This window comes from Faunimonas pinastri (genome assembly GCF_900110915.1).
Classification (GTDB): domain Bacteria; phylum Pseudomonadota; class Alphaproteobacteria; order Rhizobiales; family Afifellaceae; genus Faunimonas; species Faunimonas pinastri.
Genome location: NZ_FOFG01000001.1, coordinates 395,534 through 622,658, shown reverse-complemented (window position 1 = coordinate 622,658; position 227,125 = coordinate 395,534). Strand labels below are relative to the sequence as shown.

Sequence of the window (227,125 nt, the reverse complement as noted above, 5' to 3'; positions counted from 1 at the left end):
GGAGGTAGATGCCGGGCTCCGCCACGAGGTCGCGGAAGACGTCGACCGGCTGCGGCAGCACGATCTGGTTGACGCCCGAGATCGACACCCAGGCTTGCCAGATCACCAGCACGGCGATGACGCCCCAATAGCGCGAGAGCGCGGTCTTCAGCATCCGCAGCGGACGGTTCGGGGTTGCAGGTTCCGGCCTCATCGATAGCGCCTGTAGACGAGATGTTCGACCACGCTCATCGCGGCGAACACCAAGAGCGACGCGGTCGAGGCGATCAGCACCGCGCTCCAGAGCAGCGGGATCTGGAAGTTCTGCATGGCGCTCACCATCAGCAAGCCCAGACCGCGCGAGGAACCGAACCATTCGCCGAGGATCGCCCCGATAAACGCGGCGGGCACGGCATATTTGAGCCCGCTGACGATGGCCGGGAGGGCTGCCGGCAAGTCCAGCCGCATCAGCCGCTTGACGGGCGAGGCGCCGAAAACCTGGAAGAGGTCGCGATGGGCCGCGGTGCTGGCGACGAGGCCGGACGTGGTCGCGACATAGATCACGAAGAACACGTTCAGCGCCGCGATGGCCATGCCCGTCATCTCGCGGCTGAGCATGACGATGAACAGCGGCGCCAGCGCAATGGCGGGGATGGCGTGGACCACGCTCGCCAGCCGGTCGAGACCGGGCCTGAGCGGGTGAACCAGATGGGCGATGCCGGCCAGCACGATCCCGATCGCCGCGCCCGTGACGTAGCCGAGCGCGATCATGGAAAAGCTCGCGGACATAGCCCGCCCGAAGAGCGCGCGGCGCGACGGGTTGAACAAAAAGGTGAGCACGTCGGTCAGCGGCGGCCATGTCAGGCCGGCCCAGCGGTTGACGCCGATCAGCTGCCAGAGCCCGAGGAACAGGAGCACGCCGAACGCGCCCAGCACGATCCCCCGCCAGCGTTCCTGCGAAAGCGCGATCACGCCGCTTCCTCCGGTTCCAGCGCAAGCGTCAGTTCGTCCACGAGGTCGTGGAACTCGGCGCTGCGCATGATCGCCGGCTGGCGCGGCCGCTCGAACGGCACCTCGATCGTCTTGATCACGCGACCGGGCCGGCCGCTCATGACGACCACGCGGTCGGCGAGGAAAAGCGCCTCCTCCACCGAATGCGTGACGAGCAGCGTGGTGATGCGCTCGTCCGTCCAGATCCGCTGCAACTCCACGTTCATCTGCCGCCGCGTCACGGCATCCAGCGCGCCGAAGGGTTCGTCGAGCAGCAGCACGTCGGGATGCAGCACCAGCGAGCGGGCGATGGAGGCGCGCTGGCGCATGCCGCCGGAAAGCTGCCGGGGCCGCGCCTGCTCGAATCCGGCAAGGCCGACGAGGCGGATCAGCTCCTCCACCCGCTTGCGATCGACGCTCCGCCCGGCCAACTGGAACGGCAACGCCACATTGGCGGAGATGGTGAGCCAAGGCAGCAGCGCATGATCCTGGAAGGCGACGCCGAGCCGATGCGCCCTCGACAGGTCTTCCGGCTCGCGTCCCTCGACCACCACCCGGCCCCGGCTCGGCGCTTCCAGGGCCGCGACCAGCCTGAGGATCGTGCTCTTGCCGCAACCGGAGGGGCCGAGCAGCGCCACGAACTCGCCCTTTCCGATCTTCAGCGACACCTCGTCGATTGCGACCAGCTCCCGGCCGTTCTCCATCCGGAAGGACTTGCCGATATGGTCGAGATCGATCGCGGTCTCCGTGGCCGGTCGGACCGGCGAGAGATGGGCGACGGGCGAGCTTGCGTCCGTCATCGTCAGCCCACGAGCCTTTCGAAACGTTCGGAGATGACCGGCAGGCGCTCCTTGAGCTTCGCCCGGATCGCCTCCACGTCCACCGTCAGCATCTCGCGGTTCTTCATCACGACCTCGCCGTCCACCACGACGGTGCTCACGTCACGACCCACCACGCAGGCGGCCGCCACGAAGAGCGGATCGTAGACCGGCACATGGTCCATGCTGTCGGCGTCGCAAAGCAGGATATCGGCCTTCTTGCCGACTTCCAGGCTGCCGATCTCATTCTGGATGCCGAGCGCGCGGGCGCCCCCGTTGGTGGCGACGCGGAGCAGTTCCTCCGCCGAGATCGGATCGCGCTGATGGAAGAGCGCGCTGTTCATCGCCTGCTGCCCGACGCGCGCCGTGTGGGCGACCTGGAAGATGTCCAGCGTGCCGCCCGCTCCCGGCCCATCGGTGCCGAGGCCGATATCGATGCCGCGCCGCCACATCTCCACGAGCCGCGGATTGCCGATGGAATAATTGCCGAAGGCGCAATGACAGGCGGAGGGACGATGCTTGACGTAAAGGTCGACCTCGTTGGGCGAGAGCATCACGGAATGCGCGCAGTGCAGGTGATGGGAGAGCACGCCCATCTCGTCCAGCCACTCCGCCGGCCGCTTGCCGAACTTCTCCAGCGCATAGTCGATCTCGTAGGACCCTTCGCAGAGATGCGTGTGGATCTTCACATCGAGTTCGCGCGCGGCGGCTCCGATATCCCGGATCAGGCCGGGCGAGCAGACGATGATCTGGCGCAGCGCCAGCCACGCCTTGACGCGGTCGCCATCCTTCCAGCGGTTGACCAGCGCCACGTTGCGCTCCAGCGCCTCGTCGCGCGTCATCAGCATGTTGGCGGGAACGTCGGCGCCGATCTGCTCGCTCTGGTCGACGGTGGACAGCGCGACGAAGCCGCGAATGCCGACATCGACGGCCGCGCGGCCCATCTCGTCGGGATGCGGGCCGCCGGATTCCGCAAAGCAGGTCGTGCCGACCTGGATCATGTTGGTGTAGGCGACGAGGCCGGACAGGTAGACGTCTTCCGGCTCCAGGCAGCTTTCGAACGGGATGAGGTAGTTCTTCCACACCGGCAGCTTCAGCGGCCGCCGGCGGGCGATCTCGTGCAGCTTGCCGCGCAGAAGCTGCTGGCCCGTGTGGAAATGCGCGTCGATCATGCCGGGCAGCGCGATCTTGCCGGAACCGTCGACCACGCTCCTGGCGACGAAACGGCCGGCGTCCGACGCCTTGCCGATCCAGACGATCCGCTTGCCCCGGATTGCGATGGCGCCGTCGCTCTGGACCGTGTTGGAGCCGTCCAGGGCGACCACGTCGCACCCCTTGATCAGGAGGTCGACGCTCTCAGCTGCGTTTTCTGCTTCAGACATCAATCCGGCAACCCTTCAAGTCGGCGTTCAAAGAGAGGCGTGCGCTTCTTCGGCGATGGAGAAGTCGAAGATCTTGTCCACGTCGGGCAGGTTCGTGCGCCCGCTCGCCTTCGCCGCCGCGTACATGGGGCCCGTCACCTCGTCCTTGTTCATGGTGAGGATCTTGAAGCTCGGGTCGTTGTTGGGGCGGATGATCGGGATCTGCAGCTCGTTCAGCCGCGTCTGCTGCTCCAGGTCGAGGCCGTAATCGGCTCCGTATTTGTCCACCGCGAGCTTGGCCGCGTAGGCTGGATCCTTCTCGTTGTCGCGGTAGGCCTTGATGTTGGCCTTGACGTAATCGACCAGCGTCTGCCGGTTCTTGGCAAGGTAGTCGCGCGTGCAGAAAGCAAGTTCCGCATAGCTCTTGAAGCCGAGCTCGTCGAAGGAGCGGAAGAAGAAGTCCTTGTCGCGGACGAGGCCCATCTTCTCCAGCGTGATCGTCTGGTTCGTGGCGAAGGCCGTGTAGCCGTCGCCATCGCCAGCCACCAGCGGCTCCGGCGAAAAGCCGGTCGGCACCATGGTCCAGTCCTTCGGCAGGCCGGCCAGGGCCAGCGTCGCGTCGATGGATGTCTTCTCGTTCGGCCCCTGCGCCAGGATGCGGGCGCCAACGAGGTCCTTGGCCGTCAGGATCGGCTTCCTGGCAAGCGAGATGATGCCGAGGGGCGAGGACTGGAAGCCCGCGGCGAAGAGCACGTAGTCGTTGCCCTTGGCGACCGCATCCAGGAAGGGCAGCCACGACGTGTAGCCGATATCGGCCTCGCCACCGGCGACCACGACGAGCGGGTCCGGCGCGTTGGGACCGCCGGGCGTGACGCTGACATCCAGCCCGGCGTCCTTGAAGTAGTTCTTCTCCAGCCCCACCCAGAGGCCCGCATATTCGGCATTGGCGATCCAGCCGATCTGCACGCGCACCTTCTTCAGCGCCGCCGCGAGGACGGACTTGCCGAGAAACGGCGCGGCGGCAGCGCCGGCGGCGATGGATTGCAAAAGGCTGCGGCGGGTCAATGTCATAACAGGTTCCCCTCGAAGACCTTGTGGCCTGTCTTCGCTGTGTTGCAGAGCGGTCCCGGTCAAAGCGTCTTCAACGCCTCTTCGAGCGGGCCGAGATCGACGATTTTCGAAAGTTCTGGCACGGAACGGCCGGCCGCATGGGCGGCCCGGGTCATCGCGCCGGTGACGATCGCGGGATCGAACCAGAGGAGGCCCCTGCTCTTCTCGTCGCCCTCCAGAAGCGGAACCTCGAGTTCCGCCTGTCGGATCTGCTGGTCGATATCCAGGCCGAGATCGGCGCCGTATTTGTCGACGACGAGCCTGGCGGCCGCGCCCGGATCCTTGATGTGATCGGTCCAGCCGCGCACGAGGGCGCGGAGATAGCCGGTCACCGCATCCCGCTTCCCGGCGATCAGCGAGCGCGGCACCACCAGGAGCCCCTGCAGCACGCGATAGCCGAGATCGTCCAGCAGCGTGACGAAGAAGTCGCGCCCCTCCACCAGTCCCATGCGCTCCAGCGTGATCGGCTGGTTGGTCGCGAAGCAGAGATAGGCGTCGCCGTCGCCGGCAATCAGCGGCTCGGGCGAAAAGCCGGTGGGCTTGATCTCGTAATCCAGCGGCAGTCCGGCGCCGCCAAGGATCGCGTCGATGATCTGCTTGTCCGTCGGGTTCTGCGCCAGGATGGTTGCGCCGGCGAGGTCCTTCGGCTCCTGCACGGGATGGCGCGCCATCGAGCACACCGCCGCCGGACTCTTTGCCCAGGTCGCGCCGATGATGACGAAGTCGTTGCCCTTGGCGACGGAATCGAGGATCGGCAGCCAGTTCGCGCCGGCGACGTCAGCCGCGCCGGTGGCGAGCGAAACCAGCGTGTCCGGCGCGTTCGGGCCGCCCGGAATGAACTTCGCCTCGATATTCTCGCGCGCGAAGTAGCCCTTCTCGATCGCGAGCCACAGGCCGGCATATTCCACGTTCGGCACCCAGCCGAGCGCGGTGGTCACCACGGTCTTCGCCTGAGCGAAACCTCTCGTCGCGCCGGCGCCCACTGCAAGCGCGGCGGCTCCCCCCAACATGACAGAACGGCGCGTAGCCGTGAAATTCCCGGAACAGGTCATCACCACCCCTCAATGGCTGCAGACCCTTCCTCCCCCGTGTTTCTTTTGTTACACAAGTGCTAGCATATGTAAGCGGATTTACAAGAGAGCCTGACAGCGTATGCCAGATCCAAGGCCGGTCGGTATCACGCGCCTGCCCGCCGGAGCGGTGGTCGCCGAACGGATCGCGGCCGCCTATCCCTCGCTCTCCGACGCGCTCAAGGCATTCGCAGATTTCGTCCTCGCCGAGCCGATGCAGGTCGCCCGGCTCAGCATCAACGAGACGGTCGCCAATTCCGGCGTCTCCGTGGCGACGGCGAACCGCTTCGCCCGGACGATCGGCTTTGCCGGCTACGCCCAGTTCCGCGCCGAACTGATCCGTGGCTTCGAGCCGGTCTTCGCCCCGGTGGAGCGGCTGAAGCAGAAGCTGTCGGAGGCCTCGTCCGTCCGCGACATCCTGGTGGCTTCGCTGCAGGAGGACATCCGCAATCTCCAGGCCACCATCCACAATCTGGATGCGGAGCGCTGCGAGCAGGCGGTGGAGATGATCGTCGCCGCCCGCCGCATCTTCGTCATCGGCTTCGATACGGCCGGAAATCTCGCCGGGTTGCTGGCGAACGGGCTGGAACTTGCCGGCTGCGACGTTCGCGTCGTCGAGAATGCCGGCGGCTCGGCCGGAGCGTCGCGGCGGCTTTTCCGCTTCGACGCATCCGATCTCGCCATCGCGATCGCGTTTCCGCGCTACCTTCGGGACACGGTCGAGCTGACGCAATATATCCGCTCGCGCGGGATCCGGGTGTTGTCGATCACCGACAACCAGAACTCGCCCATCGCGGGGCTGAGCGACCTCACCCTCTACGTGCATACGAGCCGGCAGTTCAGCTCCACCTCAGATACGGCGACGCTGGCCCTGCTGGAAGCGCTGACGGCGGGGGTCGCGAGCCGTTCGCCCGGCTCGGCCGAACTGGCCGAGGAGTTTTCCGCCTTCGCCTATCCATGGCTGACCCCGCCACGCCACGGCTCGAACCGCTAGGCGGGCGCCTTCTTCAGGCCGGCACGGGCTTCGCGACAACGTGCGACGCGGCCTGCCCCGCGCTTGCCCTTGGCGCGAGATGGATGCCCGCCAGCATGCAGCGCACCGATCCGCCCGCGAGTTCGATCGTCGGCACATCCAAAGGCAGCAACGGTGTCACGGCCTCGATTTCCCCTCGCTCGGCCGCGCTCAGCGAGCGGCAAGCGCGGGACGAGATCGCGAGAAAGCGACCTCTGGCGCCGCGCAGTTCCAGCGCGTTGCCAGCGAACTCCGCGATCTGGCGATGGGAAAGCGCGACGACGCGGCGCCCGGTTTCCTCCAGCCGTTCCCTCACCTCGTTCCGCCGGGCCGGGTTCACGATCGCATCGAGCCCGACCAGCGCCAGATCGGTGCCGACGCACATGATGACGTTGGTGTGGTAGATCTGGCGACCATCCGCATCAGCCGCGTCGAACAGCATCGGCTCGAAGTTGAAGTGCGTGCAGAAGCGCTCCAGCGCGACCTCGTTGGTGCGATTGGAGCGCGCGGCATAGGCGACGCGACCGATATGGTCGAGCACCATGGCGCCGGTGCCTTCCAGGAACACGTTGTCGGGTTCCAGCCCGGAATAGTCGATCACGTCCTGCACGCGGTAGCGCGCCTTCAGCATCTCGATGATGTCGGCCCGTCGCTCCCCTCGCCGGTTTCTGTTGAACATCGGATAGACCGCGACGTGCCCCCCGGCATGGGTTGAGAACCAGTTGTTGGGGAACACGGAATCCGGCGTGGAGGTGCCCTCGTCCTCGAAGAGATGGACGGCCACCCCGGCGTCCCGCAGCCGCTCCGCCATCACCGTCACCTCCCGGTACGCCGCCTCGGAGATCTCGCGCGAGGTCCTGAGGCCGTCGGACGTCTGGAAGACGTTGTCGGCGGCGGTCTCCGGATTGGGGGTGAAATGGTGGGGGCGGATCATCACGACGCCCGCAGGCGCCTGGGGGGCGAAGCCACGCATTCGGGAACTCTCTGTAAGGAGACTGGGTGAGCCGGTCAGGCCTTCTGGCGGGCGATGATGCCCATCGCGGTGGTGATCAGGCGGGCGAAGTTCAGCGCGCCGATGCCGTCCACGTCGCGCTCGGGCATGAACTCGACGAAGTCCATCGCCGCGATCCGGCCACGCGCGGCGGCGCCCCGGATGAGGTCCACCGCCTGGTAATAAGTGAGCCCGCCCGGCCCGCGCGCGATGACGCCCGGCACCATCGTGGAGTCCAGCGCATCGGCGTCGATGCAGATGACGATCTCGCTGCCGTCCGGGATCAGTTCCAGCACCGGATCCACGCCCTTCTTGTGAAGGTCGTAGGCGGTGACGAAGGAAACGCCCCATTCCACCGCGTCGAGATAGTCCTGCGTCGCGGCCGAGCCGATGCCGCGCGCGCCGACCTGGATGATGCGCTCCACATGCGGCATCTCCGACGCGCGCCGCATGGTGGAGGAAAGACCCATCCGCTCGTTCATATGCGTCTCGCGCCAGTCGATATGGGCATCGATCTGCAGGATCGTGTAGGTGCGCCCGGTCTCGCCCAGCGCCTCGATCATCGGGATCGGGATGGAATCGTCGCCACCCATGACGATCGGCACGGCGTTCCGGCGGACGATCCGCGAAACGGCATTGCGGATGATGGCGCGGTTGCCCGCCCCATCTGCCTCGTCGAACGGCAGATTGCCGCAATCCACGGCGCGCAGGCGCGGCTCGGGAAAGACCGGGCCGCCGCTGTCGAAATCATGGCGCTCCACGTTGGCGGTCAACGACTGCGTGGCTTGCCGCAAGGCGTCAGGCGCGTTGCGGCAATAGGCGCCGACGGCCTTGTAGGGCGTGGCGCAGGGCGCGCCGATCAGCGCGATCGGAGCCTCCAGCGCGTCGAGATCGATGCAGGCATCGAGACCGAGAAAGGTGGAGTTCTGGTTGGCCGCACCGAAAAGGGCGCCGAGATCGGGCTTCGTGTTCATGGCTTCCGAATTTTTCCTGGAGGGGTTCGCGTCTCTTGGGATCGCAAACGGTCAGAGACGCGCCTGCAGGTAGCCGGCCCAGCGGGCCTGGGCGAACTGGAACAGCATCACGAGAACAAAAGTCATGACGAGGTAGATGGCGGCCGCCGTCACATAGGGCTCGAACATGATGTAGAAATTCAGGGTGATGTTGCGGGCGACGCCGGTCACTTCCAGCAGCGTCACCGTGCTGGCGAGCGAAGTCGCGTGCAGCATCATGACGGTTTCGTTGCCGTAAAGCGTCAGCGAGCGCGTGAGCATCGCGGGCAGCAGGATCTTCCGCGCTCGCGTGAAGGGCGAAAGCCCGTAGGCGCGCGCGGCTTCGATCTCGCCCGGCGGCAAGTGACGCAAGGAGCCGGCGAAGATCTCCGTCGTATAGGCCGAGGTATTCAGCACGAAGGTGATCAGCGTGCAGACCAGCGGGCTGGAAAGCCAGGGCCAGAGAACGCTGTGCCGGACCAGGCCGAACTGCGCGAGGCCGTAATAGATCAGGAAGAGCTGGACGAGGAGCGGCGTGCCGCGAAATACGAGAGTGTAGGCGGCGATGGCATTTCTGAGCACCGGATGGTGCGAGTTCCGCCCGAGCGCCAGCGCCATGGAGAGGAAGAAGGCGATCACCAGCGAAACCACGGTGAGGAGCAGCGTCAGCCGTGCTCCCTGCGCAAAGAAGCCGAGATTGTCGGCGATGACGTCCCAGCTCATCGCGCCAGCTCCTTGACGCCCGCCTCATAGCGCCGCGCCACGCGCGACAGGACGAAGAGGGAAACCGCCGTGATGGCGAGATAGAAGCCGCCGGCGAGGATGTAGAAGGAGAAGGGCTTTCCCGTCGCTTCCGCCGCGCCCCGCGCCCGGAACATGACGTCCTGCACGCCGAGCAGCGACACGAGCGCGGTCGCCTTGGTCATGACGAGCCAGTTGTTGGTAAAGCCCGGCAGGGCCAGCCGCATCATCTGCGGCAGGAGAATGCGCCAGAAGATCCGCGGCCGGGCGAGCCCATAGGCCTGCGCGGCCTCCAGCTGCCCCTTCGGGATGTTCATCAGCGCGCCGCGAAAAGTTTCCGTCATGTAGGCGCCGAAGATCAGCGCCAGCGTCGCCGCGCCCGCGCCGAAGGGGCTGAACTCGATTGTCATGTCCCAACCCATGCCCTGCACCCACTGGTTCAGGAGCGCGGGCACGGAATAGAAGACGAGAAGCATCATCACAAGGTCCGGGATGCCGCGGATGAACGAGGTATAAACGGTGGCGGTCATCCGCAGCGGCCGAGACGACGAGAGCTTGGCGAAAGCACCCGCCATGCCGATCAGGACGGCTAGCAGGAGCGAGACGAAGGCCAGCGACAGGGTGACACCCCCTGCCGCCAGGATCGATCCGACATAGCCGCCCGGCATGGATTACTGCTCGCCGAGATATTTGGCGTTCAGCGCGTCGAGCTGGCCGTCCGCCTTGATCTTGGCGAGGCCGGCATTGATCTTGGCGAGGAGATCGGTGGAGCGCTTGTTGACCGCGATGGCGACGCCTTCGCCGAATTCCGGCGCGTCCTTGCCGGTAAGGCGCGGGCCGACCAGCTCGAAGTCCTTGCCGTCTTCCTTGTTCAGGAAGCTGTGCGTGATCTGCGCCTCGTAGCTCATGTGCAGGTCCGCACGGCCGGCGGAAAGCTCCAGATAGGGCGCGCTGCCGCCGTCATAGCGCTTGATCGTCGCCTTGGGGTACGTCTTGGTGACGTAGGCGTCCATGGGCGTGCCGGTCTGCACGGCGATCACCTTGCCGGCGAGACCGTCCGGGGAGATGTCGAGCTTGGCGTCCTTCTTCGCGACGAAACGGAACACGGGTGTCTCGTAGATGTCGCTGAACGCCATGACCTTGCGGCGGGCAGGCGTCACGGTGAGCTGCGAGATCAGCGCGTCATACTTGCCGGAGGTGAGGCCCGGGATCATGCCCTCCCAGGCGGCGGCGATGACGTTGCAGTTCAGCTCGGCCGCCTTGCAGACCGCATTCATCAGCTCGACGTCGTAGCCGACGAGCTTGCCGCTGGAATCCACGGATTCGAAGGGCGGGAAAGTCGCATCGGTCGCGATCTTGACCTGGCCGGCCGCCTGCGCCGCGGAGAAGGAGCCCACGGCCAGCAGGCTGCCGAGAAGAATCGTATGAAGTCGTGCCATTGAGATCTCGCTGAAAGGTTGAAGACAGGCATTCATTCGGCTTGCCCGGAAAGGGCCGAATTCGGGGATCCGCCGGGGCCGTCGACCCAGGGCGACTTTATCGGGGCGACAGGGATCAGGACTGGAGACGCCCCGACAGGAACTGCTGGAGCCGCGCGCTTCGCGGATTGTCGAAGAGCTCGGCGGGCGCGCCCTCCTCCTCGACCCGGCCGGCATGGAGAAGCATCACCTTGGAGGAGAGATGACGGGCGAAAGCCATTTCGTGCGTCACCACCACCATGGTGCGCCCCTCCTCCGCCAGCGCCTGCATCACGCGGAGCACCTCGCCGACGAGTTCGGGATCGAGCGCCGAGGTCGGCTCGTCGAAGAGCATCACGTCCGGCTCCATGGAAAGCGCGCGGGCGATCGCCACCCGCTGCTGCTGGCCGCCGGAAAGCTGGGACGGATAGCGATCGCAGACATCGAGGTTCAGCCCGACCTTCCCCAGGTTCGCCTTCGCCCGCTCCACCGCCTCCTTGCGCGGGACGCGCAGCACGCTGACCGGCGCCTCCACGACATTGTCGAGCACGCTCATGTGCGACCAGAGGCAGAAATTCTGGAACACCATGGAAAGCCGCGCCCGCATCCGCTGCAGCTGGGCGGCGTTCTTCGCCCGCAGCGTGCCGTCGCGCCGGTCCGCCGTCAGCTCCAGCGCCTCGCCGTTCACCGCGATGGAACCGGAATTCGGCCGTTCCAGCATGTTGATGCAGCGCAGGAACGTGCTCTTGCCCGACCCTGACGACCCGATGATGCTGATGACGTCGCCGGCAGCGGCGTCGAGGGAGATGCCCTTCAGAACCTCGACGGAGCCGAAGCGCTTATGGATGTCGCTGACATGGAGTTTCTGCATGGGAAGCTCGGATCGTCGGGGGATTGCGGGCTGAGGATCAGGCGGGAGGCGGCACGATCATCCACAGCGTGTCGCAGGTTTTCGTTCTGGACGGGTTGCGCCACGTATGCGGGATGGAAGGGTCGAAGCTCAGCGTGTCACCGGCGGAAAGGCGGAATTCCTCGCCGCCAATGGTGATCTCCAGCTCGCCACGGACCACATGGACGAGATCCAGCGCCGCCTTCAGCGCATAGGGCTCAACGCCGGACCCGCCGCCCGGCGCGATGGTGGAGCGCAGCGCCATCATGTGCTCGTTGCCGACGCCGCCGATGATGCGCTCTTCCATGCCGACGCCGCCGAGATTGATCGGGGCACCCTCGCCGGCGCGGACCAGCTTGCTGGGCGGCGGATCGAAGATCGCGCCGGGCTTCACGTCGAGCACCTCGCAATAGCGCAGCAGCGTGGCGATGGAGGCCTGCACCAGATCGCGCTCGAAGCGGCTGAGGAACGACTTGCTGACGCCGGTTCGGTTGGCGGCGACATCGATCGACATGCCCTTCTGCGTCCGGAACGCACGGAGCCGGGCGCCGACATTGAAACCGTTCGGCGAAGAGGTTTCCTCCTGGATAACCTCCTCTTCCGCATCGATCATGTCTGGTTCAGGCTTTGCCATGACGTCACTCAGTTGACTGTCAGGCAACCTGCATGAGCCGTAAATTCAGTGCAAACATCTTTTAGCGAAGGATTGCAGAAACTTCCGGGTTGCTCATTCAGCAACCAAAATGCCTACTCGACGGGCAGAAGCTTGCGCAGGAAATTCTCATCCGCGCTTTCTGGCGCGCGGAAAGAAGGACCGATTACGATTCCGGGTAACTGGGAAGCAACCTGGCCCGGAGCGGCAGGCGCCGCAGAAGGTTATCCGGCGCGGTCGCTCCGAACCGTCGTCGTGGTCGTCGTGGTGGTGGTGAAGGTCGCGGCCGGTGCGGCGGGAACCCGGTTCCACCAGCCGCCGCCGAGCGCCTGGAAGAGCGCGGCCGTGTCGGCGAAGCGCGTCGCCTGCGCGCCGACCAGCGTGATGTGCGACTGCTGGTAGGTGCGCTGCGCATCGAGCAGCGAGGAATAGTCGATGGCACCGGCACGAAACTGTTCTCGCGCCAGTGCGAAGCTCCGCGTCGCCGCCTGCTCGGCCGCCAGATCCGCCTTCAGCGTCTGCGCGTCGAACTGCAGCGCGTGGAGCGCATCGGCCACGTCCTGGAAGGCGGAAAGAACCACCGAGCGATATTGCGCGAGCGACTGGTCGTAGGCCGCCTCCGCCGCCCGCTTGTTGTGGACGCGCGTGCCGGCATCGAAGATCGTCTGGCTGACGCCGGCCGCCGCGCTTGCCGCGATGCTGGCCGGGTTGAAGAGCTTGCCGATGTCCAGCACGGACGATCCGACATTTCCCGTCAGCGTGAACTGCGGGAAGAGGTTGGCGGTCTGCACGCCGATATTGGCGGAGGCCTGGTGCAGCTGCGCCTCGGAGGCCAGCACGTCCGGCCGCTGCCGGATCAGGTTGGACGGCAGGCTGACCGGCAGGTCCTTCGGCAGTCGCAGCGCGGAAAGCTGGAAGCTCTCGCTGCCGATGTCCGCGGGCATGCGACCGAGATAGACGGCAAGCTGGTTGCGTTGCTGCGCCAGCTGCTTCTGCAGATTGGGCAGGCTCGCCTGCGTCTGGGTCAGCGTCGCCTGCTGGGTCAGCACGTCGGATTCCGCGACGCTGCCGAGGGTCAGCTGCTGGCGCAGGAGATCGAGCTGCTGCTGCTCCAGCTTGATGATGTCCTGCGTCGCCGCGATCTGCGCGCGCAGCGACGCCTCGTTGATCGCCGCCGTCACCACATTGGCGCTCAGCGTCAGGTTCGTCGCCTCGATCTGGAAGCGCTGGTAGTCGGCCTCGGCCGAAGCCGCCTCGACCTGCCGGCGCGTACCGCCGAACACGTCGGGATTGTAGGAGACGTCGAGCGACGTGCCGTAGAGGCTGTAGACGGAGTTCTTTCCCTCGCCCGAGCTGTTGCCGGATCGCGACCGCTGGGCCGAGGCGCTGCCACTGAGCGTGGGGAAGAGCGCGCCCCTGTCCGCCAGCACTGTCTCCTGCGCCTGTCGAAGGGCTGCCTGCGCGGCGGCGACGTCGGGGTTGGCCCTAAGCGCTTCGGCCACGAGGCCGTTCAGTTCCTTGTTGTGGAAGAGCCGCCACCACTCGCCGGGAATGTCGGCGCCGGTGCGAAACGTCTGCGCCTCGCCGCCGGGGATCGCGGCGGAAGCCGTTTGCTTCGGCAAGGCGCCGGGCGTGTAGCGGCTGGTGGCGGGGCCGACCGGCCGCTGGAAATTCGGGCCGACCTGACAGGCAGACAGCGCCAGGATCGAGCAGCCAAGCAGCGCCAGCGAACGCGCCGTCCTGCCGCGCCGCGCCGTCCGCCCCCGGGAATGTTCAAACGTCCGCATCATCAGCAACAGGGTCCCGAAATCATTCGGCGGAAAGCGCCACGGCCGGATCGAGTCTCGCGGCCTTCCTCGCAGGCATGTAGCCGAAGATCAGCCCCGTTGCGAAGGCGCAACCGAACGCGAGCAGGATCGGCCCCGGCGAAAACTGGATCGCCGTGCCGAAGCGTTGCAGCGTGGCGGCGATACCCATGCCGAGCAGCACGCCGATGGCGCCCCCCATCGCGGAGACCACCAGCGCCTCGGTTATGAACTGCCGCAGGATGTCACGCGTTCGCGCGCCCGTCGCCTTGCGCACGCCGATCTCGCGCGTTCGCTCGGTGACGCTGACAAGCATGATGTTCATGACGCCGATGCCGCCGACGAGCAGCGAGATGGCGGCGACGGAGCCGAGAAGGATCGTCAGGGTGTTCTGCGTCGCAGACACGGTTTCCAGGAGCGACGACATGTTGCGGATCATCACGTCGTCGGTGTGATGCCGCTCGTTCAGCAGCGTCTGGATCTCGTCCTGCGTCTGATCGATCTGGCCGACGTCGTTCACCTCGACGGTGATGGAGCGGAGATAGCGCTTGCCGAAGATCCGCAGCGAGCCGGTCGAGAGCGGCAGGAAGACCACGTCGTCCTGGTCCTGGCCGAAGGGCGTCGCGCCCTTGGCGCTCATGACGCCGACCACCTGGAAGGGGATCTTGTTGACGAGGATGTACTTGCCCATCGGATCCGTGCCGTCGGGGAACAGCGTCGTCACGATGGTCTGGCCGAGCACGATGACGGGCGTGTAGTTCCGACCGTCGTCCGCGTTGATGAACGTTCCGCGCTCCACCGGCCATTTTCGCGCGGAGGGGAAGCCCTCAAGCGTGCCGTCGGCGGTCGTCGTGTAGTCGAGATTGCCATAGCGAAGCGTCACGCTGCCCTGCAGCTCCGGGACGGCGGAGGCGACGTTCGGCAACTTGTCGATCGCCTCGGCATCCTCGGGCACCAGTGTCGCGATATCGACGCCACGCGCGTTCGGCCGGCTGGGGCGAACGAGGATCAGGTTGCTGCCCATCGCGCCGATCCGGTCCACGACGGACTGCTTCGCGCCATTGCCGATGGCCAGCATGGCCACCACCGAGCTCACGCCGATGACGATACCGAGGAGCGTCAGGATCGTGCGGAAGAGATTGGCCCGGAGCGCCCGCAGCGCCATCTTGACGGCTTCGGCGACATCCGCCACGGGCGCGCCACGCCCTGCCGCTCCCACTTCCGGCCCGGCCATCACCGGTCGGCCCTCATGAGTGGAGCCGCTATCGGCCACGATCCTGCCGTCGCGGATCTCGATCTGCCGATGCGTCTGCTCGGCCACTTCGCGGGCATGGGTGATGACGACGACCGTGTGCCCCGCCTCGCTCATGCGCTTCAGGAGCGCCATGACCTCCGCGCCGCTCTGGCTGTCCAGCGCGCCTGTCGGTTCGTCGGCGAGGATCACGCGGCCACCATTCATCAGCGCGCGGGCGATGGAGACGCGCTGCTGCTGGCCGCCGGATAGCTGGTTCGGCCGGTGGTCCATCCGGTCTTCCAGCCGCAGCGAGGTGAGGAGTTCCTCCGCCCGCTCGCGCCGCTCCTCGGCCCGCATGCCGGCATAGATCGCGGGCACCTCGACGTTCTCGGCGGCCGAGGCGGTCGGGATGAGATTGTAGCTCTGGAAGATGAAGCCGAAGGCGCGGCGGCGAAGCTCCGCCAGCGAATCGTCGTCCAGCGTGGAAACGTCCACGCCGTCGAAGAGGTAGTGCCCTTCCGTCGGCCGGTCGAGGCAGCCGAGGATGTTCATCAGCGTCGACTTGCCGGAGCCGGACGCGCCCATGATGGAGACAAACTCACCGGGATAGATCTTCAGCCCGATGCCGTGCAGCACCTCCACCGCAAGCTCGCCGTTGCGATAGGTCTTGCGGATATCCGCGAGGTCGATGACCGGCTGCGCCAGTTCCGCATCCATGCCGGGGCTCACAGCATCGGCGGCGGACCGCCCGGCCCGCGCCGCTGGTTGCCCGTTGCCGCGGTGGCCGGCTTGGGCTGGCGGCTGCCGGTGATGACCTGATCGCCGACGGAAAGGCCGCTCAAGGCCTGCGCGTCGACCCGATCCATCGCGCCGATCTCAACATTGCGATCCTCGACGCTGCCGGAGGACGTCAGCACGCGAACGCGGTAGCGCTTCGGCTTGCCGGAATTGTCCTCGGGCTGCGCAGCCGCGCCCTGCGCCGGCGCCGCACCTGCCGGAGCGCTGTCGCCGATAGAACCGGGACCGCCGCTTTGCGCCGGAGCCGCCGGCTGACCTTGCCCGGCCTGGCCCTGGCCCGCTGGGTTCTGGCCTACCTGGTTCTGGCCTGCCTGGTTCTGGCCTGCCGGCGCATTGCCCCCCGCGTCGCGCCGGCGATGCTGGCCGTCGCCATTGCCCCCGCCGTCGTGGCGATGCTCGCCCGTTCCGCGATCCCGACCACCCTCGCCACGGCCGGCAGGCTGCAAGGCGGCGACCGGCACCAGCGGCACGTTCCTGGCGGCTTCCACCACGAAGAACACCTCCGCGCTCATCTGCGTCATCAGTTGGCCGGCCGGGTTCGGCACATCGAAGAGCGCGTAATAGAGGATGACGTTGTTGGTCTCTTCCGGCGTCGGCTGGATCTGGCGGAGCTTGCCGTAATAGCGCTTTTCCGGCCGGCCCAGCGTTGTGAAATAGGCGTCCATGCCGACATGGAGCTTGCTGACGTCGGCCTCCGACACCTGCGCCTGCACCGTCATGGTCGAGAGATCGGACACCCGGACGATAGTGGGCGCGGACTGGTTGGCGTTCAGCGTCTGGCCCTGATTGGCCGACTGGGACACCACCGTGCCGGTGATCGGCGCGTAGATCTTGGTGTAGCCGAGATTGACCTGTACGCCCTTGAGGGTCGCCTGCGCCTTCTCGATCTGCGCCTTGAGTGAATCGACGTTTGCCTGCGCCGATTGCAACGCGGCCTCCGCGGTCTGGAGGTTCTCCTCGCTCGTCGCCTTGATCTTTGCGAGGCCGCGTTGCCGCTCCGCCTGCTGCTGCGTCAGGACAAGCTGCGCTTGTTTGTCGGCAAGCTGCGCCTGGAGATTGGCGATATCCGCCCTGTCGCCCTCGATCTGGTTCAGATAGAGAGCCGGATCGATCTCCGCGATCAGGTCGCCCTGCTTGACGTGGTCGCCGATGGCGACATGCAGCACCTTGAGCTGACCGGAAACCTGCGCGCCCACATCGACGTAGTTCACCGGCTGCAGGCTGCCGAGCGCGCTGACGGAATTCTCCACATCGCCGGTGCGGACCGGCGCGGTGATGAAGCTCTGCTCTTCCGATTGCCTTGGCGCGTAGCGATACCAGGCGGCCACTCCTCCCAGCGCGATCAGCACCAGCAGGAACAGGAACCACTTCCGCCCGGACCTGCGGCGGCGCTTGGGAGCTCCCGCCTGCGGCCGCGCCTTTACCGGGGCCGTTAGCTGGGCCTTTCCCGGGGCCGGCGCGGCGGATGAAGCGGCGCGGTTCGGCTCGGTCGTTGCGCGTGTGTCGGCGGCGGCATCGGCCATCGGGCTGTCGTCTGTCCTGCTTGTCGGCGGATAAAGGGGAATCCGCAATCCGGGCCAGCACTTAGCATGCCGCCCAACCCCCGCCACTTAACAATTCCGTAAGCTGCCGGACGGCGGCGGCATTGTTTCCCACCCCATCCTTTCGGTCTGCTTTCAGTCCCGTTGCGTCGCAACATAGGGACAAGTAGATTGCGGCTGAAATGGGGGAGTGGGCCGTCTTGCCGAAGATCCGGAAAATACTTGTAGCGAACAGGTCCGAAATCGCGATCCGGGTTTTCCGGGCGGCCAACGAGCTCGGAATGAAGACGGTCGCGGTCTACACCGAGGAAGACAAGCTGGCGCTGCACCGCTTCAAGGCGGACGAGGCCTACCTCATCGGCAAGGGCCCACATCTGGAACACCAGATGGGACCGATCGAGGCCTATCTCTCCATCGACGAGATCCTGCGCGTGGCGAAGCGCTCCGGCGCGGACGCGATCCATCCCGGCTACGGTTTCCTCTCCGAGAGCCCGGAATTCGCCGAGGCTTGCGCGGCGGCTGGCGTCACCTTCATCGGCCCGAGCCCTGACACGATGCGCCGGCTCGGCAACAAGGTGGCGGCGCGCGATCTCGCGGTGGCGAACGGCGTGCCCGTCATGCCCGCGACCGATCCTCTTCCCGACGATCCGCAGACGTGGGCGAAGCTTGCGGCCGAGATCGGCTACCCCGTGATGCTGAAGGCCTCCTGGGGCGGCGGCGGTCGCGGCATGCGCGTCATCCGCGACGAGAAGGCCCTGATCTCGGAAGTGACGGAAGCCAAGCGCGAGGCCAAGGCGGCCTTCGGCAAGGACGAGGTCTATATCGAGAAGCTGGTCGAGCGCGCCCGCCACATCGAGGTGCAGGTGCTGGGCGACCAGCACGGCAATCGCGTCCACCTGTTCGAGCGCGACTGCACGGTTCAGCGCCGCCACCAGAAGGTGGTGGAGCGGGCGCCCGCGCCGTATCTCGACGATGCGCGCCGGCAGGAAATCTGCGGCTACGCGCTGAAGCTCGCCGATGCCGCCGACTATTACGGCGCCGGCACGGTCGAGTTCCTGATGGATTCCGACACGGGCCGCTTCTTCTTCATCGAGGTCAATCCGCGCGTCCAGGTCGAGCATACCGTGACCGAGGAGGTCACCGGCATCGACATCGTCAAGGCGCAGATCCACATCGCCGAGGGCGAGGCGATCGGCACGCCGCCTTCCGGCGTTCCCCCGCAGGAGGGCATCCGCCTCAACGGCCACGCGCTGCAATGCCGGATCACCACGGAAGATCCGGAGCAGAACTTCATCCCGGATTACGGTCGCATCACAGCCTATCGCGGCGCCACCGGCTTCGGCATCCGCCTCGATGGCGGCACGGCTTACTCCGGCGCGGTGATCACCCGCTTCTACGATCCGCTGCTGGAAAAGCTGACCGCCTGGGCGCCTTCATCCGAGGAGGCTATCTTCCGCATGGAGCGGGCGCTGCGTGAATTCCGCATCCGCGGCGTGGCGACCAACCTTACCTTCCTGGAAAACGTGATCAACCACCCGTCATTCCAGGACAACAGCTACACGACGCGCTTCATCGACACGACGCCGGAGCTCTTCGACACGGTGAAGCGGCGCGACCGCGCGACCAAGCTCCTGACCTATGTGGCGGACGTGTCCGTCAACGGCCACCCGGAGACGCGCAACCGCCCACCCCCTCCGCGCGACGTTCCGGCCCCGGTCCCGCCCCTTTTCGGCGACGCCAAGCCGGACGGCACCAAGCAGATCCTGGACCGGCAGGGCCCCGAGGCCTTCGCCCGCTGGATGCGCGGCGAAAATCGCGTTCTCATCACCGACACGACGATGCGCGACGCGCACCAGTCGCTGCTCGCCACCCGCATGCGCACGCATGACATCGTCGCCATCGCCGATGCCTATGCGACCGCCCTGCCCGGCCTCCTGTCGCTGGAATGCTGGGGCGGCGCGACCTTCGACGTCGCCATGCGCTTCCTCACCGAAGATCCGTGGGAGCGGCTGGCCGGCATTCGCGAGCGTGTGCCGAACCTGCTTCTGCAGATGCTGCTGCGCGGCTCCAACGGGGTCGGCTACACCAATTATCCCGACAATGTCGTCCGCTTCTTCGTCAAGCAGGCGGCCAGTGCCGGCATCGACCTCTTCCGCGTCTTCGACTGCCTGAACTGGGTGGAGAACATGCGGGTGTCGATGGACGCCGTGCTGGAAGAGGGCAAGCTCTGCGAAGCCGCCATCTGCTACACCGGCGACATCCTCGATCCCGACCGCGCCAAGTACAACCTCAACTATTACGTCAGTCTCGCCCGCGAACTGGAAGCGGCCGGCACGCACATCATCGCCATCAAGGACATGGCGGGCCTCCTGAAGCCGGCGGCCGCTCGCGTCCTCTTCAGGGCGCTGCGCGAATCCACGGACCTGCCGATCCATTTCCACACGCACGACACTTCCGGCATCTCCGCCGCGACGGTGCTCGCCGCCGTGGACGCGGGCGTCGATGCCGTGGACGCCGCGATGGACGCGCTGTCCGGCCTGACCTCGCAGCCCTGCCTCGGTTCGATCGTGGAAGCGCTGGAGGATACCGACCGTGCGACGGGCCTGAACTCCGAGGCCATCCGCAAGATCGCGCTTTACTGGGAGGCCGTGCGCTTCCAGTACGCGGCCTTCGAGAGCGACCTCCGCGCCGGCGCATCCGAGGTCTATCTCCACGAAATGCCGGGCGGCCAGTTCACCAACCTCAAGGAGCAGGCGCGCTCGCTGGGGCTGGAAAGCCGCTGGCACGCGGTCGCCCGCACCTATGCCGAGGCGAACCGGATGTTCGGCGACATCGTCAAGGTGACGCCCTCCTCAAAGGTGGTCGGGGACATGGCGCTGATGATGGTGAGCCAGGACCTCACCGTGGCCGACGTCACCGATCCCGCCCGCGAGATCGCCTTCCCCGATTCCGTCGTGCAGATGATGAAGGGCGAACTCGGCCAGCCCCCGGGCGGCTGGCCGGAAGCGCTGCAGCGCAAGGTGCTGAAAGGCGCCGAGCCGATCGAGGTGCGGCCGGGCGCGCTGATCCCCCCGGCGGATCTCGACGCCAAGCGCGACGATGTCTCCAAGCTCCTCGGCAAGGTCGCCGACGACCGCGCGCTCGCCTCGTACCTGATGTATCCCAAGGTCTACGGCGACTTCGTCGCAGCTTCCGAAACCTACGGGCCGACCGAGGTGCTGCCGACCCCGGCCTATTTCTACGGGCTGAAGGAAGGCGACGAGATCACGGTGGAGCTGGAGCGCGGCAAGAGCCTCGTCGTGCAGTTCATCGCCATGTCGGACGTGGACAACGAAGGCCAGGTGCGCGTCTTCTTCGAGCTGAACGGCCAGCCCCGCACCATCCGCGTGCCGGACCGCAACCGCGCCGGCAACTCGACCGCCCGGCGCAAGGCCGAGCCCGGCAATTCCTCGCAGATCGCGGCTCCCCTGCCCGGCGTGGTCTCAACGGTAGCGGTCAAGGCCGGCCAGTCCGTCACGTCAGGCGACGTGCTGATCTCGATCGAGGCCATGAAGATGGAAACCGCGATCCACGCCGACCGCGACGGTGTCATCTCGGAGGTGGCGGTGAAGCCCGGCGACCAGATCGACGCGAAGGATTTGCTGGTGGTCTACGCGGAGTAGGTTCCCAGACGCGGGGGCGCAGACCTGCGCCCCCGCGCAATACGTATCCTTGGAGAGCTGAAGACGACCCGTGCCTCAAAAGCTAACCCTGACTGCCCTCCTCGTCCGGGAATATGACGAGGCGATTACATTCTACGTCGATAAGCTCGGGTTCGAACTTCGCGAGGATACGAAGCTGACGGCTGAGAAGCGCTGGGTTGTGGTTGGCCCGTCAGATGGCGCTGCCGGTCTGCTACTCGCGCGGGCGATCGGGGATGTCCAGCGCTCGGCGATCGGTCAACAGAGCGCTGGGAGAGTCTTTCTCTTTCTAGAGACGGACGATTTTGCTCGAGACCATGCGACGTTCGTCGAGCGAGGCGTTCGATTTGTCGAGCAGCCGCGCTCGGAGCCATATGGCACAGTCGCTGTCTTTGAGGACCTCTACGGCAATCGATGGGATTTGATAGAGCCTGCCGAACTCTGACCTGCGGGTCGTCTACGCCGAATAGGGCGTGACGGCGGTGGCGCTCGGAGTGCCGCGTCCGTGCCGTTGGACCGGGAGCGACAGGCGCCCCCGGTCACGTTTCTCAAACGAGTTCGGCCAGGGCGGCGGCATCGAAGCCCTTCAGGCTCGCATGCTCGCCATTCTTGATCTTGGCGGCCCAGTCTGCATCGCTGATCAGCGCGCGGCCAACGGCAATGAGGTCGAACTCGTCCCGCTCCATCCGCTCGATGAGCCGCTCGATGCCGACATTGGTCGATCCCTCGCCACCGAACGCGGCCGTGAAGTCGCCCGAGAGGCCCACCGAACCGACGCTGATCGTCGCGGCGCCCGTCAGCTTCTTCGCCCAGCCGGCGAAGTTCAGCCCGTTCTCGCCGTCGATTTCTGGAAATTCCGGTATCCAGAAGCGCCGCTGCGAACAATGCAGAACGTCGACCCCTGCATCCACGAGCGGCTGCAGCCAGTCGGCCATCCGGTCGGGCGTCTCGGCAAGGCGGGCAGTAAAGTCCTGCTGCTTCCACTGGCTGAGGCGGAGGATGATCGGGAAATCCGCTCCCACCGCGGCCCGGACCGCCGCCACGATCTCCCCGGCGAGGCGCGAGCGCTCCCTGATCGTCGCGCCGCCGTAACGGTCCGCGCGCTCATTGGTGCCGGACCAGAAGAACTGGTCGATCAGGTAGCCATGGGCGCCATGAAGCTCGATCGTGTCGAAGCCGAGCCTCTTCGCGTCGGCGGCAGCGCGGGCGAAGGCGGCCACGGTATCGGCGATCGCTTCGTCGGTCATCGTCTCGCCGCGCGGGGTGCCGGGCGCCACCAGGCCGGAGGGGCTTTCCACGGGCACGGCAGGCTCCCAGCCGGACAGGCCGCGGGTGGAACCCGTGTGCCAGATCTGGGGTCCCATCCGACCGCCGGCATCGTGGACAGCGTCGATCACCTGCTTCCAGCCGGCAAGCGCGGCATCGCCGTGAAAGAACGGAATGCCCGGCTCGTTGCGCGAGGCCGGGCGGTCGATCACCGTGCCTTCCGAGAGGATCAGGCCGACCTCACCTTCCGCGCGACGGCGATAATAGGCGGCATTGGCTTGGCCGGGCACGCCTTCAGGCGCGAAGGTGCGCGTCATGGGGGCCATGACGATGCGGTTCTTCAGTTCGAGCGACTTGATGCGAAAAGGGCGAAACAGCACGCTGGCGTCGTGGGAGGACATTCGAAACTCCGTTGCGATTTGCCTCGTCTAGGTATACTGGAGAAACCTACAGTCAATCAGGCACCTTAAGTCGCCCAGGTATATTCAGGGATACCAACATGGCGGATTGCAATCCCCAGCACTTCTCTGCCGATTGTCCCAGCCGTCTTCTCTTCGACCAGATCGCGGACAAGTGGTCGATGATGGTGCTGACCGTGCTCAATCAGGGCCCGCTTCGCTTCAATGCCGTGAAGCGCCAGCTCGGCGGAGTGACACAGAAGGCCCTGACGCAGTGCCTGAGGCGACTGGAGCGCAACGGCTTGATCCTGCGTCGCGTCCTGGCGACCTCGCCCGTTGCGGTGGAATATGAGATCACGCCGCTCGGTCGCACCCTGCACGAGCCCTTCAAGGCGCTCTACGGATGGACGCTCGATAAGCTGCCGGAGGTTGAACGGGCGCGGCAGGCCTTCGATCACCGCAACGGCGAAGGGTCGCTGAAGACCGGTGCCGTGTCGCTTTCTCCAGTCGCAAGCGGATCGGGTCCTGCTTCTGCCGAGATTTAGGTTTTCCCTGCCACCGCTCATGAATGGGTTCAGGTGCAGCCTGATTCTCGCAACGAAGACACCGGAGTCGCCATGCGCTTTTCCCTGAAGTCTCTGGTCATCGCCCTTGTCCTGCCGCTTCTTGCCGGAGCCGCCGACGCGCAGGAGAAGGTTCAATTCCGCTCGTCCGCCCCGTCGGCACCGACCGACGCCCAGCTCGACGGCTACCTTTTCCAGCCCGACGGCAATGGCCCACACCCGGCGCTCGTTTTCATGCATGGCTGCGGCGGGCTTTTCACCAAGTCCGGGCGAATCGAACGGCGTTCCGCCAGCTGGGCGAAGCGGCTGACCGCGCAGGGCTACGTCGTGCTGATGGTCGACAGCTTCACGCCGCGCGGGCTCCGGGCCATGTGTTCGAGCAAGACCTTCGACAAGGCGGTCTACCATGCCCGGCCGGGCGACGCTTATGGCGCGCTCGCCTGGTTGCAGGCGCAGTCCTTCGTCCAGGCGGATCGCGTCGGCCTGATCGGCTGGTCGCAGGGCGGCGGCTCGGTGTTGAACGCGCTGGACGCGGGCGGCCCGGATCGACCCGCTCGATTGCCCGGGCCGGATTTCGGTGCCGCGGTCGCCTTCTACCCCGGGTCCTGCCGTGACAGCGCCTTCACTCCGCCGTGGAAGACATCCGTGCCGACCCTCATCCTGCAGGGCGAGAAGGATGTCTGGACGCCGGCCCCCGTCTGCCGGAGCTTCGCGGAGGGCGCGGCGTCACGCGGCTCGCCGGTGCGGTTCCATATGTATCCCGGCGCCTACCACGATTTCGACTGGCCCGGCCGCCCGGTGCGGAAGCTCACCCGCATCCGCACCCGCAACGGCGATACGCCGATCGTCGGCGAGGACCCGCAGGCTCGCGCCGACGCGCTCGACCGCGTGCCGGACTTCCTGGCGAAGTCTCTCAAATAGCGGTCAGTCCGCCGCCTCTTCCGCGTCCTCGCCGTGCTCGACGATGTCGCCGTCCTTGAAGAGGATGCCCTTCAGGATCTCGCCCCATTGCGGCATCTTGCGGATCAGGAACTCCAGATCCATGCCGAAATGCTTGAACTCCTCGGTGCGGGCGTTCTGCATGATGGCCCGCGCTTCCTTGTCGGTCTCCACCGAGATGCGCTGCGTGTACCAGTTGATCGCCTCGGCCTCCTCGCCCAGCGAGGCGAGCATGCGGGCAAGCGTCCGGGTTTCCTTGGAAAGATCGCCGGCCGGTTCGTGATACTGGTCGAAGCCCATGATGATGCCTTCTGTTGCTGCGGAGAAGAGCCTAGCGCGATGCGGCGGCGATCACGACGGGCGTTTCGTCTCAACGGCCTCCAGCGCCCGACCGTGCTCCTCGGCCGAGGCTTCGGAGAAGCAGCAAAAGACGATCTCGTCGTAGGCGTCGGGGTCTGCTTCCACGAAATCGACCACGGTTCCGACGGCGATCTTCGCCGCGCGACCGGCCGGAAAGCTGTAGACGCCGGTGGAAATCGCGGGAAATGCGATGGTCCTGACGCCGTTGTCGCGCCCCACCTCAAGCGAGCGCCGGTAGGCGGAGGCCAGCAGCGCCGGCTCGCCGCGGTCGCCGCCATGCCAGACCGGGCCAACCGTGTGGATCACGTGTTTTGCCGGCAACCGGTAGCCGCCGGTGATCTTCGCCTCGCCGGTTGGGCAGCCGCCGAGCGTGCGGCATTCCGCCAGGAGTTCCCGCCCCGCCGCCCGGTGAATGGCGCCATCCACGCCGCCGCCGCCCAGCAGGCTTTCATTCGCGGCGTTCACGATGGCATCGACGGCCAGCGTCGTGATGTCGGCCGTGACGACCCGCAGGTCCGTTTTTCCGATCCTCGCCTTCATGCATGCACCTCCCGCAAAACCGGGATTTAGGGCACACGCTGTGGGCCATCCACGTTCCTGCTTCTTACCCGGCTTTCGTCTTGCGGATTTTTCATCTATAAGCCCGCAAATTCTCCGTCTGAACTCCGACCCTGCGCCTGCGAGAATTCTCTGCAGGGTCTAACCATGCGCGGGTCAATGCCGAAACGCACCGATATCTCCTCCATCCTCATCATCGGCGCGGGTCCGATCATCATCGGACAGGCTTGCGAGTTCGATTATTCAGGAACCCAGGCTTGCAAGGCCCTCAGGGCCGAGGGCTACCGGATCATCCTGGTGAACTCCAATCCGGCGACGATCATGACCGATCCGGACATGGCCGACGCCACCTATATCGAGCCGATCACGCCGGAAGTCGTGGCCCGCATCATCGAGAAGGAGCGCCCCGATGCGCTGCTGCCGACGATGGGCGGCCAGACCGCGTTGAACTGCGCCCTGTCGCTCAACAAGATGGGCGTCCTTGAAAAGTACGGCGTCGAGATGATCGGCGCCAAGGCGGCGGCGATCGATAAGGCGGAGGATCGCAGCCTCTTCCGCGACGCCATGACGGAAATCGGGCTTTCCACGCCGCGTTCGGCAGTGGCCCACACGCTGTCGGAGGCGATGGCGGCGCTGGACGAGATCGGCCTGCCCAACATCATCCGCCCCTCCTTCACCATGGGCGGCACCGGCGGCGGCATCGCCTATAACCGCGAGGAATTCCTGGAGATCTGCGAGCGCGGCATCGATGCCTCGCCGACCAACGAGATCCTGATCGAGGAAAGCGTCCTCGGCTGGAAGGAATACGAGATGGAGGTGGTCCGCGATCGCGACGACAACTGCATCATCATCTGTTCCATCGAAAACCTCGATCCGATGGGCGTGCATACCGGCGATTCCATCACCGTCGCGCCGGCGCTGACGCTGACGGACAAGGAATACCAGATCATGCGCGACGCCTCGATCGCGGTGCTGCGTGAGATCGGCGTGGAGACCGGCGGATCGAACGTGCAGTTCGCGATCAACCCGGTGGACGGCCGCATGATCGTCATCGAGATGAACCCGCGCGTGTCCCGCTCCTCCGCGCTGGCCTCCAAGGCGACGGGCTTCCCCATCGCCAAGGTCGCGGCCTTGCTGGCCGTCGGCTACACGCTGGACGAGCTGGAAAACGACATCACGGGCGGCGCGACGCCGGCGGCCTTCGAGCCGACCATCGACTATGTCGTCACCAAGATCCCGCGCTTCGCCTTCGAGAAATTCCCGGGCGCCGATTCGGTGCTGACCACGTCGATGAAGTCCGTCGGGGAGGTCATGGCCATGGGCCGGACCTTTGCCGAATCGCTGCAGAAGGCTCTCCGTGGCCTGGAAACCGGCCTGACCGGCCTCGACGACGTGGAGATCGAGGGCCTCGGTGTCGGCGACGACCTCAACGCCATCCGCGCGGCGATCGCCGTGCCGCGTCCCGACCGGCTCCTCAAGGTGGCGCAGGCGCTTCGCGTCGGCATGAGCCCCGAACAGATCTACGAGATCTGCCACATCGACCTGTGGTTCCTTCGCGAATTGCAGAAGATCGTCTCCTACGAGCAGCGGGTGAAGGACCACGGCCTGCCGCAGTCGCCCAAGGTGCTGCGCCAGCTGAAGAGCCTCGGCTTCTCCGATGCGCGGCTGGCGAAGCTCAGCGGCACGACGGAGGGCGAGGTTCGCGCCCTTCGCGACCGGCTGGACGTCCATCCCGTCTTCAAGCGGGTCGACACCTGCGCCGCCGAGTTCGCGGCGCCCACGCCCTACATGTACTCCACCTACGAGGCGCCCTTCTCCGGCGAGCCGGCGGACGAGGCCCGTCCCTCCGACCGCAGGAAGGTGATGATCCTGGGCGGCGGGCCGAACCGCATCGGCCAGGGCATCGAGTTCGACTATTGCTGCTGCCACGCGGCCTTCGCGCTGGACGACGCCGACTATGAATCCATCATGGTCAACTGCAATCCGGAAACCGTCTCCACGGACTACGATACCTCAGACCGGCTTTATTTCGAGCCGCTGACCATCGAGGACGTGCTGGAGATCATCCGCGTCGAGCAGTCCAGGGGCACGCTGCACGGCGTTATCGTGCAGTTCGGCGGGCAGACCCCGCTGAAGCTCGCCAAGGGGCTGCAGGACGCCAACGTGCCGATCCTCGGCACCTCGCCCGATGCCATCGACCTTGCCGAGGACCGCGACCGCTTCAAGACCGTTCTCGACGAACTCGGCCTGCGCCAGCCGCGCAACGGCATCGCCCGCTCCACAGAGGAAGCGCGGAAGATCACGGCGGAGATCGGCTATCCCGTGGTGATCCGCCCCTCCTACGTGCTGGGCGGCCGAGCCATGGAGATCGTGCGCGATCCGACGCAGCTGGAACGCTACATGACGGAGGCCGTCGTGGTGTCCGGCACGTCGCCGGTGCTGATCGATTCGTACCTTTCCGATGCCATCGAGGTGGACGTCGACGCGCTTTGCGACGGCACGGACGTCTTCGTCTGCGGCATCATGGAGCATATCGAGGAAGCCGGCATCCATTCCGGCGACAGCGCCTGCTCTCTGCCCCCGCATTCGCTGGACCCGGAGATCATCGCGGAGCTGGAGCGGCAGACCCGGTCGCTGGCCATGGGCCTGCACGTCGTCGGCCTGATGAACGTGCAGTTCGCGGTGAAGGACGGCGACATCTACGTGCTGGAAGTCAATCCGCGCGCCTCGCGTACCGTGCCTTTCGTCGCCAAGACGATCGGCACCCCGGTCGCGAAGATCGCGGCTCGCATCATGGCCGGCGAGAGCCTGGCGAGCTTCGGGCTCACCAAGCGCGAGATCAGCCATGTCGCGGTCAAGGAAGCCGTCTTCCCCTTTGCCCGCTTCCCCGGCGTCGACACGGTGCTTGGCCCGGAGATGCGCTCCACCGGCGAGGTGATGGGCCTCGACCGCGCCTTCCCCGTGGCGTTCGCCAAGAGCCAGCTCGGCGCCGGCGTGGTTCTACCGACCTCCGGCACGATCTACGTCTCCATGCGCGACGCCGACAAGCCGCGGATCGTGGAATCCATGCGCCGCCTGTCGGAGCTCGGCTTCCGCATCGTCGCCAGCCGTGGCACGCAGCTTTATCTCTCCGAACGCGGCATCCCCTGCGAGCAGATCAACAAGGTCCTTGAAGGTCGGCCGCATATCGTCGATGCTATCAAGAACGGCGAGGTTCAGGTCGTCTTCAATACCACCGAAGGCGCACAGGCCCTTGCCGACAGCCGCTCGCTTCGTCGCGCTGCTCTCCTGCACAAGACGCCGTATTATACGACCTTGGCGGGTGCCAGCGCTGCTGCCCTCGGGATCGAGGCACTTCTGGGTGGCCAGCTTGAAGTCCGGCCGCTGCAATCCTACTTCGCAGTCGCCTGACATTGCTGCGTTCCAGCGCTTCGGCCTGGAACGCGTTTCGCGTTGATGCGCCTGCCGGAACCCGGCAGGCTGGGAGGTGAAGTAGAATGGAAAAGGTGCCGATGACGGCCAGCGGACAGGCCGCACTCGAAGCCGAATTGAAGCGCCGTTCGTCCGAAGAACGTCCGCGTATCATCCAGGCGATCGCGGAAGCCCGCGCCCATGGCGATCTGTCCGAAAATGCCGAGTATCACGCCGCCAAGGAGCAGCAGAGCCACAATGAGGGCCGCATCCTTGAGCTCGAGGACACGCTGTCCCGCGCCGAAGTGATCGACGTTTCCAAGCTTTCCGGGGATACCGTGAAGTTCGGCGCCAAGGTCACACTGGTGGACGAGGATACCGACGAAGAAAAGATCTACCGCATCGTCGGCGACGTGGAAGCGGACGTGAAGGAAGGCCGAATCTCCATCTCCTCGCCGATCGCCCGCGCGCTGATCGGCAAGAGCGTCGGCGATTCCGTCGAGGTCACCGCCCCCGGCGGCTCGCGCTCCTACGAGATCCTGAACATCTCCTTCGGCGGCCTCTGAGGCCGCCCGGCCTTCGGCTCAGGTCGAGGGACGCCATTCGATCGGGATGTGGCCCGGCTGCCGGGCCACCCGTTCCAGCCACGCCGTGACGCCGGGAAACCGGCTGAGGTCGTAGCCGCCGCGTTCCGCCATGTGCGTGTAGGCGTAAAGCGCGATATCGGCGACCGAGAATGCGAAGCCGGCGAGCCAGTCCGCTTTCGCCAGACGCGTTTCCATCACCGCTAGAGCCTTGTTGCCGGCCTCCAGTAGCGAGGCCATGCGATCCGGCGTGGCCAGCGCCCGACGCTCCGGGTAGACCGTCAGCGCGCGCCTCACCGCGATCGCGGGTTCGTGGTCGTATTGCTCGAAGAACAGCCATTCGTAGACCTTCGCGCGGTCATAGGCATCCTCAGGCAAGAACCGTGTCCCTTCGGCGAGATGCAGCAGCATGGCGTTCGATTCCGCCAGCGTCCGCCCGTCCTCCAGCACGAGAAGCGGCACCTGTCCGTTCGGATTGAGCCTGAGGTATTCCGGCTTGCGCGTCGATCCGTCGAGCGAGGAGACATCCTCAAGGCGGAACGGGCGGCCGAGATATGCAAGGAGCAGCCTCGGCTTGTAGCAGTTGCCGGAGTCCTGGTGCGAATAGACGGTCAACATTGGGCAGCTCTCCTGTCCTTTCCCGAGTAGGATACATCACCGCTGCTGTCCACTGCTCGCGCGTGCGGGGATGCGGCGCAGGTCAAGCACTGGCATCGCAATCCCGGCCAAGACGAGTGCCGGGTACGGCATTTTCGCCCCCGGCTCGACGAACAGCGGCAGCACCCGGATGTGCGCCGGCATGATTTCTCCGTAGGATGGGAAGGCGGCGCTTCGGCCATCCGCCGCCGGAAGCACGGTCCCGGGTCGGCACCATCACGCCCCGATCCACCCAAACAGCGCGTGGCGAGGACGGAGGCGTGACCACGGCCTGTCCGAGATATCCGGCCGGCCGGGACGCCTGGCCGATTCACTGCGGAGGACGGGGACACGGCCGAGAGCAGCGGCACGCCTCCTGCTGATCGGGACAGGCGGATTCCGGTTCAGCGTCTTTTTTCCTCGCGAACGCTATTCAGGCACCCTGTCGCTTGCGCCGGAGAGCCGTCGCGCATAGGGTCCGCCGCGTTCGTCCGAACCGGAAATCCCGGAGTAAATCATGAGCTTTCTTGCCGCCAGCCTGTCCCGCGTAAAGCCCTCCGCAACTCTCGCCATGACGCAGAAAGCGCGCGAGCTGAAAGCGACGGGGATGGACGTGATCAGCCTGTCCGCCGGCGAGCCGGATTTCGATACGCCCGAGAATATCAAGGAAGCCGCGATCGCAGCGATCAAGCGCGGCGAGACGAAGTACACGCCCGTCCCCGGCATTCCGGAGCTCCGCAAGGCGATCGTCGACAAGTTCAGCCGCGAAAACGGCCTGACCTACACGCCCGACCAGATCATCGTCGGCACCGGCGGCAAGCACATCCTCTACAACGCCTTCACGGCGACGCTGAACCCCGGCGACGAGGTGCTCATTCCCGCGCCTTACTGGGTCAGCTATCCGGAAATGGTCGCGCTGAACGGTGGCGTCGCCAAGTTCGTCGAGGGCCGCATCGAGACCGGCTTCAAGCTGACGCCCGACGCGCTGGAAGCCGCGCTGACGGACAAGACGAAGTGGCTCATCTTCAACTCGCCGTCCAACCCCTCGGGCGCCGCCTATACGCATGCCGAGCTCCGCGCCATCGCGGACGTGCTGCTGCGCCACCCGAATGTCTGGATCCTCACCGACGACATCTACGAGCACCTGCTCTACACCGACGAGAGCTTCGCGACGATCGCGCAGGTCGAGCCGGAGCTGCAGAGCCGGACGCTGACCATGAACGGCGTGTCCAAGGCCTATGCCATGACCGGCTGGCGCATCGGCTATGCCGGCGGCCCGACCGAGCTGATCAAGGCCATGGTGATGATCCAGGGCCAGCAGACGTCGGGTGCCTGCAGCATCGCGCAGTGGGCTTCGGTCGAGGCGCTCACCGGTCCGCAGGACTATATCCCGATGAGCCGCAAGGTCTTTCAGGAGCGCCGCGACCTCGTTGTCGGCATGCTGAACCAGGCGAATGGACTCAGCTGCCCGACGCCCGAGGGTGCGTTCTACGTCTACCCGTCCTGCGCCGCGCTGATGGGCAAGACCGCGCCCTCCGGCAAGGTCATCGAGACCGACGAGGACTTCGTGATGGAGCTCCTGCAGACCGAAGGCGTGGGCGTGGTGCACGGCTCGTCCTTCGGCCTCGGCCCCAATTTCCGGGTGTCCTACGCGACCTCCAACGAGCTCCTGGAAGACGCCTGCAGCCGCATCCAGCGCTTCTGCAACGCGCTTCGCTGATAGACAGGCCGTCGCCCACCACGGGCGGCGGCCTCTCCCCTGATCTTCATGACGGGTGATCCGCGCCGGCCCAGGCTCGTGCCGGAACTCCTCTGCTCCAGCCTGGACGAAAGTCTCCGGTTCTACACGGAGCTCCTGGGCTTCCGCGTTCGCTATTGCCGACCGGAAGAACGGTTCGCCTATCTCGAACGCGAGGGGGCCGAACTGATGCTGGAAGAGCCCGGTCTCACGCGGGTGTGGTTGACCGGCCCGCTTCAACGCCCCTTTGGCCGGGGCATCAATCTGCAGATCCAGATCGGCGACGTGGACGCGCTCTATCAGCATGTGCTGGAGGCCGGCATTACACCCTTCCTCTCGATCGAGGAGCGCTGGTACCGCGCCGAAGCCGAGGTGCTCGGGAATCGCCAGTTCATCGTCCAGGATCCCGACGGTTATCTGCTCCGCTTCTATGAGGATCTGGGCCGCCGGGCGACCGGCTGATCCGGTCGACACTATCGGGGCCCCGAACGGCAACCGAATACGCTCGCATGAGCGCTGATCCCGCCGCCCATGCGGCTTGACTTGCAGGCAAATCGCCACCTTCCGGCTGCGCACCCCCTCTGAGAGCGCCCTGCAGCGGCCGGCATCCGGCTCCGGCACCCTGTCAGCGTTTTCAGGATCCCGATCAAGTCCATCCCAGAGCATCCGAGGGCTTACCGTCAGTCTGCCGGGCCGCTCCCGATTCTGGCACTCCCCCACTCGCTTCCAGAGTCCGCACAACGAAAAACGGCGGGGCACTGCCCCGCCGTTTCATTCCCGCAAGGAGAATTCTTATTCTTCGACCAGCTGGAGGTTCACCGCCTGCGGGCCACGGCCGCGACGATCATCCTCGGTCTCGAAGGACAGCTTGGTGCCCTCTGCGACCGACTGGAGGCCAGAACGCTCGATGGCCGAGATGTGGACGAAAACGTCCTTGCTGCCATCCTCAGGCGTAATGAAGCCGAAGCCACGGTCGTTGTTGAAGAACTTCAACGTACCGTTCTGGCGCGGGCCGCGCTCGCGGGGTTCGCGATCCTGGAAGGGACGACCGCCGCCGCCACCGCCACCGCCACCGCCGCTGCGGAAGCCGCCACCGCCGCCGCCGAAGCCGCCGCGATCACCACCGCCACCGCCGTAGCCGCCACCGCCGCGGTAACCACCGCCGCCGCCGCCACCGTAGCCGCCGCCACCGCCGCGATCACCGCCGCCGTAGCCGCCACCGCCGCCGCCGCGGTATCCACCGCCGCCGCCGCGATCACCACCGCCGCCGCCGCCGTAGCCGCCGCCACCGCCGCGATCACCGCCGCCGTAGCCACCACCGCCGCCGCCGCGGTATCCACCGCCGCCGCCACCGTAGCCACCACCGCCGCTGCGATCACCGCCGCCGAAGCCGCCGCCACCGCCCGGGGCACCGAAGCCACCGCCGCTCGGAGCACCGAAGCCGCCGCCGCTGTTCGATCCACCGAAATCGCCTTCACCACCGAATTCGCGCGTTCCGCCACGACGGGGGCCACGATCGCGGTCACGTCCGCGACGCTCGCCGAAATCGTCGTCGTCGCTGCCGTTTTCGCTCATCACTTCTGTAGTCCTCTCGAAGAGTCAAATCTCAGCCAGCAATCCGTCATGCATCTATCCAGAGCGCCAGCGCGGGCAAACGTGGGGTTTTTCGGAGAGGATTCATAAAACAGGCCAGGCACTCATCTTCTGGACCAATCAACCTCGCCGGCTTCCTCCACCGAAGCCGTCGCTTTGACAGTAATGCATGCGTTCTGTCGCAAAGCAAGTGCTATCGGGCGGCTTGGCGGGCTTTAACAGGATCGGAATGCTTCGGTTCCCTGCCCCGTGCGGCCGCGTCTCCGCAGGCTTCCGCGGCCGGCAGGCGGCATGGAAGGGCCGGACGCGAATGGGAGCTCGCCGACCTCCCTCTTTTGCGCCCACCCCTGTCCGAAAGGCGGATCCTGTTCCGGCTCTCAGGCCCGGCCGTGCGAACCGGAGCCGAAGAACAGCTTTTCCCACTTCTTCTGGGCCTGATAGCCCTCGCGGATGAAGGGCGTGAACACGGCCATGTTCAGCACCACCCAATTGACGATGTTGGCGGGAAAACGGAGCGGCTTCACGAAATCGACGAAGAGCACCACGCGGGTCTGGTTCGTGTGGTTCCAGGCTTCGTGCTCGAAGGCGTCGTCGAAGATCAGCGCCTTGCCTTCCTGCCAGTGGCAGACCTGATCGCCGACGCGGATGGCGAGCTGGTCAGGCGCGGCTTCCGGCACGATGAGGCCGACATGCAGGCGCAGCACACCGTTATAGGGGCCGCGATGGGGCGGCAGGTGCTTTCCCGGCTCGAAGATGGAGAACATCGCCGTCTTCAGCCCCGGCACCTTCTGCATGATCCGCCAGGTTTCCGGACAGGAGCGAATCGCCTCGTCCGACTTGATGCCGTAGGCGCAGAGCAGGAAGGTCTTCCAGTTCGCGTCATCGGAGATGGAGCGGACCTCGCTGGAGATCTCGTGGAAACCCGGCAGTTCGCTCTTGCGGACCATCACCCGGTCGAGCTCGGCGCGGATCAGGTGCCATTCCTTTTCAACCTCGGCCGCCCAGGGGAAGACCCGGTTGTCGTAGACACAGGGATTGCCGACCTTTGAATGTGTCAGGTTCAGCTTTTCCGCATAGTTCAGGATGGCCGTGATCGCGCGGTTGGCCAGGCCCGGCTTCGACATCGTGTCTTCCAGACCCGCGGTCTTCGCCTGCTGGGCGCCCTTGCCGGCCGGTCGCTCCGTCGCCGTGTCGTTTGTCATGCGTTCGTCACCATTCTCGCGTCCTGCGGCGATGACGCCGTTGCCGGCATTTGTAAACTCAAAATTTCATGTTGAGCGCACCGGTCGCAGAACGGAGCGTCCGACCTCATGCTCCGAGCGGACCGGGCGCGAGGCGCCCATAACGAAAACGGGCCGGCAAAGCCGACCCGTTCGGGACATTCAATCTGGGCTATTCGCAGAGATAACGATTGCCGTCCACGCCCAGGTAGGTTCCCGAGCGGGCATCGAACGACCGGTACTTGGCCGAGCAGTAGCGGTACCACGGGCCCGACCACTGCGGAGGGGCGTCATAGACCACCTCGGGCGCCGGCGCGACATAGACCGGAGCGGGCGGCGGGGCGACATAGACGGGGGCCGGCTGGTTCGCCACGGCGCCGCCAATCAGCGCGCCAGCGGCGAGACCGGCAATGCCGGCACCGACCACCGCACCGCCATTGTCATGATGCCAGTGGTCAGCCATCGCTACCCCCGGCAAAGCGACCGCGGCCACCGAGAGCGCGGCAGCTGCAGCGAAGGTCTTCACGAAACGCATGGTTCACTCCATGATGATGACGCAACGCGCGCCATGCAGGAACATCTTACCCAAACCCGTTCATCAAGCATGAACGCGGCAGAATTGCGGTGGTTTCACCGGTCCGTTCCGGTAATTTCTTGAGCGGAACTGTCAGTTCCAAGTTTTGGCAGCGGGCGCATGCGGAGCCGGATCTGAAGCCGTATCTCTGGCGTGGCGTGAAGCTCCCGGAAGAAGCTTTCCGGATTGCGGAGCCCGCAGGCTTCCCGCTGGATCACCAGATGCCAGAGCGCCTCGCCGGCCTCGTCCAGCAAGCGCTCCCGATCGATCGCGGTTTCCTTCCCCTCCTGCTGATCCGTATCGCGAAGAGCGGCGAGCTTCGCTTCCAGCTTCTCCGCCGTGCGGGACAGCGAGCTTGCCCGCTCCTGCATCAACTCGTGGTGCAGCACATCGAAGGCGGCGTCCCGAATGCCGCCTTCACGCGCCTGAGGAGAAAGCGCCTGTGGCGGCCGGACGATCATGACGCAGCCTCCGCTTCCGGAAGCGCGATGCCGAGCGCCGAAAGCAGCCCGCGCGCGGCATGGGGCGCACGGACCTTCGCACCGTTGATCATGAAGATGAAGACATCGCGGCCGCCGCTTTGCTTCTCGGCCGCGCCTTCCGATACCTGGGTCAGGTCCGCCGGCACCTTGCCGCTCTCCCAAACCCGCGCCCGCTCTGCCCACGCGTCGAGCTCGACCGGCGGATAGCCTGTCGGCTCCTCCTCGTGCGCTTCCAGCAGGCGGGCATAGGTGAAGTCGGCGATCGGATCGGCGATCGCCGGATATTTGTGCGAATCGGCGTAGACGATCGCCGCCCGGTGCTTTCGCGCGAGTTCGATGAAGGCCGGATCGCCGAAGCTCGGATGCCGCACCTCCAGCGCATGACGAAGCGCATGGCCGTCCTGGCTGTCCGGCAATGCCTGGAGGAAGGCTGCGAAATCATCAGGATCGAACTTCTTCGTCGGCGCGAATTGCCAGAGCAGCGGGCCGAGCTTCGGGCCAAGCTCGGTGATGCCGCTCTCCAGAAACCGCGCGATCGATTCACCCGCCTCGCCGAGGACGCGACGGTTCACGACGTAACGCGGACCCTTCAGCGAAAAGACGAAATCGTCTGGCGTCTCGTCGCGCCAGCGGCGGAAGCTTTCCGGCGTCTGCGTGCGGTAGAAAGTGCCGTTTACCTCGATCGCCGTGACATGCCGGCTCGCATAAGCGAGCTCTTTCGCCTGAGGCAGGCCCGGCGGGAAAAACGTCTTGCGCCAGGGTTCGAAATTCCAGCCGCCGATACCGACCCGGATCATCCGTCAGCCTTTCCTGCCCACCGGCTTCAGCGCCTCCGGCTTGTGCGCCGCCTGCTTGTGGGACTTGTCGCTTTCCACGAGATATTCCGGGTTCTCCTGCGAGGCCGCAACCTTGTGGGATTTGATATGGGTTTCCGAGGTCAGCTTCTTCACGACCTTTCCCACGCTCTCGCCGCCGGAACTCTCCCACTTCACCTTGTCGCCAGGCTTTAGTTCCTTTGCCATCGCACGGCCTCCGCCCTAAAAAGACGTAACGATGCGCCCGTGATTCCGTTGCGGAAAGCCGAGCGGGCGCCTCGGTCGGAACTGCGGCCGCCCGGCCCCGTTCCGCTCGTACACAATGCCACGGAGGAATTTCATGAGCAGCAAGATGCCGGCAGTCCCGCCCGCCTCCCGCAACAGCAAGGCTCCCGGCGGTCGCGCCACGCCCAAGCCCAGCGCCGACACGTCGGTCGACAAGAAGGCGAACGACAATCTCGACGAACAGGGCCGTCAGGGCAACATACACCAGAACACGACCCACCAGGGTCACCAGCAGGATCGCTGACCATGCCGGACAAGCATTCCGATCCCGAAAACTTCGGCGGCCCCGGCTCCAGCCATCAGGACCGGAAGCACCCGGAAAAGTCGAACGGTCCCGGCAAGGGTCCGCTGCACGACCAGAGCACGCGGCAGAGCGGCGTTTCGGGCGGCGGCGGCGAGCCGGACAAGCACCATTCGCACGACGCGGGCGACAAGTCCGGCCACTGAGCCGAGCCGCCCTCGCTTACGAAACCTCCTTCCGGCGACGGGGGGAGGTTTTTTCGTGGCCGCTTTCGGCCTAGATGCCCGCCATGGACCAGCCGCTCGCTCCCCATTGCGCCCTCGACCTTTCCGAACTGAGGCCGCTTTCCCGCGCGGAACTTCCCGCCGACACAGTCGAGCTTTCCCGCTTCCTGATCGGGCGGACTCTGGTTCACCGGACGGCGCAGGGCACGCTGGCCGGGCGTATTGTGGAGACCGAGGCCTATCTACCCGACGATGCCGCGAGCCACGCCTTTCGCGGGCCGACCAAGCGGAACGGCTCCATGTTTCTCCGGCGCGGGCACGCCTACGTCTATATCTCCTACGGTGTCTGGCCCTGCATGAACGTGTCGAGCGACGAGGCCGGCACCGGCGCGGCCGTGCTGCTTCGCGCGCTGGAAATCGTGTCGGGCGCGGAAACCATGCTTGCCGAGAAGCCGGCGCCGCTCCGCGATCTCGCGCGCGGACCGGGGCGGCTGGCCCGCGCGATGCGCATCACGCTGGGCGATGACGGGCTCGACCTCTGCGCGACCGGCGATGCCGTGCCACCGCTCTTCCTGGCCGGGGCGATACGCCAGATCGGGGAGATCGGCGCCAGCGTGAGGATCGGCATCACCAAGGAGGCGGACCGCCTCCTCCGCTTCTTCGAGCGGGGCAATTCCGCGGTCAGCGGGCCGGGACGGCTCAATCGCTGAAAGCGACGTTGCGCGAGAGGGCGTCAGCGCGAAATGCGCTTCTACACACCTGCGACATTCTGGCATTCCTTACCCTGGCAACCATCCCCCACCGCGAAGGTTGTAAGAGCCTCAAGACTCCTCGGGAGGAATTCGTATGACTTTTGCCAAGACCGTTCTCGCCGCCGCGCTCGTTGTCGGCTCCGCCGCTGCCTTTGCCGCTCCGGCTTCCGCGCAGGACCGCACGGTCGTGATCGAGCATGACGGTGGCCCGATGCATCACCGCGGCCCCTGGATGGATCACCGCCCCATGCATCCCCCGATGCACCGTAACTGCATGGTCCGCACGACCCGCACCATGCATCACGGCCAGACCGTGATCCGCAAGGAACGCATGTGCCGCTAAGGCGGACCTTCTAGGTTCACGAAAAAGGCAGCTCCGGCTGCCTTTTTTGTTGTCCTTATTCCGGCGGCGGCACTCACGCCTCCGTTTCCCTGCCGGGGTCAGTTCAGAAGTAATGAAGGGCTTCATGCGGCTTAGTCTTCTCGCGGGATTGTCCGCCGGCGCCGGGCAGCAAAACCTCAGCGGTTCTGCCCGGGCACCCACAAGACTTCGGCATCGCCGTGGTCGTTCACCCAGCGGCTTGCCACGAAGAAGAAGTCGGACAGCCGGTTCATGTAGCGGAGCGCCGGGCCGCCGACCTGCTCGCCTTCCGCCCTCAGCGCCACCATGAGCCGCTCGGCGCGGCGCGAGACGGTGCGGGCGAGGTGCAGGGCGGCGGGAGGCCCTGCTGCCGCCGGGCAGCACGAAGGAGCGCAGCGGCTGCAGGTCGGCATTCAGTCGGTCGATGTCGCGCTCGATGCGCTCCACCTGCGAATCCACGATGCGTAGAGGCTCGAAGGCGACCGGCTTGCCGTCATCGGGGTTGGCAAGGTCGGCGCCAAGATCGAAGAGGTCGTTCTGGATGCGCGACAGCATGGCGACCAGTTCGGAGAAACCGTCGGTGAGTTCGGCGGGCGCGAGTCCAACCGCGGCGTTCGTTTCGTCGACGGTGCCGTAGGCCTCGATGCGGAGATCGTGCTTGCGGCGGCGCTCGCCATTGGCCAGCGCCGTGGTGCCGTCATCGCCGGTGCGGGTGTAGATCTTGTTCAGGACAACCATGCGGCCTTTTTAGGCCCAGGCAGGAGACGGCAGATGCGTCGGCGACCGCGGATGCCCCCTCCGGCGCGGCGAAGAGGATCCGGAGGAGGTCGGCGATCTTGTTAGCCGCCGATTTGAGAGACTGGCACCCGTGAAACGATCCGCTTCAACCTTCCGGCAGCACGGGAAAGTCGGGAGCATCCTTTGGTTCACCCCTCCTTCTCTTCCTCGGGGCTGTGATGTTTCTGGGGCTTGTGGCCTGTTTGGCCGGGATTGTTGTGCTTGTTCTGGCCGCGGGTTTCCTGGTGCATTCCGTGCTCACTGACGGCGAACTCGCTTTCGCGCGCGTCGGGATGATGCGGCGGGTGCCCGGCGGTGGCTTCCTCGTTCAGCGCGGTGTCCGGCTCGTTCGGTTTCGGAACGTCGTCCTTGCGCTCGACCGACTGGATGAACTGTTCGTGGGTCTTCTTGCCCTGCATGACGTCCTCCTGCTGCATGGCTTTCGAATGCCGGGAGAACGCGCAAGCGGGGCGAGAGTTCTTTGTAGAGCGCCAGAACAGCTGTCGCGGCGAAGGGACGCCGAGAGTGAACGGTACGGGGAGTAAGCCTCAGGCCCGGGCGCGGGAGATGGCTATGCGCACGGCATGGGCCAGCGCACGGGCCGGGGCCATGGAAAGCAGCCCGCCCGCCTCGCGAATCCAGCTCTGCCGCGCTTCGCTGAAGCCGGCCGGTGCGGCCGCGCCCGTTTCCTCCAGTTCCAGGAGGTCCGCCGCCAGTGCGGAAGCCTCGAACGGCATGTGCGGAATCTCGATCAGCCCACCCTGCGCATCCGCCGGATTGGGGACCCCGGTGAAGGCGACGCTTACCGCATCGCGACTGTGGAAATCCTGAATCGCGCCGATCACCAGCCGCGTCACCGGACCGGGCGCACCTCGAAACGTCCAGACCTGCCCGACGGCGATGGAGGAAACGGGAACGGAGGGCGCTGAAGTCTCGGACATGGGATCTCCAAGGATCGGTATCGACGCAAGACATGGAAACTGGCTCGCACCATTACAACCGGAGTGCGAGAGTTCAGGAGGCTGAGGCGCTCCGCCTTTGGGTCAGGGTGCCGGATTCTTCCAGGGCTTCATGGTGCCGACGGAGAAGGTCACGAAGAGGAAGGTGTAAGGCGTGTTTCGCCTGAGCAACATGCGCTTCGGCCCGCTTGCATCATAGATGATCTGGCATTCGGTGCCGTCCTTCAGCGGGTTCGGGGTCAGGAAACGCTCGATCCCGAGGGTGCCTTCCAGATGCGTCACCTTGTACGAGCCGACACGCCAGATCGCCGAGCCGCCATGCTCGAACGACCAGGCATCGTCCCCGGTCTTCAAATCCACATTGCCGACGCCGGCGGCATAGCCCGATGTCTTGCCGCCGAGCTCCCCTTCCCGCTTATAGACAGCTGCAAGGGCGAGGATCGCTTCTTCTAGAGCGGGATCAGCTCGACCAGCCGCGCCGCGTCGCGTCGCTCCGGCTGAAGGTTTCCCCGTCCGCCGTCAGGCGATCGAGAATGGCATTGGCCTCAAGGCGCTCGTCCAGCGTCATCTCACCTCCCCCTGCCCCGCCGCTTTCCGGCCGACGATTTCTGCGGCAGCGGGCCGCCCATCGGCTTTTCCGTGCGACCCACCGTCATTTCGTCCAGGTCGTTCTTGCGGACGCGGCTTTTCGCGGGCGGCGCGGCGAAGGAGCCGGCCTTGCCTTCCACCGCGCTCTGGCGGGCGAGCGGATCGTCGGAGATCGCCAGTTCCGTCTCGCGCAGGCGCTTGAGTTCGTCGCGCAGCCGGGCCGCCGTCTCGAATTCGAGATTGGCCGCCGCGTCGCGCATCCGCTTTTCCAGATCCGCCAGATGGGCCTGAAAGTTGTGGCCGATCGTGGCACCCTCGTCGGTGTGGCCGACATCGACGCGGACATGGTCGCGCTCGAAGACGCTGTCGAGGATATCGCCGATATTGCGCTTCACAGATTCCGGCGTGATGCCGTGCTCGGTGTTGTAGGCCACCTGCTTCTCGCGGCGACGCTCGGTCTCCGCCATCGCCCGCTCCATGGAGCCGGTGATGTGGTCGGCATAGAGCACGACGCGACCGTCGACGTTCCGCGCGGCGCGGCCGATGGTCTGGATCAGCGAGGTCTCCGAGCGCAGGAAGCCTTCCTTGTCGGCGTCCAGAATGGCGACCAAAGCGCATTCCGGAATGTCGAGCCCTTCGCGCAGCAGATTGATGCCGACCAGCACGTCGAAAGCGCCGAGGCGGAGATCGCGCAGGATCTCGATCCGCTCCAGCGTGTCGATGTCGGAATGCATGTAGCGCACGCGCACGCCATGCTCGTGCAGGTACTCCGTCAGGTCCTCGGCCATGCGCTTGGTGAGCACCGTCACCAGCGAGCGGTAGCCGCGCTGCGCGACCTCGCGCACTTCGCCCAGGAGATCGTCCACCTGGCTCTTGGCCGGGCGCACTTCAACGGGCGGATCGATCAGGCCGGTCGGGCGGATCACCTGCTCGGCGAAGATGCCGCCCGTCTGGTCCAGTTCCCATCCGCCGGGCGTGGCGGACACGGCGACCGATTGCGGTCGCATCGCGTCCCATTCCTCGAAGCGGAGCGGGCGATTGTCCATGCAGGACGGCAGGCGGAAGCCGTATTCCGCCAGCGTCGCCTTGCGCCGGAAGTCGCCGCGATACATGCCGCCGATCTGCGGGATCGTGACGTGGCTCTCGTCGATGAAGACGAGGGCATTGTCGGGCAGGTATTCGAAGAGGGTCGGCGGCGGCTCGCCCGGCTTGCGGCCGGTGAGATAGCGCGAATAGTTCTCGATGCCCTGACAGGCGCCGGTAGCCTCCATCATCTCCAGATCGTATTGGGTACGCTGCGCCAGCCGCTGCGCTTCAAGCAGGCGGCCGGCCTTTTCCAGCTCCTCAAGCCGCCACGTCAGTTCGGACTTGATGCCCTTCATCGCCTGCGCCAGCGTCGGCTTCGGCGTCACGTAGTGGGAATTGGCGTAGACCTTGACCGACTTCAGCTCCGACGACCTGGTCCCGGTCAGCGGATCGAATTCGACGATGGATTCGATCTCGTCGCCAAAGAGCGAGACGCGCCAGGCCCGGTCTTCCAGGTGGGCGGGGAAGATTTCGACCGTATCGCCGCGCACCCGGAAGCTACCGCGGATGAAGTTGATGTCGGTGCGTTTGTATTGCAGGGCCACGAGGTCGGCCAGCAGCTGGCGCTGGTCGATGCGCTCGCCCACCTCCAGGCCGAAAGTCATGGCCGTATAAGTCTCGACCGAGCCGATACCGTAGATGCAGGAGACGGAGGCGACGATGATGACGTCGTCGCGCTCCAGCAGAGAGCGGGTCGCTGAGTGGCGCATGCGGTCGATCTGCTCGTTGATCGACGATTCCTTCTCGATGAAGGTATCCGTGCGCGGAACGTAGGCTTCCGGCTGGTAATAGTCGTAATAGGAGACGAAGTACTCCACCGCGTTTTCGGGGAAGAACGACTTGAACTCGCCATAAAGCTGCGCGGCGAGCGTCTTGTTCGGCGCGAGGATCAGCGCGGGACGCTGCGTTTCCTCGATCACCTTGGCCATGGTGAAGGTCTTGCCCGAACCGGTGACGCCGAGCAGCACCTGCATGCGCTCGTCCTGTTCCTTGATCCCCGTCACCAGTTCATGGATTGCCCGCGGCTGGTCGCCCCGCGGATCGAACGCGGACCTGAGATCGAAAGGCACGCCGCCTTCGGACTTTTCCGGACGCGGCGGACGATGCGGCATCCACGGCTTGTCCTTGAGCTCCGGACGGCCGTTTTCGATCAAGTCGGACAGTGCCTGCACGGTCGCGGTCACCGCGTTCTGCGGCAACGACTCGACGTCTTCCAGGTCGATATCGAGGCCGGCGACGGGGTTGAGCCCGCCTGCAGCGCGCTCCTTCGCCGTGCCGGCGCGGCCCATCGACGTGCCGCGGGAGGATTTGTAGGGCGCGGCATCCTCGGCCTTCGCCTTATCCTTGGCCTTTACCGGCGTCTTGCGCCCAGCGGCCTTGGAATCAGCCTTGCCGTCGCCGTCCGTCTTGCGCGTGGCGCGGATGGCAGGCGTCTCGGCCGGATGCAGCGGCACGCTCTGGTCCGGCATCAGCGGACTGGCGCGTTTCGCCTTGATGCGCGATTTCGGTGCTTCGACAGCCTCACCGTCGCGCTCCGCTTCCTCTGAAATCAGGTCGGCCCAGGCGGAGATCGGCCCGGCGAAAGCGCGTTCCAGTGGCACACCTTCAAGGTTGGGCTGCGGCGCTTCCCCGAAGCCGGCGGATACCCCGCTTTGCTCCGGCAGCCCGGATCCTTCGGGAAGAGCGGTCGAGGGGGAGCTGGGCGATTTTTTCGGGGCGGTCGGCATATCGGCAATATGGGTCCGAACCGGACGGGATGGAAGACCGCAACGGCCATGAACAAAACAAAAACGACGGCCCGAGGGCCGCCGTCCTTTTCGTTGTGCTTCTACAGACTCAGCACTGCTGGCCGGGAGCGCAATTGCCGTTCTGGCGATTGCCGAGCCAAGGCTGGTTGCCGTTCGGCGCGGCATTCTGGTTGCCCTGCGGGCGTCCCTGCCCCTGCTGGCCCTGCCCCTGCGGGCGCTGGTCCTGCTGGCGCTGGTCCGGCCGACCCTGGCCCTGGCCCTGGCCCTGGCCCTGACGATTCTGATCGGGCCGCTGGCCTTGATCGCCACGATCGGGACCGCGGTCGCCGCCGCGATCCGGACCACGATCCCCACCACGATCACCGCGATCCGGGCCGCGATCGAATCCACCGGGGCCGCCATTCGGGCCGCCGCGATCCCAATCAGGACCACGATCCGGGCCCGGGCCGGGGCCACGGTCAAAGCCTGGGCCGGGGCCGGGGCCGCGTCCCGGACCACGATCGCCGCGATCCCAGTCGGAACGCCAGCCCGGAGGCGGACCGGCGCGACGCCAGTCGAAGCGATCCCAACGGTCGCGCTCGCGGTAGAACGTGCGGCCGTGATAGTAGCGGTCCCAGTAATTATCGACGTCGAAGGTGACGATCGGAACGCCCACGCGCGGCGCGTATTCCGGCACGTAGACGCGACGGCTCTGGTACATGAACTGCAGGTAGGCGCCGGAGACCCAGCCGCGATTGCCGGCATAGTTCACGTCGCACCACGTGTAGCCGGTCAGGCAGCCGTAGATGTTCAGCGGCGTTCCCGTCTGCAGCACGGCGACGGGCGGATATTGCGTGCTCGGCCCGGAGCGGAGATTCACGTTGGCAGTGGAGTAGCCGGTGGTTGCGGCTGCAGCGATTCCCGGCAGAGCGGCGGCGCCTGCAAGCGCCAGACCGGCCAGGAGGTGACGTCGTTTCATCTAAGCACTCCCAATTCTCATCCCGCCCCGCTGGCACCATGGCTGCCCTGCCCATGCTGCCGCCGTGGCGGACGGATCGACCGGCATCCATGGTGGATGCTCGACATATCGACCGCTTCGACAATGGCCCGGTGCGGCTTGGGTTCCCGGCGGGTCGTCCGCCATCAGCCCTCCACGGTGCCGGCCATTCTCCCGCTTGGCGTGGAATGCAATAAAGGCACGAGTTGGACCGCGAGCACCGCGGCGAAGATGATCCCACAGCCAAGCCAGCCGCCGCCGTCCAGCCGCTCGCCCAGAATCAGCGCCGCGAACAGCGAGGCGAAGGGCGCCTCGGCGGAAAAGATCACGGCGGCGTCCGCCGCCCGCGTATGGCTTTGGCCGAGCGCCTGGAAGGAAAAGGCCAGCGCCCCCGAGACGATGCCGGCATAGGCAAGCTCGGGCGCCGCCTGCAGGACGGCGGCAAGCGTCGGCTGCTCGGCCACCAGCCCCACCGCCGTGGCGACGACGCCGCTGACGAGGCACTGCCAGAAGACGACGAAGAGCGGCCGCCCGGTCGCGTTCACCGCCGGCCCCATCAGTGCGACGTGGAAGGCCCAGAACACCGCGCAGATCAGGCCCAGAAGGTCGCCGATGCCGACATGCGACAGCCCGCCGGTGAGCAGCCACGTGCCGATCACGGCGAGCAGGACGGCCGGCCAGACGATCCAATCCGGCCATTGCCGGAACAGCAAGATCATGACGAAAGGCACCATCACCACATAAAGCGTGGTGAGGAAGCTGACATTGGTGACGCTCGACGTCAGCAGGCCGAACTGCTGGAAGATCTGCGCGGTGAGAAACACGCCGGTCACCGCAAAGGTCAGCATGAGACCGCGGCGGCGGCCCGCATTCGGCGCAGCACTTGGCTCGGCGGCATCGGCCCTCACGGGGCCGAGCAGCAGTCCGCCCTCACGCATGACGAAGGGCAGCATGGCCAGCGCCCCCAGCAGGAAGCGCAGCCCGACGAAGCTCCACGGGCCGAGCTTCGACATCACGGTGGACTGGGCGATGAACGCGCCGCCCCAGATCAGGGCGGTGAACAGGCAGAGAAGATTGGCGGCGAGGCGTGACATGCGGCTCGTGGTATGGACAAAGCCCGCCTCCGGCAAGTGGATTGGCGGGCTGACGCGGCGCCTCGAAGCGCCTAGGAAGAAGCCATGAATTATCGCCACGCCTTTCACGCCGGAAACTTTGCCGATGTGGTCAAGCACATCACGCTTGCCCGCATCATCGAGCACCTGAAGGCCAAGCCCGCGCCCTTCCGGGTTCTCGATGTCCATGCCGGAATCGGCCTCTACGACCTGACCGCCGACCCGGCGATTCGCACTGGCGAATGGTTGGATGGAGTCGGGCGGCTTTACCGCGACGGCACCGCCGATCCCGATCCGCTGACCGACGAGGCGGAGGCGCTGCTGGCGCCATGGCGCAAGACCATCGCCGCGGTCAATGACGGGACGCATCTCGCCCATTATCCCGGCTCGCCCGAGATCGCCCGCTGGCTGATCCGTCCGGAGGACAGCCTCGTCTTCAACGAGCTGCATCCGGATGACCGGCCCGTCCTCACCCGCCGCTATGGCCGCGACGGTCGCGTCAAGATCCTGGAGATGGACGCCTGGACGGCGCTGAAGGCGCAGCTACCGCCGCCGGAGCGGCGCGGCCTGCTGCTGGTCGACCCGCCCTATGAGGTTGCGGACGAGGCGAAGAAGGCGGTGACCGCCCTTGCCGATGCGCAGCGGCGCTTCGCGACCGGCCTCACCTTTCTCTGGTACCCCGTGAAGGCGCAGGCGGATGCCAACGCGCTGGCGCGGCGCGTCGAGGCGCTCGCTATCCCCAAGACGCTTCGCGTCGAGCTCACGATCCGCCGGGCCGATTCCACGCTGCAGCTGAACGGGACCGGGATGATTCTGGTGAACCCGCCGTGGCGGCTGGAAAGCGAGCTCAGGCTGCTCCTGCCCCTGCTGCAGAAGCGGCTGGCGGATCGGGACGCCCGGTTCTCCGGCGGCTGGCGCATGGAATGGCTGGTCGGCGAGGCGCGGACGGAAAAGGACTGAAGAGGCCGGACTGAGCTACGGCGCGCGGACGGAGATCCGGCGCCGCCTCGGCCGGGGTGGACAGGCCCGCGGGCCGTTCCCAGGCGAAATTTCGCCGCCAACCAGAATTTCGGGCAAAAAAAAGCCGGACCCAAGGGGATGGGTCCGGCAGGAGAGAGAGGTTGGCCGGGGAAGGCCAACCTTTCAAGAGGGGAACAGCTGAAGACCCGACCCGGCGCCGGGAGGAGAATGACGCCGGAGGCACATCAGCCATGAGCGGTGTATGCTCCCGTTCGCGGTTGCACACAACATGATCATCTGCATGCCAGCTATGCAGATTGGCGCCAATGATCGGCGCAAGCTCGTGCCAGATGAGAGTCAAAGTGGCGGAAATGGCGACTCTCCCGTTCATCTGCGCGTCCGGCGAGCAGTCAGACCGATACGGTCCCGATGCCCGTGAGCAAAAATGCGGCAGCCGCGCAGCCGTTGCCGCGCGGGATTTTTGCTGCATCGCAAGAAGAAGCTTTCGGCAACCGGGATGCGCCGAAGCCGTTCCCGTGCTTGATTGAGCCGGAAGCAGCAATGGGTCAGGAGCGAGATGACGATCCCGGATCTCAGGCCGACGGGTCATGCGAGCCACAGCATCTGGCTCGTGACGGACGGCAAGGCGGGCGATCTCGCGCAGGTGGAGGGGCTCGCCATGGCCCTTGGCGGCCGGACGCAGCGGCGCGACATCCATCCCCGGCGGCCCTGGGCGTGGCTGGCGCCCGCCGGCGGCCCCGATCCGCGCGAGGATCCGCGCCGCGCCGGAAGTCGGCTTGCCCCGCCCTTTCCCGACATCGTCATCGCGACCGGGCGCCGGGCCGTGCCGGTGGTGCGCGCCTTTCGCGGCCTGGACCCGGCGACCCGGCCGTTCACGATATTCCTCAAGGACCCCCGCATCGGCGCCGAGGCGGCCGACCTGATATGGGTGCCCGAGCATGACCGGCTGACCGGCGACAACGTCATCCGCACGCTGACGGCGCCGCATCGTTTCTCCGCCGCCCGGCTGCTGGCGCTTCGCGAAGCGCCGCCGCGTGCCTTTTTCGGCCTGCCGCATCCGCTCCTCGGCATCGTGCTCGGCGGCCCCTCCAAGGGCACGAGGTATTCCCGCGACGAGATCGCCGCCTTTGCCGCCGGCCTGCGCGAGGCGCTGCCCAAGGCGGCCAGCGTGGTCGCCACGCCCTCGCGCCGCACCCCGCCGGAATTGCTGGCGGCCCTGAAAGCGGCGCTCGCCGACAAGCCCGGTTTCGTCTGGGACGGCAGCGGCGACAATCCCCTGCCCGGCCTGCTCGCGCTGTCCGACGCGCTGCTGGTGACCGCCGACAGCCACAACATGGTGAGCGAGGCGCTGGCCAGCGGCGCGCGGGTGCATGTGCTGCGCCCGAGACACCTCAACCCCCGCCTCGCCTTCTTCATCGACGCTCTGACCCGCGAGGAACGCGTGAGACCGTTCACGAACATGCTGGATTTTGCGGGACAAGAGCCGCTCGATTCGACCCCCGCGCTTGCCGAGGCGGTCAACGCTGCCTATTCAAGGTTCAGAACCCAACGAAACCGACGGATGCAGGCTCCATGACGCCCGCCCAGAAGACGCCCGCCAACATGACGCCCGCCAACCACGCCAAGCTCCTGATCCTTGGCTCGGGTCCGGCCGGCTACACCGCCGCGATCTATGCCGCGCGCGCCATGCTGGAGCCGGTGCTCGTCGCCGGCCCGCAGACGGGCGGCCAGCTCACCATCACCACCGAGGTTGAAAACTATCCGGGCTTCGCTCAGCCGATCCAGGGTCCCTGGCTGATGGAGCAGATGCGCGAGCAGGCGATCCATGTCGGCACCCGGATGGTGGAGGACATCGTCGTCGAGGCCGATCTCAACCAGCGGCCGTTCCGTCTCAAGCTCGACAGCGGCGCGGTCTGGACCTGCGATTGCCTCGTCATCGCCACGGGCGCGCAGGCACGCTGGCTGGGCCTGCCCTCGGAAGAGCGCTTCAAGGGCTTCGGCGTTTCCGCCTGCGCCACCTGCGACGGCTTCTTCTATCGCGGCAAGGACGTGCTGGTGATCGGCGGCGGCAACACCGCCGTGGAAGAAGCGCTCTATCTTTCGCATCTCGCCGGCAAGGTGACGGTGATCCACCGCCGCGACGGCTTCCGCGCCGAGCGCATCATGCAGGATCGCCTGCTCGCGCGCGCCAATGTCGAGGTGATCTGGGAAACCGTGCTGGACGAAGTGGTGGGCGCGGGCGGCTTCCCGCCCTCGGTCACCGGCGCGAAGCTCAAGAACGTCCGCACCGGCGCGGTCGAGGAGCGCTCGATGGACGGCATCTTCGTCGCCATCGGCCATGCGCCGGCCTCGTCCCTCTTCGAGGGGCAGCTCCGGCTGAAGGATGGCGGCTATATCTGGACGGCGCCGGATTCCACCGCGACCGACATTCCCGGCGTTTTCGCCGCCGGCGACGTGACCGACGACGTGTTCCGGCAGGCGGTCACCGCCGCCGGCCAGGGCTGCATGGCGGCGCTGGAAGCAGAAAAGTACATCTTCGGCCTTGAAGCCATGAGGGATGCGGCCGAATAATCACCTGCCCCGCGGGGCCAAAAACAGAAAGGTGCCTTCAGGGCGAGCACCATGGACTGGGACAAGCTCCGAATATTCCACGCAGCGGCACAGGCCGGCTCTTTCACGCGCGCGGGCGACGCGCTGAACATGAGCCAGTCGGCAGTGAGCCGTCAGGTCAGCGCGCTTGAGCAGGAACTCGGCACTCCCCTTTTCCATCGCCACGCGCGCGGGCTGATCCCGACCGAACAGGGCGAACTCCTGATGCGCGCCGCGCAGGACATGACGCTGAAGCTGGAGGAAGTGCGCGGCCGCCTCGCCGATTCCCGCGCCCAGCCTACGGGTACGCTGCGCGTCACCACCACCGTCGGCATCGGCTCCACCTGGCTGGCCTCCCGCGTCAACGAGTTCCTCGACCTGCATCCGGGCATCAGCCTGCAACTGATCCTGGAGGATACCGAGCTCGATGTCGCCATGCGCGAGGCCGACGTCGCGATCCGCTTCCGCCCGCCGACGCAGCCGGACCTGATCCAGCGCAAGCTCTTCACGGTGCACTTCCATCTTTATGCGGCGCCGGACTACCTGAAGCGGTTCGGCCAGCCAAAATCGACGGCCGATCTCGACGATCATCGCATCATCGTCTTTGGCGACAACGCCCCGCCGAACCTCAAGGACCTGAACTGGCTGAGAACGGCCGGACGCGACCTTTTCAATCCGCGCCCCTTCGCATTGGCCGTGAACAATCTCGTGGCCATGCGCCGGGCCGTGGAGCGCGGCGCCGGGCTCGCGCTTCTGCCGGACTACATGATCTCCAGCGAGAACAACCTCGTGACGATCATGCCGGAGATTGACGTGCCGAGCATGGACACGTTTTTCGTCTATCCGAGCGAACTGAAGGAATCCACGCGCGCCGTGGTCTTCCGCGATTTCCTCGTCGCCAATGCGAGGCGCTGGGCGCACTGAAAGCGCGGCTGGATGGCTGCCAACTGGAAATATCGCGGCAAGATCGGCGGCAAAGAATTTCTGCCGCTTTGCGGAATCAGCGCCGTTTCCGTGTTGCCCCTCCCCGTCGCCTGGCATCTCAAATGTCTCCGCGAAGCGGCTCTCCTTCGCGACGGCACCCCGGTCGTGGCCCTGATCACCGCCTCCAATCGTGGCGGATAAGGGGCGCCGGGACCGTGACGATACGCGGGTCATGCTGGCGTTCGACCGGTCGACGGACGCCGGACCGGTTCACTGCGAGGTCCTGAAGCGCCTGTCCGGCTCGTCCTACGCTTTCGATGTCGGCCGCAGGTCACGGTCGTACCCCGGGAGGATGGCTGCTACGACCCGGTCTTTTCGCCGGACGCTGTTTCGCCTCGCCTGTCGCTCGTTGCGGTTCTCATGAATATCGCCGCCGCACTCGGTCTCTCTCTCACTTACGTCCGGTTCCCGTCCTCCGCCCCCTCTACCGACCCACATCCGTAAGATGCGCGATCTGCGCCTCGACAGGCTTGGTCAGATCGGATTCCGTCTCGCCCGTGTGGCGGGTCGAGACCGGCTCGACCATGAGGATCCAGCATTCCTCCCGCGCTTCCGTCATGTGCTCGCGGCCGCGCGGCACGACGTGGAAATCGCCGGGCCCGAGCACCACGTCCTCGCCGTCGCGGTAGTGAATGACCAGTTCGCCGCGATGGACCAAAAAGAACTCGTCCTCCGCCGCATGGGCGTGCCAGACGAACTCGCCCCGGGCGCGGGCGATCTTCACATATTGCCCGTTCGCCTCGGCGATGACGCGCGGCGACCAGACGTCCTCGATTGCCTCGAATTCCCGGTCGAGATTGGATTGGACGATCATGGAGGCTCCCCGGCCCTGCGTTGCCTCCCCAGAGTTAAGCTATCCCGCGGCGTCTCGCCAGCGGCCCGCACGGTTCACGGTCGCGGCCCAGCTCCCTAGATTCCCCCGCCCCCTATATCCCGGCATACCATTCGTAGCCGTTGTCTTCCCAATAGCCGCCATTGCCCCCATTGATCTCTTTCAGGCTCTCCACCGCCTCGATCTTCATGATGTATTTCGCCATCTTGTAGCCGAGCTGGCGCTCCAGCCGCAGGCGCAGCGGCGCCCCGTGCGGGATGGGTAGAACCTGATCGTTCATCTCGTAGGCAAGGATCGTCTGGGGGTGGCGGGCATCCGCGATGGCCACGGATTCGTAGTATTTCGCCTCGCCATCCAGCGTCTGCTCCATCGTGTCCGCGCAGTAGAAGACGATGAAGCGCGCCTGCGGCTTCAGCCCGACGAGATCGAGCACATGCGCAAGGGGGACGCCCTTCCACTTGCCGATGCAGCTCCATCCTTCCACGCAATCGTGCCGGGTGATCTGCGTGCGCGACGGCATGCCCCGAAGATCGGCGAGCGAATAGGAAGCGGGCCGCTCGACCAGCCCGCCAACCTCGAGCTTCCAGTTCGAGAAATCGTCGGCGGCCAGAGCGGTGTAGTCGTCATCGTCCGGCCGGATCGTCCCGTTGGCGCGAAACTTCGGCGAAATATCGGCTTCCGAATATTCCGGCGCGAGCCGCGCGTCGGACAGGAAGAGCCCCTGCACGGACCGCGTGACGTTCTCCGCGCCGTAGAGGATGTTGCGGAACCACGATTGCTGCACCAGCGGATCGCAGCCCGACAGCAGCAGCGAAGACGAGAGCAGCGAGGCGCGGGTGAGAAACCCCCGGCGGTTCATCGGATCAGCCATCTGAACGGCCCTCCTCCTCGATCACATAGGTACCGGTGATCATCGAGCGCATGTTGTTGAGGAAGCCCGAGAGCAGCACCATCACGACATGCACCAGCGTGAAGAGCAGCAGCGCGAACGCCATGAGGAAATGCACGGTCCGCGCCGACTGGCGCCCTCCGAAAAGATCGAGCAGGCCGGAAAATACCGAATCGAGCCCCGGCGACATCGTGAGCCCACCCAGCACGAGCACGGGGATCACCACGAGGATCAGCACGAGATAGGTGAGCCGCTGCAGCACATTGTAGGTGCGCGCTTCCTCGCCTTTGGGAAAGCGCAGGCGCATGTGGTCCCGGATGGAGCCGCCGATATGACGGAGCTGCGCGCCGGACGGGATCATCCCGCGCCAGTGGCCGGAGACGATCAGCGAGAGAAGGTAAACCGCGCCGTTCAACACGAAGAGCCAGGCGAAGAAGAAGTGCCAGCGCCGTCCGTCCGCGAGATCCTGGTAGCTGGGCAGCGTGATCCACGAAGGAAAGCCGCGCGCCGTCATCTCGCCGTTCACCTTGCTGGCGCCCAGCACGCCGGTGCTATCGGCGGAATGGCCCGCGATGGTGGTGACGCCCTTCACCGAACCGTCGGGCGTCTCCTCAGAGCCCAGCCGAAGGATGGGATGGTCGAAGTTCGATTGCGTTCCCCAATAAAGAGCCGGATGCGCGTTGAAGATCTGCAGGCCGCTCATCAACAGCACTGTCATGCAGAGCACATTCACCCAATGGGTGATGCGCACGACGATCCCGTGCCGGCGGGTTCGCACCTTGCGGGAGGCCATCATTCGATCAGACATGCCGTTCCTCCGTTGCACAGGAGATACGACCGGAAGCCAAATCCGGTTTCAACGCTCCGCGCGGATTGGCGCGGGGGCATTAAGCTTGATTAACAACCTCCGCCGTCGCATGGTCGCCGCAACAATCCAGCAGAGGTTTGCATGAAACTCCGGTCGCTTCTTTCCGCTTCGCTGCTGCTGGCCGGCCTGCCCGCCATCGCCGCGGCGCCGGCACTGGCCGCCGACATGCCGTATTACGCCACCGAGACCACCACGGTGACGGCTGTTCCCAGCCAGTGCGCCGATACCGGCATCCTGTCGCGCATCGAGGATCATTACAACTGGTCTGACCAGCACACCTGGCACCGCGGCATTCTGATCGCGGCGCTGCAGGAACCCCGGCCTCAGGTCGGCGGCGTCGACAACCCCTCGATGATCCCGAAGGAGCGCTGCACCGCGCGCGCCGTCTTCAACAACGGCCAGAGCCGGCCGGTCTACTACGTGATCGAGAAGGGCATGGGCTACGCTTCGGTCGGCCGCGGCGTCGATTTCTGCGTCGACGGTCTCGATCCGTGGCGCGTGCATGACGGGGATTGCCGGACCGTCCGTTGATCGCGGACGTCGCTATCTCAAGGGCGCGGGGCGCGTTCTGCCGCCTCGCGCTTTCGATTCTCCTGCTCTGCGGCTCCCTTCTTCCGGCCTTCGCGCAGGAACGGTCGCCCGACAGGACCGGCGATTTCGATTTCTACGTGCTGGCGCTGAGCTGGGCCCCGACCCATTGCCGGATCGATGCGCCGGACCGTCCCTGCCTGGAAAGCGGCCGGGCCTTCACGCTGCACGGGCTCTGGCCGCAATACGAGCACGGCTTTCCCGATTCCTGCCGGACGGACGAGCCGTACAATATACCGCGCTCGCTTGCGTCGGCGGCGACGGACCTCTTCCCTGACCGGTCGCTGCTCCAGCATGAATGGCGCAAGCACGGCACCTGCATGGGGCTGGACCAGAAGGCCTATCTGGACAAGCTGCGCGAGGCGGTGAGCCGCGTTCGGATTCCGCCACTGCTGCGCAGCGCCGACGCGCCGCAATATTCCTCCGCGCGCGAGGTCGAGAACGCCTTCGTCGTCGCCAATCCCGGGCTTTCGCCGGCCGGCATCGCACTCGCCTGCAAGGGCCAGGCGGTGCAGGAGGTCCGCATCTGCATGACGCGGAACCTGGATTTCCGCCGCTGCGCCGAGGTCGATCGCGCCGGCTGCCAGCGCAACCGGGTCGTCTTCCCCGCCGCCTCCCGCTAGGCGGCTTCCCTTTTCGTTATCTCCGAGGAACAGTTATGTGGGTCCTGCGCTCGTCACCGCCCTCCCCCTTTGGCCGCAAGATCAAGATCGCCGCGCATCTCTGCGGCCTCTTCGGTCGCCTGCAGATCGAGGCGACCAATACCGCCGATCCCGAGGACAGCGTCCGCCAGCAGAACCCGCTGGGCAAGATTCCGGTGCTGATCACCGAGGACGGAACTACGCTCTACGATTCGCGCGTCATCCTGGAATGGCTGGACGAGCAGGCCGGGCGGGGCGCTATCATTCCGACGGAACAGGGCCGCTTCGCGGCGCTCACCATGCAGTCGCTGGCCGACGGGATCATCGATGCCTCGATCCTGCAGGTCTACGAGAGACGCTTCCGGCCTGAGGAAAAGCAGCATCAGCCCTGGCTGGACTACCAGGCTGACAAGGTCCGGCGCGGACTGGAATGGCTGGAGGCCAATGTCGCCGATCCCGGCGCTTCGCCCCATGTCGGCGAGATCGCGCTGGCCTGCGCGCTCGGTTATCTCGACTTCCGCTTCGACGGCGAATGGCGCGGGACCTATCCGCGCCTGCAGCAATGGCTGGCCGACTTCAGCGCCGCCGTTCCCGCCTTCGAGGCGACCGGGGTTCACTGAGCCGGAGATGTCCGGCCATGAAAAAGGGCCCGAACCGGCGGGTTCGGGCCCTCTGACGCTCACTCGGAAGCGAGCGTTGTCTTAGAACTTGTAACCGACGCCGGCGCGGATCGAGTTGTTCGACAGGTCCGCCTTGGTGCGCGGTGCGATGTCGAAATTCTTGTTCTCGTAGTCGGTGTAGCGGTATTCGACGCGGGCGGTGATGCGGTTCGTCAGCATAGCCTCGCCGCCGACGCCGGCCGTCCAGCCCCATGCAGTGTGATCGTCGTCGGTGCCGTCATGAGCAACCTTGAGGTTGCCGAGAGCCGCGCCGCCCGTGCCGTACAGCAGGAACTGGTTGAGCGAATAGCCGACCTTGCCGCGCAGGGTGGCTTCCCAGTTCTGCTCGGCCTTGAAGCCCGCATCGCGGCCATGCGCGCCGGAGCCGACGATGTCGCCTTCGACACCGGCCACGAAGTTGTTCTGCTGGATGTTGTAGCCGGCATAGACGCCGCCATCGACGCCGCTTGCACCGTCATTGTGAATGCTGGAGCGACCGCGCGGATGCATGTCGGAATTGCCGAAGGAATAGCCAAGCAGGGCGCCGATTTCGAGGCCCGACCAGTCGCGCATGGCGGGAGCCGCGGAATAGGCCGGCGCGGGCGCGGCCTGATAGTTGCCGAAGTCGGCAGCGAAGGCGGGGACGGCAGCGACGCTAAGCGCCGCAGAAGCGAGAAGAACACGGATACGCATGACAAGACTCCGAGGTAAACCGAGAAGCCCGCTTTAAGATGCAGTCGTAAACACATCGTTTACCGAGCTTTTCTGTCTCAACAATGATCGCCCCCCGCGTCCGGTTCATGGCAAAAATCGGTCGGCGGGCACTTTCCCGGCGCTGTGTTCTTCCTGCAACAGACCCTTTCCACACGGGCAGAGGACGCTTATGAAGGCGGGCGTACCAACCTGACATTCCTGGAAGACCGAATTGCCCGCCTCCCCGTCCGCCGACCCTTCGCCCGTCGCCGGCCTTTCCGTCTTCCTGATCGCCAAGAACGAAGCTGACCGCATCGGAGCCGTCCTGGCCGCCGTTCGCGGGATCACGGACGACCTCGTGGTGATCGATTCCGGCTCCACCGACGACACGGTCGCGGTGGCGGAGAGGTTCGGCGCGCGGGTGATCCACAACGACTGGGTCGGCTTCGGGCCGCAGAAGCGGTTCGGCGAGGAGCAGTGCCGGCACGACTGGCTCTTGAACCTCGATGCCGACGAGGTGCCTTCGCTGGAACTCCTGGCGGAAATCCGCGCTCTCTTCGCACCCGGCGAGCCACAGGCCCGCTTCTTCCGGTTCCGCATCAAGCACGTCTATCCCGGCGACACGAAGCCCCGCCTCTGGGCGGATTACCACAATTACGTCCGCCTCTACGACCGGCGGGTGGGACGCTTTCGGGACAGTCTGGTTTACGATGAAGTCGTCACCGGAACGCAGCCCGTCGGCCAGTTGCACCAGCACGCGCTGCACTATTCCATCCGCAGCTTCGAGCATATGGCGGAGAAGCTGCGCGCCTATTCCACGCTGACGTTGAGCGAAAAGAAGAAGAAGCGCCGCTTCGCCGCCGCGCGCCTGCCACTCGAATTCCCGATGCAGTTCTTCAAATACTACGTCCTGCGCCGGCACTTCTCCGGCGGTTCCAAGGGTTTCCGATTTTCGCTCCTCTACGCGCAGGCCAAGCACAACCGTATCAAGGCCTTCCTGCACGCGCCCCGAAGCTGATCCGGGGAACCTGAAGCGGGCACCTGGAATCCGGCGGCTGGAAGAACGGCCGGCAAATCGCCATCTAGGGAGCGCAAGCCTCCTCCGGCCGCGGCCATGTTGCCGGCGGCTCGCTTGCCCGTCCCGCACAGCACACGTACATGAACGACGTGACCGACCAGACCAAAGACATTCCGGGTGATCCCAGAGCCGGCCTAGAGCCGGAGTTGCCGCGCGCCTCCTCCGATCCAACGGCGCTCCCGGAAACGGATGCCGGACCGACCGGGGACGAACTCGCGGCGGAGGCAGTCGAGTTCGAGCGCTCTGTCGAGAACGACGATCTTGCCGACGAACTCGATGCCGACCTGGGAGACGATCTTTCCGACGGCTCGGACGACGAGGAAGACCTCGCGTCGGACGACGAGGAAGACCTCGCGTCGGACGACGAGGAAGACCTCGCGTCGGACGACGAGGAAGACCCCGCGTCGGACGATGCGGATGTTCCGGCCGTCGATGTCGGCTCCGACATCGTCTGGGACAATCGCGTTTCCGGCAATGTCGGCCCGGAGGTCATCGTCGCGGCGGTGAAGACGCTGCCCAACGCGCCCGGTGTCTACCGGATGATGAACGCCGACGGCGACGTCCTTTACGTCGGCAAGGCGAAGAGCCTGAAGAAGCGCGTCGCGAACTACACGCGGACCGGCCTCCTCAACAACCGCATCGCGCGGATGGTGCGCTCGACGGCCGCGATGGACTTCGTCCGCACGCGCACCGAGACCGAGGCGCTGCTGCTTGAGGCGAACCTCATCAAGCGCCTCAGGCCGCGCTTCAACGTGCTGCTGCGCGACGACAAGTCCTTCCCCTATATCCTGATCGCCGACGACCACGAGGCGCCGGTGATCCTGAAGCATCGCGGCGCGCGCAAGCGCAAGGGCAGCTATTTCGGCCCGTTCGCCTCCGCTGGCGCCGTCGCCACCACGATCACCGCGCTGCAGAAGGCGTTCCTGATCCGCACCTGCTCCGACAGCGTCTATGAGAGCCGGACGCGGCCCTGCCTGCTGCACCAGATCAAGCGCTGCTCCGGTCCCTGCACCCGCGAGGTCGCGCTGGAGGATTATGCCGGCTACGTCCGCGAGGCGGAGGAGTTCCTCTCCGGTTCCAGCCGCAAGGTGCGTGAGGATCTCGCCCGCACGATGGAGGCGGCCTCGCACGATCTCGATTTCGAGCGCGCCGCCATCTACCGCGACCGCCTCTCGGCGCTTTCGCACATCCAGTCGCACCAGGGCATCAACCCGCAAACGGTGGAGGAAGCCGACGTCTTCGCCATCCACCAGGACGGCGGGCTTTCCTGCGTGCAGGTGTTCTTCTTCCGCACCGGCCAGAACTGGGGCAACCGCTCCTATTTTCCCAAGGCCGACAAGAGCGAGGAAGCCGACGGCGTTCTCGGCGCGTTTCTGGCGCAGTTCTACGACGACAAGCCGGTGCCGAAGCTGATTCTGATCTCGCACGATTTCGAGGATCGCGAATTGCTGGAGCGGGCCCTCTGCGAACATGCCGGTCACCGCGTGCAGCTCAGCGTGCCGCAGCGGGGCGAGAAGAAGGAATTGGTCGACCACGCGCTGACCAACGCCCGCGAGGCGCTGGGGCGCAAGCTCGCCGAAACGTCCAGCCAGGCGCGGCTGCTCACGGGAATAGGCGAGGTTTTCGGCCTCCCCGCCACGCCGCGCCGCGTCGAGGTCTACGACAACAGCCACGTCATGGGCACGAATGCGGTCGGTGGCATGATCGTGGCGGGGCCGGAAGGCTTCTCCAAGACGCATTACCGCAAGTTCAACATCCGCTCCGAGGACATCACGCCGGGCGACGATTACGGCATGATGCGCGAGGTGATGAAGCGGCGCTTCTCCCGTCTCCTCAAGGAAAACGGGCCCCGCCCGACGCAAGGGCCCGAGCAGGTGAAGGACCGCGAGGCGGAAGGGCTCGGCCCCTGGCCGGACCTCGTCGTCATCGACGGCGGCAAGGGCCAGCTTTCCGCCGTGATGGAGATCATGAAGGAGCTGGAGCTGACCGACCTGCCGGTGGTCTCGATCGCCAAGGGGCGCGATCGCGAGGCCGGGCGGGAAACCTTCTTCATGCCCGGACGCTCGCCGTTCATGCTGCCGCCGCGCGATCCCGTGCTGTATTTTATCCAGCGCCTGCGCGACGAAGCCCACCGCTTCGCCATCGGCTCGCACCGCGCCCGGCGCAAGAAGGAGATGGGCCGCAATCCGCTGGACGAGATTCCCGGCATCGGCCCCTCGCGCAAGAAGGCGCTGCTCCGCCATTTCGGCACGGCCAAGGCGGTCAGCCGCGCCGGCCTCGACGACCTCGTGACCGTGGAGGGCATCTCGCGCGCCATGGCGGAGGCGATCTACGATCATTTCCACGAGAGCGCCTGATGCGTCACATCGTCGTGACACCCATGCACGAAGGGTGTCTCGCCTTTTCCACGCTCAGGGTGCATTAAGACGGAAGACCGGACAGGATGGTCCGACTGACTCTCCGCCCTGCGGCAAAACATGGTTGACGACACGGTGACCCAGACCGAAAGCGCGATGCGACCGGCGCCCCTTCACGCCTTCAGCATCCCGAACATCCTGACCTACGGACGAATCGCCGCCTCCCCGTTGGTTGGCGCGACCTTTTTCGTGCCGAACGACTGGGCCCACTGGATCGCCTTCTTCATCTTCGTCGCCGCCAGCGTGACGGACTATTTCGACGGCTATCTCGCGCGGCTCTGGAAGCAGCAGTCGAGTCTCGGCCGCATGCTGGATCCCATCGCCGACAAGCTGCTCGTGTCCGTCTCCATCCTGGTACTGGTGGCAGACGGCATGCTGACGGGCTGGTCGATCTGGGCGGCGATCATCGTGCTGATGCGCGAGGTCTTCGTTTCCGGTCTGCGCGAGTTCCTGGCGGAGCTGCGCGTCAGCCTGCCCGTCACCCGGCTGGCCAAGTGGAAGACGACGCTGCAGCTCGTGGCCCTCGCCGCGCTGCTGGTCGCGCCCGCCATCCAGGGAGCGCGCAGCGGCATGATCATCGATCTCGGCCTCACCTTCTTCTGGATCGCCGCGATCGTCACCCTCTATACGGGCTTCGACTATTTCCGCGCGGCCCTGAAGCATCTCGCGAGAACGGCATGAGGCTGCGCTATTTCGCCTGGGTCCGGGAGCGGATAGGCACCGCCGCCGAGGATCTGGATCTTCCGGCGGATGTGGTGACCGTGGCCGAGCTGATCCGCTGGCTGGCACGCCGCGACGAAGGCTATGCCGCAGCCTTTGCCGAGCCCGACGTGATCCGCGCTGCGCTGGACCAGGAGCATGTGGACCATGCGACGCCCATCGCCGGGGCGCGCGAGGTGGCGTTCTTCCCGCCGATGACGGGCGGCTGACAGTGCCGGACGCCCCAGCGCACGTAACGGACATCGCCGGGGAAACGCCCGTCATCGTTCGCGTCCAGAACGGCATCTTCGACATCGCCGATGAGACGGCGAAGCTCGCCGACGGGCGAGCCGATATCGGCGCCGTCGTCAGCTTCATCGGCTATTGCCGCGACGAAGGCGGCCGCCTCGCCGCGCTGGAGCTCGAGCATTATCCCGGCATGGCGGAGGGCGAGATCGCCCGGATCGCCAATGTGGCGCGCGAGCGCTGGCCGCTTCTCGGCGTCACCTGCATCCACCGTTACGGCAAGATCGCGCCGGGCGAGCCTATCGTGCTGGTGCTCGCCGCATCCTCCCATCGCGGCGCGGCCTTCCAGGCGGCGGAATTCCTGATGGATTTCATGAAGACGCGAGCTCCCTTCTGGAAGCGCGAGCACCTGAAGGACGGCACCACGGGCGAGTGGGTGGAGCACAAGGATACCGACCAGCAGGCGGCGGATCGCTGGGCCTGACCGCAGTTCCGGGCGAAGCAGGCCCGGGCGAGACTGGCTCGGGCGAGACCGGCCTGACGCGAGTGCCCGAAGCGGGAGCCACCCGGGAGCCTGACGCTACGCACCTGATCGGAGACGCGATCGGAAGTCCTGATCGCGATGGCCCTCCTCCCGCGCTCAAGACAGCCCCGGAACGAAAACGCCCGCCGAAACGGCGGGCGTTCTGTTTCTGCTTTTGCGAGAAAGCTCAGCCGACGGCTGCGAGCTTCTTCTCTTCCAGGCTCGGATCGACCAGCTTCATGTAGTCGTCCATCAGCGAGAAGGTGATTTCGCCGGGCGTGAACTTGTATTGCCCGATCTCGGACACCGGCGTCACTTCCGCGGCGGTGCCGCAGAGGAAGGCTTCCTGGAAGCTGCCCAGTTCCTCCGGCATGATCGCCCGCTCGATGACCTCGATCCCGCGCTTGCGGGCGAGCTTGCTCACCGCCTGGCGCGTGATGCCGTTCAGGAAGCAATCCGGCAGCGGCGTGTGCAGCACGCCGTCCTTCACGAACATGATGTTCGTTCCGGTCGTCTCCGCCACCTGGCCGCGCCAGTCGAGCATCAGCGCGTCGGCATAGCCCTTCTTCTCGGCCATGTGCTTGGAGACGGTGCAGATCATGTAGAGGCCGGCCGCCTTCGACTTGGACGGAGCGGTGCGGGGGTCGGGACGACGATACTCGGCAAAGTCGAGACGGATACCCTTCCGGCGCTCTTCCGGGTTGAAGTAGGACGGCCACTGCCAGGCGGCGATCGCCACGTTGATCGTGTTGGCCTGCGCCGAGACGCCCATCATCTCGCTGCCGCGCCAGGCGATCGGGCGCAGATAGGCATCGACGAAGTTGTTGGCCTTGAGGACCGCGCGGCTTGCCGCCTCCAGCTCTTCCACGCTGTACGGAATCTCGAAATCGAGGATCCGGGCGCTTTCGTGCAGGCGTTCGGTATGCTCGCGCAGTGCGAAGATCTCGCCGCCATAGGCGCGTTCGCCCTCGAACACGGAGCTGGCATAGTGGAGGCCATGGGTCAGTACGTGTACCTGCGCGTCCGCCCATTCAACGAGAGAGCCGTTGAACCAGATCTTGCCTGTCATCTGATCGAAGGGAACGCCAGCCATGTCTAAACCTCCAGACCCCCGCTTTTCCTGAAGCGATGGGGTCCCTACTGTTATCGAAGCGAATGCGCCGGAATGGTGTTTCGCTGGACCGCGAATTAAGCATTATAGTGCTGATTTCGTCGCGGTACGAGTTCACTACCAAGCGGGCCCAAATACGTCAATATGGCTGACATTATTAATGCAGTGGAATTCGCGGAGTCCCGTTCCGCATCGTCCGACGGCGACGAGGGGCGCGACGTAACGGACGTAATGGAGCTGCTGTTCTTCTCCTATCGCGACTTCGTGTCCGACCCGGACGAGATCTCGGCGCCCTACGGCTTCGGCCGCGCGCACCACCGGGTGCTGCATTTCGTCAACTTCAATCCCGGCCTCACCGTCGCCGACCTGCTCGACATCCTGCAGGTCACCAAGCAGAGCCTCGGCCGCGTGCTGAAGGAACTTGTCGATCTCGGCTTCATCGAGCAGAAACCGGGCCTGCGCGACCGGCGCCAGCGGCTGCTCTTCCTCACCCCTTCGGGCAAGGCGCTGAACAGCAAGCTGGAAAGCCCGCAATACCGCCGGATCCGCCGCGCACTCGAGGACGTTTCGCCGGAGAACCGGGCGACGATCCTGTCCTTTCTCTTCAACATGATCGACAGCGAACACCGGCCGACCGCCGCCCGCGTCGCCCTCAAGCAGGACATGCCGGAGAAGAAGCGGTGAGCGAAACCCGGATCGCCGGCCTGGCGGGGCGACCGCCCGACGAGGCCATGCACCTGCTGGTCGTGGACGACGACAACCGCATCCGCACCCTGCTGACGGGTTTCCTCGGCAAGAACGGCTTCCGCGTCAGCGCCGCCGCCTCCGCGCAGGATGCGCGCCGGCAGCTTTCGCTGGTGACCTTCGACCTCTTGATCCTCGACATCATGATGCCGGGGGAGACGGGCCTGGAACTTGCGCGCAGCCTGCGCGAAACCTCCGACGTGCCGATCCTCATGCTGACCGCGCGCTCCGAGCCGGCCGAGCGCATCGAGGGGCTGGAGGTCGGTGCCGACGATTACCTGGCCAAGCCGTTCGAGCCCCGCGAACTGCTGCTCCGCATCAACAACATCCTGAAGCGCGGCGCGGCGGCCCCCGCGCCCACCGGCGCGGAATCCGTGCAGTTCGGCCCGTTCAGCTTCCATATCGATCGGGGAGAGCTGAAGCGTGACGACGAGGTCGTCCGCATCACCGACCGCGAGCGGGACATTCTCCGGCTCTTCGCCTCGCGCCCGGGCATCACCATCCGCCGCCATGAATTCCTCGACAACGAAGGCGGCGGCGAGCGCGGCGTGGATGTCCAGATCAACCGGCTCCGGCGCAAGCTGGAGGTGGATCCGTCCAACCCCGTCTATCTCCAGACCACCCGCGGTATCGGCTACCGCCTGCTGGCGGACTAGGCCGAGGCTCGTCCATGCCCCTCACCGGCGAATTCGCCACGCGGCTGCGCACGCATTCCCGCGAGCTTCGGGAAAAGCTCGGCCGCGCGGTCGCTCATCCCCGGGTATCCCGCACCGTCCGTCAGATGCGCGTCCTGCGCCGGACCTGGGGCGGACTTTTCGAGCACCTGCCCAAGGGCCTCTATCCCCGCACGATCCTGATCGTCGTCCTGCCCATCGTGATCCTGCAATCGGTGGTGGCCTACGTCTTCATCGAGCGACAGCTGCAGAACGTCACGGAAAAGCTCTCTGACGCGGTGACGCGCGATATCGCCGCGATCATCGAGGTGATCGAGACCTATCCGCAGGACGAGCGCTTCTCCCAGGTGGAACAGCTTTCCGGCGACGCGCTGGGGCTCTCCATCTCCGTGCTGCCGCCGGAGCCGCTGCCTGCACCGGCGCCGAAGCCCTTCTTCTCCATTCTCGACAGCACGCTCTCCGACAAGATCCGCGAGCGCATCAACCGCCCGTTCTGGATCGACACGGTCGGCAATTCCGACATGGTGGAGATCCGCATCAGCCTGAAGGACCACGTGCTGCGCATCTTCGCCCCGCGCAGCCGCACCCTTCCCTCGAACCAGCATATCTTCATCGTCTGGATGGTCGGGACCTCGCTGGTGCTGATCGCCATCGCGCTGCTTTTCCTGCGCAACCAGATCAAGCCGATCCTCGTGCTGGCCGAAGCGGCGGAGAATTTCGGCAAGGGCCGCCCGGTCCGGAGTTTCCGCCCACGCGGGGCGCGCGAGGTGCGCCAGGCCTCGCAGGCTTTTCTCGACATGCGCGAGCGCATCGAGCGGCAGATCGAGCAGCGCACCACCATGCTGTCCGGCGTCAGCCACGACCTTCGCACCATCCTGACGCGCCTGACGCTGGGCCTCGCCATGCTGGACGAAACGCCTGAAACGGACGCGCTGCGCGGCGACGTGGTCGAAATGCGCCACATGCTGGAGGACTACCTGGCCTTCGCCAAGGGCGATGCCGGGGAAGCCAGCGAAGGCGTCGACGTGCCGGCGCTGCTGGAGGATCTGGCCGAGAACGCGCGCCGCTCCGGCGACCGGGTCAGCGTTTCCTTCGAGGGCGCGCCACAGGTGCTGGTCCGCGCGACGCCATTCCGCCGCTGCCTCGCCAATTTGATCGGCAACGCGGGCAAATACGCCGACACGGTGGAAGTGCGCGGGCGGCACCTGGACGGCTGGCTGACCATCACCATCGACGATGACGGCCCGGGTATCCCGGAGGAGGAGCTGGAAACCGTGTTCCGGCCGTTCTACCGGCTCGACCGGGCGCGAAACGTCGATGCCGGCGGCACCGGGCTGGGGCTGGCGATCGCCCGCGACATCGCCCGCAGCCATGGCGGCGACATCGCGCTGGGTGAAAGCTCGCTCGGCGGCCTCAGTGCGGTGCTCCGAATTCCGGCCTAGGGAACCCGGCGGAGGGGAAGCCCGGCTTGGGGTCGATCGCCCCTAGAACAACCGCCCGCCCAAGGGCACGTCGCGCTCCGGCACGAGCAGCACGACCTCGCCCTCCGCATCCGGCACGCCAAGCGTCAGCACTTCCGACATGAAGGGGCCTATCTGCCGGGGCGGAAAGTTGATCACCGCCATCACGCGACGCCCAACCAGGGTCTCCGGGCTGTAGTGCCGGGTGATCTGGGCGGAGGACCGCTTGCGGCCGATCCCCGGACCGAAGTCGATCACCAGCTTGAAGGCGGCCTTTCGCGCCTCCGGGAACGGCATGGCCTCGACGATTTCGCCAACGCGGATATCGACCTTGAGGAAATCGTCGAAGGTGACGGGCGCGGCGGCCTCAGCCGGCATCGACCATCTCGTCGGCGTCGGGCTGCGGGTTCGGCTCGCTCGCCTCGCGCTTGACCGGCGGCGAGAGCAGCCGGCTCGGCAGGCGCGGGATCAGCCCGGAAACGAGATTGCCCAGGCGGTCCAGCCGCGTGGCATTGCGTTCCGCATCCTTGAGGCGCCGGTCGAGCTCGGCCATGGTGCGCGCCATGCCCGGATCGTCGTCGCGCAGCCACACGCGCATCACCGCGCCCCAGATCAGCGTCAGGCCTTGCGCCCGAACCATGCCGGCCGGGCCGGAAGCGGTGATGCCGGCGGCATTCAGCATCCACCCCATGCTGGTCGTGGTCAGCCGGTTCAGTTCCAGCGCCAGCAGCGGATCCCGGAGCGCCGAGCCGGCCAGGCCGCGCACCGCATCGCGAGAGGGCAGCAGCGCCTCGAAGCGCGACAGCAGAATATCGAAAAGCCGCTCGCGGCGCGCTTCCATGACCAGATCGGGATCGAGCTCGGCGAGCACGAGCTCGTCGGTGCGGCGAAGGAAATCGGCGAGGATTGCGGTGCGGCTGTCGTAGGAGCCACGCAGCACCTTCAGAGAGGTGCCCGCGCGCTCGGCAATCCGTTCCAGCGATACGTCCGAGTAGGAGCGCTCCGCCGCGAGCTGAAGAAAGGCATCGATGATCTTGTCACGGGTCTTCTGGGTAGCCATGGCACGTTCCTCTGATGCTCTCGCCGAGCCTCCCTACATAGGGCGAACGGGCGGGAGATTGAACCCGCAAGCCTGACCCCGAGGATCCCCGCCTCGATCCAGGTCGATCCGGCCCGGCCCGGCGCGGCTCAGCCGAGTTCGATCGAGCGCAGGCGAGCGGCCTCGACCGCCCGATCCATGAGCGGCTGCAGCCCGTCATCCGCCATCAGCACGGAGAGAGCGGCGGCCGTCGTGCCGTTGGGCGAGGTCACGTTCTGCCGCAGCGTTGCGGCCGGAATGGCGCCGCCGTCCAGCAGAACGCCTGCGCCCGCCACCGTCTGGTTCGCCAGCGTCTCGGCGAGATCCGCCGGCAGGCCCGCCTTGCGCCCGGCTTCGGCCAGGCATTCGGCGAGCAGGAAGACGTAGGCGGGGCCGGAACCGGAAACGGCGGTGACCGCGTCCATCAGGCTCTCGTCCTCGATCCACGCGACCTTGCCGACCGCTTCCAGAAGCGCACCCGCGAGAGCGTGGAAATCCGACGTCACGCGCTCGTTGCCGATGGCGACGGTCATCCCCATGCCGACCTGCGCCGGCGTGTTCGGCATGGCGCGCACCACGGCGGAGCGGGGAAAGGCGGCACCGAGCATATCCAGCCGGATGCCGGCGGCGACGGAGACGACCAGCGTCTCCGGCCCGGCGATCACCCCGGTGGAAGGCAGGACGTTGCCCATCATCTGCGGCTTCACCGCCAGCAGCACCGCCCTGAATTCGCGCGTTCCCGCCTCTTCCATGGAGGAGACGACGGTGATGCCGCGATCGGTGAACTCGGTCCGGCGCGCCGCATCGAGGCCGGGATCGACCACGGTGACCGCGCCGGGATCGAAACCCCAGCCCAGCCAGCCGTTCAGCAGCGCACTTCCCATCTTGCCCGCCCCGAGAAGGCAGAGCGGCTCGGCACGTTCCAGCATGATGTCGGGCTCAGGCCTCTCCAACGGTCTCGAACAGAACGGCGGCCAGCGCCTCTTCCGGCGTCTTGCCGGCCCAGATCACGAACTGGAAGGCCTGATAGTAGCGCTCGCAGGCATCCACGGCGGCGCCCAGCATCGCTTCCAGCTGGCCGGAGCCCGCCTCGACACCTTCCGTCAGCAGCATGCCGTTGCGGTACATGACGAGGCCCTCGGCCTGCCAGAGATCGAAATGACCGAGCCAGAGCTGTTCGTTGACCAGCGCCAGCAGGCGCATCACTTCAGTCTTGCGACGCTCGGAAACCTTGAACTCGAACGCGCAGGCGAGATGCAGCGCCTCCAGCTCCTCCATCCACGACAGGGAAAGATTGTAGTCGGACCAGCTGCCGGAAACGGAGATCGTGATCTCGTCGTCGCCGGAGCGGTCGAAGGACCAGTCGTGCGACGAGGCGATCTGCTCGGCGACATCAACGGGGTTGGCTGTGAGAGACATGTCCATGTCGATGAGAGTCATTGAATATCCTCACGGCAAGAGGAGGAAAACAGAAACAGTTCGCCGGGGCCGACTTCGCGAAACCGAGACTTGCATTGCGGGCAGCCAGTTCTTCGGTCGCACGTCGCTATTTCTGACAAACGAATCTCCATTCACGTCCGACTATAAGGGCATCACCCCTGCGCAACAGCATCACGACGGAACGGAAGATCTTTTCCACGGGGAAAGGCGACCTCGACCGGATGCCGAAGACCGCCTTTGCACTCCGCGGCGGTGAGCAGCGGCCTGATACGGGACAGGGCCTGCGAGATAGCTCAGTCCAGGTCCACGGTGGGCGTCGAACCCTGCAGGGCCGAGGGATGCACGTCGGCGCCGCCTTCCAGCTTCGCCAGACGGTCTTCCAGCCGCTGCAGGCGAACGCGGAGCGCGTCGTTCTCGTCGCGCGCCTTCGCCGCCATTTCCCGTACCGCCTCGAAATCCTCGCGCTGGACCATGTCCAGTTCGCTGAAGAACCGCTCGGCCTGGGAACGGAACGCCGTCTGCACCTCGCGCCGCATGCCCTGGGCCACGCCGGCGGCGTCGGTCATCATCTTGGCGAACTCGTCCATGAGACGGCTTGAAGTCTGGGTCATGGCTCTTGATACTCCGCGGGGTCGGGATTAAACGCTTCCAACCTCGATGGGTCCTGGTTCCGGCCTTGAACATTCGGCAGGCGCATTGCCGGGCGCATCCTGGAACACAGGACGCCGCCGAGGCTTTAGATAGAGGTCCGGCCCCGCAAGTGCAAGCAAGCACCTTGGCGGCCCCTGGGGCATCGCGGCCGTTCCCTGCCTGGCCATCTCGCCGGGCCCCTTCCCGCTCGTCCCGCGCCGAAGACGATCGCTCGCCTGCGGCGGCGGGGCGCTTGACCCGCTTCGGCCCGCAAAGGCATGGTCCGCGCGCTTCAGGCCGAACCGGAATCACCATGCCCTTTTTCGTCATCCCGTTCCCGGTAATGGACCCGGTGGCCGTCCATCTCGGTCCGCTCGCTGTGCGCTGGTACGGGATCGCCTATTTCGTCGGCATCCTGCTCGGCTGGTTCTATGCCCGCCGACTGGTCCAGAACGGGCGGCTCTGGGCGGGCGGACAGGCGCCGCTGACCGTGCGCGACGTCGACGATTACCTGACCTGGGCGACGCTCGGCATCATTCTGGGCGGCCGGCTCGGCTACGCGATCTTCTACCAGCCCGGTCACTTCCTGGACGACCCGCTGGGCTTCTTCCGTCTCTGGCAGGGCGGCATGTCCTTCCATGGCGGAATGCTGGGCGTGATCCTCGGCATCGTCGTCTTCGCTCGCGTACGCAAGTTCCCGATCCTCGCGCTGATCGACGTTGCGGCGGCGGTAGCGCCATTTGGCCTGTTCTTCGGCCGCATCGCCAATTTCATCAACGGCGAACTCTACGGCCGCCCGTCCGACGTGCCGTGGGCGATGATCTTCCCGACCGATCCCGTTGGCGTACCGCGTCATCCGAGCGAACTCTACGAGGCTTCGCTGGAAGGCGTCGTGCTGTTCCTGATCCTGCGCGTCCTCACCCACTACTACCGCAGCCTGCGCTATCCCGGCGTTACCGGCGGCGCCTTCATCGCGCTCTACGGCGCGGCGCGGATCTTCAGCGAGTTCTTCCGCGAGCCCGACCCGCAGCTCGGCTTCATCGCCGATTTCCTGACCATGGGCATGATCCTCTCCGTGCCGATGATCCTGATCGGCGTCGGCGCGATCGTCTGGTCGCTGCGGCGGAAGCCGGCCGCCGAATGAAACCGGCATGAGCACGGAGCTGGCGGAAAAGATCCGCCGCCTGATCCGGCAGCAGGGACCGCTCGGCATCGCCGAGTACATGGCGCTCTGCCTCGGCGATCCCGAGCACGGCTATTACATCACCCGCGACCCGCTGGGAGCGGCCGGCGACTTCACCACCGCGCCGGAAATCAGCCAGATGTTCGGCGAGATCCTGGGCGCGTGGCTGGCCTATGCCTGGCAGCGGGGTGGCGCGCCCCGGCCCGTCCGGCTCGTGGAACTCGGCCCCGGCCGCGGCACGCTGACCGCGGACATCCTCCGCGTTTTCCGCCGCGTTCCCGGTCTTTCGGACGCGGTGAGCGTGCACATGGTGGAAACGAGCCCGGTGCTGCGCGCGCGTCAGAAGGAGGCGCTCGCCCGCTTCGATGTGGCCGTCGCCTGGCATGACGGCCTCGCCGATATTCCGGACGACCGGCCGCTGCTGCTGGTCGCCAACGAATTCTTCGACGCGCTGCCGATCCGGCAATATGTGCGCCAGGGCGATATCTGGCAGGAGCGCGCGGTGGGACTTGGGCCGGATGGAGCCCTCGCCTTCGGGCTGGGCTCCGGCCGGCTCGATAACGGGCCCGCCGCGCCGGACGGCACGATTCTCGAGCTCTGCCCGGCGGGCGATGCCGTGATGGCCGAGATCGCCGGGCGCATCCGCCGGCATGGCGGCGGAGCGCTGGTCGTGGATTACGGCCACGAGCGATCGGCGCCGGGCGAAACCTTGCAGGCGATGCGCGGCCACGCCTTTGCCGATCCGCTGGCGGAGCCCGGCGAGGCGGACCTGACCGCGCATGTGGATTTCGGGGCCCTGAGGCGCCGGGCCGAAGCGGAAGGCGCGCAAACGCACGGACCGTTGACGCAGGGCCGTTTTCTTCTCGACCTGGGCCTTCTGCAGCGAGCGGGGCAGCTTGGCGCCGGCAAGGATGCGGCCGCGCAGGAGGCGATCCGCGCGGCGGTGGAACGGCTGGCCGGGCCGGACCAGATGGGCAACCTTTTCAAGGTCCTCGCCTTGACCGCACCGGGGATCGCAGCGGCGCTGCCGCCGTTCGCCCCTGCCCGGCCCGAGGAACAAGGGAGCACTACATGAGCGCAAGCGAAGAGATCCGCAGAAAAGCCGGCGTCCGCCCCATCGAGGCACCGGCGCTTCAGGCGCTTCCCGGCATCCGCCATGGCTTCTTCACGCGCGAGGGCGGCGTCTCCGAGGGCATCTATGCCGGTCTCAACACCGGCCTCGGCTCAAGCGACGACCGCGAGGCCGTCGTCGAAAACCGCTCGCGCGTCGCGAGCTGGCTCGGCGTGCCAGCCGACCGGCTTGCCACGCCGTATCAGGTGCACAGCCCCGACGTGGTCGCCGTCCACGAGGTCTGGCCGGCCGGCGAAGGCCCGAAGGTCGATGCCCTCGTGACCGATCGACCGGGGATCGCGATCGGCGTCGGCTCGGCCGATTGCGGGCCGGTGCTGTTTGCCGACGCGGAAGCCCGCGTGATCGGCGCGGCCCATTCCGGCTGGAAAGGGGCGTTCACCGGCGTGCTGGAGTCAACGGTGACCGCTATGGAGCGGCTGGGCGCCAACCGGTCGCGCATCGTCGCGGTGCTCGGCCCGACGATTTCGTCGGCGGCCTATGAGGTCGGGCCGGAGTTCGTGTCGCGGCTGGTCGCCGACGACCCCGCCAACCAGCGTTTCTTCCGCGCGTCCGACCGGGCGGGCCACGCCTTCTACGACCTCCCCGCCTATATCCTGAACCGACTCTCCGCGATGGGGCTGCGGCATGCGGAAAACCTCGATCTCTGCACCTATGCCGACGAGACGCGGTTCTTCTCCTATCGCCGCACGACGCATCGCGAGGAAGGCGATTACGGCCGGCTGATCGCCGCGATCACGCTCGCCGATCCTGCCGGGCAGTAACCAAGCGCATAAATTAACCGGCTCAGGATAGCTGCCCTGCGTTGGCCCGCTTCGGCCTCCATGCTAGAAGCATCGCCCACGAGGAGCCTCGCGAATGACCTGTAAAGCCATGTTCCCGCTTGCGCTGGCCGGCCCGATCCTGGCCGGCGGGCTGCTGCTGGCGGGCTGCGCGCATCAGGCTCCCGCCACGACGGACGGAGTTTCGGCCTCGACGGGCGCGGCGACCGCCGCACCCGCGACGAATGCCGTCCGGATTGCGCTGATCCCTCCCGCCGATGCACCGGTCGCCGTGACGCAGTCGCTGCAGCAAATGCTGGCGGCCACCGCGTCGGCGAACGGCGTCACCCTTCTCGGCGCAAACGATTCCTCGGCGGCCTACCGGCTCAAGGGTTATCTTTCCGCCGTGCCGGACGGAGGCGGGACGCTCGCCGTCTATGTCTGGGACGTGACGACGCCGGACGGACGACGGGTCTACCGGATCAGCGGGCGGGCCAAGGCGAACGGGCGCCCGGACGATCCCTGGACGGCGGTCGATTCCGGCATCCTGATGCAGGTCGCGCAGGGCACTTTCGCCGCCTTGCAGGGCTGGCTTGCACAGAACGCAGGCTGATCAGCGGTGCAAGCCGATCCGAAACGGTTGTCGGGGAAAGCTCAGGTTGATAGAACGCCGCCGCCCGTATTGAAGTGGCCGGGGGGTAAAATCCTCCCAATCCCCGGCCGAAGGAGCTCCAGCAGATGAAGATCGTCGCCGGCAATTCGAACCGTGTCCTGGCGCAATCGATCGCGCAATATCTCGATCTCGAGCTGGCCAAGTGTACCGTCCGGCGTTTCGCGGACCAGGAAATCTTCGTCGAGCTGCAGGAAAACGTCCGCGGCGAGGATGTCTTCGTCATCCAGTCGACGAGCTTCCCGGCCAACGACAACCTGATGGAGCTCCTGATCATTATCGACGCGCTGCGCCGCTCCTCGGCGCGCCGCATCACGGCGGTGCTGCCGTATTTCGGCTATGCCCGGCAGGACCGCCGCGCCGCCGGACGCACGCCGATCTCCGCCAAGCTGGTCGCGAACCTGATCACCCATGCCGGCGCGCACCGCGTGCTGACCATCGACCTGCATGCCGGGCAGATCCAGGGCTTCTTCGATATCCCGACCGACAACCTCTTCTCCGCGCCGGTCTTCACCAACGACATCAAGGAACGCTACGAGGTCGACAACGTCATGGTGGTCTCGCCGGATGTCGGCGGCGTGGTGCGCGCCCGCGCGATCGCCAAGCGCATCGGCGCGCCGCTGGCGATCGTCGATAAACGGCGCGATCGCCCGGGCGAGTCGGAGGTGATGAACATCATTGGCGACGTACGCGGCCGCAACTGCATCCTGGTCGACGACATCATCGATTCCGGCGGCACGCTGGTGAACGCGGCCGACGCCCTGCTGGCGAAGGGCGCGCAGTCGGTCATGGCCTATATCACCCATGGCGTGCTTTCCGGCGGCGCCGTCGCCCGCATCGCCGGCTCCAAGCTGAGCGAGCTGGTGATCACCGATTCCATCGAGCCTACGCAGGCCATGCTGGATTCGCCGAATATCCGCGTGGTCTCCATCGCCGCGCTGCTGGGCGAAGCGATCAGCCGCACGGCACTGGAAAAGTCCGTCTCCAGCCTCTTCGACTGATTTCCGTCGCGAGGGGCGTTCGCCGCCTCTCAGACGGTCATCACCGAGCCGCCATCCACCCGGACGTTAGAGCCCGTCATGAAGCTCGCATGGGCCGAGCACATGAAGGCCACGACGGCCGCGACCTCTTCGGCGCGGCCGCGCCGTTTCGCGGCGATGCCCGGCCGCTCTTCGTCGAGAAAGCTCTCCACCGCCCGGTCGAAGGAGACGCCGAGTTCCGTCGCTCGCTTCTCCATCATCTTGTCCGTCATCGGCGTCGCGACGAAGGCCGGGGCGACCGTGTTGATCAGGACCCCGTCCGGCGAATAGGCCTTGGACAGGCCCTTGGCGAGGTTGTTCACCGCCGCCTTGCAGGCGCAATAAGGCAGTTCGTCGGGATAGGGTTGCACGGCATCCTCGGAGGAAAACAGCACGACACGGCCCCACCCGGCGATCCGCATGCCGGGGATGAAGGCGCGGCAGACCCGCACCGCCGCCATGAGGTCTGTCTGCAGCGTCGTCTCCCATGCCACGTCGTCGAGATCGAGGAAATCGCCGGTCGCGCCCGTCACGCCGGCGGCATGGACGAGGATATCCGGCGCGCCGAAGCGCTCTTCCGCCGCCCGCCTCAGCTTGTCGACATCGGCCTGGCGCGTGAGGTCGGCGGTGACCGCCAGCACGTCGCCGAGGCCTTCCAGCTTCGTCGCGGCGTCTCGCAGTTGATCCGTGCTCCGGTCGCTCAGCACGATGCGCACGCCCTCGCGGATCAGGAACTCGGCCGTGGAAAGCCCCATCCCGGAATCGCCGCCGGTGATGAGCGCTGTGCGCCCCCTGATTCCGAGATCCATGCTGCACTCCCTGACGGTTGTCGGGAGCGGTAACCGCAGCGGCGGGGCGGAGTTCCGTCAGCTCGTGGGAACGACCTGTTGAAGCTTCTGGGCGGCATCCAGCATCAGCTGCCCCTTGTCCTGCGCATCCTTGATCAGCGGCTCGAGCTCCGGCTGGATCGTCGGATTCACGGCCATTTCCGTGCCGTTAAAGGTGACCCGGGCATAGTTCTTGTCCAGGAACTCGCCGAGCCGATGATCGCTCTCCCCCGCCGCATCGACCAGCGGGAAGAAGCCGCGATAGGCTTCCGCAGGTCGGCTCACGACCTTGTCGAAGACCTTGGCATAGACCGGCGCCACGTCCTCCGGCTGCTTCAGCGAGGAGCGCTGCAGGCTCGCCTTGGAAACGGCGGCTTCCAGCGCGGAGCGGATCGCTTCCACCTGCTCATGCGCGCTGCGGATATCGGCGCGACGACTCATCAGGTCCTGCGCGGAGGCGATCGCCACGTTCTGCACCGCCGGCTGCATCGGCCTGGCGACATGCTCGACGAAATCGGCGTGGAAGTCGGTCAGCACCGAATATTGCGCCGCATAGGGGCCGAGCGCCTTTGTCGCGTCCGGCGTCAGCGTCGCGATATCCGCGCCGGGACGATCGATCTGCGCCTGCAGGAGCTCGATGAACGACTTGCGCTGCTCCGCTTCCGGGTTGCCGCAAGCCGTCAGCGAGATGCAGAAGGCGAGCAGCATGAAGATTGCGGGAATGCGCTTCAGGCGAATCAATTCGGTTCCTCGGGCGGGGTGACGGACTGCGGCATCTAACGCCGGATCCCCTCCCCGCCAACTCCTAACCGTCTACTCCGCCTTCGGGATGACCTCGAAGACCAGAAGCTGGGTCACTTCGCTCTTGTTGAAGTTGTTGTCGGAGATGAGCACCAGGCTGTCATGGCCGTTCGGCAGCTTCGGCCCGAAGCTCACGCCTTCCACATTATCGAGCCTGTCCAGCCCGAGCGTGTTGAGGTCCAGCACCAGCCGCTTGCTCATCGGGCGGACATCGGCTCCGGCAAGCGAGGGCAGGCCCGCGATATCCGTCGCCCCGGTCGTGTCCGCCTCGTAGAGCCGGATGTAATTGGCGAAGCTCTTGTCGGCCGCCTCCACGCCGGAACGCTCCAGCACGAGGATGCTGTCTTCTCCGTCCACCAGGATGTCGCTGATGCCATTGTCGGCGAAGTGACCGGTCGGACGCGCCGGGATCGGGTCCACGGGATAGGCGAACTGCCCGAGGATGCGGCCGTCGCGGTCGAAGCGGGTGATGCGGGTCAGCGTGCCGGCATCGGGCGTCGGCACCGGCCCGTCCTGGATCGGCGGGGCCTCCATGGAAACCCAGATCGACCGCCCGTCCGGGGCGAAGCTCAGCCCTTCGTAGGAAAGGTTGTCGCGCGCGCCGCTTTTTCCGTCGGCGTGGGCGGCGAACATGTCGGGGGTCGGCAGAGGCGGCTTCGCCGTGCCGTCCATCGCCGCCTGCCGCAGCGTCGGCGACTGGCCGAGCTTGACCGCGCCCTCGCTGCTCCACCACAGGGAATGGCCGTCGGGATCGACCCTGAGCGCCTCCGGGTCCGGCACCTCGCCGCCCAGCGTCGCGGCGGTCAGCAGGTTGCCGAAGGGCCGGCCGTCCGGCTGCCGCAGCGTCGTGACGCCGGCAATGGCGACGGGATCGACACCGTCGAGCCCGAAGGTCAGCCGCAGCGTGTAGAAGCGGGCCGGCGCCTTCTCCGATTTGTCGTCGGAGATCGCATACCAGAGCCCGTTCCGGGGATCGTAGTCGACGCCGGACAGGCCGCCGACGAGCGTACCCTCGAAAATCGCGTCGTTGGGGATGCGCTGCTCGCCGATGAAGCGCAGCGAGCCGACGGAATGCGTCTCCTGAGCTTGTCCTGCCGCAGGCGAAGCGAGAGATGCCACGAGGACTAGGGCCGCCGAGATCCGACGCCGCGAAGCCTTGCCGTTCATTCCCTTCGTTGTTTCGATCATCCCGTTCTCCGCAATTCCGCGTCCCGTCCAGCGGCGATCCACACATTGCGCGACACGTCTCGGTCCCCGCGCAGGAGCCGCTGTTCCTCCGCCAGTGAAGACCAGTCATGCATTTTGCTGCAGTGCACAAGATCCGGATTTGATGCCATCTTAGGCGTGTCTTCGAAAGGAACACGTCATGGCCAAGTCCCTGAACAGCCTCAACCGCACCATCCAGCGCTGGAAGCGCTACCGCACCACGGTTCGCGAGCTGGAATCCATGAACAAGCGTGAACTGAGCGAACTCGGCCTCGAGCGCGGTGACATCCACGCCATCGCACGCCGGGCTGCCCAGAACCTCTAAGCCGGTTTCTCCAGGCTCTTCAACGACCGGGCGCGGCGCTCAGGCGCCGCCCGCCCCCTCTATCTGCCCGTGCCGATCTGCCCGTGTCGATCCGACTGGCCGATCTGCCTTACCGACTCTTCGGGGCGATCCGTTCCGCTACCGCACGGCCCAAGGCCGCATGGGCTTCGGGATCGAGATGCAGGCCGTCGAAACGGCTCGACGTCGTCACCTTGCCGCCGTCCAGAAATTCCGCCCCGTGATTGGCGGCGACATGCGCGTAAGCCTCGCTGAAGAGCAGCGACTTCTCGTAGCCGCCCTCCATCATCGGGCCGAGCCGCGGCGACATCTCCCGCAGCAGCGGCGGCGGGCTGACCACGATCATCCGAGGCGCCGAGCCGCCGGGCCCCGTCCGCGATCCCCGCACGATCTTCAGCAGCGTGCCGACGCTTTCCGCGATCTCCCACCCCGACATGCCGAAGCGCGCCTTGAGGTTGTTTGAGCCGAGCATCACGACGAAGACGTCGACCGGCCGGTGGCTGAGCAGGCACGGCAAGAGATAGGGCCGCGCGTTCATCTCCACGCCTTCGACCGGATCGTCGCAGATCGTGGTGCGCCCGGGCAGCCCCTCCTCGACCACCCGCCATTCGTGCCCGAGTTCAGCCTGCAGCACGCCGGGCCAGCGCTCGTCCGGGCCATAGCGCCCGTCCGGCCGCTCCACCGTCGCGCTGCCCCAGGTGTTGGAATCGCCAAAGCACAGAACCACCGGCATGGGCGTTCTCCGTCCCGTCAGAGCTGCACGACCGGGATCGGCTCGTCCGGCGCGCCGGCCACCAGCCGGTTGCGCAGCGTGCGGCCGAAGACGGGCGAGCTGATTTCGAAGACGTCGCCCGGCTTTGTCTCGACCCCGGCGGCACAGCTGAGCGCGCTCGCCCCGAAGAAATAGACATGCACGTCGCCGGGGCGGCGGAAGCGGGCATACTTGAAATGATGCTGCTCCAGATTGCGGACGGAGTGGCACATATTCGCCTCGCCGGAGATGAGGTCGCCGGACCAGAACTCGCCGCCGTCGCGCAGGATCTTGACGGTTCCCTCGACGGTTTCCGGCAGGTCGCCCACCAGCAGTTCCGGCCCGTAGGAGCATTGCCGCAGCTTGGAATGGGCGAGGAAGAGGTAGTTCACCCGCTCCATCTTGTGGTCGGAATATTCGTTGCCGATGGCATAGCCGACGCGCAGCACCTCGCCGCCGTCACCGATGACGTAGAGGCCGGCGACCTCCGCCTCCTCCCCACCGTCGTCGGCATAGCCGGGCAGCTCGATATCGCCCTCCGGCGGCACGACCCAGGAGCCGTCGCCCTTGTAGGCCCATTCCGGCTGAACACCGATGGCGCCCTCGCCCGGCTTGCCACCCTCGATGCCCATCTTGAACATCTTCATGGAGTCGGTGAGGTTTTCCGACTGGAGATTGGTGTGCATGGCGTCGCGCTGCGTGGCGCTGCCGAGATGGGTGAGGCCGGTCAGCGCCAGCACGGTATGCGACGGCTCGGGATGATCGAGCGGCACGAGCAGGCGTTTCTCGGAAATCAGCGCGTCGTAATCGACCGCCTCGCCGAAGCCATGCGCCTCGACCGTGGCGGCGAGCGAGCGGCCGCTGCGATGGGCTTCCAGCGCCAGATCGCGGACGCTGTCGGCATTGCGCACGATCCGGGGCGCGGCCGAGCCCTCCGTCAGCGCGCCGACCCGGCGCTGTCCATCGGCTTGGCGAAACTGAATAAGACGCATTCCTCTCCCCTTCTGTGGATCGCGCCGGGTTATCCCGGCAGCGCGGCTGGGCTCACCGGCCCGCTCTTTTCCAAGCTCTAGACCGAGCCCTGCCGCCTTGCCAGCCCCTTCCGGGCGCAGATGACAGTTCCATTCTTGTGCGTCCTCCGGAAACCGGAATTCGCGTCCGCGGCAAGTCTGGCGTTTCATGCCTCCGGGCTCTAGATCTGAAACGGATGCCGGTCATGCCGGCGCGAGAAGATGCGAGCAGGACGGGCGAGATGGCCGAGAGCGCGATGAACCACGAAGAGAAACTGGACAAGCTGGCCGAAGTCGCCGTCCGTGTCGGTCTGGGCCTCGCCCATGGCCAGCAGCTCGTGATGACCGCGCCGCTGGAAGCCGTGCCGCTGGTACGGCGCATCACGGAACACGCATACAAGGCCGGTGCGTCGCTGGTCACCACCATCTTCGGCGACGAGCAGTCGACGCTGATGCGCTTCCAGCATGGCGCGGACGACAGTTTCGACACGGCGTCCAAGTGGCTCTACGACGGTATGGCGGAAGCCTTCCGGGGCGGCGCCGCGCGTCTCGCCATCGCCGGCGAGGATCCAAACCTCCTGGCCGGGCAGGACCCGGCCAGGGTGGCCCGCGCCAACCGGGCGCGCTCGCAGGCCTATCTGCCGGCGCTGGAGCTGATCTCCGGCTTCGACATCAACTGGACCATCTGCTCGTTCGCCTCCAGCGCGTGGGCGCGCGCCGTGTTCCCGAACGTTTCGGAAGAGCAGGCCGTGGCCAAGCTCTGGGACGCGATCTTCGCGGCTTCCCGCGTCGACCGGCCCGATCCGGTCGCCGCCTGGGGCGAGCACAATGCGGAGCTGCGCGCCCGCTATTCCATGCTGAACGCGAAGCAGTATTCCGCGCTGCATTTCCGCGGGCCGGGCACTGACCTCAAGGTCGGCCTCGCCGACGATCACGAATGGGCGGGCGGCGCGACGAAGGCCAAGAACGGCGTCGTCTGCAATCCCAACATCCCGTCGGAGGAAGTCTTCACAACCCCGCACCGCGCCCGCGTGGAAGGCACCGTCACCAGCACCAAGCCGCTTTCCTACCAGGGCACGCTGATCCAGGACATCGCCGTCCGCTTCGAGGGCGGGCAGATCGCCGAAGCGCGCGCCCGCACCGGGCAGGACGTGCTGCAGAAGGTGCTGGAGACGGACGAGGGCGCGCGCCGGCTGGGCGAAGTGGCGCTGGTGCCGCATTCCTCACCGATCTCGGCCAGCGGCCTGCTCTTCTACAACACCCTCTTCGACGAAAACGCATCCCACCACATCGCGCTCGGCCAGGCCTATGCGAAATGCGTTCGCGGGGGCCTCTCCATGACCGAAGCGGAGCTGGAGCAGAAGGGCGCGAACCGCAGCCTCATCCACATCGACTGGATGATCGGCTCCGACAAGGTGGACGTGGACGGCGTCAACGCCGACGGCAGCGCGGAGCCGCTGATGCGCGGCGGCGAATGGGTCACCAAGGCGGCCTGAGGCGACTTGCCGGACCCGACCCCCGTGAACGCGCCCGTCCCCCCGCCTGCCCTGCAGGTCCGCAATCTCCGCAAGACCTTCACGCGGCCGGCGGTGGACGGGCTCGACCTGACGGTCGCGGCGGGCGAGTTCTACGCCTTGCTCGGGCCGAACGGCGCGGGCAAGACGACGACGCTGCGCATGGTGTCCGGCCTGCTGGCACCCGACGCCGGCTCCGTCTCGATCTTCGGCATGGACGCGCTCGCCGATCCGGTCGCGGCCAAGCGGATCACCGCCTGGGTATCCGACGAGCCGATGATCTACGACAAGCTGACGCCGCTGGAATACCTGGAGTTCGTGGCCGGCCTATGGGGCCTCCCGGCCGGACCGGCGGAGGCGAAATCGCGCGAATTGCTGGACTGGCTGGGCCTCGGCCCCCATGCCGACGAGCGCTGCGAGGGCTTCTCCAAGGGCATGCGGCAGAAGGTGGCGCTCGCCGGCGCGCTCGTCCACGATCCACGGCTGATCATCCTCGACGAGCCGCTGACCGGCCTCGACGCGGCCTCCGCCCGGCAGGTCAAGGACGTGCTCCTGCAGCGTGCACAGGCCGGCGGCACGGTCATCCTCACCACGCATATCCTCGAAGTGGCCGAACGCATGGCCGAGCGGATCGGCGTCATCGCGCAGGGCCGGCTGATCGCGGAAGGCACGCTGGAGGAATTGCGGCAGCGCGCCGGCCGCGCCGGCCGGAGCCTGGAAGAGGTGTTTCTCGCCCTCGTCTCGGCACCGGAGGAAACGGTTTCCGCGGACGGGGCGTCGGAGAGAACGGGAAGGTGAGCGGCAGGCCCGGCTCGCTCGGCTGGATCGCCCGGCACGAGATCCGCCTGTCCTGGCGCGACTGGGTCGGCATGATGTCGGCGGGGGGACGCCGGCGCACGCCGCGCGTGATCCTCCTGCTCCTGATCTTCGCGGCATTCCTGCATGCCGTCGCCTTCGCCACGGTCGGCCGGTTCGGCCACCTCGCCCCCCACGCCGACAGGGCGACGCTGGTGATGATCACCGGCAGCGTCTTCCTCTCCTGGTGTCTCGTTCTTTCCCAGGCGCTGGAATCGGTGACGCGCGCCTTCTACGCCCGCTCCGATCTCGACCTGATCCTGTCATCGCCGCTGCCGGCCCGAAAGATCTTCGCGGTCCGCATCGGCGCGATTTCGCTGTCGTCCGGCCTCGTCTCCATGCTGCTGGCCGGCTCCTTCATCAACGTCCTCGCCTTCACCGGCGGGCCGCACTGGCTCCTCGCCTATCCGACCGTCGCGGCGCTCAGCGCGCTCGCGACCTCGCTGGCCGTGATCGTCTGCGTGGTGCTCTTCCGCCTGCTCGGGCCGCGCCGGACACGCTTTGCCGCGCAGGTGCTGGCGGCGGTGATCGGAGCCGGCTTCGTGGTCGGCATCCAGGCGGTCGCGATCTTTTCCAGCGGCACGTTCTCGCGGCTGGCCCTGCTGCAATCGCCGGCGCTCCTGGCCCATGCGCCGGGCGAAGAAAGCCTGCTCTGGGCTCCCGCCCGCGCCATGCTGGGCGATGTGCCCGCTTTCCTGGAAACGCTGGCCTTCGGTCTCGCCGTGCTTTTCGCCACGACCGCGCTTTTGGCCGGCGAACTCGGCAAGCAGGCGGCGGCAACCTCCGGCGCGGCCCATCCGGTCGCCCGCCGCTCCGCGCGCCGGAGGCCTTTCCGCATCGCCTCCCCGGCCGCCGCGCTTCGCCGCAAGGAATGGACGCTGCTGATCCGCGATCCCTGGCTCATCTCGCAGACGCTGATGCAGGTGATCTACCTCTTCCCCGCCGCTCTCCTGCTCTGGCGCAATTACCACGACGCAGGCTCGCTGGTGGTGCTGGCGCCGGTCATGGTCATGGCGGCGGGGCAACTCGGCGGCGGGCTGGCGTGGCTGGCGATCTCCGGCGAGGACGCGCCGGATCTGGTCGCCAGCGCGCCGATCGGGCCGCGCGCCGTGATCCGCGCCAAGGTGGAGGCGGTGATGGGCAGCATCGCGCTGATCTTCGCGCCGCTCGTCCTCGCGCTGGCCTTCGCTTCGCCCTATGTGGCACTGGTCTCGATGGCCGGCGTCTTCATCGCGGCGGGTGCGGCCACGGTCATCCAGCTCTGGTTCCGGGCGCAGGCCAAGCGCAGCAATTTCCGCCGCCGTCAGACCTCATCGCGGCTCGCCACCTTCGCCGAAGCGTTCTCGTCGCTCACCTGGGCTTCCGCCGCCGCGCTCGCGGCAGCCGGCACATGGTTCGCCCTCTTCCCCGCGCTCCTCGCGGTAGCGATCCTCGGCGGCACGCGCTGGCTCAGTCCGAAAACGTGATCGAGCCTCGCCGCGAGGGGCTTGCGCGCCCCTTCGAAGCGGCCCACATTCGGGTGGTCGTCAACAATTGGAAGGAGGTGATCCAGTGTCTCATTGTCAGTATCCGCAGGCTTCGGCCGCAATGACCTGGGTTCTCGCCTCTGTCGAGAACGCCTGAACAAGGCGCCCGGGTCGCTTTGGCGGACCTCGGTAGACAATGGAAGGGCTGCTCCGGCAGCCCTTCTTTGCGTTTGGCCCCTGCCCCGCGCCAGCGACGGGAACCCTAAGGCCTCCCGCACTTTGACAGGGGATGGCGGTCTTCTTCACCAGCGACACCCATTTCGGCGACATGCGGGCGCTCCGGTTCGACCACCGGCCGTTCCCGGATCTCGACACCCACGATGCGGAGCTGATCGCCCGCTGGAACGCCGTGGTGGGGCCCGATGACGAGATCTGGCATCTCGGCGACTTCGCTTTGGGACCGCCGCAGGAGCGCGTCCGGGAAATCCTCGCTGCGCTGAACGGCCGCAAGCACCTCATCGTCGGCAACAATGACGGACCGGACACGCTGGCCGCGCCCGGCTGGGAAAGCATCGGGCACTATGCGGAAATCGAGGTGGACGACCGCCCCCTCGTTCTCTGCCATTACGCCTTCCGCACCTGGAACGGCATGAGCCGCGGCCGTCTCGATCTGCACGGCCACAGCCACGGCAAGCTGAAGAAGATCACCGGCCAGTATGATGTCGGCGTCGATGTCTGGGACTTCCGCCCGGTGTCGCTTTCCACGGTCGTGACGACGCGGCGGAGGCGCTCCCCCGCCAACGAGAACGTCGCCTCGCGCTAGGCTCCGCGCCTCAGACCGTTTGCCAGCCGCCACCGTTGCCGGCGCGAAACAGCGCGTCGATGATGCGCATGTTGGCGACGGCGTCCTCGATCGGGAACTCCCACGGCTCTTCGCCGAGGACGGCCCGGGAGAAGGCGTCGCCCTGCAGGGTATACTGGTCGGCGACCGGCATTTCCTCCACCCGCGCCGAGGCGCCGGACAGGTCCTTGCCGTCGTCGATCCTGAGGCGACACGGGATTTCCAGGGGCGCGTTGAACGGGATTTCCACCTCGATCCGCCCCTTCGTTCCGCAGATCTGCACGCGCTGGTACGGCACGAGCTGCGTGGAACAGGTGAAGGTCAGGTGACGGTTGCCGGGAAACACCGCGAGCCCGCTGGAAAGCCGGTCCGTGCCGAAGGCGGGATCGCGGTCCAGCGCCGCCACGACCCGCTCCGGCTCCGCTTCCATGATGAAACGGGCGGACGCGATGGCGTAGCAGCCGATGTCGTAGAGCCCGCCGCCGCCGATATCGGCCATGTTGCGGACGTTGCCGGGATCGTCGTTGAAGTAGGAGAAGAAGGTCTGGATCGCGCGGAGCTCGCCGATCTCGCCGCTGCGGACGATCTCGCGGGCGCGTCTCCATTGCGGATGGAAGCGCACCATGAAGGCTTCCGCGACGAGCTTGCCGGAGCGGTCCCGCGCTTCCACCAGTTGTTCGGCTTCCCCGGCCGTCAGCGCGATCGGCTTTTCGCACAGCACGTGCTTGCCCGCCTCCAGCGCCTTGATCGTCCACGGCACATGGAGGTGGTTCGGCAGCGGATTGTAGATCGCCTCGATGGCGGGATCGGCGAGCAGTTCCTCGTAGCTGCCATAGGCGCGCGGAATGCCGAGGAGGTCGGCGACCTCGCGCGCCTGCCCCTCGCTGCGCGAGGCGATGGCCTGGATCGCCGTCCGGCTGCCCTTCTGCATGGAGGGGATGACCTTGCCGGTTCCGATCTTCGCCGTGCTCAGCACGCCCCAGGCGACTTTTCCGTCCATGTTTCTCTCCCTTGGTCTTGCCCCATTATGGCCCGTCAGGCCCGCCCTTGAACAGGCGCGCCGCATGGTTTGCCCACTCTCCGGCCAAATGCGCCGTGGGGCCGCACCCGGCGCGGGTTGCGGTGCCCCTCCCATCGGACTAACCAGAGGCGTAACCGACGCTCCGGACCCCTTTCCCCATGAGTTCTCATTCCCACAGCCGCCTCCGGCGCTCCCAGGCTATCTGGCTGTCGCGGCGGATGTGGCAGCGACGCCTTGTCTTCTTCAGCGGCGCGCTCGCGGTGGGGCTCATCAGCATCGCCTTCGCGACCATGGCCAGGCAGTCGGAAGCGGTCTTCGACCGGGTGCTTGCCATCTCGCCCTGGCTCGCGCTGGCCATCAGTCCGATCGGCTTCGCGCTCTCGGCGTGGCTCTGCCGCACCTATTTCCCGGGCGCGCAGGGCAGCGGTATCCCGCAGGCGATCGCCGCCCGGCATTTCCGCGATTCCCGGCGGCGGCAGGCGCTGCTGTCCCTGAAGCTGACGGCCGGCAAGGTGCTGCTGACCTGCGTCGGCCTCGGTTGCGGCGCCTCCATCGGCCGCGAGGGTCCCACGGTGCAGGTCGGCGCGTCTCTGATGCTGCAGGTCGCGCGCTGGGGCGGCATGGGACGCGAGCGGGGACTGATCCTCGCCGGTTCGGCCGCCGGCATCGCCGCCGCCTTCAACACGCCGCTGGCCGGCATCGTCTTCGCCATCGAGGAGATGGGCCGCGCCTTCGAGCTCAGGACCAGCGGCCTGGTCCTTTCCGCCGTCATCCTGTCCGGCCTCGCTTCGCTGGCGATCATCGGCGACTACAGCTATTTCGGCGTTACGCAGGCCGAGCTGCACGGCTTCCGCGACTGGGCGATGGTGGTGGTAGCCGGCGTCGGCGGCGGCGCGCTGGGCAGCCTGTTCAGCAGCCTTGTGCTGATCGGCGGCACGACGTTCCGCCGGCTGATCGCCCCCGCCCCGACGTTCCGCGCCATCATGATCGCCGCCGCCTGCGGCCTCGTCGTCGCGATCACCGGGCTGCTCAGCCACGGCGCCACCTACGGCACCGGCTACGAGCAGGCCCGCGCGGCCGTGGAAGGCACCGGCGTCACCTGGTATTTCGCGCCGCTGAAGCTCATCGCTACGCTGGCCTCGACCCTGTCCGGCATTCCGGGCGGCATCTTCGCGCCGTCTCTCGCCGTCGGCGCGGGCCTCGGCGGGGCGCTGACGCTGGCCTTCGGCGGCTCCGTGGGCGCGCTCGCGGTGCTCGGCATGGCGGGCTATTTCGCCGGAGTGGTGCAGGCGCCGATCACCGCCTTCGTCATCATCATCGAGATGACATCCAACCACACCATGGTCATCCCCGTGATGATCTCCGCGATCCTCGGCTACGGCACGTCGCGGCTGATCAATCCGGAGGCGCTCTACCACACCATGGCGCACGCCTTTATCGAGGATCTTCGCGCCCGCGCGCCCAAGGTCGAGCCGGCACCGGAAGCCGCCGGCTGACCTGCCCGTCTCGGGCTGGAACTCCGCGCCTCGATGCAATCCCCCTAGCCAGCGGCGCGGCGCTCCCATATTGCGATCTCGTTCAACGTGAACGGGAGGATTCAAGGGTGGCCAGGCACAAGATCGGCATCGTGGGGATCGGCAAGATCTCGCAGGACCAGCATATCCCGGTGATCCGGAAGAACAGGGCTTTCGATCTCGTCGCGGTGGCCTCCACCCGTGGCCTCACCGTGGAAGGCGTGCCGCATGCCTTCCGCAACCAGACGGAGATGCTGGAAGGCGTGCCGGACATCGACGCCATCGCGATCTGCACGCCGCCGCAAGTGCGCCACGCCATTGCGCGCGAGATTCTGGCGGCAGGCAAGCACGTGCTTCTGGAAAAACCCCCGGCGGCGACGCTGAGCGAGCTGACCGACCTTGCCGACTACGCCCGCGAGCGTGGCCTCGTCCTCTTCACCACCTGGCATTCCCAGTACAATGAGGGCGTGGAAAAGGCGCGCGAATACCTCGCCCCCCGCACCGTCACCTCGCTGGACATCCAGTGGAAGGAAGACGTGCGCAAATGGCATCCCGGTCAGGAATGGATCTGGGACGCGGGCTCCTTCGGCGTCTTCGATCCCGGCATCAACGGCTTGTCCGTCGCGACCCGGATCATGCCCTCGCCGCTCTTCATCACAAAAGCGGAGCTCTTCTTCCCGGAGAATCGCGACGCGCCGATCGCCGCCAATCTCGATTTCCGTATCGGCGACGTCACGACGAACTGCCGCGCCGAATTCGACTGGCGCGAGACGGGCGATGAGAAATGGGAGATGACGGTCGGCACCTCCGACGGTTCGATCCTGAAGCTGACGCGCGGCGGCCGCATGCTGACAATCGACGGCGAGGTCGTCGTGGATGGGGCGTCGGAAGAATATGAGGGCATCTACGAGCGGTTCGACGAACTCCTGAACCGCCGGGAGGCCCATGTGGACGAGCAGCCCTTCCGGCTGGTCGCCGACGCCTTCATGTCCGGCCGGCGCATCACGGTGGAGCCCTTCACCGAGTAGCGCGCCCGCCTCGGCCCCTTCCCGTCTCCGGGCCCTTCCTCGTTCCCGGCCCTCCGTCGCTTTTCTCGGAACCTCCCCGGGCTTTCGCGCATAGAGTGGTCTGGAGCGGGGACAGCGTCTTGATCAAAAGCAGGGATGTGGATTGCCTGATCGTCGGCGGCGGTCCGGCGGGGCTCACGGCGGCGACCTATCTCGCGCGTTACCGTCGCGAGTTGCTGGTCGTCGACCGGGGCGACAGCCGCGCCTCGTGGATCCCGCTGTCGCATAATTGCCCGGGCTTTCCCGAGGGGATCAGCGGCAACGACCTCCTGAAGCGGCTGCGCGAGCAGGCCGGCCGCTACGGCGTCGCGGTGGAGCATGGCGAGATCTCCGGCCTGAAGAAGACCGAGGACGGCCGCTTCCTCGCCCATGTCGACAGCGGCGAGGTGCGCGCCCGCAAGGTGCTGCTGGCGACCGGCATCGTCGACCGCGAGCCCGACATCGACAACATCAAGCGCGTCGTGCGGGACGGCCATGTCAGGATCTGCCCGATCTGCGACGGCTACGAGGCGATCGACAAGTCCATCGCCGTGCTGGGGCCTATCGCGACGGCGGCGAAGAAGGCTCTTTTCCTGCGCACCTTCACCAGCGCCATCACAGTGCTTCCGCTCGGGCCGGATCTGACGCTGGATGACGACATGAGCGGTCGACTGGATGAGGCGGGCATCCGCGTGTTGTCCTCCCCCGTCGCCGATCTGGCGGTGGATGGCGAGGAGGTCGCCGCCCTTCTGGAGAATGGCGAGCGCTGCGAGATCGAAATTCTCTATCCCGCCATGGGCGCGGAGGTGAATTCCGGCCTCGCCGCCTCGCTGGGCGCCGAAGTGAACAAGGAAGGCTGCATCGTCACGGACGCGCATCAGCAGACTTCCCTGCCCGGCCTTTATGCCGCCGGCGACGTGGTCAACGAACTGAACCAGCTATCCGTCGCCTTCGGCCATGCCGCAGTCGCCGCGACCCACATGCACAACACGCTGCGTGAGGAAGACGCCGACGCCCGGCACTGAACGTGCCGCGCTCCGCGTGCGAAGCCGATTGCGCTTCGCCCACCCCTCGCCTAATCCGGGCCGCACGGAACTGCGACGCGGCTGGCAAGCCGGGGACGGGCCGAGGACAAGGGCGCTCACATGGCTGACCAAAAGATCATTCTGGATTGCGACACCGGCATCGACGATGCCATGGCCATGCTCTATCTCGCAGGCACGCCGGGCGTTGAGGTCGTGGCGGTCGGCACCGTTCACGGCAACACCTATTCCGATTTCGCCGGGCGGAACTGCCAGAAGGTGTTCGACCTCGTCGGCCTCTCCCATGTGCCGATCGCGATCGGCGCGGCCGAGCCGCTGGCGCAGGAACTCTCCATCAGCCCCTACGTGCACGGCGAGGACGGGCTGGGCGGCTTCGGCCCCGCGGCTCCGGTGCGGGCTTTCCAGCCGGAAACGGCCGCCGAGCAGATGATCCGCCTCGCTCGCGCCGCGCCCGGCGAATATACGATCCTCGCCGTCGGCCCGCTGACCAACCTCGGCCTGGCCCTGAAGCTCGCGCCGGACCTGCCGAAGCTGGTGAAGAAGGTCGTCATCATGGGCGGCGCGGCGGCGGCTCCCGGCAACGTGACGGCCGTCGCGGAAGCCAATATCTGGCACGATCCGGAGGCGGCGGAGGCCGTCTTCGAGGCGGAATGGCCCGTGACGATGGTCGGGCTCGACGTGACCATGCAGGCTTGGATCGGGCAGGAAGAGCTGGACCGCATGGCCGCCCGCGGCACGCCCAAGGCCCGCTTCGCCCTCGACATCCTGCAGTTCTACCTGAAGTTCTATCACGGCATTCACGGCGTCGTCGGCTGCCCGCTGCACGATCCGGCCGCCGCCATCATCGCCGCCGACGAGAGCTTCGCGGAATACGAGACGGTGCCGGTGCGAGTGGACCGCCGTGGCGAGCATACGCGCGGCATGACGGTCGCCGACCGCCGGCCGCCCCAGCGCAACGTCGACGAAAAGCCGCGTCCGCTGGTCAAGGTCGCGATGAGGATCGACCGCGACAGGCTGGTCGAAGAGTTCATGCGGGGCCTGCTCGCCTGATCGGAAGCCGGCGCGCGCCGGCTTCTCCTCAGTTGGACACGAACATCAGCGAGCGGTCGGAGCTTTCCAGCACGGCCGCCGCCACCTTGCCGAAGGATAGGCCCTCGGCCGCGCGCCGGCCGACGCCCATGACGATGAGGTTATGGCCGCCGAGGCGCGCCTCGCGCAGGATCGCATCCTCCGCGTCGATATCGAGCCGCACCACCGTGCGCAGGTTCACGCAGTAAAGCTTCGCCATGTTCTGCACTTCCGCCAGCACGGCCTCGTGGTCGCGCCGGGTCGCGCCGACGCGCTGACGCGAGTTCTTGCGGTCGCTGTTGGTGACGAAGAGCGCGGTCACGCGGGCATTGGCGGAATGGCCGATCGCCAGCGCGACCTCCGCGCCGCGGCGCGAGATCTCCGTCCCGGTAATCGGGATGAGAATGCTGAGGTCGCCCGTTTCGGGGTTGGTGAGGTGCCGCCCCCGCCCCGCCACCAGCGCCAGCGGTCCGTCGAAGCTATCCACGACCTCCGTCACGGCGTCGTCGAAGCCGCCCTTGGCGGAAGCCATGCGCGCGAGCGCCACGACCAGCATGCCGTAGCCGTTCTCAGCCTCCTTGGAGACCGCCTCGCCGAGCGGTCCCGTGGCGGTGCGGCGAGTGATGTCCAGCACCGGCTTTCCGGCGTCCTGGTCGCTGGCCGGCACCTGCGCCTCGGCGGCGGCGGCCAGCAGCGCATCGTTGTTGCCGGGCGCGGGTGCCTGCGGGTCGCCGTCCTCCCCCGTCCTCTCCGGCGCTGCGGCAAGGGGCTCCAGCAACGTCACCGGCTTGCCGCGCGGGCCCGCGAGATAGCCGACGAGACGGGAGGCAAACTTCGCCTTGGCGCTGTTGTCGGCCACGATCAGGATGCGTTCCAGATTGGGCACGAAGCCCTTTTCCTCGAAGGCCTCGCGGTCCAGCCGCTGCTTCTCTTCCTTTTCCAGCGGCAGGCGGGCCAGCGCCCAGCGAAGCGTCGGCGGCATGATCAGCGTGGTCACCACCGCCATGGTGACGATCATGGTGAAAAGGTTTTCGCTGAGCACGCCCATGGAGAGGCCGATCGTGGCGACGATGACCTCCGTGGAGCCACGCGCGTTCATGCCCGTGCCAAGGGCCAGCGATTCCCGGACGCTCAGTCCGCCGAGCCAGCCGCCGGTAAACGCGCCGCCGAACTTGCCGAGGCTGGCGATGAGGATCATGCCGAGCGTCAGCAGCGCCAGGTCCATATGCGTCGCGATCTGCGTGAGATCCGCCTGCAGGCCCGCCATGCCGAAGAAGACCGGCAGGAACAGCCCCATGGTGAGCCCCCGGATCTGCTCGTCGATCTGCCGCGTCAGGATCGGGGATTCGCCGACAAGGATGCCCGCGACGAACGCGCCCAGCACGGTGTGGACCCCGATCGCGGCCGTCGTCAGCGCCATGGCGCCCATGATCAGCAGGATCACGGCAATCACCGCGCCCTCGCTGATGAAGGTGTCGTTGGTCCAGCGGATCAGCTTGGACACGATGCGCCGGCCGACCGTGAAGCTCAGGCCCAGGAACAGCAGCGTGCCGCCGATGCTCTTGACCAGCGGCAGCACCTCCACCTTGCCGCTGGAGGCGAGGCCGAAGGTGATGGCGATGATGATCCAGCCGATCGTGTCGTCGATGATGGCGGAGGCGAGGATCACCTGCCCGACATTGCGGCGCACGAAGTTCATCTCGCGCACCACCATCGCGACGATCTTCACCGACGAGATCGACAGCGCGGTGCCGAGGAACAGCGAGGTGATCAGTCGCTCGTTGGATTCCGGGATCATGGACTGCGGCAGGAACTCGCCCAGGGCGACGCCGCAGGCGAAGGGCAGCACGATGCCGGTGATGGACACGCTGAAGGCTGCCCGCTTCACCCGACGCACCAGCGACAGGTCCGTCTCCATGCCGGCGAGCAGCAGCAGCATCAGCACGCCGAAGTTCGAGATCGCGTCGATGCCGGCCTTCTGCTCTTTCGCGGCCGGAAAGATGAAATGCTGGAGATCCGGCCAGAGCACGCCAAGCACGGAGGGACCGAGCAGCAGACCGGCGATGAGTTGTCCCATCACCGCGGGCTGGCCGAGGCGCTGCATGATCTCGCCGAGGATGCGCCCGAACAGTACGAGCACGATGATCTGCAGGAGAAGCAGCATCTCCGCGCTCATGCCGCCGACGGGCTTGCCGCCCCCCGCTGCCGCTGCCGCCAAGGCGGGAGAGATCACGAGAAACGATGCCACGAGCAGCGTCGTGCCGAGGCCGACGAGCGGCAGCAGCGATCCCGCGCTCCGGCAAAGCTTCCGCGACGAAGCGGCGGACAAATTCGTCTTCATGCAAAATCCTGAAAGAGGAGGAAGTCAGGCACCCGTGCGGCCGAACCAGATACCGATCAGCGCGCCGAGGGATACCAGAAACAGAAACGCGTTGACGAAGAGAAGCAGGTAACCCGGCAGTCGATGCGCGTCGGCCCGCGGTGGCGGCGGGCCGGGATTGATCTGCCGGTAGACGGCGGCGGCAAAGCAGAAGCCGCTGAAGAGGACCAGCACCGTGCCGACCGCGATGATGCTCCAATTGGGGATCACTCCGGCGAGCAGGCTCTTCGCGCCGACGCCGCTGGCCAGCGACGCGAGCCCGGTCCGAACCCACGCCGCATAGGTGCGCTCGGCGGCAAAGACGGTGCGGTCGGCGGCAAGCTGGGTGCGCCGATCGGCGCTGTCCTCCATCTGCTCCGTGCTGTCCTTCATCCGCTCGGCGGATTTAGCCAGCTTCTGGGCGCCCTGCTCAATCTTGTCGGCCATGCTCGCCCCTCCATGATCGATCCGGGGAGACCGATCAGTCCCCGGTGCCGCCCCCCTCAGGCCGACACTTCCGGGCGATCTTCAAACGTGAAGAAGGAGGAGCAGTTCCCGTGGTTAGGGCGCGGCCGGGGCCCCGAGCGCGTCCCGGTAAAGCGCCGCCGCGTCCTCGCTCAGCGCACGGCGGGAATCCGGGCGCGTGTAGAGCATGTGACCGCCCTCGTAGAGCTTCAGCTCGACGGGCGCGGCGCCCGCCACCGGCGGCACATGGTCGATCAGGTAGCGCGTTGTGAGGTAGGGCGTCACGAGGTCGGTGTAGCCCTGCGCGATCATCACCCGCATCGCCGGATTGAGGGCCCGCGCGCGTTGCAGATTGTCCATGACGCCGGCATAGCCCTGATCGTGCTCGCTGGTGCCATAGTCCCACTTGCCCGCGATCTCGCGGTTGAGCAGGCGGAAGCTGATGTCGGTCCTGTAGCCGAGCTCGTCGCGGACATAACCGACGAACGCGCTGGTCCAGGCCGGCACGGAGCGGTCGAGAATCGCATCGGGCGCGCGGGGATGCGGATCGGCCGGATCGTCGTCCGGTCCGCTGACCGTTCCGTCGTAGCGGCTGAGCACGCGACCGTCCTTGCGGTCGAACTCCTTGACGAAGACGGAGGGCGACACACGGCCGAACTGGCGCTGGACGACGTCGAGAGGCAGCCCGATCAGGTCGGCGACGCGGCGATCCATGTCGTCGCTCATGCGGTAGCCGGCGACGAGGCCGACGAGGTAATCGCCGAGCGCGAAACGCTCGATGTCGCCCATGCGCGCGGCCAGCGCCTCGCGGCCATGGACGCCCTGCTTCTCCAGGTTCGTCGCCGCCATCGCCGGCAGGTACATGGCGGTGGAGAGCGGGCGCAGCGGATCGCTGTCGAGGAAGGAGAACTCAAGGGCCGGCGAGATCATCACGACGCCGCTCGGCGCGATGCCGCTGTCGCCCTGCAGGCGATCGGCGAGGAGCGCCGCGCGGAAGCCGCCATAGCTTTCGCCGGCGAGGAAGACCGGCGACGTCATGCGGCCGGACTGCGCGAGGTACAGCCGGATGAACGCCGCCATGGCGTCGGCGTCCTGCTTGACGCCCCAGAAGTTCTTCTCGTCCTCCGGGTCGGCGCCGCGGCTGTAGCCGGTGCCGACGGGATCGATGAAGACGAGATCCGTCATAACGAGCCAGGTGTCTGGATTGTCTTCAAGCTTGGAAGGCGGAGGGGCGATCTCGCCATTGGCGGCGAAGACCAGCCGGCGCGGCCCGATGGCGCCGAGGTTGAGATAGGCGGAAGCGGCACCCGGGCCGCCGTTGAAGACGAAGGTGATCGGGCGCGTCGCTGCCCGGGCGGCCGGCTGCGCCGGAGCCGGGCCGTTCGCCCCGCCGCCCGTCGCGGCGGCAACGGGCTTCGCATCGGCATCGGCGGTGTAAGCGATGTAGAAGATCTGCGCCTTGGTTTCGCCCGAGCCGTCGCGAAGCGGCAGCGTGCCGGCCTTGGCGGTGTAGCTGAGCGAGCCGGTCGGCAGCGCGATGCTGTGCTGCGTGGTCGAGGCTTCCGGCAGCAGGCTCAGGATGCCGGGGCCTTCCTGCTGATGCCCCCCCTGGCGGCCACCCTGACGTCCCTGCTGTTCCCCCTGCTCCGCCGCCAGCACGCAGGCCGGCGTGATCGCCGCGACCGACAAAGCGAGCGCCGCCGCCAGAGAAAGACCGAATTTCCGCAAAACCATCACCCTGAACGTTTCCGCCACGCCGCTCTTGAAGCCTTTCGGCCCGTCTTTGACAATCGTCCGCGACGATAGGCGGCAGCGTCGGAGTGTGGCCGGGCGTTGCGCCTTCGGTCCAGCCCCTTATCTCGTTCGGCGCGCACGTTTGCGTCAGGAGAGAGCCGATGCCCTATCTCGTCGCCGCCGATTGTCCCGATGTGCCGGCTGGCCGACGCTTCCGCGATCTCCTGGCCCGGCCCGGCATCCTGCGCATTCCCGGCGCGCAGAACGGGCTCGCGGCGTTGCAGGCGAAGGCGGCGGGGTTCGAGGCGCTTTATCTCTCCGGCGCGGCCATGTCGGCCTCCATGGGTCTGCCCGATCTCGGCCTGCTGACGATGGAGGACGCCTGTTTCTTCATCCGCCAGGCCGCGCGCGCCTCCGGCCTGCCGGTGCTGGTCGATGCCGATACCGGTTACGGCGAGGCTCTCAACGTCATGCATACCGTGCGCACCTTCGAGGAGGCCGGCGCGGCGGCGCTGCATCTGGAAGACCAGCTGTTGCCGAAGAAATGCGGTCACCTCAACGACAAGCGCCTTGCCGACCCGCACGACATGGCGGCCAAGGTCGCGGCGGCGGCGAAGGCGCGGCGGCACCTCTTCATCATCGCCCGCACCGACGCGGCCGCGAGCGAGGGCATGGACGGCGCCGTCGCCCGGGCGAAGCTTTACCTCCAGGCCGGTGCCGACGCGATCTTCCCGGAGGCGCTGACGACTGCGGAGATGTTCCGCGAATTCGCCGCCCGTGTCGACGCGCCGCTCCTCGCCAACATGACGGAGTTCGGCCGCACGCCCTTCTTCACGGCCTCCGAGTTCGAGGCCATGGGCTACCGCATGGTGATCTGGCCGGTCTCCAGCCTCCGCGTCGCGGCGAAGGCCCAGGAAGAGCTTTACGCGACGGTCGTCCGCGACGGCAGCACGCGCGCCCTGCTGGATCGCATGCAGACCCGGCAGGAGCTCTACGACACGATCGGCTATTCCGATTACGAGGCGCTGGACGCCTCCATCGTCCGCTCGGTCGTCCCGGATACGCCAACAGGATCGTGATCGTCCCCGGGCGTGGTGCCATCTGGCCGAAACCGCCGCCCGCCCCAGTTCCTTCGTCCCGACAGCGAGACACCACGTCGAGACGAGGCGCCCCATGAGCGAGAACCGGAGCAACGATCCCAGGCACGAACGCGCGGGTGACCCCGATGGCGCCCGTGGCGGCGACCACGGGGGCAACCTCTCCCGCCGCAGCCTGCTTCAGGCGGGCGGGATCGGCGTGGCGGGCCTGGCCGCGGCGTCGGCGATGGCGGTTGCCGATGCGCAGACCGTGCTGCCCGCGCAGACGGACGTTCAGGTGTCGCCCCCGGTGAAGACGGCCAGCCTGCCCGGCCCGAACCCGATCGATCTCGGCAAGGTGGAGGGCAACAAAGTGTCCTTCACCAGCCTGCAGGACGCCAGCGAAGGCGAGTCCTCGCCGCCTTCCGCCCTGCTGCCGCCCGACCGGCGCGTCGGCTTCGCCATCGTCGGCCTCGGCCACCTCGCCGTGCAGCAGATCCTGCCGGGGTTCGGCTCGTCCAGGAAGGCGAAGCCCGTCGCGCTCGTTTCCGGCCGCGCGGACAAGGCCCGGGTGATCGCGTCGCAATACGGCATCAAGCCGGAGGCGGTCTACGACTACGAGAGCTTCGACCGGATCGCGCAAAACCCGGACGTGAAGGTCGTCTACATCGTCCTGCCCAATGCCATGCACAAGGAGTTCGTGATCCGCGCCGCCAAGGCCGGCAAGCACGTGCTCTGCGAAAAGCCGATGGCGACATCGTCCTCCGATTGCCGGGAGATGATCGACGCCTGCGACAAAGCGGGGGTGAAGCTGATGATCGCCTATCGCTGCCAGTACGAGCCGCATCACCGTTATCTCATGGACAGCGTCCGCAAGAAGGACTTCGGCGAGATGCGGCTGGTCCGCGCCGTCAACGGGCAGGATGTCGGCGCGATCGACCAATGGCGGCTGCGCAAGGCGCTTTCGGGCGGCGGATCGCTGCCGGACGTCGGCATCTACTGCCTGAACGCGGCCCGCTACATCACCGGCGAGGAGCCGGTGGAAGTCTTCGCCCAGATCTCCACGCCGCCGAACGACCCGCGCTTCAAGGAGGTGGAGGAAAGCGTGTCCTTCCAGCTCCGCTTCCCCTCAGGCGTGCTGGCGGAACTCTCCTGCTCCTATGGCGTCCACCGTGCGCAGACGCTGGAAGTGCATACCGCCGAGGCGCACTACCTCATGGAGCACGCCTTCCCCTACAAGGGCCAGCGGCTGCAGATCAGCCACAAGATCGGCAAGAGCGACGCCGACGTCGTGCCGAATATCGAGCAGCAGGATCAGTTCGCGCTGGAGATGGACCATTTCGCCACCTGCGTGATGGAGAACCGCGTGCCCCGCACGCCCGGCGAGGAAGGCCTGCAGGACCAGATGCTGGTGGAAGCGATCTACCAGTCGGCGCGCACCGGACAGGCGGTGAAGCTCAAGCCGGTCAGCGGCACGGATGTCACGCGAGGACCGATGCCGGAAAACGGCGCCGGCTGAGCGGGAGATGTGGCGGCACGGAGCCTAGGGTCAGGACCCATTGATGTGAGAGGCGCGATCTGATTCAGGCTCCGCGAGGAGACTGGCCATGAGCGACCTGTATTGGCTGACGGATGAGCAGATGGCTCGCCTGCGCCCGTATTTTCCCAAGAGCCATGGCAGGCCTCGGGTTGATGATCGACGGGTGTTGAGCGGCATCGTCTTCGTCAACCGCAATGGGCTGCGATGGCGGGATGCACCCAAGGACTATGGTCCGTACAAGACGCTTTATAACCGCTGGAAAAGATGGGGTGAGATGGGCGTGTTCGTCAGGATGATGGAAGGGCTGGCTGCAACGGATGCCGAGCCAAAGACTGTCATGATCGACGCGACCTACCTGAAGGCGCACCGCACGGCATCCAGCCTGCGGGTTAAAAGGGGGGCTCGGGCGGCTGATCGGCCGCACCAAAGGGGGCATGAACACCAAGCTTCACGCTGTCGCCGATGCGAATGGTCGCCCGCTCAGCTTCTTCATGACCGCAGGGCAAGTCAGCGACTATACCGGTGCGGCAGCTCTGCTGGACGATCTACCGAAGGCGCAGTGGCTACTCGGCGACCGCTGCTATGACGCCGACTGGTTCAGGGACGCTCTGCAAGCCAAGGGCATCGAACCCTGCATACCAGGCCGGAAATCCCGCAACGAACCCGTCAGGTATGACAAGCGCAGATACAAGCGCCACGGCCGTATTGAGATCATGTTCGGCCGTCTGAAGGACTGGCGGCGCGTTGCCACCCGCTACGACCGATGCCCCACGGTCTTCTTCTCCGCCATCGCGCTCGCTGCCACCGACATCTTCTGGCTATGACCGATGAGTCCTGACCCTAGTGGTCGCGGACAGTCGTCGCGGAAGCGAAGCGCGTGGCCCAGAGCGCCAGCATGAGCACAATGACCGCGGGGAAGCCGAGGCCATAGACCTCGAAAGCGGCATAGGACAAGGCGCCGCAAAGCGCGCCGACCATCAGCGACAGCCAGATCAGGCCGTTGCGGGTCCATTCCCAGCCGCCGGTTTCGCCGACGACCCGCCGGGCGATGTCACGACCGAAGCGGTAAAGCGTGCCGCTGACAAAGGTGACCCCAAGATGGGCGTCACCGGCCGAGCCGAGCGTCGAATTCTGCAGGCCCATGGCGAAGGCGAGCGGCAGCATGCCCACGAGCACGCCCGTCTTCACCGAGAGCGCGGCGGCCACCGAAAGGATCACGCCTTCCAGAAGCAGCAGCATCGGCACGGGGCGCGGCTTCACCTTCAGCATCAGGATGGTGCCGACGAAGGATCCGGCGACGAACAGCATGACGAGCGCGAAAGCCGCAACGGCCAGCCCATTGCCGCCATGGCTCAGGGCAATGCCGAGCTGGGTCGTGTTGCCGCTCATGAAGGAGGTGTAGAGGCCGCCAAGACGGAGAAATCCGATCGCGTCGACCCACCCGGCAACGCCGGTCAGCAGAAATCCATAGATGATCCGCTTGCGTTGCGAAGCGGGGGTATCTCGGTCGGGCATGTCTCGGGCAATCGGGACTCAGGCGGGAAGACGCACTATTCTCCCTGCAGCGACTTCTTTCAAGTGAGCGGCGGCCCCGAACGGCCGGCATCTCACATCGACAGCGTCTCGTGCAGCACGGCGGCAAAGTGGATAGCGGCCGCCGCCACGACGAAACTGTGCCAGATCGCCTTGTTGAAGCGCATGCGCTCGCGCAGGTGAAACACCACGCCGGCCGAATAGACGAGCCCGCCGAGACCCAGCAACACAAGCGTCGAGGGCGTCAGTGCCTCCACCAGCGGCCCGATCGCGACCAGCCCCACCCAGCCGAGCAAAAGGTAGATGGCGAGGAAGAACCAGTAAAAGCGCTCTGGTTTCCAGATCTTGATGGCGATGCCGATGCCAGCCACAGTCCATACGAATGCAGTGAGCCCCCAACTCCACGCGCCGTCCAGCCGGAGCACCGTGAACGGCGTGTAGGTCCCGGCGATCATCGCGAAGATGCCGGCATGGTCGAAGCGGCGGAAGATGTTTCGCCAGCCTTCCGCCCGCGCCATGTTGTAGAGCCCGGAAAAGGCCAGCATGGCGATCATGGCGGAGATGTAGACGAGGACCGGGGCCTGCGCTTCCGTCTCGCCGCGCCGGTTCAGCAGCAGCCAGAGCGTGACGCCGCCCGCGATCGCGCCGACCAGGCCGACCGCATGGACGATGCCGTCCGCGATCAGTTCGTCACGACGGACCGTGTTCGCCCCGTCGGACGTGCCCGCGTTCGTCTGCCCGGCCTGGGTCGAGGGCATTCCCGGTCTCTTGCTCATTTGTGCAGTGCAGCATGAGACTAAGTCCGGAGCATGACAAGGGGTCCGTGCAGCAGATATTTCCGGTGAGAAGAAGGGTTCGTCAGGCCTCGGTCAGAAGGCTAAGCAGGCGACGGGCCTCGCCGAGTTCGTCGTCGCTCACGGTGTGGCCCATGCCGGGATAGATCCGCTCCGTCACCTCGGCGCCGAGCCCGCGGAGGATTTCCGACGTGCCGTGCACCCGGTCAAGCGGGATGAGATCGTCGGCGTCGCCGCAACCCATGAAGACGGGCGTGCCTTCCAGGGAGCCGGAAAAGTCTCCGGCGCGGACGGGATCGCCGATCAACGCACCGCTGAATGCCATTACGCCGCCATAGCGGCGGGGATGCGTCGCCGCGAAATGCGTGGCGAGGCAGGCGCCCTGAGAAAAGCCGGAAAGCACGATCTTTTCCGGCGGAAAGCCGACTTCGCCGAGCGCGTTGACGAGCCCGCCAACGACCGCGAGGGCCGAGGTGAGCTTCGGCTCCTGCCGCTCCGCCGGCTCGCGGAACGTGTGCGGCAGCCATTCGTGGTCCGCCGCCTGCGGGGCCAGATAGAGCACGTCCTTGCGCCCGATCCCGTCGCCCAGCCGCAGAATGTCCTCCGCCGAGGCGTAGCGGCCGTGGAGCAGGATCATCGCCGCCTTGGCGAGCTGGAACGGGGCTCCGCCATGCAGCACGGGCAGCCCCTGGTGGGGACCGTTGACATTGGCTTTGGTCATGCCCCCGGCCTATCAGCTTAGCGTGGCATTCACCAGAGCCGGTCCCTCCGGCGCGAAGAGATGGCACGCGGCGGGGTCGACCACGACGCGCACGGCGTCGCCGGTCCGCTCCCGCATGATGCCGTTCGCCCGCACGATCAGCTGCGCGCCGTCGGCCACATCGATGTAAAGCACGGTTTCGGCACCCAGATGCTCCGCCAGCCGCACCGTGCCGGAGATCTCCGCCATGCCGCCGGTGCCGCCGTGTTGGAGCGAGAGGTGCTCCGGCCGTACACCAAGGATCACGGATTGCCCCGATGACAAGGCCTGCCCCTGCAGCGGCATGCGAAGCTCGCCGCCGCCCGGCAGGCGGATGGTGGCGACGTCGCCGGCAGCTTCCGCCCGCGCCTCCAGGAAGTTCATCTTCGGGGAGCCGATGAAGCCCGCCACGAAGAGGTTCGCCGGCCGGCTGTAGAGATCGAGTGGCGCGCCCACCTGCTCCACCTGCCCCGCCCGCAGCACGACGATCTTGTCGGCCATGGTCATGGCCTCGACCTGATCGTGCGTCACGTAGATCATCGTGGTGTTGAGGTCCTTGTGGAGCCCGCCGATCTCGATGCGCATCTGCGTGCGAAGCGCCGCGTCGAGGTTGGACAGCGGCTCGTCGAACAGGAAGACCTGCGGGTCGCGCACGATCGCCCGGCCGATGGCGACGCGCTGGCGCTGGCCGCCGGAAAGCTGCGCGGGCTTGCGGTCCAGCAGCGTGTCCAGTTCGAGCATTTTCGAGGCATGTTCCAGCCGGCGGGCCGTGTCGGCCTTTTCCGCTCCCGCCGTCCTGAGGCCGAAGGTGATGTTGTCGGCCACCGTCATGTGCGGATAGAGCGCGTAGGACTGGAAAACCATCGCGATGCCGCGCGAGGCGGGCGGTAGCCGGGTCACATCCTCGCCGCCGATCTCCACGGCGCCGGAGGTGACCTCCTCCAGCCCCGCGATCAGCCGCAGCAGCGTGGACTTGCCGCAGCCTGACGGGCCGACGAAGACGCAGAACTCGCCATCGGCGATGTGGAGATCCACGGACTTGATGACACGGACCGACCCGAAGGTCTTGTCCACGGAGCGGAGAACGACCTCAGCCATGATTATCCCTTAACGGCGCCGGCGGTCAGACCCGAGACGATCCGACGCTGGAGAATGAGCACAAGGAGGATGAGCGGCACGGTGACGATCACGGAAGCCGCCATGATGCGCCCCCACGGCAGCTCGTAGGCGCTGGCGCCCGTGATCAGCGCGATGGCGACGGGCACCGTACGGTGCTCGTTGGAGAGCGTGAAGGTGAGCGCGAAGAGGAACTCGTTCCACGCCACGATAAAGGCGAGGAGCCCCGTGGCGGCCAGCGCCGGCCCCATGACCGGCAGGAACACCCGCGTCAGGATACGCCACGGCTTCGCCCCGTCCACGATCGCCGCCTCCTCCAGTTCGCGCGGCAATTCCCGCATGAAGGAGGTCAGCACCCAGACAGTGAAGGGCAGCGTCAGGATGAGATAGCAGAGGACGAGGCCGATCAGCGTGTCGTAGAGGCCGAGCAGGCGGATCAGCTCGAACATGCCGGAAAGCACCGCGATCTGCGGGAACATCGAGACGCTGAGAATACCGAAGAGCATGGCCGAGCGGCCACGGAAACGGATGCGGCTCAGCGCGTAGGCCGCCGTCAGCGCCAGGAACAGCGAGATGATCGTGGCCGAGGCCGCGACGATCAGCGAGTTCAGGATGTTGTACGCGAAGGGCTGCTCCTTGAAGAGCGCGACGTAGTTCTCGAAGGTCGGATGGCGGGGGATGAACTCCACGGTAAAGAGCGAGGTGCCGGTCTTCAGCGAGGACACGATCGCCCAGTAGAACGGGAACACCGTGTAGACGATGATCACCGCGATCAGGATGTAGAAGAAGATGCGTCCGAAGAGACGCCTTGCACCGATCATCGCCCGTCTCCCGCAGCTGCGACATTCACCCGCCCGAAGGTGATGACGACGATCGTGACCAGCGCGACGATCAGGAACAGGAAGGTCGCCGCCGCCGAGCCATAGCCGACGTCCTGGAAGTCCACGAGTTGCTGGCGGGCATAGATCGACATGGACGCGGTGTTCTGGTTGTTGCCGGTCAGCACGTAGATCACGTCGAAGACGCGCAGCGCATCGAGGATGCGGAAGATCACCGCGACCAGCAACGCCGGGCGGATCAGCGGCAGCGTCACCCGGAAGAACACCTTGACCGGGCTCACCCCATCGACGCGGGCCGCCTCGTAGATCTCGCGCGGCAGCACCTGCAGCGCCGCCAGCAGGAGCAGCGACATGAAGGGCGTCGCCTTCCAGACATCGACGGCGATGACGGACACCATGGAGAGAAAGGGGTCGGCCAGCCACGCATAGGGCTTGGAAATCAGCCCCAGCGAGAGCAGCGCCGCGTTGATGACGCCGTAGAGGTCGTTCAGCATCCACGCCCACATGCGGGCGGAAACGACCGTCGGGATCGCCCAGGGGATCAGCACCGCCGCGCGAACGAGGCCGCGACCGGGAATATGCGCATCCAGCGTCAGCGCGATGATCAGGCCCAGCGCCGTCTCGATCGCCACCGAGATCACCGCGAAGATCAGCGTGTTGACGACGGAGCGCCACCAGACCGGGTCCTCGACCAGCGAGATGTAGTTGTCGAGACCGACGAACTGCCAACCCGACATGTCCGACAGGTTCGCATCGGTGAAGCTGAAGAACACCGTGCGGAGAAGCGGCCAGGCGGCCACCAGCAGGAGCACGATCAGCATCGGCGCGAGGAAGAGCCAGGCGGAGCGGATGCGCTGCTGCGCGAGCGTCAGGCTGGAGCGCCGGGGCGCGCTGGCGGCCGTGGGACCGGGTGTCGGAGGGAGGCCGGTTCGCCGGGGCGCGGCATCGCCGCCTCCCGGCTGGGCGCCCACTAGCCCCGCAGCCGGCCGGACTGCGGGAACGGTGGCGGGCTCGCGGGGCATGGGATCACCAGCGACCGCGGTGACTGACGCGATCGAGCGTCTTGTCCACTCCACTCATCGCGGACTTCGCATCCGACTGGCCTGACAGCACGCCATGCACCGCCTGGAAGAACGTGCTGGAAACCTGGTTGTACTTCTGGCCCGTCACCGTGGAGGGACGCGCCACCGCGTTCTCGAGGATCTGCTGGAAACCGGAGAAGAACGGGTTCGCCGCCTGCACGTCCTTGTCGGAATAGACGCTCTTGCGGCTGGGATTGAAGGAGCCCTGGATCGCCCGCCGCTTCTCTTCGTCCGCTCCGGTCAGATAGCGCACGAGGTCGGCGGCTTCCTTGGGATGGACGGAATATTTCGAGACGGCGAGCTGCTGCCCACCAAGCGTGGCGGCATGCTTGGCGTCACTTCCGTCGCCCTGAGGCAGGACGGCGATGCCGACCTTGTCCTTGATCGGGCTGTCGCCGGCATTGGCCAGCGACCAGGCATAGGGCCAGTTGCGCATGAACACGGCCTTGCCGGACTGGAAGACGCCGCGCGATTCCTCTTCCGAATAGTTGAGCACACCGGCCGGCGAGATGGTGCCGATCCAGGTCCTGGCCTGCTCCAGCGCCTTGATCGCCTGGGGATTGTCGATGCTCACCTTGCCCTTGTCGTCGACGATGGTGCCGCCGCCATAGGAATAGACCCATTCCAGCGCGTTGCAGGTGAGGCCCTCATAGGAGCGGCCCTGCCAGACATAGCCCTGGATATCCGGGGTCGCGGACTTTTCGCCGTCCATAACCGCCTTGGCGGTGTCGGCGAGCTCGGCCCAGGTGGTCGGGACCGGCTTGTGATACTTGTCGAGGAGGTCCTTGCGATAATAAAGGAGGCCCGCATCGGCGAACCACGGCACGGCCACGAGCTTGCCGTCGACGGTGTCGTTGGCGATCAGGGTCGGGAAGAAGTCGCCCTTCTGGTCGGCAGGGACGGCGTCGGCGAGGTCGATGAAGTGGGTGGCGAGGATGCCCGGCCACACCGCGTCGATCTGGAAGACGTCGATATCCTTGGAATGGGCGGCCAGCAGCGTCTGGTAGAGCGAAAGCCGCTCATTGGCATCCGGCGGCGTGGAAACGAGCTTGACCTGGTTGCCGGTCTGCTTGGCCCAGGCATCCGCACCGGTCTGGCAGAGCTGAAGCTCGATGCCGAGGGAGGAGCAGGAGATGGCGACCGTGACGCCTTCGGCCTGCGCGGACGACAATACTGCAAGAGAGCCGAAGGTCAGCGCGGTGGCGGCCAGTAAAGCCCTGATCATTTCTTGTCCTCCTCATGATCACTTTTTTGCCATCATTACCAAAGGAACGGCAAAGAGCCAGAGAAAGATCCTCAAATCGTCATCAACGGGAGATGCGCCGGGCCACGTGAAATTTTTCGCTGCGGCCGGGAACCGTCTGGAACACTCGTGCTTTCCAGATCTTACGCGCCTGCGGTTCAGGCGCCGCGGTTGGGGGATCGCCATGTTGAAGACTTATGCCCGCGCGGCCCTGATCGGGCTGGGCCTCGCCGCTGCCGTCACCGTGAACGGAGCGCCGGCTTCGGCCGCGCCGGTGGTCGTATCCTCCAAGATCGATACGGAAGGCAGCCTGCTCGGCAACATGATCAAGCTCGTTCTGGAAAAGAACGGCATCCAGGTGACGGACCGCATCAGCCTCGGCGCGACGCCTATCGTGCGCAAGGCGATCACCGCGGGCGAGATCGACCTCTATCCCGAATATACCGGCAACGGCGCCTTCTTCTTCAACAAGCAGGATTCCGACGTCTGGCGCGACGCGCAGAAGGGCTATGACGAGGTCAAGAAACTCGACTACGACGCCAACAAGATCGTCTGGCTGACCCCCTCGCCCGCCAACAACACGTGGGCCATCGCCGTGCGGGGCGAAGTTGCGTCGAAGAACAACCTCAAGACCATGTCCGATCTCGGCAAGTTCGTGGCCGGCGGCGGCAACATCAAGCTGACCGCCTCCTCCGAATTCGTGAACTCCGCGGCCGCCCTGCCCGCCTTCCAGAAAGCCTACGGCTTCACCTTCAAGCCCGACCAGTTGCAGGTGCTGTCCGGCGGCGACACGGCCGCGACCATCAAGGCGGCGGCCGAACAGACCGGCGGCTCCAATGCCGCCATGGTCTACGGCACCGACGGTGCCATCGCCGATGTCGGCCTCGTGGTGATGGACGACGACAAGCACGTCCAGCCGGTCTATGCGCCGACGCCGATCATCCGCGAGGCCGTGCTCAAGGCCAACCCGAAGATCCCGGACCTCCTCGCTCCGGTCTTCAAGGCGCTGGATCTCAAGACGCTGCAGACACTGAACAGCCGCATCTCCATCGGCGGCGAGGCGGCGCAGGACGTGGCGAAGAGCTGGCTGACCGAGCACGGCTTCCTGAAGTGATCGTGGGCGCGCTCACCCATCCGGGCGCGCCGTTTTCCATGAACCGTCTTCTCCGCGACCGGGTGGGCCTGCTCTGTTTCGCTTTCGTGGCGATCGGCACCGTGGCCCTGCCCTTCCTCGCCTTCCAGCCGAACCGGATCCTGAGCGGCGTGGGCTACCGGCTCTGGCAATTGCCCGACATGTGGCTGGGCGCCGGGTCGGCGCTCCTGCTCATCGCCTGCGGAACGGTGTCGCTGACCGTCCCGGACCAGCGATTGAAGGCGCTGGCGGCAAGCGTGGGCCTCGTGGCGCTGCTTCTTTCCGCCAGCCTCGCCGCTTCCACGCTGATCACGCCGGACAAGCCGCTTGCCCGCGTATCGCTCGGCAGCGGCTTCTGGATCGCGCTCTTCGGGCTGGGCCTGCTCGTCACCAATGCCCTTGTGCGGCTTCGCGTCCGGCCGCTGGTGCGCATCGCGCTGGTGGTGCTGGCGCTGGCGATCCTTCTCGGCATTCTCGGCAGCGGGGTCGCCCGCAACCTTTCGATCATGCGGGAATACCGGACGAACCACGACGTGTTCTGGACAGCGCTCGGCTGGCACTTGGTGCTGGTCGCAGGCAGCCTGATCCCGGCGCTGGCCATCGGCCTGCCGCTGGGTCGCCTCGGCTTCCAGTCGCGCCGCGTCCGTCGGGTGCTGATCCCCGTCCTCAACATCTTCCAGACGACGCCCAGCATCGCCTTGTTCGGCATCCTGATCGCGGTGCTGGCCGGTCTGATCGCCGCCTGGCCCGGCCTCACGCGCATCGGAATCCACGGTATAGGCTCCGCGCCGGCCCTGATCGCGCTGGTGCTTTATTCGCTGCTGCCCATCGTCACCAACACCATTGCCGGGTTCACGGGCGTCGATCCCGCCATGGTGGAGGCGGCGCGCGGCATGGGCATGACGCGCCGGCAGCGGCTCTTCCAGCTGGAAATCCCACTCGCGCTGCCAGTGATCCTGACCGGCGTCCGCATCGTGCTGGTGCAGAATATCGGGCTTGCGGCGGTGGCCGCCCTGATCGGCGCGGGCGGGCTCGGCACATTGGTCTTTCGCGGCATGGGGCAGACGGCGATGGACCTCGTCCTGCTCGGCGCGGGGCCGATCATCATCCTGGCGCTCGTCGCGACGGTGCTGATGGACGCGCTGGTCGACGCGGTGGATTCGAGGAAACGATGATCACCCTGCAGAATCTCACCAAGATCTATGGCGGCGTCAAAGCCGTGAACGATGTCAGCCTGACGATCCCGGACGGCGAACTCTGGGCTCTCGTCGGCACCTCCGGCTGCGGCAAGTCCACGACGCTGCGCATGGTGAACCGGCTGATCGAGCCCTCCTCCGGCTCCATCCAGATCGACGGCGTCGACGTCATGGCGATGAACCCGCAGGCGCTGCGCCTCGGCATCGGCTACGTCATCCAGGGCATCGGCCTCTTTCCGCACCGGACCATCGCGGAGAACATCGCGACCGTTCCGCGCCTGCTCGGCTGGAAGCGGGGCCGCATCGCGGAGCGCGTGGACGAACTGCTGCACCTCTTCAGCCTCGCGCCCGGCGAGTTCGCGCGCAAATATCCGCATCAGCTTTCCGGCGGGCAGCAGCAGCGGGTCGGCGTCGCCCGCGCGCTCGCGGCGGAACCGCCGATCCTGCTGATGGACGAGCCCTTCGGCGCGCTGGACCCGATCACCCGCGCGCGGCTGCAAATGGAGTTCGCGCAGATCCAGAAGCGGCAGAAGATCACCGTGATCTTCGTCACGCACGACATGGACGAGGCGTTCCTTCTGGGCGACCGCATCGCCGTCATGGACAAGGGCCGCGTCCTGCAGGTGGAGACGCCGGAGAACCTGCTGCGCCGGCCGCAGCCGGGCTTCGTCAGCGATTTCATCGGCCTCGACGACCGTGTGATCCGGCTCCTGTCGCTCCGCACAGTCGACGAGGCGGTGCGGCCCGCCGCCCCCGGCCGCTGGCGCGAGGCGGACGGAGCGATCCTGGATGGGACGACCGGCAAGCCCGTCGCTCCGGTCCGCCCGGGCGACACCATGCGCGAGGCGGCTTCCCGCATCATCTGGGAGAACACCGACGTGCTGCCCGCCGTCGATGCCGGGGGGCACGTGGTCGGCGAGGTGCTGGCCTCGCAAATCTGGGCGCAGGGCAGCCGGTGACGCGCGCGCGCGCCAGTTCGTTGCTCCGGCATCTGCCGCTGGCGCTCGCGGTGCTGGTTCTGGTGCTGCTGCTTGCCGCGCCGCAGCTCTTCCGGCCGCTCTTCGCCACCGTCAATCCCCTCGGGGCGACCGCGATCTACGACCGCGCCTCGCTCTGGAGCCTGACGCTGGACCATCTCGAGATCGTGCTTGCCGCCGGGCTTGTCTCCACGATCGTCGCGGTGCTGCTCGGGATCGTCGTGACGCGACGCGACGGCGCGGAGTTCATGCCCTTTGCCCGCACGCTCACCAATCTCGGGCAGGCCTTCCCGCCGGTGGCGGTGCTGGCGATTGCCGTGCCGCTGCTGGGCTTCGGCTTCCGGCCGACCTTCGTGGCGCTCTTCGCCTATGGCCTGCTGCCGATCTTCGAGAACACCGTGGCGGGGCTTCGCAGCGTGCCGCCGCAGACGATCGAGGCGGCTCGCGGCATGGGCATGAGCCGGGGGCGCATCCTGCGCGAGGTGGAGCTGCCGCTCGCCGCGCCGCTGATCCTTGCCGGCATCCGCATTTCCACCATCATCAATTTCGGCACGGCCACCATCGGCAGCACGGTCGGCGCCAAGGGCCTCGGCGAGATCATCGTCGCCGGGCTACAGTCCAACAACACGGCCTATATCCTCCAGGGCGGCGTGGCCGTGGCGCTGCTGGCGATCCTGTTCGACCGTATCTTCGCGATCGCGATCAGCCGGACGAGCCGCCACCGGGCCGTTCCCGCCTGACGCCGACGCCGCTCGCGGTCAAAGCATCGATTGCCTTTTCGGCGGCGGCCAGGCCGGTGCGATAGGCACCGTGCGCGGTGGAGAAGTCATTCTCCGAGCAGGCTTCCCCGGCAAAGAACAGGCGGTCGTCCACGGGCCGCGCGAGAACCGCGCGCTTGTCGTGGTGGCCCGGCCGGGCATGGGAATAGGAGCCGAAGGCATAGGGATCGGTGCCCCAGGCATGCATCGGGCCGACCGTCAGCCGGCGGCGGAAGTCCGCGCCATAAAGCTCGACGAGCTGCCCGATCGCGAAATCGGCGAATGCAGCCTCTCCCTGCCCTTCCAGCTCCCGCGCCATGACACCGCCGAAATAGCACTCGACCAGCGGGCGGCCGAACGGGCGGATGTGAAAGCTCGCCGTGCGCGCCGTGTCCGTCGCGCCGAAGACGCGGCTGTCCTTTTCCAGGTCGCCGGCGGCACTGTCCACGAAGAGGAAGAGCTTGTCCGCAAGCCCCGGCGGCAACAAGGCCGCAGCTTCCAGCTTTTCCGGCAGCGCGGGCGTAAAGCGAATGCCCTCCGCCGCGAGCACGCCGGTGGAAACCGTAAGCACGACCGCACGCGCTTCCACCGTCCCGCGCGGCGTGTCGATACGGATCGTCTTTCCGCTGTGGTCGATGGTGGTGACGGGGGTGCGAAGCGAGACGGGCAGGCCCTCGCCGTGTCGCGCGATCAGCGCGCCATAGCCTTCCGCCACGCGCCAGTTCACTTCCGTGTCGGCATAGGCGTGGAGATCCTCGATCGACACGCCTTCCAGTTCGACGCCGTTGATCCACGTGCTGACAGCGTGGAGCAGCCCGTTCCAGCGCGATCCCGCCTCCAGAAGGGTGCTGGCCGGCGCATCCTCGGGCCGTCCCGCCGCCACGGCCAACTGCGTGTAGAAGCGGTCGGAGGCGTCGCCGAATTCCTGCTGTTCGGCGATGGGGAAGCCCGGCTCCTCCCGTTCCACGCCCCATGGCGGCGGCGTGCGGTCGACGGTGAAGCCCCGCTCTCCCGTGATGTCCGTCCATGGATTGACGTCGCCGGAATGCAGCCAGCCGCAGCCGAGATCGACGGGTCCCGCTTCCGTCTGCACGGTATGGCCGCGCCCGCCGAGCCGGTCTCGCGCTTCCAGGATCAGCGTGGAGAGGCCGGCCTGGTGCAATCTGCGGGCGGCCGCCACACCGGCGGCACCGCCGCCGATCACCGCGGCATCGATAGGGGAGAGCGTCATGACCCTTGTTCCGGAAAGGTTTGAACGAAGGCGATCAAGTCGGCGAGCAGGGCATCGTTCCCGATCACGCGCGGCACCTTGTTCTGGCCGCCGAGCTTGCCGCGTTTCGCCATCCAGGCGGCAAACGTGCCTTTAGAGGCGAGGAGGATGCGCGGCGGCATCATGCCGAAATCGTCGCGGCGATGATCGGCATAATCGAGATTGAGGCGCGCCAGCGTTTCGTCCAGCACGGCGGCGAAGCGCTCCGTTTCGCCTTCGCGCAACGGCCGGCCGAATTCCACGACGAAGACATGCCCGCCGCGCGGCGAACCCGCTTGCGGGTAGACCGCGCCCACGGAATAATCCGCCACGTCGGCTCCGATGTTCTCGGCCGCTTCGGTAATGCCGGTGTCGATCTCCGAGCCGATCAGGTGCTCGCCGAACGCGGAGAGCGAATAGGACGTGCGGCCCGTCACCATGAGGCGTGCCGGGCTGCGCTCGATCAGCCGCACGGTGTCGCCGACCAAGTAGGAGAAGAGTCCGGCATTGGAGGACAATGCCAGCGCATAGTTCACGCCGGGTTCCGCATTGCCGATCCAGTGCCGGGTCGGATTGGTGCGGCCGAGTTCGTCCACTGGGATGAATTCGTAGAAGAGCCCGTTGTCGAGCTCCATGCGGAGCCCCTCGCCCGAACCGCGATCGGCCATCGCGATGAAGCCTTCGCTGGCCGGGTAAACCTCGCGCGTCTCCGCGTGGCTCCCCTCCAGCCATTCGTCGAAGCGGGCGCGATAGGGCTCATAGCCGACGCCGCCATGCGTCACGAGTTCGAGGTTCGGATAATAGTCGACAAGGCGCGACGAGCGGTCGGCGCAGAGGTCGCGCAGCTTCTCGAAGAAGAGCAGCATCCAGCTCGGCGTGCCCGAAACGTTGCGAATATCCTGCAGGAGGCTCGCCCGGCCGATTTCGTCCACCTTGCGGTCCCAGTCGGAAAGCAGCGCCAGTTCGGCCGGGGGAAACAGGCGGCTCCGCGCCCAGCGCGGCACGCTGACGGCGGCGATGCCGCTGAGATCGCCGGCCTCGACACCGGACGCCAGCTGGCGAAACGCCGTGCTGCCGCCGAGCAGGAAACTCTGCCCGCCGAACACCCGGCTTTCGGGCCGGTTCGCCAGATGGAAGACCAGCAGGTCGAAGGCGGCGCGGCGATTGCTGGCCGACATCTCCGCCGTCACCGGGATGTATTTGGTCGCACCCGTCGATGTGCCGGAGCTTGCGGCGAAATAGGGGATGAGGCCCGGCCAGGTCACGTCGCGGAGGACGGGGAACGCCGGCTTCCACCACTCTTCCCAGAAGGCATCGTAGGAGCGGAGCGGCACGCGGCTCTGGTACTCCGCGACGTTGCGGATCGCGCCGAAGCCGTGCGCCTGCCCGAAGCGGGTGCCGGCGGCGCGGCGCAGGAGCTTCAGGAGTTCGGCACCTTGCGTCGCGGCGGGGTCCTGCGCGGCAAGGCGGGCGAGACGCCGGCGGGCGTAAAGGCGCAGCAGCGGCGTCGCGTCGAACATCGGATTCCTCGCGTCAGCCTGCCGGCTGAAGGTCGGTCTTGTGCGGAAACATCGTCCGCACCGTTTCCAGCCGCAGGGGAACGGTGACATAACCGCCGCGCCGCCAGAGGGCAACCTGATCCACCGCATTGGCGCTGCCGCTCCAGCCGTCCTGCCTGCCGAGCAGCACGAAGAAGTTGGCGTCGGGATCGGACAGATCCGAGATGTGGCGGGCGCAGGCGCCGTAGGTCGCATAATGGCGCTTGCGGGCAAGACCGAAGGCCGTCTTGTTCAAGGTGTCGTTGCCGCCATCGGCCGGGAAGTCGCCGTAGCGAAAGCGGCGGCCGATCACCGGCAGGCGGCCGAGCGGATGCGCGAGACGCAGCCGGTGCATGCCGCCCCAGTTCCGGTAGCGCCCGAAGCCCCGCGCTGCGCGGCGGAGCGCCGGCCCCGTGACCTGCGCCAGCTCCGCTTCCGAAAGCGCCGCCAGCCGTTCGGCCACGAGATCGCGGGCGGACCAGAACGCGGGCTTCCGGGGCGACATGCCTTTCCGCTTCATCCGTTCCACGATTTCGGCCAGCAGCAGCTCAAAGGCGAGCGCACCTTGCGAGGTCGCGGCATAGGAGCCGTTCCAGTCGCGGATCGCGGCCAGCGCCTGCCGCTCGCGCCCGCTCAATCGCTCGCTCTCTGGCAGGCCACGCAGCAGAATGTCGCGCAAGGTGAGCGAGCTGCGCTGACTGACGTCCCGCTGCAACGCGCGGAGGTCGTCGAGCCCGATGCGCCTGTCCCCGCCCAGCAGCTCGGCGATGCGCCTTACCCGGTCATGCGGCGAGAAGAACCAGCCGACGGGAAATTCGCCGGGGGGCGGCCGGTCGTTGGCGGAGGCGATGAAGCCTTCCTCCGGCCCGAAACGCCACGGCATGTCGAGGCCGGTCGCGACCTCGTCCCAGTGCAGCGCCTCCTCCGGCGACAGCAGCATGTCGCGCGGCTCGTCATGGGAACGGCGCGGCAGCTGCGCCGCTATCGTCCGGCCGACCGAGCCGCCGACATCCGCATAGGTCATGGTCAGCCCCGGCGCGGCATAGGACGCGAAGGCAGCGCGGAAGGTGGGCCAGTCTCCGCCTGACTGGCGCGCAGCATGGCGGTGAGTTCGTCGCTCGGGCTGTGGCCGATCCAGCGGAGCGCGGCGGGCGCGCGGCTCCGGAGGATCATCCCGTCCGTGACCACCGGCCCGAAGCGCGTCTCCCGCAGCGACAACTCCACATCGGCCGCACCGCGCACTTTCACCACCTCCCGTCGCGTGCCGAAAGCGGCGGGCTGCAGCGTCGAGACATCGACGAGATCGCTCGCGGCGGCGTGAAGGTTGGTGCCGCCCCAGGCCACCGAGCGGTTTCGGCCGAGCCCGATAAAGGGCAGGCCGGGGATCATCAGCCCCACCGCGTGGTGGCCGGGCGAGCGGTAGCCGGCGATCAGGAAAAGGCCGGGCAGCGCAATGGAAAGATGCGGGTCGCTGGCGATCATCGCCGCGCCCGTCCCGGTGCGGCGGCCGTCCACGCAGGCGGAATTGCTGCCGCTTCGCAGCGCTTCTCCGACAGTGGACCCAGCCACCCCGGTCAGTTCCTGCGAGAACAGCGCCGCGCGCAGCAATTCGCGCCAGACGTCCCCCCATTCATCGGGCGGCAGCGCGTCGCGCGTTTTCAGGAGTCGTGGCCAGGAGAGCCAGCTCACGTCGGCCCCGGCAAGTTTCGCCACGGCGAAGAGGTCGTGCAAGGTCCAGGGCTCGCGCGGAATGTCGAGCAGACGGAACTCCGGCGGCAGTTCGGCCGCGCCGAGCAGCTGCGCGTTGACCCCGGCGACGAAGCCTTCCGCCCAGCGCCGCGTCTCCTCCGGCAGCGATGCCAGGATCTCCGGCACGGCGCGCGGAAAGTCGAAGAGCCGCAGCGCACGATCGAGCTCGACGCCGAGCGGCCCCACCAGTTCCGCCACCCGCCCGGTGGCGAGCCGCCGCATCATCTCCATCTGGCCGATCCGGAGATGCGCGTGGACGAGTCCCAGCGCCACCGCGAGGTCGTCGTCCGTCTCTGCCTCGATGAAGGGCACCTGATGCTCGTTCCAGTGGATGCGGACCGGTCCTTGCAGCGGCAAGCCGCGGGTCCGCAGCATGGCGAGCCGTTCCGCCAGCGTGCGCGAAGGCGGCGCTCCGGCGATGAGGGCCCGGCCGAGCAGCCCCGCCGCCACACGAATTCCGGAAAGGCTCAGTCCTGAGAGGCCGGGCAAGGCAGGCTCCTGATCTTGCCTATCGTCGGACGTGAACTCCCCGGGGTCCACGGAGTTCAGGAGATAACCGAGCTTTGTTGAAGTGCCATGTACCTCGTCCAGATCCTTCTTCCCCTTCGCGACAACCACGGCAAGCCCCTGCCCCATGAGCTTTATGGAACGGTCCGCCACGAGATGAGCGAGCGGTTTGGCGGCCTCACCGCCTTCACCCGCGCCCCGGCCGAAGGACTCTGGCATGGCAGCGACCGAAGCTACCGCGACGACATCGTCACGCTGGAAGTGATGGTGGAGGAACTGGACCGCTCCTGGTGGGCCGAATACAGGGAAAGCCTGGAGCAACGCTTTCGGCAGGAGGAGGTGGTGATCCGCGCCCAGCCGATCGAGCTTCTCTGAAGCGCGATCCGCGTCCCTGCTTGAGAAGTCCGGGCGGACCCCCTAGAGCAGGGCAACGAGAGCACGCCACCCGGGCGCGCCGACAGGCAGGGCAGGAAGACCATGGTGGATGCCGTCGTGCAGCCCACGGCAACGCGTAGCGCCTGGATCGCGGAGATCCGCAGCACCGCCCTGCTCAGCTGGCCGCTGATCCTGACCAATTTCGCCCAGACCGCCTTCGGGGCGACCGACGTGATCCTGATGTCGCGGCTGGGACCGGCGACGCTTGCCGCCGGCACGCTCGGCGGCAATCTCTATTTCGCTTTCCTGATCTTCGGCATCGGTCTCACCATCGCGACCGGTCCTATGCTGGCGCGCGCGCTGGGCGAGCGGCGGCGGGGAATGGTGCGGGAAGTGCGTCGCACCGTGCGGCAGGGCTTGTGGACGGCACTGGCCTATTCCATCCCGGTTTGGCTGGTCCTCTGGCACGCCGAGGCGATCCTGCTCGCCATCGGACAGGAGCCGGATCTTTCCAGATCCGCCGCCACATTCATGCACGCGCTGCAATGGGCGCTCTTTCCGGCGCTCGCCTATGCCGTGCTGCGCTCCTTCATCTCCTCGCTGGAACGGCCGCTCTGGGCGCTGTGGATCGTCGCGGCCGCCATCGTTCTCAATGTCGGGCTGAACTGGGTGCTGATGTTCGGGCATCTCGGCTGCCCGCCGCTGGGCCTCACCGGCTCGGGACTGGCGACCTCGATCTCCAATTTCGTAATGTTCGCGGCACTTGCCGCCATCGTCCAGTTCCGGCCGCCCTTCCGGCGCTTTCATGTCTTCGGGCGCTTCTGGCGCGCCGACTGGCCGCGCTTCATCGAGCTTTTCCGGCTGGGCGTGCCCATCGCCTTCACGCTGGCCTTCGAGGTGACGGTCTTCAACGCCGCCGTCTTCATGATGGGCGTGCTCGGCATGACGCAGCTTGCGGCCCATTCCATCGCGATCCAGATCTCCGCGCTCTCATTCATGATCCCGCTCGGCATCAGCCAGGCCTCCACCGTGCGCGTCGGCCTTGCCTACGGGGCGGGCGACCGGGAAGGCATCCGCGTGGCGGGCTGGTCCGGGTATCTCCTCGGCGTGGCCATCATGGCGGTGGCGGCCTCGGTGCTGCTCCTCGCGCCGCGCACGCTGATCTCCGGCTTCCTCGACACGACCGATCCCAAGAACCGGGAGGTGGTGGATCTCGCCGTGACCTTCCTCGCCTGCGCCGGGTGTTTCCAGCTTCTGGACGCCGCGCAGGTGATGGGCGCCGGCGTGCTGCGCGGCCTGCACGACACGCGCATTCCGATGATCTTCGCGGCGGTCGGCTATTGGGGGCTGGGACTGCCGGTGGGGGCGCTTCTCGCCTTCAAGGTGGGACTTGGCGGCATCGGCATCTGGATCGGGCTGGCGACCGGTATCGGCATTCTCGCGGTGCTGATGACGGCGCGGTGGATCATGCGCGAGCGGCTCGGTCTCGTCCGCTTCCGCACCCTGGCCTGACCGGCACCTCTCTCCACAGGCCGATCTTTGGGCTGGAGCGGCCGGGCCCGCCTGCCTAGGATCGCGCCGAACCGGCCCCCGGCTGAACCTTCGAGGCTTTCCGCATGTCCGATACGCTGATCCGCGGCGCGACCATCCTGACCATGAACCGCCGCCGGGAGATCCTCGTGGAAGCGGATATCCTGGTCTCCGGCGACCGGATCGCCGAACTCGGCCGCGTCGCCGTCGACGCCGTTCCGCCCGGCACCGAGATCGTGGACGGGCGCGGGCTGATCGTCATGCCCGGCCTCGTCAACTCGCATGTCCACACATCGCAGCAGCTCGGCCGCGGCATCGCCGACGACGTCGATCTCCTGACATGGCTGCGCGAGCGGATCTGGCCCTTCGAGAGCCAGCTGACGCCGGAAGACCAGTACGTCTCCACATCGGCCATCGGCGTGGAGATGATCAAGAGCGGCGTCACGACCTTCTCCGAAGCCGGCGGCCAGCATGTCGATGCGATGGGCCATGCCGTCAGCGATCTGGGTCTGCGCGCCACGCTCTGCCAGTCCTCCATGGACAATGGCGAAGGCCTGCCGGAAGGCTGGATCCTGCCCACCGACGCCGTGCTGGAGCGGCAGATCGAGCAGAACGAGCGCTGGCACGGCGCGGCCGACGGGCGGATCCGCCACTGGTTCGGGCTGCGCACCATCTTCAACTGTTCCGACGACCTGATCCTGCGCACCAAGGCGGAAGCAGACCGGCGCAACACCTCCGTGCAGATCCACGTCTCCGAGATCCCGGAGGAGAACCGCTTCGCCCGTGAAACGCGCGGTGCCTCGACCGTGGAGCATCTGGCGCGGCTCGGCGTGCTCGCGCCCAACCTCCTGTCGGTCCATTGCGTCTGGCTGTCGCCGCGCGAGATCGAGCTTTTCGGCGAAAACGACGCGCCCGTGGTGCACTGCCCCTCCGCCAACATGCGCGTGCTCGGCTTCGCGCCGATCCCGGAGCTGCTGGCCTCCGGCGTGGCCGTCGGCATCGGCACGGACAGCCCGCCCTGCTGCAACCGCAGCGACATCTTCGATGAGATCTACCTCGCCGCGCTGATCCACAAGGGCAAGCGCGTCGATCCGACGATCATGCCGGCGGAAAGCGTGCTCGACATGGTGACCGTGCACGGCGCGAAGTGCCTCGGCTGGGAAAACGAAATCGGTTCGCTGGAGACCGGCAAGAAGGCCGACCTCATCATGATCGACCCGCGCGAGATCGGCACGCTGCCGATCCACGATCTCGTCTCCACGCTGGTCTACGCCACGCATTCCCGCTCGGTCGTCTCCTCCATGTGCGACGGACGCTGGCTGATGCGCGACCGCAAGGTGCTGACAGTGGACGAGGAGGTGATCCTCAGCCAGGTGCAGGAGCGCGCCGACGCGATCCGCGAACGCGCCGGCATCCGCCTGCAATCGCGTTTTCCGGTGATCCGGCCCGCGTAGGCCAGATCGCCTTGTCCAGGGGCCGGGCGGAGGCGCGATCGGGGCAATCGCGCAAGGATCAAAGGACGGCCTGCCGCGTTCCCTTCGCGAACGAGAGGAGCGCACATGCCAGCCAGAGAGATCACCGGTTCCAAGGTCCGCTATGCCGTCGTCGCGGGCGGCTGGATCTCACAGGCCGCCTTCATGCCGGGCGTGGAGCACACCGGCAATTCGGAAATGACGGCGCTGGTCACCGGCGATCCCGTCAAGGCGCGGGAACTCGCACCGAAATACGGGATCGAGCACACCTACGGCTACGACCAGTATGACGAGATGCTCAGGTCGGGCGAGGTGGACGCGATCTATCTGGCGCTGCCCAACGACCAGCATCGCGACTTCGCCGTGCGGGCGCTGGAGGCCGGCATCCACGTGCTTCTGGAAAAGCCGATGGCCGTCAGCGAGCAGGAATGCCGCGAGATCATCGCCGCTTCGGAGAAATCCGGCGCCAGGCTGATGATTGCCTACCGCCTGCATTTCGAGCCGGCGACCCTCGCCGCGCTGGAACTCCTGCGCTCCGGCAAGATCGGCGATCTCCGGATCTTCTCCGCCGTGTTCTGCCAGCATGTCGCCGCCTCCAACCACCGCGCCAGCCACGGCTACTGGGCCGGGCCGGTCACCGACATGGGCCCCTACCCGATCAATGCGGCGCGCAACGTCTTCCGCGCCGAGCCGACCGAGGTTTTCGCCGTCGGCACGCGCCGGCCGGACCTGCCCTTCAATTTCGACGACACCGTCTCGGTAACGATGCGCTTTCCCGATGACCGGCTCGCGCAATTCACCGTCAGCTACGGCGCCAACGAGGTCGGCCAATACCGCGTCGTCGGAACCAAGGGCGATCTGGAAGTCACGCCCGGCTTTACGTTCGGCGCTCCGATCGGCCACAAGCTGACCGTGGGCGACGAGAAATCGGAAAAGAAATTCGACCCGACCGACCAGTTCGGCGGCGAACTCAAGTACTTCTCCGATTGCGTCATCAATAACCGCGACCCCGAGCCCGGCGGCGAGGAAGGCCTCGCGGATGTGGTCATCATGGAAGCGATCGAGCGTTCCCTGGCGAGCGGACGGCCGGAGAAGGTGACTCCGGTCGCCCGCAGCCGCTATGCTGACCAGAGCGAAAAGCAGGAACTGCCCCCGATCGAGCCGCCGGACCTCATCAACGCGTCCGCGCCGGGCGAGGGCTGAAAACAACAACAAGCACTGAGGGAGAGACCGTGCAGAAACCCTGGACCGCCGCCGACGATCGCTACGAGCAGATCCCCTACCGCCGCACCGGCCGCAGCGGCATCTCGCTGCCGGCCATCTCGCTGGGCCTCTGGCAGAATTTCGGCGGCGAGGACGTCTATGAGACCGGCCGCGCCGTGCTGCGCCGCGCGTTCGACCGCGGCGTCACGCATTTCGACCTCGCCAACAATTACGGCCCGCCCTACGGCTCGGCGGAGGAGAATTTCGGCCGCATCTTCGCGGCGGATTTCGCCCCCTACCGCGACGAGCTGATCATTTCCAGCAAGGCCGGCTGGGACATGTGGCCGGGGCCCTACGGCAATGGCGGCTCGCGGAAATATCTCATCGCCAGCCTCGACCAGAGCCTGAAGCGGATGGGCCTCGACTATGTCGACATCTTCTATTCCCACCGCTTCGACCCGGACACGCCGCTGGAAGAAACCATGGGCGCGCTGGACAGCATCGTTCGTTCCGGCAAGGCGCTTTATGTCGGCATCTCGTCCTATTCGCCGGAGTTGACGCGCAAGGCGCACGAGATCCTGCGTTCGATGGGCACGCCGCTCTTCATCCACCAGCCTTCCTATTCGATGCTGAACCGGTGGATCGAGGAGCAGCTGCTGGACACGCTGGAAGACCTCGGCGTCGGCTGCATCGCGTTTTCGCCGCTGGCGCAGGGCATGCTGACCTCCAAGTACCTCAACGGCGTGCCGGAGGGCTCGCGCGCCTCCAAGGGCGGCTCGCTCAGCCAGACCCTGCTGACGGAGCAGAACCTCGAGCATATCCGCAAGCTGAACGGCATCGCGGAACGCCGCGGCCAGACGCTGGCGCAGATGGCGCTGGCCTGGACGCTGCGCGACAAGCGCGTCACCTCCGCCCTGATCGGGGCGCGGAATGTCGAGCAGCTCGACAATTCGCTGGATGCGCTGAAGACGCTCGACTTCTCCCGCGAGGAACTGGACGAGATCGACCGCCATGCGCAGGAGGGCGGCATCGACCTCTGGCGCAAGGTATCGTCGCTGAAGTCCAACGTGGATTGACGGAAACGAGGCGCGGCCGGGGCGGGGCGGGGAAGCGATTTCCCGCCCTTTTCGTGACGACGCCACGAGGCAAGACACGCGCCGGCCGCATCGCCACCTCGCGATTTCCATAAAGCAAGGCTACGATACCTTCTTTGCCGACTCGTCATCGGCCAGCCGAGGAGAAGCCGCCTGCCATGCCCCAGCCCCTCCTTCCGCCCAAGCCCTTCCCGCCCAAGCTGTCCCGTCGCGGCTTCCTGGCAGGAAGCGCAGCCGCAACGACGCTCGTGACGTTGCACCCCTTTTCCGCCTTTGCCGCCGCCGGCCAGGCGCATCTCCGCATCCTCGAGACGACGGATATCCACGTCAATCTCGTCCCCTACGACTATTACGCGGACAAGCCGAACGACACGTTCGGGCTGGCCCGCACGGCCACGATCATCCGCGACGTGCGGGCGGAATCGACCAACTCGATGCTGATCGATAATGGCGACCTGCTGCAGGGCAGCCCGATGGGCGACTACATCGCCTATCAGCGCGGGATGAAGCCCGGCGACGTGCATCCCGTGATGAAGGCCATGAACGTGCTGGGCTACGAGTGCTCGACGCTCGGCAACCACGAGTTCAATTACGGGCTCGACTTCATGGACAAGGTGCTGGCCGGGGCGAACTTCCCGTTCGTCTGCGCCAATCTGATCCGCGGCACCGAGCTCGCCAGCAATCCGCGCGACGACAAGCTCTATCTCAAGCCCTACATCATCCTGGACAAGGAAATCACCGACGGGACCGGCCAGAAGCATCCGATCAAGGTCGGGCTGATCGGCTTCGTGCCGCCGCAGATCATGATCTGGGATGCCAAGAACCTGGAAGGCAAGGTGATGGCGCGCGACATCGTGCAGGCGGCCAAGGCCTGGGTGCCGCAGATGAAGGAGGACGGCGCTGACATCGTGATCGCGCTTTCCCATTCCGGCATCGACGCCAGCGGCCATTCGGAAGGCATGGAGAACGCCGCGCTCTACCTCGCCGGAGTGGAAGGCATCGATGCGCTGCTGACCGGGCACCAGCATCTCGTGTTCCCCGGCCCGACCGATTTCCAGAACATGGCGGGCGTCGACACGGTGAAAGGCACGCTGCAGGGCAAGCCCGCCGTCATGGGCGGCTTCTGGGGCTCGCATATGGGGCTGGTCGATCTCCTGCTCGAACGCGGCGACAAGGGCTGGCGCGTCGCGGATTTCACCAGCGAGGCGCGGCCGATCTTCCGGCGCGAGGAGAAGAAGGTGATCCCGCTCGTCCAGAGCGACCGCACCGTGGTGCTGCCCGTCGAACTCGACCACGAGGCCACGCTCACCTATGTCCGCAAGCCCGTCGGCAAGACCTCCGCGCCGCTTTATTCCTATTTCGCGCTGGTCGCCGACGATCCCTCCGTACAGATCGTCAACCAGGCGCAGACCTGGTACCTCCGGGAAATCCTGAAGGAAACGGAGTGGAAGGACCTGCCTCTGCTCTCCGCCGCCGCGCCCTTCAAGGCGGGCGGGCGCAACGGCGCGGACTATTACACCGACGTGCCGGCCGGGCCGATCGCGATCCGCAACGTCGCCGACCTCTATCTCTACCCGAACACGGTGCAGGCGGTGCTCGTGACCGGCGCGACCGTGAAGGAATGGCTGGAACGCTCGGCCGGGCTCTTCAACCGGCTTGAGCCGGGCAAGCCCGACCAGCCGCTGATCGACACGACCTTCGCCAGCTTCAACTTCGACGTCATCGACGGCGTGACCTACCGGATCGATCTGACGCAGCCCGCCCGCTATGACGCCAACGGCAAGCTCGCCCACCCGGAGGCGCACCGGATCGTGGACCTGCAGTTCGACGGCAAGCCGATCGATCCCGCGCAGAAGTTCATCGTCGCCACCAACAATTACCGCGCTGGCGGCGGCGGCGATTTCCCGGGCGTCAACAAGGACGCGGTGGTCTATGTCGGCCCCGACACCAACCGCGACGTGATCGTGCGCTACATCGTGGAGCAGAAGACCATCAACCCGACCGCCGACGGCAACTGGAGCCTCGCCCCCGTTTCCGGTGCGACGGCGATCTTCGAGACCGGCCCCAAGGCCCGGGATCATCTGGCGGAACTCAAGGGCGTCAAGGTGGACTATGTGGGCGAGGGCGCGGGCGGTTTCGCGCGCTACCGGCTGACCCTCTAACGCCGGGCTCGCACCCGCTTCTTTGCTTTCGGAGGATTGCCGAGGGGCGGGTGCGGCGCTATCTCCCGGGTTCCTCCCGCATTCTCTTCCGGCTTCGCTGGCGAACGGCGGGACCAGCGTGCTGCACCGAAGATCCCGATGAACGCCCCTCACGACGCTCGCCCCAGCGCCGGCCCGCTTTCCCCGGCCGAAATCCGCTCCATCATCTGGGGCATCATGCTCGCGATGTTTCTGGCCGCGCTGGACCAGACCATCGTGGCGACCGCGTTGCCGACGATCGGCCACGAGCTTGGCGACCTCCAGCACATGCCCTGGGTGGTCACCGCCTATCTGCTGACGGCGACCGCCGTCACGCCGCTCTACGGCAAGTTCAGCGACATACACGGCCGACGCGTCACCTTGCTGATCGGCATCGCCACCTTCGTGATGGGATCCATCGCCTGCGCGCTGGCGCCGACGATGCTGGTCCTGATCCTCGCCCGCGCCTTGCAGGGGCTCGGCGGCGGCGGGCTGATCTCGCTTGCCCAGACCATCATCGCGGACATCCTGGCGCCAAAGGAGCGCGGCAAGTACCAGGTCTATATCGCCAGCGTCTTCGTGGCCTCCAGCCTCGCCGGCCCGGTGCTCGGCGGTGTGTTCGCCGAACATCTGCACTGGTCGGTGATCTTCTGGATCAACGTGCCGCTCGGGCTGATGGCATTATGGCTCGCCAACGGCGCGCTGAAGCACCTGCCCCGCAACGACCGTCGGCACGAGCTGGATATTCTGGGCGCCGTGCTGGTTGCCGCCGCGACGGTCGCCTTCATGCTGATGCTGAACTGGGGCGGCGTCACCTATCCCTGGCTGTCAACGCCGGTGATCGGCCTGCTGGTCCTCTCCGCGATCCTCAGCATGCTCTTCGGCCTGCGCCTTCGGATGGCGGCCGAGCCGTTGATCCCGCCTTCCGTGCTCGCCAATCCGATCGTGCGCATGGGCACGCTGGCCGCCTCCTTCTGCATGGGCACCTTTATCGGCCTGACGATCTACACGCCGATCTATTTCGAGACGGTGGTGGGGCTTTCCGCCAGCGATTCGGGCATGGCGGTCATTCCGCTGATGATCGGAACCGTGATCGGCGCCAACCTGTCCGGCCGGGCCATGTCACACTCCCGGCATTACAAGCGCATGCCGACCGCCGGGCTTCTCGTCGCGGTCGTGGGGTGCCTCCTGCTCTTCGCTCGCCCGACTGGCCTCCACTTCGTCGTCGTGGAAGCGGTGCTCTTCGTGCTCAGCATGGGACTTGGCACGCTGTTGCCTGTCGCCACCGTCTCGGTCCAGAACGCCGTGGCCAGTCACCAGCTCGGCACCGCGACCGCCTCGATGAACTTCTTCCGCCAGCTCGGCAGCGCCGTGATCGTCGCCGTTTTCGGCGCGATCGTGCTTGGGCAAAGCGGAGCGCTCGGCAGCGTGGGCGGCTCTGTGGAAACGCTGGCGCGCACCGCCGCGATGTCGCAAGCCGGCGGGGTCTTCCGCTGGGTCTTTCTTGCCGCAGCGATCGGGTTTGCGCTGGCCTGGGTTTTCCTGCTTCTGATGGAAGAGAAGCCGCTGCGCTCCGACGATGTGCGGAACGCCGCCCATGCGGCGCTGGCGGACTGAGCGGAAAAGATGATGCGACGTATCCTGAGCTACCGTCCCGACGCCTTCATCACGGCACTGATCGCCACCATTGTGGTGGCCAGCTTCCTGCCCTGCCGCGGCGTCGGCCAACAGATCTTCGAATGGCTTTCCACCGCTGCCATCGCGCTGCTCTTCTTCCTGCAGGGCGCGCGCCTGCCGCGCGAGACGGTGGTCGCCGGCATCACGCACTGGCGGCTGCACCTGACGATCCTGGCGTCGACCTTCATCTTCTTCCCGATCGTCGGCGTCATCTTCCACACGGCATTCCCGAACCTTCTCAGCCGGCCGCTCTGGCTCGGCATCCTGTTCGTCTGCACCCTGCCCTCCACGGTGCAGTCATCGATCGCATTCACTTCGATCGGCCGGGGCAACGTTCCCGCGGCGATCTGCTCGGCAACCGCCTCCAACATCTTCGGCATCCTGATCACGCCGCTTCTGGTGGGCGTCGTCCTGCGTCTGCATGGCGGCATTTCCGCTTCGTCCATCTGGAAGATCGTGGCGGAGCTGCTCGTGCCGTTCTGCCTCGGGCAGTTGCTGCGGCCCTTCATCGGCGCATGGGCACAACGCAACAAGAAGATGCTGTCGCTGACAGACCGCGGATCGGTGCTGCTGGTCGTCTACACCGCCTTCAGCGAGGCGGTCGTGCAGGGGCTCTGGCACCAGATTCCGCTGGAGGGCCTGGCCATGATCTTGGTGGTGGACGCGGTGATCCTCGCCATCGTCCTGCTCGCCACCACCTATGGCAGCCGGCTCCTCGGCTTCAACCATGAGGACGAGGTGGCGATCGTCTTCTGCGGCTCCAAGAAGTCGCTGGCGACAGGGGTGCCGATGGCCAAGGTGCTCTTCCCCAGCGCAACGGTCGGGGTCACCGTGCTGCCGCTGATGATCTTCCACCAGATGCAGCTGATGGTCTGCGCGGTGCTGGCCCGGCGCTATGCCCGCCGGTTCGAGCAAACGGCGCTTGCCGACAGCCTCGACCACGGCCCGCATGCCCGCCCCATTCCGCGCGATCCCGCCGCATCCTGAAGGCGGGGCGCGAGCGTCGGCGGCGGCCGGCCGTCAGCCGACCAGCAGGCGATCCTCCGAGAGTTCCTGCCCGCGCACGCGGCGGAAGCGGTCGATCAGGTCCTCGACGGTGAGATCCTTGCGGCCCTCGCCTTCCACGTCGAAGATGATCTCGCCGTCATGCAGCATCAGCGTGCGCGTGCCGTAATCCAGCGCCTGCCGCATGGAATGCGTGACCATCAGCACGGTCAGCTTGAAGCGCTCGGCCAGCTTCGCCGTCAGCTCCAGCACGAATTCCGCGTTGGCCGGGTCGAGCGCCGCCGTGTGCTCGTCGAGAAGCACGATGCTGGAAGGCGAAAGCGTCGCCATGACCAGCGCCAGCGCCTGTCGCTGCCCGCCCGAAAGGGAGCCCATGGGCAGCCCGAGCCGGCTTTCCAGCCCGATGCCGAGTTCCCGCACGCGCTCCACGATGGCGTCGAGCCGCTCGCGACGCAGCGCGGGGGAGAGCCCCCGCCGCCGCCCTCGCGCGGCCGCGAGCGCCATGTTCTCGCCGATGGTGAGCGCGCTGCAGCTGCCGGCAAGCGGATCCTGAAAGACGCGCGCGACGAGCCCCGCCCGCGCTTCCGCCGGCAGCTTGGTCACGTCGCGGCCCGAAAGCACGATGCGGCCGTTTTCTGCCGGGACATCGCCCGCCAATGCGCCCAGAAGCGTCGATTTTCCGGCACCGTTGGAGCCGATGACGCAGGCGAACTCACCGGAGCGCAGTGTCAGCGACACGTTCCTGAGCGCGCGGCGCTCCAGCGGCGTTCCCTTGTTGAAGACGACGGCGAGCTTGTCGATCTCGATCATGCGGAAGCCCTCCGCGACTTGCGAAGCCTTGGCAGCACCAGGGTCGCCAGAACAAGGAGCGCGCTGATCAGATTGAGGTCGGACGCCTGCAGGCCGAGAACGTCGAGGTTCAGCGCCAGCTGGATCGCCAGGCGATAGAGGACGGAGCCCAGGATGCAGCCGACGATCGCGAAAGCCAGCCGGCCGCGCGGCATGAAGGTTTCTCCGACGATCACCGCGGCAAGCCCGACCACGATGGTGCCGGTGCCGGCGGTCACGTCGGCAAAGCCGTTGGTCTGCGCGAAAAGCGCGCCGGCCAGCCCGACCAGCGCGTTGGAAAGCGCGATGCCGGACATCACGTGGCGATCGACACGCACGCCCTGTGCCCGCGCCATCCGCGCATTGGCGCCGGTCGCCCGCATTGCGAGGCCGAGATCGCTTGCGAGAAAGGCGATCAGCAGCGCGGAAACGATCGCGACCAGCACCAGCAGGAAGAGCGGCCGCGTGAGATAATCGGCAAGGCCGAACCGGTAGAACGGCGTCAGCACCGTGTCCTCGTTCAGGAGCGCCACGTTCGGGCGGCCCATGACGCGGAGGTTCACGGAGAAAAGCGCGATCATGGTCAGAATCGACGCCAGGAGATGCAGGATCCGGAATCGGATGGAGATGAAGGCCGTGGCAAAGCCGGCAAGCGCACCCGCGAGCATCGCCGCGAGTGTCGACAGCCACGGATTATAGCCGCCCGAGATCAGCACGGCCGCGACCGCCGCACCGAGCGGGAACGACCCGTCCACCGTCAGGTCGGGGAAATCCAGGATACGGAAGGACAGGTACACGCCAAGCGCCACGAAGGCATAGACGAGACCGAGCTCGACGGCACCGAAGAAGGCAATGGCCGACATCAACGTTCCAGATCAGGCGGACGGAGCTGCCGCGGCCGCTCCGTCCGAAAAGGTTCGGGAGCCGGAACGGCCGGCTCCTCGGATGGGAAAACGCCCCGTTATTCGACGACCTTGGCGCGGCCGAGCACGGCCTCGGGGATCGTCAAGCCGATCTTGGCCGCCGTGGTCTTGTTGACCTGCAGGTCCGTGCCCTTCGCGAACACCACCGGGATCTCGCCAGCCTTCTCGCCCTTCAGGATCTTCGCCACGACCTGGCCGGTCTCGACGCCGACGTCGAAGTAGTTGAAGCCGACAGCCGCGAGCGCGCCTCGCTTCACCGTATCGGTATCGGCGGCATAGAAGGGCAGTTTGGCCGAGTTCGCCACGGAGACGGCGCCCTCGAAGGCGGAGACGATGGTGTTGTCGGTCGGCACGTAGAGCGCATCGACCTTGCCGACCAGCGACCGGACCGTGGCCTGCACGTCCGCCGAGCGCGTCGCCGGGCCTTCCACCACGCTCAGGCCGGAAGCGGCAGCGGCTTCCTTGAACGCCTTCAGCGAGGAAACGGAATTCGCCTCGCCCGGATTGTAGATAAAGCCGACCCGCTTCACGTCGGGCGTGATCTCATGGATCAATGCGACCTGGTCCTTGACCGGGAGCATGTCGGAGACGCCGGTGACGTTGCCGCCGGGCTTCTCGACGGACTTGACGAGCTGCGCGCCGGCCGGATCGGTCACGGCGGAGAAAACGATCGGCACGCTCTTGGTGGCGGCGGCTGCCGCCTGGGCGGACGGCGTGGAGATCGCGACGATGGCGGCGGGGCTTTCGCCCACGAACTTGCGGGCGATCTGCGCGGCGGTGGCGGGGCTACCCTGCGCGCTCTCAAAGGCGAAGGTGACGTCCGTCCCTTCCTTCATGCCGGCATCCGCCAGGCCCTTCTTGACGCCTTCGCGAACGGCATCGAGAGCCGGATGCTGCACGATGGCCGTGATATCGACGGAAAGCGGTGCGGCGCTCGCTGCCCCGGTCAAAAGCATGACCGACCCTGCGGCCGTACAAAGCAACCTTCTCATGAATTCCCCCTCGCCTCCCCGTGGTCCCGGGACCTTCCCTTTTTCGCCTTTCCCGCGAGGAAATCAAGGCAAGGCGCGCGGGAGCGCGAGTTCCGGCAAGGGCGGCCGGTGCCGGCGGCGGCGTCATCCGGTGAGATCATCACATGGGCGAACCGGGCGGCCCAAAGAAAAAGGGACGCCCTTCCCCGCCGGGGTCGGGCATCCCTCAAGGGAACGCCGGTGCGGCCTCCTCCTCCGCACCGGCGCGCGCTCCTGCAGCCTGTTCAGGCGTTCAGGCGCGCATCCTCGTGGACCAGATGCGGACGCTGCGGCATGGGCATGCGATGCATCGGGACCGGACGTTCGAACAGCATCCGCCGTTCCGTGTAGGACGACCAGAAGAAGGGATAGCGCTTGGCCGCGTGGTCGCGCACTTCCGGCTGGTAGATGCTCATCAGGCCGAGCGGCTTGGTAAGCGTCGGATAGAAGCGAGGCTCGGCCAGCGAGGTGAAGCCGAAGAAACGCTTGTAGAAGGCCTGATGCTCCTTGCGGACGGTCGCCAGACCCAGCGTCGCGTCGAAGAACTTCGATGCCATGTAGCCGAGACGCACCGTCACGTAGGGCAGCGCCGGGAAGGCGCGCGAGAAGTTGTGGTCGGCGACGAAGCGGTTGTTGTCGATGATCGTCTTGCCGGCCTCGATCTCCGGCATGAGGATATCGGCAAAGGCGTCGACGGCCGGGGTGTCGGAATTCTCCTGCGAGGCGACGTGGATGCGCAGCGAGCTCGCCAGTTCTCCGTCGATATAGACGCCGAAGGTGTAGCCGTTCGGAGAATCCTCGAAGCGATCGGCCAGCTTCTTGACGAAGGAGGGCCCGATCGCGCCTTCCCGGAGATAGGCCTGGTAGCGCAGCCGGTAGACGGCTTCCTTCTCCTCCGGCGTGACCGCGAGCCGATAGTCGACCCGCTCCAGAAGATCCGTAACCCGTTCAGCCAGACTGGGCCCCGAAGCCAAAGCCGCAGCGCTCATGACCCACCTCCACTTTAACTAAAGAATGTCTAAAGAATACCTCTCATTTTTATCAAAATGTTTACCATGCGTAAATGGTTGCAGCCGCGCGAAAGATGAGCAGCAGCTGTGTGCGAGCGTTGCGGAAGATGTCGAAGAACGCGCCAAAAGCAGCCTCGGCCGCGGCTTTCCGGGCCGTTGCCAAAGAATTCAGCAGCCTATATGCGCGCAAAAAATGCGCAGCTTCAGGTGGAATTCCGAAGGACGGTTTCGCCGGAAGTGTTAACGCGGGAGAACGCTACCCCCGCAGATCGGTCGGCCGACAGGGTTCAGGGCGACGGTGCGCCACGTCCAGATGAAGATGGAAGGAACGAGGAAAGGCCGCCTCTCGGGGCAACCGGCCGGTCGTCAGGCGACCTTGGTGGCCGCCGTCATGTCCGATTGCAGCAACTCGCGAATGCGGCTGCTGGAGACGGCTGGGCTGAACAGGAAGCCCTGGACTTCGGTGATGCTCGGCTCGGCCGCCACGAGGTCGAGCTGCTCCTGCGTCTCCACGCCCTCGATTGCGACCGACATGCCGAGTTCGTCGCTCATGCGCGCAACGCCGCGCAGCAGCGTCAACGATCGCCCGCCATTCTGGATGCCTTGCAGGAAGGAGCGGTCGATCTTCACCTTCTGCAGCGGGAAACTGTGGAGATAGCTCAGGCTGGAATAGCCGGTGCCGAAATCGTCGAGGGAAATCCGGACGCCGAGATCGTGCAGCTGGGTCAGCGTCACGCGCGTGGCCTCCGTATCCTGCAGCAGCACGGATTCGGTGATCTCCACCTCCAGCCGTTCCGCCGGCAGTCCGGCCGCCCACAGCGCCTCGCGCACGGTTCCCGTCATGTTGCCGCGACGGAACTGCATTGAGGACAGGTTCACCGCAACGCGCACGTCCGTCGGCCAGGCCGCGCATTCCTGGCAGGCCTTGCGCAGCACCCAGACGCCGAGTTCGTTGATGATCCCCATTTCCTCCGCGACGGGCACGAACTCCGCCGGGGAAACCATCCCCCGCTCGGGGTGCGTCCAGCGCAAAAGTGCCTCGCAAGTGGAGACGCGGCCGGTCCGGATATTGACCAGCGGCTGGAAAAAGATCTGGAAACTCTCATCGGCCAGCGCCTTGCGGAGATCGGATTCCAGCGTGCGGCGGGCGCGGGCGGTGACGTCCATCTCCGGCTCGAAGAAGCACCAGGTGCCCCTTCCCTCCGCCTTTGCGCGGTAGAGCGCCATGTCGGCATTGCGCAGGAGGTGGTCGGCGTCGACCTCGTGCTGGCCGGTCATGGCGATGCCGATGCTGGCGCCGACGATGAGCTGGTGCCCTTCGATCTCGTAAGGCTCGCTCAGCGTCTCCACCACCCGCTTGGCAAGCGCGGCGGCTTCCTCGGGCGCTCCGACGGGGGATTGCAGCACCACGAACTCGTCGCCGCCGAAGCGGCCGATCACGTCTGTCTCGCGCACGATACGCTGCAGCCGGTCGGCCACGGCGCAAAGCAGGGCATCCCCCGTGGGGTGCCCCATCGTGTCGTTGATCTGCTTGAACTCGTCGAGATCGACGAAGAGCAGCGCCGACTGGTCCGTGCTCCGTCGCATCAGCGACAAAGCGCGGTCCATCTGGGAACGGAAAAACGTGCGGTTCGGGAGGCCGGTCAACGCGTCGTAGCTGGCGAGGTGCTTGATCTTGGCTTCCGCGCTGCGTCGCTCGGTGATGTCTTCCAGGAGGAGTACGGAGCCGCCGTTGCCTGTCGGCTGGAAGGTGACCGCGAAGGTCCGCCCCGCCTGCGTCTCCGCATGCATCCGTCCGCTCGTGCGCTGCTCCATGTTCGCCTTGAAGTCGGAGACGATGCGACCGGCGGCGCTGGCGGAAAAGAGCCCGGAGCGGATGCACTCGACCAGCACTTCCGTGATGCGCGCGCCCACGCGCGGCACCTGGGGATCGAGGCCCAGGATCTGCGCGAACTGGCCATTCGCCACGACGATGCGCGAATCCCCGCCCACCATGCAGAGGCCCTGCGGCATGTTGTTGAGAGCCGCATCGAGCCGCCCGGCCAGAAGCGTCACGTCCTCCGCCGAGATGACCGCCTTCAGCAGCGTCTGGTTCAGGCTGGAAGCGATCTTCTTGAGGGCGAAGAAGAAGGGCAGGATGAAGCAGGCGAGGATGATGTAGTAGACGTCGCCCCGCGCCAGCATCGCGAAGGCGAGCGGCACGCAGGTGCAGACGATCTGCAGTGTGACCACGTTCGGCACGCCGTAGTTGCGGCCGGACGTGCCGCAGGCATAGCCGATGGTTATGGCGGCGCAGAGAAGCTGGACGAAACTGTCGGACGTGGTGAGAAAGCTGATCAGCCACCAGAACCCCAGCGCCGCCGAATAGGCGCCGGCACCGATGGCGTAGTGGACCTCCCAGCGCTTGGCCGCCCGCTTGGTCGAGACGTCGCCTCGCAGGCGATAGCCGATCATGTCGATGGACCGGCAGATGCCGATCACCGTCAGCAGGATGGCGCATATCAGCAGCGGTCGACTGCTCGTCTTCCAGGCCGTGATGAACGCCGCGATCGAGGCGCTCACCATGCCCGCGATCAGCGTGTTGAGGTTGTCGAAAAGGGAGTTGACGACGGACGCATAGACGTTGTTCGGGAGGCTCTCGGTGAAGCGGCGCCAATCCTGTGACAGCATCATGTCTTCAACATGCGAGAGTTCAACGCCGGATCCCTGAGCCGCTACGGGCGCATCGCAGATTATCCCGCCCCTCTTTCGCAATGATTAAGGCAGCTTTTGCCTCGCCAGTGCCGATCAGGTCGAAGCCAGGAGGCCTCTGGAGAACAATCCGCGCGATGCGCGCCCAACGCAGTATGTAGAGCCGGAAACGAGCAAAGAAAAGCAGCGCAGATGAGACAGGGTGAATCAGGAGCATAGCTCCCGAAGACTTGCCCCTAACTCGAATGAAGGATTTCGTTCAACTTTGCCACGATTTGTTCGTGGCTGAACGGCTTGGCGATGAAGGCCGTGCCCGGATCCAGCGTCCCATTATGGACGATGGCGTTGCGGGTGTAGCCGCTGGTGAAGAGGATCTTCATCTCGGGAAAGCGCCGCTTGATCTCGTCGGCCAGCTTGCGCCCGTTCATCTCCGGCATCACGACATCGGTGAAGACCAGCGAGATATCCGGGTTGGCGTCCAGGAGTTCCAGAGCTGCCCGGCCGCCTGACGCCTCAAGGGTGCGGAAGCCGAGTTCGCGCAGGATTTCCAGGCTGATGCGGCGGACCGCCTCCTCGTCCTCCACGACGAGAACCGTGCCCCGTGGCGCTCCGGTTTCCTGCAGGAGGGGCTGGACGAGGGACGTCGCCTCGTCCGCGCCGCTGAAGCGCGGCAGGTAGATCTTGATGCTCGTGCCCCGGCCGACCTCGCTGTAGATCTTCGCATGGCCCCCTGATTGCTTGACGAAGCCATAGACCTGACTGAGGCCGAGCCCCGTACCGTGCCCGGAAGCCTTGGTGGTGAAGAAGGGCTCGAAGGCCTGCGCCTTCACCTCTTCCGTCATGCCCTCGCCGGTATCGGTGACGGCGATCATCACATATTGCCCGGCCGTCACCTCGTTGTGAGAGGCCGCATAGCGCTCGTCGAGATCGGCGTTGGCCGTCTCGATCGTCAGCCGCCCGCCGGACGGCATGGCGTCCCGGGCATTCAGGGCAAGGTTCAGCAGAGCGCTTTCCAGCTGGTTGGCGTCGGCATGGATCCGCCAGAGCCCGCCGGCCAGCACCGTCTCGATGGCGATCTCCTCCCCAAGCGTCCGCCGCATCAGCTCCGAGATGCCGCCGACCAGCTTGTTGACCTCGATCGGCTGTGGCGAAAGCGGCTGGCGACGGGCGAAAGCCAGCAGGCGCGAGGTCAGCATCGCCGCGCGGCTCGCCCCTTCCGCCGCATGCGTCAGGAAGGTGTCGACGTCGACCACGCCCTTGCGCAGCCGCCGTTGCGCCAGTTGCAGGTTGCCGATGACGATGGCGAGCATGTTGTTGAAATCGTGCGCCACACCGCCGGTCAGCCGGCCGATCGCCTCCATCTTCTGGGCCTGGCGCAGCGCGGTTTCCGCCTTTTGCCGCTCCAGCATTTCCACCTGCAGCCGCTGGTTGGAGCTGTGAAGCGTGTCGCGGGCGAACTTGAGGTCGCGGAAACGTAAGCGCGCCTCGATCAGGGCGGCGCTCGAAATGAGCAGCACCAGGACGATGGCCGCGAGCCCGCCCGCCTCCAACCGGCTCGCCGTCCGTTCGGCACGCGCCTGTCGTGCTTCCATCAGCAGCGCTTCGCGGCTCTTCATCGCGCCGACAAGGGAGCGGATGCGATCCATCCCCGCCTTGCCGCTGCCGCCGAGGACGATCGCCATGGCATCATCCGCCTTGCCGGCCTGTCTCAGCCCGACCGTGTGCTGCAGCTCGACGAGCTCGTCGCGCACCAGCGGCTCCAGCAAGGCGTAGCTCATCTGCTGGCCGGAATCGCCAGCGAGCTTGGCCTTCAGGTTCGCGAGCTGGCCGGGCAGATCCTTCAACGCCGCATTGAAAGGCGCGAGGTAACTCTCGTCCCCGGTCAGGAGATAGCCGCGCTGGCCGGTTTCCGCGTCAAGCACCAGCGTCAGCGTGCGGGCGAGGCCATCCTCGATGGAGACGATGTTGCGGATCGCCCGGCTGTCGATCTTGGACTGCTCGATGAACCAGCCGGTCGCGATGACTACGGCCGCAAGCAGCGCAAATCCCACGGCCAGCGGGATAACGGGCGAGCGCAGGGCAAACCGGGAAGGTGCAATCATCGGCCTGCCTGACGACGCGGCATCAGAATTGCGCTCGGAAGGCATTCACGAACCGTATTTTCCAGGACAACGTCAACAAGCCGACGAAAGTAGGAGGCGAGCCTCGAGTCTCAAGCGCAAAGTTTCGCCAAATGGAAAATTCTTACCCGAGGAAATAGATCAGGGTGATGAGAACGAAGCACGGAACCAGGATGACGACCGACCACAGCATGTAGGCGAAGAAGCTGGGCATGCGGATGCCGTTGGATTCCGCGATGGCCTTCACCATGAAGTTCGGAGCATTGCCGATATAGGTGTTGGCGCCCATGAAAACGGCGCCGATCGAAATCGCCTCCAGCGTCTTCACCAGCGGCCCCATCAGGTGCTGCGCGTCGCCGCCGGCGGCATTGAAGAACACGAGATATGTCGGCGCATTGTCGAGGAAGCTCGACAGGATGCCCGTCAGCCAGAAATACATGGCGTTTGAGGGCTCGCCCCGCGCGTTGGTGAGAAGATCGAGCAGGCCGGAAAGCGCTCCCTCCTGCCCAGCCTTGAGGATCGCCAGCGCCGGGATGATCGTGATGAAGATACCGGCGAAGAGCTTGGCCACTTCCGCGATCGGTCCCCACTCGAAGCCATTCGCCTCGCGCGTCGCTTTCGGCGTCAGGACCAGCGACAGGAGCGCGATGCCGATCAGGAGCACATCGCGCAGGAGGTCCTGGAAGGCCAGTTCCACCGTGCCGATATGGAAGACGATCGGCGACTTGTAGATCCCCGTGCCGAGCACGATCAGCGCGATCGCGATCAGCAGCGGCACATTGGCCAGGCCGTGGATCCGGATGCGGCTGTCCGGCGTCGGATCGGGCCGCGTTCGCCCTTCCCGGATATAAAGGAAACGGTCGATAGCGAAGAAGAAGACCAGCAGGATCAGGGAGACCAGCGCCATCGGCCCGAGCAGATGCGTCGTCGGCCAGAAGAAGCTGACGCCCTGCAGGAAGCCCAGGAACAGCGGCGGGTCGCCCAGCGGCGTCAGCGAGCCGCCGATATTGGCGACCAGGAAGATGAAGAAGACCATTACATGGGCGCTGTGCCGACGGTCGTCGTTGGCGCGGATCAGCGGCCGCACGAAGAGCATCGCGGCGCCCGTCGTTCCCATGATGCCGGCGCAGGCCGTGCCGAGCAGCAGGATGCCGGTGTTCAGTGCCGGCGCGCCATGAAGGTTACCCTTGATGTAGATGCCGCCGGCAACCGTGAAGAGCGCGAAGAGGAGCACGATGAAGGGGATGTATTCGCCGATCAGCGCGTGCAGCAGCGCGTCGGCGGTGGTGCCCGCCCCGAAGGAGAGGATCGCGGGAACCACGAAGAGCACGGCCCAGCCGGCGGCGATCTTGCCGAAATGATGGTGCCAGATGCGGGCCGCGACCAGCGGCATCAGCGCGATGGACAGCAGCAGGCCGGCGAAGGGGATAATCCAGAGGAGATCGAGGCCGGCGCCGTTGATGCCCCCTTCGGCGGAGGCCGCGAAGGCGGGCGCCGGGGCGGCAAGGACCGGGCCCAGGACACCGGTTCCCACCAATCCGGCCCGCAGCGTCGTTCTCGAGATCATCCAGTCCTCATGTCGTTCCGGGCTTGCTGGTCGGAGCGATCGCCCGTTCATCTTTGAAGGACTGATCTAAACACGTCGACCCCCGATCCAACGCTGCTCCCGGATTGTTCAGGGTCAAGCGGTGGTCGTGTAGCGCCGCCCGACATAGATCAGGTTGGTCCCGTGCTCGCGGAACTCGGCGCCGACGACGTGGCAGTAGAAGATCAGATGCGTGCCCACTTCGGCCGTATCGTCGATCACGCAATCGAAGGAGACGAGGCCGCCCTCCAGGACCGGCGCGCCGGTCACGAGCGTCGTCCACGTCCCGTGGCCGAAGCGGTCCGCCATGGGAACGCCGCGCTGGCCGGCGAAGATCGCGGAGAGCTCGCGGTCGCCGTGGCCCAGCGTATTGACGGAGATGACGCCATTGGCGCGCACCGCCTCCGTGGCGCTGCCGCGGCGGTTCAGGCAGACCAGCAGGGTTGGCGGATCGTCGGTCACGGAGCAGACCGCCGTGGCCGTCACGCCGACCCGACCGGCGGGACCATCGCTCGCCACGACATGAACGGGCGCCGCGACATGGGCCATCGCGTCGCGGAACGCCTGGCGCGAGATCCGGACATAGGGCGTTTCGGATGTTTCAGGCGTCGGCAAGAACTCCGGCTCCGTGGCTTGGCAAGATCCGGCGCCGAAAGCGAAATGCAGGCCGAACGGTTCCCGATGAGATAGATGCCGTTTCCTGCCGGAGCAAGTCAGGTTTCGGCAGAGCTGCCAATCAGGCCCGGCTTTACCGCGAGACGACAGCGCCGCCGGGGACCCGGCCGGCGCTGTCTTCGAGGCGAAGCCTCAGCGCGGGGTGACGTCGAAGCCGAAATACTTGGCCGACAGCTTCTTGATCGTGCCGTCTGCCTGGGCTTCGCCGATGGCCTTGTCGAACATGGCCTTCAGTTCCGTATCGCCCTTGCGCATGCCGACCGAGCTGCCCCGCCCGAGCATGCCGCCCTGGAAGCGGGGACCGACGACGACCATGTCCTCGTTGCCCGGCTTGGCGGCGGCGGTCGAGAGATACGCCATGGAAGCGATCGTGAGGTCGATGCGACCGGCGAGCAGATCGAGGTCGTGCTCCTCGGTGGTCTTGTATTCGCGGATCTCGACGGTGTCCTTGAGGTACTTGTTGAGCCAGGTCTCGGCGATCGACGCGGTCTGCACGCCGATGACCTTGCCCTTGAGCAGCGGCTTCAGCTTCTCCACCTCGGCGGCGGCGCCCGCCTCGTTGGTGGCCAGCGAGAACACCTCTCCCTTATCGGGCATCTTTGCGAGATCGCTGTCCTTCAGCGTCGCGAAGGTCTGGCCGGTCGTGCCGTAGGGCACGGAGAAGGAGATCACCTGCTCGCGCTTCGGCGTCGCCGACATGCCCGCGATGATGGCGTCGAACTTGCCCGCGTTCAGCGCCGGGATCAGGCTGTCGAAGGGCTGCGCCGTCATCGTGCACTCAACCTTCATGCGGGCGCAGAGATCCTTGTAGAGATCGACCTCGAAGCCGCCGAGCGACCCGTCCGCATTGGTGTAGTTCCACGGACGGAACGCGCCTTCCGTGGCGATATTGATCTTCGTCCACTTCTTTTCGTCGGCGTGCGCCGCGCCGGCCATGGAAAGACCGAGCAGCGCTGCGGCCAGGAACTTTGCGATCTTCACGATGTCTTCCTTTCGGATATGCGGGCAACCGGCCCCGTCCGCCGTCAGTGAACCTTGCCGCCCGGCAGTCCCTCCGCGGCGGCCGCCGCGGGGTCGAGCCGGTCGTCTATGGAAGGCACGCCGCCCGGCCGCTCGCGCAGGTGCGGAGTGAGCCGGTATTCGGCGAAGAGGATGATGCGCGTCAGTACGAAGTTGATCGCGAGATAGATCGCTCCCGCCACGATGAAGACCTCGATCGCCCGGTAGGTCTCCGAGATCAGCTTGGCGGCAAGCCCCGTGATCTCCATCAGCGTGATGATGGAGGCGAGCGAGGTCGCCTTCACCATCGAGATGAACTCGTTGCCGTAGGCGGGCAGCGCCTGCCGGATGGCGAGCGGCAGCACGATGCGCCGGAACAGAAGGAACCGCGACATGCCGCAGGCCCGCGCCGCCTCGATCTGCCCGCCGGGGATCGAAAGCAGGCCGCCGCGGATGATCTCGCTGCCGTAGGCGGCGGTGTTCAACGTCAGCGCCAGCACGGCGCACCAGACCGGCTCGCGCAGAAACGGCCAGAGAAGGCTGTGCCGCACGGCGGGAAACTGCCCGAGGCCGTAATAGATCAGGAAGATCTGCACGAGCAGCGGCGTGCCGCGAAGCACGAAGACATAGAGGCGCGCGACCCATTCCAGCGGCTTCACGCCGGACAGCCGCATCAGCGCGAGTATGAGCGCGAGCACCAGGCCGAGCAGCGCCGAGCCGACCGCGAGCTTCAGCGTCAGCGGGACGCCCGGCAGGATCGTCAGCAGCGTCTCGTAGAGGAAAGCGAAATCCATCAGGCCCTCCTCATGCCGCGCGAATAGTGCCGCTCGGCGCGGCTCATGATCCAGCCGGAGATCGTGGAGATCACCAGATAGAGGATGCCGGCGGCCAGGAAGAAGTCGAAGGGCTGGCGGGTGGAGCCGCTGCCGATCTGCGCCTGGCGGAGCAGCTCGACCACCCCGGTGACCGACACCAGCGCAGATTCCTTGAGGACGAGCTGCCAGACATTGCCGAGCGCGGGAATGGCGGTCCGGAGCGTCAGCGGCGCGATGATGCGGCGGAAGCGCAACGGGCGCGACATGCCGATCGCCATGGCCGCCTCGATCTCGCCCTTCGGCACGGCGGCATAGGCGCCGCGAAAGACCTCCGTATGGTGCGCGCCCGACGCGACGCCGACCGCCAGCGCCCCCGCCAGGAAGCCCGGAATGCCGATAAAGCCGCTCTGGCCGAAGAGATGGCCGAGCGTGCTCAGCACCGAGCTGCCGCCGAAATAGAAGAGATAGATGACGAGCAGATCGGGAATACCGCGCAGCACCGTCGTGTAGGCATCCGCGATCCGGCGGAGCACGGGGCCGCCCTGCACCTTGGCCCAGGCGGCGAATACGCCGATGACGGCGCCAACGAGGAAGCCGCAGATCGCCACGGCAAGGGTGATCAGCGCGGCGTGGAGCATGGTCGCCCCCCAGCCATGCTCACCGAAGCCCATCAGCTCGATAAAGCCGGGCCTATTCACACTGCCTCACTGTCACAAACGAGCCGCATGCCGCACTCCCGCAAGAGGATCCGGCGGCTTGGCGCCGCCGGTCCGGTTTCACTTGGTCGCCTGCTCCGGCCCGAATTCCGGCGTCAAGTCAAGCTTGCTCCACTTGACCGAAAGCTTGCGGATGGTGCCGTCGGCGGCAGCGGCCTTGATCGCCGCGTCGAACTTCGCCTTCAGATCCGGTTCGCCCTTGCGCAGCGCGATCGCCACGTCGGTGGCCAGCATCGCCCCCTTGATCAGCGGTCCCGTGGCCTTCAGGTCCTCGCTGCCGGGCTTGCCCAGCATGGAAGCGGCATAGACACCGCTGTCGAAGCCCGCATCGATGCGCCCGGCCGCGATATCGAGATCGCGATCGGCCGAACCCTTGTAGGTGCGCACATCGACGTCGTTGCCGAAATAGGCGTGCATCAGCTGCTCGTGGCTGGAGGATCCCACCACGCCGACCGTCTTGCCCTTCAGGATCTTGGCCATGTCCGCCATGACCGGATCGGCCTTGGCGTGGTCGTTGAGGTTGAGCCTCTCGTTCGCCATCGGCATGTCGGCGACGGTGCCGTCCTTGGCGACGATGAAGGTGGCCGCGCCGCTCGCATAAGGCACGGTGAAGTCGACGACCTTCTTGCGCGCCTCGTTGATGCCGACCGACATGACCATGTCGAACTTGCCGGCATTGAGGCTCGGGATCAGGCTCGTCCATTCACCGGCGATGAGGTCGCACTTGATCTCGGCGCGCTTGCAGAGATCGTTGATCAGATCGACATCGTAGCCGGCCAGCTTGCCGTCGCTGTCGATCATGTTCCACGGCGGGAACGCACCTTCGATACCGATATTGACGTGCGTCCAGTCCTTGGCCTCTGCCGTGCCCATGCTTGCGGCGAGCGCGAGCATGCCGGCAACGAGCGCCGAAAACATTCCAGTCTTTCGCATTCCGGTTCCCCTTCTCGCCCCCTTGGGGGGCCTGGGCTCTTGCCCTTGCCTCTCGTTTCCCTAGAGCGCGGCGGCGAGCGCTTCCCTCGCCTGATGGAGCGCATGGGCCACCCGGTTGCGGGTCTGGCGCGCGTGCACCGTGTAGAAGAGCGTCTCCGGCGATCCGGCTTCCAGCCCGGCCAGATCCCGGATTCCCTGCAGGCCGAGCCAGCCGGGGGACGGGACGGCAGGATCGTGGTGGAAGCGTTCGCCGCTCGTGTAGTTCAGCGGCACCAGCGCGCGCGATGCCCGCATCAAGGCCGCGTCCGCCTTTCGCGCCGCAGCCCCGGACAGGCTTTCCGCGCCCGTCTCGATCTCGCTCGCGAGGTGGCGGATTTCGCCGACCGCCCGCTTCAGGTCATCGAGGGGGAGCCGTCCGGCCAGGGCGCCGTCGATCCGGTCGAGTTCGTCGGCCAAAGCCTGGGCGTAGGCCGTGTAGCGAAGCGGCAGCACCGTTTCCGCGAGGAGACGCCAGAGCACGCGAAGTGCGATCTTCGTATCGCGGACGAGATTGTCCGGATCGATGTGCTCGATCAGGTCTTCCGGCGTGTGCCACCAGGGACCGAGCGCCACCGGCATCTTCAGCGCACCCTGCGGGTGATGGCTGAGGCTGCCGAACATGGAGGGAATGCCGACGCCCCAGAAGGACTGATCGGCGGCGCGGCCCTGCCGCCGGCCTTCGTGAAGCTGGCCGCTGACCGCCGCGATCTCGTCGGCGGCAAGCGCCTTGAGTTCGTCGATCACGCCGGAATGGCCGAGCACGTCGGCTCCAGCGCCGCCGGTGGAATCGACGTTCACATGCGCGGCGCAGCGGCGCTCCAGATCGTGCCAGTAGTCGTCGGCGTACCAGGCGGAGCCGGAATAACGGCCGTGCGAATGGCCGGACCAGAAGCAGACGCGCAGGCCGCGCTGCCAGTCCTGCCGGTGCGCCGCGAGAATGCGGGAGGCTTCCAGCATGGTGGCGTTGGCGCCGCCATTGTCCATGACGCCGAAATGCCAGGTGTCGTGATGCCCGGAGAAAAGGATGAAGGGATCGGAGGACGCCCCGCCCTCCAGGTCGCCCCCGTGCTCGCCCCCGCGCGCGCCGATCTCGCAGACCAGCAGCGGCGTCTTGCGCCAGCCGGTATCCACTTCCGTCTCCAGCGTGACGCAGACGCTCTCGCCGGCCTGCACGCGCTCCCGCAGCGCCGCGCCGTCGTCGCGCGAGATCGTGCAGATCACCGTGGACGGCAGCTGAGCTTTCGTATGCTGGGACGGGCTGCCCCAAACGGGCGACACGCACATCTCGTAGAGGAGTTCGGTCGGGCTGACATGAAGCTCGCCCAGCGCGCCGGCCTTCGATGCGGCGGCGGCAACGTCCTCGAAGGCGATGCCGTCGATCAGCAGGATCTTGCCGCGCACGTCCTGCCGGGAAATCAGCTCTTCCGTACCCTCGCCTACATAGACCAGTTCCGCCGTGACGGGGCCGCCGGCGGTCGGCACCGACATGGAATGGGTGATGCTGCGGATCTCGCGGCTGCCCTCCTCCACACGGGACTTGCCGGGCAGGCTGATATAGGCGTCGTGCGACAGCAGCTCGGTGCGATAGCCGAACCCTTTCATCTGCTCCTGCAGATACAGGAAGCTCTCAAGCTCCTCCGGCGTGCCGGAGAGCTTCACGCGGCGGGCGAACTCGCGCATATGCGCCATCAGGCGCTCGCGATCGACCTCGTCGGCAATTTGCTCCAGGGTGGCGGCGTCCTGCCCCGGATTTCCCGATGTCATCTGGTCCATGGCCCGCCTCAGGAATGTGCGGAGATGTCGAGCGGCGGCTCCACATCGTCCGGGATCGGATTGACGAAGGGCGAGCCGGCGAGCCGGTCGCGGAAATCGGCCTTGGCGGCCTCGATCAGCGCGGGATCGGCGATCAGATCCAGCGCAGTCGCGGCCATGACCTTGGCGGCATGCTCCATGCCCTTGTGGGCGGCCGGCAGCTTGCCCTGCGCCACCAGCTGCCAGGAATGGCCGGGCGTCCCCACGGCATAGGTCGCGCCGCGCATCTGCACGGTCGGCACGACCCAGCTGACGGAGCCCACGTCGGTGGAGCCCACCAGCGTGCCGTCGCCGCTTTCCGGCGGGAAGATCACGTCGCAGAGCGGCACGTCCTTGCGCGGCTTCAGGCCGAAGCGGTCGAAGGAGGCCTTGATGTCGTCCCAGCGCAGCGTCTTCTGAATTTCCTCGGCGAAGGCGCGGTCCTTCTCGTCGAAGGCCGGCGGTCCGAGCCGCTCCAGGTTCCCGTGCATCAGGCTTTCCAGCGGCGTGTTGCCGACAAGATTGGCGTCGCCGCTCAGCACCTTCACCTCGACGGAGGTCTCCGTCATCAGCGCCGCGCCGTCGGCGATCTTGCGGACGCGGGCGAGCAGCGCATGCAGGTCGGTCAGGTCGCGGGCGCGGATGAGATAGCGCACCGTCGCCTTGGCCTGCACCACGTTGGGCGCGGAGCCGCCGGTATCGGTCACGGCATAATGGACACGCGCCGTGCTCGGCATGTGCTCGCGCATGTAGTTCACGCCGACATTCATCAGCTCCACCGCGTCCAGCGCGCTGCGGCCGAGATGCGGCGAGGCGGCGGCGTGGGCGGAGCGGCCGGTGAAGTGGAAGCTCAGCTCATTGCAGGCGAGCGAGATCGGATTGTTGACGCCGGCGAACGGAGCGGGATGCCAGGAGATCGCGACATCGACATCGTCGAAGACGCCGTCGCGCACCATGAAGCCCTTGGCCGAGCCACCCTCTTCCGCCGGGCAGCCGTAATAGCGCACGCGGCCCTTGATGCCGTGGGCGGCAAGGAAATCCTTCACCGCGGTCGCCGCCATCAGCGAACCGGCGCCCAGCAGATTGTGGCCGCAGCCATGGCCGTTGCCGCCGTCCTCGACCGGACGATGCTCCGCCACGCCCGCTTCCTGACTGAGGCCGGGCAGCGCATCGTATTCGCCGAGGATCGCGATGACCGGTCCCTCGTCGCCCGCCTCGCCCATGATGGCGGTCGGCAGTCCGGCAAGCCCTTCGGTGATGCGGAAGCCCTCGCGCTCCAGCATAGAGCGGTGCTCGGCCATCGAGCGCTTTTCCTGATAGTTCAGCTCGGGCGTGTCCCACACGCGATCGCTGAGCTCAAAGAACTGCTCACGCTTGGCTTCAACGAGGTCCCAGATCTCAGCGCTGTTTTTCACGCGATATTCCGCTCTGCTGCAGCCGCCGCTGGATTGCATTCCGCGCGCGGCCTCATCAAAATTGGCGCCAATATCGGCGGAAGCTTTCGCGGGCACAAGAGCGGCGCTGCCGAATGATTCCGCGTCCGGGGCGAATCCCTGCGGAAAATTTGCTCAATTTGAACAAAGGCAAGGGCTGGCCGATCGGCTCGCGTTGCGGCAAGAGCGAAGACATGGACGAAGCGAACTCAAAGCTCAGCTGGCTGGAAGTGACGGACCGGATCGCGCGCGACATCCGATCCGGCGCGCTGCCGCCCGGCCTGTGGCTGAAGCAGATCGATTTGCAGACCCGCTACAATGCCACGCGGCCGGAGGTGCGGCGCTCGCTGGACCTGCTCGCGCAGAAGCGGGTCGTCATGCATATCCCGAACCGGGGCTACCGCGTCCACGAACCGGACGGACGGCAGACCGAGCAGGTGCGCGACGTCCGCATCATCCTGGAGGTGGCGGCGGCCGACAGCATCGTCGCGCTGGCCGACGAGGCGGCGCTCCTTCGGCTGGAGGGCCTTGCCCGCCGCTTCGACGACCTGCTCGATGCCGGCGCGCTGCTGGAGCAATACGAGGTGAACCTCGAATTCCACCGCGAACTGCTCGGGCTCTGCGACAACCGGGAACTGGTCGGCCTCGTCGCCGAACTCCGCACTCGCGCCTCGCCCGCTCCGGCCGGGCAATGGCGGAGCCGCGCGCGGGTCGCCAAATCAGCCCGCGAGCATCACGCGATGATCGAGGCGATCCGCCGGCGCGATGCCGCCGCGCTGAAGCGGGTGATCGAGCTCCACATCCGCCAGCCCGGCGAGCCGGACGGGAACTAGCAGAGGCTCAGGCCGGAAGGCTTCCTGCCGCCGGAACCTGCCCGGCCAGGAACTTGCGCAGGAACAGTCGCGTCCGCTCCTCGCGGGGGGTCGTCAGCACGGCACGCGCGTCCCCCTGCTCCACGATCACGCCGCGATCCATGAAGATCGCCCGGTCCGCCACGTCGCGGGCAAAGCTGATCTCGTGCGTGACGATGACCAGCGTCCGCCGCTCGCGCGCGAGATCGCGGATCGTCGCCAGGACCTCGCCGACAAGCTCCGGATCCAGCGCGGAGGTGGGCTCGTCGAAAAGGATCACGTCCGGCCGCATGGCGAGCGCGCGGGCGATCGCGACGCGCTGCTGCTGGCCGCCGGAAAGACGCGAGGGATAGCTGTCCACCCGGTCCGCGAGCCCGACCTTGGCAAGGAGGTCGCGCCCCCTCGCCTCGGCTTTCGCGCGCGGCTCGCCCTTCACGATCAACGGTCCCTCGACGACGTTTTCCAGCGCCGTCTTGTGTGGAAACAGGTTGAAGTTCTGGAACACGAAGCCGACGTGCTGGCGGAGCGCCCGAACGTCCCGCGTCTGCCGCCGCAGCGGCCGCGAGCCGTCGATGGTGATGTCGCCGACGCGGATGGTGCCCGCCGTCGGCGCTTCCAGGCAGTTGAGACAGCGCAGAAGGGTCGTCTTGCCGGAGCCGCTGGGGCCGACGATCGCCAGCACCTCGCCGGGCTCCACCGCCAGGTCGATGCCACGCAGGATCTCGTTCGTGCCGAAGCTCTTGGTCAGCCCCCGCGCGTCGATCATCGGGCGCGGAGAGTTCGCCGCCGCGCTCATGGCGCCTCCCGGCTGTGCCGCCCGGCCCGCGCCTCCAGCGCCGACTGCACCCAGGCGAGCAGGCTCGACAGCACCCAGTAGAGGAAGGCGGCCGAGAGATACATCGTGAAGACCTGGAAGGTGCGGGCCGTAATCAGCTGCGCCTCGCGAAAGAGTTCCGGCACCTGGATCGTCGCGGCCAGCGACGTGTCCTTGACCAGGCTGATGAAGCTGTTGCCGAGCGGCGGCAGGGCGACCCGGGCCGCCTGCGGAAGCACGATGCGCCGCATCGCCTGCGCCGAGGTCATCCCGATGGAATAGGCCGCTTCCCACTGGCCGCGATCGATGGAGCCGATAGCCGCGCGCAGGATCTCGGACGTGTAGGCGCCCATGTTCAGCGAGAAGCCGATCAGCGCCGAACTGATGGGATCGAGCCGCACGCCGAAGGCCGGCAGGCCGTAATAGATCAGGAAGAGCTGCACCAGCAGCGGAGTGCCCCGGATGAAGGACACGTAGATCCGCGCGATCCAGATCAGCGGCCAGACGCGCGACAGGCGCATCAGCGCCAGCGCAAACCCGATCAGCAGGCCGAAGACCATGCCGCCGATGCTGAGGCCTACGGTATAGATCGCCCCCTTCAGCAGGAAGGGGGCGGATTGCAGGACCAGCTGTAGCTGGGGATCCATCGGAACGAACCGCCTACTTGGTCACGTCCGTGCCAAACCATTTGTCGGAGATCTCGGCGAGCGTTCCGTCCTGCCGCAGTTCGCCCAGCGCCTTGTTGACCGCCGCCAGCAGTTCCGGGTTGCCCTTGGCGATGGCGATGCCGGCTTCCTGCTTGGAGAAGGGCTCGCCGGCGCCGACGATGGTGCCGCCCGACTTCTTCACGAGGTCGGCCGCGACCAGCCGGTCGTTCAGCACCGCGTCGATGCGGCCGGAAACGAGGTCGGAGATCTTGGTCGGATCGTCGTCGTAGGTGCGGACCTCGGCCTTCGGCTCGTTCTGACGCAGCCACTGCTCGTAATTGGTGCCGAGGCCCACGCCGACCGCCTTGCCCTGCAGGTCGTCCGGCTTGTTGATCTTCGACTCTTCGCCCTTGCGCACGATGATCTGGATACCGGACACCGTATAGGGATCGGAGAAGCTGATGGTCTTCTTGCGCTCGTCGGTGATCGTCACCTGATTGACCACGACGTCGAGGCGACCGGACTGGAGGGCGGCGAGAATGCCGTCCCACTTGGTCGGCTGGAACTGGGCCTTGACGCCCATCTTGTCGGCCAGCGCCTTGGAGAGATCCACCTCGAACCCGACGAGATTGCCGCTCTCGTCCTGGAACGAGAACGGCGGATAGGTGCCTTCGAGACCGACGACCAGCGCGCCCCGGCTCTTCACTTCATCGAGGCGATCGGCGGCGCTCGCGGCGTCGATGGCGAGGGAGGACGCCAGCAGCACGCAGGCGGCGGCGAAAAGGGGGCGGAGCCGGAAAAGGGTCAAGGGATCAGTCCTGCCAGTTTGTCCGGCCGGAACGACGTGCCGGCCTCGATTTGGCTGAACTCTATACGCTCGGGAAAGTTGCACCAAGCAAGGCCCTTCCGGCCCGCAGGTCCCGTCCGGGTGCAATGTACCTTTCTTCGCCGTTTTTCTGTTGCGCAAGCGTGCCGGGGGCTTACGTTTTGATCCTGTCGGCGTTTGGGCAGCGGTGGGAAACGATGGCAGGCGGCGAGTTCGACATTCTCGTGATCGGTGGCGGGATCAACGGCACCGGGATCGCGCGCGACGCGGCAGGCCGGGGCTACTCCGTGCTGCTTTGCGAGGCGCAAGACCTTGCCAGCGGCACCTCCTCCGCGTCCACCAAGCTCGTCCATGGCGGCCTTCGCTATCTTGAGCATTACGAGTTCCGGCTGGTCCGCGAGGCGCTGCGGGAACGCGAGGTGCTCTGGCGCATGGCGCCGCACGTGATCTGGCCGTTGCGCTTCGTGCTGCCCCACCATGCCGGGCTCAGGCCGCGCTGGTTGCTGCGGCTCGGCCTCTTTCTCTACGATCATCTCGGCGGCCGGAAGCTCCTGCCCCCCGCCACCTCGCTGGATCTTCGCCGCGACGTCGCGGGCGGGCCGCTGAAGCCGCATTTCACCCGCGCCTTCGAATATTCCGACTGCTGGGTGGACGACAGCCGCCTCGTCGTCCTGAATGCCCGGTCCGCCGCGAAGCACGGGGCGACGATCCGCGTGCGGACCCGCGTCTCCTCGCTGGCGCCGGACGGGGGCGGCTGGCGCGCCACGCTGCAGAACAGCTGCACCGGCGAGATCAGCGAAGTGCGGGCGCGCATGGCGGTGAACGCTGCCGGCCCCTGGGTCGACACCCTGCTGGCCGGGATGGGCCGGGCCGAGAGCACCCACAATGTCCGCCTCGTCCAGGGCAGCCACATCGTGGTCCGCAAGCTCTTCGATCACGATCGCTGCTACATCTTCCAGAACGCCGACGGGCGCATCGTCTTCGCCATACCCTATGAGGGCGACTACACGCTGATCGGCACCACCGACCTCGATTACCCCGGCGATCCCTCCAATGTCCGGATCACCGAGGGAGAGGTCGATTATCTCCGCGCCGCGGCCGGCCAGTACTTCAACCGGGACATCGAGGCTGGCGACGTCGTCTGGAGCTATTCCGGCGTGCGGCCGCTCTACAACGATGGCGCCAGCATCGCGCAGGAGGCCACCCGCGATTACGTGCTGCGGCTGGACGGACCGGAGGGGCCGGACAACGCCGGGCCTGGGCCTCGCATCCTCAACGTCTTCGGCGGCAAGCTCACGACCTACAGGAAACTGGCGGAAGCGGCGCTGACGCGGATCGGCACGGTGCTCGGACCCCGCGGCATGCCGTGGACGTCGGAGGAGCCGCTGCCCGGCGGGGATTTCCCGATCGACGGCTTCGAGGCGCTGGTCACGGGTTTCGAAGCCGCCTATCCCGGCTTCCCCGTGCCCTTCCTGCGCCACCTGCTCCGCTCCTACGGCACGGATGCCGCTCGCATTCTCGGCTCGGCGACGGGGCTCTCGGGCCTCGGTCGGGATTTCGGCGGCGGCCTCAGCGAGGCGGAAGTGCGCTTCCTGATGGAATGGGAATGGGCGCGCTCGGCCGAGGATATTCTCTGGCGCCGCTCCAAGCTCGGCCTTCGCCTCGATCGCCAGCAGGTCGCCGAACTGGAGGCGTATCTCGAAACGCTCGTGCTCCCACGGCAAATGCCGACGGAAGCGTCACCGACAGGGGTGTCACCGATCGGGGACGCCGTTCCGGTCGGGCTGCCCGGGCAGGCGCCGCTCTAGCGGCTTTCTCCCCCGCCTCAGTGCAGGCCGGCCTTTGGCTTGTCCGTGAATTCCGGGGTAGGCCCCAGAAAGGCCGGCACGATGATGAAGGCCGCCAGCAGCGTGAAGAACAGCGAGACGGCCAGAAGCTCGCCCATGCTTGCCGTGCCGGGATGGCTGGAGAAGCAAAGGCTGCCGAAGGCCGTGCCGGTCGTCAGCGCGCTGAAGAAGATCGCCCGCGTCAGGCTGGAAGCCAGCATGTCGGCGACCCCCGCCCGCCACGCGATGACATAATAAATGTGGAAGGCGACGCCGACGCCGAACATCAGCGGCAGCGCGATGATGTTCGCGAAGTTCAGCGGAAGTCCGATGAGATAAGCGAATTCCAGGCTCATGATCCCCGCCAGAACAAGCGGGGCCAGCGCCAGGATCACGTCCACCGGCCGGCGAAGCGCCACGGCGAGAATGATGAAGATCGCCACCAGGGCGAAGATGCCCGCCTCGATGAAAGCGCGGACGATGGTGCGGCCGGATTCGGCGATGGCGATCGGCGCTCCCGTCGCATCGGGCGCCACGGCGCGCACCGCGGCGGTGAAGCGGTCAAGCACGGCGGCGTCGTTGGAATTGCCTTTCGGGAAGACCTGCACGCGGGCCCGGCCGTCCCCGGCGATCCACTCCGCCGCGAAGTCGGCCGGCAGGCTTTCCCGCGTGATCGGTTGGGCGGTCAGAGAGGTGCGCAATTGCGACAGCACCGTCGGCAGGCCGGAAACGATGGCCGCCTGCGCCGCGCTGCGCTTGGCCGCATCGGCACGGGCGAGGCTATCGAGATCGTCGGCGAAATGGCCGAAGGATGCGGGAACAGCGCTGCCTCCCCCCTGCGATGCCTGTCGAAGCGCCGCCACCGTGGCGGAAAGGGACTGCACGAGTTCCGCATCTGTAGGGGCGGGCGCTGTCTGGCCGGGCGTCAGCACCGGCCCGAGCCGCGCCGCCGCTTCCCGGATGATCGCGAGCTTTTCGGCCTGATCGTCGGGAATAAAGGTGGAGAGCGTCAGGGTGCGCGCCACTTCCGGCAGCGCGGCCAGCTTGCCGGCGAGCCCGTCGGCGTCCGCGAGGTTGGGCCGCAACACGTCGGTCGTGTTGGGGCTGGTGTCGGGATCGCGTGACAGGTCGAGGAAGGTGGAGACGGATTCCACCTTCTTGCTGCGCAGGTCCATCGGATTGGCGTCGAAGCGCAGCTTCATCAGGAACGGAATGCCGCCGATCACCACCAGCGCGGTAACCGCGATGACCAGCCAGCGATGGCGCTCGATCCAGCGGTCGACATGCACCAGCGCCTGCGTATCGACGGATACCGTTTCCACCGGCGGCCGCAGCACGACAAGCAGCGCCGGCAGCAGCGTCAGGCTGGCGAGATACGCGATGATCATGCCCACGCCCGCGATCAGGCCGAGTTCGGAAACGCCCTTGAACTCGGTCGGCAGGAAGGAGAGGAAGCCCGCCAGCAGCGAGACGGCGGCAAGCGTCAGCGACCAGCCCACGATGCGGCCCGCCTTCACGATCGCGGGACGAAGCTCGTTGCCGGCAAAGCGCTCGGCCCGGTAGCGCACCGCGATCTGGATGCCGAAGTCCACGCCGAGGCCGATGAAGAGCACGGCAAAGGCGACAGAGATCAGGTTGAGTTCGCCCACCATCAGCAGGCCGACACCGGAGGTCGCGATCAGCCCGGCGAAGAGCGTCACGAGCACGGCGAAGATCACGCGGCCGGAGCGGAGCGCCAGAAACAGGATCACAGCGATCGCCAGCACGGTCAGCGAAACGTTGAGCCCGGCGTTTTCAGCGACAGTGGCGAATTCCTCGTCGGCCAGCGGCACGTCGCCGGTGAGCCGGGCCCGGAGATCGTTTTCCCCGGTGATGCCGAGATCCGCGATGGTCTGGCGCACGAGGTCGGTCGCGGCGGCGCCGGGCTGCAAGGCGTTGAAGTCCAGCACCGGCTGGGCAAGCACGATCTTGCGAAGATCCGCCGGCTCGCTCGGCTGGCCGGAAAGCAGCCCCTGCCAGGAAAGGCGCGCCCGCTCGCCGGACAGCACGCGGTCCAGCACGACGGAGATTCGCTCCAGCGCCGGGCCGAACTGCTGCAGCCCCGCGGCCTGCGCCGCGCGAGGGTCTGCCTGGGGGTCGGCCTGGGAACTGGCCTGGGAATTGGCTGGAGCGACCTGAGCGGAGCCTTGCGGTTGCGGTTGCGCCTGAGGATTGGCCTGCGACGCGGGACTTCCCGCCGCACCGGCTTGCGCCATCATCTGCAGACTGCCCTGGATCGCCGTCATCAGCCCGCGCAGGCTCGGATCGGCGGCGAGCGGCGCCAGGAGCGGCTGGGAGCGGAGCATCTGCTCGACGCGCGCCCGGGCTTCGTCCGTCGGCAGAAGCAAGAGGCCGTTCCTGGCGAGGAAAGGCCCGGCATCCGGCCGCCGCACCGAGCGGAAGACGTCCGAATGCTTCGACAGAGCCGCGACCAGCCGGTCGGCCGCATCATCGGTATGTTCCGGCGTGTCGCCGTCGATCACCACCGCTATGAGGTCGCTGTTCTGCGGAAACGCCTTGTTGAAGGCGATCTCGTTCTGCCGCCAGGGGAGGTCGGCCGAGATCAGCCGCGTCGTATCCGTGTTGATGGCGAACCGGGTCACGGTGACATAGAGGAGCAGCAGCACGATGACCGCGGACAACGCGATCACGATCCACGGCCTTCTCACGGAGGTCCTGACGAGGGTCTCGATCAAAGCTCTGCCTTTCGCGCAGAGCCGGTTGCCTGCGACGTTTCGTGGCAGCGTCGTAGCGGGTGGCCCGCTCCCGATCAAGGAAAGCCGAGGTCGGAAAGCGTCATTCCCGGCGGGAGAGGCCGGAAATCACGCAGGTTTGCGAGGCGCGGGAGCCGGCGCGAAGACCGCGAGGGCCATTGACCATTCCGCTGCCGGTTCGAGGCGGCTATGTCTCGATCGATGGCCTGGCTCGCTTCCCTCTCCTTCTGGCTTTCCGTCCTCTGCCTCGTCGTGGCGGGTATCGGCAGCCTCTATCTCGCCCTGAGCGCCGTCCTCGTCTGGCGCTTCCGGCGCGACGAGCCGCCGGCGCCTGCGGTTTTCCCGGCCGTTTCCATCCTCAAGCCGCTGCACCTCGACGAACCCGGCCTCTTCGACAATCTCCGGTCCTTCTGCGAGCAGGATTATCCGGCTGCCGTCCAAATCGTGCTGGGCGTGCAGGACGCGGCGGACCCGGTCATCGCGATCGTGCGCGAACTGCAGCGGCGTTTTCCCGAGCGGCGGCTCGACCTCGTCGTCAGCGACCGGCAGCACGGGCGCAATCGCAAGGTTTCCAACCTGATCAATATCGGCGAAGCAGCCGTCCATGAGGTGCTCGTCCTGTCCGACAGCGACATCGCCGTGGAGCCGGACTACCTCCGCCGCGTGGTTTCCGAACTCTCGCAGCCGGGCGTGAAGGGGGTCACCTGCCTCTATCACGGCCTGCCCATCGGCGGTTTCTGGGCGCGGCTCTCCGCCCTCGCGGTGGACACGCACTTCCTGCCTAATGTCGTCACCGGCGTCTCCCTCGGCATGGCGAACCCCTGCATGGGCTCGACCGTCGCCTTCACCCGCCCTTCGCTTGAGGCCATCGGCGGCTTCCGCCCCCTGGCGGACAGTCTCGCGGACGACTACGAGCTTGGCGAAAGGCTGCGGCAACTCGGCGGCCGCGTGGCGGTCCCGGGGCTCGCGGTCGGCCATGTCTCTTCGGAGCATACCGCCAATGAGCTCTGGCATCACGAACTGCGCTGGCAACGGACCATTCGCAGCGTCGATCCGGCAGGTCACGCCGGGTCGTTCCTGACCCATCCCCTTCCTTTCGCCTTGTTTGGCTGGTTTCTTGGCACCCAAACGGCATTCGGCGGTGCGGATGTCGCGGTCTGGCCGGGTGGCGCCTTGTGCCTTCTGGCGATTTGCTGCCGCATGGCGATCGGCTGCGCAGGAGCGCGGCGCTTCAACCTGCGACATCACCAGATCTTGCTTGTGCCGTTCCGCGACCTACTCTCTTTCGGATTGTTTGTGGCGAGTTTTTTCGGCAAAACTGTTCGCTGGAAGAGCGATGCATTTCTGGTGTCGGGCGGCACCCTAACTCAAGCTGGAGCCGATCGGTCTGATGCGGACGTTGTTTCTTCAAGCTCCCTCCTTTGACGGTTTCGACGGCGGCGCCGGCTCGCGCTATCAGGCGCGCCGCGAGATCAAGTCGTTCTGGTATCCGACCTGGCTCGCCCAACCGGCGGCCTTGATCGAGAACTCCAAGCTGATCGATGCGCCGCCGCACAAGGTGAAGCTCGCCGAGGTCGCCGCGCAGGCGAAGGATTTCGACCTCGCCGTGCTGCATACCTCGGTGCCGTCCTTCAAGTCGGACGTCGCCGCCATCGAGGCCCTCAAGGCCGAGAACCCGAACCTCAAGGTCGGCCTCATCGGCGCCAAGGTCGCGGTGGACGCGGACGGCAGCCTGCGCAATGCGCCCGCCGTCGATTTCGTCGCCCGCAACGAGTTCGACTTCACCATCAAGGACGTGGCCGACGGCCGCGACCTCTCCACCATCAAGGGCCTGTCCTTCCGCAATTCCGAAGGCGTGATCGTGCATAACGAAGACCGCCCGGTCATGCACGACATGGACAAGCTCCCCTTCGTCACCTCCGTCTACAAGCGCGATCTGGTGATGGAGAACTACTTCATCGGGTACCTCAAGCACCCGTACATCTCGTTCTATACCGGCCGCGGCTGCAAATCGCGCTGCACCTTCTGCCTGTGGCCGCAAACGGTGGGCGGCCACGTCTACCGCACCCGCTCGGTCGGCCACGTGATCGAAGAGATCAAGTACTGCCTGCAGGCTTTCCCGCAGACCAAGGAATTCTTCTTCGACGACGACACCTTCACCGACAACCTGCCACGCGCGGAAGAGATCGCCCGCGAACTCGGCAAACTCGGCGTGACGTGGTCGTGCAACGCCAAGGCCAACGTGCCGCGCGAGACGCTGAAGGTGCTGAAGGACAACGGCCTGCGCCTGCTGCTCGTCGGCTACGAGTCGGGCAACCAGCAGATCCTTCACAACATCAAGAAGGGCATGCGGATCGAGGTTGCGGAGAAGTTCACCAAGGACTGCCACGAACTCGGTATCGCCATCCACGGCACTTTCATCCTCGGACTGCCCGGCGAGACGACGGAAACCATCCAGGAGACGATCAAGTTCGCCACCCGGATCAATCCGCATACGATCCAGGTTTCGCTGGCCGCGCCCTATCCCGGCACCTTCCTGTTCGACCAGGCCGTGAAGAACGGCTGGCTCGACGAGGCCAATGCCGAGCTGGTGGACGAGAACGGCGTGCAGGTCGCGCCGCTGCACTACCCGCATCTGTCGCACCAGGAGATCTTCACCTCCGTGGAGGACTTCTATCGGAAGTTCTACTTCCGCGCGCCGAAGATCGCCTCCATCGTCGGCGAGATGGTGCGCAGCCCCGACATGATGAAGCGTCGCCTGCGCGAAGGCGTGGAGTTCTTCCACTTCCTGCGCGAGCGGCGGCAGCTGGTCGCCTGAGCCCCGCAGCCATGCTTCGGTTCGTCGCGCCGCTCGAGTGCGGGCGCGACGGGCTGTCTCCTTCTCTTTTCCTGAGTTTCACGGTATGGATTTACTCTCTCCCGGAGCGATCGGGCTCGCCGACGACGAGGTGCGGATGAAGATTGTTCTCGCACAGCCAAGGGGCTTCTGTGCCGGCGTGGTTCGCGCCATCGACATCGTCGAGCGTGCCCTCACCAAATACGACCGCGACATCTATGTTCGTCACGAGATCGTCCATAACCGGCATGTCGTGCAGAGCCTTGAATCCAAGGGCGTCCGCTTCGTCGAGGAACTCAACGAGATCCCCGACGGCTCCGTCGCGATCTTCAGCGCGCATGGCGTGCCGCGCAGCGTGGAGGCCGAGGCCGGCGGTCGCGACCTCCTGACGTTCGACGCCACCTGCCCGCTGGTCACCAAGGTGCACAATCAGGGACGGCGCTACATCGCTCAGGGTCGGACGCTGATCCTGATCGGGCATGCCCGCCACCCGGAAGTGGAAGGTACGCTGGGCCAGGTGGACGGACCCGTGTACCTGGTGGAGAAGCTCGCCGACGTGCAAACGCTGCCGCTGCCGATCGATACGCCGGTCGCCTACGTTACGCAGACGACGCTGAGCCTCGACGACACGCGCGCCATCGTGGAGGCGCTGACGGCGCGCTTCACCGACATCATCGGGCCGGAGACGCGCGACATCTGCTATGCCACGCAGAACCGCCAGACGGCGGTGCGCGAACTGACCCAGGTCGCCGACGTGATCATCGTGGTCGGCGCCACCAACAGTTCCAATTCCAATCGCCTGCGGGAGATCGGCGAGGAAGCCGGCCTGCCCAGCTACCTCGTGGCCGACGGCAGCGAGGTGAACCCCGCCTGGATCGCCAATGCCGAGGTGGTGGGTCTCACCGCCGGCGCATCGGCGCCCGACGTGCTGGTCGACGACGTGATCGCCGCGCTCGGCCGCGTGAAGCCCATCGAGGTTTCCGTGCTGGACGGCAAGGAAGAACGCATCAATTTCAAGCTGCCGGCCGAACTCGCCACAGCCTGACCCGTTATTCATTCAATCGAATTCACCGAAAGGACGCTGTCGATGGGTATTCCAGTTCGCCAGGTCGCAATGATCGGCAGCTACGTTCTGCGCCAGCACCTCAAGGGCAACAAGCGCTACCCGCTGGTCCTGATGCTGGAGCCGCTCTTCAAGTGTAACCTCGCCTGCCAGGGCTGCGGCAAGATCGATTATCCCGACGCGATTCTCGATCGCCGGCTTTCGGTCGAGGACGCGCTGGAGGCGGTGGACGAGTGCGGCGCCCCGGTGGTCAGCATCGCCGGCGGCGAACCGCTGATCCACAAGGATCTGCCGAAGATCGTCGAGGGCATCATCGCCCGCAAGAAGTTCGCGATCGTCTGCACCAACGCGCTGCTTCTGTCCAAGAAGATCGGCCAGTACAAGCCGAGCCCCTATTTCACCTGGTCGATCCACCTCGACGGCGACCAGGAGATGCACGACAAGTCGGTGTCTCAGCAGGGCGTCTACGACCGCGCGGTCGCCGCGCTGAAGCTCGCCAAGGAAAAGGGCTTCCGCGTCACCATCAACTGCACCTTCTTCAACAACGCCGATCCGGAAAGCGTGGCGAAGTTCTTCGACACCGTCACCGAGATGGGCGTCGACGGCATCACCGTGTCGCCGGGCTACGCCTACGAGCGCGCGCCGGACCAGCAGCACTTCCTGAACCGCAGCGCGACCAAGGAACTCTTCCGCGGCATCTTCGAGCGCGGCAAGAAGGGGAAGCGCTGGGCCTTCAACCAGTCCGGCCTGTTCCTCGATTTCCTCGCCGGCAACCAGAGCTATCACTGCACGCCCTGGGGCAACCCGACCCGCACGGTGTTCGGCTGGCAGAAGCCCTGCTACCTCCTCGGCGAAGGCTATGTCGCGACCTTCAAGGAACTGATGGAGCAGACCGACTGGGATTCCTACGGCACCGGCAATTATGAGAAGTGCGCCGACTGCATGGTCCATTGCGGCTATGAGGCGACGGCCGTCGTGGATTCCGTCCGCAAACCCTGGAAGGCCGCTGCCGTGGCGCTGCGCGGCATCAGGACCACCGGCCCGACCGCTCCCGAAATTTCCCTGGAAAACCAGCGTCCGGCGGAATTCGTCTTCTCCCGCAACGTCCAGCAGAACCTAGCCGAGATGCGGGCCGCCGAAGCCGACGAGCGGTCCAAGAAGCGCGCGACTGCGGCGTAAGGACAGCATGGCGGCGCGGGCATCCCGCGCCGTTCCGACCATCTGCAGAAGCTGGCGCGGCTCGCGCCTGAGTTCTCCCATCACGGCCCGGAGGTCCACGCGACCGTCCGGGCCGAGTGCTTTTGCGGCGAGCGGTGGCAAGGCGCGGTCCGCCGCGTCGGAGACGGCCCGCAACACTGCGAACGGCAGCCCCCTCGCCTCCGCATAGTCCGCCGCGATGTGGGATTCCATGTCGACCGCTGTTGCGCCCGTGGCGTTCCGAAGCCGGTCCTTGCCCACCACCGTCAGGATCGCCTCGTCCGATCCCGCGACCACGGCTTCCTGCACCCGGGTCCCCCGCGTCCGCAGCCCCGCGATGAGCCCCCGCGTCCAGCCCTCGTCGGCGGCGAGCCATTTGCGGCCCAGCACCACGGTGCCGACCAGCAGATCGCCTGGCCGAAGTTCGGGATCGAGCGCCCCCGCGAGCCCGAAGCTCAGCACCGCATCCACGGGCTGCTTCAATGCGAATAGATCAGCCCGCAGCCTTTCCACATTGCCGCCGCTGCACAAGACCGTCACTTGCGGGCCGGCGACGATCTTCGCCTCCGCCCGCATGCCGGTAAGGACCAGCAGCCGCGCCATCACATGCCGTAGGCGACAGCGTGGCTGTTGCTCTGCTTGAGGTTGCGATATCGGGCCATGGCCCAGAGGGGGAAGAACTTGGGATAGCCGTGATAGCGGAGATAGAAGACGCGCGGGAAGCCGCCGCCGGTATAATGCTCCTGCGGCCACAGTCCGTCATCGGCCTGCGTTTGCGCCAGATAGGCTATGCCGCGCGCCACCGCCGGGTGATCCACCTCGCCCGCCGCCATCAGGCCGATCAGCGCCCAGGCTGTCTGCGAGGCGGTGCTCGGCGCGGGCTCGTAGCCCTTGTAGTCGAGGCTGTAGCTGTCGCAGCTTTCGCCCCAGCCGCCATCCGCGTTCTGGATGGAGACCAGCCAGTCCACCGCACGGCGCATCATCGGCGCTTGCGGGTGGATGCCGGCCGCGTTCAGCGCGCAGAGCGCAGACCAGGTGCCGTAGATGTAGTTGACGCCCCAGCGGCCGAACCAGCTGCCGTCGGCCTCCTGATCGTCTTCGAGATATTTCAGCGCCGCCTTCATCTGCGGGCTGTCGGTATCGCCCAACTGCGCCAGCATGCTCACGCAACGGGCGGACACGTCCACGGTCGGCGGATCGAGCAGCGCACCGTGATCGGCGAAGGGAATGTTGTTGAGATAGTGATAGGAGTTGTCGGCGTCGAAGGCGCCCCAGCCGCCATTGCGGCTTTGCAGGCCGACCGTCCATTCCCGCCCGCGCGCGATCGCCTTATCGTATGCGGCACCGTCGGCAAGCTTCGCCCTGGCCCGGTCCATCGCCATGACCACGACGGCGGTATCGTCGAGATCGGGATAATGGGCGTTGTTGTACTGGAAGGCCCAGCCGCCGGGCCGGACGTCCGGCCGCTCCTCCGCCCAGTCACCTTTGACATCGAGCACCTGGCGCTGGCGCAGCCATTCAAGGCTGCGGAAAGCCTGCGCTTCCGCTTCCGGATCGCCCGTCTCCAGCAGCGCGTGGGAGGCAAGAGCGGTGTCCCAGATCGGCGACAGGCAGGGCTGGCAATAGACCTCGTCCTCGCCGACGACGAGCAGCTTTTCCACCGACTGCCGCGCGATGGCGCGGTCGGGGTGATCCTCGGGATAGCCGAGGATGTCGTACATCATCACGGCGTTGGCCATGGCAGGATAGATCGCGCCCAGCCCGTCCTCGCCGTTCAACCGCTCCGTCACGAACGCGACGGCCTTTTCGATCGCCTTCCGCCGTCCCGACTTCGGCCAGATCGGATCGGCGGCCTTGAGAACCTTGTCGATACCGTGGAAACCGGCCGCCCAGAGACGCTTCTGGTGGCCGGCGCGGTGCTGGACCGGCGACGGGCCCGACAGAAAGAGCTCGGGAACATGGACGTTGCGAGCATTCCGGGCGCGCGGTTTCAGGGCCTGCAGCACCAGCATCGGCACGATCACGGTTCGCGCCCAGTAGGACATCTTGGAAAGATGGATCGGAAACCAGCGCGGCAGCAGGATCAGCTCCACCGGCATGGTCGGCAGCGCGTTCCACAACAGGTCGCCATAGAGCGCCAGCAGAAAGCGGGTGAAGACGTTGGCGTTGGCCGCCCCTCCCCGCTTCAGCACCTCCTCGCGCGCGCGGACCATATGCGGCGCGTCCACGGGATCGCCGATCATCTTCAGCGCGAAATAGGCTTTCACCGTCGCGCTGATGTCGAGCGCACCGCCGTGATAGAGCGGCCAGCCCCCATGCTCGCCCTGGATGCGGCGAAGATAGCGGCCGATCTTCTCCTCGTGAGGCGAAGGCTCCTCGCCCAGATGATGGCGGAGCAGCACGTACTCCGCCGGGATCGTCGCATCGGCCTCCAGCTCGAAGCACCAGTGGTCCTCGTCGCGTCGCTCATCCAGCAACGAACGGGTTGCCGTCGCGACGCGGCGCTCGACTTCGTCGAGCGACGGCGGAACCGCGGAGTGGGGCTGCGGGCGGGCGGACGGAAATTCGGTCTTCAGCATGAAATCAGTGTGCGCGGGAGTTCTTCACAAGGAGGTTTGCGGCCGTGTTTCCCGACCGGATCGAGCCTTCGATTGTAGCGGGGAGGCCGGTTGCCGTCCAATCGCCGGCAAGCACAAGATTGCGATGACGCGTCTGTGCCGCAGGGCGGCGCGCTTCCTGCTCGGGCGTGGCGGCGAAGGTCGCGCGCCTTTCGCGCACCACCTGCCAGGGGGGGAGCTCGCCGGGAAGGCCGGTCAGCGTCGCCACCTCGCGCCAGATCCTCGCGCCCAGCTCCTCGCGCGGCACGTCCAGCAGCCGGTCGGCACCGCTGATCGTGACGGAGAGCCTGTCGGGATAGGCGAAGAGCCATTCGGTCAGACCGTTGACGACGCCGAGGATCGTCGGAAACCCCGCGGGCGGGGGCACGAGGAAATGCGCGTTGACGATCGCGTGGTGCCGGTCGGGGACGGTAAGCCCCGGCAGCAGTTCGGCGGCGACCCAGGCGGGAACGGCCAGCACGGCCGCGTCCCCTGCCCCGAGTTCTTCCGCGCCGTCACCGAAGGCGAGGGCACGGACGTGCTCGCCATCCGTCTCCAGTCCACGCAGCCGCGCGCCGAAGCGGATCTCGGCTCCCTTTGCCCGAAGCGCCACCAGCGCGGGATCGACAAAGGCCGCGCCAAGGTGACCGGTGGCAACCAGCGGACGGCACGCTTTTCCCCCCGCGCCCAGCGTTTCCTTCAGAAGCGCGGCGGCCATCGGGGCCGATGCCTCGCTCGGCTCCGTGTTCAGGGCGGAGAGGAGCAGCGGCCGCCAGAGCCGGTCCCAGAGGGGGCCGGAGCAATCCATCGCCTCGCCGATCGTGCCGCTTCTCGCGCGCAGAACGCCCAGCGGCGCCAGATAGTCCTTCACCCGCGTGCCCGGCACGCGACGGTTCGCGAGCAGAACCCACCAGGGCAGGCGTCCGTCGTTGGGGCGCAGCGTCCAGCGCTCGCCGCTCGCCAGATCGGCGAAGGGAAACTCGGCGGCAAGCGGCCGGCTCAGCGCGCCCCGTCCGCCGATGCGATCGAGAAAGGCCAGCGCCGCGTGGTTGCCGGAGAGCAGCAGGTGGTTGCCATTGTCGATCACCGTGCCGAGCGCCGGATCGTGGTAGGAGCGGCAGCGGCCGCCGGCGAAGCGGGCCGCCTCGTGCAGCACCACGCGCCGCCCGGCATCGGCAAGAGCGACGGCGGCGCTCAGCCCCGCGAGACCCGCGCCGATCACATGGACCGTTGCCGCCTTCTTCACCACGCCCGGTCCCCTCACAGGATGCCGTGACGCAGGGCCGACAGGATCAGCCGCACCTTGTCGACGCCGACGCGTTCGCGCGGTGCCGCGAAGCCGCGCGCCACGACGCGGTCCAGGACCGAGCGATAGGCCGTAGCCATCAGGCGGGGCGCGCGCACGGCCTTGCGAGGTGCATTGCGCATGATGAGTTCGGCCTCGGTGAAATGCCGCCGCGCTTCGGCGGCCACCTCATCGCAGGCTTTCGCCAGCCCGGGATGTGCGAGCACCTCGTCCGGTGCGGTCGCCTCGATGCCGGCGCGGCGCAACGCCTCGCGCGGCAGATAGAGCCGCCGCATCGCCGCATCCTCGTCCACGTCGCGCAGAATGTTGGTGAGTTGCAAAGCGAGGCCGAGATGATGGGAAAGCGCGATCCCGGCTCCCTCCTCCATCCCGAAGACGCGGACGGACAGCCGCCCGACGGCGGACGCCACGCGGTCGCAATACAGGTTCAGCGTCGCCCAGTCCGGCGCCTGCTGGTCCTCCAGCACGTCCATCTCCATGCCGTCGATCACGGCGAGAAAGTCCTCCTGCCGCAGACGGAAGGTGCGCACAGCGTCGGCGAGCGTTGCCGTGCGGGCGGTCGTGGCTCCGTTGCGATAAAAACGGTCGAGGTCGCCCCGCCACGCTTCCAGTTCGGCAAGGCGTGGCGGACGCGGCCCGTCGCTGTCGGCAACGTCGTCCACCACGCGGCAGAAGCCGTAGACCGCATACATGGCTTCGCGCTGGGCGCGCGGCAGGATGCGCATCGCGGTGTAGAACGAGCTGCCGCTCGCGACGACCGGCGCGCTTGCCGGTGCTTCCGCCGTCATGCTCATCACGCGGCCCTCGCCCGGCTGTGGCTGCGCCGGAACAGCCTGCGACCGAGGGCGCCCGCCATGCCGACCCCGGCGATCAGGGCAAACCGCATCTTGTCGTGATGCACGACATCGGCCAGCGGATCGCGGCTCTTCAGCCCTTCGTTCAGGTTTTCGGCGAGCTTCTGGATCGCCGCGACATTCATGGAGAGACGGAAATCGCGGACCTGCCCGGGGAAGACGGCGCTTTGGCGAAGCAGGTCGCCGGTGCGGCCAGCGAGATCGCGGAGCGCCGCCCGCAGCGCCGGACCGGCCTTGGCCGCGCCGAGATCCGTGACGGAAGCTCCATGCGCGGCGAGGACGTCCTCGGGCAGGTAGACACGGTCGAGATCCCGGTAGTCCTCGCCGCAATCCTGCAGATGATTGATCACCTGCAGCGCCGCGCAAAGCGGATCCGACGCGGCCCAGGTGTCGCGGCTCTCGCCATGGATGTCGAGCACGTAGCGGCCGACCGGCATGGCTGAGAGCGAGCAATAATGCATCAGCTCGCCCCAGTCGGCAGTGCGCGGCTTTTCCACGTCGAGCCGGAAGGCGGCAAGGAGATCGAGCGCATGGCGCGGGGGCAGTCCGTACTGGACCAGCACGTTGCGAAGCGGCTCTGCCTCCGGGTCCCTCGGTCCCGCTCCGGTGAGCGCGCCTTCCAGACCGTCCAGCAACGCGAGCTTCTCGGCCGGGCTCAGCGTCGGATGATCGGCCACGTCGTCGGCGGCGCGAACGAAATGGTAGAAGGCGAGCACGGCTTCCCGGTGCTTCGGACCGATCAGCCTGGCGACCGGAAAATTCTCGTCGCGGTCGGACTTCCCGGAGCGCGCCTCGCTTGCCGTGATCATGTTTCGGACGCCTCCCCTGCCCCGTGTCCCGTTCCGGCCCCTGCGTGCGAGGCCTGAAAGCGGCCCTTCCATGCGCCACCGCGCCCGCGCCAGTGCTGCCAGGCCGAATCCAGAGTATAGGCCGTATAAAGCGCGGAGATGACCGGCAACGCCAGCCCCCAGGCGAGCGAGGCGCGATAGAAGCGGAGGGTCGGCGCAAAGGCGATCGCCATCAGGAGCCAGGCCGCGAGACCCGCCGCCTGCGCCCAGCCATGCCCGAAAAGGGCGAAAAGCGGCGGGGCCAGATAGGTCAGCATCATGCCGACGACCGTGCCGGCGAGGTTCAGCGGCGAATAGCCGAGTTGCGCATAGGCCGATCGGTTCACCATGCGGCGGATATCGCCGAAATCGGGATAAGGCCGGAGGCTCGTCACGCGATGCGTCAGGCCGAGCCAGACGGGACCCTGACGTTTCAGAAGCGCGCCCATGCTGCAATCGTCGATCAGCGCGCCGCGGATCGCTTCCAGGCCGCCGGCGGCGTGCAGCGCCTCACGCTTCACCAGCATACAGCCGCCGGCCGCGCCCGCGACCTTGCTGGCCGGCCGGTTCACGAGACCGAACGGATACAGCATCTGGAAGAAGAAGATGAAGGCCGGCACCGTCATGCGCTCGGCAAAGCTCTGGCAGCGCAGCTTGGCCATCAGCGAGACGAGCACGGCGTTGCGGGCCAGCGCGCCGGAGACGAGCCGCGTCACCACATCGGCCTCGTAGGCGATATCGGCATCGGTGAAGAGCACGAAGCCGGACGACTCGGTTTCCGCGTCGATATGCGACAGCCCCTGCCGCATCGCCCAGAGCTTGCCCGTCCAGCCGCCGCGCAGATTGCTGCCGGAGAGCACAGTCAGCCGGTCCGGCCGGCCCAGCGCCGCAGCTGCCTCTCGCGCGATTGCCGCCGTGCCGTCGGAGCTCTGGTCATCGACGAGCAGCACCGAGAACGCGCCGGGATAATCCTGCGACAGGAGCGAGCCGACGCTCTCCGCCACCACCTCCGCCTCGTCACGGGCCGGGACGATCGCCGTCACTTTCGGCCAGTTCGCGAGATCGGCGCGCGCCGGCAAATCGTCGTCGCGCTCCCGGGCCAGCCAGAAGAAGCCACGTCCCACGAGCAGATAGATCCAGATCGCCAGCGACAGGAGCGAGAGGCCGAGCGCGATCATTTCAGCATTCCCGCCTGACGGAACCAGCCAAGCGCGTCGGCGAGACCTTCCCGGTAGGGTCGCGACGCGTAGCCCAGTTCGCGCCGCGCCTTGGCGTCGTCGAAGAACATGCGGTAGCGCGCCATCTTCAGCCCGTCGCGGGTCACGAAAGGCTCTTTCCCGGTGATCTGGGCGATGCCCTCCGCCACCAGCGCGATCGGGTAAATCGCCTGGCGGGGAAACTCGATGCGCGGCGGCTTGCGACCGACAAGACCGGCGATATCGGCCAGCATGGTGGAGAGCAGGACGTTCTCGCCGCCGAGAATATAGCGCTCTCCCACGCGCCCGTGCCGGAGAGCCGCAAGATGACCGGCCGCCACGTCGTCGACATGGACGAGGTTCAGCCCGGTATCGACATAGCCCGGCATGCGCCCGGATGCGGCCTCGACGATGATACGGCCGGTGGGCGTCGGCTTCACGTCTCGCGGGCCGATGGGCGTCGACGGGTTGACGATCACTGCCGGCAGCCCCTGCCGCTCGACCATCTCGCGCACGCGGGCCTCGGCCAGCACCTTGCTCTGCTTGTACGCGCCGACCGCCTCGTTCGCCCCGAGCAAGCGGCCTTCATCGGCGGGCTTGCCGCCGGGGTCGAGCTTCAGCACAGCGACGCTGCTGGTATAGACGATCCGCTCGACGCCCGCCCGCAACGCCTCTTCCATGACGTGGGCGGTGCCCTCCAGATTGGTACGGACCATCTCTTCGGGATGGCGCGTCCACAGCCGGTAATCCGCCGCCGCATGGATGACGTAGCGTACGTCGCGCATCGCGGTCGCCAGCGACGCGCGGTCGAGGAGATCGCCGGTCGCGACCTCGAAGTCCGGCTCGATATTGGTGCGCGGGCTCGATGCGCGGACCAGCACGCGGACGGCGAAACCCTCCGCGTGAAACAGCCGTGCGATGGCGGAGCCGACGAACCCGCTAGCCCCGGTGACCAGAACCCGGCCCGGGCCGAATTCGGAGGTTTGCCTCATGAGCGGATCAGGCGCGCACCGGCAGGTGCGCCGTGTCGAGCGCCAGGATCTGGAAGACCTTGCCGGCGATCGCGGCGGCGTCGAGTTGCGCTTCCATGTACATGCGCTCGGGCTTGTCGTGCTCGATGTAGCTGTCAGGCAGGATCATGGAGCGCATTTTCAACCCGCCGTCGAGCAGGGCCATGTCGGAAAGCGCATGCAGCACCTGCGTGCCGAAGCCGCCGATGCTGCCTTCCTCGATCGTCAGCAGCACCTCGTGCTCGCGCGCCAGCCGGGCGACGAGTTCACGGTCGAGCGGCTTGGCGAAGCGCGCGTCGGCGACCGTGGTGGAAAGGCCGGCGGCTTCCAGGTTTTCCGCCGCCTTGAGGGCCTCGCCGAGCCGGGTGCCGTAGGACAGCAGCGCCACGCGCGTTCCCTCCTTGATGATCCGCCCGCGACCGATCTCCAGCACCGAGCCGCGCGCGGGCATGTCGATGCCGACGCCCTCGCCGCGCGGGAAGCGGAAGGCGATCGGACCTTCGTCATAGGCCGCTGCGGTCGTCACCATGTGCACGAGTTCCGCCTCGTCGGACGGCGACATCAGCACCATGTTCGGCAGCGCGCCGAGAAACGCGAGGTCGAAGGAACCGGCATGGGTCGGCCCGTCGGCGCCGACGAGGCCGGCGCGGTCCAGCGCGAAGCGGACCGGCAGGTTCTGCAGCGCCACGTCGTGCACGACCTGGTCGTAGGCGCGTTGCAGGAAGGTGGAATAGATCGCGATGAAGGGCTTCAGCCCCTCGGTGGCGAGGCCTGCCGCGAAGGTGACGGCATGCTGCTCCGCGATGCCGACATCGAAGGTGCGCGTCGGAAATTCCTCGCCGAAGAGATCCACCCCGGTGCCGCCGGGCATCGCGGCGGTGATGGCCACGATGCGGTCGTCCTCGCGCGCTTCCTTGATCAGGCTTTCGGCGAACACCTTGGTATAGCTGGGCGCATTGGCCTTCGGCTTGGCCTGAACGCCGGTGATCACCTCGAAGCTGCTGACGCCGTGATACTTGTCGGCCGCCTCTTCCGCCGGGCCGTAGCCCTTGCCCTTCTGCGTGACAACATGGATCAGCACCGGGCCCTCCTCCATGTCGCGCACGTTGCGCAGCACGGGGAGCAGGTGGTCGAGGTTATGGCCGTCGATCGGGCCGATATAGTTGAAGCCGAGTTCCTCGAAGAGCGTGCCGCCCGTCAGGAGGCCGCGGGCGAATTCCTCCGCCCGGGCCGCGCCCTCGTAAAGGAAGTTCGGCAGGCGGCGGGCGACGCTCTTCGCGGCCCCGCGAAGCTCGTTATAGGTGTTGCCGGAGATCAGCCGCGCCAGATAGGCCGACATGGCGCCGACCGGCGGGGCGATCGACATGTCGTTGTCGTTGAGGATGACGATCAGGCGCGTATCGGTGGCGCCCGCATTGTTCATCGCCTCATAGGCCATGCCGGCGGAAATCGAGCCGTCGCCGATGACGGCTATGACATTGCGCCGCTCGCCTTTCAACTCGCTGCCGACCGCCATGCCGAGACCGGCCGAGATGGACGTGGAGGAATGCGCCGCGCCGAACGGGTCGTAATCGCTTTCCGTGCGCTTGGTGAAGCCGGAAAGGCCGCCGCCCTGCCGCAGCGTGCGGATACGATCACGCCGACCGGTGAGGATCTTGTGCGGATAGGCCTGATGGCCGACATCCCAGACCAGACGATCGTCTGGCGTGTTGAAAACGTAGTGCAGGGCAACCGTCAGCTCCACAACGCCAAGGCCCGCCCCGAGATGCCCGCCGGTCACGGAAACCGCGTCGATCGTCTCGGCCCGCAACTCGTCCGCGACCCGCCGCAGCGAACCTTCCGAAAGCTTGCGCAGGTCGGCCGGATCGCCGATCCGGTCCAGCAGGGGAGTAGAAACCGTCAAAAGCTTCTCGCACTGTTGAGCCCCCTCGATCTTGCACCGTTGCCGGGACGAGGGAAGCGAAAAAATGGCGCCAACGGATCGTGGCGGGAGCGAAGGAATCGCAGCTCGAATGGCGATGAACGCCCGGTCAGCTCTGCCGTTCCGCCACGAAACGCGCGGCTGCCCGCAGGATTCCGGCGCGTTCGCCAAACATTTCGAGCGCTGCCTCCGCCTGCGCCACGAGATCGCCCAGCCGGCCGCGTGCGACATCGAGTCCCCAGAGCTGCACCAGCGTGCCCTTGCCCTTGGCCATGTCCTTGCCGACGGCCTTGCCCATCGTCGCCGCGTCGCCCTCGGCATCGAGGATGTCGTCGGCGATCTGGAAAGCCTGCCCAAGCGCCCGCCCATAGGCGGCAAGCGCGCGCCGCTCGTCTCCGTCGGCATCGCCGAGGATCGCGCCCATCTCCACCGCGGCGGAGAGAAGCGCACCGGTTTTCATCGCCTGCAGGCGGAGGATGTCGCTCTCGTCGAGTGCCAGCGGGTGGCCTTCGGCGGTGAAGCGTCCTTCCGCCGAGAGATCGAGCAGCTGGCCGCCGACCATGCCACCGATCCCCGATGCGCGGGCGAGCGAGGTGACCAGTGCGATCCGCGTCTCGGCCGAGGCCGCCGTTGCTTCCTCGCCCAGGACGTCGAAGGCCAGCGTCAGCAGAGCGTCGCCGACGAGGATGGCGGTGGCTTCGTCGAACGCCTTGTGCACCGTGGGCTTGCCCCGACGCAGATCGTCGTCGTCCATGGCCGGCAGGTCGTCATGGACAAGGCTGTAGCAATGGACGCATTCGAGGGCCGCGCCGGCTCGCAGAACGCCCTCGCCTTCGGTGCCGAAGAGCCGCGCCGTCTCGATCACGAGGAACGGACGCAGCCGCTTGCCGCCGGCCAGCGTCGCGTGTTGCATCGCCGCCATCAGGCGCTCGGGCCGGGCGATCTCGCCGGGCAGCCGCTCCGGGGCGAGCAGCGCGTCGAGCACGCCCTCGACGGCCTCGGCATTTCCTTTCAGACGATCTTTGAATTCAGCTTGCATCGCTCGATTATCCAGATGACGTCCCATCGCCGCAACGGCCGGAACTGCTGTTTCCTGCTTCAGGACGGGATATTCACGGGGATCGACGTCCGAAGGCCCAGAGGCGGGCGGAACTCCGGCCTTCCTGCCACTGCCAGAGCAGGAGCCCGGGCACGCCGAGAATGATTTCGCGCGCCCGCTTGATCAGCGCCAGCGCCAGCGCGGCCTCGGCGGGAAGCCCGACCAGCGCGCCGATCGCCAGGAAAGCCCCCTCCTGCACCCCGAGCGCGCCGGGAATGAAGAAGGCGACGCTGCGGATCGCCGTGGTCAGGCTTTCCAGCACCAGGAGATCGGCCAGCGACAGCGGATGCCCCATCAGCCAGAGCACGAGACCCGTCTCCAGCATGCCCTCGAACCACGCCACGAGGTGGAAGACGAAGCCAGCCGCCACGCGCCCGCGATGGGCGTGGATGGCGTTCATCGCCTCTTCCAGTCCCTCACCCGCAAGCTCCGGGCGGTTCCAGCGCTCGGCCATCTTCCGCGCCATGCCCTCCAGCGAGCCGAACATGCCGGCCCGTTGCGCCATGAGGAAGCCGACCAGCGCCGGGACGATGATCACCATCGCGCCGACCGTCCACAGCGCGATGCGCGGATCGAGGCCGCGCGCCAGCATCGCGATCACACCGGCCATCGTGAAGACGGCCTGGCTCAGCGCTTCCATCGTGAGATCGACCACCATCGAGGCCGTCGCCGTGCCGCCACCGATGCCGGACAGCACCATCATGCGGCCGCCGACGAGTTCGGCGCTGAAGGGCACGACGGGCAACAGCGTGCCGGCGCTTTCGCGAGCCCAGCGGAGCCCGCTCATCCAGATCCAGCCCCGTGAAGCCTGGCCGACCAGCAGCACGCGCCAGGCGGCCCCGCAAAGCAGGAAGGACGGGATATGGGCGACGCAGACGGCGAAGACGCTGGCCCAACCGGCCGTGGCGATGGCGTGCTTCACCGCGCCGGCCCCGAAATAAACGACCAGCAAGGCAATGGCCGCCGCGCCCGCCACGGCCAGAAGCGCCAGCGTGAGCTTCATCGGGCAACTCCGGCCTGACCGAAGGGAAGGGCCGCGAAGGGGGCAAGCCTGGCGCCGCAAAGCTCAACGGCACGTCGCACCTCCGCGCTCACCAGCGCCTGGAATTCCTCGACCGGGCGATAATGCCCCGGCAGGTTATCGGCGCCTGTCCAGCGCCGGGTCGCGGGATGGCAATAGATCTCGGTCACTCCGTCGGGCAGGCGGGGCAGCAGCGCCAGCCAGCGCGCTTCCACCATGGCTCCGGTGTCGTTGAAGCCGAAGACGCGGTCATTGAGGCGCATGCCGGCGCCCGCCGCCCTGCCCCGCATCGCCCGGTTTCGATTGGCATGAAAAACACGGTTCAGCGCACGACCGAACGGGCGGTCGCCGGCTGCCCGCCACGATACGCGAAACGGTTCGGCGGGAATGCGGAGCGCCCGCATGCCGTAGTCCCGGCCGATCCTGAGCACGAGATCCCGCACGGTCGGATGCATGTGGAAATGCTGGTGGGCGTTGACGTGGTCGAGCGACAGACCGGTCTGGCGGAAGCGCTCGAACTGCGCGCGGATCTCCGCTTCCGCCTGTCTCTTCATGGCGGCGCGGAAGAAGAGCCCGACGCCCATCTTCACGGGATCGGTGGAGAAGCGTCCGTCGGAGCCGACGAGGTCGGGGATGTCGCGAGGCGGCAGCACCGGCGCACCATCCACCAGGGTCAGGTGAAGGCCGACGCCGAGCCCGGGCATGGCGCGGGCGCGCTCCACCGCGTCGGCAAAGGCCGGGGCGCCCACCATCAGGCTGGCGGCGGTGAGGATGCCGCGGCGATGAGCGATCTCCACAGCCTCGTTGACGGGCTCGGAAACTCCGAAATCATCGGCCGTGACGATCAGGACTTTCAGAACCGCACTCCCCGATTGCTTGACCCGCCGTCCGGCCCGCTTGCCGATCGGCCCGGCCGTACCGGTCGGCTGGACATAGCCGAGCAGCGCCGTCGCGCCTACCCCACCCGGCCCGGTACGCCCGCTTCAACAGATTTGTGACCGATCAGAGCGTGCGATGCTTCGGCTGACCCGAAAGGTGGCGGCTCGCCACCCGGGGCGGATGCAGCACCGTGATGCGCTCCTTCGACCGGGTCTGGACCTGATCGAGGCGCACGAAGGTCACGCCCTGCTTCTGCAAGGCCCGGATACCGTCGGCCACGCCCTGGCCGCTCGCCCGGTGCGGCTGGTTCACATGGGCGATGATCACGTCGCCGCTCTTTGCCGCCGCGATCCGGCCTTCCACGGTGCGGGCCGGGAGCGATGCGCCCTGATCGGCGTTCAGCGAGAAGCCCGCGACGGAAAAGCCCATCGCCTTGATCGCGGGCAGAGCCTCGGGGCTGTAGAGCGCGGTGGCATCGCGATACCAATGGGGCGCGGCGCCGGTGGCCGTCAGCACGGATTGCGCCCCGTCCTGCACCTCCCGCCGGATCGCGGGAAGATCGCCGGCGGGCGCGACCCCATAGATGGGCTCGTTGCCGGTCACCGCCGGCAGGTGCTCCTGTCCGTGGTCCTCGATCTGGAAAAGGTCGCGGTGGGCGAGAAGCAGCGCCAGCGCCTCGCCGTTGCGGCGGAGCCAGCGGCCGGTGACGAAGATCGTCGCGGGCACGTGGCCGTCTATCAGCGCGGAAGCGATACGGCTGTCGAACTCGCCGCTGCAGGCATCGAGCGTGATCGCCACTTCGCGCTTGCCGGGCGGCACGTCGCTGATCTCCAGCGTCGGCTGCACGAGGCGCTGCCCGGCAAGGGCGGCCCCGCCGGAAAGGAAACTCAGGAACGCGGCCGCGACCAGCGTGGTCGAGCGGGAAAAGGAAAGCAGCAAGATCGGCTCCGCCTCACATGTTGGCGGCCCGGTCTATGATCCGGGAACAGCGCTTCGTCCATCGGCAAGCATGTCGCATGGGAGCGACGTGCCGCGCGCCCGGCCGCACCCCGGCCACCCAGCCCTGCCCTAATGCCGATGCGTGGCGTGACAGGTGCCGCAGTCGCCCCGGAGTTCAACATGCGCCTCCCGGACGGAAAAGCCGTGCTCGGCCATGGACCCCTTGAGCGCGGGCTCCATTGTCTGCAGCGGGATTTCCTCCACGCCGCCGCAGCTGTCGCAGATGGCGAAGGCGACATCGTGCATGTGCCCGGCATGGTCGCAGACGAGATAGGCGTTGAGGCTTTCGATCCGGTGGACGAGGCGGTGCTCGATCAGTTTTTCCAGCGCCCGGTAGATCTGGGGCGGGGCCTTGATGCCGGAGGCGACCGTCTGTTCCAGGATCTGATAGGCGCTGAGCGGCTTCCGCGCATGGCGAAGCACGCCCAGGATCACGTCCTGGTTTCGGGTCAGTTTCACGTCCGCATCCATGAAGGAGATATAGGGCAGCTTCGGCCCGGGCGAAAGCCGGCGCGAAAGCCCGCCTTCATGCACCGCCCCAGCCGAGCGTGGCGGTGAGCAGCGTCAGCCCGAAGAGCAGCACCACGACGGCGCCGCCGATCTCGACCGCGCGATGAATGCGGTGGCCGAGCGTCGATTCCCGTCCCGCAAGCCGCAGCGCCAGCCCGCGCGCGCCAACGGTCAGCGTCGCCAGCGTCGCCACCGTCAGGCCGGTGCCGATCCCCATGATCAACGCGGAAGCGATGCCGGCCGCGAACAATCCCTGCGACAGGGAGAAGACCAGCACGATCACCGCCCCCGTGCAGGGGCGCATCCCGACCGACGCGATGGCCGTCCAGGCGCGCTTCAGGTCCAGCGAGCCGGCGACCAGTTCCGGCGCGGGGATATGAGAGTGTCCGCAGCCGCAATCCGCCCCGTGAGAATACCCTTGATGACGGTGTTCGTGGGGATGACCATTCGCGTGATTATCGTGGTGATGCTCGCTTCCGACCGACGCGGAGGCCAGTTCCCCGTGCGAATGACCGGCACCGGAGAACATCGGCCGCAGCACCCGGCTCCAGACCAGCCAGAACCCGAGCAGGACGACCAGCACATACGAACCCACCTCGAAATGGTAGGCCGCCCGCGTCATGCCGTAACTCGTCATCCGCAGCATCAGGGCCGCGACGACAACCAGCACGACTGCCGCCAGCGCCTGCACGAAGGAGGCGATAAAGGAGAGGACGATGCCGTTTCGCACCGTCTGCCGGTTCGCCAGCAGGTAGGAAGAAATCACGGCCTTGCCATGGCCGGGCCCGGCGGCATGGAAGACCCCGTAGAGGAATGACAACCCCGCCAGGAACCAGAAGGCGTGCCCGCTTTCCTTCAGCGAGCGGATGCTGGCAGTGAGCTGGCGATAGAAGATCGCCTGCCGCGAGGCGATATAGGCGAAGATGCCCGGGAACCAGCCTCCCCCGCCGCCGCCGTCGGGCAGGCCGACGCCGAACGGCGAAACGGCCTGTGCCGCATGGGCGCTGCCGCTCAGCGAGAGGGAAAGCAGAGCGATCCCGGCGATCAGCGCGAGAAACAGGGAGAGCGCGGGATAGCGGCGGAGCATGCGTCCGGCGGCACTCTCCCCGCGCTTCTTTTGGTCCGACCGGCCTGCCCCTCCATTCAACGCGCGGCTCATGGGCAGGTCACCCGGAAGCCGTTATTGAGCTTGGACGTGATCATCTTCAGCGAATCCGGCACGCTTCGCTGCGAAGCCGGGATCTGCGCCAGCAGGATCGCCGTTTGCGCGTCCAGCGCGTCCGGCTGGTTCACCTTGATGGAGCATTCCCCCGGCGCATCGGCCAGAAGCACCGGCGGCCGGTCGGTCATGAAGCTGTAGGCGACGAAATAATCGGGATCGTAGATATCGAACTCGAAGGTCCTGCCCCTGGCCGGCACCGGCCGTGAGGTCGCCAGCGTGAAATGCAGCGTCAGCACGCCGTTCTCATAGGCGAGCCAGTAATCCGTGGCCTTCTTCGCCATCGGGATCTGCTGGTCACCGATCTTCAGCGAGGTGAAATATTTGAAGTCGGCGAGGGAATCGACGTTGATCTGCGCCAGCGGCTGCAACGAAGCCCTGGTGTACTTCCCCTTGTCGTCATAGCCCTGAACCGCATAGGCGGAGAAGGCGTCGTCGAAGCGCCAGATGCTTTTCAGCCCCGTCACCTGGCCCTGCTTGTCGAAGACGACGACCTCCTGCACGTCGGTGAGGACGTGCGGATGGGCTTCGGCCGTTCCCCCCAGCGCCGAAAGCCCGACGAGCGCCGCGAGAGCGTGAGGCCAATATCGCATCCCGTTGCTGCTCCTGTCCTGGCCACGTCCTGCCGTCGAGGATTCGGGCGCCGTCGCTTCATCGGGCATTGTCGACGACGAGGGCATGAAGATGGCGAAGGACCGTCTTCATGCCGTCCGAGGTCACGGCAACGCGTCGCCGGGATCGAGCGCCGGAGCCGCATCGGTCGCCGTGAAAGGGGTGGCCGGCACCTGCGCCGGGTTCCGCCTCAGCCAGACCACGCGGAACAGCGAGGCGGCGAGATAGATCAAACCGGCGAGAGCGGTGATCCAGAAGCTCGTCGGCCAGTCCGTGTAAAAGGCCAGCGTGATGCCGCCCCAGGCTTCCGCCAGCGCGAAGACGACGGAGAGGAGAACGGCAAGCGGCAGCCGCGTCGTCATCTGGTTGGCGGCGGCGGCCGGTCCGACCAGCAGGGTAAAGACCAGCAGGATGCCGACGATCTCGGAACTCGCGGCGACGGCCAGCGCGGTCACCGCCAGGAAGAGCGTGCCGACCAGCCGCAGCGACACGCCGCGCGCTTCCGCCAGTTCCGGCTGCAGGGTCGCGAACAGCAACGGCCGGGCGAGGACCGCGAGCGCGGCGAGGCAGAGCAGGCCGAGACCGGAAAGCGCCCAGAGCGTGGAGGCGGAAACCGCGAGGATATTGCCGAAGAGCAGCGACGTCGCCTGCGTCGCATAGGCCGTGTAGAAATGCAGGAACAGGAGGCCGAAGCCCAGCGACAGCGCCAGGATCATGCCGACCGCCACGTCCCGGCCGGAAAGCCGCTCGCCCATGAGGCCCATGCCGATCCCGGCGATCAGCGTGAAGCCGACCAGCCCGGCAAGCGGCGAGACGCCAACGAGCACCGCGCCCGTCGCGCCGGCAAAACCCACATGCGACAGCGCATGGCCGGCAAAGGTCTGGCCGCGCAGCACGAGGAAATAGCCGACGACGCCGACGACCACGGCGACGATCGCGCTTGCCGCGAAGGCGCGCAGCATGAAGTCGTATTCAAACATGGGAGCGCCCCTCCCCGCGCGGCCCCGCCGCCTGGGCCCGCACGTAGGGACCATGGCCGCGACCGCCACCAAGATCGTGGCCATGCCCATGATCGTGGCCATGGCAGTCGCGCTCGAGGCTGTGCGCACCCGCCATCACGAAGATCCGGCCGTCCACGCGCACCACGTCGATCGGCGCGCCATAGAGGCGGGACAGCGTCGGCCCGGTGATCACCTCGTCCACGCCGCCCAGCGCCGCGTCGCCGCCGCCGAGATAAAGCACGCGGTCGATGACGCCGATCAGCGGGTTGATCTCGTGCGCGGTGAAAAGCACGGTCAGGCCGTGGTCGCGCTGCAGTTCCTTCACCAGCGACACCACGGCATGCTGATGGTTGATGTCGAGGCTCGCCAGCGGTTCGTCCAGGAGCAGGATCTCCGGCCTGCCGAGCAGCGCCTGCGCCATGAGCAGGCGCTGGCGCTCGCCGCCGGAGAGTTCGTTGAGCGGCCGGCGGGCGAGATCGCGCGCGCCGACCATGTCCAGCACGCCGTCGACCTGCCGACGTGCCTCGGCGCCCAGCAGCGGTAGTCCCCAGCGCTCGCCCCGGGCGGCGCTGGCGACGAAGTCCCAGCCGCTGACCCGCACGGCGCCCAGCGTGGCGCGGATCTGCGGCATGTAGCCGATGGCGATGTTGCCCCGTTCCGCCGGCCGGCCCAGGATGCGGATCGAGCCGGCGGAAGGCCGAACGAGCCCCAGCAGGGCCCGCATCAGCGTCGTCTTGCCCGCCCCGTTGGAGCCGAGCACGCCGACGAACTCGCCGCGCCCGATGGCAAGGCTCACATCCCGCAGGATCGCCCGGCCACCGAGTTGCAGGCCGAGCCTGTCGAGCACAACGGCTTCGGTCATTGCGGGTTCGCTTTCAGGGCCTGCTCCAGCGCATCAAGCCGCCCCGCCATCCAGTTCTGGTAGGAGAGACCCGACGGCTCGGTCTCCGTGACGCCCACGACGGGGATCCCCGACGTTTTGGCAAGATCGAGAAGCGAGGAGGTCATCTGGTCGGAAACCTGATCGTTGTAGATCAGCGCCCGGACCTTCCTGCCCTTCAGATCGTCCTGGAAGGCCGCGAGATCGGAGGCGCTCGGCTCGGTCTCGTTCATCACCGACATCTGGAAACGGGCGTTGCGCATCTCAAGTCCAAGCTCTTCGGCCATGTAGCCGAAGACGGGCTCCGTCGCGGTCACCGGTACTCCGGCGAAACGGGCCTTCATCGTGCCGATCCGCGAATCCAGCGCTTCCACCGCGCCGTCGAATTCCTCGGCCCGCTTGCGGAACGCCGCCTCGTGCGAGGGATCGAGCCTGACGAAGGCATCGGCCAGCGCCGCCGCCGTCTTGCGCACGGCATCGACTTCGTACCAGAGATGCGGATTGTCGCCGGTCTTGTGGCCGGAAAGGTCGGCCACGATCAGCATCGCCCGGCCGCTCCTGCCCTTGTTCGCGGCCACCAGCTTGTCCATCCAGGGATCGTAATCCGCGCCGTTATAGACCACGACGTCGGCGCCGCTCAGCGCACGCGCGGTGGAGGGGCTCGTCTCGAAGAGATGTGGATCCTGATCCGGATTGCTCAGGATGCTTGTCACCTCCACGTCCGAGCCGCCGACCTGCCGGGCGATGTCGCCATAGACGCTTTCGGCCGCCACGACCTGCAGGGGCTTGGCCATCGCCAGGCCGGTGAAACAGGCCAGCAGCGGCACGGCGCAGGCAAGGGTGAGAATTCGCTTCATCGGGACCTCTGGCTCACTCGGTTCCTTGGCGGAGGCGAGCTCCCCTGCGGCTGCAGACGCGCCCGATCTCCGAGACCAGCGACGTACCCGTTATGTTATAACAATGCAACCCGGCACATGCGGGTCCGCTATTTGATGATCCCGCAGGCGATGCGCGCGCCGGACTTGCCGTCCGGGTCGGAGCTGTAATCGTCGGCATCGGCGGTGATCACGATGGCCGATCCGTCATCGTCGAACAGCGTGCCGTCCTCGTCCTCGTCCAGCGACACCGTCGGGGCGAGGCTTTCCACGGTCAGCGCGCCGCTTTCCGGGACATGGATATTCGGCAGGTCGCCCGCTTCCGGTCCATCCTCAGACATGAAGCCGTGCGAGGCGTTGTCCGGGTTGTAGATGGCGCCGGCGGAGGAGAAGGGCGCGTCGCACTTGCCGGTCGCGTGAATGTGAACGCCGTGCGCGCCTGCCGGCAGACCCTTGAGCTCCATCTTCAGGAGGACGCCCCCGGTCGTGTCCGTCAGCGTGACCGTGCCGTAGTCCTCGCCGTGCAGCCCGCGGATGGCCGCGCTGGCGGTGTCCTTGGCCGAGGCGCAGGCTGGCGCCAGGAGACCGGCGGCGGCGAAACCTGCGAGCAGGAGTTTCTTCATGCACGTCCCTCTTTCAGCGTTTGCGTGACCCGATCGATGGCCTTCTACCATTCCGATGGCGGCATGACCATCAAGCGACCACTTTTGCAGGTAAAGCAAAGGGCATGAACGGGTTCCCCTGCACACCAGCGCGGCGAGACTTCCATCCCGTGGCGGCTTCCCCGGCCGGCGCCCTTCCCTTGCCGGAAACCGGCTGCGGCCTTACCAAAGCCTTCAGCAAGACTCTTCTTGCGGACGCAAGGGACGCGGGGCAACGCCGGTTTGTTCAAGCCTGGTCTTCGGTTCAAGGTGGCTTGCCGATGCAAGATGGCTTGGCGGTTCATGGTTGATCGGCGGCCGGTGAGCGATGCACTGCGGCGGGTCGCCACCGGCTGGCCGGGCAAGGCCTTCGTCCTGCTGGTCGCGACCCTGTTCGCGGGGTGGGGACTGATCGCCGTCTTTATCGGGCATTCCGCCGCGATCGCCACCGTCGGCGGGGAGAGGGTCAGCGCCCGCCAGTTCGATTATCTCCTGCAGCAGCGTACCAGTCGCCTCTCCCACCTACCCGGCCGTCCGGCAGATCTCGATCCTTCCGACCTGTCGCGGCAGACGCTGCACGAACTGGTGACGCGGGCGGCGCTCGCCGACGAGGCGCAGCGGCTCCGTCTTGGCGTCTCGGATGATATCCTCGGCCGGTTCCTGGCGGCCAACCCCGCCTTTCGCGGGATGACGGGATCCTTTGATGCCGGCATCTTCCAGAGCGCGCTCGGCAATGCGGGCCTGAGCAGCGGCGATTATTTCCGGGCGCTGAACTCGCAGCTGGTGACGGGCCAGCTCACCAGCGCCGTCCTGGCCGGCCCCTCCGCGCCGCACCTCCTCGCCGACGCCCTCTACAAATACAGCAAGGAAGAGCGGAACCTCTCCTACGTGCTGGTCGGGCCGGCTGCCCTGGCGCCCTTCCCCGACCCCGACGATTCCGTCCTGCAAGCTTTCCTCGACAGCCACAAAACGGCTTTCGAGGCGCCGGAAACCCGGACGTGCGGCCTCGTCGTGCTGGATCCGGACCAGTTGGTGAAGCCGCAGGCGATCAGCGACGAGGAAGTCGCAGCCGCCTACCAGGCGCGCAAGACCGAGTTCACCCGGCCGGAGCGCCGCTCCGTACAGCGCATTCCCTTCGGCAGCTCGGCGGAAGCGGAAGCCGCGATCAAGAGCCTCAGGAGCGGGCGAAGCTTCGAGGAGATCGCCCGCGACCAGGGGGTTTCGGGTCCGAGCCTGGAACTCGGCTTCATCCCGAAATCCGGGCTCGACGATCCGGCCATCGCCGATGCGGCGTTCTCGGCGAAGGCGAACAAGCCGGTCCTCGTCCCCAACGGCCGGTTTGGCCCCGTCGTCATCCGCGTCACCGCGATCCAGCCGGAGCGCGTGCTGCCGATCGCCCAGGCCACGCTGCGGCTGCGCGCCCAGATCGCGCGCACCAAGGGCCGCAACATGATCTCCGAGCTTCGCGGGAAGATCGAGGCGGGCGAGGCTGCCGGGCAGTCGCTGGAAACGATCGCGCAAACCCTCTCGCTGGATTACCGGGTGCTCGGCCTGCAGCGCGACGGCTCCGCCCCGAGCGGCACGCCGCAGGACCTGCCGGGCGGCCGGGATCTCGTTCAGGCCGTCTTCGCCGCCAAGCCCGGCGACCACCCCGATCCGCTGCGCCTTCGCCAGAGCGGCTACGCCTTCTACGAAGCCCTGATGCAGCAGGACAAGTTCGTCTATTATCAGGTGCTTTCCAGCACGCCGGCGCACCAGCAGGGGCTGACAGAGGCGCATGACCGCGTTTTGACCGCCTGGCGCCAGCAGGAAAACCAGAAGCGCGTGGCGGAGCGGGCGAGGCAGCTTCTCCAGCAGCTCGCATCGGGCCGGGCGCTGGATGCGGTGGCTTCGGAGATCGGCGCGGAGGTGAAGACGGCCGACCACCTGCGGCGCGGATCGCATCCCGGCGAGCTCACCCCGGAGGCGGTCTCCAAGGGGTTCATCGGTCCGCGCGGCACGGTCGCGCTGGCGAACGGCCCGCATCCCGAGACCCGCACCCTTCTCCGGGTCGACGAGGTGAACTGGCCGGAAATGGCCGACGATCCGGCGGAAGCGCGTGCGGTGAACCGGCAGCTCGCCCGAGAGATCCGCGCCGACCTCCTGCATGTCTATCGCGAGCGGCTGGCGGAGGACCGACCGGTCCGCCTGAACCAGGTCGCGATCGACGAAACGGCCGCCCGCATCCAGAGCGCCTCCGCCCTGCCCTGACCCTTCTGCCGGGCTGAAGGGCGGCTCCCGATTTCCGTTAGTTGGATATGGAACCATTCCAATCTGGTGGAATTAGCCGCTCATCCACCATAGGAAGAGCCTGGACATGAGCGAAACGGTGAAGCGTCCCCCCGCCAACGCTACGAGCCCCGCGAACGCCGCGAGCCCCGTCGACGCCACGAGCAAGGACCGCGACCTGCAGCGCGACCTTGTCGATCCCGGCGAGCGCATGACCACCAACCAGGGACTGCTCGTCAGCGACGACCAGAACTCGCTGAAGGCGGGCCTGCGCGGCCCGACCCTCATGGAAGACTTCCACTTCCGCGAGAAAATGACGCATTTCGACCATGAGCGCATTCCCGAACGCGTTGTGCATGCGCGCGGTGTCGCGGCACACGGCTACTTCGAGTCCTACGGCTCCGCGACGGACATAACCCAGGCTGGCCTCTTCTCGGAGAAGGGCAAGCAGACGCCGATGTTCATCCGCTTCTCCACCGTGGCGGGCTCGCGCGGCTCGGCCGACACGCCCCGCGACGTGCGCGGTTTCGCCATGAAGTTCTATACCGACGAGGGTGTCTGGGATCTCGTCGGCAACAACATCCCGATCTTCTTCATCCAGGACGCGATCAAGTTCCCGGATCTCATCCATGCGGTGAAACCGGAGCCGCATAACGAGATCCCGCAGGCCCAGTCAGCCCACGATACCTTCTGGGATTTCGCCTCGCTGACGCCCGAGATCACGCACATGCTGATGTGGGTGATGTCCGACCGCGCGCTGCCGCGCTCGCTTGCCACCATGCAGGGCTTTGGCATCCACACGTTCCGCTTCGTCACGGCGGAGGGAGTGTCGTCCTTCGTCAAGTTCCACCTGAAGCCCAAGAAGGGCATTCACTCGCTGGTCTGGGATGAGGCGCAGAAGATCGCGGGCAAGGACCCCGACTTCAATCGCCGTGACCTGTTCGACGCGATCGAGCGCGGCGACTACCCGGAATGGGAATTCGGCGTGCAGGTGGTGCCGGAAGAAGACGAGATGAAGTTCGACTTCGACATCCTGGATCCGACCAAGATCATCCCGGAGGAGGACGTGCCGGTTCGCATGCTCGGCAAGATCGTGCTCAACCGCAACGTGGACAATTACTTCGCCGAAACCGAGCAGGTCGCCTTCCATCCCGGCCACGTGGTGCCCGGCATCGACTTCTCCAACGACCCGCTGCTGCAGGGCCGGCTCTTCTCCTATATCGACACGCAGCTTCGTCGCGTCGGACCGAACTTCGCGGAACTGCCGATCAACCGGCCGGTCTGCCCGGTCCATAACAACCAGCGCGACGCGATGGCGCGGCAGACGATCAACAAGGGCCGCGTTTCCTACTTCCCGAACTCGCTGGGCAACGGCTGCCCGGCGCATTCACCGGAAGGCATGAAGGCCTTCGTCAGCTATGCCGAGAAGATCGACGGCGTGAAGATTCGCCAGCGCAGCCCGAGCTTCGGCGATCATTTCAGCCAGGCGACCTTGTTCTGGAACAGCATGGCGACATGGGAGAAGGACCACATCGTGGCCGCAATCTCCTTCGAGCTGAACATGGTGGAGACCAAGGCGATCCAGGAACGCGTGGTCAACGAGCTCCTCGCCAATGTCGACGGCGAACTGGCGAGCCGCGTCGCCAAGCATATCGGCCTCCAGGTTACCGCTGCGTCCAAGCCGAACCATGGCAAGTCCTCACCGGCGCTGAGCATGGACAAGCCGGCCGATGCGATCACCGGCCGCAAGGTCGCGATCCTCGCCGCCGACGGCGTCGATGCAGACCAGGTCACCGGCCTCAAGAAGAAGCTTCTCGCCGAGGGCGCGCTGGCCGAGGTCATCGCCAAGACCAACGGCACCATCAAGGGCCGGAACGGCGAGGCCGTGGCCGTGGACCGCGCGGCTCCGAACGCCGCTTCCGTGATCTACGACGCCGTCTTTGTTCCCGGCGGCGCGGAAAGCGCCGCAACGGTCGCCAAGATGGGTGCGGCGATCCACTTCCTGAACGAGGCCTACGCCCATGGCAAGCCGATCGCGGCGATGGGTGAAGGCGTGGAAGTGCTGGGCAAGACGGCGATCGAGGGGCTCTCCTCTTCCGCCAGCTCCGTCACCAGCGACAAGGGTCTGATCGTGGCGCCCGGCTCGGCCGGGGTTTCCGGCGTCTTCGATGCGCTGAAGGAAGCCATGAAGCAGCACCGCTTCTTCGACCGGGACGTCGCCTCCATCCCGGCCTGAGCGCAGCCGGAACCGACACGGGAGGCGGCACGCGCTGCCGCCTCTCTTCGTTGGCAATGTCAGCCCTCGGCCAGCGCCTTCAGCGCCCGGAGATCCCGCTCGACCCAGCCGGCGTCTTCCGAGAATTTCGCATCGCTCATGCCGGGCTGGCGGAGCAAGGTGAGCATCGCTTGCGCGCCGCTTCCGTTCTCCACGATGCGCAGCGGCACATAGACGATGCGGCCCGCGCCGATGTCCACCCAGTGATCCATGATGCCGAACGCGTTGTGGGGAGAGAAGCGGATCCGCACCGGCCCTTCCGGCCCCTGCGCCGTCCAGCCGTCGCCGTCCGGCCGTAACCCCGCCTCGCTCAGACCCGACGCCCAGCGAGGGAAGAATTCCGGCCGCCACGCCATATCGTAGACGTCGCGCCAGTTTCGCGCGATGAAAACCCCGATCGTTCTGGCCTCGTCCATGTCGCTTCCCCCTCCATACGGCCACCGGAAGCGGCCGTCCCGCAATTTGCGCTCAGGGGAAAAGTCCTGTATAGGGGCGCCAGTGTCGGCACCCTTGGAGGCCGCGCTGGAAGCCGCATGTGCGGCTTTTTTCATTCCAATCAGGAGAACTGACCATGAGCGAAGTTACCCAGCTCAAGGCTGAGGCTCGCGACGGAGTTGGCAAGGGGGCCTCTCGCGCCGTTCGCCGTGCGAACAAAGTCCCGGCCATCATCTATGGTGACAAGAAGACCCCGCTCGCCATCTCGCTTCCCCAGAAGGAAGTGACGATGAAGCTGCATGCCGGCGGTTTCCTCACCCACATCATCGAGATCGAAGTCGGCGGCGAAGCCATCCGCGTGATCCCGAAGGACTATCAGCTGGATCCGATCAAGGACACGCTGATGCACATCGACTTCCTGCGCATCGCCGAAGGCGCCACGCTGGTCGTCGAAGTGCCCGTGCACTTCGTCAACGATGAGAAGTCCCCCGGCATCAAGCGCGGCGGCGTCCTCAACATCGTCCGCCACCACCTGGAGCTCATCGTTCCCGTCGACGCGATTCCGGAATCCATCACCGTGGATCTCGCCGGCCATGACGTTGGCGACAGCATTCACGTCTCCGCCGTGAACCTGCCGGAAGGCGTGCGCCCGACGATCTCCGATCGCGACTTCACGATCGCCACGATCGCCGCTCCGGCCGCGCTGACCTCGGAAGAGAACGCCGCGGGTGCAGCTGAGACGACCGAAGGCGAGAGCGAGGCGTAAGCCTCCCGCCGGACATTACGGAGCCTGCCATGCTGCTGATCGTCGGTCTCGGCAATCCCGGAACGCGATACCAGAACAACAGGCACAATATCGGCTTCATGGCGGCGGACGAGATCGTTCGCCGCCATGGCTTTTCCCCATGGCGCAGCCGTTTCGACGGCGAGGTCTCGGAAGGCGTTTTGGGTGGCGAGAAGGCGATCGTCCTCAAGCCCTCCACCTTCATGAACGAGAGCGGCCGGTCCGTTGGCCAGGCGATGCGCTTCTTCAAGATCACGCCCGCCGACATCGCCGTGATGCACGACGAACTGGATCTCGCCGCCGGCAAGTTCCGGGTCAAGACCGGGGGCGGCAATGGCGGCCATAACGGTCTTCGCTCCATCGACGCCCATATCGGCAAGGATTACCGCCGCCTGCGCCTCGGTATCGGCCATCCCGGCCACAAGGAGCTCGTCCTCGGCCATGTGCTGGGCGATTTTTCCAAGGCGGACGGAAGCTGGCTGGAGCCCCTGCTGCGCTCCATCGCCGACCACGCGCCCATGCTGGCGGAAGGCGCGGATGCCGATTCGCGCTTCATGAACCGCGTCCATCTCGACGTGGAAGGCGGCGCGTCTTCGGGCTCCAGGGACGGCAAGGCGGCGGAAAAGCCGAAGCGGGAAGCCCCCTCGCCCGCCCCGGTGCCCGCCACCACCGATAACCGTCCGAAGCCCGGCGCTTTCGTGCGCGCCGACCCGCAGAAGGCGTCCGAGTCGCGGGGCGGAGCGCTGGCGGACGGCCTGAAGAAGCTTCTCGGGCGCGACTGACTTATCAGCTGCCGGAAGGCAGCATCTCCGGCCCGCTCGGGAGCCGGCACTTCTTTTCAAAGGCGCGGATTTCGTCCAGACGGATGTCCGGCCAGCCGTTCAGGGATCAGGGTTCATGGGTTTTCGTTGCGGTATCGTGGGACTTCCGAATGTCGGCAAGTCCACTCTCTTCAACGCGCTGACGCGCACGGCGGCGGCGCAGGCGGCGAACTATCCCTTCTGCACGATCGAGCCGAACACCGGCGAGGTCGCCGTTCCCGATCCGCGCCTTAAGGAACTCGCCAAGATCGCGAAATCCGGCAACATCATCCCGACGCGGCTGACCTTCGTCGACATCGCCGGCCTGGTGCGCGGCGCTTCCAAGGGTGAAGGCCTCGGCAACCAGTTCCTCGCCAATATCCGTGAGGTGGATGCCATCGCCCACGTGCTGCGCTGCTTCGTGGATGAGGACATCACCCATGTTGAAGGCAAGATCGACCCGATCGCCGATGCCGACACGGTGGAAACCGAGCTCATGCTCTCCGATCTCGACAGCCTGGAGCGCCGCCTCCCCGCGCTGAAGAAGAAGGCCGCCGCCAAGGACAAGGAAGCCGCCGCGATCGCGCCGATCATGGAGAAGGCGCTGGAGCTGCTGCAGAACGGCAAGCCTGTCCGCGCCATGCTGGCCGATTGCTCGCCGGATGATCGCGTCATCCTTGACGGCCTGAACCTCCTGACATCCAAGCCGGTTCTTTACGTCTGCAACGTCGCCGAAGAAGACGCCGCGACGGGCAATGCGGAAAGCGAGCGCGTTCGCGCCAAGGCGGAAGCGGAAGGCGCTGGCTTCGTCGTCATCTCCGCCGCCATCGAAGCCGAGATCGCCCAGCTTTCCGACGAGGAAGAGGCGGAGTTCATGGAGACGATCGGCCTTGAGGAGCCCGGCCTCGACCGGCTGATCCGCGCCGGCTACGATCTCCTGCACCTCATCACCTATTTCACCGTCGGCCCCAAGGAAGCACGCGCCTGGACGATCCTGAAGGGCACCAAGGCGCCCGCGGCTGCTGGCGTCATCCACACGGATTTCGAGCGCGGGTTCATTCGCGCCTTCACGATCGGCTACGAGGATTACATCGCGCTCGGCGGTGAAGTCGGCGCGAAGGAAGCGGGCAAGGCCCGGGACGAGGGCAAGGAATATGTCGTGCGCGACGGCGACGTCCTGCACTTCCGCTTCAATACCTGATCCGGCCAGTCACGCGAAAGCGGCCGCCCTGTTCGCGGCCGCTTCCAGTCCCGCCTACATCGGCGGCTTGACGCCGTCATGCTCCACCGCCACCCGGTTGGCGGAGATCGCGCCATCCGCCGCCGCTTTCGCCACGACGAAGACGGCCTTGCCCGGCATCAGCATGTCGGGCGTGCCGGGCTCGAAGGTAACGACCGGGGCATCCTCCGGCACATCGAGGCTGACGCTGCCGCCCTTGTAGGTGAGCGCCAGTGTCCGTCCGGTCGGCGCGGCATCGACCTTGGCGACGGTGGCGTTGGTCATGCTGCTGTTCGGGCCCGCGTCCCAGCCATAATGCCCCTCGCCGGTGCCCCGGGCGCTTTCCGGGAAGACCGTGACTTCCATCGCTTCCAGCTTGCCATCGGGTCCCTTCTTGGCGGCCGAGCCGATGAAATCGCCCGACTTGATGTCGGCTAGGTTGAACTTCTTGACCGCCGACACAGTGAAGCCGGGCGCCAGTTTGATCTGGACGTCCTTGCCCTCGCGTGTCTTCACCGTCAGCGTCTGCCCGGAAAACTCGCCAATGGTGCCGCGAATGCGGGTCGGAGCAGCGTCCTGCGCGAAGGCCGCCATGGGAACCGCCACGAGGGCGGCCGGGAGGAGCGAGCCGATGAGACCCGCGCGCAGCAGCGCCGGGCGGAAGAGAGCGAACGACATGGTGAACACCTGAAGCGGTTGCGAAAGCCGTCACCCACCAGACGGGTACGGAGAACGGCTCTTCGCCGCGACAGTTCCGGCCTCGGTTCCGCAGTCCGGCGTCTATTTCGCCGGGGGCGTCCAGGGCTCCAGCGCCTCGATCTTCTTCCGCCGCTTCTCGTCCGCCGGAAGCTTGTAGTCGCCGTTGAAGGGGGCCGACTCGAAGGAGCCGTAGACCGGATTGGCGAGCATCAGCCAGTCATGCCCGAAATGAGCCTGCATGGACCGGAAAGCCTTCAGCCGGTCCTCGTCGCTGCCGCGAAAATTGTCGGTAAAGTCGCCGAAATTGTCGCCGAGCAGCAGCAGTACGCGGTAATCCCTGGCGACGAAGGCACGGCGCGACCCCTTGGCGGAGCCCCAGTTCGGCTGCTCCTTCGACATCAGGAACGTGTCGACATTCCCGCCCATCGGAAAGCCGAGCGCTTCCATGTTCTTGCGCGTCGCGTCTTCCTGATCGGCCTCGCGATTGCTGACGTAGAACACCTTGACGCCCCTGGAATCGGCGTAGCGGGTGAACTCCACCGCGCCCGGCACGGCGAGCGCCTTTTCCGCCCTGGTCCATGTATCCCAGGTCTTGGAGCTGTAATCCGCGCCTGAGGTGATCAATCCGGCCTCATAGGCGGAATTGTCGACCACGGTTTCGTCGGCATCGAGGATGATCGCGGGCGGCAGGTTTCCGTAATCGCCGCTCTGCTCGGTCGCCGCGGTCCATTTCTTGTCCGCCAGCGCCTCGTCCAGCCGCACCTTCGCCAGCGCGTAGACCGCCAACGAATTCGCCTTGTACTCCACCGATTTCTGCATCCAGAGCTCGGCATTCAGGAGATCGTTCTGAGGAACGGTGTCGGCCGCGGCCGCCACTCCCGGCAACGAACCGAACGCGAAGGCCGTCGCGGAGACGTATGCGGCGAGGTACGGACGAATGCGAGGCAGACGCGGCATGGGAGGTTCCTTGTTCACTGCGCCCATCCGACCATAGATCGCCGGACACGCCAAGCCGAGGCCGCACCGTCCGGCGACGAGGCGCTTCAGTCGCCGGGGAACTCCACCAGCGTGCGCACGGGAACGTTCAGCGCTTCCAGCTTGGCGGCGCCGCCCAGATCGGGCAGGTTGATGACGAAGACGGCGGCGACCACGTTCGCGCCGATCTGCTGCAGGAGCTTCACCGCCGCCTCGGCCGTGCCACCGGTGGCGATGAGGTCGTCGATCAGGATCACCTTTTCGCCGGGCTCGATGGCGTCGCGGTGCATCTCCATCTCGTCCACCCCGTATTCCAGCGAATAGGCGATGCGGACGGTGTCGTAGGGCAGCTTGCCCTTCTTGCGGATCGGCGCGAAGCCGGCGCGGAGCTGGTGCGCGACCGCGCCGCCGAGGATGAAGCCGCGCGCCTCGATCCCCGCGACCTTGTCGATGCCGGCACCCACCCAGGGCGCCACGAGCTCGTCCACGGTCCGGCGAAAGACCGGGGCGTTTCCGAGCATGGTCGTGATGTCGCGAAACACGACGCCGGGCTTGGGATAATTCGGGATCGTCCTGATCGCAGCATCGAGCTCGGAGGCAATATCCGCCATTCCGTCAATCTCCTGTCGGGCCGGAGACCCGCTTGTCGTGTCAGTAAAGGGTGCGCACCGGCCTCGATGTCGCGACTTGGGTGCATCTTTGGCAAGCCGACGGCTGTCACGCAAGCACCTCCGGCCGAACGGCCGATGCGGCTCCGGCGGATCTAGCGGGAGAGCACGCGGCCGGCGACCGCGTCGAGCTTCGCCATCAATCCCGGATCGCGCGCCCCCGGCGCCGTCATGATGGCGTGATCGAGCGCGCGGTCGGAGCCGACGGGGCAAGGCTCGTGCTCGCGGGGGAAGTCACGCGCGAGGCGGGCGACGAGGCGCTGCACCCGGGCGGTGTTCTCGCCCATGACGCGGATCACCTGCGACACGTCCACCGCGCCGTGATCGGGATGCCAGCAATCGTAGTCCGTCACCATGGCGATCGTCGCGTAGCAGATCTCCGCTTCCCGGGCGAGCTTGGCCTCCGGCATGTTGGTCATGCCGATGACGTCGCAGCCCCAGGTCCGGTAGAGTTCGCTTTCCGCGCGCGAGGAGAATTGCGGTCCCTCCATCACGAGGTAGGTGCCTCCGCGCCGGCAGGAGATATCTTCCGCCGCGCCCGCCGCCGCGATCCGGGCGGCGAGGCCGGGGCTGACCGGATCGGCCATGGAGACGTGGGCCACGAGCCCGGTGCCGAAGAAGCTCTTCTCGCGGGCGAAGGTGCGGTCGATGAACTGGTCCACCAGCACGAAATCGCCGGGCGCCAGTTCCTCCTTCAGCGAGCCGACGGCCGAAACGGAAACGATGTCGGTCACCCCTGCCCGCTTCATCGCGTCGATGTTGGCGCGGTAATCGATGCCGGACGGCGAGATGCGGTGACCGCGCCCGTGACGCGGCAGAAAGCGCAGCGGCATGCCGTCGAGTTCGGCAAAGAGGATCGCGTCGGACGGTTCGCCCCAGGGCGTCCCGACCTGCCGCCACTCCGTCTTCTCCAGCCCCGGCAGATCGTAGAGCCCCGAACCGCCGATGATGCCGAGAACCGCCTGTGTCATCCTTGCCTCCAGCGCAAACGAAAAGGGCCCCCGAAGGGGCCCTCGATGAGCTCGCCGGCCGCTCAGTGCGGCGTGTTCGCCCAGACCCGGCGCTTGGTGTAGCCGACGAGGCCGGCGAAGACGATCAGGAAAACCATGACCGTCAGGCCCATCCGCTTGCGCTCCACAAGATGCGGCTCGGCCGCCCACATCAGGAAAGCCGATACGTCCCGCGCATATTGGTCGACCGTCTGCGGCACGTCGTTGGTCTTGTCGTCGTCGCCGTTCTGCGGGAAATCGACGGCTCCATCGGCCAGCGGCGGCGGCATGGCGAGCGCGTCGCTGGCGATGAAATAGGGATTGTAGTGCAGCCCCTCGCGCACCTGCACGCCGGCCGGCGGATCCTGGAAGCCCGTCAGCAGCGAATAGATGTAATCCGGCCCGGCGGATTCCTCGTACTGCGTGAAGACGTCGAAGACGAACCAGGGAAAGCCGCGTTCCGGCCCGCGCGCCTTGGCCAGCAGCGAAAGGTCCGGCGGCAGTGCCCCGCCATTGGCCGAGCGCGCCGCCTGCTCGTTGGGGAACGGCGCGGGCAAGTGGTCGGACGGACGGCCGGGGCGCTCGAACATGTCACCCTGGTCGTTGGGCCCGTCCTGGATCTTGTACTCCGCCGCCAGCGACTTCACCTGCTCGGCGGAGAAGCCGAGCCCGTCCTGGTCGCCGAGGTTGCGGAAGGCCACGAGGTTCAGCGAATGGCAGTTCGAGCAGACGTCGTGATAGATCTTGAAGCCGCGCTGCAACTGCTGCTTGTCGAACGAGCCGAACGGGCCGGAGAAGCTCCAGCTGAGCTCGTGCGGCTCCTTCAGGGGATAATGCGGCGTCGCGTTGGCAGGCTGATCGGCGGCGCAGGCCGCAGAACTCGCCATGCCGACGGCGAACAGGGCCGCGGTCAGGCGGCACAACATTCCGGACATCTGCCCCTCAGCGTTCTTGAACCGCATGTCAGCCGCCGACCTTCGTGTTGGAGACCGTGCGCTCCGGCAAGGCGAGGCCTCGCCCGTGCTTCTCCAGCACCGCTTCCGTGATCGAGGCGGGGCGCGGCTTCGGCGTCTCAAGCAGGCCGAGCAGCGGAACGATGACCAGGAAATGGATGAAGTAATACGCGGTGAGGATCCGCCCGACGATGATGAAGCCGCCGGCGGGAGGCTGGGAGCCGATATAGCCGAGGCCGATCGAGACCAGCACGTGGATCCAGAAAAACTGGCGGTAAAGCGGGCGATAGACCGCGGAGCGCACCTTGGAGGTGTCGAGCCACGGCATCAGCGCCAGCATCACGATCGCCCCGAACATGGCGATGACGCCGCCGAGCTTGGACGGGATCGAGCGCAGGATCGCGTAGAACGGCAGGAAGTACCATTCCGGCACGATCTCCGACGGGGTCGCGAGCGGGTTCGCCTGGATGTAGTTGTCGGAATGGCCGAGATAGTTCGGCACGTAGAACAGGAAGTAGGCGAACACGATCATGAACACGACCATGCCCAGCGCGTCCTTGATGGTCGCGTGCGGCGTGAAGGGCACCGCGTCCTGCTTGGCCTTGATGTTGATGCCGGTCGGATTGGTCTGGCCGACCACGTGCAGCGCCCAGACATGCAGCACCACGACGCCGGCGATCATGAACGGCAGCAGGTAATGCAGGGCGAAGAAGCGGTTCAGCGTCGGGCTGCCGACGGCGAAACCGCCCCACAGCCACGTCACGATGGCGCTGCCGACCAGTGGGATCGCCGAAAACAGGTTGGTGATGACGGTGGCACCCCAGAAGCTCATCTGGCCCCAGGGCAGCACGTAGCCCATGAAGGCCGTGGCCATCATCAGGATGAAGATGATGACGCCGAGGAGCCACAGGATCTCGCGCGGTTCCTTGTAGGAGCCGTAATAGAGGCCGCGGAAGATGTGGACATAGACCGCGATGAAGAACATCGAGGCCCCCGTCGCGTGCATGTAGCGCAAGAGCCAGCCGTAGTTCACGTCGCGCATGATGGCTTCGACGGAGACGAAGGCCATCGTGCCGCTCGGCACGTAATGCATCGCCAGCACCACGCCGGTGATGATCTGGGCCCCCAGCATCATCATCAGAATCGCGCCGAAGGTATAGGCGTAGTTCAGGTTGCGCGGGATGGGATAGGTGACGAAGGAATCCCAGAGCAGACGCGGCAGCGGGAGCCGGGCATCCACCCAGCGCTCGATTCCGGTCCGCGGCTCATAGGTGGAAGTGTGTTCGGCCATGTGTCTGCTGCCCCAGCCTCAGCCAATCCGGACGGTTTTTTCGTTGATGAACTGAAATGGCGGGATCGCCATGTTCTCCGGCGCAGGCCCCTGCCGGATGCGGCCCGCCGTGTCGTATTGCGAACCGTGGCACGGGCAGAACCAGCCGCCATAGGCGCCCTGCTGGCCCAGCGGAATGCAGCCCAGATGCGTGCAGACCTCGATCATCACCAGCCACGCCTCCTTGCCCGGCACGGTGCGATTCTGATCCGTCGCCGGCGCGTCGTCCTTGAGATTGGCGTTGCGCGCGATCGGGTCCTTCAGGTCGCCCAGGGCCACGGCCTTGGCTTCCTGCATTTCCTTGTCGCTGCGATACCGGACGGCGACGGGCTTGCCGCGCCACATCACGGTGATCGACTGCCCCTGCTGGATGGAAGAAACGTCCACCTCGACGGAGCTCAGCGCCAGCGCCGCGGCATCCGGGTTCATCTGGTCGATCAGCGGCCAGGCGAACGATGCCGCGCCGACCACCGCGAAGGCACCGGTGGCGATCAGCAGGAAATCGCGGCGGCTCGGATCGGGAGCGCCTGCCTCTCCCGGCTCGACGTGACGCGAATCGGTCGGGACGGTGATCGGATGCGGGGTCGTGGTGTCGGCCAAGGTTCGCCCTCTCGCGGATCGCAGGCGCCTCGCGTCGCCTGTGCAGGTTCGCGCGGGACCCTCGAGCGCATGGCACCCCAGTCTTTCTTAGATCCCCCGTCTGCCGCTTTTCTCATTGATAAGAAGACCTGTCCAGTCGAGCGGGTACAACAAGGCCACTATGTCGCAAATTTTCAGACATGAGTTGCATTGCAGCAAGAACCCGCGCAGCGGTGAGCTTGGATTTTGTGCAATGCAAAAGAGTTCGGGGAGAGCCGTTTGATCGAGTGCGCTTTATTTCAGCCGGATATTCCGCAGAACACTGGCGCAATCCTGCGTCTCGGCGCCTGCCTGGCCGTGCCTGTCCATGTGATCCGGCCGACCGGCTTCATCCTGTCGGACCAGAAAATGCGGCGCGCGGGCATGGATTACATCGCGATGGCGGCCCTCAGGCAGCATGACGACTGGAATGCCTTCGACGAATGGCGGCGTGCGCACGGCCGGCGGCTCGTCGCGTTAAGCACCAAGGCGGAGCAGCCGCTGCACGATTTCGCATTCCGCGACGGCGACATAATCCTGATGGGCCGCGAATCGGCCGGGCTGCCGGACGACGTTCATGCCGCCTGCGACGCGAGGCTGCGCATTCCCATGCAGTCCGGCGCGCGATCGCTCAACGTCGCCATCTCGGCCGGCATCGCGCTGGCCGAGGCGTTGCGGCAGACCGGTCTCTGGCCGGCCGCAACGCCCTGAACGCGCTCCGATACGGGCGCGGGATCAGACGCGGGTGCGGGAGACCGGCTCCTGCCGCGCCGCGCCGCGCAAGCCGATGCCTAGGGCGAGCCACGCCAATCCGGTGAAGATCAGATCGATCCCGAGGAAGGTGCCCAGCGTGTAGAGGCTGGAAGCCGGCCAGCCGAAGAGGATCATCGCGCCGACCAGAAGGGTGATGATGCCGGAGGCGACAGGCCAGCCCCAGGCGCTGCCCCGCCGCATGCTGGTGCCCAGCACGATGCGGGCGATGCCGGCGGCGATCAGGCCGAACGCGATCAGCAGCGTCAGCACCGAGGAGGCAAGCAGCGGGTTCATCACCGCGAAGATGCCGGCCAGCAGATAGAGCACGCCGATCAGCACCCAGAAGAAGAAGCGGTTCCAGTTCCGCATCCCCATGCCGTGAACGATCTCGGCGAGGCCGGAGAAGATCATCATCCAGCCCACGAGGAGCACGCTCACCACCGTGGCGACAAGGACGCTCCCGAGCGCGACGATCCCGGCGATCAGCATGATGAGGCCGAGGGCGACGAACCAGCCCCAGCGCATTCGCAGGTGCTCGTGTTCCGGCGAAAGCTTTGGCATCAGCATTGAGAAACTCCTGTTGGCTCTCACATTCAATGGACGAGCATCGTTCCCGGTTTCAAGCCCGGCATCAGATCACGATGCAACACCTTGCGTGAGCCGCGACTTTCGCAAGGGAACAGGATGAGTTAAGCGCCAGCATGAGCAAAAATCAGAGCGCCTACCGCCCCGATCTTTCCGCGATGGGGCTGCCCGAAGGCGTGGAAGAGAAGAAGGCGACCGCACGGGCGTGGTTCGAAAGCCTGCGCGACAGGATGTGCGCGGCATTCGAAGCGGCGGAGGACGACCTGCCGCCCGGGCAGGCGCTTTCGGATCAGCCCGCCGGCCGCTTCGTGCGCACGCCGTGGGATCGCGTCGATCACGCGGGCACGCCGGGCGGTGGCGGCGTCATGTCGGTGATGAAGGGCCGCGTCTTCGAAAAGGTCGGCGTTCACGTCTCCACGGTCCATGGCGAGTTCGCGCCGGAGTTTCGCGCGCAGATGCCGGGCGCGGTAGAAGATCCGCGCTTCTGGGCCTCCGGCATTTCGCTGATCGCGCATCCCTGGAACCCGCATGTTCCCGCCGTCCACATGAACACGCGCATGGTGGTGACGACGCGCCAATGGTTCGGCGGCGGCGCGGACCTCACCCCGGTTCTCGACCGGCGGCGCACGCAGGATGACCCGGATTCCATGACCTTCCACCGGGCGATGCAGGCGGCATGCGAGCCGCACGGGCAGGTCGACTACGACCGCTACAAGGACTGGTGCGACGATTATTTCTGGCTGGCGCACCGCAACGAGCCACGCGGCATCGGCGGCATCTTCTTCGATTACCTGCATTCCCGCGACTGGGACGCGGACTTCGCCTTCACCCGCGATGTCGGCGAGGCCTTCCTCCGCGTGTATCCGGAACTGGTGCGGCGGAACTTCGGCCAGCCCTGGACGGAGGCCGAGCGCGACGAGCAGCTGATCCGCCGGGGCCGCTACGTTGAGTTCAACCTGCTCTACGACCGCGGCACGATCTTCGGGCTGCGGACCGGCGGCAACGTCAACTCCATCCTGTCGTCCATGCCGCCTTTGGTGAAGTGGCCATGACGCGGTCTAGCGCCCGTCCGGATGGTCGGCGATGAGCTTCCGATACCCGAAGAAGCTCTCCTTGAGAGTGCGCTTCTGCGTGTCGAAATCCACGCGGACGATGCCGAAGCGCTTGCCGTAGCCAGCCGTCCACTCGAAATTGTCCAGGAGGCTCCAGAGGAAGTAGCCCTGCACGTTCGCGCCTTCCTGCCGCGCCTTCAGCATGGCCTCGACATGGCGGCGAATGTAGTCGGCGCGCAGCGGATCCCGGACGATATCGCCCGCCACCTGCTCGTCCCGCTCGCCGAACCCGGCACCGTTCTCCGTCACCAGCACCGGCGGATTCCCGTACTGGTCGCGAAACCGAAGTAGCAGTTCCGTCAGGTATTCCGGCCGCACCGGCCCGTTGAAGGACGGCACCTTGTCCGGGTTCGTCGAGAGCCAATTGGCGCCGAGCGCGGCATTCGGATCGGCTCGCACATAGGCCGGCGAATAATAGTTCGCGCCGAGAAAATCGGGCGGATTGTCGGAGATCAGCTTCATGTCCGCCGCTGAGGGCTGAAATTCCGGATTGGCCGCCTGATAGGCCTGCAGCACGTCGGGCGGATAACGCCCCTTGTAGATCGCGTCGAGGAACCAGCGGTTCTGCGCCTCGTCCTCCATCGCCGCCGCCTTCCGGTCGGCCGGATCGTCCCCTTGTTCCGGGATCGTCGGCGTGAAATTCAGCGTGATGCCGACGCGGCCGTCGAGCTTCTGGGCATGATAGTCGCGGATCGCCGTGGCGCTGGCGAGCAGGATGTGATGCGCGGCGATCGCCTGCCGGCTGTAGTTCCGCGTGGTCAGGAGGCCGACGCTCGGGTCGCGTTTGACGACGCTCTGCACCGCCGGCTGGATCATGAAGAGATCCACGAAGGGCTCGTTGACGGTGATGAAGGTCTTCACCCGCGAGCCGAATTCCCGGAACAACGTGTCGGCGTAGAGCGCGTACCAGCGCACCGAATCCGGGTTGGCCCAGCCGCCTTTGTCGGCCAGCGCCTGCGGCATGTCCCAATGGTAGATCGTGACGACCGGCTCGATTCCATTGGCGCGGAGATCGTCGATGAACTGGCTGTAATGCTTCAGCCCCGCTTCGTCTGGCGTGCCGGTGCCGTGAGGGAAGATGCGCGACCAGGCGATGGAGAAGCGGAAGGCATTGGTGCCGAGCTTCTTCATCAGCTGGATATCGCCGAGATAGCGCGGGCGGTCGTAGAAATCGTCGGCGACATTGCCCGTCTCGGGGCGGCCCGAGACGGATTGCACGACCTTCACCTGGTTGGTGTAGACGTCCCAGTTCGACAGGCCCTTGCCGTCCGCCTGCCAGCCGCCTTCCACCTGATAGGCGGCCGTCGACGTGCCCCAGAGGAATGGTGTTTCGGCGCGGGCGGACGGGGAAATCAGAAGAGTGGCGAAGGCGGCGGCGACCGAAAGAATGGAAGAACGCAGCATCCCGTGTCCTCAGGCTCCGAGCAGCGTATCCCGGTCAAGTGTGAACTCGCTGTCGATCCAGCGCCGCTCCATCTCCCTGAGACGCTCCCCCATCTCCGGGCCGGGCTTCACGCCTCGCGCCAGCAGGTCCTTGCCCGTGACGGGAAACACCGGCTTCTGCCAGTCCTCCGCCGTGTTCAATTGCCGGCGAAATCCTTCCACGGAAGCCTCGTTACCCTTCGCCCGCTCCGAAGCGAGCGCCAGCTTCAGGCGATCGACCACGCCGTTGCGGCTCGTGCCGTAGAGCTGGCGGGCAAGCTCGGCTTCGGAGAGATCGGGGGCGGCCGTCTCCGCGTCGGCCCAGTCGAGCAGCCGCTCCTGCTCGCCCCGGGAAAGCCGCAGGCGCTGCGCCAGTGCATCGATCCGGGCGCGATGCGGCGGCAGGATCGATTCCAGCCGAAGCAGCGGATCGGCGATCCAGCCTTCCGCCTTTTCCGCCTCGACCATCCCGTGCAGTGCGTCGATGCCCCAGCTTTCCGGCAGAGCGCGCTGCAGCACCTCGGTGGTGCGCATCCACAGCATGGCGCGCGTCGGATCGGGCGCCCCCATGAGGCGCTTCATCTCCGCCCAGATGCGCTCGGCGGAAAGCGTCGCGATGCCGCCCTTCAGCCGCGCGGAAGCCTTCAGGCCCTCCGCATCAGGCCGGCCGTGACCGTACCAGGCGAAGAAGCGGAAGAACCGGAGAATGCGCAGGTAATCCTCGCGGATGCGATCCTCGGCATCGCCGATGAAGCGGATCTGCCGGGCGACGAGGTCGTCGTAGCCGCCGAGCGGATCGAACAGTTCACCGTCGTGATCGCAGTAGAGCGCGTTCATGGTGAAGTCCCGCCGCGCCGCGTCCTCCGCCCAGTCGGTGGTGAAGCGCACCACCGCATGGCGGCCGTCGGTTTCCACGTCGGCGCGCAAGGTCGTCACCTCGAATGGACGGCCGAAGGCCACGACCGTCACCGTGCCATGGTCGAGGCCGGTGGGCACCGCCTTCAGCCCTGCGGCCTCGGCGCGCTTGATCACTTCCTGTGGCGGCAGCACGGTTGCGAGGTCGATATCGGTCACCGGCTCGCCCAGGAGCGCGTTGCGGACGGAGCCGCCGACCACGCGGACGATGCCGGTCGTGCCCAGCGCGAAGAAGACGGCCTGGGTGGAGCGCCAGCCCAGGAACTCGGCATCAGCGAGCGATCGCACCGTGCGTGTTTGCGCAGTCATGAAGAACTTTCCGCTTCTGGATCGAGATAAAGGCGCTCGTAGAGAATGCGCAGGATGCCGGCCGTGATGCCCCAGATGTGCCAGTCCCGATAGGGCATTTCAAAGAAGAACCGCGTCATGCCCTGCCATTCCCGGCTGTTGCGGCGATGGTTGGCGGGGTTCATCAGGAAGGAAAGCGGCACTTCGAAGACGTCGGCCACCTCGTCCGGGTTGAGCGTCAGCGTGAAGCCCGGCCGCACCACCGCCAGCACCGGAGCGATGCGGTAGCCGGAGCCGGTGAGATAATCCGCGGCGAGACCGAGCGGCTCAACGAACTCCGGCGACAGGCCGATCTCCTCCTGCGCCTCGCGCAGCGCCGCCGCCTCCGGCCCCTCGTCCGTCGCGTCGATGCCGCCGCCGGGGAAGGCGATCTGCCCGGCATGGGAGCGCAGGGTCGCGGTGCGGCGGGTCAGCAGGATCGTCGCCTCCGCGCCGCGATCCACCACCGGCACCAGCACGGCGGCAGGCCGACGTTTCATCTCGCGGAACACCGCGTCCCAGCCGGGATTGAAGGAATGGTCGCCCACCGCCTCGCCGCGATCCGCGAGCCTGTCGGCGACGCGGCGGCGGAAGTCGGCGGCCGAAAAGTCTTGCGGGCTCGATGCCTGCGGTCGTTCCCCGGCCTTCGCGGCGCGCGCGATCCCCGCTTCCCGCCGCACGGCCTCCTTTGCGTTCACGTCACCGGCTTCCAAACCTGCACCTTCGCTCGCCTGCCGCTTTTCACCCTGCCCGCGCGCTGACACAATCGGCCACGACAATGAAACGGTCGCACTCAGTTGCCATCGGCGCTACACCTGACGGCACGACCGGGAAATAGGGTACTTCATGAGCGCATTCGAGCCCAGCATCACCGCGGCGGACGCCGCAGTCGAGCATGCGGACCGGATCACCACGACCCTGAAGGCGGCGCGCGCCGCCATCGGCCAGGTCATCTACGGCCAGGATGTGGTGATCGAGCGCGCGATGACGACCGTGCTGGCCGGCGGCCACGGCCTGCTGGTCGGCCTGCCCGGCCTTGCCAAGACCAAGCTGGTGGAAACGCTCGGCATCGTGCTCGGCCTCGATACCGGCCGCGTCCAGTTCACGCCGGATCTGATGCCGTCCGACATCCTGGGTTCCGAGATCCTCGAGGAAGCGCCGGGCGGCGGGCGTTCCTTCCGTTTCGTGCGCGGCCCGATCTTCGCACAGCTGCTGATGGCCGACGAGATCAACCGCGCCAGCCCGCGCACCCAGTCCGCCCTCCTGCAGGCGATGCAGGAGCGGCATGTGACGGTCGCCGGGGCGCGCCACGATCTGCCCGCGCCCTTCCACGTGCTGGCGACGCAGAACCCGCTGGAGCAGGAAGGCACCTATCCCCTGCCTGAAGCACAGCTCGATCGTTTCCTGATGCAGATCGACGTGCTCTATCCCGATCTCGACGCCGAACGCCGCATGCTCTTCGACACGACCGGCGCGGAGGAAAGCCGTCCGCAACAGGCGCTCGACGGCGCCGAGCTTCTGGGCATCCAGAATTTCGTGCGTCGGATGCCGGCGGGCGAGCAGGTGGTGGAAGCGATCCTCCGCCTCGTGCGCGCGCTGCGTCCGGGCGAGGCGCTACCGGAGGTCGCCAGCGAACTTGCCTGGGGGCCCGGCCCACGCGCCAGCCAGGCGCTGATGCTCACGGTCCGCGCCCGCGCGTTGCTGGGTGGCCGTCTCGCCCCCTCGCTGGACGATGTGTCGGCCCTCGCCGTTCCCGTGCTGCAGCATCGCATGGCCGTGACGTTCGGCGCGCGCGCCGAGGGGATCACCGTTCGCGACCTGATCGGCCGCGCCACGGCGCGCTGCCTCTAGGCACGCCCACACGCATGGCGGCAACCGGCCTGTCCACCTCCCCCAGCCGACATTCCCCGACGACCGCGCGCGCCGACGACGCCCGCAGCCTTGCCGCACGCCTGCCGGACCTGCTGGTGGCGGCGCGGCGGGTGGCGGCCAACGTGCTTCTCGGCGTGCATGGCCGCCGCCGCGCAGGCTCGGGCGAGACCTTCTGGCAGTTCCGTCCCTACATGCCGGGCGAGCCCGCCCGCCGCATCGACTGGCGACGCTCGGCCCGCGACCAGCACCTTTATGTGCGCGAGCGCGAATGGGAGGCCTCGCAGACGGTCTGGCTCTGGGCGGATCTGTCGCCCTCCATGGATTTCCGCTCCGACCTCTCTCCCGTCAGCAAGCTCGATCGCGCCGTGGTCCTGATGCTGGCCACCGCCGAAATGCTGGCGCGCGGCGGCGAGCGAGTGGGGCTGCCCGGCCTCGTCGAGCCGCAGCTCGGCCGCAACGCCGCCGACCGTTTCGCGGCCGCACTCGCGCGCGCGGAAAACCTGCCCGACTGGCCCGATATCCGTGGGGTGAAGCGGTTTTCCGAGCTCGTGATCGTCAGCGACTGCCTTTCCGAGATCGACACGATCCGCAATCGTTGCCGGGCCGTCGCCGATATCGGCGCGACCATGCACCTGCTGCAAGTGACCGATCCGGCGGAGGAAAGCTTCCCCTATGACGGGCGCTTCGAGTTCCGCGATCCGGAAAGCGGTGCGTTGTGGCTTTCGGAAAGCGCGGGATCGCTGCGCGAACGCTACATCGCCCGCCTTGCCGCGCACCGGGGGGAAATCGCGCTTTCCGCCCGCAAGGCCGGCTCCACCTTCGGCGTCCACCACACCGATCGGCCCGCTTCCGAGGGCCTGCTCTTCCTGCATTCCAGCCTGTCCGGCACGCCGTTGACGCGCTCCGGTGCAGCCCCGGCGAACCGCGCATGATGGGCTTCGGCTTCCTGTCGCCCTGGATCCTCGCGGCGCTCGCGGCGCTGCCGCTCCTGTGGTTGCTGCTTCGCGTCACCCCGCCTAAAGCGCGGCGCGTCGACTTTCCGCCGACCCGCATCCTGCTCGGCCTTGACGACCGCGAGCAGACGCCGGCGCGCACGCCCTGGTGGCTGACGGCGTTGCGCCTGCTGCTGGCCGGACTGATCATCGCGGCGCTGGCCGAGCCGGTGCTCCGGCCCGAAGCGCGGCTTACCACGGGCGGCAAGCAGCCGCTTCTCGTTCTCCTCGACAACGGCTGGGACGCCGCGCCCGATTTTCAGCAACGGCTCGACGCGGCCCGCGCCGCGATCCAGGAAGCCGAGCGCGACAGCCGCCCGGTGGCGCTTGTCGCGAGCGCCGAACCTAGTGCCGAGGGCATCACGCCGGGTGCCGCGACGGAAGCCGAACGACGCCTTTCCGCGCTCCGCCCCCGCCCTTTCCTGCCGGATCGCGCCGCTCTGGCGAAACGGCTCGCCGGGGCATTCGGCGAGCATTCCGCGAGCCTGCTCTGGATCGCCGGCACGCTGGACACGCCGGGCTCGGGTGCGCTGCACGATGCGCTGGACCGCATCGCCACCGACGCGAAGCTCCTTCAATCCTCCCGCCCGCTGACGGCGCTGCTGCCGCCTCGGAACGCCGCCGACGCGATCCGCGTGCCGCTCGTGCGCACGGTCCCCCTGCCCCCCAGCGGCGAGACGATGCAGGTCGCGGGCTTCGACAAGGAGGGCCGGCGCATTCTCGATGGGCCTGTTCGCTTCACGGATGGACTGCATGGCGAAGCCGAGATCCGCCTGCCGGCCGAACTGCGCAACGAGGTGACCCGCTTCGCGATCCTCGGTGAGGACAGCGCGGGAGCCGTGCAGCTCCTCGACAATCGCTGGCGGCGCAAGAGCGTGGGGCTCGTCGAAGGCACCGGCGACAACGACGCGCAGCCGTTGCTTTCCCCGCTCACCTATGTCCGCCGCGCGCTGGCGCCCAACGTCGATATCCTCGACCCCACCGGCAACGATATCGGGGCAGAGGTCGATGGGCTGATCGGGCGCGGAGCTTCCATTCTGGTGCTGACCGATATCGGCAATCTCGCGCCTGAGGTCACCGACAGGCTGCTGCGATGGATCGAGGCCGGCGGCACGCTCGTCCGCTTCGCCAGCCCCCGCCTCTCGGCCAGCGACGCAAGGTTGCTGCCGGTCCGCCTGCGCGAAGGCGAGCGCGATTTCGGGGGCTCGCTGTCCTGGGAACAGCCGCAGGCGATCGGCTCCTTCCCGGCCAGCGGCGCTTTCGCCGGCCTCGCCGTGCCACAGGACGTTCGCGTCGAGCGCCAGATCCTCGCCGATCCGGAATCGCTGCAGGGCGCGGCGGTCTGGGCTGAGCTGAAGGACGGGACGCCGCTGGTGACCGCACGCCGTGCCGGCGCCGGCCGCATCGTGCTGTTCCACGTCACCGCCGATCCCCGCTGGTCCAACCTGCCGATCTCCGGCTCCTTCGTGCAGATGCTCGACACGGTCGTGGATACAGCCGGGCTGGTCGACATGAGCAAGGTCAACGCGCCGACCAAGGGCAACGCACCCGCTTCCCCCGGCGCGCAGCCCGACACCTCGGGCAAGGCCGCACCGTGGAAGCCGGTGCAGGTGCTGGACGGCTTCGGCCACCTCACCCCGCCCGATCCCGGCGCGACCCTGGTCGCGGACATCGCCCGCACGCGGCCCTCGGCGGAAACCCCGCCCGGCATCTACGATCAGGCCGGTACGATCCGCGCGCTGAACACGGTGGAGAATGCCGCTGCGCTGAAGCTGCTGACGCCCGCCTCGCTGGGATGGCAGGGCGCGACGGCGACGTTGCAACCGCAGCAGAACAAGCCGATCTGGCCGTGGCTCCTGGCCGGCGCGGCGGTGCTCGCCGTCCTCGATGGCCTCGCCGTGCTGCTGCTTTCCGGCCGGCTTCGCCGCCCCGTCGCGGCGCGTGCGGCCGCTGCGGTGGCCCTCTTCCTGCTGGCCGGCCTCTTCACCCTGGCGCCCGGTCGCCCGGCGCTGGCGCAGGACAATCCGGGGGGCGCGCCTCAATCGGCGCTCTCCACCCGGCTCGCCTATGTCCGCACCGGCAATTCCGAGATCGACGATACCAGCAAGGCCGGACTTCAGGGCCTGACGACCGTGCTCGGCGAGCGCACGTCGCTGGAGCCGGGCGAACCCGCCGAAGTCGATATCGCGCACGACGAACTCGCCTTTTATTCCCTGCTTTACTGGCCGATCGACCCGAACGCGCCCGTGCCGCCGCCGGAAACCATGGCCCGCATCGACGCCTTCATGCAGAACGGCGGCACCATTCTCTTCGATACGCGCGATGGCGGCAGCTTCTCGCCGACCGGGGTCAGCCCGGAAACGCAGAAGCTTCGCGACATCCTGAAATTCGTCAACGTGCCGCCACTGCAGCCGGTGCCCGCCGACCACGTGCTGACCAAGACCTTTTTCCTCCTGCAGGATTTTCCGGGCCGCTGGGACACCTCCCCGCTCTGGGTGGAGGCTCTTGCCGCCGATCCGCAGCAGCGGAACCGGCCCGCGCGCGGCGGGGACGGCGTCTCGCCCATCCTTATCACCGGCAATGACATGGCGGCCGCCTGGGCCGTCTCTGCTGACGGGACGTTCCTTTATCCGACCGTGCCCGCCGATCCCCGGCAGCGGGAAATGGCATTCCGCGCCGGCGTCAACATCGTGATGTACACTCTGACGGGCAACTACAAGGCCGACCAGGTCCACGTGCCGGCCTTGCTTGAAAGGCTCGGGCAGTGAACGGCTACAGCCTCTCCTTCGAGCCGGTCCTGCCGTGGCCGGTCATTGCGGTTCTGGCCGTGCTGCTGGCCGTTGTCACCGCGCTGCTCTTCTGGCGGCGGATGCGCGGCGCGTGGCTGCGCGGGCTCGCCTGCGCGCTGCTGGTGCTGGCGCTCACCAATCCCGTGGCGCAGCGCGAGCAGCGTGACATGCTGCCCGGCGTCGTCGCGCTCGTGGTCGACGACAGTGGCAGCCAGACGCTCGGCAATCGCACGAAGCAGACGCAGGACGCGGTCGCCGGCATCAAGCAGCGCATCGCGGCGCTCGGCGGCTTCAATCTCCGCGAGATCCATGTCGGCGACAGCCAGTCCGGCGGAGGCACGCAGCTCTTTTCCGCGCTGACGCGCTCGCTGGACGATGTGCCGCCCGAGCAGATATCCGGCGCGATCTTCGTCACGGACGGGCAGGTCCACGACATTCCCGCCAATGCCGGCCAGCTCGGCTTCCGCGCGCCGGTCCATGCGCTGGTAACGGGCGAACGGACCGACAAGGACCGCCGCATCGTGCTGCGCCGCGCGCCGCGCTTCGCGATCCTCGGCGAGCCGCAATCCATCGACTACACCGTGCTCGATTCCGCGCTGCCGGATGGCACCCCGCTCACCGTGAAGATGCGGGTCGACGGGGTTGAGGTCGCCACCGACCGCGCGGAAGTCGGCGAGGTCAGGACCATCGACCTGCCGCTCCGCCATGCCGGCCACACCATCGTGGAGCTTGAGGTTGAGCCGGAAGCGGGCGAACTGACCGCGCAGAACAATGTCGCCGTGGCGGAGATGGACGTGGTGCGCGAGCATCTCCGCGTGCTGCTGGTTTCCGGCGAGCCGCATGCGGGCGAGCGGACGTGGCGCAACGCGCTGAAATCCGATGCGGCCGTCGATCTCGTCCACTTCACAATCCTGCGCCCGCCGGAGAAGCAGGACGGCACGCCGATCAACGAACTCTCGCTGATCGCCTTCCCCACCCGCGAGCTCTTCGACCAGAAGATCGATCAGTTCGACCTGATCGTCTTCGACCGGTACGAGCAACGCGGCGTGCTGCCGGTCAGCTATTACGACAACATCGCCAATTACGTGCGCCAGGGCGGAGCCGTTCTCGTCGCCTCCGGGCCGGAATATGCGGGCGAAGGCAGCCTCTACAATTCACCGCTGGGCTCGGTGCTGCCGGCCGTGCCGACGGGGGAGACGACCGAGCAGCCCTTCTATCCGATGGTCAGCGACATCGGCCGGCGCCATCCGGTGACGCGCGACCTGCCGGGCTCGGATACCAATCCGCCAAAATGGAGCCACTGGTTCCGCCTGATCGACAGCGAGGCGACCGGCGGCCAGACCGTGATGACCGGGCCGAACGATCTGCCGCTGCTTCAGCTCGCGCATGAAGGCGAAGGGCGCGCGGCCATGCTGCTCTCCGACCACGAATGGCTCTGGGCGCGCGGCTTCGAAGGCGGCGGGCCCCATGCCGCTCTGCTCCGCCGCGTGCTGCACTGGCTCATGAAGGAGCCGGACCTCGAAGAGGAAGCGCTGCGGGCCCGGGCCGACGGCCGCACCCTTATCGTGGAGCGGCAGACGCTGTCCGACACAGCCCCAACGGTGAAGGTCACCGACCCCTCCGGCAAGCCGGAAGCCGTAACGCTGAAACAGGCGGAACCCGGCCTCTGGCGCGGCACCATCCCCAATGCGCCGCTGGGCCTGCACCGAGCCGAGGACGGGTCGCTGACCGCACTCGCCCATGTCGGCCCCGCCAACCCCATCGAATTCCAGGACGTGCTGAGCGACACGGCGAAGCTGGGGCCGATCGCCAATGCGACCGGAGGCTCCGTGTCCCGCGTGTCCGAGGACGGTCGGCTGACCCTGCCCCGCATTTCAACCGTCTCCGCCGATGCGCCGGCCGCCGGCAGCGGCTGGATCGGCCTACGCCGCTCCGCCGCCTCGGTTCTGAAGGGTGTCGACCGCCTGCCGCTCTTCAGCGGCCTTCTCGGGCTCGCCATCCTGCTCGGCGCCTTCGCCGCTCTCTGGTTCCGCGAATCCCGCTGAGGGCAAAGCTTTCCGGACGAGGCTATCCGGGTCTTCCCGTAATGATGAAGATTTTCGCTTTTAAATCGGCGGCGCAATGCTAGCCTGCGCTCCTGCTTCGGCTCGCTTTAGCCGCTGAAGCTGCGTGATCGACTTCCATCCCGCCTGCCCGGGAAATAACGAGAAGCGACGCGCAAGAGGAAACGCCGATCGGAGGGGGCGAGAGATTTCTCGCGACGGCCGGTCATGCCCTGAGGGTTGCCATGACTGACTTTGCTGCGGACCGGTACACGGTCAAGACACTCACATCCAGCGAAACACGGCGCGTGATCTTCGGATCCTCGCTCGGCACCGTGTTCGAATGGTACGATTTCTATCTCTACGGGTCGCTTGCGGCGACGATTTCCAAGCAGTTCTTCTCCGGCGTCAATCCCACGGCCGGATTCATCTTCGCGCTGATGGCCTTCGCCGCCGGCTTCGCGGTCCGCCCTTTCGGGGCGCTGGTCTTCGGCCGGCTCGGCGACATCGTCGGGCGCAAATATACCTTCCTCGTCACCATCCTGATCATGGGCTTCTCGACCTTCCTGGTCGGCCTTCTCCCAAGTTACGCCTCCATCGGGATGGCCGCCCCGATCATCCTCGTGCTGCTGCGCCTCCTTCAGGGGCTGGCGCTCGGCGGCGAGTATGGTGGCGCGGCAACCTACGTGGCCGAGCATGCCCGCAGCGACAAGCGCGGGCTGATGACGAGCTGGATCCAGACCACGGCGACTTTCGGCCTGTTCCTGTCGCTGATCGTGATCCTGCTCTGCCGCTCCGCGACCGGTGCCGCCTTCGACACCTGGGGCTGGCGCATACCCTTCCTCGTTTCCATCATCCTGGTCGCCGTATCCGTCTGGATCCGCATGCAACTGCATGAATCGCCGCTGTTCCGGCAGCTGAAAGCCGAGGGCAAGCAGTCGAAGGCGCCGCTGACGGAATCCTTCGCCGAATGGGGCAACCTCAAGGTGGTGATCATCGCCCTCCTGGGCCTGACCGCCGGTTCGGCAGTCGTCTGGTACGCCGGGCAGTTCTACACGCTGTTCTTCCTGACGCAGACGCTGAAGGTGGACGCGGTCAGCGCCAACGTGATGCTTGCAATCGCGCTGCTCTTCGCCACGCCCTTCTTCCTGTTCTTCGGCTGGCTCTCCGACAAGATCGGCCGCAAGCCGATCATCCTGGCGGGCTGCCTCCTGGCCGCGCTGACCTATTTCCCGCTCTTCCATGCATTGACCAACGCGGCCAACCCGGCGCTCGCCGCCGCCGAAGCGGCCTCGCCGGTCACCATCGTCGCCAATCGCTCCGATTGTTCCGTGCAGTTTAATCCCGTCGGCACGTCGAAATTCACCAGTCCCTGCGATGTCGCCAAGGCGGCGCTGGTGAAGAGCGGCATTCCCTATTCCAACCAGTCCGGCCCCGCCGGCGCGGCGGAAATACACATCGGCGGCCAGACGATCCCGAGCTACGACGCGACCGCGCCCGACTCCAAGGCGACAGGGGCAGCCTTCACCCAAACCCTCACGGCGGCTTTGACAAAGGCCGGTTACCCCGCCAAGGCCGACCCGGCGCAGATGAACAAGGTGATGACCACGATCATCCTCTGGGTGCTGGTGCTCTACGTGACTATCGTCTACGGGCCGCTGGCGGCGATGCTGGTGGAGATGTTCCCGACGCGAATCCGCTATTCGTCCATGTCGCTGCCCTACCATATCGGCTTCGGCTGGTTCGGCGGGTTCCTTCCGCCGGTCGCCTTCGCCATCGTGGCGGCCAACGGCAACATCTACTCCGGCCTCTGGTATCCCGTGATCGTGGCGGCGCTGACCTTCGTGATCGGCCTCTTCTTCGTGCGGGAAACCCGGCGCAACCGGCTGACGGACTAGATCGGGGTCGCCCTCAGCGGGGCCGCCCTTCGGCGTCCCCCACCACCATTCCCTGGAGCCGCGCGGCCACGCCCGGCTCCAGCTCCGCGACCAGCAGGCGGGCGGGATCAACCGGTCCGGGCATCTGCACCCGCTGGATCGACAGCGGCACGAAGCCGAACTGGCCGTAATAGGGCGCGTCGCCGACCAGCACCACGAAGGGGCAACCGGCGTGCTTCGCCGCCGCGAGGCAATGGTGCATCAGCGCCCGGCCGAAACCCATGCTCTTGTATTCCGGCTGGACCACGAGCGGACCCAGCAGCGTGCCGCGGTCCGCGCCCACCCGCACCGGCGTCAGCCAGACCGAGGCGATGAGGGCGCCGTCATGCTCCACGACGAAGGAGAGGCCGGGATCGTGATCCGCCTGCTCGCGCACGCGGAAGGCCGCGCGGGTGTAGGCGCCGGGCCCGAAGGCCGCCGCCTGCAGGGCTTCCACGGCCGGGATGTCGGAGGCCCGCTCAGGCCGGATGAATTGCGTCTGGTCAGTCATGGCGTCCCGCGAGGCTCGGGGGTAACAGGCGGGCGCCAGAGAAGATCCGTCCGGCCCGCTAGAGGATAGGCGCGCGCAAGGCGCGAGAGCGTCGCTCTCCTCGTCGCAGCCAGACTGGAAGCTGCGGAACTGGGCAGGGGGTAAGAACCATGCCGGGGCGCCTAGCATGCGCGCGGGACAGCCGCAAGCGGAACAAGCGCGAGCGGGCCATCGTTCAGCAAAGCGGAACACTTCCTTCACGCCGTTGCGGGCGTGCGGCAGATCCTTAAGGGTCAGCGGGAGGGCGCAGGGGCGCCGGATCATCGGAGAAGACAATGGGCCTGCTCGTCGACGGCGTATGGCACGACCAATGGTACGACACCTCCGCGTCGGGCGGCCGCTTCGTGCGCAGCACGGCGAAATTCCGCAACTGGGTGACGGCCGACGGTTCGCCCGGCCCTTCCGGCGAGGGCGGCTTCAAGGCCGAGCCCGGCCGCTACCATCTTTACGTTTCGCTGGCCTGTCCCTGGGCGCATCGCACCCTGATCTTCCGCAGCCTGAAGAAGCTGGAGGACGCGATCGGCGTTTCCGTCGTCGAGCCGCACATGCTGGAAAACGGCTGGGAGTTCAGCGAGCGCCATCCCGACCACCTCTTCGGGTCGCCCCACCTCTACGACGTCTATCTCCGCGCGTTGCCCGACATGACGGGCCGTGTCACCGTTCCGGTGCTCTGGGACAAGGAGCGGGGGACGATCGTCAGCAACGAATCCTCCGAGATCATCCGGATGCTGAATTCCGCGTTCGACGCTTTCGGCGACGCGTCGCTCGATTTCTACCCGGAAGAGCTTCGGACCGGCATCGAGGAGATCAACCTGGTCATCTACGATACCGTCAATAACGGGGTCTACAAGGCCGGGTTCGCCACCACGCAGGAGGCCTATGAGGAGGCCTATCGCGGCCTGTTCAGCACGCTCGACATGCTTGAGCAGCGGCTTTCAAAGGGCCGGTTCCTGATGGGCGAGCGGCTGACGGAGGCGGATTGGCGGCTCTTCACCACGCTGCTTCGCTTCGATCCCGTCTATTTCGGTCACTTCAAGTGCAACCGGCAGCAGATCGCCGACTTCCCGAACCTCTCCAACTATCTCCGCGACCTCTATCAGGTGCCGGGCGTGGCGGAGACGGTGAGTATCGAGCACATCAAGCAGCACTATTATTACAGCCACGCCACCATCAACCCGACGCGGATCGTGCCGCTCGGCCCGGAGATGCATCTGGACGCGCCGCACGACCGCGACCGCTTCCGTGGTGAAGGCATTCCCCGTCCCATCGCGGCCTGAGTTCGGCCCAGATGCCTGCCGGGGGCCTCTGCCGGGGGCGCCTGCCGGAGCGGTTCTACCAGAGCGGGCTGGGCGGCTTGCCGTTCAGCACCTCATCGATGCGGCGCCGGGTGGCCGGCGTCGCATCCGCCGGCAGCGCGTCGAGCGGAAATCGATCCAGCGCGATGATCTCGCGGTTCGGCACCTTCGGCGTCACTGGCTGCGTCCACTCGCGGGCAACCAGCAGCGCCACGTGGTCGCGTGGATGCATGCGGCCATTATAGTAGAAGCCGAAAAGCGCCGGCGGCGCGCCCAGCACCGCCCCCGCCTCCTCGTGAATCTCGCGGGCCGCCGCATCGTGGATGGTCTCGCCGCGCTCCACGCCGCCGCCCGGCAGATACCAGCCCGGCATGTAGGAATGCTTCACCAGAAGGACCTGCCCCTCCTCGATCAGCATCACGCGCACGCCCAGCGTCATGCCGCGCACCATCTGCCAATAGGCGAAGAGGCCCGGTTTCAGCACGGAACGGAGAAAGGGGAGGCTAACCACGGGCATCGGACGGAACGGATCTCCTGGCACCCGAAGGGCGACATGAACAAACTATGCCACCGAAACGTTGCGGCAGGGACCAGCCCGTTCTAACCCGGCAGCCATGTTTCGCCTTGCACAGATTTCCGACATTCACCTTGGCCCGATCCCGAAGCCGACCTGGCGGCAGCTGATGTCGAAGCGCGCGATCGGCTATACCAACTGGCGCCGCAATCGGGCCCGCGCGATGACGGCGGAAACGCTGAACCGGCTGGTCGACGACATGGAGGCGCAGGCGCCGGACCATATCGCCGTCACCGGCGATCTCACCAACATCGCGCTCCTCAAGGAATTCGTCGCCGCGCGTCGCTGGCTGGACGAATTGGGCGAACCCGACCGCGTCACCGTCATTCCCGGCAACCATGACGCCTATGTTCCCAATGCCGGCCGCCGCTTCCGCCGCCTGTGGGCGCCCTACATGCTGGGAGACGACGCGGTGCGCGTCGACGAGGCGCTCTTTCCCTTCATGCGCCGCAAGGGCGACGTCGCGATCATCGGCGTGTCTTCCGCCGTGGCCTCCGCCCCCTTCATGGCGACGGGCCGCGTGGGAAGCGGGCAGACGGATCGCCTCAGGATCCTGCTGGAGCAGGCGCGCGAGGAAGATCTTTTCCGCGTCGTGCTGATCCATCATCCGCCCAAGCTGATCGATCCCCGCAGCACCTGGCGGCGGCTGACCGACGGCAAGCGCTTCCGCGCCATGATCGAGGAAACCGGCGCCGAGCTGATCGTCCACGGGCACGAGCATATCCGCTCCATGACGGCGATTCCCGGCCCGCGCGGCCCTATCCCGGTGGTGGGCGTGCCGGCCGGCAGCGGCCCGGCCATCGGCGGCCCGCGCGCGGGGGGCTACGCCATTCATGAGATCGGCGGTTGCAAGCGGGGTTGCGAGGTGACCGTGATCCATCGCGGCTACAACAGCGCGGGCGAGATCGAGGAAACGGTGCGATCGAGCTACACGATTGCCCGATGAAACTGCGCGACGAGCGGTGCGCTGAGGCGTGAAGAACTAGCTCGCGGTGATCCAGGCGAAAGCCAGCAGCAGCAGGATGCCGCCGACGATACCGAGCGCGAAGCCGAGGAAGCCCCAGAGGACGCTGCGCATGTCCTGCGGCTTTGCCGGAGCAACGATGGGCGCGGCGACAGCGTCCTTTCGCAAGGAGGGCGTCCAGCCGGCAGCGATCGCCTGCTCGCCCTCCACGATCCGCTCGGCCACGTAGGCCGTCACGGCGTCGGCGATCACGTCGATCTGGGGGCTTTCGACCAGGATGGAACGGCCAAGGCGGGTGTCGCGGAGGAAGCGATAGGTACGCCGGTCGCGGGCCAGCATGACGAAGCTCGTGGCGTCCACCCAGAAGCGTGGCGGGTTGCCGGGCAGCACCGCGAGGGAAAACTGATCGAGGTTTTCGGGAATGTCGTCGGCGACGGATTGCAACGCCTCGGCCAGGAGGTCCAGCCGCGCCTGCTCGGCGTCGCGCAGTTCCACGGCGGCGTCGGTACGCTCCGCCTGGGCGATGCGGATCTCTCGGATCGCCGAATGAAGGTCCCGGACCGTCTTGCCGTCTCCCTCGCTCACGTCTGTCCCACCGGTTGCGCTGCCGCCAATGTCTTAGCAATTCGCTAACCAGAGCTCACGCGCCAATCCGTCGGAAAGGGTGCCTTCGTGACGTTATGGTAAACGGCGAAGGGCGGGAGCGAAGATTCCGCTGCGACACAATGATGCGGACGCGGGCGTCCTCGCGCAGCCATAATTGGAGGCCAGAAAGAGCGTCCAGAGCAAAGAAGGTCGAGCGGGGCAGGAACTCCATTCATCCATATACGTTTCGGCACGACGATCCAGCCGCGGGGGCGACCTGGACATGGAGAATTAACCGTTTCCAGCCAGACACACGCTGTGCGTATCGGATCGGTCTCAGTCCAGGATTGATGACTTTCGGATACATACGGCTATTGCAATCTGTTCGCATGAACCGATTCATGCGAAGCCGGGTAACGTGCTTGTATTGGGTAAGCTGATCGTGAGCGATGAAATCTCGAAGATGCCTGACGGACAGATGGATCGCCGTACCTTTGTCCAGGGCGTTGCGAGTCTGGCCGCGGCCGGAACGCTTGCGACTGTGACATCGGCTCGCGCCCAGACCCCCTCGCCGGTCCAGGTGGGTCTCGGGCAGGCGGTTCCGTTCGACCATGCGTGGTTGCTGCGGCAGGCCCAGCAACTTTCCACCCAGCCCTACAAGGACCCGGCCAGCACGCTGCCGGACGCCCTGGGCGATCTCTCCTACGACCAGTATCGCGATATCCGCTTCAAGCCGGAAGCCCGCATCTGGGCCGGTGACAATCTCCCCTTCGAGCTCGACCTCTTCCATGAAGGGTTCATGTTCAAGAACCGGGTCGAGATCTCGCTGGTCGAGAAGGGCATGGCCCAGACGATCCAGTATTCGCCGAATCTCTTCACCTTCGGCCCGTCGGTAAAGCAGCCGACGGACACGCAGAACCTTGCCTTTTCCGGCTTCCGGGTGCGCAGCCAGATCAACAACCCGAATGTCTGGGACGAATTCCTGGTGTTCCAGGGCGCCAGCTACATGCGCGCCGTCGGCAAGAACCAGACCTACGGACTTTCCTCGCGCGGCCTCGCCCTCAAGACGGCGGAGCCCGAGGGCGAGGAATTCCCGGCCTTCACGCATTTCTGGATCGAGCGCCCGGCCGGCAACTCGCCGGTGCTGGTCATCCATGCATTGCTGGACAGCCCGTCCACGACCGGCGCCTACCGCTTCTCCGTGCGCCCGGGCGACGAAACCAACGTGGACGTGGAAGCCGCCATCTATCCGCGCAGCGCGCTGAACAGCTTCGGCATGGCGCCGCTGACGTCGATGTTCCTGTTCGACGACACCTACCGCGCCAGCTTCGACGATTACCGCACCGCCGTGCATGATTCCGACGGCCTGCAAATGCAGACCGGCGCGGGCGAGTGGCTGTGGCGGCCCCTGGCCAACCCGGCGGAACTTCAGATCTCCGCCTTCCAGGACGTATCCCCGCGCGGTTTCGGCCTGATGCAGCGCAGCCGCCGCTTCCAGGACTACGAGGATCTCGAAGCCCGCTACGAGCGTCGACCGAGCCTCTGGGTCGAGCCGATCGGCGACTGGGCGGAAGGTCGCGTGGAACTCGTCGAGATCCCCACGCAGATGGAGATCCACGACAACATTGTGGCCTACTGGCGGCCCAACAATCCGGTAGGCGCCGGCGGTCCGTTCACCTTCTCCTACCGCACGCGCTGGCTGAACACGGTTAACCCGCCGCCGGAGCTCATGACCGTGGCCGCCACCCGCGCCGGCCTGACCATCGACGGAAAGCGACGGATTTTCCAGATCGATTTCGCCGGCAAGAATGCGGCGTCCCCGCAGGGCGTTTCGATCGACGTCACGACCTCGGTCGGCAAGATCCTGAACCCCGTCCTGCAGAGCAATCCATACGACCAGACGCTGAGGGTCTCGTTCGAACTGGACAACGACAACAAGCCGCTTGCCGAGCTTCGCGTTCGCCTGATGGCGGACAACAAGGCCATCAGCGAAACCTGGCTCTACCGCTGGACCAAAAGATGACCAAGGACGCCGGGCTGACATTCCGCCCAGGAATGGCGATGCCCGCACGGGAACCTCTGGACATGCCTGTCCAGAGGCTGCGAAAGGCTCCGGCGGGCGTCCGCTTCGACGCGATCGACAGCCGCGTCGCCATCGCCCGCCTGATCACCTTCGTCGGCGCGATCCTGCTCCTTGGCTACGGCATCGAGGAGATGATCGAGGTCGTCTCGCCCGGCGGCATCACGATCCTGGAATGGATCATGACCGGCCTCTTCGCGATCACCTTCGGCTGGATCGCGATGGCAGCCACGACCGCGCTGGCGGGAGCCTTGATGCCGCCGCGCCGCGTGTCGCGCGAACTTCCGCCGGAAGGGCTGAAGAGCCGCACCGCGCTGGTCATGCCGGTCTACCATGAGGACCCGATCCGCACGACAGCGACGCTCCGCACGATGGCGGAGGATATCGCGGCCAAGGGCGTGGCCCATGCCTTCGAAATCGTCATCCTGTCCGATTCCACCGATCCCGATTCCTGGATCCGCGAAACCATCGCCGTCGGCCGGCTGGCCGAACAACTTTCCGGCGTCATGCCCGTCTGGTACCGCCGCCGCTGGTTCAACACGGCCAAAAAGGCCGGCAACATCAAGGATTTCGTCGAGCAGTGGGGCGGTCGCTACGACCATATGCTGGTGCTCGACGCCGACAGCCTGATGACGGCGGAAACGCTGATCGCGCTGGCCGCCGGCATGGAAGCCGACCCCCGGCTGGGTATCCTCCAGACCGTTCCGGCGCTGGCCGGCGGCACCTCCGTCTTTGCCCGCATGCAGCAGTTCGCTGGGCGCATCCACGGGCCCATCGTGGCGCGCGGGCTCGCGTCCTGGTCGGGCTCGGACGGCAATTACTGGGGCCATAACGCGATCATCCGCACCGCCGCCTTCGCTGCCTGCTGCGGCCTGCCGGAACTGCCGGGACGCAAGCCCTTCGGCGGCCCCATCATGTCGCACGATTTCGTCGAGGCGGCGCTGATGCGGCGCGCCGGGTGGCGCGTGGAGATGGCGAACGACCTGTTCGGCTCCTGGGAAGAAAGCCCCCCGTCTCTGATCGACGTCGCGGTCCGCGACCGCCGCTGGGCGCAGGGCAACCTGCAGCATGCCAGCGTGATCCCGACGCGCGGCTTCGTGTGGGCGAGCCGGATGCATTTCATCACCGGTATCATGAGCTATCTCGCCTCGCCGCTCTGGCTGGCGCTGATCATCGCCGGCCTCTCGCTGTCGGCGCAGGCGCAGTTCATCCGCCCGGAATATTTCAGCTCGAACTTCCAGCTCTTCCCGACCTGGCCGAGCTTCGATTCCGCGCGAATGATCCGGCTGTTCATGCTGACCATGCTGGTGCTCTTCCTGCCGAAGATCTTCGGCATGGTCCGGGCCATGTTCCACCGAGACCTGCGCCGGGCCGCCGGCGGCCCCATCGGGCTTGTCGTCAGCGTGCTCGTCGAGATCATCCTGTCCGCGCTCTACGCGCCCGTGATGATGCTGGTCCATACGCGCCACGTGATCGATATTCTCGCCGGGCGGGATTCCGGCTGGTCGGCGCAGCGCCGAAACGCGCAGACCGGCTGGGGCGAAGCCTGGTTCCACCATCGCTGGCACACGCTGTTCGGCGTGTTCCTGATGCTGGTCTGCGTGCTCCTGACGCCCGCGATCCTGGCCTGGCTCTCCCCCGTGCTGCTCGGGTTGATCTTCTCCATCCCGCTTTCGCTGATCAGCGGCAGTTCCCGCCTCGGCGGCGCGATGCGGCGCCTGACGCTGCTGCGTATTCCCGAGGAAGCGTTTCCCGACGCGATCTTCGCGCGGCGCGAGGAACTGGAGGCGGAGGCCCCTCCCCTGCCGGTGGACGCCATCGCGGCGATCGCGACGGACGAAACCTCCCGCAACCTGCACTTCGAACGCAGCACCCCCGCCCCGCCCCGCAAGCGCGGAGAACCGGAAGCCGACTACCTGACAGCGGCGGAAAAAATCCGCGAGGGCAACGATCTGGAAGAGGTGCTTGGCTGGCTGCATCGCAAGGAGCGGCTGCATATCGCTTCGAGCCGCATCCTCGTGGAGCAGCTTTCCGCATTGCCCCGCGACGGCAGGAGCCACAATGCGACCGCGGGCGAAGCGTTGCCGCACCCGGTTTCCCCGGCCCCTTCCGCGGAAATCGGCCCGAGTTCGGTCGTCACCGCGGCGCAAGCCTGAATGAGAAAAGGCCGCCCCCGGGGCGGCCTTTTTTGTCGCATGTCGCTGCCCCCCTGAGGTTTCCCGGTGAGGCTACCTCTCCGACTGCCGGGATCAGGCTGGCCGGGGAAGCGCGAGCCCGTTTTCATCGAAAAGGTGCAGGAATTCCGGCACTGGCTTCAGCCGGACCATCTCGCCCGGCTGATGCAGCGCCTCGCCGACGATGCGCGCGGCGATCAGGCCATGTTCGGCCATTTCCACATAGACATAGGTGTCGGAGCCGAGATGCTCGACATGGCTCACCATGGCGCTCCAAGGTCCGTCGGCGGCGATTTCCAGGTTCTCCGGCCGTATGCCCAGCGTTTGCGCGCCATGTTCGGCCGCGATCGCGCCCCCGATGAAATTCATCTTGGGCGAGCCGATGAACCCGGCGACGAAAAGGTTGGCGGGATTCTTGTAAAGCTCCATGGGCGAGCCGACCTGCTCGATCCGGCCGCCATTGAGGACCACGATCCTGTCGGCCAGCGTCATCGCCTCCGTCTGGTCGTGCGTGACGTAAACCAGCGTGGCGCCGAGCAGACGGTGCAGCTTGGCGATCTCGATGCGGGTGTTGACGCGCAGCGCCGCGTCGAGGTTGGAGAGCGGCTCGTCGAAGAGGAAGAGCTTGGGCTGGCGCACGATGGCGCGACCGATGGCGACGCGCTGGCGCTGGCCGCCGGAAAGCTCGGACGGCCGCCGATCGAGCAAAGCGTCGAGCGCCAGAATGTCGGCGGCTTTCTTGATCCTCGCCTCGATCTCGGCCTTCGGGATCCCTTCCTGCTTCAGCGCCAGCCCCATGTTCCCGCGCACATTGAGATGCGGGTAGAGCGCGTAGGACTGGAACACCATGGCGATGCCACGCTTGGCCGGCGGCACGGCGTCAACGACCTGGTCGCCGATGCGGACATGACCGGAGGTCTGGTCCTCAAGCCCGGCGATGATCCGCAGCAGCGTGGACTTTCCACAGCCGGAGGGGCCGACGAAGACGATGAACTCGCCTTCCCGGACATCGAGGTCGACGCCCTTGATCACATCGGTCTTGCCGAAGGATTTCGTCACTTTTTCCAGGGCGAGTGATGCCACTATGCGTCTCCGGGTGGTCTCATGTCTAAAGGTCGATAGCGCGGTTTTCGCGCATGCCGCGGTCGGCGGCGAGGGCGATTTCCAGCGAACGTACGGCGTCTTCCATGTGGCGCGTCAGGTCCATGTCCTCGCGGATCGCCTTCAGCACGAAAGCCTGCTCGCGGTCGCAGAGATCCTGATGGCCGGGTTCGCCTTCCATGGACACGAAACGGTCCGCCTCGGCGAAGCGGCCATCGGCGCCCCGCTCGGCGGAATGGATACGGATGCGCGCCGTCCTGGTATGCGTGTCGATATCGGCGGATGCCGCGCCCTCGTCCATGACGATGGACACGCAGCCGGCCGGGCTCATCACGTCCTTCACGAAGAAGGCGGTTTCCGAGATCATCGGCCCCCATCCCGCCTCGTACCAGCCGACGGAGCCATCGTCGAAGAGCACCTGCAGATGGCCGTAATTCACCATGTCCGGCCCGATCTCGTCGGAAAGCCGCACGCCCATGCCGCGCACCTGGACCGGCCGCGCATCGGTAATCTGGCACATGACGTCGAGATAATGCACCCCGCAATCCACGACGGGCGAGGTCGCCTCCATCAGCCGCTTGTGGATCTCCCAGGCGGGGCCGGACGATTGCTGGTTCAGATTCATGCGGAAAACATAGGGGCCACCGAGCGCCCGCGCGCGGGCGATGAACTCGATCCACGACGGATGGTGGCGCAGGATATAGCCGATCACGAGCTTGCGCCCGGTCGCCCTGGCGCAATCCACGACGCGGCGCGCATCGGCGACATTGGGCGCCAACGGCTTTTCCACGAAGACATGCGCCCCCTGCTCCATCGCGCGGATCGCGAGATCGGCATGGGCGTCGGAGTAGGTATTGACGGAAACGAGGTCCGGTTTCGCCGCGAAAACGGCGTCCACGTCGGTGGAGAGCGGATAGGCTCGCAGATCCCCCGGCAGATCCGGCGCCGACCGGTTCGCCATGGCCACGATCTCGAAGCCCGGATTGGCGTGGTAGGCCAGCGCGTGCGACCTGCCCATCTGGCCGAGGCCGATGATCCCGACCCGGAGCGGCGCCTCCGGCGCGTCCCCGCTCATTTGACAGCTCCGGCGGTGATGCCGCGGATCAGTTGCCGCGAGAAGATGAAGTAGAGGATCAGCACCGGCAGGATCGCCAGCGAAAGCGCCGACAGGACGGCGTTCCAGTTGGTCACGAACTGGCCGAGGAAGAGCTGGGCGCCGAGGGTGACCGTGCGGGTGGATTCGCCGGGCGCGAGGATCAGCGGGAACCAGAGGTCGTTCCAGATCGGGATCATGGTGAACACGGCCACCGTCGCCATGGCCGGGCGAACGAGCGGCAGCACCAGCCGGAAGAAGATCGTGTATTCCGAAAGCCCGTCGATGCGCGCGGCGTTCTTCAGGTCGGCGGAAACCTGCTGCATGAACTCCGCGAGGATGAAGACGGCAAGCGGAATGCCCTGCGCCGTATAGACCAGGATCAGCGCCAGATGCGTGTCGACGAGACCGCTCGCCGCCATCATCTGCAGGATGCCGATGGTGCCAAGCCGGATCGGGATCATGATGCCGAGCGCCAGGAAGAGGCCGAGCGCCGTGTTGAGTCGGAAGCGGTATTCCGACAGCGCGAAGGCCGCCATCGCCCCGAACAGCAGCACGAAGAAGATCGACACCAGCGTCACGATCAGGCTGTTGCCGAAATAGCGGATGAAGTGCCCCTCTCCGAGCACGGTCTGGTAGCCGATCATGCTGAAGGTGCTGCCGGTGGGAGGCATCAGCGGCTCGCGGAAGATCCCGGCCCGGCTCTTGAACGAATTCATCAGGATCAGGATGACCGGCGAGAGCGCGACGATCGTCCAGACGATCAACGCGAGATGGACGAGGCCGGTGCGGGCGGGGGAGGAACGTGCAGGTCTCATCGCGCCCTCAGAACTGGTAGCGCCGCATGCGCTTCTGGATCAGGAATAGATAGGCGCAGACACCGGCGAGGATGATGAAGAACATCACCGTGGCGATGGTGGCGCCCATATAATGGTCGCCGAGCTGCAGCTGGAAGCCGAAGAACGTCCGGTAGAGGAACGTGCCCAGAATGTCGGTGGAGAAGTTCGGGCCGGCCAGCGCGCCCTGCGCCGAATAGATCAGGTCGAAGGCGTTGAAATTGCCGACGAAGGTCAGCACCGAGACGATGCCGATCGTCGGCAGGATCAGCGGCAGCTTGATTTTCCAGAACTGCGACGGGCCGACGACGCCGTCCATCTCCGCCGCCTCGATCACCTCGTCGGGGATGCCGAGCAGGGCCGCGTAGATCAGCATCATCGGAATGCCGACGAACTGCCAGACGGAGATCAGCGCGACCGTGATCAAGGCCGAGCTCTCCTTGCCCAGCCACGGTGCGAAGAGCCACTTGAGATGCACCGCACCCAGGATCGACGGCGTGACGCCCCAGATCGGCGACAGGATCAGCTTCCAGGCAAAGCCGACGATAACGAAGGACAGCATGGTGGGGACGAAGAAGGCAGTGCGATAGAAGGCCCGGCCCGGCAGCCTCGGGATAGACAGGAGCGCCGCCAGCGCGATGCCGATCGGGTTCTGCACGACCATGTGGATCAGGAAGAAGACGAAATTGTTGCGCAGCGCATTCCAGAACTGCGCCGCCCAGCGCGGCTCGACGAAGAGCGTGCGGAAATTCTCGATACCGACGAAATGAACCGCATTTTGCGCATCGTTATGGAAGAGCGACAGGTTCAGCGTCTGCGCCAGCGGGACGATCATGATCGCGGTGTAGACGATCAGCGCCGGCAACAGGAAAACGGCGATGTGCCAGCGTCGCTGCCTGCGCGCCACCTGGATGTCGGACATGACTGGTTCCCGGGTTCGCTTCCCGCGCCCGTTCCGGGCGCATGATGCCGGGCCGGGCGATTGCCGGACCCGCTGCAAGAAAGATGCCGGGCCACGCGAGGCGACCCGGCACCGGAGACGCGACGTTACTTCTGGTCGGGCTTGTACCAGCTGTCGAGACCGTCCTGCAGGTGCTTGGCGGCTTCCTCGGGGGTCTGCGTGCCGTTGATCACGTTGGCCGTGGCGACCCAGGTCTCGTTTTCAAGGTTCGGCGTGCCGCGCGACAGGATCTGGTACGTGGACCGGATCGTCGACTTGCACTTGCCGCGCCAGGAAAGGAACTCTTGGGCAAGCGGGTCCTTCACGTCGATCTTCGCGCTCTGCAGCGAGAAGAAGCCCGGCAGCGCGTTGGAATAGATGGTGGCGAAGTCAGGCGTGGCGAGCCAGGCCAGGAACTTCTTCACCGCGTCCGGGTGCGCCGTCTTGGCGTTCATGCCCATGCCGAGATCGGGATGGTCGGAGATGTAGCAGGTGTCGCCTTCCTTCTCGACCGGCGGCGGGAACGCGCCCATCTTGAAATCAGCCTGCGACTTGAACTGCGAGATCTCCCACGAGCCGGCGGGATAGATCGCGGCGCGGCCGAGGGTGAAGAGGTTCTGGCTGTCCGGATAGGCCTGCGCCTGATAGCCGTCGCCCAGATAGTCCTTCCACTTCGCCAGTTCCTGAAGCGGCTTCACCCACTCCGGATCCGTCAGCTTTTCCTTGCCGGCGACCAGCGCCTTGCGGCCCTCTTCGCCCTTCCAGTAGGTCGGACCGATATTCTGGTAGCCCATGGTCGCGGCTTCCCACTGGTCCTTGGTGCCCATGGCCATCGGGATGTAGGTGCCGTCGGCCTTGATCTTGTCGAGCACCTGGTAGAACTCCGCCACCGTCTTGGGCGGGGTGAGCTTCAGCTTGTCGAAGGCGTCCTTGTTGTAGATGAAGCCGTGCAGCACGGACGCGACCGGCACGCAGAAGGTCGTCTTGCCGTCGTCGGTGCTCCAGGCCGCCTTGGCGATTTCGCTGAAGTTCTTGTCGATGCCCGACAGGTCGTTCAGCGAGGTCAGCTGGTTCTTCTTGAAGAGGTCCAGCGAGGCGTCGAACGGGCGGCAGGTGATGATGTCGCCGGCGGTGCCGGCAGAAAGCTTGGCGTTCAACGCGGCGTTGTACTCGGTCGGCGCCGTCGGCTGGAAGACGAGGTGGATGTCCGGATTGGCCTTCTCGAAGGCCGGGATGATCTTCTCGTTCCAGATCTGCAGGTCGTCGTTGCGCCAGCTCTCGATGTTCAGCGTGACCGTTTCCGCCCCGGCGGAGGCGAAGCTCGCCAGCGAGGCGAGAACGGCGACGCTCGCCAGCGACGCTTTCAGATAAGTCTTCGTCATCAGTGATCCTCCTGATCCCCTCGCGGGGCCCTCTCCAAGTCTCACGGGGCGCGATGCCCCTGCCCGCACACATGGCGCGAACATCCCCACCAGATGCCGGCACCGCCAGCCTGCGCGCTCTCCCTGCCCGCATCCGTCGGCCACTCGTGAGCGGCATCCCGAGCCCGCTCTGATCGGGCTTCGAAGCGAACGATGCCAACACAATACCAAATCGTCAAGGCCTCGGTGCCCACGTGGACAGCAATGCACTTTTCCGCGCAGAAATCGTGGTCAAATCACCCTGAGGCTGAAATACACCTTGCCAGAAGCCGACCTTCCAACTGTTTCTCAATCCCTTGGGAGATGCGGTTGCCGTCTCCTCATCAAAGCGGTATTGTATTGGTATTAATCCGGTGAGGCGCATGGGACCTGTTTTCCTGGTCGGTGTGGATGGGGGCGGCACGAACTGCCGGGCGCGCGTGCGCCTGGCCGACGGCCCCCTTGTCGGTGAAGCCTCCTCCGGCACGGCGAACATCCTGGCCGGACAGGAACTGGCGCGCGACAGCGTGCTGGCGGCCGTCACCCGGGCGCTCGCGGCTGGCGGGCGGAGGGCCGACGATCTTGCCGCCTGCGTCGTCGGCCTGGGTCTCGCCGGCGCCAACGTGCCCGGGTTTGCCGAAAGTTTCCGCAGCCTCGACTTTCCCTTTCGCGCCGTGGCAATCGAGAGCGACGCCTTCGTCGCCTGCCGTGGCGCCCATGCCGGTGCGGACGGGGCGATCGCGATCCTCGGCACCGGGACGGCCTATGTCGTCAAGACGGGCGACCGCTTCACCTCGCTCGGCGGCTGGGGCTCGCAGATTTCCGATCACGGCAGCGGAGCATGGCTCGGTCGCCGCGCCATGGCCGATGCCCTGCTCGCACTCGACGCCATCGTTCCCGCGACGCCGTTCCTCCGCGCCCTGCTGGACCGCTTCGAGGGTGACCCCGAACGTATGGTGCGCTTTGCCGCTTCCGCTTTGCCGCGCGACTACGGCACGTTCGGCCCGCTCCTCGTGGAGCATATCGAAGCGTGCGACCCCGCCGCGCTGGCGATCCTGCGGGAGGGCCTCGCGACGATCGAGCTTACGCTGGACCGCGTCTTCGCCCTCGGCGCGCCCCGCGTCGCGCTGATGGGCGGCCTTGCGCCCCATTACCGACGCTTCCTCCGTCCCGACCTGCTGGAGCGGGTGAGCGAGCCGGTCGCCGATGCTATGGAGGGCGCGATCGAACTCGCCCGTACCGCGCTTCGGGAGGATTTCACCCCGTGAACCGGCCCGGCCCGCACTGGATCCACCCCGACGAAATCCATGCCATCGGCGGGGAAAACGGGCCGCTTTACCTGCGGCTGCGTGGTCGTATCCGGCGCGCCGTCGAGGACGGCCGGCTGAAGGCCGAGGACGCGTTGCCGCCGGAACGGGAAATGGCGGTCCAGCTCGGCGTTTCCCGCGTGACCATCCGGCGGGCGCTGGAGGGTCTGGTAGCCGAAGGCCTGCTGCAACAGCGGCACGGCTCCGGCACCTTCGTCACCCCCCGGACAGAGCGGGTTCAGCAGCCCTTGTCCCGCCTCACCTCCTTTTCCCGCGACATGCAGATCCGCGGCCGCCGCCCGACGACGGAATGGCTGGAACGCTCCGTCGCCCCGCCGACGCCGAACGAGATGCTGGTGCTCGGCATTTCCCCCAAGGAACAGGTGACGCGCATTCATCGCCTGCGCCTGGCGGACGGCCTGCCCATGGCGGTGGAGCGAGCCACCCTGCCCGCACGCGTGCTGCCCGACCCGGAATCCATCGGCGCTTCGCTCTACGAGACGCTGCAGCAGCGCGGCTTTCGCCCCGTGCGCGCCTTGCAGAGGCTCAGGGCAGAGAATTTGAGCGCCGACGATGCGGCGCTTCTTGGCGTGCCGGCCGGCTCCGCCGCGCTCAGCATCGAGCGCGTAGCCTATCTTCAGGACGGGGCCATCGTGGAATTCACCCGATCCAGCTATCGTGGCGACGCCTATGATTTCGTCGCCGAACTCACGCTTTCCGAGGAGTTGAACGCAGAATGAGCGCCCCAGAGACGACGCGCATGCGCCTTGAGATCGACGAGGCTCCGGAGGCGGTCCGCCGCCTGCTCAGCCAGTCGACCGAGGCTATCGAGGCAACGGGCGCGGCGCTGCGCCGGCTCGATCCGCCGGTGGTTATCACGGTGGCGCGCGGCTCTTCCGACCATGCCGCGACGTTCTTCAAATATGTCTGCGAGATCAGCCGGGGCACGCCGGTCGCCTCCATCGGCCCGTCCGTCGCCTCCGTCTACGACGCGCCGCTCCGGCTCGCCGGCGCCGCCGCGCTGGCGATCTCGCAGTCGGGCAAGAGCCCGGACCTCCTGTCGCTGGTGGCGCGCGCCGCCGCCGGCGGGGCGGATACGGTGGCGCTGGTGAATGTCGAGGATTCGCCGCTCGCCACGTCCTGCTCGCAGGTGGTGCCGCTTCGCGCCGGGCCGGAACTCAGCGTCGCCGCGACCAAGAGCTTCATCACCTCCGCCGTTGCCGCGCTCGCCGTGCTGGCCGCCTGGAACGAGGACGAGGTGCTGAAGGCGGCGCTGCAGCACCTGCCGGACGCGCTGGACGAGGCGCTGAGCTGCGACTGGTCGGGCGCGCTGGAAACCTTCGTGGCCGCAGAATCCCTCTACGTGCTCGGTCGCGGCCCGAGCTTTGCCATGGCATCGGAAGCGGCGCTGAAGTTCAAGGAGACCGCGATCCTCCACGCCGAAGCCTATAGCGGCGCGGAAGTGCAGCACGGCCCGGTTTCGCTGGTCGACGGTTCCTTCCCCGTGCTGGCGCTGATCCCGCAGGACGCCGCAAGCGAGGGCATGGAAAAGGTCGTGGCGGAACTCGCGGCGCGCGGCGCGAAGGTCTTCGCCGCTTCCGCCAGGCCGGGTGCCGGCATCCGCCTGCCAGTGGCCAGCACCGGCCATCCGCTCACCGATCCGCTGGCGACGATCCTCTCCTTCTACCGCTTCGTCGAGCAGGTCGCCGTGCAGCGCGGCTTCAATCCCGACAAGCCGCGCCACCTCAAGAAGGTGACGGAGACTCTATGAGCACGCCCTCGTCCCTGCCCCCTTCCTTCGCCCTGACCGGTGCCGATATCTTCGACGGAGAGACGCGGCATTCCGGTTCCGCCCTGCTGGTGGAGAACGGCCGCGTCGCCTCCATCGTCCCGGCGAGCGGCATTCCAGCCGGGGCGGAGCGCATCGCGCTTTCCGGCGGGCTGATCGCGCCCGGCTTCATCGACCTGCAGGTGAATGGCGGCGGCGGCGCGCTCCTGAACGCCGACCGCAGCGTGGAAGGCGTACGCACCCTCTGCCACGCGCATGCCCGCTTCGGCACGACGGCGCTGCTGCCGACCGTGATCACCGACGTGCCGGAAGTGACCGCCGACGCGGTCCGCGCCGTGCGCGAGGCGATCGCCGCCAACGTGGCCGGCTGCCTGGGCATTCATATCGAAGGCCCGTTCCTCGCCCGCGCCCGCAAGGGCACGCATCGCGAGGACCTGATCCGCCCGATGGGACCCGGCGATTTCGACCTCGTCGGCAAGACCGGCATCGGCATCGTGCTCCTGACGGTGGCGGCGGAAACCGTGCCGCCGGAAGCGATCCGTCGGCTCACGGCGGATGGCGTGATCGTCAGCATCGGTCACACGGATGCCGATTGCGCGACCGTGCTGGAAGCGCAGAAAGCCGGTGCCCGCAGCGTCACGCACCTCTTCAACGCCATGAGCCAGCTCGGCCATCGCGCGCCCGGCGTGGTCGGCGCGGCGCTGAATTCCGGCGAGCTCTGGGGCGGCATCATCGCCGACGGCTTCCACGTCGACCCCGTCGCGCTGGAAGTCGCGATCCGCGCCAAGAAGGGGCCGGGCAAGCTCTTCCTCGTCACCGACGCAATGTCGACGGTCGGCTCCGAGGCGCAGACTTTCGAGCTGAACGGCCGCACGGTCTATCGCAAGGACGGACGGCTGACGCTGGACAACGGCACGCTTGCGGGCTCCGACCTCGACATGATGAGCGCAGTCCGCTTCACCGCCGACCGGCTCGGCCAGTCCTTCGAGGAAGCGATCCGCATGGCCTCGCTCTATCCCGCCGAATTCCTGGGCATCGACGGCGATCATGGCTGCCTGCGGCCGGGCAGCCGCGCCGATATCGTCCACATCACGGATGCGCGCGATGTCGGCAAGGTCTGGATCGGCGGCGAAGAACAGCGCTTCTAAGGGTCAGCGCCCTTCCGGGGCACCCGTCGCGCCCATCAGCGCGACCGGAACCGCCCCGGCGCCAAGCTCGTCGGCGGCCGTTCGGGTGGGAATGCCCCCGGCCTGCATTTGGGCCTCCATCTCCGCCGCCCGGCTTGCCCGGGCGGCGTCGACGCGGAGCTGGCGACGACGCAGGATCTCGTAGACGGCGGCGCCCACGACCGTGACCGCGATCAGCACGAGCCCCAGCGCATTCACCGCCGGTGTCACGCCGGTGCGGACCTTCGTGGCGATATAGATCGTCAGGGTCTGCCGGATGCCGCGCACGAAGAGCGTCGTGTTGTAGTTCTCGAAGCTCTGCAGAAAGGCGATGAAGGCGGCCGCGATCAGCGCCGGCCGGAGATAGGGCAGCGTGATCCGGCGGAATGTCTGGATGTGGCTGGCCCCCAGGTCCAGCGCCGCCTCCTCCAGCGAGCGGTCGAAGCGCTGCAGCCGGGCCGTCACCATCAGCATGACATAGGCGGCGATGTAGCTGGACTGGGCGAGCACGCTGAGGCCGATGCCGCCGGGCACATCGAAGCGCCGCCAGAAGACCAGCGTGGAAATGCCGATGATCACGCCGGGGGTCAGCAACGGCGAGATCATCAGCGCGTAGAGAAAGCTCCGTGCCCGCGCATGCAGCGAGCCGAGCAGCAGCGCCGCCGCGAGCCCGATCGGCACCGAGATCAGGACGACGAGAAGGCCGATCACGACGGTGATGCCCAGCGCGTTCCACATCTGGCCATCGGCCCAGAGCGCGTCGAACCATTTCAGCGTGGTGCCCTGCCAAGGCATGACGGTGGGAAAACGGCTGTCGTTGAAGGTCGCCGCGCCCATGATCGCGAGCGGCACGAAGAGATAGAGGAAGAACAGGACCAGATAGGCCCTGAGCAGGATCGCGGAGAAGCGGTTTCCGGTCATCGCACGCTCATCTGGCGATATCGGCGAGGCTGACGCGGAAGAGCCGCATCATGACCGCGATGAAGACGATGCAGAGAAGGAGCAGCAGGAAGGCGTAGGCCGCCCCGAGGTTCCAGTTCCCGCCCTCGAAGAACCAGTTGTAGATGATCTCGGTGAACCAGCGGCTGCTGGGCGAGCCCAGCAGCGAAGGCACGGCGTAGGAGCCCGCCGCGAGCATGAAGGTCATGACGCAACCCGTGGCGATGCCGGGCTTGGCATGCGGGATGACGATGCGGCGATGAATGCGCCAGCGCGAGGCGCCAAGGTCGCGCGCCGCGTCGATCTGGTTGCGGTCGAGGCTTTCCATCGCGTTGGTCAGCGGGAAGACCATGAAGAGGATGTAGGCGTAGACCATGCCGACCATCACGCCCGCCGTCCCATACCAGCGGATCGGCCTCGCCATGATGCCCAGGCCGGTGAGCACGCGGTTGAGCGGTCCGTTATAGGCGAGCACGATGTACCAGGCGAAGGTGCGCAGGATCTCGTTGATCCAGAACGGGATGATCAGCAGCAGAACCAGCAGCGCCGCATTGGACGGCTTCGCCACCTTGGCGAGATAGAAGGCCACGGGATAGCAGACCACCAGCGTGATCACCGTGACGAGAGAACTTGCCCAGATGGTGCGGAAGAAGATGCCGAGATGGATCTTGTTGGACCAGAGCACCGCGTAATTGGCAAGGCTGTGCACATCCTGCGGTCCGCCGATCTCGGACGGCGGCAGGTTGGGCCGCAGCGAATAGTCGATCATCAGGAGGTCCGGCAGCGCCACCAGCAGCACCAGCCAGATCGCCACCGCCGCGACGGCAAGAGCCGCGATCGGGCCACCAAGCCGACGGCTGAGTTCAGCCATGGGGCGCGGGCCTCAGCGCAACCGCCTGCCGAGGATGGAAGCGAAGCCGCGTCTCGGAACCGATCCGGAGATCCGGCAGGTCTCCCGCATTGGTGATCTGCGCCACGACAGGCACGCCGTCCTGCCCCTCGCCGACGACACGGATGAAGGAGCCCTCGAAGGTCTTCTCGCGCACGCGGACGAGGATGCCGTCGTCGGCCGGAAGCAGTCGCTCCGGCCGCACGAAGACGACCGCCGCCTCCCCGCCGGACAGCCCGGCGCAGTTGCGCGCCCGGAGCTGACCGAGCTTCGTATCGATCACCGCCATCTCGCTGTCGGCGGCATGGACGATGCCGGGAAAGGCGTTCGTCTCGCCGACGAAGCCCGCGGCGAATGCCGTTTCCGGGCTCTCGTAGATCTCCTGCGGCGCGCCGACCTGCTCGATCCGCCCCTGGCTCATCACCGCGACGCGGTCCGACATGGTCAGCGCCTCGCCCTGGTCGTGGGTGATGTAGATGAAGGTCACGCCCGTCCGCTTCTGGATGGCGCGAAGTTCGGTCCGCATGTGCTGGCGCAGCTTGAGGTCGAGCGCGGAAAGCGGCTCGTCGAGCAGCAGCACCGTCGGCTCCACGGCCAGCGCCCGGGCGATCGCCACGCGCTGCCGCTGGCCGCCGGAGAGTTCCGCCACCGCCCGGTCGCCGATTCCGGGCAGCGCGATCAGGTCGAGGAGTTCATCCGCCTTGCGCCGGCGCTCCGTCCTGGAGAGGCCGCGCACCTCCAGCCCGAAGGCGATGTTCTCGGCCACGCTCATCAGCGGAAAGAGCGCGAGGTTCTGGAAGATCATCGCGGTCGGGCGCTTGTTCGCCCCGACGCCGCGCATATCCTTGCCGCCGATCAGCACCTGCCCCGAGGTGGGTTCGCTGAAGCCGGAGATCAGCCGCAGGATCGTGGTCTTGCCGCAGCCGGACGGGCCGAGAAAGCTGAAGAACTCACCCGGCCGGATATCGAGGCTGACGTCGTCCACGGCCGTGAAAGACCCGAAGCGCATGGAAACGCGGTCGAGCGTGACTCCCTGACTCATAGAGGGGGGCTCATCGGCGGTTGATCCTCATCGTCCATCTCGCGGGAAGGGATGGCGCGGTCGCCCGCGCCTGCCGTCATCAGGCGGAGAGGAACTTGTCCTGGTACTCGTTCCGCTTGGACACGAACCAGGTGTCCTGGATCGGCCACCACCAGAGCTTCTGCAGCGCATCGCCCGGATAGGCGGCCTGGAAGAACTTCTTGTTGAAGTCGCTGAGATAGGCCTCCGCGCCCTTCGCGGTGGTGTTGTAGCCGAGCTTGTTGGCCAGCATCGCGCCGGCCTGCGGCGTCAGATACCAGTTGATGAAGGCATAGGCGTTGTCGACATTGGCGGCGCCCTTGGGAATGCACATGCCTTCCATCCAGGCGAGCGCGCCTTCCTTGGGGGCGACGAAGCCGACGGGCTGGCCTTCCTTGGCGAGCGCGGCGGCGGTGGAGTCCCAGGTCTGGCCGATCACGCAGCCATTCTGCCGGAACGCGCCCTGCGCTTCGTTTTCGTTCGACCAGAACTGACCGACCTTGGCTTTGTTGGCGATCGCGGTCTTGATGATGACGTCGTAATTGTCCGTCATCGTCTTTTCGTCCTTGAAGCTGTCGCGCATCGGATGCGGCAGCTTGCCCTGGCTGTCGAGCCAGAGGCCGATGCCGACCAGCGCGGACTGTGCCCGGACCGTTACCTTGCCGGCATATTTGTCGTCCCAGAGATCGCCGTAGCTCGCCTGCCCGAAGGTGAGCGGAGCATCGGCGGTGCTGAAGGCTATGGCCTCGGTGCCCCAGTCGGACGGCACGAAATAGCGTGCGCCCTTGACGACACCGCCCATGTCGGCGGAGCCTTCCACCGTGGAAGCGATGGCGCCGTCCCAGTTCACCTTCTTCTCGTCCAGCGGCTGGATCAGCCCGAATTCGACATAGTTCGGCACGCGGTCGACCGTCGGCCAGATGATGTCGAAGCCACCGCCCTGGTTGGCGCGAAGCTGGTTCAGCAGCTCGTCGTTGGTGCCGTATTCGGTACGGGTCGCCTTCACGCCGGTCTTGTCGGTGAAGTCCTTCAGCATCTCGTCGCTGACATAGCCGGCCCAGGCGAAGATCCGGACTTCGCCGCTGGCGGCCCAGGCGCTGCGCATCACAAACGGACCGGCGGCAGCCGCGACGCCGACGGAGGCTGCGCTCTTCAGGAAGGAGCGGCGGTTGAAGTCGCGGGCGGCGAGAAGCGTTCTCACGCTCCCCGAAAGGTTCGAAGACTGGCTCACAAGGCACCCCCTGGTGTTCAACGGCGGCCGCAATCCCATGCGGGCTCTCCATCGAAAGCCCCTATGTGTGACACCTGTATGACAGCCTTGGCAAGCGCGGAGCCCTGCCTTAGTCCTCTCAGGCATCAAGCGCGGCGGCCGTCAACGATTTGTCATGCAGCACTGCTAGCGCACGGTGGAAACGTCCGACGAGAGAGCAGACCATGAAATTTTCCCTTTTCGCGGCAGCCGCGTTGGCGCTCGCCTCCTTCGGCACCGCCCGGGCAGAGCCCGCCGGCAAGATCACCGTCTACACCTCGCAGCCGAGCGACCAGATGGCGGCCGTCGTGGAGGCCTTCAAGAAGGACTATCCCAAGGTTGACGTGCAGCTCTTCCGCTCTGGCACCACGGAAGTGATGAACAAGCTGCAGGCCGAGTTCACCGCCGGCGCTCCGCAGGCGGATGTGCTGCTGATCGCCGATGCCGTGGCCATGAGCGGCCTCAAGAAGGCGGGCCAGCTCCTGCCCTATCCCGAGGCGAAGATCGAAGGCATTCCGGCGGCGCTGGTCGATCCGGACAAGACTTTCTTCGGCACCAAGCTGATCACCACCGGCATCGTCTACAACACCAGGCTGGTGAAGACCCCGCCGAAATCCTGGAACGATCTGCTCGCGCCGGAGAACGCGGCGCAAACCATCATGCCGAGCCCGCTTTATTCCGGCGGGGCCGTGATCCATGTCGGCACCCTGCTGCAGCAGCCGGATTTCGGCTGGAAATACTTCGAGACGCTGGCCAGGAACGGCGCCGTGGCCGGCACGGGCAACGGCTCGGTGCTCGATGCCGTTGCGCGCGGCGAGAAGGCCTATGGGATGATCGTCGAGTACATGGCCTACAACGCCAAGGCCAAGGGCTCGCCGGTGGACTTCGTCTTCCCGCAGGAAGGCATCTCGGACGTTACCCAGCCCATCGCGATCCTGAAGACGACCAAGAACGCCGAAGCCGCGAAGGCCTTCGTCGACTGGCAGCTCTCGCGCGCGGCACAGGAACAATCGGTGGGCCAGGGCTATTTCCCGATCCTTTCCGACATCAAGTCGCCGGCCGGCTATCCCGCCGTCTCCGACGTGAAGATCATGAAGGCCGATCCCTCCGAGATGTTGAAGAACGACAAGGCGATGAAGGAAAAGTTCACCGAGCTCTTTGGTGGCTGATACCTCGCTTTCCGCCGTCCCGGCTCTCCCTGGACGGCGTCGCGGCCTGCAGGTGGACGGCGAGAAAATCCTTCTCGCCGTTCTCCTCGTCTATGTCGGCCTGTTCGCCCTGACGCCGCTCGCCCTGCTTTTCGCCAAGGCATTCGGCCGAGGCGAGACCGGCGAATTCCTCGGCATGATACGCGAGCAGTGGCAGAGCGTCGCCGTGCAGCGCGCGCTCTGGAACACGCTGAAGGCCGGCGCCCTTTCCACGCTGATCTCGCTGGTGATCGGCACGGCCATGGCGCTGCTGGTCGGCATCACCGACATTCGCGCGCGCTCGCCCCTCGTCTTCGTTCTGCTTCTGCCGATGCTGATCCCGTCGCAGATCACGGCGCTGGCCTGGATCGAGATGACGGGGCCCCAGAGCCCGATCCTGCTGCTCCTCGGCGCCGCACCCGATCCCGGCACGAAGAACCCCATCTACTCCATGGCAGGCATTTCCGCCGTGATGGGCGTGGAACATGCGACGCTGGTTTTCCTGACCGTGCGGGCCGGGCTCAGGCGCGTGCCGCGAGATCTCGTCGAGGCGAGCCGGCTGGCTGGCGCCGGCCCGCTCCGCAGCACGGTTTCCGTCGTCCTGCCGCTGGCCGGGCCCGCCGTGCTGGCCGGCGCTGCCCTGGCCTTCGTCTCCTCCATCGGCAATTTCGGCGTGCCTGCGCTGCTCGCCATCCCCGCGCGCTATCCCATGATCACGACCTTGATCTATCAGCGGCTGAGCGGCTTCGGACCGGATGCTCTGGGCAGCGTCGCGGCGCTGGCCCTGATCCTGTCGGTGCTGGCCGCGGCAGGCCTGACCGTGCGGGCCTTCGCCGCCCGGCGCACCCGCATGGTGGTGGAAGCAACGAGCGCGATCCTGCCCAGATTCCAGCTTGGACGCTGGCGCCTGCCCGTCGAGGCGGCCACGTGGGTCCTGCTGGTCCTGATCGCCATCCTGCCGCTCGTGGCGCTGGTCACGAGTTCGCTCGCGCCCGCCCTCGGCGTTCCCCTGAACGGACGGACATTGACGCTCGACAATTATCGCTTCGCGCTGTTCGCCGAGCAGGCGACGCGGCGCGCCTTCGCCAACAGCCTGTTCCTCGCCTTCGCGACTGCCGTCGCCAGCGGCCTCGCCAGCGTCGGCCTCGCCTATCTGGCGGTGATCCGCCGCTCGCGGCTGGCTCGCATCATCGACCTTATTGCCGATGCCCCCTATGTCATTCCCGGCACGGTGCTGGCGACGGGCGTCATCCTGACCTTCCTGCGCCCGCTGCCCTTCCTCCATGCCTCCATCTACGGCACGATCTGGATCCTGCTCGCCGCGTATTTCGGCCGTTTCCTCACGCTGGCCTTGCGGCCGACGATGGCGGGGCTGGAAGTGATGGAAAAGGCGGTGGACGAAGCGGCTCAGGTGGCCGGAGCCGGACCGATGCGGCGGCTCTTTTCCATCATCCTGCCCATGGCGACCCCCGCGGCCGCGGCGGGAGCCCTCCTGATTTTCATGAGCGCGTTGAACGAGCTGACCGTATCCGCCCTGCTCTGGTCGACCGGGCACGAGACGCTGGGTGTCATGGTCTTCTCGCTCCAGCATGAAGGCAATTCGCCGGCGGCCTCCGCTCTGGCCGTTGCCGCCGTCCTCGTCACCATAGCGCTTGCCGGGTTGCTGGCGCTTTTCGGCCGCAGGCTTCCGCAGGGGATCGTACCATGGCAAGCGTGAGCTTCGCCCGCGTCGGCAAGGCCTTTGCCGGCCACCACGCCGTTTCCGACGTATCGCTGCAGGTGGGCGAAGGCGAGTTCGTCGCCCTGCTCGGCCCTTCCGGCTGCGGCAAGACCACACTGCTGCGCATGATCGCGGGCTTCGAGTACCCCGACCGGGGCGAGATCCGCATCGGCGACGAACTCGTCGGAGCGCCGGGTTTTTCCGTTCCGCCCGAGCGGCGCAACATCGGCATGGTTTTTCAGTCCTATGCGTTGTGGCCGCACATGAGCGTCGCCGGCAATGTCGGATTCGCCCTGAAGCTGAAGCACGTTCCCCGCCCGGAGCGGCATCGTCGCGTGGCGGAGATGCTGGAGCTCGTGGGCCTCGGCCATCTCGGGGCACGGCGCCCGCACGAGCTTTCCGGCGGCCAGAGACAGCGCGTGGCGCTGGCGCGGGCACTCGCGGCGCGGCCGGGCGTGCTGCTTCTGGACGAGCCGCTCGCCAACCTCGACGCGCATCTTCGCGAAGCGATGCAACGCGAATTCCATCGCCTGCACCGGCAGGTGGCCACCACCTTCATCTACGTCACCCACGACCAGTCAGAGGCTATGGCGCTTGCCGACAGGATAGCCGTGATGGAAGCAGGCGTCGTCCGGCAAGTCGCCCGGCCGCAGACCCTCTATCGCGAGCCGACCAGCGCCAGCGTGGCGCGCTTCATTGGCCGCGGCATGGTGGTCCCCGTCCGCGTCACGGCCCCGGCACCGCGTCCGGGCAGCGTGATGGTCGATCTCTTCGGCACGCCCCTCTGCGTGCGGGGCACGGCCCCGATCGGCGCGACGCGCGGCGTGGTTCTCCGCGCAGAGCACCTGACCGTGGTCGCTGCCGACGCGCCGGGGACCATCGGCTGCCGCGTCACCGATCTCTCGTTCGGCGGCGCGACCACCCTCGTCACGCTGATGCCGGAGGGCCCGGCCGGCGACACGACGGAACTTCGGGCCGTGGCCTCCGGCGAACTGCCGGAAATCGGGCAGCTGGTGGGGCTCAGGATCGACGACGGCTGGCTTCTGCCGGAAGACGGCGATACGATCTGATGCTGCGGCTCACCTGCATTTCCGGGCTGGAGCACAAGGCGCCGGCCTGCTTTCTTCTGGAGACGGGTAGCAAGCGCCTGCTTCTCGATCTCGGCGAAGGCGCCTCGGGCGAATTGCCGGACCTGCGCGGCGTCGGCCCCGTCGACGCGATCCTCATCAGCCACGGCCATGGCGACCATGTCGATGGATTGAAGCTGCGGGACCGGATCGGCAGCCCGCCCGTCTACGGCTCCGAATACGTCGCTCATAAGCTCCGCACCAGTGTCGAGGTCCGTCCCTTGCCGCTGCGGGGCCGGACCCCGGTCGAAGGAATTATCGTGGAAACCGGCCGCTCAGGCCATGCGCCGGGCGGCATCTGGATGGCGTTCGAGGGCACGCGGCGCCTCACCTATATGGGCGACCATTTCGCGCGCTCGCCGGTTTACGCCGCCGATCCGCCACCGCCGACCGATATCCTGATCCTCGACGCCTCGTACAAACTGGACGAGCCGGACTTCGACGCGGAGATAGCCGCGCTCGGCGATCGACTGAAACTCGGCCCGACGATCCTGCCCGTGCCGGCGGATGGGCGCGCGCTGGACATCGCATTGCATGCCGTTCGCGATCTTGGACTCGACGTGTCGGCCGACTCGGCCGTGCGGGAGACGATGCGGGATCTGATCGAGGACTTCCCCGGCGTCTTCCGTGACGGCGTGCGGGACGAACTCCGCCGTATCCTGCCTGGCATCCGCGACATCGATCCTGAGCGGCCCAGCGGCGTCATGCTGGTGACGCCGGCCTCCGTCGCCCACGGCGTTGCCGCCGACCTCCTGCGGCGCTGGTCTGCGAAACCGGAGCCGGCGATCGTCTTCACCGGCCATGTGGAAGGCGTCGCCAAGGCGGCGGTGCAGTCGGGCCGGGCCAGCTGGTGTCGTTGGTCGGTGCATCCGCCGCTTGCCGAGCGCGTGGAGCTTGGGAGGAGCACGGGCGCCCGGACGGTCATCCCCGCATTCGGCGGAACGGAACTCGCGGGGCAATGGCGAAACATCTTCGCACCGGCCAGCGTGCCGGAAGGAACACGCTTCAGCCTCTGAGGCAAACAGCCCCTTCTGTCGGCCGTTTCGCTTACGGCCGTACGGCCGTGATGCAAACGGGGCGGCCTCGGCCGCCCCGTCGTTCTTTCAAGAAGCCG

The 227,125-nt window shown here is 66.7% G+C and carries 210 protein-coding genes and 2 pseudogenes (1 of these 212 only partly in view); 88 read left to right on the top strand and 124 right to left on the bottom strand.

Annotated elements, in window-relative coordinates:
- The 6 genes in view from BMY25_RS02900 to BMY25_RS02875 are tightly spaced (at most 59 nt apart) and all read right to left on the bottom strand, a layout consistent with a single transcriptional unit that may run on beyond the window.
- On the bottom strand, positions 1 to 193 hold the 5' portion of the coding sequence (locus BMY25_RS02900; RefSeq protein WP_238858120.1) for an ABC transporter permease. Its footprint begins 587 nt before the window's first position; only the first 193 of its 780 coding nucleotides appear in the window; the start codon lies at positions 191 to 193; the stop codon falls past the left edge of the window.
- Positions 190 to 951, bottom strand: a complete 762-nt coding sequence (locus tag BMY25_RS02895; RefSeq protein WP_238858119.1) for an ABC transporter permease — start codon at positions 949 to 951, stop codon at positions 190 to 192. Before BMY25_RS02895 ends, BMY25_RS02900 begins: the two co-directional genes overlap by 4 nt.
- Positions 948 to 1,769, bottom strand: coding sequence for an ABC transporter ATP-binding protein (locus tag BMY25_RS02890; RefSeq protein ID WP_092495045.1), 822 nt, complete (start codon positions 1,767 to 1,769; stop codon positions 948 to 950). Before BMY25_RS02890 ends, BMY25_RS02895 begins: the two co-directional genes overlap by 4 nt.
- A gap of 2 nt (positions 1,770 to 1,771) precedes the next feature.
- Entirely contained in the window at positions 1,772 to 3,169 is a 1,398-nt protein-coding gene (locus BMY25_RS02885) for an amidohydrolase family protein (protein WP_092495044.1), read from the bottom strand.
- Between the two features lie 27 nt (positions 3,170 to 3,196).
- Positions 3,197 to 4,219 carry an ABC transporter substrate-binding protein gene (locus BMY25_RS02880; RefSeq protein WP_092495043.1) on the bottom strand — a complete coding sequence of 341 codons (1,023 nt, stop codon included), beginning with the start codon at positions 4,217 to 4,219 and terminating at the stop codon, positions 3,197 to 3,199.
- A 59-nt stretch (positions 4,220 to 4,278) separates the two neighbouring features.
- Positions 4,279 to 5,268, bottom strand: a complete 990-nt coding sequence (locus BMY25_RS02875; protein ID WP_238858118.1) for an ABC transporter substrate-binding protein — start codon at positions 5,266 to 5,268, stop codon at positions 4,279 to 4,281.
- Positions 5,269 to 5,410: 142 nt separating this feature from the next.
- Here BMY25_RS02875 and BMY25_RS02870 point away from each other — a divergent pair, with 142 nt between their 5' ends.
- The gene (locus tag BMY25_RS02870) at positions 5,411 to 6,322 is read left to right on the top strand and encodes a MurR/RpiR family transcriptional regulator (protein WP_092495041.1); all 912 of its coding nucleotides are present in this window, start codon (positions 5,411 to 5,413) and stop codon (positions 6,320 to 6,322) included.
- Between the two features lie 13 nt (positions 6,323 to 6,335).
- On the opposite strand, the gene ctlX is transcribed toward BMY25_RS02870, so the two are convergent.
- From ctlX to BMY25_RS02820, 10 genes are all read right to left on the bottom strand, one after another.
- Positions 6,336 to 7,313 (bottom strand): citrulline utilization hydrolase CtlX, encoded by a 978-nt coding sequence (gene ctlX / locus BMY25_RS02865; RefSeq protein WP_092495040.1) that lies wholly within the window; start codon positions 7,311 to 7,313, stop codon positions 6,336 to 6,338.
- 35 nt (positions 7,314 to 7,348) lie between these two features.
- A complete protein-coding gene (locus BMY25_RS02860; protein WP_092495039.1) occupies positions 7,349 to 8,305 on the bottom strand; it encodes an arginase family protein in 957 nt (318 codons plus the stop codon).
- 51 nt (positions 8,306 to 8,356) lie between these two features.
- Entirely contained in the window at positions 8,357 to 9,046 is a 690-nt protein-coding gene (locus BMY25_RS02855) for an ABC transporter permease (RefSeq protein WP_092495038.1), read from the bottom strand.
- Complete coding sequence (locus BMY25_RS02850; protein ID WP_092495037.1) at positions 9,043 to 9,732, bottom strand: ABC transporter permease; 690 nt, start codon at positions 9,730 to 9,732, stop codon at positions 9,043 to 9,045. The genes BMY25_RS02855 and BMY25_RS02850 overlap by 4 nt, the downstream gene beginning before the upstream one ends.
- Before the next feature lie 3 nt (positions 9,733 to 9,735).
- Positions 9,736 to 10,503: a transporter substrate-binding domain-containing protein gene (locus tag BMY25_RS02845; protein ID WP_092495036.1), complete on the bottom strand. Its 768-nt coding sequence runs from the start codon at positions 10,501 to 10,503 to the stop codon at positions 9,736 to 9,738.
- A 115-nt stretch (positions 10,504 to 10,618) separates the two neighbouring features.
- Entirely contained in the window at positions 10,619 to 11,392 is a 774-nt protein-coding gene (locus BMY25_RS02840; protein ID WP_092495035.1) for an ABC transporter ATP-binding protein, read from the bottom strand.
- A 37-nt stretch (positions 11,393 to 11,429) separates the two neighbouring features.
- Positions 11,430 to 12,044: a helix-turn-helix domain-containing protein gene (locus BMY25_RS02835; RefSeq protein ID WP_238858117.1), complete on the bottom strand. Its 615-nt coding sequence runs from the start codon at positions 12,042 to 12,044 to the stop codon at positions 11,430 to 11,432.
- Between the two features lie 242 nt (positions 12,045 to 12,286).
- Entirely contained in the window at positions 12,287 to 13,852 is a 1,566-nt protein-coding gene (locus BMY25_RS02830) for an efflux transporter outer membrane subunit (RefSeq protein ID WP_143061860.1), read from the bottom strand.
- A gap of 19 nt (positions 13,853 to 13,871) precedes the next feature.
- Entirely contained in the window at positions 13,872 to 15,818 is a 1,947-nt protein-coding gene (locus tag BMY25_RS02825) for a MacB family efflux pump subunit (protein WP_092495032.1), read from the bottom strand.
- An 8-nt stretch (positions 15,819 to 15,826) separates the two neighbouring features.
- On the bottom strand, positions 15,827 to 17,422 hold the full coding sequence (locus BMY25_RS02820; protein ID WP_092495031.1) for an efflux RND transporter periplasmic adaptor subunit: 1,596 nt from the start codon (positions 17,420 to 17,422) through the stop codon (positions 15,827 to 15,829).
- A gap of 200 nt (positions 17,423 to 17,622) precedes the next feature.
- Between BMY25_RS02820 and pyc the strand changes: the two genes are divergently transcribed.
- Positions 17,623 to 21,102, top strand: a complete 3,480-nt coding sequence (pyc, locus tag BMY25_RS02815; RefSeq protein WP_092495030.1) for a pyruvate carboxylase — start codon at positions 17,623 to 17,625, stop codon at positions 21,100 to 21,102.
- 70 nt (positions 21,103 to 21,172) lie between these two features.
- Positions 21,173 to 21,565: a VOC family protein gene (locus BMY25_RS02810; RefSeq protein ID WP_092495029.1), complete on the top strand. Its 393-nt coding sequence runs from the start codon at positions 21,173 to 21,175 to the stop codon at positions 21,563 to 21,565.
- Positions 21,566 to 21,668: 103 nt separating this feature from the next.
- On the opposite strand, the gene BMY25_RS02805 is transcribed toward BMY25_RS02810, so the two are convergent.
- Positions 21,669 to 22,787, bottom strand: coding sequence for an NADH:flavin oxidoreductase (locus tag BMY25_RS02805; RefSeq protein WP_092495028.1), 1,119 nt, complete (start codon positions 22,785 to 22,787; stop codon positions 21,669 to 21,671).
- 98 nt (positions 22,788 to 22,885) lie between these two features.
- Here BMY25_RS02805 and BMY25_RS02800 point away from each other — a divergent pair, with 98 nt between their 5' ends.
- A complete protein-coding gene (locus tag BMY25_RS02800; RefSeq protein WP_092495027.1) occupies positions 22,886 to 23,329 on the top strand; it encodes a winged helix-turn-helix transcriptional regulator in 444 nt (147 codons plus the stop codon).
- A 72-nt stretch (positions 23,330 to 23,401) separates the two neighbouring features.
- Complete coding sequence (locus tag BMY25_RS02795) at positions 23,402 to 24,268, top strand: dienelactone hydrolase family protein (protein WP_092495026.1); 867 nt, start codon at positions 23,402 to 23,404, stop codon at positions 24,266 to 24,268.
- A 3-nt stretch (positions 24,269 to 24,271) separates the two neighbouring features.
- Here BMY25_RS02795 and BMY25_RS02790 read toward each other — a convergent pair whose 3' ends face one another.
- Together BMY25_RS02790 and BMY25_RS02785 are read right to left on the bottom strand one after the other, a co-directional pair.
- Complete coding sequence (locus BMY25_RS02790) at positions 24,272 to 24,586, bottom strand: ferritin family protein (protein ID WP_092495025.1); 315 nt, start codon at positions 24,584 to 24,586, stop codon at positions 24,272 to 24,274.
- Positions 24,587 to 24,637: 51 nt separating this feature from the next.
- A complete protein-coding gene (locus tag BMY25_RS02785) occupies positions 24,638 to 25,186 on the bottom strand; it encodes an O-acetyl-ADP-ribose deacetylase (protein WP_092495024.1) in 549 nt (182 codons plus the stop codon).
- Between the two features lie 177 nt (positions 25,187 to 25,363).
- Between BMY25_RS02785 and carB the strand changes: the two genes are divergently transcribed.
- A complete protein-coding gene (carB, locus tag BMY25_RS02780; RefSeq protein ID WP_092495023.1) occupies positions 25,364 to 28,615 on the top strand; it encodes a carbamoyl-phosphate synthase large subunit in 3,252 nt (1,083 codons plus the stop codon).
- A gap of 86 nt (positions 28,616 to 28,701) precedes the next feature.
- Positions 28,702 to 29,181: a transcription elongation factor GreA gene (gene greA, locus BMY25_RS02775; RefSeq protein WP_092495022.1), complete on the top strand. Its 480-nt coding sequence runs from the start codon at positions 28,702 to 28,704 to the stop codon at positions 29,179 to 29,181.
- 18 nt (positions 29,182 to 29,199) lie between these two features.
- Here greA and BMY25_RS02770 read toward each other — a convergent pair whose 3' ends face one another.
- Together BMY25_RS02770 and BMY25_RS20675 are read right to left on the bottom strand one after the other, a co-directional pair.
- Positions 29,200 to 29,817, bottom strand: coding sequence for a glutathione S-transferase family protein (locus BMY25_RS02770; protein WP_092495021.1), 618 nt, complete (start codon positions 29,815 to 29,817; stop codon positions 29,200 to 29,202).
- Positions 29,818 to 29,853: 36 nt separating this feature from the next.
- Positions 29,854 to 30,000 (bottom strand): hypothetical protein, encoded by a 147-nt coding sequence (locus tag BMY25_RS20675; protein WP_177176665.1) that lies wholly within the window; start codon positions 29,998 to 30,000, stop codon positions 29,854 to 29,856.
- A gap of 352 nt (positions 30,001 to 30,352) precedes the next feature.
- Here BMY25_RS20675 and BMY25_RS02765 point away from each other — a divergent pair, with 352 nt between their 5' ends.
- Positions 30,353 to 31,555: a pyridoxal phosphate-dependent aminotransferase gene (locus BMY25_RS02765; RefSeq protein WP_092495020.1), complete on the top strand. Its 1,203-nt coding sequence runs from the start codon at positions 30,353 to 30,355 to the stop codon at positions 31,553 to 31,555.
- A 48-nt stretch (positions 31,556 to 31,603) separates the two neighbouring features.
- Positions 31,604 to 32,035 carry a bleomycin resistance protein gene (locus BMY25_RS02760; RefSeq protein WP_092495019.1) on the top strand — a complete coding sequence of 144 codons (432 nt, stop codon included), beginning with the start codon at positions 31,604 to 31,606 and terminating at the stop codon, positions 32,033 to 32,035.
- A 330-nt stretch (positions 32,036 to 32,365) separates the two neighbouring features.
- Here BMY25_RS02760 and BMY25_RS21340 read toward each other — a convergent pair whose 3' ends face one another.
- The 6 genes from BMY25_RS21340 to BMY25_RS02730 all read right to left on the bottom strand — a co-directional run bounded on the left by BMY25_RS21340 (position 32,366) and on the right by BMY25_RS02730 (position 36,464).
- On the bottom strand, positions 32,366 to 33,148 hold the full coding sequence (locus tag BMY25_RS21340; RefSeq protein ID WP_092495018.1) for a cold-shock protein: 783 nt from the start codon (positions 33,146 to 33,148) through the stop codon (positions 32,366 to 32,368).
- 395 nt (positions 33,149 to 33,543) lie between these two features.
- Positions 33,544 to 34,368, bottom strand: a complete 825-nt coding sequence (locus BMY25_RS02750) for an aspartyl/asparaginyl beta-hydroxylase domain-containing protein (protein WP_092495017.1) — start codon at positions 34,366 to 34,368, stop codon at positions 33,544 to 33,546.
- Positions 34,369 to 34,558: 190 nt separating this feature from the next.
- Positions 34,559 to 34,849 (bottom strand): BA14K family protein, encoded by a 291-nt coding sequence (locus BMY25_RS02745; protein ID WP_238858115.1) that lies wholly within the window; start codon positions 34,847 to 34,849, stop codon positions 34,559 to 34,561.
- Positions 34,850 to 35,016: 167 nt separating this feature from the next.
- Positions 35,017 to 35,421 carry a DUF6665 family protein gene (locus BMY25_RS02740; protein WP_092495015.1) on the bottom strand — a complete coding sequence of 135 codons (405 nt, stop codon included), beginning with the start codon at positions 35,419 to 35,421 and terminating at the stop codon, positions 35,017 to 35,019.
- Positions 35,418 to 36,239 carry a DUF72 domain-containing protein gene (locus BMY25_RS02735; RefSeq protein ID WP_092495014.1) on the bottom strand — a complete coding sequence of 274 codons (822 nt, stop codon included), beginning with the start codon at positions 36,237 to 36,239 and terminating at the stop codon, positions 35,418 to 35,420. Before BMY25_RS02735 ends, BMY25_RS02740 begins: the two co-directional genes overlap by 4 nt.
- Before the next feature lie 3 nt (positions 36,240 to 36,242).
- A complete protein-coding gene (locus tag BMY25_RS02730) occupies positions 36,243 to 36,464 on the bottom strand; it encodes a hypervirulence associated TUDOR domain-containing protein (RefSeq protein ID WP_092495013.1) in 222 nt (73 codons plus the stop codon).
- 133 nt (positions 36,465 to 36,597) lie between these two features.
- Here BMY25_RS02730 and BMY25_RS02725 point away from each other — a divergent pair, with 133 nt between their 5' ends.
- The 4 genes from BMY25_RS02725 to BMY25_RS02710 all read left to right on the top strand — a co-directional run bounded on the left by BMY25_RS02725 (position 36,598) and on the right by BMY25_RS02710 (position 38,102).
- Positions 36,598 to 36,786, top strand: a complete 189-nt coding sequence (locus BMY25_RS02725; protein WP_092495012.1) for a hypothetical protein — start codon at positions 36,598 to 36,600, stop codon at positions 36,784 to 36,786.
- A 2-nt stretch (positions 36,787 to 36,788) separates the two neighbouring features.
- Positions 36,789 to 36,989, top strand: coding sequence for a hypothetical protein (locus BMY25_RS02720; protein WP_092495011.1), 201 nt, complete (start codon positions 36,789 to 36,791; stop codon positions 36,987 to 36,989).
- 83 nt (positions 36,990 to 37,072) lie between these two features.
- The gene (locus tag BMY25_RS02715) at positions 37,073 to 37,717 is read left to right on the top strand and encodes a DNA-3-methyladenine glycosylase (protein WP_092495187.1); all 645 of its coding nucleotides are present in this window, start codon (positions 37,073 to 37,075) and stop codon (positions 37,715 to 37,717) included.
- 136 nt (positions 37,718 to 37,853) lie between these two features.
- On the top strand, positions 37,854 to 38,102 hold the full coding sequence (locus tag BMY25_RS02710; RefSeq protein ID WP_092495010.1) for a hypothetical protein: 249 nt from the start codon (positions 37,854 to 37,856) through the stop codon (positions 38,100 to 38,102).
- 176 nt (positions 38,103 to 38,278) lie between these two features.
- Here the strand turns inward: BMY25_RS02710 and BMY25_RS02705 are convergent.
- The 7 genes and pseudogenes from BMY25_RS02705 to BMY25_RS02675 all read right to left on the bottom strand — a co-directional run bounded on the left by BMY25_RS02705 (position 38,279) and on the right by BMY25_RS02675 (position 45,348).
- Positions 38,279 to 38,858: pseudogene (locus tag BMY25_RS02705) on the bottom strand (cob(I)yrinic acid a,c-diamide adenosyltransferase).
- A 188-nt stretch (positions 38,859 to 39,046) separates the two neighbouring features.
- Positions 39,047 to 39,316 carry a hypothetical protein gene (locus BMY25_RS02700; protein WP_092495186.1) on the bottom strand — a complete coding sequence of 90 codons (270 nt, stop codon included), beginning with the start codon at positions 39,314 to 39,316 and terminating at the stop codon, positions 39,047 to 39,049.
- Between the two features lie 129 nt (positions 39,317 to 39,445).
- On the bottom strand, positions 39,446 to 39,838 hold the full coding sequence (locus tag BMY25_RS02695; protein ID WP_092495009.1) for a hypothetical protein: 393 nt from the start codon (positions 39,836 to 39,838) through the stop codon (positions 39,446 to 39,448).
- Positions 39,839 to 39,940: 102 nt separating this feature from the next.
- Complete coding sequence (locus tag BMY25_RS02690; RefSeq protein ID WP_143061859.1) at positions 39,941 to 40,216, bottom strand: hypothetical protein; 276 nt, start codon at positions 40,214 to 40,216, stop codon at positions 39,941 to 39,943.
- A 209-nt stretch (positions 40,217 to 40,425) separates the two neighbouring features.
- Positions 40,426 to 43,257, bottom strand: a complete 2,832-nt coding sequence (gene uvrB / locus BMY25_RS02685; RefSeq protein ID WP_092495007.1) for an excinuclease ABC subunit UvrB — start codon at positions 43,255 to 43,257, stop codon at positions 40,426 to 40,428.
- Positions 43,258 to 43,366: 109 nt separating this feature from the next.
- The gene (locus BMY25_RS02680; RefSeq protein WP_092495006.1) at positions 43,367 to 44,236 is read right to left on the bottom strand and encodes an SH3 domain-containing protein; all 870 of its coding nucleotides are present in this window, start codon (positions 44,234 to 44,236) and stop codon (positions 43,367 to 43,369) included.
- A gap of 164 nt (positions 44,237 to 44,400) precedes the next feature.
- Positions 44,401 to 45,348, bottom strand: coding sequence for a DMT family transporter (locus BMY25_RS02675; RefSeq protein WP_092495005.1), 948 nt, complete (start codon positions 45,346 to 45,348; stop codon positions 44,401 to 44,403).
- Between the two features lie 84 nt (positions 45,349 to 45,432).
- On the opposite strand from BMY25_RS02675, the gene BMY25_RS02670 reads away from it, so the two are divergent.
- The 4 genes from BMY25_RS02670 (at position 45,433) to BMY25_RS02655 (ending at position 49,860) form a co-directional block, all read left to right on the top strand.
- On the top strand, positions 45,433 to 46,326 hold the full coding sequence (locus BMY25_RS02670; protein WP_092495004.1) for a 23S rRNA (adenine(2030)-N(6))-methyltransferase RlmJ: 894 nt from the start codon (positions 45,433 to 45,435) through the stop codon (positions 46,324 to 46,326).
- A gap of 577 nt (positions 46,327 to 46,903) precedes the next feature.
- Positions 46,904 to 47,923, top strand: coding sequence for a mitochondrial fission ELM1 family protein (locus tag BMY25_RS02665; protein WP_092495003.1), 1,020 nt, complete (start codon positions 46,904 to 46,906; stop codon positions 47,921 to 47,923).
- Between the two features lie 26 nt (positions 47,924 to 47,949).
- Entirely contained in the window at positions 47,950 to 48,918 is a 969-nt protein-coding gene (gene trxB / locus BMY25_RS02660; protein WP_092495185.1) for a thioredoxin-disulfide reductase, read from the top strand.
- Positions 48,919 to 48,969: 51 nt separating this feature from the next.
- Positions 48,970 to 49,860, top strand: a complete 891-nt coding sequence (locus BMY25_RS02655) for a LysR family transcriptional regulator (RefSeq protein ID WP_092495002.1) — start codon at positions 48,970 to 48,972, stop codon at positions 49,858 to 49,860.
- A 484-nt stretch (positions 49,861 to 50,344) separates the two neighbouring features.
- On the opposite strand, the gene BMY25_RS02645 is transcribed toward BMY25_RS02655, so the two are convergent.
- From BMY25_RS02645 to BMY25_RS02635, 3 genes are all read right to left on the bottom strand, one after another.
- Positions 50,345 to 50,734, bottom strand: a complete 390-nt coding sequence (locus tag BMY25_RS02645; protein ID WP_092495000.1) for a cupin domain-containing protein — start codon at positions 50,732 to 50,734, stop codon at positions 50,345 to 50,347.
- A 112-nt stretch (positions 50,735 to 50,846) separates the two neighbouring features.
- Positions 50,847 to 51,623, bottom strand: coding sequence for a molybdopterin-binding protein (locus BMY25_RS02640; RefSeq protein ID WP_092494999.1), 777 nt, complete (start codon positions 51,621 to 51,623; stop codon positions 50,847 to 50,849).
- Positions 51,616 to 52,449 (bottom strand): cytochrome b/b6 domain-containing protein, encoded by an 834-nt coding sequence (locus tag BMY25_RS02635; protein ID WP_092494998.1) that lies wholly within the window; start codon positions 52,447 to 52,449, stop codon positions 51,616 to 51,618. The genes BMY25_RS02640 and BMY25_RS02635 overlap by 8 nt, the downstream gene beginning before the upstream one ends.
- A 141-nt stretch (positions 52,450 to 52,590) precedes the next feature.
- Between BMY25_RS02635 and BMY25_RS02630 the strand changes: the two genes are divergently transcribed.
- The 3 genes from BMY25_RS02630 to BMY25_RS02620 are packed head-to-tail and all read left to right on the top strand — an operon-like array spanning position 52,591 to position 54,358.
- Entirely contained in the window at positions 52,591 to 53,040 is a 450-nt protein-coding gene (locus tag BMY25_RS02630; RefSeq protein WP_092494997.1) for a hypothetical protein, read from the top strand.
- A complete protein-coding gene (locus tag BMY25_RS02625) occupies positions 53,037 to 53,720 on the top strand; it encodes a ribonuclease T2 family protein (RefSeq protein ID WP_177176664.1) in 684 nt (227 codons plus the stop codon). The genes BMY25_RS02630 and BMY25_RS02625 overlap by 4 nt, the downstream gene beginning before the upstream one ends.
- Positions 53,721 to 53,755: 35 nt before the next feature.
- A complete protein-coding gene (locus BMY25_RS02620) occupies positions 53,756 to 54,358 on the top strand; it encodes a glutathione S-transferase (protein ID WP_092494995.1) in 603 nt (200 codons plus the stop codon).
- Positions 54,359 to 54,439: 81 nt separating this feature from the next.
- On the opposite strand, the gene BMY25_RS02615 is transcribed toward BMY25_RS02620, so the two are convergent.
- The gene (locus BMY25_RS02615; protein ID WP_092494994.1) at positions 54,440 to 55,090 is read right to left on the bottom strand and encodes an outer membrane protein; all 651 of its coding nucleotides are present in this window, start codon (positions 55,088 to 55,090) and stop codon (positions 54,440 to 54,442) included.
- A 232-nt stretch (positions 55,091 to 55,322) separates the two neighbouring features.
- On the opposite strand from BMY25_RS02615, the gene BMY25_RS02610 reads away from it, so the two are divergent.
- From BMY25_RS02610 to BMY25_RS02590, 5 genes are all read left to right on the top strand, one after another.
- The gene (locus tag BMY25_RS02610; protein ID WP_092494993.1) at positions 55,323 to 56,108 is read left to right on the top strand and encodes a glycosyltransferase family 2 protein; all 786 of its coding nucleotides are present in this window, start codon (positions 55,323 to 55,325) and stop codon (positions 56,106 to 56,108) included.
- Positions 56,109 to 56,248: 140 nt separating this feature from the next.
- Entirely contained in the window at positions 56,249 to 58,525 is a 2,277-nt protein-coding gene (gene uvrC / locus BMY25_RS02605; protein ID WP_092494992.1) for an excinuclease ABC subunit UvrC, read from the top strand.
- Positions 58,526 to 58,681: 156 nt separating this feature from the next.
- Complete coding sequence (gene pgsA / locus BMY25_RS02600; protein ID WP_092495184.1) at positions 58,682 to 59,266, top strand: CDP-diacylglycerol--glycerol-3-phosphate 3-phosphatidyltransferase; 585 nt, start codon at positions 58,682 to 58,684, stop codon at positions 59,264 to 59,266.
- Positions 59,263 to 59,514 (top strand): molybdopterin converting factor subunit 1, encoded by a 252-nt coding sequence (gene moaD / locus BMY25_RS02595; protein ID WP_092494991.1) that lies wholly within the window; start codon positions 59,263 to 59,265, stop codon positions 59,512 to 59,514. The genes pgsA and moaD overlap by 4 nt, the downstream gene beginning before the upstream one ends.
- Positions 59,515 to 59,516: 2 nt before the next feature.
- Positions 59,517 to 60,014, top strand: coding sequence for a molybdenum cofactor biosynthesis protein MoaE (locus tag BMY25_RS02590; protein ID WP_346432138.1), 498 nt, complete (start codon positions 59,517 to 59,519; stop codon positions 60,012 to 60,014).
- A 226-nt stretch (positions 60,015 to 60,240) separates the two neighbouring features.
- Here BMY25_RS02590 and BMY25_RS02585 read toward each other — a convergent pair whose 3' ends face one another.
- Positions 60,241 to 61,146, bottom strand: a complete 906-nt coding sequence (locus BMY25_RS02585; protein WP_092494990.1) for a branched-chain amino acid aminotransferase — start codon at positions 61,144 to 61,146, stop codon at positions 60,241 to 60,243.
- Between the two features lie 162 nt (positions 61,147 to 61,308).
- Here BMY25_RS02585 and BMY25_RS02580 point away from each other — a divergent pair, with 162 nt between their 5' ends.
- From BMY25_RS02580 to BMY25_RS02570, 3 genes are all read left to right on the top strand, one after another.
- Complete coding sequence (locus BMY25_RS02580) at positions 61,309 to 61,848, top strand: MarR family winged helix-turn-helix transcriptional regulator (protein ID WP_092494989.1); 540 nt, start codon at positions 61,309 to 61,311, stop codon at positions 61,846 to 61,848.
- 47 nt (positions 61,849 to 61,895) lie between these two features.
- Positions 61,896 to 62,564, top strand: coding sequence for a response regulator (locus BMY25_RS02575; protein WP_092495182.1), 669 nt, complete (start codon positions 61,896 to 61,898; stop codon positions 62,562 to 62,564).
- Positions 62,565 to 62,689: 125 nt separating this feature from the next.
- Positions 62,690 to 64,024: an ATP-binding protein gene (locus BMY25_RS02570; RefSeq protein ID WP_092495181.1), complete on the top strand. Its 1,335-nt coding sequence runs from the start codon at positions 62,690 to 62,692 to the stop codon at positions 64,022 to 64,024.
- 42 nt (positions 64,025 to 64,066) lie between these two features.
- On the opposite strand, the gene BMY25_RS02565 is transcribed toward BMY25_RS02570, so the two are convergent.
- The 5 genes from BMY25_RS02565 to BMY25_RS02545 form a co-directional block, all read right to left on the bottom strand.
- The gene (locus BMY25_RS02565; RefSeq protein ID WP_092494988.1) at positions 64,067 to 64,420 is read right to left on the bottom strand and encodes a tRNA-binding protein; all 354 of its coding nucleotides are present in this window, start codon (positions 64,418 to 64,420) and stop codon (positions 64,067 to 64,069) included.
- Positions 64,410 to 65,102, bottom strand: a complete 693-nt coding sequence (locus BMY25_RS02560) for a TetR/AcrR family transcriptional regulator (protein ID WP_092494987.1) — start codon at positions 65,100 to 65,102, stop codon at positions 64,410 to 64,412. Before BMY25_RS02560 ends, BMY25_RS02565 begins: the two co-directional genes overlap by 11 nt.
- Before the next feature lie 128 nt (positions 65,103 to 65,230).
- Entirely contained in the window at positions 65,231 to 66,052 is an 822-nt protein-coding gene (proC, locus tag BMY25_RS02555) for a pyrroline-5-carboxylate reductase (RefSeq protein WP_092495180.1), read from the bottom strand.
- Between the two features lie 7 nt (positions 66,053 to 66,059).
- Positions 66,060 to 66,560 carry a type III secretion system chaperone family protein gene (locus BMY25_RS02550; RefSeq protein WP_092494986.1) on the bottom strand — a complete coding sequence of 167 codons (501 nt, stop codon included), beginning with the start codon at positions 66,558 to 66,560 and terminating at the stop codon, positions 66,060 to 66,062.
- A gap of 293 nt (positions 66,561 to 66,853) precedes the next feature.
- Positions 66,854 to 67,171 carry an accessory factor UbiK family protein gene (locus tag BMY25_RS02545; protein ID WP_092494985.1) on the bottom strand — a complete coding sequence of 106 codons (318 nt, stop codon included), beginning with the start codon at positions 67,169 to 67,171 and terminating at the stop codon, positions 66,854 to 66,856.
- Positions 67,172 to 67,503: 332 nt separating this feature from the next.
- On the opposite strand from BMY25_RS02545, the gene lgt reads away from it, so the two are divergent.
- The 5 genes from lgt to BMY25_RS02520 all read left to right on the top strand — a co-directional run bounded on the left by lgt (position 67,504) and on the right by BMY25_RS02520 (position 71,934).
- Positions 67,504 to 68,334: a prolipoprotein diacylglyceryl transferase gene (gene lgt, locus BMY25_RS02540; protein WP_092494984.1), complete on the top strand. Its 831-nt coding sequence runs from the start codon at positions 67,504 to 67,506 to the stop codon at positions 68,332 to 68,334.
- Between the two features lie 7 nt (positions 68,335 to 68,341).
- Positions 68,342 to 69,448, top strand: a complete 1,107-nt coding sequence (locus BMY25_RS02535; RefSeq protein WP_092494983.1) for a class I SAM-dependent methyltransferase — start codon at positions 68,342 to 68,344, stop codon at positions 69,446 to 69,448.
- 14 nt (positions 69,449 to 69,462) lie between these two features.
- Complete coding sequence (gene pgeF / locus BMY25_RS02530) at positions 69,463 to 70,266, top strand: peptidoglycan editing factor PgeF (protein WP_428976936.1); 804 nt, start codon at positions 69,463 to 69,465, stop codon at positions 70,264 to 70,266.
- A 94-nt stretch (positions 70,267 to 70,360) separates the two neighbouring features.
- Positions 70,361 to 70,876: a hypothetical protein gene (locus BMY25_RS02525; RefSeq protein WP_143061858.1), complete on the top strand. Its 516-nt coding sequence runs from the start codon at positions 70,361 to 70,363 to the stop codon at positions 70,874 to 70,876.
- A 125-nt stretch (positions 70,877 to 71,001) separates the two neighbouring features.
- Complete coding sequence (locus BMY25_RS02520) at positions 71,002 to 71,934, top strand: ribose-phosphate pyrophosphokinase (RefSeq protein ID WP_092494980.1); 933 nt, start codon at positions 71,002 to 71,004, stop codon at positions 71,932 to 71,934.
- Between the two features lie 29 nt (positions 71,935 to 71,963).
- On the opposite strand, the gene BMY25_RS02515 is transcribed toward BMY25_RS02520, so the two are convergent.
- The 3 genes from BMY25_RS02515 to BMY25_RS02505 all read right to left on the bottom strand — a co-directional run bounded on the left by BMY25_RS02515 (position 71,964) and on the right by BMY25_RS02505 (position 74,768).
- Positions 71,964 to 72,761, bottom strand: a complete 798-nt coding sequence (locus BMY25_RS02515; protein ID WP_092494979.1) for an SDR family NAD(P)-dependent oxidoreductase — start codon at positions 72,759 to 72,761, stop codon at positions 71,964 to 71,966.
- Positions 72,762 to 72,818: 57 nt separating this feature from the next.
- Positions 72,819 to 73,520: a DUF3053 family protein gene (locus BMY25_RS02510; protein WP_092494978.1), complete on the bottom strand. Its 702-nt coding sequence runs from the start codon at positions 73,518 to 73,520 to the stop codon at positions 72,819 to 72,821.
- Between the two features lie 72 nt (positions 73,521 to 73,592).
- Positions 73,593 to 74,768 carry an esterase-like activity of phytase family protein gene (locus BMY25_RS02505; protein WP_238858114.1) on the bottom strand — a complete coding sequence of 392 codons (1,176 nt, stop codon included), beginning with the start codon at positions 74,766 to 74,768 and terminating at the stop codon, positions 73,593 to 73,595.
- Positions 74,769 to 74,946: 178 nt separating this feature from the next.
- On the opposite strand from BMY25_RS02505, the gene BMY25_RS02500 reads away from it, so the two are divergent.
- Entirely contained in the window at positions 74,947 to 75,111 is a 165-nt protein-coding gene (locus BMY25_RS02500) for a DUF1127 domain-containing protein (RefSeq protein ID WP_092494977.1), read from the top strand.
- Positions 75,112 to 75,220: 109 nt separating this feature from the next.
- Here BMY25_RS02500 and BMY25_RS02495 read toward each other — a convergent pair whose 3' ends face one another.
- Together BMY25_RS02495 and araD1 are read right to left on the bottom strand one after the other, a co-directional pair.
- Positions 75,221 to 75,862, bottom strand: a complete 642-nt coding sequence (locus tag BMY25_RS02495; protein WP_092494976.1) for an SGNH/GDSL hydrolase family protein — start codon at positions 75,860 to 75,862, stop codon at positions 75,221 to 75,223.
- A gap of 17 nt (positions 75,863 to 75,879) precedes the next feature.
- Positions 75,880 to 76,872, bottom strand: a complete 993-nt coding sequence (gene araD1 / locus BMY25_RS02490) for an AraD1 family protein (RefSeq protein ID WP_092494975.1) — start codon at positions 76,870 to 76,872, stop codon at positions 75,880 to 75,882.
- Positions 76,873 to 77,132: 260 nt separating this feature from the next.
- Between araD1 and BMY25_RS02485 the strand changes: the two genes are divergently transcribed.
- The 4 genes from BMY25_RS02485 (at position 77,133) to BMY25_RS02470 (ending at position 81,548) form a co-directional block, all read left to right on the top strand.
- The gene (locus BMY25_RS02485; RefSeq protein WP_092495178.1) at positions 77,133 to 78,386 is read left to right on the top strand and encodes an aminopeptidase; all 1,254 of its coding nucleotides are present in this window, start codon (positions 77,133 to 77,135) and stop codon (positions 78,384 to 78,386) included.
- Positions 78,387 to 78,392: 6 nt separating this feature from the next.
- On the top strand, positions 78,393 to 79,202 hold the full coding sequence (locus BMY25_RS02480) for an ABC transporter ATP-binding protein (RefSeq protein ID WP_092494974.1): 810 nt from the start codon (positions 78,393 to 78,395) through the stop codon (positions 79,200 to 79,202).
- Entirely contained in the window at positions 79,199 to 80,725 is a 1,527-nt protein-coding gene (locus tag BMY25_RS02475) for a permease (RefSeq protein WP_092494973.1), read from the top strand. Before BMY25_RS02480 ends, BMY25_RS02475 begins: the two co-directional genes overlap by 4 nt.
- Before the next feature lie 289 nt (positions 80,726 to 81,014).
- A complete protein-coding gene (locus BMY25_RS02470) occupies positions 81,015 to 81,548 on the top strand; it encodes a metallophosphoesterase family protein (RefSeq protein ID WP_092494972.1) in 534 nt (177 codons plus the stop codon).
- A 10-nt stretch (positions 81,549 to 81,558) separates the two neighbouring features.
- Here BMY25_RS02470 and BMY25_RS02465 read toward each other — a convergent pair whose 3' ends face one another.
- On the bottom strand, positions 81,559 to 82,566 hold the full coding sequence (locus tag BMY25_RS02465) for a Gfo/Idh/MocA family protein (protein WP_092494971.1): 1,008 nt from the start codon (positions 82,564 to 82,566) through the stop codon (positions 81,559 to 81,561).
- Positions 82,567 to 82,745: 179 nt separating this feature from the next.
- On the opposite strand from BMY25_RS02465, the gene BMY25_RS02460 reads away from it, so the two are divergent.
- The 4 genes from BMY25_RS02460 (at position 82,746) to BMY25_RS02445 (ending at position 87,240) form a co-directional block, all read left to right on the top strand.
- On the top strand, positions 82,746 to 84,083 hold the full coding sequence (locus BMY25_RS02460; protein WP_092494970.1) for a chloride channel protein: 1,338 nt from the start codon (positions 82,746 to 82,748) through the stop codon (positions 84,081 to 84,083).
- Positions 84,084 to 84,190: 107 nt separating this feature from the next.
- Entirely contained in the window at positions 84,191 to 85,129 is a 939-nt protein-coding gene (locus BMY25_RS02455; RefSeq protein ID WP_092494969.1) for a Gfo/Idh/MocA family protein, read from the top strand.
- 119 nt (positions 85,130 to 85,248) lie between these two features.
- Complete coding sequence (locus BMY25_RS02450) at positions 85,249 to 86,172, top strand: NAD(P)/FAD-dependent oxidoreductase (protein ID WP_092495177.1); 924 nt, start codon at positions 85,249 to 85,251, stop codon at positions 86,170 to 86,172.
- 120 nt (positions 86,173 to 86,292) lie between these two features.
- On the top strand, positions 86,293 to 87,240 hold the full coding sequence (locus BMY25_RS02445; protein ID WP_092494968.1) for a nucleoside hydrolase: 948 nt from the start codon (positions 86,293 to 86,295) through the stop codon (positions 87,238 to 87,240).
- Positions 87,241 to 87,268: 28 nt separating this feature from the next.
- Here BMY25_RS02445 and BMY25_RS02440 read toward each other — a convergent pair whose 3' ends face one another.
- The 3 genes from BMY25_RS02440 to BMY25_RS02430 form a co-directional block, all read right to left on the bottom strand.
- Entirely contained in the window at positions 87,269 to 89,599 is a 2,331-nt protein-coding gene (locus tag BMY25_RS02440; RefSeq protein ID WP_092494967.1) for a cation:proton antiporter domain-containing protein, read from the bottom strand.
- A gap of 24 nt (positions 89,600 to 89,623) precedes the next feature.
- The gene (locus tag BMY25_RS02435; RefSeq protein ID WP_177176663.1) at positions 89,624 to 90,064 is read right to left on the bottom strand and encodes a YidH family protein; all 441 of its coding nucleotides are present in this window, start codon (positions 90,062 to 90,064) and stop codon (positions 89,624 to 89,626) included.
- Positions 90,065 to 90,178: 114 nt separating this feature from the next.
- Complete coding sequence (locus BMY25_RS02430) at positions 90,179 to 91,816, bottom strand: S10 family peptidase (protein WP_143061857.1); 1,638 nt, start codon at positions 91,814 to 91,816, stop codon at positions 90,179 to 90,181.
- Positions 91,817 to 91,977: 161 nt separating this feature from the next.
- Here BMY25_RS02430 and prpB point away from each other — a divergent pair, with 161 nt between their 5' ends.
- From prpB to BMY25_RS02415, 3 genes are all read left to right on the top strand, one after another.
- Positions 91,978 to 92,895, top strand: a complete 918-nt coding sequence (prpB, locus tag BMY25_RS02425) for a methylisocitrate lyase (protein ID WP_092494965.1) — start codon at positions 91,978 to 91,980, stop codon at positions 92,893 to 92,895.
- Positions 92,896 to 92,989: 94 nt separating this feature from the next.
- Positions 92,990 to 94,411, top strand: coding sequence for a Gfo/Idh/MocA family protein (locus BMY25_RS02420; protein ID WP_092494964.1), 1,422 nt, complete (start codon positions 92,990 to 92,992; stop codon positions 94,409 to 94,411).
- Positions 94,412 to 94,499: 88 nt separating this feature from the next.
- Positions 94,500 to 95,256, top strand: a protein-coding gene (locus tag BMY25_RS02415; protein WP_092494963.1) for an IS5 family transposase whose coding sequence is annotated in 2 segments (ribosomal slippage) — positions 94,500 to 94,825 and positions 94,824 to 95,256 — 759 coding nt in all. Because the reading frame shifts where the segments join, the coding sequence is not laid out codon by codon here.
- Between the two features lie 16 nt (positions 95,257 to 95,272).
- On the opposite strand, the gene BMY25_RS02410 is transcribed toward BMY25_RS02415, so the two are convergent.
- The 7 genes from BMY25_RS02410 to BMY25_RS02380 form a co-directional block, all read right to left on the bottom strand.
- Positions 95,273 to 95,947: a YoaK family protein gene (locus tag BMY25_RS02410; RefSeq protein WP_092494962.1), complete on the bottom strand. Its 675-nt coding sequence runs from the start codon at positions 95,945 to 95,947 to the stop codon at positions 95,273 to 95,275.
- 92 nt (positions 95,948 to 96,039) lie between these two features.
- A complete protein-coding gene (gene trhA, locus BMY25_RS02405; RefSeq protein ID WP_177176662.1) occupies positions 96,040 to 96,723 on the bottom strand; it encodes a PAQR family membrane homeostasis protein TrhA in 684 nt (227 codons plus the stop codon).
- 100 nt (positions 96,724 to 96,823) lie between these two features.
- Complete coding sequence (locus BMY25_RS02400; RefSeq protein ID WP_092494960.1) at positions 96,824 to 97,480, bottom strand: alpha/beta hydrolase; 657 nt, start codon at positions 97,478 to 97,480, stop codon at positions 96,824 to 96,826.
- Between the two features lie 12 nt (positions 97,481 to 97,492).
- Complete coding sequence (locus BMY25_RS02395) at positions 97,493 to 98,596, bottom strand: ABC transporter ATP-binding protein (RefSeq protein WP_092494959.1); 1,104 nt, start codon at positions 98,594 to 98,596, stop codon at positions 97,493 to 97,495.
- A 2-nt stretch (positions 98,597 to 98,598) separates the two neighbouring features.
- The gene (locus tag BMY25_RS02390; protein ID WP_092494958.1) at positions 98,599 to 99,435 is read right to left on the bottom strand and encodes a carbohydrate ABC transporter permease; all 837 of its coding nucleotides are present in this window, start codon (positions 99,433 to 99,435) and stop codon (positions 98,599 to 98,601) included.
- Positions 99,432 to 100,475 (bottom strand): carbohydrate ABC transporter permease, encoded by a 1,044-nt coding sequence (locus BMY25_RS02385; protein WP_092494957.1) that lies wholly within the window; start codon positions 100,473 to 100,475, stop codon positions 99,432 to 99,434. Before BMY25_RS02385 ends, BMY25_RS02390 begins: the two co-directional genes overlap by 4 nt.
- 4 nt (positions 100,476 to 100,479) lie before the next feature.
- Positions 100,480 to 101,760: an ABC transporter substrate-binding protein gene (locus tag BMY25_RS02380; protein WP_092494956.1), complete on the bottom strand. Its 1,281-nt coding sequence runs from the start codon at positions 101,758 to 101,760 to the stop codon at positions 100,480 to 100,482.
- A gap of 202 nt (positions 101,761 to 101,962) precedes the next feature.
- Between BMY25_RS02380 and osmF the strand changes: the two genes are divergently transcribed.
- Genes osmF through BMY25_RS02360 form a run of 4 tightly spaced genes read left to right on the top strand, consistent with a single transcriptional unit; the run spans position 101,963 to position 105,823 of the window.
- Positions 101,963 to 102,892, top strand: a complete 930-nt coding sequence (osmF, locus tag BMY25_RS02375; protein ID WP_092494955.1) for a glycine betaine ABC transporter substrate-binding protein OsmF — start codon at positions 101,963 to 101,965, stop codon at positions 102,890 to 102,892.
- A 2-nt stretch (positions 102,893 to 102,894) separates the two neighbouring features.
- The gene (locus tag BMY25_RS02370) at positions 102,895 to 104,085 is read left to right on the top strand and encodes an ABC transporter permease (RefSeq protein WP_238858112.1); all 1,191 of its coding nucleotides are present in this window, start codon (positions 102,895 to 102,897) and stop codon (positions 104,083 to 104,085) included.
- The gene (locus BMY25_RS02365) at positions 104,082 to 105,065 is read left to right on the top strand and encodes an ABC transporter ATP-binding protein (RefSeq protein WP_092494954.1); all 984 of its coding nucleotides are present in this window, start codon (positions 104,082 to 104,084) and stop codon (positions 105,063 to 105,065) included. Before BMY25_RS02370 ends, BMY25_RS02365 begins: the two co-directional genes overlap by 4 nt.
- Positions 105,066 to 105,085: 20 nt before the next feature.
- On the top strand, positions 105,086 to 105,823 hold the full coding sequence (locus tag BMY25_RS02360; RefSeq protein ID WP_428976935.1) for an ABC transporter permease: 738 nt from the start codon (positions 105,086 to 105,088) through the stop codon (positions 105,821 to 105,823).
- Here BMY25_RS02360 and BMY25_RS02355 read toward each other — a convergent pair.
- From BMY25_RS02355 to BMY25_RS21025, 3 genes and pseudogenes are all read right to left on the bottom strand, one after another.
- Positions 105,786 to 107,072, bottom strand: coding sequence for a flavin monoamine oxidase family protein (locus BMY25_RS02355; protein WP_092494953.1), 1,287 nt, complete (start codon positions 107,070 to 107,072; stop codon positions 105,786 to 105,788). The two genes, BMY25_RS02360 and BMY25_RS02355, sit on opposite strands and share 38 nt — an antisense overlap.
- Positions 107,069 to 108,610 (bottom strand): GH3 family acyl-acid amido synthetase, encoded by a 1,542-nt coding sequence (locus BMY25_RS02350; protein WP_092494952.1) that lies wholly within the window; start codon positions 108,608 to 108,610, stop codon positions 107,069 to 107,071. The genes BMY25_RS02355 and BMY25_RS02350 overlap by 4 nt, the downstream gene beginning before the upstream one ends.
- A gap of 13 nt (positions 108,611 to 108,623) precedes the next feature.
- Positions 108,624 to 110,752: pseudogene (locus BMY25_RS21025) on the bottom strand (penicillin acylase family protein).
- Positions 110,753 to 110,953: 201 nt separating this feature from the next.
- Between BMY25_RS21025 and BMY25_RS02335 the strand changes: the two are divergent.
- From BMY25_RS02335 to BMY25_RS02300, 8 genes are all read left to right on the top strand, one after another.
- Complete coding sequence (locus BMY25_RS02335; protein WP_092494950.1) at positions 110,954 to 111,259, top strand: hypothetical protein; 306 nt, start codon at positions 110,954 to 110,956, stop codon at positions 111,257 to 111,259.
- Between the two features lie 102 nt (positions 111,260 to 111,361).
- Complete coding sequence (locus tag BMY25_RS02330; protein ID WP_092494949.1) at positions 111,362 to 112,771, top strand: MATE family efflux transporter; 1,410 nt, start codon at positions 111,362 to 111,364, stop codon at positions 112,769 to 112,771.
- A 104-nt stretch (positions 112,772 to 112,875) separates the two neighbouring features.
- Positions 112,876 to 114,243, top strand: a complete 1,368-nt coding sequence (locus BMY25_RS02325) for an amidohydrolase (RefSeq protein ID WP_092494948.1) — start codon at positions 112,876 to 112,878, stop codon at positions 114,241 to 114,243.
- Between the two features lie 105 nt (positions 114,244 to 114,348).
- Positions 114,349 to 115,464: a Gfo/Idh/MocA family protein gene (locus BMY25_RS02320; protein ID WP_092494947.1), complete on the top strand. Its 1,116-nt coding sequence runs from the start codon at positions 114,349 to 114,351 to the stop codon at positions 115,462 to 115,464.
- Positions 115,465 to 115,493: 29 nt separating this feature from the next.
- Positions 115,494 to 116,540, top strand: coding sequence for an L-glyceraldehyde 3-phosphate reductase (mgrA, locus tag BMY25_RS02315; RefSeq protein ID WP_092494946.1), 1,047 nt, complete (start codon positions 115,494 to 115,496; stop codon positions 116,538 to 116,540).
- 176 nt (positions 116,541 to 116,716) lie between these two features.
- Entirely contained in the window at positions 116,717 to 118,720 is a 2,004-nt protein-coding gene (locus BMY25_RS02310) for a bifunctional 2',3'-cyclic-nucleotide 2'-phosphodiesterase/3'-nucleotidase (RefSeq protein ID WP_092494945.1), read from the top strand.
- Positions 118,721 to 118,858: 138 nt separating this feature from the next.
- Entirely contained in the window at positions 118,859 to 120,355 is a 1,497-nt protein-coding gene (locus BMY25_RS02305; RefSeq protein WP_092494944.1) for an MDR family MFS transporter, read from the top strand.
- A gap of 12 nt (positions 120,356 to 120,367) precedes the next feature.
- Positions 120,368 to 121,402, top strand: coding sequence for a bile acid:sodium symporter family protein (locus BMY25_RS02300; protein ID WP_428976934.1), 1,035 nt, complete (start codon positions 120,368 to 120,370; stop codon positions 121,400 to 121,402).
- 33 nt (positions 121,403 to 121,435) lie between these two features.
- Here BMY25_RS02300 and BMY25_RS02295 read toward each other — a convergent pair whose 3' ends face one another.
- The 14 genes from BMY25_RS02295 to BMY25_RS02230 form a co-directional block, all read right to left on the bottom strand.
- Entirely contained in the window at positions 121,436 to 122,230 is a 795-nt protein-coding gene (locus tag BMY25_RS02295; RefSeq protein WP_092494943.1) for an ABC transporter ATP-binding protein, read from the bottom strand.
- Entirely contained in the window at positions 122,227 to 123,111 is an 885-nt protein-coding gene (locus BMY25_RS02290) for an ABC transporter permease (RefSeq protein WP_092494942.1), read from the bottom strand. Before BMY25_RS02290 ends, BMY25_RS02295 begins: the two co-directional genes overlap by 4 nt.
- 98 nt (positions 123,112 to 123,209) lie before the next feature.
- Entirely contained in the window at positions 123,210 to 124,163 is a 954-nt protein-coding gene (locus BMY25_RS02285; protein WP_092494941.1) for an ABC transporter substrate-binding protein, read from the bottom strand.
- Between the two features lie 263 nt (positions 124,164 to 124,426).
- Positions 124,427 to 125,170: an N-acyl amino acid synthase FeeM domain-containing protein gene (locus BMY25_RS02280; RefSeq protein ID WP_238858109.1), complete on the bottom strand. Its 744-nt coding sequence runs from the start codon at positions 125,168 to 125,170 to the stop codon at positions 124,427 to 124,429.
- A gap of 387 nt (positions 125,171 to 125,557) precedes the next feature.
- On the bottom strand, positions 125,558 to 127,861 hold the full coding sequence (locus tag BMY25_RS02275) for a putative bifunctional diguanylate cyclase/phosphodiesterase (RefSeq protein ID WP_238858108.1): 2,304 nt from the start codon (positions 127,859 to 127,861) through the stop codon (positions 125,558 to 125,560).
- Between the two features lie 257 nt (positions 127,862 to 128,118).
- Positions 128,119 to 129,984, bottom strand: coding sequence for a CHASE3 domain-containing protein (locus BMY25_RS02270; protein WP_177176659.1), 1,866 nt, complete (start codon positions 129,982 to 129,984; stop codon positions 128,119 to 128,121).
- A gap of 142 nt (positions 129,985 to 130,126) precedes the next feature.
- A complete protein-coding gene (locus tag BMY25_RS02265) occupies positions 130,127 to 131,569 on the bottom strand; it encodes a sodium:proton antiporter (RefSeq protein WP_092494938.1) in 1,443 nt (480 codons plus the stop codon).
- Between the two features lie 114 nt (positions 131,570 to 131,683).
- The gene (locus BMY25_RS02260) at positions 131,684 to 132,202 is read right to left on the bottom strand and encodes a flavin reductase (RefSeq protein ID WP_238858107.1); all 519 of its coding nucleotides are present in this window, start codon (positions 132,200 to 132,202) and stop codon (positions 131,684 to 131,686) included.
- Between the two features lie 192 nt (positions 132,203 to 132,394).
- Positions 132,395 to 133,261: a transporter substrate-binding domain-containing protein gene (locus BMY25_RS02255; RefSeq protein ID WP_428976933.1), complete on the bottom strand. Its 867-nt coding sequence runs from the start codon at positions 133,259 to 133,261 to the stop codon at positions 132,395 to 132,397.
- Between the two features lie 26 nt (positions 133,262 to 133,287).
- Positions 133,288 to 134,055 (bottom strand): ABC transporter permease, encoded by a 768-nt coding sequence (locus tag BMY25_RS02250; RefSeq protein ID WP_092494937.1) that lies wholly within the window; start codon positions 134,053 to 134,055, stop codon positions 133,288 to 133,290.
- Positions 134,055 to 134,774, bottom strand: coding sequence for an ABC transporter permease (locus BMY25_RS02245; RefSeq protein WP_092494936.1), 720 nt, complete (start codon positions 134,772 to 134,774; stop codon positions 134,055 to 134,057). The genes BMY25_RS02250 and BMY25_RS02245 overlap by 1 nt, the downstream gene beginning before the upstream one ends.
- Before the next feature lie 78 nt (positions 134,775 to 134,852).
- Positions 134,853 to 135,725, bottom strand: a complete 873-nt coding sequence (locus BMY25_RS02240; protein ID WP_092494935.1) for a transporter substrate-binding domain-containing protein — start codon at positions 135,723 to 135,725, stop codon at positions 134,853 to 134,855.
- Between the two features lie 60 nt (positions 135,726 to 135,785).
- Positions 135,786 to 137,537 (bottom strand): M28 family peptidase, encoded by a 1,752-nt coding sequence (locus BMY25_RS02235; RefSeq protein ID WP_238858106.1) that lies wholly within the window; start codon positions 137,535 to 137,537, stop codon positions 135,786 to 135,788.
- Between the two features lie 8 nt (positions 137,538 to 137,545).
- Positions 137,546 to 138,970 carry a M20 family metallopeptidase gene (locus BMY25_RS02230; RefSeq protein ID WP_177176658.1) on the bottom strand — a complete coding sequence of 475 codons (1,425 nt, stop codon included), beginning with the start codon at positions 138,968 to 138,970 and terminating at the stop codon, positions 137,546 to 137,548.
- 158 nt (positions 138,971 to 139,128) lie between these two features.
- Here BMY25_RS02230 and BMY25_RS02225 point away from each other — a divergent pair, with 158 nt between their 5' ends.
- Positions 139,129 to 139,821 carry a GntR family transcriptional regulator gene (locus BMY25_RS02225; RefSeq protein WP_238858105.1) on the top strand — a complete coding sequence of 231 codons (693 nt, stop codon included), beginning with the start codon at positions 139,129 to 139,131 and terminating at the stop codon, positions 139,819 to 139,821.
- Between the two features lie 7 nt (positions 139,822 to 139,828).
- Here BMY25_RS02225 and tcyN read toward each other — a convergent pair whose 3' ends face one another.
- From tcyN to tcyJ, 3 genes are read right to left on the bottom strand one after another with little or no spacing between them, the layout of a single operon-like run.
- The gene (tcyN, locus tag BMY25_RS02220; protein ID WP_092494934.1) at positions 139,829 to 140,605 is read right to left on the bottom strand and encodes an L-cystine ABC transporter ATP-binding protein TcyN; all 777 of its coding nucleotides are present in this window, start codon (positions 140,603 to 140,605) and stop codon (positions 139,829 to 139,831) included.
- A 26-nt stretch (positions 140,606 to 140,631) separates the two neighbouring features.
- Positions 140,632 to 141,300: a cystine ABC transporter permease gene (gene tcyL, locus BMY25_RS02215; RefSeq protein ID WP_092494933.1), complete on the bottom strand. Its 669-nt coding sequence runs from the start codon at positions 141,298 to 141,300 to the stop codon at positions 140,632 to 140,634.
- Between the two features lie 13 nt (positions 141,301 to 141,313).
- Positions 141,314 to 142,108, bottom strand: a complete 795-nt coding sequence (gene tcyJ, locus BMY25_RS02210) for a cystine ABC transporter substrate-binding protein (RefSeq protein WP_092494932.1) — start codon at positions 142,106 to 142,108, stop codon at positions 141,314 to 141,316.
- A 215-nt stretch (positions 142,109 to 142,323) separates the two neighbouring features.
- Between tcyJ and glpD the strand changes: the two genes are divergently transcribed.
- Positions 142,324 to 143,934, top strand: coding sequence for a glycerol-3-phosphate dehydrogenase (gene glpD, locus BMY25_RS02205; protein WP_092494931.1), 1,611 nt, complete (start codon positions 142,324 to 142,326; stop codon positions 143,932 to 143,934).
- 17 nt (positions 143,935 to 143,951) lie between these two features.
- Here glpD and BMY25_RS02200 read toward each other — a convergent pair whose 3' ends face one another.
- Positions 143,952 to 146,660: an MMPL family transporter gene (locus tag BMY25_RS02200; RefSeq protein WP_238858104.1), complete on the bottom strand. Its 2,709-nt coding sequence runs from the start codon at positions 146,658 to 146,660 to the stop codon at positions 143,952 to 143,954.
- 234 nt (positions 146,661 to 146,894) lie between these two features.
- Here BMY25_RS02200 and hpnI point away from each other — a divergent pair, with 234 nt between their 5' ends.
- The 4 genes from hpnI to hpnH all read left to right on the top strand — a co-directional run bounded on the left by hpnI (position 146,895) and on the right by hpnH (position 151,783).
- Positions 146,895 to 148,130 (top strand): bacteriohopanetetrol glucosamine biosynthesis glycosyltransferase HpnI, encoded by a 1,236-nt coding sequence (hpnI, locus tag BMY25_RS02195; protein ID WP_092494930.1) that lies wholly within the window; start codon positions 146,895 to 146,897, stop codon positions 148,128 to 148,130.
- Positions 148,096 to 149,523: a hopanoid biosynthesis associated radical SAM protein HpnJ gene (gene hpnJ / locus BMY25_RS02190; protein ID WP_092494929.1), complete on the top strand. Its 1,428-nt coding sequence runs from the start codon at positions 148,096 to 148,098 to the stop codon at positions 149,521 to 149,523. The genes hpnI and hpnJ overlap by 35 nt, the downstream gene beginning before the upstream one ends.
- A gap of 136 nt (positions 149,524 to 149,659) precedes the next feature.
- On the top strand, positions 149,660 to 150,586 hold the full coding sequence (gene ispH, locus BMY25_RS02185) for a 4-hydroxy-3-methylbut-2-enyl diphosphate reductase (protein ID WP_092495165.1): 927 nt from the start codon (positions 149,660 to 149,662) through the stop codon (positions 150,584 to 150,586).
- 42 nt (positions 150,587 to 150,628) lie between these two features.
- Positions 150,629 to 151,783 carry an adenosyl-hopene transferase HpnH gene (gene hpnH, locus BMY25_RS02180; RefSeq protein ID WP_092494928.1) on the top strand — a complete coding sequence of 385 codons (1,155 nt, stop codon included), beginning with the start codon at positions 150,629 to 150,631 and terminating at the stop codon, positions 151,781 to 151,783.
- Here hpnH and BMY25_RS02175 read toward each other — a convergent pair.
- From BMY25_RS02175 to hpnK, 11 genes are all read right to left on the bottom strand, one after another.
- Entirely contained in the window at positions 151,721 to 152,404 is a 684-nt protein-coding gene (locus tag BMY25_RS02175) for a phosphorylase family protein (protein WP_092494927.1), read from the bottom strand. The genes hpnH and BMY25_RS02175 overlap by 63 nt on opposite strands.
- The gene (gene shc / locus BMY25_RS02170) at positions 152,404 to 154,380 is read right to left on the bottom strand and encodes a squalene--hopene cyclase (RefSeq protein ID WP_092494926.1); all 1,977 of its coding nucleotides are present in this window, start codon (positions 154,378 to 154,380) and stop codon (positions 152,404 to 152,406) included. Before shc ends, BMY25_RS02175 begins: the two co-directional genes overlap by 1 nt.
- 4 nt (positions 154,381 to 154,384) lie before the next feature.
- Positions 154,385 to 155,647 (bottom strand): hydroxysqualene dehydroxylase HpnE, encoded by a 1,263-nt coding sequence (gene hpnE, locus BMY25_RS02165; RefSeq protein WP_238858103.1) that lies wholly within the window; start codon positions 155,645 to 155,647, stop codon positions 154,385 to 154,387.
- Between the two features lie 11 nt (positions 155,648 to 155,658).
- A complete protein-coding gene (gene hpnD / locus BMY25_RS02160; RefSeq protein WP_092494925.1) occupies positions 155,659 to 156,498 on the bottom strand; it encodes a presqualene diphosphate synthase HpnD in 840 nt (279 codons plus the stop codon).
- Positions 156,498 to 157,367: a squalene synthase HpnC gene (gene hpnC, locus BMY25_RS02155; protein ID WP_092494924.1), complete on the bottom strand. Its 870-nt coding sequence runs from the start codon at positions 157,365 to 157,367 to the stop codon at positions 156,498 to 156,500. Before hpnC ends, hpnD begins: the two co-directional genes overlap by 1 nt.
- Positions 157,364 to 158,563 carry a glycosyltransferase gene (locus BMY25_RS02150; protein WP_092494923.1) on the bottom strand — a complete coding sequence of 400 codons (1,200 nt, stop codon included), beginning with the start codon at positions 158,561 to 158,563 and terminating at the stop codon, positions 157,364 to 157,366. Before BMY25_RS02150 ends, hpnC begins: the two co-directional genes overlap by 4 nt.
- Positions 158,560 to 159,573: a hopanoid-associated sugar epimerase gene (hpnA, locus tag BMY25_RS02145; RefSeq protein ID WP_092494922.1), complete on the bottom strand. Its 1,014-nt coding sequence runs from the start codon at positions 159,571 to 159,573 to the stop codon at positions 158,560 to 158,562. Before hpnA ends, BMY25_RS02150 begins: the two co-directional genes overlap by 4 nt.
- A 7-nt stretch (positions 159,574 to 159,580) precedes the next feature.
- Positions 159,581 to 161,494 carry a 1-deoxy-D-xylulose-5-phosphate synthase gene (dxs, locus tag BMY25_RS02140; protein ID WP_092494921.1) on the bottom strand — a complete coding sequence of 638 codons (1,914 nt, stop codon included), beginning with the start codon at positions 161,492 to 161,494 and terminating at the stop codon, positions 159,581 to 159,583.
- Between the two features lie 127 nt (positions 161,495 to 161,621).
- Positions 161,622 to 162,551, bottom strand: a complete 930-nt coding sequence (locus tag BMY25_RS02135) for a polyprenyl synthetase family protein (protein WP_177176657.1) — start codon at positions 162,549 to 162,551, stop codon at positions 161,622 to 161,624.
- Positions 162,552 to 162,624: 73 nt separating this feature from the next.
- Positions 162,625 to 163,614 carry a lysylphosphatidylglycerol synthase domain-containing protein gene (locus BMY25_RS02130; protein WP_092494919.1) on the bottom strand — a complete coding sequence of 330 codons (990 nt, stop codon included), beginning with the start codon at positions 163,612 to 163,614 and terminating at the stop codon, positions 162,625 to 162,627.
- Positions 163,611 to 164,489 carry a hopanoid biosynthesis-associated protein HpnK gene (gene hpnK / locus BMY25_RS02125; RefSeq protein ID WP_092494918.1) on the bottom strand — a complete coding sequence of 293 codons (879 nt, stop codon included), beginning with the start codon at positions 164,487 to 164,489 and terminating at the stop codon, positions 163,611 to 163,613. The genes BMY25_RS02130 and hpnK overlap by 4 nt, the downstream gene beginning before the upstream one ends.
- Between hpnK and BMY25_RS20345 the strand changes: the two genes are divergently transcribed.
- On the top strand, positions 164,415 to 164,630 hold the full coding sequence (locus BMY25_RS20345; RefSeq protein ID WP_143061855.1) for a hypothetical protein: 216 nt from the start codon (positions 164,415 to 164,417) through the stop codon (positions 164,628 to 164,630). The genes hpnK and BMY25_RS20345 overlap by 75 nt on opposite strands.
- 4 nt (positions 164,631 to 164,634) lie before the next feature.
- Here BMY25_RS20345 and BMY25_RS02120 read toward each other — a convergent pair whose 3' ends face one another.
- The 8 genes from BMY25_RS02120 to BMY25_RS02085 form a co-directional block, all read right to left on the bottom strand.
- Entirely contained in the window at positions 164,635 to 165,450 is an 816-nt protein-coding gene (locus tag BMY25_RS02120; RefSeq protein ID WP_238858102.1) for a polysaccharide deacetylase family protein, read from the bottom strand.
- A 129-nt stretch (positions 165,451 to 165,579) separates the two neighbouring features.
- A complete protein-coding gene (locus BMY25_RS02115; RefSeq protein WP_238858101.1) occupies positions 165,580 to 165,969 on the bottom strand; it encodes a Fur family transcriptional regulator in 390 nt (129 codons plus the stop codon).
- 67 nt (positions 165,970 to 166,036) lie between these two features.
- Positions 166,037 to 167,107, bottom strand: coding sequence for a nickel/cobalt transporter (locus BMY25_RS02110; RefSeq protein ID WP_238858100.1), 1,071 nt, complete (start codon positions 167,105 to 167,107; stop codon positions 166,037 to 166,039).
- Between the two features lie 68 nt (positions 167,108 to 167,175).
- Complete coding sequence (locus BMY25_RS02105; RefSeq protein WP_177176656.1) at positions 167,176 to 167,832, bottom strand: DUF1007 family protein; 657 nt, start codon at positions 167,830 to 167,832, stop codon at positions 167,176 to 167,178.
- Between the two features lie 123 nt (positions 167,833 to 167,955).
- Entirely contained in the window at positions 167,956 to 168,831 is an 876-nt protein-coding gene (locus tag BMY25_RS02100) for a metal ABC transporter permease (protein WP_092494916.1), read from the bottom strand.
- Positions 168,824 to 169,714: a metal ABC transporter ATP-binding protein gene (locus BMY25_RS02095; protein ID WP_092494915.1), complete on the bottom strand. Its 891-nt coding sequence runs from the start codon at positions 169,712 to 169,714 to the stop codon at positions 168,824 to 168,826. The genes BMY25_RS02100 and BMY25_RS02095 overlap by 8 nt, the downstream gene beginning before the upstream one ends.
- Positions 169,711 to 170,589: a metal ABC transporter solute-binding protein, Zn/Mn family gene (locus BMY25_RS02090; RefSeq protein ID WP_092494914.1), complete on the bottom strand. Its 879-nt coding sequence runs from the start codon at positions 170,587 to 170,589 to the stop codon at positions 169,711 to 169,713. Before BMY25_RS02090 ends, BMY25_RS02095 begins: the two co-directional genes overlap by 4 nt.
- A 128-nt stretch (positions 170,590 to 170,717) precedes the next feature.
- A complete protein-coding gene (locus BMY25_RS02085; RefSeq protein ID WP_092494913.1) occupies positions 170,718 to 171,230 on the bottom strand; it encodes a superoxide dismutase family protein in 513 nt (170 codons plus the stop codon).
- Positions 171,231 to 171,569: 339 nt separating this feature from the next.
- On the opposite strand from BMY25_RS02085, the gene BMY25_RS02080 reads away from it, so the two are divergent.
- Together BMY25_RS02080 and BMY25_RS02075 are read left to right on the top strand one after the other, a co-directional pair.
- Positions 171,570 to 173,498, top strand: a complete 1,929-nt coding sequence (locus BMY25_RS02080; protein WP_177176655.1) for a peptidylprolyl isomerase — start codon at positions 171,570 to 171,572, stop codon at positions 173,496 to 173,498.
- A gap of 106 nt (positions 173,499 to 173,604) precedes the next feature.
- Positions 173,605 to 175,752: a catalase gene (locus BMY25_RS02075; RefSeq protein ID WP_092494911.1), complete on the top strand. Its 2,148-nt coding sequence runs from the start codon at positions 173,605 to 173,607 to the stop codon at positions 175,750 to 175,752.
- Between the two features lie 59 nt (positions 175,753 to 175,811).
- On the opposite strand, the gene BMY25_RS02070 is transcribed toward BMY25_RS02075, so the two are convergent.
- Complete coding sequence (locus BMY25_RS02070) at positions 175,812 to 176,207, bottom strand: polyketide cyclase (protein ID WP_092494910.1); 396 nt, start codon at positions 176,205 to 176,207, stop codon at positions 175,812 to 175,814.
- A 155-nt stretch (positions 176,208 to 176,362) separates the two neighbouring features.
- Between BMY25_RS02070 and BMY25_RS02065 the strand changes: the two genes are divergently transcribed.
- The 3 genes from BMY25_RS02065 (at position 176,363) to ychF (ending at position 179,011) form a co-directional block, all read left to right on the top strand.
- Positions 176,363 to 176,992 (top strand): 50S ribosomal protein L25/general stress protein Ctc, encoded by a 630-nt coding sequence (locus BMY25_RS02065; protein ID WP_092494909.1) that lies wholly within the window; start codon positions 176,363 to 176,365, stop codon positions 176,990 to 176,992.
- A 29-nt stretch (positions 176,993 to 177,021) separates the two neighbouring features.
- On the top strand, positions 177,022 to 177,792 hold the full coding sequence (gene pth / locus BMY25_RS02060; RefSeq protein WP_092494908.1) for an aminoacyl-tRNA hydrolase: 771 nt from the start codon (positions 177,022 to 177,024) through the stop codon (positions 177,790 to 177,792).
- A gap of 115 nt (positions 177,793 to 177,907) precedes the next feature.
- Complete coding sequence (ychF, locus tag BMY25_RS02055; RefSeq protein ID WP_092494907.1) at positions 177,908 to 179,011, top strand: redox-regulated ATPase YchF; 1,104 nt, start codon at positions 177,908 to 177,910, stop codon at positions 179,009 to 179,011.
- 54 nt (positions 179,012 to 179,065) lie between these two features.
- Here the strand turns inward: ychF and BMY25_RS02050 are convergent, their stop codons facing one another.
- From BMY25_RS02050 to petA, 7 genes are all read right to left on the bottom strand, one after another.
- Positions 179,066 to 179,707, bottom strand: coding sequence for a hypothetical protein (locus tag BMY25_RS02050; RefSeq protein ID WP_238858099.1), 642 nt, complete (start codon positions 179,705 to 179,707; stop codon positions 179,066 to 179,068).
- Between the two features lie 102 nt (positions 179,708 to 179,809).
- Entirely contained in the window at positions 179,810 to 180,685 is an 876-nt protein-coding gene (locus tag BMY25_RS02045) for a 5'-nucleotidase, lipoprotein e(P4) family (protein WP_092495159.1), read from the bottom strand.
- A gap of 86 nt (positions 180,686 to 180,771) precedes the next feature.
- Positions 180,772 to 181,314, bottom strand: coding sequence for an adenine phosphoribosyltransferase (locus tag BMY25_RS02040; protein WP_092494906.1), 543 nt, complete (start codon positions 181,312 to 181,314; stop codon positions 180,772 to 180,774).
- A 152-nt stretch (positions 181,315 to 181,466) separates the two neighbouring features.
- A complete protein-coding gene (locus BMY25_RS02035; protein ID WP_092494905.1) occupies positions 181,467 to 182,342 on the bottom strand; it encodes an S-methyl-5'-thioadenosine phosphorylase in 876 nt (291 codons plus the stop codon).
- A gap of 62 nt (positions 182,343 to 182,404) precedes the next feature.
- Positions 182,405 to 183,295: a cytochrome c1 gene (locus BMY25_RS02030; RefSeq protein ID WP_092495158.1), complete on the bottom strand. Its 891-nt coding sequence runs from the start codon at positions 183,293 to 183,295 to the stop codon at positions 182,405 to 182,407.
- Between the two features lie 28 nt (positions 183,296 to 183,323).
- Complete coding sequence (locus BMY25_RS02025) at positions 183,324 to 184,604, bottom strand: cytochrome b (RefSeq protein ID WP_092494904.1); 1,281 nt, start codon at positions 184,602 to 184,604, stop codon at positions 183,324 to 183,326.
- A gap of 18 nt (positions 184,605 to 184,622) precedes the next feature.
- Positions 184,623 to 185,216, bottom strand: coding sequence for a ubiquinol-cytochrome c reductase iron-sulfur subunit (gene petA, locus BMY25_RS02020; RefSeq protein WP_092495157.1), 594 nt, complete (start codon positions 185,214 to 185,216; stop codon positions 184,623 to 184,625).
- Positions 185,217 to 185,501: 285 nt separating this feature from the next.
- Between petA and BMY25_RS02015 the strand changes: the two genes are divergently transcribed.
- Positions 185,502 to 185,972, top strand: coding sequence for a tRNA (cytidine(34)-2'-O)-methyltransferase (locus tag BMY25_RS02015; protein WP_092494903.1), 471 nt, complete (start codon positions 185,502 to 185,504; stop codon positions 185,970 to 185,972).
- A gap of 24 nt (positions 185,973 to 185,996) precedes the next feature.
- Here the strand turns inward: BMY25_RS02015 and BMY25_RS02010 are convergent, their stop codons facing one another.
- The gene (locus BMY25_RS02010) at positions 185,997 to 186,581 is read right to left on the bottom strand and encodes an HdeD family acid-resistance protein (RefSeq protein WP_092494902.1); all 585 of its coding nucleotides are present in this window, start codon (positions 186,579 to 186,581) and stop codon (positions 185,997 to 185,999) included.
- Positions 186,582 to 186,757: 176 nt separating this feature from the next.
- Between BMY25_RS02010 and hemF the strand changes: the two genes are divergently transcribed.
- Positions 186,758 to 187,651 (top strand): oxygen-dependent coproporphyrinogen oxidase, encoded by an 894-nt coding sequence (gene hemF, locus BMY25_RS02005; protein ID WP_092495156.1) that lies wholly within the window; start codon positions 186,758 to 186,760, stop codon positions 187,649 to 187,651.
- A gap of 6 nt (positions 187,652 to 187,657) precedes the next feature.
- On the opposite strand, the gene BMY25_RS02000 is transcribed toward hemF, so the two are convergent.
- From BMY25_RS02000 to BMY25_RS01990, 3 genes are read right to left on the bottom strand one after another with little or no spacing between them, the layout of a single operon-like run.
- Positions 187,658 to 189,115, bottom strand: a complete 1,458-nt coding sequence (locus tag BMY25_RS02000; protein WP_092494901.1) for a glycoside hydrolase family 1 protein — start codon at positions 189,113 to 189,115, stop codon at positions 187,658 to 187,660.
- A 9-nt stretch (positions 189,116 to 189,124) separates the two neighbouring features.
- Positions 189,125 to 190,357, bottom strand: coding sequence for a CCA tRNA nucleotidyltransferase (locus BMY25_RS01995; RefSeq protein ID WP_092494900.1), 1,233 nt, complete (start codon positions 190,355 to 190,357; stop codon positions 189,125 to 189,127).
- Positions 190,354 to 191,037: a CoA pyrophosphatase gene (locus tag BMY25_RS01990; protein ID WP_092495155.1), complete on the bottom strand. Its 684-nt coding sequence runs from the start codon at positions 191,035 to 191,037 to the stop codon at positions 190,354 to 190,356. The genes BMY25_RS01995 and BMY25_RS01990 overlap by 4 nt, the downstream gene beginning before the upstream one ends.
- 184 nt (positions 191,038 to 191,221) lie before the next feature.
- Between BMY25_RS01990 and BMY25_RS01985 the strand changes: the two genes are divergently transcribed.
- The 5 genes from BMY25_RS01985 to BMY25_RS01965 all read left to right on the top strand — a co-directional run bounded on the left by BMY25_RS01985 (position 191,222) and on the right by BMY25_RS01965 (position 199,968).
- Positions 191,222 to 192,226, top strand: a complete 1,005-nt coding sequence (locus BMY25_RS01985; protein ID WP_092494899.1) for an AAA family ATPase — start codon at positions 191,222 to 191,224, stop codon at positions 192,224 to 192,226.
- A 14-nt stretch (positions 192,227 to 192,240) separates the two neighbouring features.
- Complete coding sequence (locus BMY25_RS01980; protein WP_092494898.1) at positions 192,241 to 193,179, top strand: DUF58 domain-containing protein; 939 nt, start codon at positions 192,241 to 192,243, stop codon at positions 193,177 to 193,179.
- Positions 193,176 to 196,007, top strand: coding sequence for a DUF4159 domain-containing protein (locus BMY25_RS01975; RefSeq protein WP_092494897.1), 2,832 nt, complete (start codon positions 193,176 to 193,178; stop codon positions 196,005 to 196,007). Before BMY25_RS01980 ends, BMY25_RS01975 begins: the two co-directional genes overlap by 4 nt.
- A complete protein-coding gene (locus BMY25_RS01970) occupies positions 196,004 to 198,073 on the top strand; it encodes a hypothetical protein (protein ID WP_092494896.1) in 2,070 nt (689 codons plus the stop codon). Before BMY25_RS01975 ends, BMY25_RS01970 begins: the two co-directional genes overlap by 4 nt.
- Positions 198,074 to 198,315: 242 nt before the next feature.
- Positions 198,316 to 199,968, top strand: coding sequence for an MFS transporter (locus BMY25_RS01965; RefSeq protein WP_092494895.1), 1,653 nt, complete (start codon positions 198,316 to 198,318; stop codon positions 199,966 to 199,968).
- 13 nt (positions 199,969 to 199,981) lie between these two features.
- On the opposite strand, the gene BMY25_RS01960 is transcribed toward BMY25_RS01965, so the two are convergent.
- Positions 199,982 to 200,497: a GNAT family N-acetyltransferase gene (locus BMY25_RS01960; protein WP_092494894.1), complete on the bottom strand. Its 516-nt coding sequence runs from the start codon at positions 200,495 to 200,497 to the stop codon at positions 199,982 to 199,984.
- Between the two features lie 314 nt (positions 200,498 to 200,811).
- Here BMY25_RS01960 and BMY25_RS01955 point away from each other — a divergent pair, with 314 nt between their 5' ends.
- Positions 200,812 to 201,813, top strand: a complete 1,002-nt coding sequence (locus BMY25_RS01955) for a glutathione S-transferase family protein (RefSeq protein ID WP_092494893.1) — start codon at positions 200,812 to 200,814, stop codon at positions 201,811 to 201,813.
- A gap of 55 nt (positions 201,814 to 201,868) precedes the next feature.
- On the opposite strand, the gene BMY25_RS01950 is transcribed toward BMY25_RS01955, so the two are convergent.
- On the bottom strand, positions 201,869 to 202,348 hold the full coding sequence (locus BMY25_RS01950; protein WP_238858097.1) for an NUDIX domain-containing protein: 480 nt from the start codon (positions 202,346 to 202,348) through the stop codon (positions 201,869 to 201,871).
- 97 nt (positions 202,349 to 202,445) lie between these two features.
- Here BMY25_RS01950 and BMY25_RS01945 point away from each other — a divergent pair, with 97 nt between their 5' ends.
- Positions 202,446 to 203,351, top strand: coding sequence for a metallophosphoesterase family protein (locus tag BMY25_RS01945; RefSeq protein ID WP_092494892.1), 906 nt, complete (start codon positions 202,446 to 202,448; stop codon positions 203,349 to 203,351).
- A gap of 36 nt (positions 203,352 to 203,387) precedes the next feature.
- On the opposite strand, the gene BMY25_RS01940 is transcribed toward BMY25_RS01945, so the two are convergent.
- Positions 203,388 to 203,954, bottom strand: coding sequence for a hypothetical protein (locus BMY25_RS01940; protein ID WP_092494891.1), 567 nt, complete (start codon positions 203,952 to 203,954; stop codon positions 203,388 to 203,390).
- 463 nt (positions 203,955 to 204,417) lie between these two features.
- Here BMY25_RS01940 and BMY25_RS01935 point away from each other — a divergent pair, with 463 nt between their 5' ends.
- Both BMY25_RS01935 and mdoH read left to right on the top strand, forming a co-directional pair.
- The gene (locus tag BMY25_RS01935; RefSeq protein ID WP_238858096.1) at positions 204,418 to 205,977 is read left to right on the top strand and encodes an OpgD/OpgG family glucan biosynthesis protein; all 1,560 of its coding nucleotides are present in this window, start codon (positions 204,418 to 204,420) and stop codon (positions 205,975 to 205,977) included.
- Positions 205,974 to 208,190, top strand: coding sequence for a glucans biosynthesis glucosyltransferase MdoH (gene mdoH / locus BMY25_RS01930; RefSeq protein WP_092494890.1), 2,217 nt, complete (start codon positions 205,974 to 205,976; stop codon positions 208,188 to 208,190). Before BMY25_RS01935 ends, mdoH begins: the two co-directional genes overlap by 4 nt.
- Before the next feature lie 93 nt (positions 208,191 to 208,283).
- On the opposite strand, the gene BMY25_RS01925 is transcribed toward mdoH, so the two are convergent.
- From BMY25_RS01925 to BMY25_RS01905, 5 genes are all read right to left on the bottom strand, one after another.
- The gene (locus BMY25_RS01925; protein ID WP_092494889.1) at positions 208,284 to 209,291 is read right to left on the bottom strand and encodes an ABC transporter ATP-binding protein; all 1,008 of its coding nucleotides are present in this window, start codon (positions 209,289 to 209,291) and stop codon (positions 208,284 to 208,286) included.
- Positions 209,292 to 209,316: 25 nt separating this feature from the next.
- On the bottom strand, positions 209,317 to 210,384 hold the full coding sequence (locus BMY25_RS01920) for a Gfo/Idh/MocA family protein (protein WP_092494888.1): 1,068 nt from the start codon (positions 210,382 to 210,384) through the stop codon (positions 209,317 to 209,319).
- A complete protein-coding gene (locus BMY25_RS01915; protein WP_092494887.1) occupies positions 210,381 to 211,220 on the bottom strand; it encodes a carbohydrate ABC transporter permease in 840 nt (279 codons plus the stop codon). The genes BMY25_RS01920 and BMY25_RS01915 overlap by 4 nt, the downstream gene beginning before the upstream one ends.
- Before the next feature lie 7 nt (positions 211,221 to 211,227).
- Complete coding sequence (locus BMY25_RS01910; protein WP_092494886.1) at positions 211,228 to 212,160, bottom strand: carbohydrate ABC transporter permease; 933 nt, start codon at positions 212,158 to 212,160, stop codon at positions 211,228 to 211,230.
- A 125-nt stretch (positions 212,161 to 212,285) separates the two neighbouring features.
- Positions 212,286 to 213,560, bottom strand: a complete 1,275-nt coding sequence (locus BMY25_RS01905; protein ID WP_092494885.1) for an ABC transporter substrate-binding protein — start codon at positions 213,558 to 213,560, stop codon at positions 212,286 to 212,288.
- A gap of 401 nt (positions 213,561 to 213,961) precedes the next feature.
- Between BMY25_RS01905 and BMY25_RS01900 the strand changes: the two genes are divergently transcribed.
- Genes BMY25_RS01900 through nagA form a run of 4 tightly spaced genes read left to right on the top strand, consistent with a single transcriptional unit; the run spans position 213,962 to position 217,822 of the window.
- Positions 213,962 to 214,846, top strand: a complete 885-nt coding sequence (locus BMY25_RS01900) for a glucosamine kinase nucleotide-binding domain-containing protein (RefSeq protein WP_092494884.1) — start codon at positions 213,962 to 213,964, stop codon at positions 214,844 to 214,846.
- Positions 214,843 to 215,625, top strand: a complete 783-nt coding sequence (locus tag BMY25_RS01895) for a GntR family transcriptional regulator (protein ID WP_238858094.1) — start codon at positions 214,843 to 214,845, stop codon at positions 215,623 to 215,625. Before BMY25_RS01900 ends, BMY25_RS01895 begins: the two co-directional genes overlap by 4 nt.
- Positions 215,622 to 216,656, top strand: a complete 1,035-nt coding sequence (locus BMY25_RS01890; protein WP_238858093.1) for an SIS domain-containing protein — start codon at positions 215,622 to 215,624, stop codon at positions 216,654 to 216,656. Before BMY25_RS01895 ends, BMY25_RS01890 begins: the two co-directional genes overlap by 4 nt.
- 14 nt (positions 216,657 to 216,670) lie before the next feature.
- Positions 216,671 to 217,822: an N-acetylglucosamine-6-phosphate deacetylase gene (nagA, locus tag BMY25_RS01885; RefSeq protein WP_428976932.1), complete on the top strand. Its 1,152-nt coding sequence runs from the start codon at positions 216,671 to 216,673 to the stop codon at positions 217,820 to 217,822.
- A 3-nt stretch (positions 217,823 to 217,825) separates the two neighbouring features.
- Here the strand turns inward: nagA and BMY25_RS01880 are convergent, their stop codons facing one another.
- The 4 genes from BMY25_RS01880 to BMY25_RS01865 form a co-directional block, all read right to left on the bottom strand.
- Positions 217,826 to 218,761, bottom strand: a complete 936-nt coding sequence (locus BMY25_RS01880) for an ABC transporter permease (protein ID WP_092494881.1) — start codon at positions 218,759 to 218,761, stop codon at positions 217,826 to 217,828.
- Positions 218,762 to 218,768: 7 nt separating this feature from the next.
- Positions 218,769 to 219,650 carry an ABC transporter permease gene (locus tag BMY25_RS01875; RefSeq protein ID WP_092494880.1) on the bottom strand — a complete coding sequence of 294 codons (882 nt, stop codon included), beginning with the start codon at positions 219,648 to 219,650 and terminating at the stop codon, positions 218,769 to 218,771.
- Entirely contained in the window at positions 219,643 to 220,710 is a 1,068-nt protein-coding gene (locus BMY25_RS01870) for an ABC transporter ATP-binding protein (RefSeq protein ID WP_092494879.1), read from the bottom strand. The genes BMY25_RS01875 and BMY25_RS01870 overlap by 8 nt, the downstream gene beginning before the upstream one ends.
- 79 nt (positions 220,711 to 220,789) lie before the next feature.
- Positions 220,790 to 221,929 carry an extracellular solute-binding protein gene (locus BMY25_RS01865; RefSeq protein WP_238858092.1) on the bottom strand — a complete coding sequence of 380 codons (1,140 nt, stop codon included), beginning with the start codon at positions 221,927 to 221,929 and terminating at the stop codon, positions 220,790 to 220,792.
- A gap of 233 nt (positions 221,930 to 222,162) precedes the next feature.
- Between BMY25_RS01865 and BMY25_RS01860 the strand changes: the two genes are divergently transcribed.
- From BMY25_RS01860 to BMY25_RS01845, 4 genes are read left to right on the top strand one after another with little or no spacing between them, the layout of a single operon-like run.
- Positions 222,163 to 223,146: an ABC transporter substrate-binding protein gene (locus tag BMY25_RS01860; RefSeq protein WP_092494877.1), complete on the top strand. Its 984-nt coding sequence runs from the start codon at positions 222,163 to 222,165 to the stop codon at positions 223,144 to 223,146.
- Positions 223,139 to 224,881: an ABC transporter permease gene (locus tag BMY25_RS01855; protein ID WP_092494876.1), complete on the top strand. Its 1,743-nt coding sequence runs from the start codon at positions 223,139 to 223,141 to the stop codon at positions 224,879 to 224,881. Before BMY25_RS01860 ends, BMY25_RS01855 begins: the two co-directional genes overlap by 8 nt.
- Positions 224,869 to 225,954 carry an ABC transporter ATP-binding protein gene (locus BMY25_RS21365; protein WP_092494875.1) on the top strand — a complete coding sequence of 362 codons (1,086 nt, stop codon included), beginning with the start codon at positions 224,869 to 224,871 and terminating at the stop codon, positions 225,952 to 225,954. Before BMY25_RS01855 ends, BMY25_RS21365 begins: the two co-directional genes overlap by 13 nt.
- The gene (locus BMY25_RS01845) at positions 225,954 to 227,027 is read left to right on the top strand and encodes an MBL fold metallo-hydrolase (RefSeq protein WP_092494874.1); all 1,074 of its coding nucleotides are present in this window, start codon (positions 225,954 to 225,956) and stop codon (positions 227,025 to 227,027) included. Before BMY25_RS21365 ends, BMY25_RS01845 begins: the two co-directional genes overlap by 1 nt.
- Positions 227,028 to 227,125 lie beyond the last annotated feature (98 nt).

Coding starts and splice junctions, on each gene's coding strand:
- BMY25_RS02890 (WP_092495045.1), bottom strand. CDS start 1,769: ATGACGGACGCAAGCTCGCCCGTCGCCCATCTCTCGCCGGTCCGACCG.
- BMY25_RS02885 (WP_092495044.1), bottom strand. CDS start 3,169: ATGTCTGAAGCAGAAAACGCAGCTGAGAGCGTCGACCTCCTGATCAAG.
- BMY25_RS02880 (WP_092495043.1), bottom strand. CDS start 4,219: ATGACATTGACCCGCCGCAGCCTTTTGCAATCCATCGCCGCCGGCGCT.
- BMY25_RS02875 (WP_238858118.1), bottom strand. CDS start 5,268: ATGTTGGGGGGAGCCGCCGCGCTTGCAGTGGGCGCCGGCGCGACGAGA.
- BMY25_RS02870 (WP_092495041.1), top strand. CDS start 5,411: ATGCCAGATCCAAGGCCGGTCGGTATCACGCGCCTGCCCGCCGGAGCG.
- ctlX (WP_092495040.1), bottom strand. CDS start 7,313: ATGCGTGGCTTCGCCCCCCAGGCGCCTGCGGGCGTCGTGATGATCCGC.
- BMY25_RS02860 (WP_092495039.1), bottom strand. CDS start 8,305: ATGAACACGAAGCCCGATCTCGGCGCCCTTTTCGGTGCGGCCAACCAG.
- BMY25_RS02855 (WP_092495038.1), bottom strand. CDS start 9,046: ATGAGCTGGGACGTCATCGCCGACAATCTCGGCTTCTTTGCGCAGGGA.
- BMY25_RS02850 (WP_092495037.1), bottom strand. CDS start 9,732: ATGCCGGGCGGCTATGTCGGATCGATCCTGGCGGCAGGGGGTGTCACC.
- BMY25_RS02845 (WP_092495036.1), bottom strand. CDS start 10,503: ATGGCACGACTTCATACGATTCTTCTCGGCAGCCTGCTGGCCGTGGGC.
- BMY25_RS02840 (WP_092495035.1), bottom strand. CDS start 11,392: ATGCAGAAACTCCATGTCAGCGACATCCATAAGCGCTTCGGCTCCGTC.
- BMY25_RS02835 (WP_238858117.1), bottom strand. CDS start 12,044: ATGGCAAAGCCTGAACCAGACATGATCGATGCGGAAGAGGAGGTTATC.
- BMY25_RS02830 (WP_143061860.1), bottom strand. CDS start 13,852: ATGATGCGGACGTTTGAACATTCCCGGGGGCGGACGGCGCGGCGCGGC.
- BMY25_RS02825 (WP_092495032.1), bottom strand. CDS start 15,818: ATGGATGCGGAACTGGCGCAGCCGGTCATCGACCTCGCGGATATCCGC.
- BMY25_RS02820 (WP_092495031.1), bottom strand. CDS start 17,422: ATGGCCGATGCCGCCGCCGACACACGCGCAACGACCGAGCCGAACCGC.
- pyc (WP_092495030.1), top strand. CDS start 17,623: ATGGGGGAGTGGGCCGTCTTGCCGAAGATCCGGAAAATACTTGTAGCG.
- BMY25_RS02805 (WP_092495028.1), bottom strand. CDS start 22,787: ATGTCCTCCCACGACGCCAGCGTGCTGTTTCGCCCTTTTCGCATCAAG.
- BMY25_RS02800 (WP_092495027.1), top strand. CDS start 22,886: ATGGCGGATTGCAATCCCCAGCACTTCTCTGCCGATTGTCCCAGCCGT.
- BMY25_RS02795 (WP_092495026.1), top strand. CDS start 23,402: ATGCGCTTTTCCCTGAAGTCTCTGGTCATCGCCCTTGTCCTGCCGCTT.
- BMY25_RS02790 (WP_092495025.1), bottom strand. CDS start 24,586: ATGGGCTTCGACCAGTATCACGAACCGGCCGGCGATCTTTCCAAGGAA.
- BMY25_RS02785 (WP_092495024.1), bottom strand. CDS start 25,186: ATGAAGGCGAGGATCGGAAAAACGGACCTGCGGGTCGTCACGGCCGAC.
- carB (WP_092495023.1), top strand. CDS start 25,364: ATGCCGAAACGCACCGATATCTCCTCCATCCTCATCATCGGCGCGGGT.
- greA (WP_092495022.1), top strand. CDS start 28,702: ATGGAAAAGGTGCCGATGACGGCCAGCGGACAGGCCGCACTCGAAGCC.
- BMY25_RS02770 (WP_092495021.1), bottom strand. CDS start 29,817: ATGTTGACCGTCTATTCGCACCAGGACTCCGGCAACTGCTACAAGCCG.
- BMY25_RS20675 (WP_177176665.1), bottom strand. CDS start 30,000: ATGCCGGCGCACATCCGGGTGCTGCCGCTGTTCGTCGAGCCGGGGGCG.
- BMY25_RS02765 (WP_092495020.1), top strand. CDS start 30,353: ATGAGCTTTCTTGCCGCCAGCCTGTCCCGCGTAAAGCCCTCCGCAACT.
- BMY25_RS02760 (WP_092495019.1), top strand. CDS start 31,604: ATGACGGGTGATCCGCGCCGGCCCAGGCTCGTGCCGGAACTCCTCTGC.
- BMY25_RS21340 (WP_092495018.1), bottom strand. CDS start 33,148: ATGAGCGAAAACGGCAGCGACGACGACGATTTCGGCGAGCGTCGCGGA.
- BMY25_RS02750 (WP_092495017.1), bottom strand. CDS start 34,368: ATGACAAACGACACGGCGACGGAGCGACCGGCCGGCAAGGGCGCCCAG.
- BMY25_RS02745 (WP_238858115.1), bottom strand. CDS start 34,849: ATGGCTGACCACTGGCATCATGACAATGGCGGTGCGGTGGTCGGTGCC.
- BMY25_RS02740 (WP_092495015.1), bottom strand. CDS start 35,421: ATGATCGTCCGGCCGCCACAGGCGCTTTCTCCTCAGGCGCGTGAAGGC.
- BMY25_RS02735 (WP_092495014.1), bottom strand. CDS start 36,239: ATGATCCGGGTCGGTATCGGCGGCTGGAATTTCGAACCCTGGCGCAAG.
- BMY25_RS02730 (WP_092495013.1), bottom strand. CDS start 36,464: ATGGCAAAGGAACTAAAGCCTGGCGACAAGGTGAAGTGGGAGAGTTCC.
- BMY25_RS02725 (WP_092495012.1), top strand. CDS start 36,598: ATGAGCAGCAAGATGCCGGCAGTCCCGCCCGCCTCCCGCAACAGCAAG.
- BMY25_RS02720 (WP_092495011.1), top strand. CDS start 36,789: ATGCCGGACAAGCATTCCGATCCCGAAAACTTCGGCGGCCCCGGCTCC.
- BMY25_RS02715 (WP_092495187.1), top strand. CDS start 37,073: ATGGACCAGCCGCTCGCTCCCCATTGCGCCCTCGACCTTTCCGAACTG.
- BMY25_RS02710 (WP_092495010.1), top strand. CDS start 37,854: ATGACTTTTGCCAAGACCGTTCTCGCCGCCGCGCTCGTTGTCGGCTCC.
- BMY25_RS02700 (WP_092495186.1), bottom strand. CDS start 39,316: ATGCAGGGCAAGAAGACCCACGAACAGTTCATCCAGTCGGTCGAGCGC.
- BMY25_RS02695 (WP_092495009.1), bottom strand. CDS start 39,838: ATGTCCGAGACTTCAGCGCCCTCCGTTCCCGTTTCCTCCATCGCCGTC.
- uvrB (WP_092495007.1), bottom strand. CDS start 43,257: ATGCCGACCGCCCCGAAAAAATCGCCCAGCTCCCCCTCGACCGCTCTT.
- BMY25_RS02680 (WP_092495006.1), bottom strand. CDS start 44,236: ATGAAACGACGTCACCTCCTGGCCGGTCTGGCGCTTGCAGGCGCCGCC.
- BMY25_RS02675 (WP_092495005.1), bottom strand. CDS start 45,348: ATGTCACGCCTCGCCGCCAATCTTCTCTGCCTGTTCACCGCCCTGATC.
- BMY25_RS02670 (WP_092495004.1), top strand. CDS start 45,433: ATGAATTATCGCCACGCCTTTCACGCCGGAAACTTTGCCGATGTGGTC.
- BMY25_RS02665 (WP_092495003.1), top strand. CDS start 46,904: ATGACGATCCCGGATCTCAGGCCGACGGGTCATGCGAGCCACAGCATC.
- trxB (WP_092495185.1), top strand. CDS start 47,950: ATGACGCCCGCCAACCACGCCAAGCTCCTGATCCTTGGCTCGGGTCCG.
- BMY25_RS02655 (WP_092495002.1), top strand. CDS start 48,970: ATGGACTGGGACAAGCTCCGAATATTCCACGCAGCGGCACAGGCCGGC.
- BMY25_RS02645 (WP_092495000.1), bottom strand. CDS start 50,734: ATGATCGTCCAATCCAATCTCGACCGGGAATTCGAGGCAATCGAGGAC.
- BMY25_RS02640 (WP_092494999.1), bottom strand. CDS start 51,623: ATGGCTGATCCGATGAACCGCCGGGGGTTTCTCACCCGCGCCTCGCTG.
- BMY25_RS02635 (WP_092494998.1), bottom strand. CDS start 52,449: ATGTCTGATCGAATGATGGCCTCCCGCAAGGTGCGAACCCGCCGGCAC.
- BMY25_RS02630 (WP_092494997.1), top strand. CDS start 52,591: ATGAAACTCCGGTCGCTTCTTTCCGCTTCGCTGCTGCTGGCCGGCCTG.
- BMY25_RS02620 (WP_092494995.1), top strand. CDS start 53,756: ATGTGGGTCCTGCGCTCGTCACCGCCCTCCCCCTTTGGCCGCAAGATC.
- BMY25_RS02615 (WP_092494994.1), bottom strand. CDS start 55,090: ATGCGTATCCGTGTTCTTCTCGCTTCTGCGGCGCTTAGCGTCGCTGCC.
- uvrC (WP_092494992.1), top strand. CDS start 56,249: ATGAACGACGTGACCGACCAGACCAAAGACATTCCGGGTGATCCCAGA.
- pgsA (WP_092495184.1), top strand. CDS start 58,682: ATGCGACCGGCGCCCCTTCACGCCTTCAGCATCCCGAACATCCTGACC.
- moaD (WP_092494991.1), top strand. CDS start 59,263: ATGAGGCTGCGCTATTTCGCCTGGGTCCGGGAGCGGATAGGCACCGCC.
- BMY25_RS02585 (WP_092494990.1), bottom strand. CDS start 61,146: ATGGCTGGCGTTCCCTTCGATCAGATGACAGGCAAGATCTGGTTCAAC.
- BMY25_RS02580 (WP_092494989.1), top strand. CDS start 61,309: ATGGCTGACATTATTAATGCAGTGGAATTCGCGGAGTCCCGTTCCGCA.
- BMY25_RS02575 (WP_092495182.1), top strand. CDS start 61,896: ATGCACCTGCTGGTCGTGGACGACGACAACCGCATCCGCACCCTGCTG.
- BMY25_RS02570 (WP_092495181.1), top strand. CDS start 62,690: ATGCGCGTCCTGCGCCGGACCTGGGGCGGACTTTTCGAGCACCTGCCC.
- BMY25_RS02565 (WP_092494988.1), bottom strand. CDS start 64,420: ATGCCGGCTGAGGCCGCCGCGCCCGTCACCTTCGACGATTTCCTCAAG.
- BMY25_RS02560 (WP_092494987.1), bottom strand. CDS start 65,102: ATGGCTACCCAGAAGACCCGTGACAAGATCATCGATGCCTTTCTTCAG.
- BMY25_RS02550 (WP_092494986.1), bottom strand. CDS start 66,560: ATGACTCTCATCGACATGGACATGTCTCTCACAGCCAACCCCGTTGAT.
- BMY25_RS02545 (WP_092494985.1), bottom strand. CDS start 67,171: ATGACCCAGACTTCAAGCCGTCTCATGGACGAGTTCGCCAAGATGATG.
- lgt (WP_092494984.1), top strand. CDS start 67,504: ATGCCCTTTTTCGTCATCCCGTTCCCGGTAATGGACCCGGTGGCCGTC.
- BMY25_RS02535 (WP_092494983.1), top strand. CDS start 68,342: ATGAGCACGGAGCTGGCGGAAAAGATCCGCCGCCTGATCCGGCAGCAG.
- BMY25_RS02525 (WP_143061858.1), top strand. CDS start 70,361: ATGACCTGTAAAGCCATGTTCCCGCTTGCGCTGGCCGGCCCGATCCTG.
- BMY25_RS02520 (WP_092494980.1), top strand. CDS start 71,002: ATGAAGATCGTCGCCGGCAATTCGAACCGTGTCCTGGCGCAATCGATC.
- BMY25_RS02515 (WP_092494979.1), bottom strand. CDS start 72,761: ATGGATCTCGGAATCAGGGGGCGCACAGCGCTCATCACCGGCGGCGAT.
- BMY25_RS02505 (WP_238858114.1), bottom strand. CDS start 74,768: ATGATCGAAACAACGAAGGGAATGAACGGCAAGGCTTCGCGGCGTCGG.
- BMY25_RS02500 (WP_092494977.1), top strand. CDS start 74,947: ATGGCCAAGTCCCTGAACAGCCTCAACCGCACCATCCAGCGCTGGAAG.
- BMY25_RS02495 (WP_092494976.1), bottom strand. CDS start 75,862: ATGCCGGTGGTTCTGTGCTTTGGCGATTCCAACACCTGGGGCAGCGCG.
- araD1 (WP_092494975.1), bottom strand. CDS start 76,872: ATGCGTCTTATTCAGTTTCGCCAAGCCGATGGACAGCGCCGGGTCGGC.
- BMY25_RS02485 (WP_092495178.1), top strand. CDS start 77,133: ATGGCCGAGAGCGCGATGAACCACGAAGAGAAACTGGACAAGCTGGCC.
- BMY25_RS02470 (WP_092494972.1), top strand. CDS start 81,015: ATGGCGGTCTTCTTCACCAGCGACACCCATTTCGGCGACATGCGGGCG.
- BMY25_RS02465 (WP_092494971.1), bottom strand. CDS start 82,566: ATGGACGGAAAAGTCGCCTGGGGCGTGCTGAGCACGGCGAAGATCGGA.
- BMY25_RS02460 (WP_092494970.1), top strand. CDS start 82,746: ATGAGTTCTCATTCCCACAGCCGCCTCCGGCGCTCCCAGGCTATCTGG.
- BMY25_RS02445 (WP_092494968.1), top strand. CDS start 86,293: ATGGCTGACCAAAAGATCATTCTGGATTGCGACACCGGCATCGACGAT.
- BMY25_RS02440 (WP_092494967.1), bottom strand. CDS start 89,599: ATGAAGACGAATTTGTCCGCCGCTTCGTCGCGGAAGCTTTGCCGGAGC.
- BMY25_RS02435 (WP_177176663.1), bottom strand. CDS start 90,064: ATGGCCGACAAGATTGAGCAGGGCGCCCAGAAGCTGGCTAAATCCGCC.
- BMY25_RS02430 (WP_143061857.1), bottom strand. CDS start 91,816: ATGGTTTTGCGGAAATTCGGTCTTTCTCTGGCGGCGGCGCTCGCTTTG.
- prpB (WP_092494965.1), top strand. CDS start 91,978: ATGCCCTATCTCGTCGCCGCCGATTGTCCCGATGTGCCGGCTGGCCGA.
- BMY25_RS02420 (WP_092494964.1), top strand. CDS start 92,990: ATGAGCGAGAACCGGAGCAACGATCCCAGGCACGAACGCGCGGGTGAC.
- BMY25_RS02410 (WP_092494962.1), bottom strand. CDS start 95,947: ATGCCCGACCGAGATACCCCCGCTTCGCAACGCAAGCGGATCATCTAT.
- trhA (WP_177176662.1), bottom strand. CDS start 96,723: ATGCCCTCGACCCAGGCCGGGCAGACGAACGCGGGCACGTCCGACGGG.
- BMY25_RS02400 (WP_092494960.1), bottom strand. CDS start 97,480: ATGACCAAAGCCAATGTCAACGGTCCCCACCAGGGGCTGCCCGTGCTG.
- BMY25_RS02395 (WP_092494959.1), bottom strand. CDS start 98,596: ATGGCTGAGGTCGTTCTCCGCTCCGTGGACAAGACCTTCGGGTCGGTC.
- BMY25_RS02390 (WP_092494958.1), bottom strand. CDS start 99,435: ATGATCGGTGCAAGGCGTCTCTTCGGACGCATCTTCTTCTACATCCTG.
- BMY25_RS02385 (WP_092494957.1), bottom strand. CDS start 100,475: ATGCCCCGCGAGCCCGCCACCGTTCCCGCAGTCCGGCCGGCTGCGGGG.
- BMY25_RS02380 (WP_092494956.1), bottom strand. CDS start 101,760: ATGATCAGGGCTTTACTGGCCGCCACCGCGCTGACCTTCGGCTCTCTT.
- osmF (WP_092494955.1), top strand. CDS start 101,963: ATGTTGAAGACTTATGCCCGCGCGGCCCTGATCGGGCTGGGCCTCGCC.
- BMY25_RS02365 (WP_092494954.1), top strand. CDS start 104,082: ATGATCACCCTGCAGAATCTCACCAAGATCTATGGCGGCGTCAAAGCC.
- BMY25_RS02355 (WP_092494953.1), bottom strand. CDS start 107,072: ATGACGCTCTCCCCTATCGATGCCGCGGTGATCGGCGGCGGTGCCGCC.
- BMY25_RS02350 (WP_092494952.1), bottom strand. CDS start 108,610: ATGTTCGACGCGACGCCGCTGCTGCGCCTTTACGCCCGCCGGCGTCTC.
- BMY25_RS02335 (WP_092494950.1), top strand. CDS start 110,954: ATGTACCTCGTCCAGATCCTTCTTCCCCTTCGCGACAACCACGGCAAG.
- BMY25_RS02330 (WP_092494949.1), top strand. CDS start 111,362: ATGGTGGATGCCGTCGTGCAGCCCACGGCAACGCGTAGCGCCTGGATC.
- BMY25_RS02325 (WP_092494948.1), top strand. CDS start 112,876: ATGTCCGATACGCTGATCCGCGGCGCGACCATCCTGACCATGAACCGC.
- BMY25_RS02320 (WP_092494947.1), top strand. CDS start 114,349: ATGCCAGCCAGAGAGATCACCGGTTCCAAGGTCCGCTATGCCGTCGTC.
- BMY25_RS02310 (WP_092494945.1), top strand. CDS start 116,717: ATGCCCCAGCCCCTCCTTCCGCCCAAGCCCTTCCCGCCCAAGCTGTCC.
- BMY25_RS02305 (WP_092494944.1), top strand. CDS start 118,859: ATGAACGCCCCTCACGACGCTCGCCCCAGCGCCGGCCCGCTTTCCCCG.
- BMY25_RS02300 (WP_428976934.1), top strand. CDS start 120,368: ATGCGACGTATCCTGAGCTACCGTCCCGACGCCTTCATCACGGCACTG.
- BMY25_RS02295 (WP_092494943.1), bottom strand. CDS start 122,230: ATGATCGAGATCGACAAGCTCGCCGTCGTCTTCAACAAGGGAACGCCG.
- BMY25_RS02290 (WP_092494942.1), bottom strand. CDS start 123,111: ATGTCGGCCATTGCCTTCTTCGGTGCCGTCGAGCTCGGTCTCGTCTAT.
- BMY25_RS02285 (WP_092494941.1), bottom strand. CDS start 124,163: ATGAGAAGGTTGCTTTGTACGGCCGCAGGGTCGGTCATGCTTTTGACC.
- BMY25_RS02280 (WP_238858109.1), bottom strand. CDS start 125,170: ATGAGCGCTGCGGCTTTGGCTTCGGGGCCCAGTCTGGCTGAACGGGTT.
- BMY25_RS02275 (WP_238858108.1), bottom strand. CDS start 127,861: ATGCTGTCACAGGATTGGCGCCGCTTCACCGAGAGCCTCCCGAACAAC.
- BMY25_RS02270 (WP_177176659.1), bottom strand. CDS start 129,984: ATGATTGCACCTTCCCGGTTTGCCCTGCGCTCGCCCGTTATCCCGCTG.
- BMY25_RS02265 (WP_092494938.1), bottom strand. CDS start 131,569: ATGATCTCGAGAACGACGCTGCGGGCCGGATTGGTGGGAACCGGTGTC.
- BMY25_RS02250 (WP_092494937.1), bottom strand. CDS start 134,055: ATGGATTTCGCTTTCCTCTACGAGACGCTGCTGACGATCCTGCCGGGC.
- BMY25_RS02240 (WP_092494935.1), bottom strand. CDS start 135,725: ATGCGAAAGACTGGAATGTTTTCGGCGCTCGTTGCCGGCATGCTCGCG.
- BMY25_RS02235 (WP_238858106.1), bottom strand. CDS start 137,537: ATGGACCAGATGACATCGGGAAATCCGGGGCAGGACGCCGCCACCCTG.
- tcyN (WP_092494934.1), bottom strand. CDS start 140,605: ATGATCGACGCGCGGGGGCTGACCAAGAGCTTCGGCACGAACGAGATC.
- tcyL (WP_092494933.1), bottom strand. CDS start 141,300: ATGGATCCCCAGCTACAGCTGGTCCTGCAATCCGCCCCCTTCCTGCTG.
- glpD (WP_092494931.1), top strand. CDS start 142,324: ATGGCAGGCGGCGAGTTCGACATTCTCGTGATCGGTGGCGGGATCAAC.
- hpnI (WP_092494930.1), top strand. CDS start 146,895: ATGTCTCGATCGATGGCCTGGCTCGCTTCCCTCTCCTTCTGGCTTTCC.
- hpnJ (WP_092494929.1), top strand. CDS start 148,096: ATGCGGACGTTGTTTCTTCAAGCTCCCTCCTTTGACGGTTTCGACGGC.
- ispH (WP_092495165.1), top strand. CDS start 149,660: ATGAAGATTGTTCTCGCACAGCCAAGGGGCTTCTGTGCCGGCGTGGTT.
- hpnH (WP_092494928.1), top strand. CDS start 150,629: ATGGGTATTCCAGTTCGCCAGGTCGCAATGATCGGCAGCTACGTTCTG.
- BMY25_RS02175 (WP_092494927.1), bottom strand. CDS start 152,404: ATGGCGCGGCTGCTGGTCCTTACCGGCATGCGGGCGGAGGCGAAGATC.
- shc (WP_092494926.1), bottom strand. CDS start 154,380: ATGCTGAAGACCGAATTTCCGTCCGCCCGCCCGCAGCCCCACTCCGCG.
- hpnD (WP_092494925.1), bottom strand. CDS start 156,498: ATGAGCATGACGGCGGAAGCACCGGCAAGCGCGCCGGTCGTCGCGAGC.
- hpnC (WP_092494924.1), bottom strand. CDS start 157,367: ATGATCACGGCAAGCGAGGCGCGCTCCGGGAAGTCCGACCGCGACGAG.
- BMY25_RS02150 (WP_092494923.1), bottom strand. CDS start 158,563: ATGATCGCGCTCGGCCTCTCGCTCCTGTCGCTGGCGATCTGGATCTAT.
- hpnA (WP_092494922.1), bottom strand. CDS start 159,573: ATGAGGCAAACCTCCGAATTCGGCCCGGGCCGGGTTCTGGTCACCGGG.
- BMY25_RS02135 (WP_177176657.1), bottom strand. CDS start 162,551: ATGCAAGCTGAATTCAAAGATCGTCTGAAAGGAAATGCCGAGGCCGTC.
- BMY25_RS02130 (WP_092494919.1), bottom strand. CDS start 163,614: ATGAAGCTCACGCTGGCGCTTCTGGCCGTGGCGGGCGCGGCGGCCATT.
- BMY25_RS20345 (WP_143061855.1), top strand. CDS start 164,415: ATGAGCGATCTCCACAGCCTCGTTGACGGGCTCGGAAACTCCGAAATC.
- BMY25_RS02110 (WP_238858100.1), bottom strand. CDS start 167,107: ATGCTCCGCCGCTATCCCGCGCTCTCCCTGTTTCTCGCGCTGATCGCC.
- BMY25_RS02105 (WP_177176656.1), bottom strand. CDS start 167,832: ATGCGATATTGGCCTCACGCTCTCGCGGCGCTCGTCGGGCTTTCGGCG.
- BMY25_RS02100 (WP_092494916.1), bottom strand. CDS start 168,831: ATGTTTGAATACGACTTCATGCTGCGCGCCTTCGCGGCAAGCGCGATC.
- BMY25_RS02095 (WP_092494915.1), bottom strand. CDS start 169,714: ATGACCGAAGCCGTTGTGCTCGACAGGCTCGGCCTGCAACTCGGTGGC.
- BMY25_RS02090 (WP_092494914.1), bottom strand. CDS start 170,589: ATGAAGCGAATTCTCACCCTTGCCTGCGCCGTGCCGCTGCTGGCCTGT.
- BMY25_RS02085 (WP_092494913.1), bottom strand. CDS start 171,230: ATGAAGAAACTCCTGCTCGCAGGTTTCGCCGCCGCCGGTCTCCTGGCG.
- BMY25_RS02075 (WP_092494911.1), top strand. CDS start 173,605: ATGAGCGAAACGGTGAAGCGTCCCCCCGCCAACGCTACGAGCCCCGCG.
- BMY25_RS02070 (WP_092494910.1), bottom strand. CDS start 176,207: ATGGACGAGGCCAGAACGATCGGGGTTTTCATCGCGCGAAACTGGCGC.
- BMY25_RS02065 (WP_092494909.1), top strand. CDS start 176,363: ATGAGCGAAGTTACCCAGCTCAAGGCTGAGGCTCGCGACGGAGTTGGC.
- pth (WP_092494908.1), top strand. CDS start 177,022: ATGCTGCTGATCGTCGGTCTCGGCAATCCCGGAACGCGATACCAGAAC.
- ychF (WP_092494907.1), top strand. CDS start 177,908: ATGGGTTTTCGTTGCGGTATCGTGGGACTTCCGAATGTCGGCAAGTCC.
- BMY25_RS02050 (WP_238858099.1), bottom strand. CDS start 179,707: ATGTCGTTCGCTCTCTTCCGCCCGGCGCTGCTGCGCGCGGGTCTCATC.
- BMY25_RS02045 (WP_092495159.1), bottom strand. CDS start 180,685: ATGCCGCGTCTGCCTCGCATTCGTCCGTACCTCGCCGCATACGTCTCC.
- BMY25_RS02040 (WP_092494906.1), bottom strand. CDS start 181,314: ATGGCGGATATTGCCTCCGAGCTCGATGCTGCGATCAGGACGATCCCG.
- BMY25_RS02035 (WP_092494905.1), bottom strand. CDS start 182,342: ATGACACAGGCGGTTCTCGGCATCATCGGCGGTTCGGGGCTCTACGAT.
- BMY25_RS02030 (WP_092495158.1), bottom strand. CDS start 183,295: ATGTCCGGAATGTTGTGCCGCCTGACCGCGGCCCTGTTCGCCGTCGGC.
- BMY25_RS02025 (WP_092494904.1), bottom strand. CDS start 184,604: ATGGCCGAACACACTTCCACCTATGAGCCGCGGACCGGAATCGAGCGC.
- BMY25_RS02010 (WP_092494902.1), bottom strand. CDS start 186,581: ATGCTGATGCCAAAGCTTTCGCCGGAACACGAGCACCTGCGAATGCGC.
- hemF (WP_092495156.1), top strand. CDS start 186,758: ATGGGGCTGCCCGAAGGCGTGGAAGAGAAGAAGGCGACCGCACGGGCG.
- BMY25_RS02000 (WP_092494901.1), bottom strand. CDS start 189,115: ATGCTGCGTTCTTCCATTCTTTCGGTCGCCGCCGCCTTCGCCACTCTT.
- BMY25_RS01995 (WP_092494900.1), bottom strand. CDS start 190,357: ATGACTGCGCAAACACGCACGGTGCGATCGCTCGCTGATGCCGAGTTC.
- BMY25_RS01985 (WP_092494899.1), top strand. CDS start 191,222: ATGAGCGCATTCGAGCCCAGCATCACCGCGGCGGACGCCGCAGTCGAG.
- BMY25_RS01980 (WP_092494898.1), top strand. CDS start 192,241: ATGGCGGCAACCGGCCTGTCCACCTCCCCCAGCCGACATTCCCCGACG.
- BMY25_RS01975 (WP_092494897.1), top strand. CDS start 193,176: ATGATGGGCTTCGGCTTCCTGTCGCCCTGGATCCTCGCGGCGCTCGCG.
- BMY25_RS01965 (WP_092494895.1), top strand. CDS start 198,316: ATGACTGACTTTGCTGCGGACCGGTACACGGTCAAGACACTCACATCC.
- BMY25_RS01960 (WP_092494894.1), bottom strand. CDS start 200,497: ATGACTGACCAGACGCAATTCATCCGGCCTGAGCGGGCCTCCGACATC.
- BMY25_RS01955 (WP_092494893.1), top strand. CDS start 200,812: ATGGGCCTGCTCGTCGACGGCGTATGGCACGACCAATGGTACGACACC.
- BMY25_RS01950 (WP_238858097.1), bottom strand. CDS start 202,348: ATGCCCGTGGTTAGCCTCCCCTTTCTCCGTTCCGTGCTGAAACCGGGC.
- BMY25_RS01945 (WP_092494892.1), top strand. CDS start 202,446: ATGTTTCGCCTTGCACAGATTTCCGACATTCACCTTGGCCCGATCCCG.
- BMY25_RS01935 (WP_238858096.1), top strand. CDS start 204,418: ATGCCTGACGGACAGATGGATCGCCGTACCTTTGTCCAGGGCGTTGCG.
- mdoH (WP_092494890.1), top strand. CDS start 205,974: ATGACCAAGGACGCCGGGCTGACATTCCGCCCAGGAATGGCGATGCCC.
- BMY25_RS01920 (WP_092494888.1), bottom strand. CDS start 210,384: ATGAGCGGGGACGCGCCGGAGGCGCCGCTCCGGGTCGGGATCATCGGC.
- BMY25_RS01915 (WP_092494887.1), bottom strand. CDS start 211,220: ATGAGACCTGCACGTTCCTCCCCCGCCCGCACCGGCCTCGTCCATCTC.
- BMY25_RS01910 (WP_092494886.1), bottom strand. CDS start 212,160: ATGTCCGACATCCAGGTGGCGCGCAGGCAGCGACGCTGGCACATCGCC.
- BMY25_RS01905 (WP_092494885.1), bottom strand. CDS start 213,560: ATGACGAAGACTTATCTGAAAGCGTCGCTGGCGAGCGTCGCCGTTCTC.
- BMY25_RS01900 (WP_092494884.1), top strand. CDS start 213,962: ATGGGACCTGTTTTCCTGGTCGGTGTGGATGGGGGCGGCACGAACTGC.
- BMY25_RS01890 (WP_238858093.1), top strand. CDS start 215,622: ATGAGCGCCCCAGAGACGACGCGCATGCGCCTTGAGATCGACGAGGCT.
- BMY25_RS01880 (WP_092494881.1), bottom strand. CDS start 218,761: ATGACCGGAAACCGCTTCTCCGCGATCCTGCTCAGGGCCTATCTGGTC.
- BMY25_RS01875 (WP_092494880.1), bottom strand. CDS start 219,650: ATGGCTGAACTCAGCCGTCGGCTTGGTGGCCCGATCGCGGCTCTTGCC.
- BMY25_RS01870 (WP_092494879.1), bottom strand. CDS start 220,710: ATGAGTCAGGGAGTCACGCTCGACCGCGTTTCCATGCGCTTCGGGTCT.
- BMY25_RS01860 (WP_092494877.1), top strand. CDS start 222,163: ATGAAATTTTCCCTTTTCGCGGCAGCCGCGTTGGCGCTCGCCTCCTTC.
- BMY25_RS21365 (WP_092494875.1), top strand. CDS start 224,869: ATGGCAAGCGTGAGCTTCGCCCGCGTCGGCAAGGCCTTTGCCGGCCAC.
- BMY25_RS01845 (WP_092494874.1), top strand. CDS start 225,954: ATGCTGCGGCTCACCTGCATTTCCGGGCTGGAGCACAAGGCGCCGGCC.